The sequence below is a fragment of the Bradyrhizobium sp. LMG 9283 genome (assembly GCF_045571415.1).
Classification (GTDB): domain Bacteria; phylum Pseudomonadota; class Alphaproteobacteria; order Rhizobiales; family Xanthobacteraceae; genus Bradyrhizobium.
In genome coordinates this window covers 229467-454755 of the sequence record NZ_CP120691.1, presented here as the reverse complement: position 1 = coordinate 454755, position 225289 = coordinate 229467, and the positions used below count along the sequence as shown (strand labels likewise).

The 225289-nt window shown below is 64.6% G+C and carries 206 protein-coding genes, 4 tRNA genes, 3 pseudogenes and 1 riboswitch (2 of these 214 only partly in view); of the genes and pseudogenes, 116 read left to right on the top strand and 97 right to left on the bottom strand.

Annotated elements, in window-relative coordinates; all coding sequences use genetic code 11:
• Both P6U29_RS02125 and P6U29_RS02120 read right to left on the bottom strand, forming a co-directional pair.
• Window positions 1-1545: the beginning of an AAA domain-containing protein gene (locus P6U29_RS02125; RefSeq protein WP_407116116.1), read on the bottom strand. Its footprint begins 1902 nt before the window's first position; 1545 of the gene's 3447 nt are visible here — the first part of the coding sequence; it begins with the start codon at window positions 1543-1545; its stop codon lies beyond the left edge, outside the window.
• A 600-nt stretch (window positions 1546-2145) separates the two neighbouring features.
• A tRNA-Ser gene (locus P6U29_RS02120) sits at window positions 2146-2235 on the bottom strand.
• Window positions 2236-2470: 235 nt separating this feature from the next.
• Between P6U29_RS02120 and P6U29_RS02115 the strand changes: the two genes are divergently transcribed.
• Window positions 2471-3334, top strand: a complete 864-nt coding sequence (locus tag P6U29_RS02115; protein ID WP_407116115.1) for an alpha/beta fold hydrolase — start codon at window positions 2471-2473, stop codon at window positions 3332-3334.
• Between the two features lie 467 nt (window positions 3335-3801).
• On the opposite strand, the gene P6U29_RS02110 is transcribed toward P6U29_RS02115, so the two are convergent.
• Window positions 3802-4926: an ROK family protein gene (locus tag P6U29_RS02110; RefSeq protein WP_407116114.1), complete on the bottom strand. Its 1125-nt coding sequence runs from the start codon at window positions 4924-4926 to the stop codon at window positions 3802-3804.
• A 333-nt stretch (window positions 4927-5259) separates the two neighbouring features.
• Between P6U29_RS02110 and rplU the strand changes: the two genes are divergently transcribed.
• From rplU to P6U29_RS02095, 3 genes are all read left to right on the top strand, one after another.
• The gene (rplU, locus tag P6U29_RS02105) at window positions 5260-5646 is read left to right on the top strand and encodes a 50S ribosomal protein L21 (protein ID WP_407116113.1); all 387 of its coding nucleotides are present in this window, start codon (window positions 5260-5262) and stop codon (window positions 5644-5646) included.
• A 103-nt stretch (window positions 5647-5749) separates the two neighbouring features.
• Window positions 5750-6019: a 50S ribosomal protein L27 gene (gene rpmA, locus P6U29_RS02100; protein WP_008538809.1), complete on the top strand. Its 270-nt coding sequence runs from the start codon at window positions 5750-5752 to the stop codon at window positions 6017-6019.
• Between the two features lie 147 nt (window positions 6020-6166).
• A complete protein-coding gene (locus tag P6U29_RS02095) occupies window positions 6167-6760 on the top strand; it encodes a GNAT family N-acetyltransferase (RefSeq protein ID WP_407116112.1) in 594 nt (197 codons plus the stop codon).
• Window positions 6761-6782: 22 nt separating this feature from the next.
• On the opposite strand, the gene P6U29_RS02090 is transcribed toward P6U29_RS02095, so the two are convergent.
• Both P6U29_RS02090 and P6U29_RS02085 read right to left on the bottom strand, forming a co-directional pair.
• Window positions 6783-7970, bottom strand: coding sequence for an IS481 family transposase (locus P6U29_RS02090; RefSeq protein ID WP_407112701.1), 1188 nt, complete (start codon window positions 7968-7970; stop codon window positions 6783-6785).
• Between the two features lie 94 nt (window positions 7971-8064).
• Window positions 8065-8979 (bottom strand): DMT family transporter, encoded by a 915-nt coding sequence (locus tag P6U29_RS02085; RefSeq protein ID WP_407116111.1) that lies wholly within the window; start codon window positions 8977-8979, stop codon window positions 8065-8067.
• 260 nt (window positions 8980-9239) lie between these two features.
• On the opposite strand from P6U29_RS02085, the pseudogene P6U29_RS02080 reads away from it, so the two are divergent.
• The 3 genes and pseudogenes from P6U29_RS02080 (at window position 9240) to P6U29_RS02070 (ending at window position 12681) form a co-directional block, all read left to right on the top strand.
• Window positions 9240-9721 (top strand): annotated as a pseudogene (locus P6U29_RS02080) (MaoC family dehydratase).
• A gap of 85 nt (window positions 9722-9806) precedes the next feature.
• Window positions 9807-10850, top strand: coding sequence for a GTPase ObgE (obgE, locus tag P6U29_RS02075; protein WP_407116110.1), 1044 nt, complete (start codon window positions 9807-9809; stop codon window positions 10848-10850).
• A gap of 196 nt (window positions 10851-11046) precedes the next feature.
• On the top strand, window positions 11047-12681 hold the full coding sequence (locus P6U29_RS02070; protein WP_407116109.1) for an alkaline phosphatase family protein: 1635 nt from the start codon (window positions 11047-11049) through the stop codon (window positions 12679-12681).
• Window positions 12682-12819: 138 nt separating this feature from the next.
• Here the strand turns inward: P6U29_RS02070 and P6U29_RS02065 are convergent, their stop codons facing one another.
• Window positions 12820-13785: a Bug family tripartite tricarboxylate transporter substrate binding protein gene (locus P6U29_RS02065; protein WP_407116108.1), complete on the bottom strand. Its 966-nt coding sequence runs from the start codon at window positions 13783-13785 to the stop codon at window positions 12820-12822.
• A gap of 193 nt (window positions 13786-13978) precedes the next feature.
• On the opposite strand from P6U29_RS02065, the gene proB reads away from it, so the two are divergent.
• The 10 genes from proB (at window position 13979) to P6U29_RS02015 (ending at window position 23656) form a co-directional block, all read left to right on the top strand.
• A complete protein-coding gene (proB, locus tag P6U29_RS02060; RefSeq protein WP_407116107.1) occupies window positions 13979-15100 on the top strand; it encodes a glutamate 5-kinase in 1122 nt (373 codons plus the stop codon).
• 204 nt (window positions 15101-15304) lie between these two features.
• Window positions 15305-16600, top strand: a complete 1296-nt coding sequence (locus P6U29_RS02055; protein ID WP_407116106.1) for a glutamate-5-semialdehyde dehydrogenase — start codon at window positions 15305-15307, stop codon at window positions 16598-16600.
• A gap of 20 nt (window positions 16601-16620) precedes the next feature.
• Window positions 16621-17265 carry a nicotinate-nucleotide adenylyltransferase gene (locus P6U29_RS02050; RefSeq protein WP_407116105.1) on the top strand — a complete coding sequence of 215 codons (645 nt, stop codon included), beginning with the start codon at window positions 16621-16623 and terminating at the stop codon, window positions 17263-17265.
• Window positions 17266-17464: 199 nt separating this feature from the next.
• The gene (rsfS, locus tag P6U29_RS02045) at window positions 17465-17821 is read left to right on the top strand and encodes a ribosome silencing factor (RefSeq protein ID WP_024338888.1); all 357 of its coding nucleotides are present in this window, start codon (window positions 17465-17467) and stop codon (window positions 17819-17821) included.
• Between the two features lie 95 nt (window positions 17822-17916).
• Complete coding sequence (gene rlmH, locus P6U29_RS02040; RefSeq protein WP_407116104.1) at window positions 17917-18399, top strand: 23S rRNA (pseudouridine(1915)-N(3))-methyltransferase RlmH; 483 nt, start codon at window positions 17917-17919, stop codon at window positions 18397-18399.
• A gap of 32 nt (window positions 18400-18431) precedes the next feature.
• Complete coding sequence (locus P6U29_RS02035; RefSeq protein ID WP_407116103.1) at window positions 18432-19754, top strand: murein hydrolase activator EnvC family protein; 1323 nt, start codon at window positions 18432-18434, stop codon at window positions 19752-19754.
• A complete protein-coding gene (locus tag P6U29_RS02030) occupies window positions 19751-21109 on the top strand; it encodes a S41 family peptidase (protein WP_407116102.1) in 1359 nt (452 codons plus the stop codon). The genes P6U29_RS02035 and P6U29_RS02030 overlap by 4 nt, the downstream gene beginning before the upstream one ends.
• Before the next feature lie 146 nt (window positions 21110-21255).
• Window positions 21256-22470: a divergent polysaccharide deacetylase family protein gene (locus P6U29_RS02025; RefSeq protein WP_407116101.1), complete on the top strand. Its 1215-nt coding sequence runs from the start codon at window positions 21256-21258 to the stop codon at window positions 22468-22470.
• A 74-nt stretch (window positions 22471-22544) separates the two neighbouring features.
• Window positions 22545-23051, top strand: coding sequence for an RNA pyrophosphohydrolase (locus P6U29_RS02020; RefSeq protein WP_407116100.1), 507 nt, complete (start codon window positions 22545-22547; stop codon window positions 23049-23051).
• Between the two features lie 104 nt (window positions 23052-23155).
• Window positions 23156-23656 carry an RNA pyrophosphohydrolase gene (locus tag P6U29_RS02015; protein WP_407116099.1) on the top strand — a complete coding sequence of 167 codons (501 nt, stop codon included), beginning with the start codon at window positions 23156-23158 and terminating at the stop codon, window positions 23654-23656.
• Between the two features lie 86 nt (window positions 23657-23742).
• Here the strand turns inward: P6U29_RS02015 and P6U29_RS02010 are convergent, their stop codons facing one another.
• The 6 genes from P6U29_RS02010 to P6U29_RS01985 form a co-directional block, all read right to left on the bottom strand.
• Window positions 23743-25410 (bottom strand): adenylate/guanylate cyclase domain-containing protein, encoded by a 1668-nt coding sequence (locus P6U29_RS02010; RefSeq protein WP_407116098.1) that lies wholly within the window; start codon window positions 25408-25410, stop codon window positions 23743-23745.
• Between the two features lie 164 nt (window positions 25411-25574).
• Window positions 25575-25982 (bottom strand): F0F1 ATP synthase subunit epsilon, encoded by a 408-nt coding sequence (locus tag P6U29_RS02005; RefSeq protein WP_027572966.1) that lies wholly within the window; start codon window positions 25980-25982, stop codon window positions 25575-25577.
• 87 nt (window positions 25983-26069) lie between these two features.
• Window positions 26070-27512 (bottom strand): F0F1 ATP synthase subunit beta, encoded by a 1443-nt coding sequence (gene atpD / locus P6U29_RS02000; protein ID WP_197949085.1) that lies wholly within the window; start codon window positions 27510-27512, stop codon window positions 26070-26072.
• Window positions 27513-27546: 34 nt separating this feature from the next.
• On the bottom strand, window positions 27547-28422 hold the full coding sequence (locus tag P6U29_RS01995; RefSeq protein ID WP_407116097.1) for a F0F1 ATP synthase subunit gamma: 876 nt from the start codon (window positions 28420-28422) through the stop codon (window positions 27547-27549).
• Between the two features lie 174 nt (window positions 28423-28596).
• Window positions 28597-30126: a F0F1 ATP synthase subunit alpha gene (gene atpA, locus P6U29_RS01990; protein ID WP_407116096.1), complete on the bottom strand. Its 1530-nt coding sequence runs from the start codon at window positions 30124-30126 to the stop codon at window positions 28597-28599.
• Window positions 30126-30686 (bottom strand): F0F1 ATP synthase subunit delta, encoded by a 561-nt coding sequence (locus P6U29_RS01985; protein ID WP_407116095.1) that lies wholly within the window; start codon window positions 30684-30686, stop codon window positions 30126-30128. Before P6U29_RS01985 ends, atpA begins: the two co-directional genes overlap by 1 nt.
• A gap of 661 nt (window positions 30687-31347) precedes the next feature.
• Here P6U29_RS01985 and P6U29_RS01980 point away from each other — a divergent pair.
• Window positions 31348-31845 (top strand): septal ring lytic transglycosylase RlpA family protein, encoded by a 498-nt coding sequence (locus P6U29_RS01980; protein WP_407116094.1) that lies wholly within the window; start codon window positions 31348-31350, stop codon window positions 31843-31845.
• A 438-nt stretch (window positions 31846-32283) separates the two neighbouring features.
• Here P6U29_RS01980 and P6U29_RS01975 read toward each other — a convergent pair whose 3' ends face one another.
• On the bottom strand, window positions 32284-34494 hold the full coding sequence (locus P6U29_RS01975; RefSeq protein ID WP_407116093.1) for a primosomal protein N': 2211 nt from the start codon (window positions 34492-34494) through the stop codon (window positions 32284-32286).
• A gap of 111 nt (window positions 34495-34605) precedes the next feature.
• On the opposite strand from P6U29_RS01975, the gene P6U29_RS01970 reads away from it, so the two are divergent.
• Both P6U29_RS01970 and P6U29_RS01965 read left to right on the top strand, forming a co-directional pair.
• A complete protein-coding gene (locus tag P6U29_RS01970; protein WP_407116092.1) occupies window positions 34606-35571 on the top strand; it encodes a tyrosine recombinase XerC in 966 nt (321 codons plus the stop codon).
• A 251-nt stretch (window positions 35572-35822) separates the two neighbouring features.
• Complete coding sequence (locus P6U29_RS01965; RefSeq protein WP_407116091.1) at window positions 35823-36413, top strand: DUF4337 domain-containing protein; 591 nt, start codon at window positions 35823-35825, stop codon at window positions 36411-36413.
• Between the two features lie 176 nt (window positions 36414-36589).
• Here P6U29_RS01965 and P6U29_RS01960 read toward each other — a convergent pair whose 3' ends face one another.
• The 12 genes from P6U29_RS01960 to P6U29_RS01905 form a co-directional block, all read right to left on the bottom strand.
• Window positions 36590-37120 (bottom strand): hypothetical protein, encoded by a 531-nt coding sequence (locus tag P6U29_RS01960; RefSeq protein WP_407116090.1) that lies wholly within the window; start codon window positions 37118-37120, stop codon window positions 36590-36592.
• A 34-nt stretch (window positions 37121-37154) separates the two neighbouring features.
• Window positions 37155-38555: a dihydrolipoyl dehydrogenase gene (lpdA, locus tag P6U29_RS01955; protein WP_407116089.1), complete on the bottom strand. Its 1401-nt coding sequence runs from the start codon at window positions 38553-38555 to the stop codon at window positions 37155-37157.
• Between the two features lie 57 nt (window positions 38556-38612).
• Complete coding sequence (locus P6U29_RS01950; protein WP_407116088.1) at window positions 38613-39374, bottom strand: SDR family oxidoreductase; 762 nt, start codon at window positions 39372-39374, stop codon at window positions 38613-38615.
• Window positions 39375-39429: 55 nt separating this feature from the next.
• Window positions 39430-40668 carry a 2-oxoglutarate dehydrogenase complex dihydrolipoyllysine-residue succinyltransferase gene (gene odhB, locus P6U29_RS01945; protein ID WP_407116087.1) on the bottom strand — a complete coding sequence of 413 codons (1239 nt, stop codon included), beginning with the start codon at window positions 40666-40668 and terminating at the stop codon, window positions 39430-39432.
• A 171-nt stretch (window positions 40669-40839) separates the two neighbouring features.
• Entirely contained in the window at window positions 40840-43797 is a 2958-nt protein-coding gene (locus P6U29_RS01940) for a 2-oxoglutarate dehydrogenase E1 component (protein ID WP_407116086.1), read from the bottom strand.
• Window positions 43798-43934: 137 nt separating this feature from the next.
• A complete protein-coding gene (gene sucD / locus P6U29_RS01935) occupies window positions 43935-44819 on the bottom strand; it encodes a succinate--CoA ligase subunit alpha (protein ID WP_407116085.1) in 885 nt (294 codons plus the stop codon).
• Window positions 44820-44853: 34 nt separating this feature from the next.
• On the bottom strand, window positions 44854-45333 hold the full coding sequence (locus P6U29_RS01930; protein ID WP_407116084.1) for a DUF1579 domain-containing protein: 480 nt from the start codon (window positions 45331-45333) through the stop codon (window positions 44854-44856).
• Window positions 45334-45337: 4 nt separating this feature from the next.
• Window positions 45338-46534, bottom strand: coding sequence for an ADP-forming succinate--CoA ligase subunit beta (gene sucC, locus P6U29_RS01925; protein ID WP_407116083.1), 1197 nt, complete (start codon window positions 46532-46534; stop codon window positions 45338-45340).
• 224 nt (window positions 46535-46758) lie between these two features.
• Window positions 46759-47727: a malate dehydrogenase gene (mdh, locus tag P6U29_RS01920; protein ID WP_407116082.1), complete on the bottom strand. Its 969-nt coding sequence runs from the start codon at window positions 47725-47727 to the stop codon at window positions 46759-46761.
• A 231-nt stretch (window positions 47728-47958) separates the two neighbouring features.
• The gene (gene zapE / locus P6U29_RS01915; RefSeq protein ID WP_407116081.1) at window positions 47959-49146 is read right to left on the bottom strand and encodes a cell division protein ZapE; all 1188 of its coding nucleotides are present in this window, start codon (window positions 49144-49146) and stop codon (window positions 47959-47961) included.
• A gap of 183 nt (window positions 49147-49329) precedes the next feature.
• On the bottom strand, window positions 49330-49866 hold the full coding sequence (thpR, locus tag P6U29_RS01910; protein ID WP_407116080.1) for an RNA 2',3'-cyclic phosphodiesterase: 537 nt from the start codon (window positions 49864-49866) through the stop codon (window positions 49330-49332).
• A gap of 174 nt (window positions 49867-50040) precedes the next feature.
• Window positions 50041-50676, bottom strand: coding sequence for an arylesterase (locus P6U29_RS01905; protein WP_407116079.1), 636 nt, complete (start codon window positions 50674-50676; stop codon window positions 50041-50043).
• Window positions 50677-50731: 55 nt separating this feature from the next.
• On the opposite strand from P6U29_RS01905, the gene P6U29_RS01900 reads away from it, so the two are divergent.
• The 3 genes from P6U29_RS01900 (at window position 50732) to P6U29_RS01890 (ending at window position 55083) form a co-directional block, all read left to right on the top strand.
• Window positions 50732-51454, top strand: a complete 723-nt coding sequence (locus P6U29_RS01900; protein WP_407116078.1) for an ABC transporter ATP-binding protein — start codon at window positions 50732-50734, stop codon at window positions 51452-51454.
• Window positions 51451-54021 carry an ABC transporter permease gene (locus tag P6U29_RS01895; protein WP_407116077.1) on the top strand — a complete coding sequence of 857 codons (2571 nt, stop codon included), beginning with the start codon at window positions 51451-51453 and terminating at the stop codon, window positions 54019-54021. Before P6U29_RS01900 ends, P6U29_RS01895 begins: the two co-directional genes overlap by 4 nt.
• A gap of 270 nt (window positions 54022-54291) precedes the next feature.
• A complete protein-coding gene (locus P6U29_RS01890) occupies window positions 54292-55083 on the top strand; it encodes a Bax inhibitor-1/YccA family protein (RefSeq protein WP_407116076.1) in 792 nt (263 codons plus the stop codon).
• Window positions 55084-55677: 594 nt separating this feature from the next.
• Here P6U29_RS01890 and P6U29_RS01885 read toward each other — a convergent pair.
• Window positions 55678-56843 (bottom strand): annotated as a pseudogene (locus P6U29_RS01885) (IS110 family transposase).
• A gap of 164 nt (window positions 56844-57007) precedes the next feature.
• Here P6U29_RS01885 and P6U29_RS01880 point away from each other — a divergent pair.
• Window positions 57008-57538: a GNAT family N-acetyltransferase gene (locus P6U29_RS01880; RefSeq protein ID WP_407116075.1), complete on the top strand. Its 531-nt coding sequence runs from the start codon at window positions 57008-57010 to the stop codon at window positions 57536-57538.
• Between the two features lie 113 nt (window positions 57539-57651).
• On the opposite strand, the gene P6U29_RS01875 is transcribed toward P6U29_RS01880, so the two are convergent.
• The 3 genes from P6U29_RS01875 to acnA all read right to left on the bottom strand — a co-directional run bounded on the left by P6U29_RS01875 (window position 57652) and on the right by acnA (window position 62306).
• Window positions 57652-58020, bottom strand: coding sequence for a DUF2794 domain-containing protein (locus P6U29_RS01875; RefSeq protein WP_407116074.1), 369 nt, complete (start codon window positions 58018-58020; stop codon window positions 57652-57654).
• Between the two features lie 557 nt (window positions 58021-58577).
• Window positions 58578-59354, bottom strand: a complete 777-nt coding sequence (locus P6U29_RS01870) for a DUF1223 domain-containing protein (protein ID WP_407116073.1) — start codon at window positions 59352-59354, stop codon at window positions 58578-58580.
• Between the two features lie 231 nt (window positions 59355-59585).
• Window positions 59586-62306: an aconitate hydratase AcnA gene (gene acnA / locus P6U29_RS01865; RefSeq protein WP_407116072.1), complete on the bottom strand. Its 2721-nt coding sequence runs from the start codon at window positions 62304-62306 to the stop codon at window positions 59586-59588.
• Window positions 62307-62547: 241 nt separating this feature from the next.
• Between acnA and ccmA the strand changes: the two genes are divergently transcribed.
• The gene (ccmA, locus tag P6U29_RS01860; protein WP_407116071.1) at window positions 62548-63150 is read left to right on the top strand and encodes a heme ABC exporter ATP-binding protein CcmA; all 603 of its coding nucleotides are present in this window, start codon (window positions 62548-62550) and stop codon (window positions 63148-63150) included.
• 191 nt (window positions 63151-63341) lie between these two features.
• On the opposite strand, the gene P6U29_RS01855 is transcribed toward ccmA, so the two are convergent.
• Complete coding sequence (locus P6U29_RS01855) at window positions 63342-64529, bottom strand: IS481 family transposase (RefSeq protein ID WP_407116070.1); 1188 nt, start codon at window positions 64527-64529, stop codon at window positions 63342-63344.
• Window positions 64530-64657: 128 nt separating this feature from the next.
• On the opposite strand from P6U29_RS01855, the gene ccmB reads away from it, so the two are divergent.
• From ccmB to P6U29_RS01835, 4 genes are all read left to right on the top strand, one after another.
• Window positions 64658-65326 carry a heme exporter protein CcmB gene (gene ccmB, locus P6U29_RS01850; protein ID WP_407116069.1) on the top strand — a complete coding sequence of 223 codons (669 nt, stop codon included), beginning with the start codon at window positions 64658-64660 and terminating at the stop codon, window positions 65324-65326.
• 75 nt (window positions 65327-65401) lie between these two features.
• Window positions 65402-66187 carry a heme ABC transporter permease gene (locus P6U29_RS01845; RefSeq protein WP_407116068.1) on the top strand — a complete coding sequence of 262 codons (786 nt, stop codon included), beginning with the start codon at window positions 65402-65404 and terminating at the stop codon, window positions 66185-66187.
• Window positions 66184-66369 carry a heme exporter protein CcmD gene (gene ccmD, locus P6U29_RS01840; protein WP_407116067.1) on the top strand — a complete coding sequence of 62 codons (186 nt, stop codon included), beginning with the start codon at window positions 66184-66186 and terminating at the stop codon, window positions 66367-66369. Before P6U29_RS01845 ends, ccmD begins: the two co-directional genes overlap by 4 nt.
• Window positions 66366-66959, top strand: coding sequence for a DsbE family thiol:disulfide interchange protein (locus P6U29_RS01835; RefSeq protein ID WP_407116066.1), 594 nt, complete (start codon window positions 66366-66368; stop codon window positions 66957-66959). Before ccmD ends, P6U29_RS01835 begins: the two co-directional genes overlap by 4 nt.
• A gap of 136 nt (window positions 66960-67095) precedes the next feature.
• Here P6U29_RS01835 and P6U29_RS01830 read toward each other — a convergent pair whose 3' ends face one another.
• Entirely contained in the window at window positions 67096-67698 is a 603-nt protein-coding gene (locus P6U29_RS01830) for a septation protein A (RefSeq protein ID WP_407116065.1), read from the bottom strand.
• Window positions 67699-67701: 3 nt separating this feature from the next.
• On the bottom strand, window positions 67702-68649 hold the full coding sequence (gene ftsY, locus P6U29_RS01825; protein ID WP_407116064.1) for a signal recognition particle-docking protein FtsY: 948 nt from the start codon (window positions 68647-68649) through the stop codon (window positions 67702-67704).
• Window positions 68650-68707: 58 nt separating this feature from the next.
• Between ftsY and P6U29_RS01820 the strand changes: the two genes are divergently transcribed.
• Together P6U29_RS01820 and P6U29_RS01815 are read left to right on the top strand one after the other, a co-directional pair.
• The gene (locus tag P6U29_RS01820; RefSeq protein ID WP_407116063.1) at window positions 68708-69409 is read left to right on the top strand and encodes an RluA family pseudouridine synthase; all 702 of its coding nucleotides are present in this window, start codon (window positions 68708-68710) and stop codon (window positions 69407-69409) included.
• 112 nt (window positions 69410-69521) lie between these two features.
• Complete coding sequence (locus P6U29_RS01815) at window positions 69522-70631, top strand: DUF2336 domain-containing protein (RefSeq protein ID WP_407119578.1); 1110 nt, start codon at window positions 69522-69524, stop codon at window positions 70629-70631.
• Window positions 70632-70808: 177 nt separating this feature from the next.
• Here P6U29_RS01815 and mtaB read toward each other — a convergent pair whose 3' ends face one another.
• Both mtaB and dapF read right to left on the bottom strand, forming a co-directional pair.
• Window positions 70809-72062 carry a tRNA (N(6)-L-threonylcarbamoyladenosine(37)-C(2))-methylthiotransferase MtaB gene (gene mtaB / locus P6U29_RS01810; RefSeq protein WP_407116062.1) on the bottom strand — a complete coding sequence of 418 codons (1254 nt, stop codon included), beginning with the start codon at window positions 72060-72062 and terminating at the stop codon, window positions 70809-70811.
• Window positions 72062-72937 carry a diaminopimelate epimerase gene (gene dapF / locus P6U29_RS01805; protein WP_407116061.1) on the bottom strand — a complete coding sequence of 292 codons (876 nt, stop codon included), beginning with the start codon at window positions 72935-72937 and terminating at the stop codon, window positions 72062-72064. The genes mtaB and dapF overlap by 1 nt, the downstream gene beginning before the upstream one ends.
• Before the next feature lie 227 nt (window positions 72938-73164).
• On the opposite strand from dapF, the gene P6U29_RS01800 reads away from it, so the two are divergent.
• Window positions 73165-73956 (top strand): GyrI-like domain-containing protein, encoded by a 792-nt coding sequence (locus P6U29_RS01800; protein WP_407116060.1) that lies wholly within the window; start codon window positions 73165-73167, stop codon window positions 73954-73956.
• Between the two features lie 5 nt (window positions 73957-73961).
• Entirely contained in the window at window positions 73962-74666 is a 705-nt protein-coding gene (locus P6U29_RS01795; protein WP_407116059.1) for an SIMPL domain-containing protein, read from the top strand.
• 163 nt (window positions 74667-74829) lie between these two features.
• Here P6U29_RS01795 and P6U29_RS01790 read toward each other — a convergent pair whose 3' ends face one another.
• Window positions 74830-75894, bottom strand: a complete 1065-nt coding sequence (locus P6U29_RS01790) for an MBL fold metallo-hydrolase (RefSeq protein WP_407116058.1) — start codon at window positions 75892-75894, stop codon at window positions 74830-74832.
• Window positions 75895-76353: 459 nt separating this feature from the next.
• Here P6U29_RS01790 and ffh point away from each other — a divergent pair, with 459 nt between their 5' ends.
• The 7 genes from ffh (at window position 76354) to P6U29_RS01755 (ending at window position 82290) form a co-directional block, all read left to right on the top strand.
• Window positions 76354-77901, top strand: coding sequence for a signal recognition particle protein (gene ffh, locus P6U29_RS01785; RefSeq protein WP_407116057.1), 1548 nt, complete (start codon window positions 76354-76356; stop codon window positions 77899-77901).
• 86 nt (window positions 77902-77987) lie between these two features.
• Window positions 77988-78320, top strand: a complete 333-nt coding sequence (gene rpsP / locus P6U29_RS01780; RefSeq protein WP_028133302.1) for a 30S ribosomal protein S16 — start codon at window positions 77988-77990, stop codon at window positions 78318-78320.
• Between the two features lie 9 nt (window positions 78321-78329).
• Window positions 78330-78887 (top strand): ribosome maturation factor RimM, encoded by a 558-nt coding sequence (gene rimM, locus P6U29_RS01775; protein WP_407116056.1) that lies wholly within the window; start codon window positions 78330-78332, stop codon window positions 78885-78887.
• A 127-nt stretch (window positions 78888-79014) separates the two neighbouring features.
• The gene (trmD, locus tag P6U29_RS01770) at window positions 79015-79770 is read left to right on the top strand and encodes a tRNA (guanosine(37)-N1)-methyltransferase TrmD (RefSeq protein ID WP_407116055.1); all 756 of its coding nucleotides are present in this window, start codon (window positions 79015-79017) and stop codon (window positions 79768-79770) included.
• Between the two features lie 109 nt (window positions 79771-79879).
• On the top strand, window positions 79880-80260 hold the full coding sequence (gene rplS, locus P6U29_RS01765; RefSeq protein WP_027573014.1) for a 50S ribosomal protein L19: 381 nt from the start codon (window positions 79880-79882) through the stop codon (window positions 80258-80260).
• A gap of 325 nt (window positions 80261-80585) precedes the next feature.
• Window positions 80586-81992 carry a 3-isopropylmalate dehydratase large subunit gene (gene leuC, locus P6U29_RS01760; protein ID WP_407116054.1) on the top strand — a complete coding sequence of 469 codons (1407 nt, stop codon included), beginning with the start codon at window positions 80586-80588 and terminating at the stop codon, window positions 81990-81992.
• 94 nt (window positions 81993-82086) lie between these two features.
• Entirely contained in the window at window positions 82087-82290 is a 204-nt protein-coding gene (locus P6U29_RS01755; protein ID WP_407116053.1) for a hypothetical protein, read from the top strand.
• Between the two features lie 138 nt (window positions 82291-82428).
• On the opposite strand, the gene P6U29_RS01750 is transcribed toward P6U29_RS01755, so the two are convergent.
• Window positions 82429-82995, bottom strand: a complete 567-nt coding sequence (locus tag P6U29_RS01750) for a hypothetical protein (protein WP_407116052.1) — start codon at window positions 82993-82995, stop codon at window positions 82429-82431.
• A 177-nt stretch (window positions 82996-83172) separates the two neighbouring features.
• On the opposite strand from P6U29_RS01750, the gene P6U29_RS01745 reads away from it, so the two are divergent.
• Window positions 83173-83472, top strand: a complete 300-nt coding sequence (locus tag P6U29_RS01745; protein ID WP_407116051.1) for a DUF1330 domain-containing protein — start codon at window positions 83173-83175, stop codon at window positions 83470-83472.
• Here P6U29_RS01745 and P6U29_RS01740 read toward each other — a convergent pair.
• Complete coding sequence (locus P6U29_RS01740) at window positions 83469-83735, bottom strand: hypothetical protein (RefSeq protein WP_407116050.1); 267 nt, start codon at window positions 83733-83735, stop codon at window positions 83469-83471. The genes P6U29_RS01745 and P6U29_RS01740 overlap by 4 nt on opposite strands.
• Window positions 83736-83787: 52 nt before the next feature.
• Entirely contained in the window at window positions 83788-84069 is a 282-nt protein-coding gene (locus P6U29_RS01735; protein WP_167407270.1) for a hypothetical protein, read from the bottom strand.
• Between the two features lie 156 nt (window positions 84070-84225).
• On the opposite strand from P6U29_RS01735, the gene P6U29_RS01730 reads away from it, so the two are divergent.
• The 3 genes from P6U29_RS01730 to P6U29_RS01720 all read left to right on the top strand — a co-directional run bounded on the left by P6U29_RS01730 (window position 84226) and on the right by P6U29_RS01720 (window position 86373).
• Window positions 84226-84624, top strand: coding sequence for a metallopeptidase family protein (locus tag P6U29_RS01730; protein WP_407116049.1), 399 nt, complete (start codon window positions 84226-84228; stop codon window positions 84622-84624).
• A 278-nt stretch (window positions 84625-84902) separates the two neighbouring features.
• Entirely contained in the window at window positions 84903-85508 is a 606-nt protein-coding gene (gene leuD, locus P6U29_RS01725; RefSeq protein WP_407116048.1) for a 3-isopropylmalate dehydratase small subunit, read from the top strand.
• Between the two features lie 79 nt (window positions 85509-85587).
• Window positions 85588-86373, top strand: a complete 786-nt coding sequence (locus tag P6U29_RS01720) for a hypothetical protein (protein WP_407116047.1) — start codon at window positions 85588-85590, stop codon at window positions 86371-86373.
• A 134-nt stretch (window positions 86374-86507) separates the two neighbouring features.
• Here the strand turns inward: P6U29_RS01720 and P6U29_RS01715 are convergent, their stop codons facing one another.
• Window positions 86508-87989, bottom strand: coding sequence for a tetratricopeptide repeat protein (locus P6U29_RS01715; RefSeq protein ID WP_407116046.1), 1482 nt, complete (start codon window positions 87987-87989; stop codon window positions 86508-86510).
• Window positions 87990-88782: 793 nt separating this feature from the next.
• Here P6U29_RS01715 and P6U29_RS01710 point away from each other — a divergent pair.
• Together P6U29_RS01710 and P6U29_RS01705 are read left to right on the top strand one after the other, a co-directional pair.
• Window positions 88783-89595 carry a Crp/Fnr family transcriptional regulator gene (locus P6U29_RS01710; protein ID WP_407116045.1) on the top strand — a complete coding sequence of 271 codons (813 nt, stop codon included), beginning with the start codon at window positions 88783-88785 and terminating at the stop codon, window positions 89593-89595.
• Between the two features lie 106 nt (window positions 89596-89701).
• On the top strand, window positions 89702-90175 hold the full coding sequence (locus tag P6U29_RS01705) for a hypothetical protein (protein ID WP_407116044.1): 474 nt from the start codon (window positions 89702-89704) through the stop codon (window positions 90173-90175).
• A gap of 57 nt (window positions 90176-90232) precedes the next feature.
• Here the strand turns inward: P6U29_RS01705 and P6U29_RS01700 are convergent, their stop codons facing one another.
• Window positions 90233-91114 (bottom strand): HpcH/HpaI aldolase/citrate lyase family protein, encoded by an 882-nt coding sequence (locus P6U29_RS01700; protein ID WP_407116043.1) that lies wholly within the window; start codon window positions 91112-91114, stop codon window positions 90233-90235.
• Window positions 91115-91223: 109 nt separating this feature from the next.
• Here P6U29_RS01700 and P6U29_RS01695 point away from each other — a divergent pair, with 109 nt between their 5' ends.
• Window positions 91224-91865 carry a carbonic anhydrase gene (locus P6U29_RS01695; RefSeq protein ID WP_407116042.1) on the top strand — a complete coding sequence of 214 codons (642 nt, stop codon included), beginning with the start codon at window positions 91224-91226 and terminating at the stop codon, window positions 91863-91865.
• A 113-nt stretch (window positions 91866-91978) separates the two neighbouring features.
• On the opposite strand, the gene P6U29_RS01690 is transcribed toward P6U29_RS01695, so the two are convergent.
• Window positions 91979-93013: an aspartate-semialdehyde dehydrogenase gene (locus P6U29_RS01690; RefSeq protein WP_407116041.1), complete on the bottom strand. Its 1035-nt coding sequence runs from the start codon at window positions 93011-93013 to the stop codon at window positions 91979-91981.
• Between the two features lie 116 nt (window positions 93014-93129).
• Here P6U29_RS01690 and P6U29_RS01685 point away from each other — a divergent pair, with 116 nt between their 5' ends.
• Together P6U29_RS01685 and P6U29_RS01680 are read left to right on the top strand one after the other, a co-directional pair.
• Window positions 93130-93918, top strand: coding sequence for a hypothetical protein (locus tag P6U29_RS01685; RefSeq protein ID WP_407116040.1), 789 nt, complete (start codon window positions 93130-93132; stop codon window positions 93916-93918).
• Between the two features lie 156 nt (window positions 93919-94074).
• Entirely contained in the window at window positions 94075-94458 is a 384-nt protein-coding gene (locus tag P6U29_RS01680) for a hypothetical protein (protein WP_122400366.1), read from the top strand.
• 176 nt (window positions 94459-94634) lie between these two features.
• Here P6U29_RS01680 and leuB read toward each other — a convergent pair whose 3' ends face one another.
• Window positions 94635-95747 carry a 3-isopropylmalate dehydrogenase gene (leuB, locus tag P6U29_RS01675; protein WP_407116039.1) on the bottom strand — a complete coding sequence of 371 codons (1113 nt, stop codon included), beginning with the start codon at window positions 95745-95747 and terminating at the stop codon, window positions 94635-94637.
• A gap of 130 nt (window positions 95748-95877) precedes the next feature.
• Here leuB and P6U29_RS01670 point away from each other — a divergent pair, with 130 nt between their 5' ends.
• Window positions 95878-97077 (top strand): YbfB/YjiJ family MFS transporter, encoded by a 1200-nt coding sequence (locus tag P6U29_RS01670; protein WP_407116038.1) that lies wholly within the window; start codon window positions 95878-95880, stop codon window positions 97075-97077.
• Between the two features lie 94 nt (window positions 97078-97171).
• Here P6U29_RS01670 and P6U29_RS01665 read toward each other — a convergent pair whose 3' ends face one another.
• The 4 genes from P6U29_RS01665 to P6U29_RS01650 all read right to left on the bottom strand — a co-directional run bounded on the left by P6U29_RS01665 (window position 97172) and on the right by P6U29_RS01650 (window position 100475).
• Window positions 97172-97954 carry a molybdopterin-binding protein gene (locus tag P6U29_RS01665; RefSeq protein WP_407116037.1) on the bottom strand — a complete coding sequence of 261 codons (783 nt, stop codon included), beginning with the start codon at window positions 97952-97954 and terminating at the stop codon, window positions 97172-97174.
• Window positions 97955-97968: 14 nt separating this feature from the next.
• Window positions 97969-98598: a cytochrome b/b6 domain-containing protein gene (locus tag P6U29_RS01660; protein WP_407116036.1), complete on the bottom strand. Its 630-nt coding sequence runs from the start codon at window positions 98596-98598 to the stop codon at window positions 97969-97971.
• 183 nt (window positions 98599-98781) lie between these two features.
• Complete coding sequence (locus P6U29_RS01655) at window positions 98782-99336, bottom strand: fasciclin domain-containing protein (RefSeq protein WP_407116035.1); 555 nt, start codon at window positions 99334-99336, stop codon at window positions 98782-98784.
• 377 nt (window positions 99337-99713) lie between these two features.
• Window positions 99714-100475, bottom strand: coding sequence for an SDR family oxidoreductase (locus P6U29_RS01650; protein ID WP_407116034.1), 762 nt, complete (start codon window positions 100473-100475; stop codon window positions 99714-99716).
• Between the two features lie 86 nt (window positions 100476-100561).
• Here P6U29_RS01650 and P6U29_RS01645 point away from each other — a divergent pair, with 86 nt between their 5' ends.
• Together P6U29_RS01645 and P6U29_RS01640 are read left to right on the top strand one after the other, a co-directional pair.
• A complete protein-coding gene (locus P6U29_RS01645; RefSeq protein ID WP_407116033.1) occupies window positions 100562-102091 on the top strand; it encodes a malonate--CoA ligase in 1530 nt (509 codons plus the stop codon).
• Between the two features lie 28 nt (window positions 102092-102119).
• Window positions 102120-102617, top strand: coding sequence for a hypothetical protein (locus tag P6U29_RS01640; RefSeq protein WP_407116032.1), 498 nt, complete (start codon window positions 102120-102122; stop codon window positions 102615-102617).
• 181 nt (window positions 102618-102798) lie between these two features.
• On the opposite strand, the gene P6U29_RS01635 is transcribed toward P6U29_RS01640, so the two are convergent.
• The gene (locus tag P6U29_RS01635) at window positions 102799-103656 is read right to left on the bottom strand and encodes a sulfite exporter TauE/SafE family protein (RefSeq protein ID WP_407116031.1); all 858 of its coding nucleotides are present in this window, start codon (window positions 103654-103656) and stop codon (window positions 102799-102801) included.
• Window positions 103653-103919: a hypothetical protein gene (locus P6U29_RS01630; protein ID WP_407116030.1), complete on the bottom strand. Its 267-nt coding sequence runs from the start codon at window positions 103917-103919 to the stop codon at window positions 103653-103655. The genes P6U29_RS01635 and P6U29_RS01630 overlap by 4 nt, the downstream gene beginning before the upstream one ends.
• 105 nt (window positions 103920-104024) lie before the next feature.
• Here P6U29_RS01630 and P6U29_RS01625 point away from each other — a divergent pair, with 105 nt between their 5' ends.
• The 11 genes from P6U29_RS01625 (at window position 104025) to P6U29_RS01575 (ending at window position 117381) form a co-directional block, all read left to right on the top strand.
• Entirely contained in the window at window positions 104025-104930 is a 906-nt protein-coding gene (locus tag P6U29_RS01625) for a LysR family transcriptional regulator (protein ID WP_407116029.1), read from the top strand.
• Between the two features lie 417 nt (window positions 104931-105347).
• The gene (gene sdhC, locus P6U29_RS01620) at window positions 105348-105746 is read left to right on the top strand and encodes a succinate dehydrogenase, cytochrome b556 subunit (protein WP_100236835.1); all 399 of its coding nucleotides are present in this window, start codon (window positions 105348-105350) and stop codon (window positions 105744-105746) included.
• Window positions 105743-106147 carry a succinate dehydrogenase, hydrophobic membrane anchor protein gene (sdhD, locus tag P6U29_RS01615; RefSeq protein WP_407116028.1) on the top strand — a complete coding sequence of 135 codons (405 nt, stop codon included), beginning with the start codon at window positions 105743-105745 and terminating at the stop codon, window positions 106145-106147. Before sdhC ends, sdhD begins: the two co-directional genes overlap by 4 nt.
• Before the next feature lie 3 nt (window positions 106148-106150).
• Entirely contained in the window at window positions 106151-107986 is a 1836-nt protein-coding gene (gene sdhA, locus P6U29_RS01610; protein ID WP_407116027.1) for a succinate dehydrogenase flavoprotein subunit, read from the top strand.
• Between the two features lie 110 nt (window positions 107987-108096).
• Entirely contained in the window at window positions 108097-108879 is a 783-nt protein-coding gene (locus P6U29_RS01605; protein WP_091882926.1) for a succinate dehydrogenase iron-sulfur subunit, read from the top strand.
• A gap of 187 nt (window positions 108880-109066) precedes the next feature.
• A complete protein-coding gene (locus P6U29_RS01600; protein WP_407116026.1) occupies window positions 109067-111220 on the top strand; it encodes an ATP-binding protein in 2154 nt (717 codons plus the stop codon).
• Between the two features lie 53 nt (window positions 111221-111273).
• Window positions 111274-113220 carry an ABC transporter ATP-binding protein/permease gene (locus P6U29_RS01595; protein WP_407116025.1) on the top strand — a complete coding sequence of 649 codons (1947 nt, stop codon included), beginning with the start codon at window positions 111274-111276 and terminating at the stop codon, window positions 113218-113220.
• Window positions 113221-113467: 247 nt separating this feature from the next.
• Window positions 113468-114292: an FkbM family methyltransferase gene (locus P6U29_RS01590; RefSeq protein ID WP_407116024.1), complete on the top strand. Its 825-nt coding sequence runs from the start codon at window positions 113468-113470 to the stop codon at window positions 114290-114292.
• Between the two features lie 24 nt (window positions 114293-114316).
• On the top strand, window positions 114317-114703 hold the full coding sequence (locus P6U29_RS01585) for a VOC family protein (protein ID WP_407116023.1): 387 nt from the start codon (window positions 114317-114319) through the stop codon (window positions 114701-114703).
• Window positions 114704-114785: 82 nt separating this feature from the next.
• Window positions 114786-115028: a hypothetical protein gene (locus P6U29_RS01580; RefSeq protein ID WP_407116022.1), complete on the top strand. Its 243-nt coding sequence runs from the start codon at window positions 114786-114788 to the stop codon at window positions 115026-115028.
• Between the two features lie 187 nt (window positions 115029-115215).
• Window positions 115216-117381, top strand: a complete 2166-nt coding sequence (locus P6U29_RS01575) for an OmpA family protein (RefSeq protein ID WP_407116021.1) — start codon at window positions 115216-115218, stop codon at window positions 117379-117381.
• 65 nt (window positions 117382-117446) lie between these two features.
• On the opposite strand, the gene P6U29_RS01570 is transcribed toward P6U29_RS01575, so the two are convergent.
• Entirely contained in the window at window positions 117447-119204 is a 1758-nt protein-coding gene (locus P6U29_RS01570) for an alkaline phosphatase (protein ID WP_407116020.1), read from the bottom strand.
• A 202-nt stretch (window positions 119205-119406) separates the two neighbouring features.
• Window positions 119407-120363, bottom strand: coding sequence for a homocysteine S-methyltransferase family protein (locus tag P6U29_RS01565; RefSeq protein WP_407116019.1), 957 nt, complete (start codon window positions 120361-120363; stop codon window positions 119407-119409).
• A 232-nt stretch (window positions 120364-120595) separates the two neighbouring features.
• On the opposite strand from P6U29_RS01565, the gene P6U29_RS01560 reads away from it, so the two are divergent.
• On the top strand, window positions 120596-121231 hold the full coding sequence (locus P6U29_RS01560) for a TetR/AcrR family transcriptional regulator (RefSeq protein WP_407116018.1): 636 nt from the start codon (window positions 120596-120598) through the stop codon (window positions 121229-121231).
• 21 nt (window positions 121232-121252) lie between these two features.
• Here P6U29_RS01560 and argG read toward each other — a convergent pair whose 3' ends face one another.
• From argG to P6U29_RS01525, 7 genes are all read right to left on the bottom strand, one after another.
• Window positions 121253-122590: an argininosuccinate synthase gene (argG, locus tag P6U29_RS01555; protein ID WP_407116017.1), complete on the bottom strand. Its 1338-nt coding sequence runs from the start codon at window positions 122588-122590 to the stop codon at window positions 121253-121255.
• A 95-nt stretch (window positions 122591-122685) separates the two neighbouring features.
• Window positions 122686-123462, bottom strand: coding sequence for a phosphatase PAP2 family protein (locus tag P6U29_RS01550; protein ID WP_407116016.1), 777 nt, complete (start codon window positions 123460-123462; stop codon window positions 122686-122688).
• A 198-nt stretch (window positions 123463-123660) separates the two neighbouring features.
• Window positions 123661-124848: an IS481 family transposase gene (locus P6U29_RS01545; RefSeq protein ID WP_407112701.1), complete on the bottom strand. Its 1188-nt coding sequence runs from the start codon at window positions 124846-124848 to the stop codon at window positions 123661-123663.
• A 102-nt stretch (window positions 124849-124950) separates the two neighbouring features.
• Entirely contained in the window at window positions 124951-125445 is a 495-nt protein-coding gene (locus P6U29_RS01540; protein ID WP_407116015.1) for a hypothetical protein, read from the bottom strand.
• Window positions 125446-125571: 126 nt separating this feature from the next.
• Entirely contained in the window at window positions 125572-126774 is a 1203-nt protein-coding gene (gene rlmN / locus P6U29_RS01535; RefSeq protein WP_407116014.1) for a 23S rRNA (adenine(2503)-C(2))-methyltransferase RlmN, read from the bottom strand.
• 167 nt (window positions 126775-126941) lie between these two features.
• Window positions 126942-127619, bottom strand: coding sequence for an invasion associated locus B family protein (locus tag P6U29_RS01530; RefSeq protein WP_407116013.1), 678 nt, complete (start codon window positions 127617-127619; stop codon window positions 126942-126944).
• Between the two features lie 116 nt (window positions 127620-127735).
• Window positions 127736-128575, bottom strand: coding sequence for an SDR family oxidoreductase (locus tag P6U29_RS01525; protein WP_407116012.1), 840 nt, complete (start codon window positions 128573-128575; stop codon window positions 127736-127738).
• A 257-nt stretch (window positions 128576-128832) separates the two neighbouring features.
• Between P6U29_RS01525 and P6U29_RS01520 the strand changes: the two genes are divergently transcribed.
• The 3 genes from P6U29_RS01520 to P6U29_RS01510 all read left to right on the top strand — a co-directional run bounded on the left by P6U29_RS01520 (window position 128833) and on the right by P6U29_RS01510 (window position 132219).
• Window positions 128833-129807 carry an NADPH:quinone oxidoreductase family protein gene (locus P6U29_RS01520; protein WP_407116011.1) on the top strand — a complete coding sequence of 325 codons (975 nt, stop codon included), beginning with the start codon at window positions 128833-128835 and terminating at the stop codon, window positions 129805-129807.
• A gap of 386 nt (window positions 129808-130193) precedes the next feature.
• Entirely contained in the window at window positions 130194-131036 is an 843-nt protein-coding gene (locus P6U29_RS01515; protein ID WP_407116010.1) for a hypothetical protein, read from the top strand.
• A 19-nt stretch (window positions 131037-131055) separates the two neighbouring features.
• Complete coding sequence (locus P6U29_RS01510; RefSeq protein WP_407116009.1) at window positions 131056-132219, top strand: TAXI family TRAP transporter solute-binding subunit; 1164 nt, start codon at window positions 131056-131058, stop codon at window positions 132217-132219.
• A gap of 157 nt (window positions 132220-132376) precedes the next feature.
• Here the strand turns inward: P6U29_RS01510 and P6U29_RS01505 are convergent, their stop codons facing one another.
• Both P6U29_RS01505 and P6U29_RS01500 read right to left on the bottom strand, forming a co-directional pair.
• The gene (locus tag P6U29_RS01505) at window positions 132377-132754 is read right to left on the bottom strand and encodes a YkvA family protein (protein WP_407116008.1); all 378 of its coding nucleotides are present in this window, start codon (window positions 132752-132754) and stop codon (window positions 132377-132379) included.
• Window positions 132755-132854: 100 nt separating this feature from the next.
• A complete protein-coding gene (locus P6U29_RS01500; protein WP_407116007.1) occupies window positions 132855-133145 on the bottom strand; it encodes a 4a-hydroxytetrahydrobiopterin dehydratase in 291 nt (96 codons plus the stop codon).
• Between the two features lie 151 nt (window positions 133146-133296).
• Here P6U29_RS01500 and P6U29_RS01495 point away from each other — a divergent pair, with 151 nt between their 5' ends.
• Window positions 133297-134742: a TAXI family TRAP transporter solute-binding subunit gene (locus tag P6U29_RS01495; RefSeq protein WP_407116006.1), complete on the top strand. Its 1446-nt coding sequence runs from the start codon at window positions 133297-133299 to the stop codon at window positions 134740-134742.
• 165 nt (window positions 134743-134907) lie between these two features.
• Window positions 134908-136449, top strand: coding sequence for an alkaline phosphatase D family protein (locus P6U29_RS01490; RefSeq protein WP_407116005.1), 1542 nt, complete (start codon window positions 134908-134910; stop codon window positions 136447-136449).
• A gap of 240 nt (window positions 136450-136689) precedes the next feature.
• Here the strand turns inward: P6U29_RS01490 and P6U29_RS01485 are convergent, their stop codons facing one another.
• Entirely contained in the window at window positions 136690-137073 is a 384-nt protein-coding gene (locus tag P6U29_RS01485) for a response regulator (RefSeq protein WP_407116004.1), read from the bottom strand.
• A gap of 181 nt (window positions 137074-137254) precedes the next feature.
• Here P6U29_RS01485 and P6U29_RS01480 point away from each other — a divergent pair, with 181 nt between their 5' ends.
• The 6 genes from P6U29_RS01480 (at window position 137255) to P6U29_RS01455 (ending at window position 144183) form a co-directional block, all read left to right on the top strand.
• Window positions 137255-138019, top strand: a complete 765-nt coding sequence (locus tag P6U29_RS01480; RefSeq protein ID WP_407116003.1) for a Crp/Fnr family transcriptional regulator — start codon at window positions 137255-137257, stop codon at window positions 138017-138019.
• Window positions 138020-138241: 222 nt separating this feature from the next.
• Window positions 138242-138958 carry a prolipoprotein diacylglyceryl transferase family protein gene (locus P6U29_RS01475; protein ID WP_407119577.1) on the top strand — a complete coding sequence of 239 codons (717 nt, stop codon included), beginning with the start codon at window positions 138242-138244 and terminating at the stop codon, window positions 138956-138958.
• Window positions 138939-140384, top strand: coding sequence for a radical SAM protein (locus P6U29_RS01470; protein ID WP_407116002.1), 1446 nt, complete (start codon window positions 138939-138941; stop codon window positions 140382-140384). The genes P6U29_RS01475 and P6U29_RS01470 overlap by 20 nt, the downstream gene beginning before the upstream one ends.
• A complete protein-coding gene (locus tag P6U29_RS01465; protein ID WP_407116001.1) occupies window positions 140381-140665 on the top strand; it encodes a hypothetical protein in 285 nt (94 codons plus the stop codon). The genes P6U29_RS01470 and P6U29_RS01465 overlap by 4 nt, the downstream gene beginning before the upstream one ends.
• 239 nt (window positions 140666-140904) lie before the next feature.
• Window positions 140905-142731: a translational GTPase TypA gene (typA, locus tag P6U29_RS01460; protein WP_407116000.1), complete on the top strand. Its 1827-nt coding sequence runs from the start codon at window positions 140905-140907 to the stop codon at window positions 142729-142731.
• Between the two features lie 204 nt (window positions 142732-142935).
• Complete coding sequence (locus P6U29_RS01455; RefSeq protein ID WP_407115999.1) at window positions 142936-144183, top strand: flavin monoamine oxidase family protein; 1248 nt, start codon at window positions 142936-142938, stop codon at window positions 144181-144183.
• Between the two features lie 7 nt (window positions 144184-144190).
• On the opposite strand, the gene P6U29_RS01450 is transcribed toward P6U29_RS01455, so the two are convergent.
• The 4 genes and pseudogenes from P6U29_RS01450 to P6U29_RS01435 all read right to left on the bottom strand — a co-directional run bounded on the left by P6U29_RS01450 (window position 144191) and on the right by P6U29_RS01435 (window position 147279).
• Window positions 144191-144598: a thiol-disulfide oxidoreductase DCC family protein gene (locus P6U29_RS01450; RefSeq protein WP_407115998.1), complete on the bottom strand. Its 408-nt coding sequence runs from the start codon at window positions 144596-144598 to the stop codon at window positions 144191-144193.
• On the bottom strand, window positions 144598-145917 hold the full coding sequence (locus tag P6U29_RS01445) for an SDR family oxidoreductase (protein ID WP_407115997.1): 1320 nt from the start codon (window positions 145915-145917) through the stop codon (window positions 144598-144600). The genes P6U29_RS01450 and P6U29_RS01445 overlap by 1 nt, the downstream gene beginning before the upstream one ends.
• An 8-nt stretch (window positions 145918-145925) precedes the next feature.
• Complete coding sequence (locus P6U29_RS01440; protein WP_407115996.1) at window positions 145926-146393, bottom strand: DUF2269 family protein; 468 nt, start codon at window positions 146391-146393, stop codon at window positions 145926-145928.
• Window positions 146390-147279: pseudogene (locus tag P6U29_RS01435) on the bottom strand (alpha/beta hydrolase family protein). Before P6U29_RS01435 ends, P6U29_RS01440 begins: the two are co-directional and overlap by 4 nt.
• Window positions 147280-147545: 266 nt before the next feature.
• Between P6U29_RS01435 and P6U29_RS01430 the strand changes: the two are divergent.
• Complete coding sequence (locus tag P6U29_RS01430) at window positions 147546-148055, top strand: GNAT family N-acetyltransferase (RefSeq protein WP_008136728.1); 510 nt, start codon at window positions 147546-147548, stop codon at window positions 148053-148055.
• Between the two features lie 178 nt (window positions 148056-148233).
• Window positions 148234-148770, top strand: coding sequence for an inorganic diphosphatase (gene ppa, locus P6U29_RS01425; RefSeq protein ID WP_209294905.1), 537 nt, complete (start codon window positions 148234-148236; stop codon window positions 148768-148770).
• 129 nt (window positions 148771-148899) lie between these two features.
• Here ppa and P6U29_RS01420 read toward each other — a convergent pair whose 3' ends face one another.
• Genes P6U29_RS01420 through P6U29_RS01410 form a run of 3 tightly spaced genes read right to left on the bottom strand, consistent with a single transcriptional unit; the run spans window position 148900 to window position 150445 of the window.
• A complete protein-coding gene (locus P6U29_RS01420) occupies window positions 148900-149784 on the bottom strand; it encodes a bifunctional methylenetetrahydrofolate dehydrogenase/methenyltetrahydrofolate cyclohydrolase (RefSeq protein ID WP_407115995.1) in 885 nt (294 codons plus the stop codon).
• Between the two features lies 1 nt (window position 149785).
• Entirely contained in the window at window positions 149786-150139 is a 354-nt protein-coding gene (locus P6U29_RS01415; protein ID WP_407115994.1) for a DUF167 domain-containing protein, read from the bottom strand.
• A 15-nt stretch (window positions 150140-150154) separates the two neighbouring features.
• The gene (locus P6U29_RS01410) at window positions 150155-150445 is read right to left on the bottom strand and encodes a YggT family protein (protein WP_407115993.1); all 291 of its coding nucleotides are present in this window, start codon (window positions 150443-150445) and stop codon (window positions 150155-150157) included.
• A gap of 207 nt (window positions 150446-150652) precedes the next feature.
• Here P6U29_RS01410 and P6U29_RS01405 point away from each other — a divergent pair.
• Window positions 150653-150728: transfer RNA gene (locus P6U29_RS01405), tRNA-Ala, on the top strand.
• Window positions 150729-150839: 111 nt separating this feature from the next.
• On the opposite strand, the gene P6U29_RS01400 is transcribed toward P6U29_RS01405, so the two are convergent.
• The 7 genes from P6U29_RS01400 to P6U29_RS01370 form a co-directional block, all read right to left on the bottom strand.
• Complete coding sequence (locus tag P6U29_RS01400) at window positions 150840-151652, bottom strand: enoyl-CoA hydratase (RefSeq protein ID WP_407115992.1); 813 nt, start codon at window positions 151650-151652, stop codon at window positions 150840-150842.
• A gap of 100 nt (window positions 151653-151752) precedes the next feature.
• Complete coding sequence (locus P6U29_RS01395; RefSeq protein ID WP_407115991.1) at window positions 151753-152547, bottom strand: glutamine amidotransferase; 795 nt, start codon at window positions 152545-152547, stop codon at window positions 151753-151755.
• A gap of 129 nt (window positions 152548-152676) precedes the next feature.
• Window positions 152677-153456, bottom strand: a complete 780-nt coding sequence (locus P6U29_RS01390; protein WP_407115990.1) for an SDR family NAD(P)-dependent oxidoreductase — start codon at window positions 153454-153456, stop codon at window positions 152677-152679.
• Between the two features lie 222 nt (window positions 153457-153678).
• Window positions 153679-154167, bottom strand: coding sequence for a TerB family tellurite resistance protein (locus tag P6U29_RS01385; RefSeq protein ID WP_407115989.1), 489 nt, complete (start codon window positions 154165-154167; stop codon window positions 153679-153681).
• A 357-nt stretch (window positions 154168-154524) separates the two neighbouring features.
• Window positions 154525-155934 (bottom strand): adenylate/guanylate cyclase domain-containing protein, encoded by a 1410-nt coding sequence (locus P6U29_RS01380; protein WP_407115988.1) that lies wholly within the window; start codon window positions 155932-155934, stop codon window positions 154525-154527.
• 50 nt (window positions 155935-155984) lie between these two features.
• Complete coding sequence (locus tag P6U29_RS01375) at window positions 155985-157355, bottom strand: cytochrome P450 (protein WP_407115987.1); 1371 nt, start codon at window positions 157353-157355, stop codon at window positions 155985-155987.
• 34 nt (window positions 157356-157389) lie between these two features.
• The gene (locus P6U29_RS01370) at window positions 157390-158763 is read right to left on the bottom strand and encodes a hydrolase (RefSeq protein ID WP_407115986.1); all 1374 of its coding nucleotides are present in this window, start codon (window positions 158761-158763) and stop codon (window positions 157390-157392) included.
• Window positions 158764-158900: 137 nt separating this feature from the next.
• Here P6U29_RS01370 and P6U29_RS01365 point away from each other — a divergent pair, with 137 nt between their 5' ends.
• On the top strand, window positions 158901-160589 hold the full coding sequence (locus P6U29_RS01365) for an MFS transporter (protein WP_407115985.1): 1689 nt from the start codon (window positions 158901-158903) through the stop codon (window positions 160587-160589).
• A 92-nt stretch (window positions 160590-160681) separates the two neighbouring features.
• Here the strand turns inward: P6U29_RS01365 and P6U29_RS01360 are convergent, their stop codons facing one another.
• Window positions 160682-160897: a cysteine rich repeat-containing protein gene (locus P6U29_RS01360; RefSeq protein ID WP_407115984.1), complete on the bottom strand. Its 216-nt coding sequence runs from the start codon at window positions 160895-160897 to the stop codon at window positions 160682-160684.
• A 166-nt stretch (window positions 160898-161063) separates the two neighbouring features.
• On the bottom strand, window positions 161064-161357 hold the full coding sequence (locus P6U29_RS01355) for a hypothetical protein (protein WP_407115983.1): 294 nt from the start codon (window positions 161355-161357) through the stop codon (window positions 161064-161066).
• A 253-nt stretch (window positions 161358-161610) separates the two neighbouring features.
• Here P6U29_RS01355 and P6U29_RS01350 point away from each other — a divergent pair, with 253 nt between their 5' ends.
• Both P6U29_RS01350 and P6U29_RS01345 read left to right on the top strand, forming a co-directional pair.
• Window positions 161611-162666, top strand: coding sequence for a polysaccharide deacetylase family protein (locus P6U29_RS01350; RefSeq protein ID WP_407115982.1), 1056 nt, complete (start codon window positions 161611-161613; stop codon window positions 162664-162666).
• 266 nt (window positions 162667-162932) lie between these two features.
• Complete coding sequence (locus P6U29_RS01345; RefSeq protein ID WP_407115981.1) at window positions 162933-164138, top strand: IS481 family transposase; 1206 nt, start codon at window positions 162933-162935, stop codon at window positions 164136-164138.
• 263 nt (window positions 164139-164401) lie between these two features.
• Here the strand turns inward: P6U29_RS01345 and P6U29_RS01340 are convergent.
• From P6U29_RS01340 to P6U29_RS01325, 4 genes are all read right to left on the bottom strand, one after another.
• Window positions 164402-164477, bottom strand: a tRNA-Thr gene (locus P6U29_RS01340).
• Between the two features lie 99 nt (window positions 164478-164576).
• A complete protein-coding gene (locus P6U29_RS01335; RefSeq protein ID WP_407115980.1) occupies window positions 164577-166364 on the bottom strand; it encodes a heme biosynthesis HemY N-terminal domain-containing protein in 1788 nt (595 codons plus the stop codon).
• 35 nt (window positions 166365-166399) lie between these two features.
• Entirely contained in the window at window positions 166400-167614 is a 1215-nt protein-coding gene (locus tag P6U29_RS01330; protein ID WP_407115979.1) for a COG4223 family protein, read from the bottom strand.
• Between the two features lie 63 nt (window positions 167615-167677).
• The gene (locus P6U29_RS01325; protein ID WP_407115978.1) at window positions 167678-168424 is read right to left on the bottom strand and encodes a uroporphyrinogen-III synthase; all 747 of its coding nucleotides are present in this window, start codon (window positions 168422-168424) and stop codon (window positions 167678-167680) included.
• A gap of 151 nt (window positions 168425-168575) precedes the next feature.
• Between P6U29_RS01325 and tsaD the strand changes: the two genes are divergently transcribed.
• From tsaD to P6U29_RS01310, 3 genes are all read left to right on the top strand, one after another.
• Window positions 168576-169649, top strand: a complete 1074-nt coding sequence (tsaD, locus tag P6U29_RS01320) for a tRNA (adenosine(37)-N6)-threonylcarbamoyltransferase complex transferase subunit TsaD (RefSeq protein ID WP_407115977.1) — start codon at window positions 168576-168578, stop codon at window positions 169647-169649.
• A 188-nt stretch (window positions 169650-169837) separates the two neighbouring features.
• Window positions 169838-170818, top strand: a complete 981-nt coding sequence (locus P6U29_RS01315; protein WP_407115976.1) for an NAD(P)H-dependent glycerol-3-phosphate dehydrogenase — start codon at window positions 169838-169840, stop codon at window positions 170816-170818.
• A gap of 2 nt (window positions 170819-170820) precedes the next feature.
• Window positions 170821-171234 carry an EVE domain-containing protein gene (locus P6U29_RS01310; protein ID WP_407115975.1) on the top strand — a complete coding sequence of 138 codons (414 nt, stop codon included), beginning with the start codon at window positions 170821-170823 and terminating at the stop codon, window positions 171232-171234.
• A 90-nt stretch (window positions 171235-171324) separates the two neighbouring features.
• On the opposite strand, the gene P6U29_RS01305 is transcribed toward P6U29_RS01310, so the two are convergent.
• The gene (locus P6U29_RS01305) at window positions 171325-172404 is read right to left on the bottom strand and encodes an adenylate/guanylate cyclase domain-containing protein (protein ID WP_407119576.1); all 1080 of its coding nucleotides are present in this window, start codon (window positions 172402-172404) and stop codon (window positions 171325-171327) included.
• A 112-nt stretch (window positions 172405-172516) separates the two neighbouring features.
• Here P6U29_RS01305 and P6U29_RS01300 point away from each other — a divergent pair, with 112 nt between their 5' ends.
• Entirely contained in the window at window positions 172517-172972 is a 456-nt protein-coding gene (locus P6U29_RS01300; RefSeq protein ID WP_407115974.1) for an SRPBCC domain-containing protein, read from the top strand.
• A 122-nt stretch (window positions 172973-173094) separates the two neighbouring features.
• Here P6U29_RS01300 and P6U29_RS01295 read toward each other — a convergent pair whose 3' ends face one another.
• Window positions 173095-174264 (bottom strand): DNA topoisomerase IB, encoded by a 1170-nt coding sequence (locus P6U29_RS01295; RefSeq protein WP_407115973.1) that lies wholly within the window; start codon window positions 174262-174264, stop codon window positions 173095-173097.
• Between the two features lie 398 nt (window positions 174265-174662).
• On the opposite strand from P6U29_RS01295, the gene acs reads away from it, so the two are divergent.
• Window positions 174663-176609, top strand: coding sequence for an acetate--CoA ligase (acs, locus tag P6U29_RS01290; protein ID WP_407115972.1), 1947 nt, complete (start codon window positions 174663-174665; stop codon window positions 176607-176609).
• 439 nt (window positions 176610-177048) lie between these two features.
• Window positions 177049-177564 (top strand): L,D-transpeptidase, encoded by a 516-nt coding sequence (locus P6U29_RS01285; RefSeq protein WP_407115971.1) that lies wholly within the window; start codon window positions 177049-177051, stop codon window positions 177562-177564.
• A gap of 48 nt (window positions 177565-177612) precedes the next feature.
• Here the strand turns inward: P6U29_RS01285 and P6U29_RS01280 are convergent, their stop codons facing one another.
• Window positions 177613-178119 (bottom strand): thermonuclease family protein, encoded by a 507-nt coding sequence (locus P6U29_RS01280; protein WP_407115970.1) that lies wholly within the window; start codon window positions 178117-178119, stop codon window positions 177613-177615.
• Between the two features lie 338 nt (window positions 178120-178457).
• Between P6U29_RS01280 and P6U29_RS01275 the strand changes: the two genes are divergently transcribed.
• Entirely contained in the window at window positions 178458-180176 is a 1719-nt protein-coding gene (locus P6U29_RS01275) for a methyl-accepting chemotaxis protein (RefSeq protein WP_407115969.1), read from the top strand.
• Between the two features lie 242 nt (window positions 180177-180418).
• On the opposite strand, the gene P6U29_RS01270 is transcribed toward P6U29_RS01275, so the two are convergent.
• A complete protein-coding gene (locus P6U29_RS01270) occupies window positions 180419-181519 on the bottom strand; it encodes an IS4 family transposase (RefSeq protein ID WP_407112594.1) in 1101 nt (366 codons plus the stop codon).
• 157 nt (window positions 181520-181676) lie between these two features.
• Here P6U29_RS01270 and P6U29_RS01265 point away from each other — a divergent pair, with 157 nt between their 5' ends.
• Genes P6U29_RS01265 through cysN form a run of 3 tightly spaced genes read left to right on the top strand, consistent with a single transcriptional unit; the run spans window position 181677 to window position 185559 of the window.
• Window positions 181677-182696, top strand: coding sequence for a sulfotransferase family protein (locus tag P6U29_RS01265; RefSeq protein ID WP_407115968.1), 1020 nt, complete (start codon window positions 181677-181679; stop codon window positions 182694-182696).
• 5 nt (window positions 182697-182701) lie between these two features.
• Entirely contained in the window at window positions 182702-183664 is a 963-nt protein-coding gene (cysD, locus tag P6U29_RS01260; RefSeq protein WP_407115967.1) for a sulfate adenylyltransferase subunit CysD, read from the top strand.
• Window positions 183664-185559 (top strand): sulfate adenylyltransferase subunit CysN, encoded by a 1896-nt coding sequence (gene cysN / locus P6U29_RS01255; RefSeq protein ID WP_407115966.1) that lies wholly within the window; start codon window positions 183664-183666, stop codon window positions 185557-185559. Before cysD ends, cysN begins: the two co-directional genes overlap by 1 nt.
• Before the next feature lie 49 nt (window positions 185560-185608).
• On the opposite strand, the gene P6U29_RS01250 is transcribed toward cysN, so the two are convergent.
• On the bottom strand, window positions 185609-185824 hold the full coding sequence (locus tag P6U29_RS01250) for a DUF1674 domain-containing protein (protein WP_407115965.1): 216 nt from the start codon (window positions 185822-185824) through the stop codon (window positions 185609-185611).
• 188 nt (window positions 185825-186012) lie between these two features.
• Here P6U29_RS01250 and P6U29_RS01245 point away from each other — a divergent pair, with 188 nt between their 5' ends.
• The 3 genes from P6U29_RS01245 (at window position 186013) to purH (ending at window position 190990) form a co-directional block, all read left to right on the top strand.
• On the top strand, window positions 186013-187359 hold the full coding sequence (locus tag P6U29_RS01245; protein WP_407115964.1) for an RsmB/NOP family class I SAM-dependent RNA methyltransferase: 1347 nt from the start codon (window positions 186013-186015) through the stop codon (window positions 187357-187359).
• Between the two features lie 156 nt (window positions 187360-187515).
• On the top strand, window positions 187516-189234 hold the full coding sequence (locus P6U29_RS01240; protein WP_407115963.1) for a heparinase II/III family protein: 1719 nt from the start codon (window positions 187516-187518) through the stop codon (window positions 189232-189234).
• 57 nt (window positions 189235-189291) lie between these two features.
• Window positions 189292-189373, top strand: a riboswitch (ZMP/ZTP riboswitch).
• Between the two features lie 24 nt (window positions 189374-189397).
• On the top strand, window positions 189398-190990 hold the full coding sequence (purH, locus tag P6U29_RS01235; protein WP_407115962.1) for a bifunctional phosphoribosylaminoimidazolecarboxamide formyltransferase/IMP cyclohydrolase: 1593 nt from the start codon (window positions 189398-189400) through the stop codon (window positions 190988-190990).
• 105 nt (window positions 190991-191095) lie between these two features.
• Here the strand turns inward: purH and P6U29_RS01230 are convergent, their stop codons facing one another.
• Window positions 191096-192481, bottom strand: a complete 1386-nt coding sequence (locus tag P6U29_RS01230; RefSeq protein WP_407115961.1) for an MFS transporter — start codon at window positions 192479-192481, stop codon at window positions 191096-191098.
• 100 nt (window positions 192482-192581) lie between these two features.
• On the opposite strand from P6U29_RS01230, the gene ggt reads away from it, so the two are divergent.
• Window positions 192582-194333: a gamma-glutamyltransferase gene (gene ggt, locus P6U29_RS01225; protein ID WP_407115960.1), complete on the top strand. Its 1752-nt coding sequence runs from the start codon at window positions 192582-192584 to the stop codon at window positions 194331-194333.
• 97 nt (window positions 194334-194430) lie between these two features.
• Window positions 194431-195726 (top strand): MFS transporter, encoded by a 1296-nt coding sequence (locus tag P6U29_RS01220; protein ID WP_407115959.1) that lies wholly within the window; start codon window positions 194431-194433, stop codon window positions 195724-195726.
• A gap of 99 nt (window positions 195727-195825) precedes the next feature.
• Here the strand turns inward: P6U29_RS01220 and P6U29_RS01215 are convergent, their stop codons facing one another.
• Window positions 195826-196491 (bottom strand): glutathione S-transferase family protein, encoded by a 666-nt coding sequence (locus tag P6U29_RS01215; protein ID WP_407115958.1) that lies wholly within the window; start codon window positions 196489-196491, stop codon window positions 195826-195828.
• Window positions 196492-196643: 152 nt separating this feature from the next.
• On the opposite strand from P6U29_RS01215, the gene P6U29_RS01210 reads away from it, so the two are divergent.
• The 4 genes from P6U29_RS01210 to panE all read left to right on the top strand — a co-directional run bounded on the left by P6U29_RS01210 (window position 196644) and on the right by panE (window position 200408).
• Window positions 196644-197237 (top strand): DUF2239 family protein, encoded by a 594-nt coding sequence (locus tag P6U29_RS01210; protein WP_407115957.1) that lies wholly within the window; start codon window positions 196644-196646, stop codon window positions 197235-197237.
• Window positions 197238-197325: 88 nt separating this feature from the next.
• Window positions 197326-198675: an MATE family efflux transporter gene (locus tag P6U29_RS01205; protein ID WP_407115956.1), complete on the top strand. Its 1350-nt coding sequence runs from the start codon at window positions 197326-197328 to the stop codon at window positions 198673-198675.
• Window positions 198676-198765: 90 nt separating this feature from the next.
• Entirely contained in the window at window positions 198766-199374 is a 609-nt protein-coding gene (locus P6U29_RS01200) for a 2-hydroxychromene-2-carboxylate isomerase (RefSeq protein WP_407115955.1), read from the top strand.
• Between the two features lie 110 nt (window positions 199375-199484).
• Complete coding sequence (gene panE / locus P6U29_RS01195) at window positions 199485-200408, top strand: 2-dehydropantoate 2-reductase (protein WP_407115954.1); 924 nt, start codon at window positions 199485-199487, stop codon at window positions 200406-200408.
• A 224-nt stretch (window positions 200409-200632) separates the two neighbouring features.
• Here panE and P6U29_RS01190 read toward each other — a convergent pair whose 3' ends face one another.
• The 4 genes from P6U29_RS01190 to P6U29_RS01175 all read right to left on the bottom strand — a co-directional run bounded on the left by P6U29_RS01190 (window position 200633) and on the right by P6U29_RS01175 (window position 204188).
• Entirely contained in the window at window positions 200633-201217 is a 585-nt protein-coding gene (locus tag P6U29_RS01190) for a c-type cytochrome (RefSeq protein WP_407115953.1), read from the bottom strand.
• A gap of 181 nt (window positions 201218-201398) precedes the next feature.
• On the bottom strand, window positions 201399-202673 hold the full coding sequence (locus P6U29_RS01185) for a PQQ-dependent sugar dehydrogenase (RefSeq protein WP_407115952.1): 1275 nt from the start codon (window positions 202671-202673) through the stop codon (window positions 201399-201401).
• A 377-nt stretch (window positions 202674-203050) separates the two neighbouring features.
• The gene (locus P6U29_RS01180) at window positions 203051-204037 is read right to left on the bottom strand and encodes an NAD-dependent epimerase/dehydratase family protein (RefSeq protein WP_407115951.1); all 987 of its coding nucleotides are present in this window, start codon (window positions 204035-204037) and stop codon (window positions 203051-203053) included.
• A 76-nt stretch (window positions 204038-204113) separates the two neighbouring features.
• Window positions 204114-204188, bottom strand: a tRNA-Gly gene (locus P6U29_RS01175).
• Between the two features lie 272 nt (window positions 204189-204460).
• On the opposite strand from P6U29_RS01175, the gene trxA reads away from it, so the two are divergent.
• Window positions 204461-205384 (top strand): thioredoxin, encoded by a 924-nt coding sequence (gene trxA / locus P6U29_RS01170; RefSeq protein WP_407115950.1) that lies wholly within the window; start codon window positions 204461-204463, stop codon window positions 205382-205384.
• A gap of 33 nt (window positions 205385-205417) precedes the next feature.
• Window positions 205418-206095: an LON peptidase substrate-binding domain-containing protein gene (locus tag P6U29_RS01165; protein WP_407115949.1), complete on the top strand. Its 678-nt coding sequence runs from the start codon at window positions 205418-205420 to the stop codon at window positions 206093-206095.
• Window positions 206096-206106: 11 nt separating this feature from the next.
• On the opposite strand, the gene P6U29_RS01160 is transcribed toward P6U29_RS01165, so the two are convergent.
• From P6U29_RS01160 to P6U29_RS01145, 4 genes are all read right to left on the bottom strand, one after another.
• A complete protein-coding gene (locus P6U29_RS01160) occupies window positions 206107-208608 on the bottom strand; it encodes an EAL domain-containing protein (RefSeq protein WP_407115948.1) in 2502 nt (833 codons plus the stop codon).
• 202 nt (window positions 208609-208810) lie between these two features.
• Window positions 208811-209401: a cytochrome b/b6 domain-containing protein gene (locus tag P6U29_RS01155; RefSeq protein WP_407115947.1), complete on the bottom strand. Its 591-nt coding sequence runs from the start codon at window positions 209399-209401 to the stop codon at window positions 208811-208813.
• A 57-nt stretch (window positions 209402-209458) separates the two neighbouring features.
• Window positions 209459-209737 (bottom strand): PepSY domain-containing protein, encoded by a 279-nt coding sequence (locus tag P6U29_RS01150; protein WP_407115946.1) that lies wholly within the window; start codon window positions 209735-209737, stop codon window positions 209459-209461.
• A 201-nt stretch (window positions 209738-209938) separates the two neighbouring features.
• A complete protein-coding gene (locus tag P6U29_RS01145) occupies window positions 209939-210289 on the bottom strand; it encodes a hypothetical protein (RefSeq protein ID WP_407115945.1) in 351 nt (116 codons plus the stop codon).
• A 96-nt stretch (window positions 210290-210385) separates the two neighbouring features.
• Here P6U29_RS01145 and P6U29_RS01140 point away from each other — a divergent pair, with 96 nt between their 5' ends.
• Together P6U29_RS01140 and P6U29_RS01135 are read left to right on the top strand one after the other, a co-directional pair.
• On the top strand, window positions 210386-210916 hold the full coding sequence (locus P6U29_RS01140; RefSeq protein ID WP_407115944.1) for a TetR/AcrR family transcriptional regulator: 531 nt from the start codon (window positions 210386-210388) through the stop codon (window positions 210914-210916).
• A 152-nt stretch (window positions 210917-211068) separates the two neighbouring features.
• Complete coding sequence (locus P6U29_RS01135) at window positions 211069-211266, top strand: Trm112 family protein (RefSeq protein WP_407115943.1); 198 nt, start codon at window positions 211069-211071, stop codon at window positions 211264-211266.
• A 67-nt stretch (window positions 211267-211333) separates the two neighbouring features.
• Here the strand turns inward: P6U29_RS01135 and P6U29_RS01130 are convergent, their stop codons facing one another.
• The gene (locus P6U29_RS01130) at window positions 211334-212554 is read right to left on the bottom strand and encodes a ubiquinone biosynthesis hydroxylase (protein WP_407115942.1); all 1221 of its coding nucleotides are present in this window, start codon (window positions 212552-212554) and stop codon (window positions 211334-211336) included.
• Window positions 212555-212757: 203 nt separating this feature from the next.
• Between P6U29_RS01130 and tesB the strand changes: the two genes are divergently transcribed.
• Window positions 212758-213621 carry an acyl-CoA thioesterase II gene (tesB, locus tag P6U29_RS01125; protein WP_407115941.1) on the top strand — a complete coding sequence of 288 codons (864 nt, stop codon included), beginning with the start codon at window positions 212758-212760 and terminating at the stop codon, window positions 213619-213621.
• Window positions 213622-213625: 4 nt separating this feature from the next.
• Here tesB and P6U29_RS01120 read toward each other — a convergent pair whose 3' ends face one another.
• A complete protein-coding gene (locus tag P6U29_RS01120) occupies window positions 213626-214516 on the bottom strand; it encodes a DUF4339 domain-containing protein (protein WP_407115940.1) in 891 nt (296 codons plus the stop codon).
• 237 nt (window positions 214517-214753) lie between these two features.
• On the opposite strand from P6U29_RS01120, the gene P6U29_RS01115 reads away from it, so the two are divergent.
• The 11 genes from P6U29_RS01115 to P6U29_RS01065 all read left to right on the top strand — a co-directional run.
• Window positions 214754-215092: a P-II family nitrogen regulator gene (locus P6U29_RS01115; RefSeq protein ID WP_148743883.1), complete on the top strand. Its 339-nt coding sequence runs from the start codon at window positions 214754-214756 to the stop codon at window positions 215090-215092.
• Window positions 215093-215168: 76 nt separating this feature from the next.
• The gene (locus P6U29_RS01110; RefSeq protein WP_407115939.1) at window positions 215169-216470 is read left to right on the top strand and encodes an ammonium transporter; all 1302 of its coding nucleotides are present in this window, start codon (window positions 215169-215171) and stop codon (window positions 216468-216470) included.
• A gap of 65 nt (window positions 216471-216535) precedes the next feature.
• Window positions 216536-216850: an ArsR/SmtB family transcription factor gene (locus tag P6U29_RS01105; protein WP_407115938.1), complete on the top strand. Its 315-nt coding sequence runs from the start codon at window positions 216536-216538 to the stop codon at window positions 216848-216850.
• Window positions 216851-216861: 11 nt separating this feature from the next.
• Window positions 216862-217218, top strand: a complete 357-nt coding sequence (locus P6U29_RS01100; RefSeq protein ID WP_407115937.1) for an SRPBCC domain-containing protein — start codon at window positions 216862-216864, stop codon at window positions 217216-217218.
• Window positions 217219-217258: 40 nt separating this feature from the next.
• A complete protein-coding gene (locus P6U29_RS01095; protein ID WP_122400278.1) occupies window positions 217259-217861 on the top strand; it encodes an ATP-dependent Clp protease proteolytic subunit in 603 nt (200 codons plus the stop codon).
• A gap of 435 nt (window positions 217862-218296) precedes the next feature.
• On the top strand, window positions 218297-218635 hold the full coding sequence (locus tag P6U29_RS01090) for a P-II family nitrogen regulator (RefSeq protein ID WP_008142813.1): 339 nt from the start codon (window positions 218297-218299) through the stop codon (window positions 218633-218635).
• 37 nt (window positions 218636-218672) lie between these two features.
• The gene (locus P6U29_RS01085; RefSeq protein ID WP_407115936.1) at window positions 218673-220121 is read left to right on the top strand and encodes an ammonium transporter; all 1449 of its coding nucleotides are present in this window, start codon (window positions 218673-218675) and stop codon (window positions 220119-220121) included.
• A 204-nt stretch (window positions 220122-220325) separates the two neighbouring features.
• Window positions 220326-220730 carry a GFA family protein gene (locus P6U29_RS01080; protein WP_407115935.1) on the top strand — a complete coding sequence of 135 codons (405 nt, stop codon included), beginning with the start codon at window positions 220326-220328 and terminating at the stop codon, window positions 220728-220730.
• A 220-nt stretch (window positions 220731-220950) separates the two neighbouring features.
• The gene (locus P6U29_RS01075; RefSeq protein WP_407115934.1) at window positions 220951-222165 is read left to right on the top strand and encodes an aminotransferase class I/II-fold pyridoxal phosphate-dependent enzyme; all 1215 of its coding nucleotides are present in this window, start codon (window positions 220951-220953) and stop codon (window positions 222163-222165) included.
• Between the two features lie 9 nt (window positions 222166-222174).
• On the top strand, window positions 222175-224652 hold the full coding sequence (locus tag P6U29_RS01070; RefSeq protein WP_407115933.1) for a DNA translocase FtsK: 2478 nt from the start codon (window positions 222175-222177) through the stop codon (window positions 224650-224652).
• Between the two features lie 151 nt (window positions 224653-224803).
• Window positions 224804-225289 carry the 5' portion of an outer membrane lipoprotein carrier protein LolA gene (locus tag P6U29_RS01065; RefSeq protein ID WP_407119575.1) on the top strand. The gene runs 270 nt beyond the window's last position, so the window shows 486 of its 756 coding nt (coding positions 1-486); it begins with the start codon at window positions 224804-224806; the stop codon falls past the right edge of the window.

Genomic DNA, 225289 nt, shown 5'->3' with positions numbered 1-225289 from the left:
GTTGATCGCGAGCTCTCCGCGCCTCGGCAGCCGGCTCGCATCGCCGAACGTCACGTTCAGCATGATCCTGTTGAACGCGACGCCGGCGACGATGCCAGTCACCCGTCCGCCGACCGGAAGCACGATCACACGTTCCTGTCCGACGAGGTCTTCGCTTTGCGCGAGTTCGGTGGTCAGCGCTACTCGATCCTCCACGACGCTCCGATCGACATATTTGATGGCACTCGTACGCTTCGCCTCGAGGTCGGCTCGATCGCGCAAGTAGCCGCGCCAAACGCGGAAGATCCGCTGGCCGGACCTGGCCTTGCGTTCCTCGGCCAACTGCCGTTGAAGCTCGGCCGCCTCGGCGAGCAGCAGCCCGAGCTGCTGCCCAGCCGTTTCCGGATCGCGCGGCCGGTCGAAGGTGAACGACATCGGCCGGGTCAGGCAGCGATCCCTGAGGCTCGTGGCGAGGGAGGCGTCGACTTCGAGAACGTGCACCAGCTCGAGCACCTCGTTGTGGCGCCCGCTGAAACGGCATCTGAATCGCCACGTCGCGCCGACCAGATCAACATCGGCCTTCTCGACACCGGCTGGCACGTCGGCTGGCATGAGCCCCGCGACCTCATCGAGTTCGTCCCGCACGAAACGCTCGGCGTCCTTCCGGTCCTGAAGCTCCATGCGCGAGCAAATCCTCGTCAGAACGGCGCTCGACAGGGACAGATGACAGACCGATACGGCGGCCGATGCGCGTCTGGTCTCCTCCTCCGCCCTTTCGATCTCGCTGAGAAGTGCCGACGCCAGCGCAGGCCGCTTCGAAGCGTCCTTGTCCAGGCATCGCTCGAGAATGACGCGGATGTTGCTGGGCAGGACGGCCTCCTGCAGGGCGACCCGTGGGTCTTCCTCGCTGTCGAAGATCCGGCCCGTCAAGCACGAAAGCGCGACCGCTGCGAAGGCGTAGCAATCGCGACTCAAGATGCTCCCGACGGCGTCCGGCTCCGCCGGCGTGTAACCTTTGGTGTAGTCGAACCTGAAGGTGAGCCCTTTCACCGGCGCCCAACTGCCGGCGTTGTCCAGAAGCTTCGCTATCCCGTAATCGGCGAGCTTCGGCACACCCTCCGACGACACCAGGATGTTCTTCGGCTTGATGTCGCGGTGGGCGATCTGCTTTTTCTGCCCGTAAACGACGGCGTCCAGGATCTGTCCGCCGAAGCGCCGCCAAAAATCGTCCCAGGAGCAGGGCCCGTTCCGTTGGATGACGGTCTCCAGATTGTCCTGCAGCCACTCGAGAACGATATACCAGTTCCCGTCGCCGTCCCGGTCGACGTCGATCATCTCCACGATGTTGGGATGACGAAGACCCCGCAGCATCTGGACCTCGCGCTGGAAGCCCTCGCGCGCCCTTTCGTCGGCGGGCCCAAATCGCATCCGTTTGATCGCGACGGGCCTAGTTCCCTGCGTATCGAACGCCTGCGTTACGATTGCCTGTGCGCCGGAGCGGCTGGAATTGCCTAAGGCGTATCGGTTGCCGAGGATTTCAGGAGAACGGTCGGGTGTCGTGACCATGGCAATAATGATCGCTCCAGCGGCGACTACGTCGCCGCGCGTCAGGTTGCGCGATGAACGCAATCCTTAGCGCATAAGTTGCGATTCTAAAGGGGACTAAAGTCGATAAGATTCCGCACGTTCTCCGGTTCGCGCGCCTTTTTCCACGCAGCCACTATTTTCAAGGATTCGAGCGCTTCCACGACGCGCCAAATGCGGTTCGCTGAGATGGGCTCAGGTGAGGTTCCAAAACTCAATTGAGCACGAGGCTGTCAGGGCACGATCGACTCAGCTTTGGTTCTGTAGCCCCTCCAACGCCCGTCGCGGATTTATTTTTGGCGCGAAAGGATTCGAATATTTCTAGTTGCTCTGTGCCAATCCAACGCAAGGCGAGGCCGAGGGAGACCGTTGGTAGCGCAATCCGCGGCGCACTGGAGGCGGGCCTCCGAACCGGAAAACTGGTCAAGGAAATTGGACGCAGGAAAAATCGGCAAGGATTCGACTGGGTGGAGGACGCGAAATGCGTGTACCCTGGGTGCTCCACAAGGGTGCTACACAGGCTATTATCGGATCTGCGAAAATAACCTGCTTTTGCGGAGATTCCCGAGGTCTTCGGTTAGCTGGCGGAGAGGGAGGGATTCGAACCCCCGATAGGCTTGCACCTATGCCGCATTTCGAGTGCGGTGCATTCAACCACTCTGCCACCTCTCCTGAAGGCGCCATATAGGAGCTGCGGCCCCTGTGGTTGGGGGCGTTAATAGGCGAGGATGGCGGGCCAGACAAGGCGCCAAAGGGGAAAATCCGCTGCCTCTTTCAGCCCCCTTCCTGAAGCTCTGCTCCCATGAATCGGAACGGAGCCTGGATTCTTGTCTTGACGCGTTTTCTTGGCGCGAAGCGGCGTCCATCTCGCTCGAAAACGCTTCCCGCCAAGCCCGAAGGAACCGCCATGGAGCATCTGACGATCTCGGCCAATGTCGCCGATTTCCACCTGGTCCGCGCTGGAAAGGGCAAACCGCTGCTGTTGCTGCATGGCTGGCCGGAATTCTGGCTGACCTGGGAGCCGGTCATGGCGCTTCTTTCGGACCGCTTCATGCTGATCGCGCCGGACCTTCGCGGCTTCGGCGACAGCGACAAGCCCGATGGCCCTTACGGGCCGAAGGGCCACGCGGCGGACATGCTGGCGCTGATGGACGGGCTCGGCATCGACCGATTCGGCGTGGTCGGCCATGACGTCGGGGGGGCCGTGATGCAGCCGCTGGCCCGGCGGGCGCCAGAGCGGCTCGCTGGGCTGTTCTTCTTCGATTTCGTCTATCCCGGCATCGGAGCACGGATGGCGGCCCCCGACCGGCTCAACCACATCTGGTACCAGTCCTTCCACCAGATGGAGATGGCGCCTGCGCTGATCGGTGCGAGCCGCGAGAGCTGCCGGCTCTATATCGGCCATTTCCTGAAAGGCTGGGCGCACCGGAAAGGCGCCTTCGAGGACGTCCTCGACGCTTTCGTCGATAATTTTTTGAAAGACGGCAATCTCGCCGGCGGCTTTGCGCATTATCGCGCCTCCCATGCCGGGCGGGTCGCGATGATGAAAGGCGAGGCGCCACCGCTTCCGCCGATCATTGTGCCGACCTGCGTGCGCTGGGCCGAGCACGATCCGCTGTTTCCCTATGCGTGGACGGATCGGCTGGGCGAGACGTTCAGCACGCTCGATCTTGCGATGTTTCCCGGCGTCGGCCACTTCCCGCATCGGGAAGATCCGGATCGCGCGGCAGCGGAGATCGCGGCGTTCTTTCAGCGCGTCGGGTGGAGTTGAGGCGCGACGAGGCGCGAACTCGTGCATCGATGGAGGTGCGCTCCCTCTCTCGCTTGCGGGAGAGGGTGTTTCCGCAATGGGGTTGTCCGATGGCCGAGGACGTCCCTGCGCGGCGAGAGCCTTCACCCGCCGCGCGCGGGACGATGCTTCGCATCGCCCGGGGCGCGTCGGCCTCTCCCGCAAGCGGGAGAGGCGAAGCAAGCATCAGGGAAAAACGGGGTGGGACCGCCAGACGCGGTAAACACTGGCGGTCCCGTGCCGCTCATTGAAATACTGGCCGTGAAGGGCGGCTTCGCCGGCCAAGTGGAAGCGACGATTCGACCCTAGCGTGTGGCTGGCGGGCCGCAACGCAATCCAGTCCTTAACCTAACCAGTCAAGGTTACTCTGGAGCCCGGACGGGCTTCAGATCCTCGTCTGACGCGTTTTCTTGACGCGAACCGGTCTCCACTTCGCTCGAAAACGCTAGCTAGTCCGCCTTACCCTTTTTCTTCCCGTTCTCCGTGGAATCACGGACTTTTCCGTTGCCGTTCTCCTTGCGGCGGTTAGTGAAGCGCGCATTGCCGAGCCCGGTGCCGATGGTGAGCACGCCCCAGCGCTCGACATGCTGCATGAACGGCACTTCCGACAGCCCCTGAACCACGCCGTCATTGTGCATCAGGATCGCAGTGTCGTGCTCCCCGATCTGCGGGATGGCTTCGATGAGGCTCGCCGGCAGGTTGAACTTGCTGCTCTCCCAATTGCCCGGCAGGTTCTGTGCGCCCTTCTCGATCGAGCCATCCGCGTTGATCACGCCGGGACAGGCGATGCCGATGAAGGGCGCGAGCTTGAAGCCTTCAGCCTCCGCATCCTCGATCAGGCCTTCGAGCATCTTGACCAGTCGCTTCACCGCAGTCTCGCGGCTCGGCTCGTCATCGGCGTGGCGCCACAGATCGGATTTGAAGACCTCGGCCTTGGACAGGTCGGGCGCCTTCTTGCAACGTGTCTCGACGATGCCGCAGCGGATGTTGGTTCCGCCGATGTCGACGGCGAGAATGCTGTCATAGGCCTCGAAAATCCAGGACGGCGCGAGGTGCAGGGCTCCGATCAGGCCGGCATCGTCCGGATCGAAGCGGATCGGCACCAGATCGACCTTGAAGCCTTCCGATTTCAGGATGATCTCGGCCCGGGCAATGGCAATTTCGCCGAGCCGGCTGGCGCGAAAGCCGCCGCCGACAACGATGCACTCGGTCTTGGCCCAGGCCTTGGTCTTGAGGAATCGCCGCGTGACGTAAGCAAGCTCCTGCGCGAAGTCCTCGATCGCGCTGTGCACGACGGCTGTGGCCTCGGTGTCGTCGCCGACCAGAACGGCATCGAGGGTCTTCTTGCTGATCTTGTCGGACGGCTCGTCACCGAACGGATCCTCGCCGCTCTTGCGCAGCGGCTTGCGCCATTCTTCGAGGATCTCGCGAAACGCACCCTTGCTGGCGCGATCACCAAGAAAGCCCTCGTCGTCCTTGATCTCGATGTTGAAGCTGTCGACATCCACCGACGGCAGACGGCTCGCCCCGTGCTGCGCGATACCCGTTCTCTTGACCAGCTCGTCTGCAGCCATGATAGCCCTTGCCCGCGTGTCCAATTTGCGAGGACACAACGGGGAGGGAACCCGTTGGTTGCAGAGCGGGCCGGAGATTCGTCCGAGAGTCGGAAATGGCCCAAATCCTTCAAATCCGGGACCTTTTTGGCGGTTTTCCTTGACTCTCCGCTGCCGGCGGCTATAAGTCCCACAGCCGGCGCGGGGCGTTTCTCGCGCCGCTTGTTTTTGCCTGGGTTTTCAAAGGGATAACTCCCGCCCGCGCAGACTCGCACAAACCCGTAGCGACTGACAAAAAGCCGGCCCGGACGATACCCGTCGCGAGGCCGGGATTGAACACGAAGGAAAAAAACGATGTTCGCAGTCATCAAAACCGGCGGCAAGCAATACCGCGTCGTGCCGGATGATGTCTTGGAAGTAGGCAAGATCGAAGGCGAAGTCGGCTCGATCGTGCAGTTGAATAAAGTTCTGGTGGTCGGCGGCGACACGCCGGTGCTGGGCGTTCCGACGGTCGCGGGTGCGTCCGTCGCGGTCGAGGTGCTCGACCACAAGCGCGGCCCGAAGGTCATCGCGTTCAAGAAGCGCCGCCGCAAGAACTCGCGCCGCAAGCGCGGCTACCGCGACGAGATCACCGTGCTGCGCGTCAGCGAGATCCTGACCGACGGCGCCAAGCCCACCAAGGGCCCGCGTCCGAAGAAGGAGAAGGTGGCCAAGGAGCCGGCAACGGAAGCCGCCGAATAAAATGGAATTGATCACGCCAATTCACGAATTGATGCGTGAGAAATTTTGAAATGATTCCGTCAAGGAATTGATCTAGAAATACGCAGGATTTCGGAGACGAGCCATGGCTCACAAAAAAGCAGGCGGTTCATCGCGCAACGGGCGCGATTCCAAGGGCAAGCGCCTCGGTATCAAGGCGTTCGGCGGGGAGATCGTCACTCCCGGCAACATCATTGCGCGTCAGCGCGGCACCACCTGGCACCCCGGCCTTAATGTCGGCATGGGTACGGACCACACTTTGTTCGCCAAGATCGAGGGCCGCGTTGCGTTCCAGGCCAAAGCCAACGGCCGCACCTTCGTATCGGTGCTCCCGATCGCAGAGGCTGCTGAATAGACGGTGGATCAAATTGGAGTCCGCCGGTCCCGACTGAACCGGCGGAGTCCTAGAGATCACAGAGATCGAAGGCTCCAAGGGGAGGCGGGAAACCGGCCTCCCCTTTTCGTTGCTCACTTTGACTTAGTGACTTTCACGGAGCCGGACATGTTGCAGGATTTCTCGAGCGTGACCTTGGCCGAGGCGAGACCCAGCGTCGTCGCCACCGAGCGGCTGACCTTGCGGCGGCCGACCCTCGCCGACGTCAGGACCATCGCCCGGCTCGCCAACGACCGCCGTGTCGCCGAGAACACGCGCCGCCTGCCGCATCCCTATTCGCAGGACGACGCCGCCGAATTCATCCGCGCCACCGCCGAGCTCGGCAGCGAGACCGTGTTCCTAATCGAGCACGACAGCGGCCCGGTCGGCATGGTCGGGATCGACTGCTCAAAGCCCGGCGATGCCGAGCTCGGCTACTGGCTCGGCGTCGAGCATTGGGGCCAGGGCTTTGCCACCGAGGCCGCGCGCGGCGCGATCGACTTCTTCTTCGAGGAGTTCGAAGACGAGCATCTCTATGCCGGCGCCCGCGTCACCAATCCGGCCTCGCGCAAGGTGCTGGAGAAGTGCGGCTTCCAGTGGAGCGGCGTCCAGCTGCACCGCTTCCTGGCGCTGGGCTCCTCGACGCCCGTCGATTGCTTCCGCCTGTCCCGCGGCGTGTGGGCCTCGCTGAAGAGCTGGAGCAGTGCGAGGCGGATGCGGTGACTTACCCTCCCCTGGAGGGTGTTCAGACCGGGGACATAGTGGACGGGTGTTCGGAGACATCGTGGACACTTTCGGTCGTTCCGTCGAGAGGCCGGATGTCGACGGTTGCGATGAGCTGGGTTCTGAAGACGACGTCGAAGACGCCGTCTTGTGTGGTTGGCCGGAACGCGACTGCTTTGCCGCGGAAGGCCTTGGGGACTTTGAGGTTGCGGCCGAGGAAGCTGACGTGCCCGCCCTGTTGGACGCGGCGCACGGCGTCGCCTGGTGCGTATTCGAAGGGTGCGACGGTCTCGACATAGTCGCGCGGGCTCGGCTGATAGCGGCTGGCCGGCACGGCGAGCTCGAGCGCTTCGTGCGGCCGTTGCGTGTTGTAGACCGTGCGCCATCGCTCGAAAGCACGCTGGGCGGCGGCAATATCGGTGAAGGAAGGAGCCGACAACACTTCGGCCTTGAGGCTACGGTGGAAGCGTTCGTCCTTGCCCATGGTCTGCGGATGATAGGGCCGCGAATGGCTGATCTTGATGCCATGCTCGATCAGCCAAACCCCGAGCGGGGTGAATGGGCTGCCCGGACCGTCGCCCCAGGGCGAGCCGTTGTCGGTGATCAGTCTCTCGGGCAGGCCGTAACGGCGGAAAGCCGCGATGAGATGCTGCCTGACCGTCTCGGTCTGCTCGTCGGCGCACGCCGCCAGTGCCACCGAAAAGCGCGAGTGATCGTCGAGCACGGTCAGCGGATGAAGCCGGCCGACATGCAAGGCCACGTGGCCCTTGAAGTCCATCTGCCACAACTCGTTCGGCCGCGACCGCTCGAAACGGGTGAAGGCGGGCGAACCGCCGCCGAACTTGCCCAGTTCCATCCCATGTCGCTTCAAGATCGCCGTGACCGTCGAAGGCGCCGGAACGGCGTCCCGCCCCAGATCCTTCAGTCGCCTGGCGATCTTGCGCCCACCCCAAGCCGGATGCTCGGCTCGCACCGAGAGCACGGCATCCTCGATCGCCGCAACACTGCGCGCCGGCGAACGCTGCGGTCGACGCGACTGCTCCTGAAGCCCATTGATCCCGGCCGATTGCCATCGCTCCAGCCACTTGTAGCCGGTCGTCGGGCTGATGCCGAACCGACGACACAATTGCCGAACATTGGCTCCTTCCTCCGAGGCCAACATCACAAACTCCAATCTCGCGTCCATCCGAGATACCTCGCGGAACGGCATCCGACAGCCTCCTTGATTCGCTGCCGAAAGTGTCCACGATGTCTCCGAACACCCGTCCACTATGTCCCCGGTCCGAACAGAGGGGAGGGTGAACCTAAGCCGGCGGATTGATCTCGGCACTCTCGCGCCCCAAATCCCGCTCGCGCAAATAAATGTAGAACCCGGCGCCGATGATGATGGCGGCGCCGACGAGTGTTGCGATGGATGGGACGTCGCCGAACACGACGAAGCCGAAGATCACGGCCCAGACGATCATCGAATATTGATAGGGCACCACGACACTGGCCGGCGCGAGCTTCAGCGAGCGGTTGACGCAGAACAGCGCGGTGACCGAGACGCATCCGGCGAGCGCGAAGATCACAAGACTGCCAGGGGTCGGCGGCACCCAATGGAACGCCGACAGCACAGCACCCAGCGAGAACGTACCGACGAATTGCGACGACGCCATCACGATGTCGGGCGTCTTGCGCAGGCTGCGCGTGATCAGCATCAGCGTTGCGAAGGACAAGCTCCCGCCGAGCGCGATCAGCGCCGGCAGGCTGACAGTCTGCGCCGAGGGGCGCAGCGCGATCAAGACGCCGCAGAAGCCGATCAGGATCGCGGTCCAGCGCCGCCAGCCGACCTTCTCGCCCAGAAAGATCGCCGACATCGCAGTGACGAAGATCGGACCGGCGAGATAATAGGTGATGACGTCGGCGAGCGGCAGATAGACCGTTGCGAGGAAGAAGGCAGCCACCTCCAGCGTCGACAGCACGACACGAAACAGCTGCAGGCCCGGCCGCTCCAGATGCAGGAACTGGTGACGCTGCTTCCAGACCAGCGGCGACAGCAAGAGCAGTGCCGCGCAGGCGCGCAGGAACAGCAGCTGTCCCACCGAATAGGTCCCCACCAGGAACTTGCCCATGGCATCGCCGAACGAGAACATGAAGATCGACAGCACCATCAATGCGATGCCGGCCAGCCGCGCCGAGCGGTCGTCATAGGCGGAGAGAGTCTTGAACAGGGGCATTGCTGTCGTTCTGGAAGCCGTCATTGCGAGGAGCTCTTGCGACGAAGCAATCCAGTCTGCTTCCGCGGAGACAGACTGGATTGCTTCGCTTCGCTCGCAATGACGAGCGGAGAGAGCGCGGAATAATGGCGACCAGAGTCGCTTGCAGTCGTTTTAATGACGTGAGCCGCCGGGACAAGCCCGCCACGCCGAATTGAACGGATTGTCGCACTCTTCGCATCGCGGTAGCGATACAGGCCACATCGACAAAGAGCCCTGACATGACCGATTTCGACCCTCTCAGCATCGCATGATCCCCACGCAACGCTGGTTTGAGGATTTCGTCGTCGGCGAACGTTTCGTACTGCCGAGCCGAACCCAGACCTCGGCGGTGTTCGCCGCATTCCAGACCGCGAGCGGCGACACCCATCCGGTGCACTACGACGTGGAATATTGCCGCAGCCGCGGCATGCCGCATCTGCTCGCGCACGGCTTCCAGACCTTGATCCATACCGCGCCCGGCGCGGGCCTGTTTCCGTTCATGGTCGAGGAGTCCCTGGTCGGCTTTCTCGAGCAATCGAGCCGGTTTCTCAAGCCGGTGTTCGCCGACGACACCATCTATCCGGCACTCGAGGTCACGGAGCTGGTGCCGGGACGCACGACCGGCGTTGTGACGCTGCGCAGCACCGTGTTCAACCAGCGCAAGGAGCTGGTGCTGGAGGGCACGCAGAAATTCCTGATCAGACGGCGACCGGCTGGTTAAGCAAGGGCCGAAATTCGCGGAATTTCGGCCGATTTGCGGATCAATCCGGGTTGCCGCACGGGACCGGCTGGCCTACCTATGGCCCATGAAATTCCTCGACGAAGCAAAGGTCTATATCCGCTCCGGTGACGGCGGGAACGGCTGCGTGGCGTTCCGCCGCGAGAAGTTCATCGAATTCGGCGGTCCCTCCGGGGGCAATGGCGGCCGCGGCGGCAATGTCATCATCGAGGTCGCCGACGGGCTCAACACGCTGATCGACTACCGCTACCAGCAGCACTTCAAGGCCCAGAAGGGCGAGAACGGCATGGGCTCCGACCGTCACGGCGCCAATGGCAAGAACATCGTGCTGAAGGTCCCCGTGGGCACACAGATTTTCGACGAGGACCGCGAGACGCTGATCCACGACTTCACCAAGGTCGGCGAGAAATTCGTGCTGGCCGAGGGCGGTAATGGTGGCTTCGGCAACGCGCATTTCAAATCCTCGACCAACCGCGCGCCGCGCAACGCCAATCCCGGCCAGGTGGGCGAGGAGCGCTGGATCTGGCTGCGGCTGAAGCTCATCGCCGATGCCGGCCTGGTCGGCCTGCCCAATGCCGGCAAGTCGACCTTCCTCTCCAAGGTCAGCGCGGCGAAGCCGAAGATCGCCGACTATCCCTTCACCACGCTGCATCCGCAGCTCGGCGTCGTGAATGCCGACGGCCGCGAATTCGTGCTGGCGGATATTCCCGGTTTGATCGAGGGCGCGCATGAAGGCGCGGGCCTCGGCGACCGCTTCCTCGGCCATGTCGAACGCTGCCGCGTGCTGCTGCATCTCGTCGACGCAACCTGCGAACATGCCGGCAAGGCCTACAAGACGGTGCGCAAGGAGCTCGATGCCTATGGCGGGCAGCTCACCGACAAGGTCGAAATCGTCGCGCTGAACAAGATCGACGCGGTCGAACCGGACGAGCTCAAGAAGCAGAAGGACCGCCTCAAGCGCGCCGCCAAGAAAACGCCGCTGCTGCTCTCCGGCGTCACCGGTCAGGGCGTCAAGGAAGCACTGCGGGCGCTTGCGGAAGTGATCGGCGAGAGCCCCGTCTCCGCCAAGGCGAAGAGCGCGGCCGAAGCGGAGCCGTGGTCGGCGCAATAGGGCGACACTCCCTCAACACCTCTCCCCAACGGGGAGAGGTCGAGTTGCGCAGCAAATCGGGTGAGGGCATCAGGCCCCACGAGCCACTGTAACCCCTCACCCGGCGCTACGCGCCGACCTCTCCCTATGGGAGAGGTTGTCTTCGCGCCAGCGATAGAGCAGCATTCAGCAAACTAAAAAGGGCGGAGATGGACGCATGGCGCGCGCGAAGAACGTTCTCTGGATCATGTGCGACCAGCTTCGCTATGACTATCTCGGCTGCACCGGCCATCCCACGCTGAAAACACCCAACATCGACGCCATGGCGAGGCGCGGCGTGCTCTTCACCAAGGCCTATGTGCAATCGCCGATCTGCGGGCCGTCGCGGATGTCGTTCTACACCGGGCGCTACATGCGCTCGCACGGCTCGCACTGGAACGGCTGGCCACTGCGCGTCGGCGAGCCCACGCTCGGCGATCACCTCAAGAAGATCGGCGTGCGCAACGTGCTGGTCGGCAAGACCCACATGGCGCCCGATCTCGAAGGCATGAAGGCGCTCGGCATCCCGCCGGAATCGATCATCGGCGTGCATGTGGCCGAGTGTGGCTTTGAACCTTACGAGCGTGACGACGGCCTGCATCCGACCGGTCGGCCGCGCCCGAAATACGATGACTATCTGCGCCAGCAAGGTTTTGAGGCCACCAATCCCTGGGAGCATTGGGCCAACTCAGGTGCGGCGGAAGACGGCTCGCTGCAGAACGGCTGGCTGCTGGTGCACGCCGACAAGGCCGCGCGCGTGCCGGACGAGCATTCCGAAACGCCCTACATGACGCGGCGGGCGATGGACTTCATCAGCGAGGCCGAGACCGACGGCCGGCCATGGTGTCTGCATCTGTCCTACATCAAGCCGCACTGGCCCTATATCGCGCCAGAGCCCTATGCGAGCATGTATTCGACCGATGATATGATTCCGGTGATCCGCTCCGAGCGCGAGCGGCAAAATCCGCATCCGGTGTTCGGCGCCTATATGGACATGCGCTACTCCCGCAACATGGCGCGCGACGAGGCGCGTGAGAAGGTGATCCCGACCTATATGGGCCTGATCACCCAGATCGACGACCAGATGGGCGTGCTGATGAAATTCCTGGAGGAACGCGGCCTGCTGGAGACGACGCTGATCGTGTTCACCTCCGATCACGGCGATTATCTCGGCGATCACTGGATGGGCGAGAAGGACCTGTTCCACGAGCAATCGGCCAAGATCCCGCTGATCATTATCGATCCTTCCAGGGAAGCCGACGCCACGCGCGGCACACGCAATGACGCGCTGGTCGAAGGCATCGATCTCGCACCGACCTTCGTCGATTATTTCGGTGGCAAGGCGCCCGGTCACATCCTCGAAGGGCGTTCACTGCTGCCGCTGCTGCGCGGCGAGAGGCCGCCGGATTGGCGCAAGGTGGCGTTCTCCGAATACGACTACGCCATGCAGGACGTGCGGCTGAAGCTGAACCAGCCGATCGAGCGCTGCCGCCTGTTCATGGTGTTCGACGGTCGCTGGAAATACATCCACGCCTCGGGCTTCCGCCCGATGCTGTACGATCTGGAAACCGATCCGCTGGAATATGTCGATCGCGGTGACGATCCGGAGTGTGCGGGAATCATCGCGCGGCTCCAGGCCGAGCTGTTCGACTGGGCGCTGCATCCCAACGATCACATCACGACACCCCGCGAGAAGATCGCGGCCTATGCCGACAACCAACTGCAGGTGAAGAACGGCGTTTTGATCGGCATCTGGGATGAGGCTGAGCTTGCCGCGATCAAGGATGGGATCGCGCAGCGGGCGAAGATGTAAGTGAGTGGAGCGAGGCTCTCTCCATTCGTCATGCCCGAGCTTGACCCGGGCATCCACGACTTGCGGCAACCGCGGATGCACGTGGATGGCCGGGTCAAGCCCGGCCATGACGATTGAGTGTGTGGCGCCGCGGGAGATTTAATTCTCGATCTTGTATCCCGTCGCCTTCACGATCGGCTGCCAGAACGCCGTGTTGGCGGCGAGCTCTTTCGACAGCCCATCCGCAGTGCTGCCGACCGGGATCAGCCCGATCGCGGTGAGCTTCTCCTTCACCTCGGGCTTGGCGAGTGCCGCGCTTGCCGCCGCGCCGAGCTTGCTCGCAAAATCCGGCGGACTGCCGGCCGGAAGCCACATGCCGTACCAGGCATCGGCGACGAGATCGATGCCGCTCTCCTTCAGAGTCGGGACGTCGGGCGCGAACGGCGAGCGTGCCGCGCTCGCGACCGCGATGATCTTCACGCCCTTGGCGCGATGTTGCGGCAGCGCGTCGGCCAACGTCGTGATGCCGAACGAGATGTGGCCGCCGACGAGATCGTTGAGGATCGGCGCGCTGCCGCGATAGGGCACGCGGGTCAGGGGGATCCCGAGGTCCTTTTCGAGCTTGGAGCCCATGAAATGCGGAATGGTGCCGTTGCTCGGCACTCCGAACGAGGTCTTGTCCGGATGCGCCTTGAGCCATGTTACAAAGCTCTTGAAATCGGTGGCGTCGACCGCCGGGTTGATCACCAGCGCAAATTCGAACCGCGCCAGCAGCGATACCGGCATGAAATCCTTGGCCGTATCGAAGCTCGGTGTCGTCTCCACCATCGGCAGCAGGTACATGGTCGGCCCCGTCGTCACCAGCACCATGCTGCCGTCGGGGCTTGCGCCCTTCACCGCCTTGATGCCGATGAGGCCATCGCCGCCGGTGCGGTTCTCGACCACCATGGTCCGTTGCAGCACCGGCGCTATCTCCTGCGCGATCAGCCGGCACAGCGTGTCGCCGCCGGCTCCCGCTGCGAACGGGAAGATGATCTTGCTCAGTCCGGCCTGCGCTTGCGCCCCACCCGTTTGGGCCAGTAGCGGCAGGCCGAGGCATCCGGCGATGAATGTGCGGCGGTCCATACGTTTCCTCTCCAGCCTTGTTTTTGGTTGCCGGCATTAGAGCCGGAACGGCGTCCAAGACAAGGCCGCCATCGGCCGTTTACCATCTCGCCCGCCTTGCGCCGGCCATCGTCCTGCTGCAAAAGCAGGCCTCACCGGCGCCGCTCACTCCGCTCCGCCGTTTCCAACGCAGAGCAGATCCTCCAAGCGCACTATGGCCAGCCCCGAACTCAGTCAATTCCGCCGCATCGTGGTCAAGGTCGGCTCCGCGCTGCTGGTCGATTCCGACAGGGGCGAGGTGCGCGCCTCCTGGCTCGCCGCGCTCGCCGACGATATCGCCAAGCTGCACAAGGAAGGGCGCGACGTCCTCGTGGTGTCCTCCGGCTCGATCGCGCTTGGCCGCAGCCGGCTCAAGCTGCCGCGCGGACCGTTGAAGCTGGAAGAGAGCCAGGCCGCCGCCGCCGTCGGCCAGATCGCGCTGGCGCGGATCTGGTCGGAGGTGCTGGGGGCGCACGGAATCGACGCCGGCCAGATCCTGGTGACGCTCCAGGACACCGAGGAGCGCCGCCGCTATCTCAACGCCCGCTCCACCATCGGCAAGCTCTTGGAGTGGCGCGCCATCCCCGTGATCAACGAGAACGACACGGTCGCGACCACCGAGATCCGCTACGGCGACAACGACCGCCTCGCCGCGCGCGTCGCCACCATGGCGAGTGCAGACCTGCTCGTGCTGCTGTCCGACATCGACGGGCTCTACGACGCTCCGCCGAAGAACAATCCCAACGCAAAACTCATTTCCGTCGTCGACAGCATCTCCTCGGAGATCGAGGCTGTGGCGGGGGATGCCGAGTCCGAGTTGTCGCGCGGCGGCATGCGCACCAAGGTCGAGGCGGCCAAGATCGCGACGACAGGCGGCACCCACATGCTGATCGCCTCCGGCAAGATCGAGCATCCGCTGCAGGCGATCGCCGATGGCGGCCGCTGCACCTGGTTCCTCACACCCGCCAATCCCATCACCTCGCGAAAACGCTGGATCGCGGGAACATTGGAGCCGAAGGGCACGCTGACCATCGATGCGGGTGCCGTGACCGCGCTGCGTGCGGGCGCCAGCCTGCTGCCGGCCGGCGTCATCAAGGTCGAGGGTCAGTTCGCCCGCGGCGATGCCGTGATCGTGCGCGGCCCCGACAGCAGCGAGGTCGGCCGCGGCCTGATCGCCTATGACGCTGATGACGCCGAGCGCATCAAGGGCCGCTCCTCGCCGGACGTGATGGCCATCCTCGGTATCAGCGGCCGCGCGGAGATGATCCACCGCGACGATCTGGTGGTGGGCGGGTAGACTCCGCCGTCATGCCCGGGCTTGACCCGGGCATCCACGTTCTTGGTACCGCGCGAAAGGTCGTGGATGGCCGGGACAGGCGCGGCCATGACGTCCGGGTGGGCCAGTGCCAACCCATCACGGAGACCTGCCATACCCTCCCCGCCCTTCGCAAAAGCGGGATTTCCATGCTAGGACACCGCCTTAGCAGAAGGTTGAACCCCCATGGCCGCCCCCCTCAAAGCCGTTGACGGCAATGCCGATCTCCAGGCGCTGATGTCCGATCTCGCCACCAAAGCCCGCGCTGCCGCGCGCGTGCTGGCGCTGGCGCCGCCGGAGCAGAAGAACCGGGCGCTGGTAGCCATGGAGCGGGCGATCCGCGCGAACGCCGCGGCGATCCTCGCTGCCAATGCCGAGGACGTCGCGGAGGCCCGCGCCTCCGTCAATGCGACGTCCGCCTTCATCGACCGCCTGACGCTGACGCCGGCGCGGGTCGAAGGGATGGCCGAGGGTATCGGCATCGTGCGCGGCATTGCCGATCCCATCGGCGTCGTCATCGAGAGCTGGCAGCGGCCGAACGGCATGACCATCGAGCGCGTGCGGGTGCCGCTCGGCGTCGTCGGCGTGATTTTCGAGAGCCGGCCGAACGTTGCCGCGGATGCCGGCGTGCTGTGCCTGAAATCGGGCAATGCCGTGATCCTGCGCGGCGGCTCGGACAGTTTCCGCTCCTGCCGCGCGATCCATGATTGCCTGGTGCAGGGCCTGCGCGACGCCGGCCTGCCTGAAGCTGCGATCACGCTGGTGCCGACGCGCGACCGCGCCGCGGTCGGCATGATGCTCTCAGGACTGAACGGCGCGATCGACGTGATCGTGCCGCGCGGCGGCAAGAGCCTCGTCGCGCGCGTCGAGCAGGAAGCGCGCGTGCCTGTGTTCGCGCATCTCGAAGGCGTCAACCACGTCTATGTCGACGGCGGCGCCGACCTCGCCATGGCGAAGTCGATCGTGCTCAACGCCAAGATGCGCCGCACCGGCGTCTGCGGCGCAGCCGAGACGCTGCTGGTCGATCGCGCGGCTGTTGCATCGAGCCTGAAGCCGCTGGTCGAGATGCTGCTCGATGCCGGCTGCGAAGTGCGCGGCGACGATGCCGTGCAGAAGGCCGATGCGCGCGTCAAGCCTGCAAACGACGAGGATTGGGACACCGAATATCTCGACGCGATCATCGCGGCGAAGGTGGTGGACGGCGTCGACGGCGCGATCGCGCATATCCAGAGCCACGGCTCGCATCACACCGATGCCATCGTGAGCGCCGACGAGCGGGCGGCGAAGAAATTCCTCAGCGAGGTCGATTCCGCGATCGTGCTGCACAACGCCTCAACGCAGTTCGCCGATGGCGGCGAGTTCGGTTTCGGCGCCGAGATCGGCATCGCCACCGGTCGCTTCCATGCCCGCGGCCCGGTCGGCGCCGAGCAGTTGACGAGCTTCAAATATCGCGTTCACGGCACAGGGCAGACGCGGCCGTAAGCAACGTTGCAGGGCGGGCATTGAGCAACAATTTCGTCGTGCCGCGTTTTGTGGCGCAAGCGGTCCCTCCCCACACAGAGGGCATGCGCGTTGGCCTGCTCGGCGGCTCGTTCAACCCGCCGCATCAGGCGCATCGCGCGATCAGCCAGTTCGCGCTCAAGCGATTGCAGCTCGATCGAATCTGGTGGCTGGTCACACCGGGCAATCCGCTCAAGGAGAACGGCACGCTGCACGAGCTCGGGGCGCGCATGCAGGCGGCGCGCGATGTCGCCAACGATCCGCGCATCGAGGTGAGCTGTCTCGAATCCGTCATTCGCACCCGCTATACTATCGACACGATCAACACCTTGCGCCGCCGCTTCCCTGGCTTGCGCTTTGTCTGGATCATGGGCGCCGACAATCTCGCTCAATTCCACCGTTGGCAGGACTGGCGGCGCATCGCCGCCCAGGTGCCGATGGCAGTGATCGATCGGCCGCCGCAGAGCTTTCGCGCCCTTAGCTCGCCCGCCGCCCAGGCGCTATCGCGCTACCGTCTGCCTGAGCATAAAGCAGCCCTGCTTGCAGATCGGCCGGCGCCGGCCTGGGTATTCCTGACCGGATTGAAGCTGAATCTCTCCTCGACGGGGTTACGGAACCCGGACGGGAGCTGGAAAGGTACGAAGTGAGACGAAAAGTGTGCGGGCTGGGGGCTCTCTGGCATATTGAAACCCTTAACCCCACATGATGTAGTGTAACGAGTGAGCGTCGGATTCGGCGTTCGCGATACAGTGAAAGGAATGGTCCCTGGCCACATCTGTATTGTCCAAGTCTGTTTTACCCAAGGTTGCTAAGCCTACGCGTAAAACATCGACCAAAGCTGCGGCCTTGAAGGCGCAACCCGACGCCGACAAGACGCTGAGCCTGATCCTCTCCCGCCTCGAGGACATGAAGGCGGAAGAGACGGTCACCATCGACCTTCGCGGCAAATCGGCGTATTCCGACTACATGATCGTCACCACCGGCCGGGTGAACCGGCACGTCGGCGCGATCGCGGAAAACGTCACCAAGAGCCTCAAGGAAAACGGCATCAAGAACATCCATGTCGAGGGCTTGCCCAATTGCGACTGGGTGCTGATCGATTCCGGCGACGTGATCGTGCACGTGTTCAGACCCGAGGTCCGTGAGTTCTACAATCTCGAGAGATTGTACACGCAGGGCCCAGGGGCGGCGAAGGCGATCTAGGCTCATTGAGCCGATTTCGAATCGGCTGACGCGCATGCAAGCGTCGTGCGCGCGCGGGACGCGCGTGGTCTTGAAAACACGGCGCTGAAGCCATCATGCGTGTTGCTGTCATTGCGGTGGGCCGACTGAAGCAGGGCCCCGAACGGGAGCTTGCCGACCGTTATTTCGAGCGGTTCGACGAGGCCGGCCGCAAGCTTGGATTCCGCGAGCTCAGCATCCACGAGATTCCCGAGAGCCGCGCGCGCGACACCGCGACGCGGATGGCCGAGGAAGCCGCGGCGATCTCGGCGCATATCCCGGACAAATCGATCCTGGTGGCGCTGGACGAGCGCGGCCAGAATCTCGACTCCACCGTATTCGCACGGCATCTCGGGCGCTGGCGTGACGAAGGTGTCGGACATACTATCTTCGTGATCGGAGGGGCGGACGGACTTTCGCCCGAATTGCGCCGTAAGGCCAAGCTCGCGATCGCGTTCGGCTCTGCGACCTGGCCGCACCAAATGGTCCGCGTCATGCTTCTGGAACAGCTGTATCGGGCCGCCACCATCCTGGCCGGCCACCCCTATCACCGCGCGTGATGCGCGCCATAACGAGCACCTTTGCCGACACGATGCGAGCGCCGCTCCTCAACCTGCTGCTGATCACTGGCGTTGCCGGCGCAAGCTTCGCGCAAGCTCAAACGGCGACGCCCCCACAAACTGCGGCGGTCTCGCCCGATGCGATCAAGCAGCGCGAGCAGGAGCTGGAGGCCGCACGCGCCAGGCAGAAGAGCGCGGAGGAAGCGCAGGCCAAGCTCAAGGCCGAGATCACCGCACTCGGCCAGGATCGCACCCAGCTCAATCAGCAGCTGATCGAGACCGCCGCCAATGTGCGCACCGTGGAGACCAAGATCGACGAGGCCGAGGCGCGGCTACGCGCGTTGAACGGCCGCGAGCAGCAGATGCGCGCTTCGCTCGATTCGCGCCGCGCCGACATCGTCGAGGTGCTGGCGGCCTTGCAGCGCGCCGGCCGGCGCACACCGCCGGCGCTGCTGGTGCGGCCCGAAGATGCGCTGCAGTCACTGCGCACGGCGATGCTGCTCGGCGCCGTTGTGCCGGAATTGCGCGGCCGCGCCGAGAAGATCGCGGGCGAGCTCGGCGAGCTCGTGGCCTTGCGCAAGACCATCGCCACCGAGCGCGACCAGCTCGCCTCCGACCGCGACAAGGTCCGCAACGACCAGACCCGGCTCACCGCTTTGGTCGACGAGCGGCAGCGCCAGCAGGCGGCGCGCGAGAAGGATCTAGACGCCGAGAATTCGCGCGCCATCGCGCTGTCAAAGCAGGTCGGTGATCTCCAGGGGCTGATCGCCAAGATGGAGCAGGACCTGCAAAGCGCCGCCAAGGCGGCAGAGAAGGCGGCCGAGGCTGCAAAGCAGGCCGAAGCCAAGGCGGCCGCCAGCGGCAAGTCCGGTCCGGGCGCTTTCAAGGATAAGTCCCGCACCACCCCGGCGATCGCCTTCGCCTCGGCCAAGGGCCTCCTGCCGCTTCCGGTTAACGGTAACAAGATCAGGGATTTTGGCGGTTCCGACGGCGTCGGCGGGGTCCAGAAGGGCATTTCGCTGGCGACAAAGCCCGGCTCCCAGGTCACGACGCCGTGCGATGGCTGGGTTGTGTACGCCGGCCCGTTCCGCAGCTATGGACAACTCTTGATCCTCAATGCCGGGGGCGGGTATCATGTCCTGATCGCCGGGATGGAGCGCATTTCGGTCAACATCGGACAGTTTGTGCTCACGGGGGAGCCGGTCGCGACCATGGGGTCGACATCTCAAGTCGCCTCCATTCTCGCCACGAACGCGAGTCAACCTGTGCTGTATGTCGAGTTCCGTAAAGACGGTACTCCAATCGATCCAGGCCCATGGTGGGCCGCAAATGAAGGCGAGAAGGTTCGCGGATGATGCGCAAGACTCCAGTAATCCTCCTCAGCGCGGCCACCGGCGCGGCGCTGACGCTGTTCGTGACCCAGCCGCGCGCGGTGTTCATGGGCTCCAGCGCAAGGGCCGCGACCGCGGACACCTATCGCCAGCTCAATCTGTTCGGTGACGTCTTCGAGCGCGTGCGCTCCGATTATGTCGAGAAGCCCGATGACACCAAGCTGATCGAATCCGCCATCAGCGGCATGCTCACCGGCCTCGATCCGCATTCCAGCTACATGGACGCCAAGAGCTTCCGCGACATGCAGGTGCAGACCCGCGGTGAGTTCGGCGGCCTCGGCATCGAGGTCACGATGGAAGATGGCCTGATCAAGGTGGTCTCGCCGATCGACGACACTCCCGCTTCGCGCGCCGGCATCATGGCCAACGACATCATCACCAATCTCGACGACGAGGCGGTGCAGGGCCTGACCCTGAACCAGGCGGTCGAGAAGATGCGCGGTCCGGTCAACACCAAGATCAAGCTCAAGATCATCCGCAAGGGCCAGGACAATCCAATCGACGTCACCCTGGTGCGCGACAACATCCGTGTCCGCTCGGTGCGCGCACGCGTCGAGCAGGATGACATCGCCTATATCCGCATCACCACCTTCAACGAGCAGACCACCGAAGGCCTGAAGCGCGAGATCGGCAACCTCTCGAATCAGATCGGCGACAAGCTGAAGGGCTACATCATCGACCTCCGCAACAATCCGGGCGGCCTGCTCGAGGAAGCGGTCACCGTCTCCGACTCGTTCCTGGAGAAGGGCGAGATCGTCTCGACCCGCGGCCGCAATGCCGAGGAGACCCAGCGCCGCACCGCACATGCGGGCGACCTGACCAAGGGCAAGCCGGTCATCGTGCTGGTCAATGGCGGCTCGGCTTCGGCGTCGGAAATCGTCGCCGGCGCGCTACAGGACCACAAGCGCGCGACCATCGTCGGCACGCGCTCGTTCGGCAAGGGCTCGGTGCAGACCATCATTCCGCTCGGAAGCGGCAACGGTGCGCTGCGGCTGACCACCGCGCGCTACTACACGCCGTCGGGCAAGTCGATCCAGGCCAAGGGCATCGTGCCCGATATCGAGGTGCTGCAGGACGTGCCGGACGAGCTGAAGTCGCGCACCGACACCAAGGGCGAGGCTTCACTGCGCGGCCATCTGAAGAACGATGGCGACGAGAAGACCGGCTCGCAGTCTTACGTCCCGCCGGATGCCAAGGACGACAAGGCGCTCAAGCTTGCCGGCGACCTGCTCCATGGCATCAGGAACAGCGCCTCTGCCGCACCGACGCCGGGCGGCGACAACAAGGCCGCGACCGATAAGCCCAAAGCGGCGAACTAAATCGGCGCCACGCGCGATCTCACGACAAGGGCGGCTTCTTGAAGCCGCCCTTTTTGCTGGGAACTCCCGTCGTCCCCGGCCTCTCCCGGCCTGCCGCCGCTTGACCCCGCCGTGGTATCGTCGAGATGAGTGATTCGGGATCGCGCATGACTGAAACGGCCGATGATCTGAGCGCCCCGCTCGGACAGGACAAGCCGCGCCGGAAACGCCGGCTGCGGCTGCCGTTCACCGCGATGCAGTTGCTCGCAGTCCTGCTCGGCCTGTTCCTCGTCACCTTTGCCGGCTTCGTCATCTTCAACAGCGACCCGCTCGGCGGCGAGCCGATGACGCGGATCGCGATCCGCGAGCCCAATGCCACGAAGGAGAAACCGGCGACCTCCGGCCACGACTCAGAGAGCAAGCAGGAGACCAAGGCAGCGCCGAAGCAGGCCGCCGCCGGTGAGCAGAAGACCATCACCATGATCGACGGCTCCACCGGCGCCCGCCACGACGTGGTGATCGGCGCGGGCGATGCCGCCGACAAAGGTGGGGCGGCGGCTTCAGCCCCGCCGACTGTGATGGCCGGGATTGATCCAAAGCTGCTGGAGAAATCGCGCTACGGCATGATCCCGGTGGTCGCCGGGGACCTGAAGCCGTTCAACGTCTATGCGGCGGATGCCGACCGCGCCAAGGCCGCCAAGATGCCCGTGGTTGCGATCGTGATCGGCGGCCTCGGCGTCGGCGCCGCCAAGACCACTGACGCGATCATGAAGCTGCCGGCGGCGGTGACGCTGGCCTTCACGCCCTACGGCGCCGACCCCGGCAAGCTCGCCGAGCGGGCCCGCACGCAGCGTCACGAGATCTTCCTGCAGATCCCGATGGAGCCCTACGACTTCCCCGACAACGATCCGGGGCCGCAGACGCTGCTGACCTCGCTCAGCCCCGACCAGAACATGGACCGCCTGTATTGGCATCTGAGCCGGATGCAGGGCTATGCCGGCCTCACCAATTTCATGGGCGCCCGCTTCATCGCGACGGAGCCGGCGATGCAGCCGATCATCCGCGAGGCGGCCAAGCGCGGCCTCGGCTTCTTCGACGATGGCTCCTCGCCTCGCAGCATCGCGCCCCAGGCCGCGGCGAACCAAGCAATACCGTTCGGCAAGGGCGACATCGCGATCGACGTGGTGCCGACCCCGACCGAGATCGACCGCGCCCTGAACAAGCTCGAATCGACGGCGCGCGAGCGCGGCATCGCCATCGGCACGGCGTCCGCCCTGCCCGTCTCGATCGAGCGCATCAGCGCCTGGACCAGGACATTGGGCGACCGAGGTATCCTTTTGGTGCCATTGACAACCGCGATGCTGAAATCAAAATCCAGCTAAATCAACGAATTGGTACGGCACGGGTCCCCGCGGAACCGGCATGCCCACCAAGTGCAGGCAAGAGGTCTGGCGGAATGGCGCGTTACGAGGATCTGCCCTACCGGACCTGTGTCGGTGTGATGCTGATCAATTCGAAGGGACTGGTTTTCATCGGCCGCCGCGCCGGCGGCATCGAGCATGTCGACGACGACCATGTCTGGCAGATGCCGCAGGGCGGCGTCGACCCCGGCGAGGACACTTGGGAGGCGGCCAAGCGCGAGCTCTATGAGGAGACCAGCGTACGCTCGGTGGAGCGGCTCGGCGAAGTCCCGGACTGGCTCACTTACGACATTCCACGCACGGTTGCGGGGCGCGCCTGGAAGGGCCGCTACCGCGGCCAGCGCCAGAAATGGTATGCGGTCCGCTTCACCGGCAAGGACAGCGAGATCAACGTCGAGAAGCCCGGCGGTGGCGGCCACAAGGCCGAGTTCGTGAGCTGGCGGTGGGAGCCGATGCAAAATCTGACCGGGCTGATCATTCCCTTCAAGCGCCCGGTCTATGAACGCGTGGTGCAGGAATTTTCCGCGCTGGCGGAGGATTGACCTCCTCCGTCATTCCGGGGCACGCCAAGCGTGAACCCGGAATCTTGAGCTTCCGGGTTCGATGCTACGCATCGCCCCGGAACGACGACGGAGAGCGAAAACACATGCCCGAACGGAAACCCTACCGCCCCAATGTCGGCATCGCCCTCTTCAATGCCGACGGCCGCGTCCTGATCGGCCACCGCTTCAAGGGCGACGGGCCCGAAATCATCCTGCCCGGCCTCGACTGGCAGATGCCGCAAGGCGGCGTCGACGAGGGCGAGAATCTACGCGACGCCGCGATGCGCGAGCTCTGGGAGGAAACCAACGTCGTCAGCGCCGACTATCTCGGCGAGACCGATTGGTTCACCTACGAATTCCCGCCTTACGACGGCCCGCAGACGCATCGCCTCGCGAAATTTCGCGGCCAGCGGCAAAAGTGGTTCGCGCTGCGCTTCACCGGCAAGGATGACGAGATCGACCCGCTGACGCCGCGCAACGGTCAGCCCGCGGAGTTCGACGCTTGGCGCTGGGAGCGCCTCGACCGCGTCGCCGACATCGTGGTGCCGTTTCGCCGTGAGGTCTACGGCGCGGTGGCGCAGGCGTTTGCGGGGTTCGCAAACTGAAATTGCGAAAACAACCCCATGCACGGTTGAAATCATGAGAGAAATTTCGCCGGAGATTTGGTGTGGGGAGGGCACCATCTCTGGCCCTAATTGATCGGCCCCACCGTGAACGGGCCGATGGCGATGACGTGGCAGTCGCTGTCGTGCTTGGCGCAGTCGGCGAGCGCGGAGGTGACGGCGGTCTGCTCGTCGGCGGCCTTGAGGCCGAGGCCCGGGCGTCCGGCGGCGCCGACGGCGACGGCGTTCCAGCCCATGGCATCGGTGAGCTTGCGTACGACTTCGCCGCGCGCGTCTGCCATGATCGAGGCGTTGGAGGCGGCATTGAAGAAGCCGGTGATCCTGAACAAGGTCGGGATCGGCACGACGAAATTGTCGTCGATCGCGACGACCAGGCAGGCAACGCCGGCAATCGCGCCACACGATTCCAGGGAGCGCCGCGCCGCGTCCTCGTCGGATGATGCGCCCAGCACCATGAAATATTGCCCGCCCGGGCCGAGTGCGACCGAGCGGGATTTCGCCGCCGGCACGAACATGTTCTCGAGCCGGACTTTCCCGGCGTCGCGCACCATCGGAAAATCTTTCGACGCGAACGGCCGCTCGGTCATGGCATCGTGCCGCACCCAAGGCTGCGGCGGCATCGGCGGCTTGCCGTTCGTGTAGACGACGTTATTGCCGACTGCATAGAGTTCGCAGCGCCGCGGCGATTGCGCCGCATCGGCGCGCTTTTGGCACTGCTCGAGCGCCATGCTGCGCGCGGCTTCCTCGTTCGGCTGATTCAACGCCGAGCCGGTAAAGCCGCCGACATTGAGCGCGAAAGCCTTGTAGTCGCCGGACGTCGCATAATCGCCGGCGAGGAAGTTGCGCACGCGCTCGTTGATGAAGGGCACGCTGTCGGCGGAGAACTTGCCTGACATCGGCGCGGCCGATGGTGACGACGCCGGCATCGGCGCCATCGCGGCGCTGGCATTCGGCGGAGCCATCGGGGCCATCGGCGCTTTGGCCAACTGGGTCGGTGACGGGCTCGGCGCCACTGCGCTTGCCGTCGGCGTTGCGCTCGGTGCCGCGGCCGGCATTGCCACCACACTCGCGGTCTGCTTGAGCTTGGTATTGTAGAGGAACCCCGTGACAACGATTCCGACGATCGAGACCACGGCGACGACCAGCGGCCACATCCACACCGGTGCGGCGGCCACCTTGGAGGCCGCCTTCTTCAGTTGCGGCTTGGCATAGCTGCCGTCCTCGCGCCGCATCGCCACCATGTAGGCGTGCACCGGCGTCGGGATGTTCTTGACCTCCTGCGCGCCGATATCGGCGAACTGCACCGACAGCTTGTTGGCAACCTGCTCATGCACCGCGCGGGAGACGCAGATGCCGCCGACCTCGGCGAGCCCTTCCAGCCGCGCCGCGATGTTGACGCCGTCCCCCAACAGATCGCCGTCGCGCTCGACCACGTCGCCGATGGTGATGCCGATGCGGAACGACATCTGCCGGCTCGGCGGATAGGCCATGTTGCGGGTCCGCAAGCTTTCCTGGATATCGATCGCGCAGCGCACCGCATCCACCGCGCTCGGAAATTCCGCGAGCACGGCATCGCCCGCCGTGTTGAAGATGCGCCCGCCGGCCTTGGCGATGAAATCGTCGACGACCTCGCGATAGGAGGCGAGACGCCGCAGCGTCTCCTCTTCGTCTTCCGCGACCAGCCTCGAATACCCGGCAATATCGGCTGCGAAAATCGCTGCGATCTTGCGTTTCATCTGCCACCGGCCCCCGGAACAAACCCGCGAGGTCAGAATGCCGCCATCGGCGGCGCGGTGCAACAAAGTTTCAGCGCCCGCCACGGTGGTGACGAGCGCCGAACCTGTTCAGGGATGCCTTTGCAGGAATGTCTTATTCGAGCCCCGAAGCGGTGCCCCGGGGCTTAATGCATAGCCGTGGAGTTGAGCTGATGCTGAATGCTCTTGAAGTGATCGAGCCGCTCGATGGCCTGATCGAGCTCGGAGCCCTCGTGCTCCTTCAGATTCTCTTCCATCTCCGCGATCGTCTCGGCGAACTGGGCGCGGTCGAGCTCGGCCAGCGAGGTCGCGACGTCGGCGAGCACGGTGAGGCCCCTGTCGGAGACTTCGGCGAGACCGCCGAGCACGATGATCTTTTCGTGGCGGCCAGCCGTGGTCACGGTGAGAATGCCCGGCCGGATCGCAGCCACGACCGGCGCATGCCCCGCCAGCACGCCGAAATCACCCTCGACGCCGGGGATGTCGACCTGGTCGACCTCACCCGAGAAGGCGAGCTTTTCCGGAGAGACGAGATCGAAGTGGAAGGTGGCCATTGAGAACCTGCGAATGGTGAGTAGCGAATGGCGAGCGGCTGAAACAGGGAGCAGCTATTCGCCACTCCCTATTCGCGATTCGCCGGCTTACGCCGCCTCAGCGGCGAGCTTCTTGCCCTTCTCGACCGCCTCTTCGATGGTGCCGACCATGTAGAAGGCGGCTTCCGGCAGGTGGTCGTACTTGCCTTCGACCAGGCCCTTGAAGCCCTTGATGGTGTCGGCAAGGTCGACGAACTTGCCCGGCGATCCCGTGAAGACTTCGGCGACGTGGAACGGCTGCGACAGGAAGCGCTCGATCTTGCGGGCGCGGGCCACCGTCAGCTTGTCCTCTTCCGAAAGCTCATCCATGCCGAGAATGGCGATAATGTCCTGGAGCGACTTGTAGCGCTGCAGCACCTGCTGGACCTGACGGGCGACGGCGTAGTGCTCCTCGCCGACGACCAGCGGAGAGAGCATGCGCGAGGTCGAATCGAGCGGATCCACCGCGGGGTAGATGCCCTTTTCCGAGATCGCGCGCGACAGCACGGTGGTGGCGTCAAGATGCGCGAACGAGGTCGCAGGCGCCGGGTCGGTCAAGTCGTCGGCGGGCACGTAGATGGCCTGCACCGAGGTGATCGAGCCCTTCTGCGTGGTGGTGATGCGCTCCTGGAGCGCGCCCATGTCAGTGGCGAGCGTCGGCTGATAACCCACGGCCGAAGGAATACGGCCGAGCAGCGCCGACACTTCCGAACCCGCTTGCGTGAAGCGGAAGATATTGTCGACGAAGAACAGCACGTCCTGGCCCTGGTCGCGGAAGTGCTCGGCGACGGTGAGGCCGGTCAGGCCGACCCGGGCGCGGGCACCCGGCGGCTCGTTCATCTGGCCGAACACCAGCGCGCACTTCGACTTCACGCTCGGATCCGGGTTCTTCGGATCGGCGTTGACCTTGGACTCGATGAACTCGTGATAGAGGTCGTTGCCCTCGCGGGTGCGCTCGCCGACACCGGCGAACACCGAGTAACCGCCGTGCGCCTTGGCGACGTTGTTGATCAGCTCCTGGATCAGCACGGTCTTGCCGACGCCGGCGCCGCCGAACAGGCCGATCTTGCCGCCCTTCGCATACGGAGCGAGCAGATCGACGACCTTGATGCCGGTGACGAGAATTTCGGCTTCGGTCGACTGGTCGGTATAGGTCGGCGCTTCCTGGTGGATGGCGCGGGTGCCTTCCGACTTGATCGGGCCGGCCTCGTCGATCGGCTCGCCGATGACGTTCATGATGCGGCCCAGCGTGCCGTCACCCACGGGAACCGAGATCGGCTGACCGGTGTCGGTCACTTCCTGGCCGCGGACCAGACCTTCGGTAGCGTCCATCGCGATCGTGCGGACGGTCGACTCGCCGAGATGCTGCGCGACTTCCAGCACCAGGCGATTGTTGCCGTTCTTGGTCTCCAGCGAGTTGAGAATGGCCGGCAGGTGGCCTTCGAACTGCACGTCGACGACGGCGCCCATGACCTGGGTAACGCGACCGATCTGTGTGGCTGCTGTAGCCATTTACTGTCTCCTTCGATCCGAATTTCGTGTCCGGTCAGACTGCTTCTGCGCCGGAGATGATTTCGATGAGTTCCTTGGTGATCTGAGCCTGACGGGTCCGGTTGTAGACCAGCGTCTGCTTGCGGATCATTTCGCCGGCGTTGCGGGTGGCGTTGTCCATCGCCGACATCTGCGCGCCGTAGAACGAAGCGTTGTTCTCGAGCAGGGCGCGGAAGATCTGCACCGCGAGATTGCGCGGCAGCAGGCGCGTGAGTATCTCGTCCTCCTCCGGCTCATATTCGTAAGAGGTCGCGCTGCCGTTCGCACCGCCTTCCTCGACAACCAGCGGAATGATCTGCTGAGCGGTCGGGACCTGTGCGATCACCGACTTGAATTTCGAGTAGAACAACGTGCAGACATCGAACTCGCCAGCGTCGAAACGGGCCAGCACCTTCTTGGCGATGTCCTCGGCGTTGACGAAGCCGAGCTGGCGCACGCTGCGCAGGTCGAGGTGCTCGACGATCTGCTTGTCGAACTGGCGGCGGAGCTGCTCGTAGCCCTTGCGGCCGACACAGAAGAACTTCACTTCCTTGCCCTGCGCGATCAGCGCCTGCGCGTGCTCGCGGGCGAGACGCACGATCGAGGAGTTGAAGGCGCCGGACAGGCCGCGCTCGCCGGTGCAGACCAGCAGCAGGTGAACCTGATCGCGGCCGGTACCGGCCAGCAGCGTCGGCGCGCCGGGGGAGCCCGCCGCGGCGCTGGCGATGTTGGAGATCACCGCGCTCATCTTGTCGGCATAGGGACGCGCGGCTTCCGCCGCGGTCTGCGCGCGGCGCAGCTTCGAGGCCGCGACCATCTGCATGGCCTTGGTGATCTTTTGCGTCGCCTTGGTGGAGGCGATGCGCACGCGCATGTCTTTAAGTGACGCCATTCTTCGTTCACCCCGGCGGTTCGACCCTAACGATCAAGCCGCTAGCCTATCCCAGTCGTCATGCCCGGGCTCGTCCCGGGCATCCACGTTCTTCCTTGCAAGCCGAAACGCGTGGATGGCCGGGACATCAAATGCGAAGACGCGCTTCGCCCTTTTGCCCGGCCATGACGCCGCTTAAGCGAAAGACTTCGCGAAGCCTTCGACCACCGACTTCAGCTTGGCAGCGGAGTCGTCGGAGAGGTCGCGGCTGTCGCGGATCGCGTTGAGGATGTCGGCGTGCTTGCCGCGCAAGAGCGAGAGCAGGCCGTCCTCGAACGCGCGCACCTTGTTGAGCGGGAGCGGATCGAGATAGCCGTTGGTGCCAGCCCAGATCACGCAGACCTGCTCTTCCATCTTCAGCGGCGAGAACTGCGGCTGCTTCAAGAGCTCGGTGAGGCGCGAACCGCGGTTGAGCAGGCGCTGGGTCGAGGCGTCGAGGTCGGAGCCGAACTGCGCGAACGCCGCCATTTCGCGGTACTGCGCGAGCTCGCCCTTGATCTTGCCGGCGACCTTCTTGGTGGCCTTGGTCTGCGCCGAGGAGCCGACGCGCGACACCGACAGACCGACGTTCACGGCAGGACGGATGCCCTGGAAGAACAGGTCGGTTTCGAGGAAGATCTGGCCGTCGGTGATCGAGATGACGTTGGTCGGGATGTAGGCCGACACGTCGTTGGCCTGGGTTTCGATGACCGGCAGCGCCGTCAGCGAGCCCGAGCCTTGGTCCTTGTTCAGCTTCGCCGCGCGCTCAAGCAGGCGGGAGTGCAGATAGAACACGTCGCCCGGATAGGCTTCGCGGCCCGGCGGGCGGCGCAGCAGCAGCGACATCTGGCGGTAGGCGACGGCCTGCTTGGAGAGGTCGTCATAGATGATGACCGCGTGCATGCCGTTGTCGCGGAAATACTCGCCCATGGTGCAGCCGGTGAACGGCGCGATGTACTGCATCGGCGCCGGGTCCGACGCAGTTGCGGCGACGACGATCGAATATTCGAGCGCGCCCTGCTCTTCCAGCACCTTGACGAACTGAGCGACGGTCGAACGCTTCTGGCCGACCGCGACGTAGACGCAGTACAGCTTGATGTTCTCGTCGGGCTGCGCGTTGAGCGGCTTCTGGTTCAGGATGGTGTCGAGCGCGATCGCGGTCTTGCCGGTCTGGCGGTCGCCGATGATCAGCTCGCGCTGGCCGCGGCCGATCGGGATCAGGGCGTCGATGGCCTTGAGGCCGGTTGCCATCGGCTCGCTCACCGACTTGCGCGGAATGATGCCGGGCGCCTTGACGTCGACGCGCATGCGCTTGTCGGCCTGGATCGGACCCTTACCGTCGATCGGGTTGCCGAGCGCGTCGACGACGCGGCCGAGCAGGCCCTTGCCGACCGGTGCGTCGACGATGGCGCGGGTGCGCTTGACGGTCTGGCCTTCCTTGATCTCGCGGTCGGCACCGAAAATAACGACACCGACGTTGTCGGTTTCGAGGTTCAGCGCCATGCCGCGGGTGCCGTTCTCGAATTCGACCATTTCACCGGCCTGGACGTTGTCCAGACCATAGACGCGGGCGATACCGTCGCCGACGGACAGCACCTGTCCGACTTCGGAGACTTCAGCTTCCTGGCCGAAATTCTTGATCTGGTCCTTGAGGATCGCGGAAATTTCCGCGGCGCGGATGTCCATCAGCCTGCCTCTTTCATCGCGTGCTTGATCGAATTGAGTTTGGTGCGAAGCGAACCATCCACCATGCGGCTGCCCAGCTTGACGACGAGGCCACCGATGATCGAGGGATCGACTTTCACGTTCAGCGCGACGTCCTTGCCGGTCACCGACTTCAGGGCAACCTTGAGGGCATCGAGATTCTTGTCCGAGAGCGCTTCCGCCACGGTGACGTCGGCCGTCGTCTCGCCCTTGAACTTGGCGACGAGAGCGCGATAGGCGCGAATGACGTCGGCCACCGCGAACAGACGGCGATTGGCGGTCAGCACTTTCAGGAAATTGGCGGAGATGCCGGCGATGCCGGCCTTGTCCAGCACGGCCGAGAGGGCCTTGGACTGAGCGTCCGCCGCGAACACCGGGCTGCGGACGAGGCGCTTGAGATCGGCGCTTTCGTTCAGCAGGGCATCGAATTTGTCGAGATCGGCTTTGACCTCGTCGACCACTTTCTGGTCGCGGGCCAGTTCAAACAAGGCCGTTGCATAACGGCCGGACACACCTGAAACGGACGTATCTTCTGCAGCCACAGACGCGCTCTTTTTGCTGTCAAACTCGCAAGGGAAAAACCGTCGCCACGAAGCGGCGCCTAGCGATCCAAGCCCTTGGAATTCAAGCGGGACTTCGATTTTCGACCAGCACGGGAGGTGCCGGGCTCGTTAAAATCGCGGCTTTGCTAACATAGCAGGCGCGCAGGTGCAACATGACGCCAAATTAAAGGCACGAGGTTCGGTCGCCAGTTCGTCGCAGCCGGCGACGCCTCGAGAGCGACGGTGACGAGTTGGCGCCGATGGTCCTCCCACGTCGCGGAAATTTGGCGCGAGCCCTGTCGCGATCCCCTCCATTGGTTCCTGCCGCCAGCGCATAGCGGCCATGAACACGGATCGCTGAGGCGTGAATCCGACCTCGCCAGTTCCACCCGCGGAATACTTACCTAATTCTAAATGATCGAGGCGATGACTTCGCTTTACAGTAATTACAAGTAATCGGTAGGTTAATAAATCGTTAAAGCCGAAGATTACGGAACGTCGGCTGAATATCCTGCGCCGGTAACAAGATATTTCATGACGAAACAGAGCGGATTTACTGCCTAATTCACGCCTCATTAGGAATCGAAACGCCAACCCGCTCACAAACTGATGGGGGCTCCACTAGCCACATATGTGGCAATACTAGCTTAGGGACCACTAAATGCTGTCTTTGAAGACGCTGGGCTCTGTGACCCGGCCGCGCACGGCGATCGCTTTCGTTGCCGCAACTCTCCTCGTCGGTGGAACTGCCACCGAGGCTTCCGCCAAATCCAGGCATCACCGGCATCATCACCGCCACCACGCCCAAGCTGACACCAACGCGACCTCCGATTGGCGCAATGCCAATGCGTCGATGACGCCGACCTCCGGCACCGGCCACAGCTTCTCCGGCATGGCCTCCTATTACGGCAACGAGTCCGGCAGCCGGACCGCCTCGGGCCAGCGCTTCAACCAGAACGCCTTGACCGCGGCGCACCGCTCACTGCCATTCGGCACCAAGCTGCGCGTCACCCATCGCGGCCAGAGCGTGATCGTCACCATCAACGACCGCGGTCCGTTCATTCGCGGCCGTGTCCTCGACCTCTCCACCGGCGCTGCCCGCGCCATCGGCCTCACCGGCGCCGGCGTCGGCCGCGTCACCGCGGAAGTCGTCTCCTAAGGCGCGCTCCAAGCGCCTCACGCGCAGTTTTCATCGGTTTGATGCGCGCATGAAACAAGCCCGTGGTCTTGGGGGACCACGGGCTTTTTTTGTTGGCCATCATTGCCGCTCGTGTCCCGGACAAGCTGCAATGCGTGAATGTTGCGGCGTAGAGCCGGGACCCAGAAGCCGCGGAGCCCTGTGCGCCATGGGCCCCGGCTCTGCAGCGCAGCGCAGCGCTGAAGGGCGCCGCGCTGCGTCCGGGGCACGCGACGGCGATGGAGGCGCGCTCTCTCCACAATAGTAGGGTGGGCAAAGCATCCGCCGGCGCTCGCAGAGCGACGGCGGAGCGTGCCCACCAATTCCGTTGCCGCAATCGAGAGACACATGGTGGGCACGCCTGCGCCTTCGTTCTTCGAACGAAGACGCGCGCTTTGCCCACCCTACGAAGCTCGAGGATTACAAAAAGCTCTGCGGATCGACGTCGACTTCGAGCTTCAGATTGCCCGTCGGCTTCGGGCAAACCGCGAGCCAGTTGCGCAGGTAATCCGAGAGATCGAAACCGCGCGCCGATTTCACCAGGATGCGGAAGCGGTAGCGGCCCTTGATGACGGCGAGCGGGGCTTCCGCGGGCCCCAGCACCACGACGCGCTCGTCGCGGGGCGCGAGCGCGACGAGCTTGCGGCCGAAACCGTCCGCGCTGGGGCGGTCGCCGGCCGAGATGATCAGGCTCGCGAGCCGGCCGAACGGGGGATAGAGCGTCTTCTCGCGCAGATCGATCTCGCTGTCGTAGAAGGCCTCGCGATCGCAGGCGATCAGCGCCCGCATAACGGGATGATCGGGCTGGTGGGTCTGGAGATAGCCGACGCCGCGGCCCTGCTCGCGCCCGGCGCGGCCGATCACCTGATTGAGCAATTGCCAGGTCCGCTCCGCCGCGCGCGGATCGCCGTTGCTGAGGCCGAGATCGGCATCGACCACGCCGACCAGATTGAGCCGCGGGAAGTTGTGACCTTTTGCCACGAGCTGCGTGCCGATGATGATATCGACGCGTCCCTCCGCGATCTCGGCAAGCTCGGAGCGCATGGTCTCGATCGAGGTGATGAGATCGCTCGACAGCACCATGGTGCGCGCTTGCGGGAACAACGCCGCCGCCTCCTCCTGCAGGCGCTCGACGCCGGGACCGACGGCCACCAGCGATTCCTCGGCCGAACAGTTCGGGCAGATATGCGGGCGCGGCATCGAGAAACCGCAATGGTGACAGACCAGACGCTGGCGGAAGCGGTGATCGACCAGCCAGGCGTCGCAGATCGTGCAGGCGAAGCGATGGCCGCAGGCACGGCAGAGCGTCAGCGGCGCATAACCGCGGCGGTTGAGGAACAAGAGCGCCTGCTCGCGCTTTTCGATCGCGGTCCTGATCTCGCCGGCAAGCCGCGGCGAGATGAAGCGGCCGCGCGCGGGCGGCTCGCGGCGCAGATCGATCGCCTCGATATGCGGCATATGCTGGCCGCCGAAGCGCGAGGGCAGCGCAATGCGCTGATAGCGGTTCTTGCGCGCATTGACCTCGGATTCGACCGATGGCGTGGCGGAGGCCAGCACGACCGGGATCTTTGCGATATGCCCGCGCACCACCGCCATGTCGCGGGCGTGGTAATGCACGCCGTCGTCCTGCTTGTAGGCCTGATCGTGCTCCTCATCGACGACGATGAGGCCGAGATTGGCATAAGGGAGAAACAGCGCCGAGCGCGCGCCGACCACGACCGGTGCGGTGCCTGCGGAGATCGCGGCCCAATTGCGCGCGCGGGTGCGCGGCGTGAGTTCGGAGTGCCACTCGATCGGCCGCACGCCAAAACGCTGTGCGAAGCGGTCGAGGAATTGGCCGGTGAGCGCGATCTCCGGCATCAGGATCAACGCTTGCTTGCCGCGACGGATCACCTCGGCCACGGCTTCGAAATAGACCTCGGTCTTGCCCGAGCCGGTGACGCCATCGAGCAGCGCGACGTGGAACGTGCCGTTGGCCGCGAGCGCGCGCATGGTGTCGACCGCAGAGCGCTGCAGCGGCGTGAAATCCGGCCGGCCGAATTCCGGATCGGGCGCCGGCGGCGGCGGAGGCGGCGGCATCGGCTCCACCGTGAGCGTGCCTTCGTCGACGAGGCCGTCGATCACGCCTGAGGAGACGCCGGCTTCCTTGGCCGCCTCGGACTTGCCGTGCAGCAGCCGGTCCGATAGCAGCGCGATCACCCGCTGCCGCGCCGGGGTCAGCCGCTTCGGGGGATCGCCGACCAAGCGCACACCGGCGCGCGCCCGCTCGGGACCGAGATTCTCGCCCATGCGCAGGCACATGCGCAGCACCATGCCGCGCGGGCTCAGCGTGTAATTAGCGACCCAGTCGACCACCTGGCGCAGCTCGGGTTTCAAAGGCGGAATGTCGAGCTTCTCATTGACCTCCTTGAGGCGATTGTGCAGGCGCGGATCGGGATTGGCGTTTTCGCCCCAGACCACGGCCAGCACCTCGCGGGGGCCAAGCGGCACGCCGACGAGATCGCCCGCCTTCAGCTCCATGCCGCGCGGCACCTTGTAGGAATAGGTCTGGTCGAGCGCGACCGGCACCAGCACGTCGACCATGCGGGTCGCGTTGGCGGGGGCGGTGTTGCTGCGCGACGTGTGATCCATGAGCTGAGAATCGGAACCCGGGGACTTGAGGCTAGCGCCGCGCGGCGGCCTTAGCGAACGATAAACGAGTGTGATGCGATATACTGTGCGGAGTCACCACGTCCAGAGCGCATGAACAAAGCGGCCGCCCCACACATCGAGCTCGCCAGCGCCGATCCCTCGATCGCGCAGGAGATGGCGCGCTGGCTGTCGCATCTCGGCGCCGAGCGGCGACTGTCGCCGAAGACGCTGGAGGCTTACGGGCGTGACTTGCGGCAGTGCCTGGATTTCCTGTGCAGCCATTGGGGTGAGCGGGTGACGCTCGAGCGGTTTGCATCGCTGGAGGCCACAGACGTGCGCGCCTTCATGGCGATGCGCCGCGCCGACGACATTGCCGGACGCAGCCTGATGCGGGCGCTTGCGGGCCTGCGTTCGTTTGGACGTTTTTTGGAGCGTGAGGGCAAGGGCAAGGTCGGCGCGCTGTCTGCGATCCGCGCGCCAAAAGTCGCAAAAAGTCTTCCGAAGCCGCTGCCGATGGCATCGGCAAAGCGTCTTGCCGACGCTGACGAGCGCGCTGGCGAGGAACGCGATACCTGGATTTTGGCGCGCGACGCCGCGGTGATGGCCCTGCTGTATGGCTCGGGCCTGCGCATCTCCGAAGCGCTCGGCCTGAAGCGCCGCGAGGTGCCGCGGCCCGGCGAAGGAGACGTGCTGGTCGTGACAGGCAAGGGCAACAAGACCCGCATGGTGCCGGTGCTGCAGAACGTGCTCGAGCTGGTGCAGGAATACGCTTCGATGTGCCCGTATCCGCTGCCCGCCGACGGCCCCATCTTCGTCGGCGCGCGCGGTGGTCCCTTGAGCCCGCGCATCATCCAGCTCGCGATGGAGCGGCTGCGCGGCGCGCTGGGACTTCCCGACAGCGCGACGCCGCACGCGCTCCGGCATTCCTTCGCCACGCATCTGCTCTCGCGCGGCGGCGACTTACGCGCCATCCAGGAATTGCTGGGCCATTCCTCGCTCTCGACCACGCAGGTCTACACCGGCATCGATTCCGAGCGGCTGCTGGAAGTCTATGCCAGCGCGCATCCGCGGCGCTGAAGCCTTACAGGCTCTCATGCCCCGGCGCGGCGCAGCGCTCCTTCAGCGGTGCGCTGCTGAGCCGGGGCCCATGCCACCGCGCAATCGTCTGAAGCTTTCTGGGTCCCGGCTCAGCGTCGCAGCGTTACACGCTGCGCCGCGTCCGGGACACGAGCGCCGACAGACTGACATACTCTCGTCATAGCTCGCGTGCCTCTTGCGCAGCGCACGCGGTTCGGTCAATCGTTGCGGAACCGAGGCAGGAGGGATTTATGAGCGCACATGAAAGCATGGAGCATGCCGAGCACGCCGAACACGCGTCCGGCTCGAACAAGAAGATTGCGCTCCTGATTGCCGTGCTGGCGCTATTCCTTGCGATCTCGGAAACGCTCGGCAAGGGTGCCCAGACCGAATCGATCAGCAAGAACGTCGAGGCCGCGAATCTCTGGGCGTTCTTCCAGGCCAAGAGCATCCGCCGCACCGTCGTGCAGACCGCGGCCGAGCAGGGCAAGCTGACGCTCGCCGGCACGAGCGATGACGCGCTGAAGGCGTCGGTACAGAAGCAGGTCGACGACTGGACCAAGACCGCGCAGCGCTACCGCTCCGAGCCCGAGACCGGCGAAGGCACCGAGCAGCTCGCCGAGAAGGCCAAGCATGCGGAGCACGATCGCGACGAGGCCACCGCGAAATACCACCATTTCGAGCTGGCGTCGGCGGCCTTCCAGATCGGCATCGTGCTGGCGTCAGCGACCATCATCACCGGCATGTTCGCGCTCGCCTATGTCGGCGGCGTGCTGACGCTCGCCGGCCTCATCATGACCGCGCTCGGCCTGTGGTGGCCGCATCTGTTGCATTTGCATTGAGGAGCTGAGGCGCGTGGTTTGACGCCACACGGACAGTGTCATGCCCCGGCTTGACCGGCATCCAGTACGCCGCGGCTCCTCGATTCCATCACTACCGTCTCGGAGTACTGGATCGCCCCGGTCAAGCCTGGCGATGACAGCGAGTGTGTGGCGACGGTACCGAGTATGTAGCGCGTTCACCGCGCCTGGTGCACGCTCTTCCTGAAGCGCTGGATCAGGCGCAGCGTGCGGGAGGACCAGCCCTCGCCGTCGCCGGCGATCAGCTGGCGGATGCGGCGCTTGATCGGGTCGACCAGCTCCGCGGCCCTGGCGCGCACCTTCAGCACCAGATCATAGATCCGCTCGAACCAGTGCATCTCCAGGAGCTTGTCGCGCGTCACATCGAACACGAAGGCGGTGACGCCGACGCCGAGCATCTTCGCGAACACGATCGTGAACACTGCGCTGGTCCAGTATTCGTGCGCCAGCAGCCACAGGCCGACCAGCTTGAGCGGAAACAGCGGGATGATGGGGACCGCGAACACGATCAGCGTCATGGCCGGCGACAGCGCATCGACGCGCTCCGTCAGCCATTGCTTGAACCGCGCGAGCGGGATGGCTGCGACGACCTTTGCGACGATCGGTTCGAGATGGTCCCACAGCCAGGCTTCGATCAGGAAGACGATCGCAAGCAGGACCCAGACCGGTTGAAGGAGGCGGCGCAGCATGTGTTCCCCGCCCGTTTCGGTGCTGGGCGCGTCGCTACATATGGATGGCCCGCTTGCCGACTGCAAGCGCGGCTTCCTTGACCGCCTCCGAGCGGGTCGGATGCGCGTGGCAGGTGCGCGCGAGATCTTCCGCGCTGCCACCAAACTCCATGAGAACGCAGGCTTCATGGATCATTTCGCCGGCTTCGCGGCCGATAATGTGCACGCCGAGCACGCGATCGGTCTTCGCATCTGCGAGTACCTTCACAAAGCCCTCGGTGGTCTGGTTGACCTTGGAGCGGCCGTTGGCGGTAAAGGGAAACTTCCCGACGGTATAAGCTGTGCCTGCCTGCTTCAATTCCTCCTCGGTCTTGCCGACGGAGGACACTTCCGGCGTGGTATACACGACGCCGGGGATCACATCGTAATTCACGTGGCCGGCTTGCCCGGCGATGATCTCGGCAACCGCAACGCCTTCATCCTCGGCCTTGTGCGCGAGCATCGGGCCGGCGACGACGTCGCCGATGGCATAGACGCCCTTCAGGCTGGTGGCGAAATGCGGATCGATCTGGACGCGGCCGCGCGCATCGAGCGCGACGCCGGCTTCCTTCAGGCCGAGCCCGTCCGTGTAGGGCGCGCGGCCGATGCAGACCAGAACGACGTCGGCCTCGATGGTCTCGGCGGCACCGCCGGCAGCCGGTTCGATTTTCGCGAGCAGCGCCTTGCTGTTCGCTTCGACGCCGGTGACCTTCGAACCCAGCTTGAATGCAAATCCCTGCTTTTCAAGGATCCGCTGGAATTGCTTGGCGATCTCGCCGTCCATGCCGGGCAGAATGCGATCGAGGAATTCGACCACCATGACCTCGGATCCGAGCCGGCGCCACACGGAGCCGAGTTCGAGCCCGATCACGCCGGCGCCAATGACCAGCAATCTGCCTGGCACCTTTTCCAGCGACAGCGCGCCGGTCGAGGACACGATGCGCTTCTCGTCAATCTCGATGCCCTTCAGGCGCGCGATGTCGGAGCCGGTGGCGATCACGATGTTCTTGGTCTCGACCACCTGCGATTTGCCGTCGGCGGAGACTTCGACCTTGCCGATGCCCAAGATCTTGCCGGCGCCCTTGAGCACGTCGATCTTGTTCTTCTTCATCAGGAACTCGACGCCCTTGACGTTGCCGTCGATGCCCTGCTGCTTGAAGTTCATCATCGCCGGCAAATCGAGCTTCGGCGCGGGAACGCTCACGCCCATCTTGGCGAAGGAATGGCCGGCTTCCTCGAACATCTCGGAGGCGTGCAGCAGCGCCTTGGACGGCATGCAGCCGACATTGAGGCAGGTGCCGCCGAGCGTTGCGTTCTTTTCGACCACAGCCACTTTCATGCCGAGCTGGCTCGCGCGCACCGCGCAGACATAACCGCCCGGTCCGGTGCCGATGACGACGAGATCGTAGGTAGCCATGAGAGAAAGTCCCGTAGGTTTAGCGTGATGAGGATGTGTCAGCGTCCGCGCGGCGCATCAGCGTCCGCCGGACACATCGAGAATGGCTGAGGTGACGTAGGAAGCCTCGTCCGACAGCAGCCAGACGATGGCATTGGCGATTTCGTCGGCGGTGCCGACGCGCTTCATCGGCACAAGATGGGCCAGACGATGGGCACGATCGGGCTCGCCGCCGGCGGCGTGGATTTCGGTGTCGATCAGGCCCGGGCGAATGCCCGCGACGCGAATGCCCTCGTTCGCAACCTCATAGCCGAGGCCGATGGTGAAGGAATCGATCGCGCCCTTGGACGCGGCATAATCGACATAGGTGTTGGGCGAGCCGAGCTTGGCGGCGACCGACGACAGGTTGACGATGACGCCGCCCTTGCCGCCATGCTTGGTCGACATCCGCTTCACCGCCTCGCGCGCGCAGAGGATGGAGCCGGTGACGTTGACCGCCATGACGCGCTGGATGCGCTCGGCCGACATCTCATCGACCCGCACGCCGCTCTTGCCGACGATGCCGCCATTGTTGACGAGGGCCCCTAACGTGCCGAACTTGTCGGCTTCCCTGAACAGGTTGAGGATGTCGCTTTCCTCGGCAACATCGCATTTCACCGCGATGGCCTTGCCGTTGCTGGCCTCGATCTGCGCGACCACCTCGTCGGCGGCCGCCTTGTTGCTGGCGTAGCCGACCACGACGCGAAAGCCGCGCGCGGCTGCCGCAAGCGCGGTCGCCCGCCCAATGCCGCGGCTGCCGCCGGTGATGACAACGACCTTATCTGTCACGCGCGCCTCCATGGTTCAACACGCGCCGTCGCGTCAGTCGCGACGGCGCTTCCCAAAGCATTGGGGATCAGAGATCGAGCACCAGGCGCGCCGGATCTTCCAGGCTCTCCTTGACGCGAACCAGGAACGTCACGGCTTCCTTGCCGTCGATCACGCGGTGATCGTAGGACAGCGCCAGATACATCATCGGGCGGACCTCGATCTTGCCGCCGACGACCATCGGCCGCTCCTGGATCTTGTGCATGCCGAGAATGCCGGACTGCGGCGCGTTCAGGATCGGGGTCGACATCAGCGAGCCGTAGATGCCGCCATTGGTGATGGTGAAGGTGCCGCCCTGCATCTCGTCGATCTTGAGCTGGCCGTCGCGGGCGCGGCGGCCGAAATCGGCGATGCTCTTCTCGATGTCGGAGATCGACTTGTGGTCGCAGTCGCGCACCACGGGCACGACCAGGCCCTTGTCGGTGCCGACGGCGACGCCGATGTGATAATAGTTCTTGTAGATCAGGTCGCTGCCGTCGATCTCGGCGTTGACCGCCGGGATGTCCTTCAGCGCCTGCACGACGGCCTTGGTGAAGAAGCCCATGAAGCCGAGCTTGGCGCCGTGCTTCTTCTCGAACGCGTCCTTGTAGTGCGCGCGCAGCGCCATGACGTTGGTCATGTCGACCTCGTTGAAGGTCGTCAGCATGGCCGCGGTGTTCTGCACGTCCTTGAGGCGGCGCGCGATGGTCTGGCGCAGCCGGGTCATCTTGACGCGCTCTTCGCGCGCGGCGTCATCGGCCGGCGACGGCGCACGCACCTGAACGGCGGCGGCGGGCTGGTTGACCGGGGTCGGCGCGGACGCCGCACGCTCGATCGCAGCGAGCATGTCGCCCTTGGTGACGCGACCGTCCTTGCCCGAGCCCGGAACGGTGGAGGCGTCGATGCCGGTCTCGGCCGAGAGCTTGCGCACGGACGGGGCGAGCGGCGCATCGGCCGGGGGCGCCTTGGCGGCAGCGGGAGCCGGCGCGGGAGCAGCGGCAGCAGCAGGAGCCGCAGCCTTGGCCGGCGCGGCGGCGGGCTTGGCAGCGCCGGCACCGTCAGTGATCTGACCAAGTAGCGCGCCCACAGCAACGGTCGCGCCATCGGCGGCGATGATCTCGCTCAGCGTGCCCGCGGAGGGCGCCGGGACTTCGATGGTGACCTTGTCGGTCTCGAGCTCCACCAAGGGCTCGTCGACAGCGACGGGGTCGCCGGCCTTCTTGAACCAGCGGCCGATGGTGGCCTCGGTGACGGATTCGCCGAGCGTCGGCACACGAATTTCAGTCATGGTCTCTTCCTTAAGGGATCGCCAGTAGCGGTCATGAATTCAGATGTCATCGGCCGGCGAAAAGCAGGCCATCCAGCAAGCCGGACGTTTGCATTCACGTCACGGCTACTGGATGCCCCGCTTCGGTGCGCTGGTTGCACACGAGGCGGGGCATGACGCAGTTCAAAAAGTTCAGCTCAGTGCTTCGTCCAGGAACGCCTTCAGCTGAGCCTGATGCTTGGACATCAGACCCGTGGCGGTCGCGGCGGAAGCGGCGCGACCGACATAACGCGGACGCCGGCTCGCGCCGTTCACCTGGTTCAGCACCCATTCCAGATAGGGCTCGATGAAGTGCCAGGCACCCATGTTGCGGGGCTCTTCCTGGCACCACACCACTTCGGCCTTCTTGAAGCGCGACAGCTCGGCCACCAGCGCCTTCAGCGGCACCGGATAGAGCTGCTCGACCCGCATCAGATAGATGTCGTCGATGCCGCGCTTCTCGCGCTCCTCATAGAGGTCGTAATAGACCTTGCCGGAGCACAGCACGATGCGGCGGATCTTCTCGTCTGGAACGAGCTTGATCGCCTCGTTCGGCAGCATCTGGGCGTCATCGTAGAGGATGCGGTGGAAGGTCGTGCCCTTCGCGAGCTCCTCGAGACGCGACACCGCCCGCTTGTGGCGCAGCAGCGACTTCGGCGTCATCATGATCAGCGGCTTGCGGATCTCGCGATGCAGCTGTCGCCGCAGCACGTGGAAGTAATTCGCCGGCGTGGTCGGGTAGACCACCTGCATGTTGTCTTCCGCGCACATCTGCAGGTAACGCTCGAGGCGCGCCGAGGAGTGCTCCGGACCCTGGCCCTCATAGCCGTGCGGCAAGAGGCAGACGAGGCCGGACATGCGCAGCCATTTGCGTTCGCCCGAGGAGATGAACTGGTCGAACACGACCTGCGCTCCGTTGGCGAAATCGCCGAACTGGGCTTCCCACAGCGTCAGCGTATTCGGCTCGGCGAGCGAGTAGCCATATTCGAAGCCGAGCACGGCCTCTTCGGAAAGCAGCGAGTTGATGACCTCGTAGTGGCCCTGCTCGTGACCGAGATGGTTGAACGGCGTATAGCGGCTCTCGTCTTCCTGGTCGATCAGGACCGAGTGGCGCTGCGAGAAGGTGCCGCGCTCCGAATCCTGTCCGGACAGGCGGACGTGGTGGTTTTCGTTGAGCAGCGAGCAGAACGCCAGCGCCTCGCCGGTCGCCCAATCGATGCCGGTACCGGTGTCGATCGCCTTCGAGCGATTGTCGAGGAAACGCTGGATGGTGCGGTGAACGCGGAAGCCGTCCGGCACCTTGGTGATCTTGCGGCCGATGTCCTTCAGCGTGGCGATGTCGACGCCGGTGACGCCGCGCCGCGCATCCTCTTCCTGATCGGCGATCTTGAAGCCGGCCCACTTGCCGTCGAGCCAGTCGGCCTTGTTCGGCTTGTAGGAGGTGCCGGCCTCGAACTCGGCATCGAGCCGCGCGCGCCAGTCGGCCTTCAGCTTGTCGACCTCGCCCTCGGTGACCACGCCCTCGGCGATCAGGCGCTTGGCATAGAGCGACAGCGTCGAGGGATGGGCCGCGATCCGCTTGTACATGACCGGCTGGGTGAACGCCGGCTCATCGCCCTCGTTGTGGCCGTAGCGCCGATAGCACCACATGTCGATGACGACGGGCTTGTGGAACTTCTGCCGGAACTCGATCGCGACCTTGGCGGCGAACACCACGGCTTCCGGATCGTCGCCGTTCACGTGGAAGATCGGCGCGTCGATCATCTTCGCCACATCGGACGGATAGGGCGAGGAGCGCGAGTAACGCGGATAGGTGGTGAAGCCGATCTGGTTGTTGACGATGAAGTGTACGGAGCCGCCGGTGCGGTAGCCCTTCAGGTCCGACAGGCCGAAGCACTCGGCGACCACGCCCTGGCCGGCGAACGCAGCGTCGCCGTGCATCAGGAGCGGCATCACGGAGATGCGCATATCCGGCGGATCGCCGTGCTGGTCCTGCTTGGCGCGGACCTTGCCGAGCACCACGGGATCGACGATCTCGAGATGCGAGGGGTTGGCGGTCAGCGACAGGTGGATGCGGTTGCCGTCGAACTCGCGGTCCGAGGAGGCGCCGAGGTGATACTTGACGTCGCCGGAGCCTTCGACGTCCTCCGGGTTGGCGGAGCCGCCCTTGAATTCGTGAAACAGCGCGCGGTGGGACTTGCCCATCACCTGCGTCAGCACGTTGAGGCGGCCGCGATGCGGCATGCCGAGCACGATCTCCTTCACGCCGAGATTGCCGCCACGCTTGATGATCTGCTCCAGCGCGGGGATCAGCGATTCACCGCCGTCGAGGCCGAAGCGCTTGGTGCCGGTGAACTTGGTGTCGCAGAATTTCTCGAAGCCTTCGGCTTCGACCAGCTTCATCAGGATGGCTCTGCGGCCTTCGCGCGTGAACGAGATCTCCTTATCGGGTCCCTCGATGCGCTCCTGGATCCAGGCCTTCTGCGCGGCATTGCTGATATGCATGAACTCGACGCCGAGCGTCTGGCAGTAGGTGCGCTCGCAGATCGCGGTGATCTCGCGCAGCGTGCCGTATTCGAGACCGAGCACATGATCGAGGAAGATTTTTCGGTCGTAATCGGCTTCGCTGAAGCCGTAGGTGCGCGGGTCGAGCTCTTCGCGATTGCGCTGAGCTTCGATGCCGAGCGGGTCGAGCTTGGCGTGGAAGTGGCCGCGCATGCGGTAGGAGCGGATCAGCATCAGGGCGCGAACGGAGTCGCGCGTGGCCTGGAGGACATCGGCGGAGGAGATGTCCGCGCCCTTGGCCTGCGCCTTGGCGGCGATCTTGGCGCCGACCGCCTTCTCGACCTCGGCCCAGTTGCCATCGAGTGCGGAGGTCAGATCGTCCCGCGGGGTCAGCGGCCAGTTGTCACGCTCCCAGGACGGGCCTTCCGCGTTCTTGCCGATGTCGGTGGGCTGGTCGTTGAGGCTCTTGAAGAACTCCCGCCACTCGGCGTCGACCGAGGACGGGTCCTTCTCGTAGCGGGCGTAGATTTCGTCGATGTAGGTGGCGTTGGTGCCCTGCAAAAAGGATGACAAGGCAAAGGCTGCGTTCGCGTCCTGGCGAGACATACTTGAGTTCCTGGCGATTTCGGTTCGCGCATAACAAACGGCGCTGGCGCCGAGCTCCCCCGACAGGGCTCGACGCGACAGGCACCCTTTACCCTATTTGCTGCGAAACTTCGCCCGGAAAAGCACGAAGAAGTGAATTAACCCTTCAACTTTTCGGCAAGCGTATGGCCGAGGCGGGCGGGCGACGGAGACACTGTAATCCCTGCCGATTTCATCGCTTCGGTCTTGGAACCGGCGTCGCCCTTGCCGCCCGAAATGATCGCGCCGGCATGACCCATGCGGCGGCCGGGAGGGGCCGTGACACCAGCGATGAAGCCGACCATCGGCTTCTTGCGACCGCGCTTAGCCTCGTCCTTGAGGAACTGGGCGGCGTCCTCCTCGGCGGAACCGCCGATCTCGCCGATCATGATGATCGATTCGGTCTTGGGGTCGGCGAGCAGCATCTCCAGCACGTCGATGAATTCGGTTCCCTTGACCGGGTCGCCGCCGATGCCGACCGCGGTGGTCTGGCCGAGGCCTTCCTGGGAGGTCTGGAACACCGCCTCATAGGTCAGGGTGCCGGAGCGGGAGACGATGCCGACCGAGCCGGTCTTGAAGATGTTGGCGGGCATGATGCCGATCTTGCACTCGCCGGCAGTCATGACGCCCGGGCAGTTCGGCCCGATCAGGCGCGACTTGGAGCCGATCAGCGAACGCTTCACGCGGACCATGTCGACGACCGGAATGCCCTCGGTGATGCAAACGATCAGCGGGATCTCGGCGTCGATGGCTTCGCAGATCGCGTCCGCCGCACCCGGCGGCGGCACGTAGATCACCGACGCGTCGGCGCCGGTCTTCTCACGCGCCTCGCGCACGGTGTCGAACACCGGCAGGCCCAGATGCGTCGAGCCGCCTTTGCCCGGCGAGGTGCCGCCGACCATCTTGGTGCCGTAGGCGATCGCGGCCTCGGAGTGGAAGGTGCCGTTCTTGCCGGTGAAGCCCTGGCAGATGACCTTGGTGTTCTTGTCAATCAGGATGGACATGAGGTCTGCTTTCGCGAACTAACGAGTGAGAGGGTCAGTGGATGCGGCGGTAGACGCCGGTGAGGACGTCGGACCAGCCTTCCGCGTCCGGCGAGAACTGGATCTTCAACGAGTATGAATTGTCGTCGATGATCTCGTAGACGTGGCGCGCATTGCCGCGGAGCGAGCCGCGCACCAACGTCAGGGTCTTGCCGACCCACCCGCCTGAGGCGGGCGAGGGCGGCGTGTAGCCGAGCGAATCGTACCAGAACAATTTGTAGGTCCGGTCGTCGCGATCGTAGGTGAAGATGCCGTGGGTGGCGAAGACCTGCTTGCCGTCGCGCATCTGGACACTGTCCTGGATCAGATAGAATCCGTTGAGGTCCATGCGCGCGACGACGTGAGAGGTCGCCGGTCCGCCCTCCGTCCAGCGCGACGGAAAGACCACCTCTTCGCCATTCCATTCGCCGGCGAACGCGGCGAGACGCGCATGCTCGGGGAGCGGAGATGATGCGGCGAGATGGTCCTGGGCCATGGCCTTAGCCTCCCTTGACGGCCTTCACGATCTTCTGCGCGGCGTCGTCGAGATTGTCGGCCGGCACCACGTTCAGGCCGGATTCACGGATGATTTTCTTGCCGAGCTCGACATTGGTGCCTTCGAGGCGGACCACCAGCGGCACGCTGAGGCCAACCTCGCGCACGGCCGCCGTGACGCCCTCGGCGATCACGTCGCACTTCATGATGCCGCCGAAGATGTTGACCAGGATGCCCTTCACGTTGGGATCGGCGGTGATGATCTTGAACGCGGCCGCGACCTTCTCCTTGCTGGCGCTGCCGCCGACGTCGAGGAAGTTGGCCGGCGCCATGCCGTAGAGCTTGATGATGTCCATCGTCGCCATGGCGAGGCCGGCGCCGTTGACCATGCAGCCGATGTTGCCGTCGAGGGCGACGTAATTGAGGTCGTACTTGGACGCCTCGATTTCCTTGGCGTCTTCCTCGGTCTCGTCGCGCAGCGCGAGCACCTCGGGGTGACGGAACAGCGCGTTGTCGTCGAACGACACCTTGGCGTCGAGCACGCGGAGCTGGCCCTGCTTGGTCACGACCAGCGGGTTGATCTCCAGCATCGACATGTCCTTGGCGACGAAGGCCGCGTAGAGCTGCGCGGTGAGCTTCTCAGCCTGCTTGGCGAGATCGCCGGACAGGTTCAGCGCCTTCGCAACGGTGCGGCCGTGATGGCCCATGATTCCGGTCGCAGGATCGACCGAGAAGGTGACGATCTTCTCGGGGGTGTTGTGCGCGACGTCCTCGATGTTGACGCCGCCCTCGGTCGAGACGACGAAGGAGACGCGCGAGGTCTCGCGGTCGACCAGGATCGAGAGGTAGAATTCCTTGTCGATGTCGGAGCCGTCTTCGATGTAGAGGCGGTTGACCTGCTTGCCGGCCGGGCCGGTCTGCACGGTCACCAGGGTTGCGCCCAGCATCTGCTTGGCGAACTCGGCGACCTCGGCCGCCGATTTGGCGATGCGGACGCCGCCCTTGTCGCCAGCGCTGGCTTCCTTGAACTTGCCCTTGCCGCGGCCACCGGCGTGGATTTGGCTCTTCACCACCCAGACCGGGCCGGGCAGTGCCTTTGCCGCAGCTTCCGCGTCGGCGGCCTTGAGGACCGGCACGCCCTTGGAGATCGGCACGCCGAACTCATTCAGCAGCGCTTTGGCCTGATATTCATGGATATTCATATGGTCGCTCCCTGAACCCGCGGGCGGTGACCCCATGGGCCCACCTCAGTCTTGTGGCTGGCATACCATATACCACAGGAACTGCAACCCGGATTCTTTGACTTCGAGATCTCTGGACTGCGAACCGGAACCCCGCCCAGCCTTCAACAAGGGTTGCAGCCGGGGTCCGGAAGTGAAACCGCCGAAGACCGGTTTTCGATCTTCGGCGGGGTATTGTCTGCGCCTTAGCGGCCGAGAAGATCGGGGGCGATCTTCTTGCAGGCGTCGACCAGGCCCTGCACGGCGCCGACCGACTTATCGAAGGCCTCGCGATCCTTGCCGCCGAGCTCGATCTCGACGACGCGCTCGACGCCCTTGGAGCCGATCACGACGGGCACGCCGACATACATGTCCTTTACGCTGTATTCGCCGTTGAGATAGGCGGCGCAGGGCAGCACGCGCTTCTTGTCCTTCAGATAGCTCTCGGCCATCGCGATGGCGGACGCGGCCGGGGCATAGAAGGCCGAACCGGTCTTGAGCAGGTTGACGATCTCGGCACCGCCGTTGCGGGTGCGGTCGACGATCTCGTCGAGGCGCGCCTGCGAGGTCCAACCCATTTTGACGAGGTCGGGCAGCGGAATGCCGGCGACGGTGGAGTACTTCACCAGCGGCACCATGGTGTCGCCATGGCCGCCGAGCACGAAGGCGGTGACGTCTTCAACGGAGACGTTGAACTCGTCGGCCAGGAAGTAGCGGAAGCGCGCGGAATCCAGCACGCCGGCCATGCCGACGACCTTCTTGTGCGGCAGGCCCGACGCCTTCTGGAGCGCCCAGACCATCGCGTCGAGCGGGTTGGTGATGCAGATGACGAACGCGTCGGGAGCGTACTTCTTGATGCCGGCACCGACCTGCTCCATGACCTTGAGGTTGATGGAGAGGAGGTCGTCGCGGCTCATGCCGGGCTTGCGCGGCACGCCGGCGGTGACGATGCAGACCTTGGCGTTGTCGAGCGCCTCGTAGGAGTTCGCGCCGGTGTAGTGCGCATCGAAGCCGTCGACCGGCGATGACTGCGCGATGTCGAGCGCCTTGCCCTGCGGCATGCCCTCGGCGATGTCGAACATCACGACGTCGCCCAGTTCTTTCAGGCCGATGAGGTGAGCCAGCGTTCCGCCGATCTGACCGGAGCCAATCAAAGCAATCTTGTCGCGCGCCATGTGAACCTGTCCTTTAGACACGTAAGGAGGGGAAAACTGAGACGGGTGGTTATCCCTTTCGCCTCCCCCGTTCAAGTCGGTGAATGCCCATTTGTCGGGCTTGCCGACGCCTCGGGCACGCAGCCCTGTCATTCCGGGGCGTGCGGAGCACGAACCCGGAATCTCGCGCGACAATCTCGGGATTCCGGGTTCGCTTCGCGCCCCGGAATGACAGCGCTAGCGAAATAGGACTTAAGTCTCCACCAGGCCCTTGGTCGAGCCACTGGCCGTGGAATCCTTGCGGCCGTGAGGCAGCGCCAGATAGGATTCCGAGCTCATTTCGATCAGGCGCGAGGCGGTCCGCTTGAACTCGTTGGCCTCGTTCCCCTCGGTGGCGAGGTAGAGCGAGATCGGATTGGCGTCGGCCGAGGCCATCAGCTTCACGGCGTTGTCATAGAGCGTGTCGATCAGCGTGATGAAGCGCTTGGCCGCGTTGCGCTGGGAGAAGTCCATCACTGGAATATGGTCGACCAGGATGGTGTGATAGTCGTGCGCCAGCCTGAGGTAATCGGATGCACCTATCGGCTTCTCGCAGAGATCGGCGAAGGAGAACCGCGCCACGCCGTGGGCCGAGCACGGCACGTGCAGGATGCGGCCCTTGATCGAAATGTCGCGTGGCCTGCATTGGGCGCCGCCTGACATCCGCTTCCAGGCACGGTCGAGCGCGGCGTCCGCATCGCCATCCGCCGGTGTCAGCCACATCGGCACGCCCTGCAGTTTCTCCAACCGGAAGTCGGTGCGCGCATCGAGCCGCGCGACGTCCATGTGGTCGGTGATCTGCTTGATAAAGGGCAGGAACAGCGAGCGGTTGAGGCCACCCTTGTAGAGATCGTCGGGCGCGACGTTGGAGGTCGCGACCACGACCGTGCCGAGCTCGAACAATTTCGCGAACAGGCGCCCCAGGATCATCGCATCCGCGATGTCGGTCACGTGGAATTCGTCGAAGCAGAGCAGCCAGCTCTCCTCGAAGATCGCATTTGCGGTCAGCGCGATGACGTCGGCGTCGGCGATCTCGCCGCGCGCGATGCTCTGGCGATAATCGTAGATGCGCTCATGCACATCCGCCATGAATTCGTGGAAATGCGCGCGGCGCTTGTGCTCGACCGAGGAGTACTGAAAGAACAGATCCATCAGCATGGTCTTGCCGCGGCCGACCTCGCCATGGATGTAGAGCCCGCGCGGCGGATCATCCTTATCGCCACTGCTGAACAGGCGGCTGAGCAGGCCCTGCTTGCGCTGCGGCTTGTAGGTCGCGAGCCGCTGGTCGAGCGCCGCATAGGCCTCGGCGACCTCGGCCTGCGCAGCATCGGGCTCGATCGCGCCGGACGCGATCTCGGCCTGGTACGCTTCGCTGAATGGGGAACTGGGGGTCGAGAGCATAGCCCTTTACCGCCAGAGACCGCGGCAAATTGCAAGCCGTGAATTGAAGCCAGAGCTATGCGGTTTCGTGTCCCGGACGCGCTGCAGCGTGCAACGCTGCTGCGCAGAGCCGGGACCCACTATTTCGTACATCGATCGTGCAGCGATGGGCCCCGGCTCTGCGGCCGGGGCAGGAGAGATGCGCTATTCACACAGCTCGTAGGCGTCCTCGACCACATACGGGCCACCGCCCGTGGATGCGCGCGCAGAGAACAGCACAAAACGCTCGGCCATGAAGGCCTTGCTCGGGAAGTAGCCGCGCAGCGAGAGATAGTCGGCGACGTCGCGGTCGGAGGCGTCGTGCAGCCGGGCGAGCGTCACGTGCGGGATGAACTTGCGTCCCTCCGGATCGAGGCCGATCCGCTGCATCATGCGTTCGAGCTCGGCCTGCAATTCCATCAGCGGCTTGCTCGGCACGATGGTGGCGACCACCGCGCGCGGCTTGCGGCCGCCGAAGCTGGTGAGGCCCTGCACCTTGACCTCGAACGGCTTGCGGTCGACGCGAAACAGCATCGAGGCGATCTCGTTGGCGGAAGCGCCGTCGATATCGCCGATGAAGCGCAAGGTGACGTGATAATTTTCGGGATCGATCCAGCGGGCGCCCGGGAGGCCACCCCTCAAGTTGGAAAGCGACTGGCCGATCTCGGCCGGAATTTCCAGACCCGTGAACAAACGCGGCATCGTTTCGCACTCCCGATGCTTGGGTACAGCCCTCGAGCTAAGGACCATATCCAAATTAGAGCCGGCGACGAATCACCGGTACCCTGATTCCTATCGCAGTTGTGTGACTCTGCGAAGCTTGGCCCGCCTCACCCCCGCAAATCCCTGGGAATTAGGGTTGGCGCTGCCTGCTTTTCAACGCCGCTGCTCAGCGATCGTGCCAATGAATGCCTCCACCGTAGGCATGATCCTGCCGACGACGATGTCAACGCCGGCCGCCGTCGGATGAATGCCGTCGGCCTGGTTGAGCTTGGCGTCGGCCGCGACGCCATCGAGGAAGAACGGATAGAGCGGTACGTCGAATTGTTTCGCCAGATCCGGATAAATCGAATTGAAGCGCGCGGCATAGTCGGCGCCGTAATTCGGCGGCGCCAGCATGCCGCACAGCATCACCGCGATCTTGCGCGCCTTCAGGCGCTGAACGATTTCGGTCAGCGCGGCGCGCGTCAGGTCGGGATCGATGCCGCGCAGCGCGTCGTTGGCACCGAGCTCGACGATCACGCCATCGGTTCCATCGGGCACCGACCAGTCGAGCCGATCGCGGCCGCCGGAGGTGGTGTCGCCGGACACGCCGGCGTTGGTCATGTCGACCTCTATGCCCTTGGTCTGCAAGGCTTTTTGAAGCTTTTGCGGGAACGCCTCCTGGGCCGGAAGGCCAAGACCGGCGCTCAAGGAATCGCCGAGAACGACAAGCTTGACCGGTTTTGTTGCGCCCGCCCAAGCGGGGGGCGCAATCGTCATCAAGGCGAGCATCAACACGGCTATGTGCATGAACAATCCGTAACGCCTCTCGACCCCGCGTGCGGAGTTGCCATATGACCGGACCATGGACACGCGCATTGAACCCTCTTCGCTCGCCACGACCGCGATGGACACCATCGCCATCTCCAACGTCAATCTCTCATTGGGCACGGGCGCGGCACGCGTTCATATCCTCAAGGACATCAGCCTGCGCGTCGCCTCGGGCGAGACGATCGGCCTGATCGGCCCGTCAGGCTCGGGCAAATCCACGCTGCTGATGGTGATGGCGGGGCTGGAGCGTCCTGATAGTGGAGAGGTGGTGGTCAATGGCACGGCTTTCAATGCCCTCGACGAGGACGCGCTGGCCCGCTTTCGCGGCCGCCAGGTCGGCATCGTCTTCCAGTCCTTCCACCTGATCCCGACCATGACGGCGCTCGAGAACGTCGCCGTGCCGCTCGAGCTCGCCGGCAATCCCGATGCCGCCAAGCGCGCGGCGCAGGAGCTGCAATCGGTCGGGCTCGGCGATCGCCTGCATCACTATCCGACGCAGCTCTCCGGCGGCGAGCAGCAGCGCGTTGCGCTGGCCCGCGCGCTGGCGCCCGATCCCGCCATCCTCGTTGCCGACGAGCCGACCGGCAATCTCGATGAAACAACCGGCAAGCAGATCGTCGACCTGCTCTTCACCAAGCATGCCGAGCGCGGCATGACGCTGGTGCTGGTGACGCACGATTCCTCGCTGGCGCATCGCTGCGATCGCGTCATCCGCCTGCGCTCCGGGCGCATCGACACGCAGTCTGCGCCGGCATGAGCGCAGCAGTCGAATCGTTCGCGAAGCCGGGCGGCGTCGCGCTGTCGTTGCGTTACGCCCTGCGCGAATTGCGCGGGGGGTTGCGCGGCTTCTATGTCTTCATCGCCTGCATCGCGCTCGGCGTCATGGCGATTGCCGGCGTCGGCTCGGTCTCCGCAAGCCTGAGCGATGGTCTCGCCCGTGAAGGCCGCACACTGCTTGGCGGCGACGTCTCCTTCGTGCTGTTCCAGCGCGAGGCCAAGCCGGAGGAGGTCGCCTTCCTGCGCTCGCGCGGCACGGTCTCGACCGCCGCGACCCTGCGCGGCATGGCGCGCGCGTCCGATGGCAAGCTCGCGCTGGTCGAGATGAAGGCCGTCGACGACACCTATCCGATGCTGGGCCAGCTGACGCTGGCACCGCCGCTGCCGATGGCCGATCTGCTCGCGATGCGTGACGGCGCGTTCGGCGCCGCCGCCGACCCGACGCTGCTGGCGCGGCTTTCGCTCAAGACCGGCGACCGCGTCACGATCGGGTCCGCAACGTTCCAGATCCGCTCGACCGTCGAAGCCGAGCCCGACAAGCTCGCCGGCGGCATCGGCTTCGGCCCGCGCTTCCTGATCAGCGAGGAGGCCTTGCGCGCCACCGGGCTGATCCAGCCCGGCAGCCTGGTGCGCTGGGTCTACCGGGTGAAGCTGCCTGACACCGCCAACGGCGAGCGCGCGACCGAGGCCTTCATCGCGGATGCGCGGAGCGCCGCGCCGCAGGCCGGCTGGGAGATCCGCAGCCGCTCCAATGCCTCGCCGCAGCTCGAGCGCAACATCAACCGCTTCACCCAGTTCCTGACGCTGGTCGGCCTCGCCGCGCTGCTGGTCGGCGGTGTCGGCGTTGCCAATGCCGTGAAGAGCCATATCGACCGCCGGCTCGAGGTGATCGCGGCCCTCAAGGCCGTCGGCGCGACCGGACGCGACGTCTTCGGCATCTATCTGGCGCAAGTGATCCTGCTGGCCGCGATCGGATCGATGATCGGTCTTGCGCTCGGCGCCGCTATGCCCTTCGCCATCGTCGGGCTGTTCGGCAAGCTCTTGCCGCTACCGGTGGTGCCGGCGGTGCATGCCGACGAGCTCGCGCTGTCCTTCGTCTACGGCCTGCTCACAGCGCTCGCCTTCGGCCTGTGGCCGCTCGGGCGCGTGCATGACGTGCCGGTGGCGGCGCTGTTCCGCGACACCATCAGCTCCGAATGGCACCGGCCGCGCGCGAGCTATCTCGTGTTCATGGGTGTCGTGATCGCCCTGCTCATCGCGGTCGTGATCGGTCTCTCGTTCGACAAGCGCATCGCCGCAGTGTTCGTGGCCTCCTCCGTCGTCGTGTTCGCCCTGCTGCGCGGCATCGCCGCGCTGCTGATGACGATCGCGCGGCGGCTGCCGCGGACGCGGCTGCCGATGCTGCGGCTTGCGATCGCCAACATCCACCGGCCGGGCGCGCTGACGCCGTCCGTGGTGCTGTCGCTCGGACTCGGGCTCGCCGTGCTCGTCACCATCACCCAGATCGACGGCAATCTGCGCCGGCAGTTCCTCGCGGCGCTGCCCGACCGCGCACCCTCGTTCTTCTTCATAGACATTCCGAGCGCGCAGGCCGAGCAGTTCGACGGCTATCTGCGCCAGATCGCGCCAGGCGCGAAGGTCGAGGATGTGCCGATGCTGCGCGGCCGCATCGTCGCCGCACGCGGCGTGCGCGCCGAGGAGCTCAAGCCGACCACGGATTCCGAATGGGTGCTGCAGAGCGACCGCGGCCTGACCTATACAGCCGAACTGCCGAAGGGTTCGAAGGTGGTCGAGGGCGAGTGGTGGAGCGCGGACTATTCCGGCCCGCCGCTGGTCTCGATGGAGAAGAAGATCGCCGACGGGCTCGGCCTCAAGCTCGGGGACGAGGTGGTGGTCAACGTGCTCGGCCGCGACATCCCGGCGAAGATCAGCAATCTGCGCAACATCGACTGGCAGGGGATGGGCATCAATTTCGTCCTCGTCTTCTCGCCCAACGCCTTCAAGGGCGCGCCGCACACCCATATCGCGACGCTGACGGAGACGGCCGGAAATGCGGCAGGCGACGGCAAGATCATCAAGGAGGTCGCCGACGCCTACCCGATGGTGACGAGCGTGCGCGTGCGCGAGGTGATGGAGACGGTCGGCTCGGTCGTGACCAATCTGGCGCTGGCGATCCGCGGTGCCAGCGCCGTGACCCTGATCTCGGCGATCCTGGTGCTGGGCGGCGCGCTCGCCGCCGGCCACCGTCACCGGGTCTATGATGCGGTGATCCTGAAGACCCTGGGCGCGACGCGGCTGCGGCTGCTCGGCGCCTATGCCCTCGAATACCTCCTGATCGGGCTCGCCACCGCGGTGTTCGGCGTGATCGCCGGCAGCATCGCGGCCTGGATGATCGTGACGCGGCTGATGACGCTGAGCTTCGTCTGGCAGGCCGGCAGCGCGGCCGGCGTGGTCGCGGCCGCCCTGGTCGTCACCGTCGGGCTCGGGCTCGCCGGCACGCTCCTGGCGTTGAACAAAAAGCCAGCAACGGTGTTGCGGAATTTGTGACAAAATGTAGCGGGTGGCGGCGCCTTAGCGAAATCGCACGAATCCTACGATTAACCACGGCCGCTCGTCTGGATTGTGGCTGAGGGCGACATTCGGCCGCGCGTGGACGGTTGCAGCGAATGTGTTAGTTTCCCACATATCGAATGGGTTCGGAGCCCCGATTGTTAGCCAAAATTTAGTCGGCTGGCACCGGTATCCGAGATAGAATTTGACGAACCGGCGGCATGGCGACCCTCATGCCGGACCGGACCAACCAACGGGAATTCGACCATGTCGGACCTAGACCGTAACTACGCTTCTCCTTTCGGCAGGGCCGCCGGGCGTGTTGACGCCGCGACGGTCGATGCCGGCCTGCGCGCCTACATGCTGCGCATCTACAACTACATGAGCATCGGCCTCGCCGTCACCGGCCTTGCCGCGCTCGGCGTCTACATGGCCGCCGTGACCGACGTTCCGACCCCGGAAGCGGTCCGCGTCGGCAAGCTGTTCCTGACGCCGTTCGGCTACGCCATGTTCGTCAGCCCGCTGAAGTGGCTGTTCATGCTCGCGCCGCTCGCGATGGTGTTCGTGATCTCGGCGGGCATCAACCGTCTGGCACCCTCGACCGCCCAGATCCTGTTCTGGGTGTTCGCGGCGTTGATGGGCATCTCGCTGTCGTCGATCTTCCTGGTGTTCACGCACACCTCGATCGTGCGGGTGTTCTTCATCACCGCGGCGACCTTCGGTGCGCTGAGCCTGTACGGCTACACCACCAAGCGTGACCTGACCGGGATGGGCTCGTTCCTGTTCATGGGCCTGATCGGCATCATCATCGCGAGCCTGGTGAACCTGTTCCTGGCCAGCTCGATGCTGCAGTTCATCGTGTCGGTGGTCGGCGTGCTGGTGTTCGCGGGCCTCACCGCCTGGGATACCCAGCGGCTGAAGAACGACTACATCTACGGCTACGCCTCGGCCGGCGGTGACATCGCAGAGCGTGCGGCCATCACCGGCGCGCTGTCGCTGTACTTGAACTTCATCAACCTGTTCACGCTGCTGCTGCAGCTCCTCGGCCAGCGCGACTAAGCGATAGACCCGAGCGAACGACACGAACCCCGGCCGAGAGGCCGGGGTTTTTGTTTGGGCCGGGCTACCTCTACAAACGCCGTCATTGCGAGCGCAGCGAAGCAATCCAGCCTGTCTCCGCGGTGAGACTCTGGATTGCTCACATGGGGATTTGATGTGTCAAGATTTATGATCAGCTCTTTGTTCGATTGCAGGCCAGCTCTTCGTCCCGACCGCGGAACTTTTCGGATGGCGCGCGCAGATCAGGTCAAGACCGGCCCGTGAGGGCCGCCGCGAAGCGGCTTGGTCTTGACCTGAGCGAGCACGCCTTCAGGCTTGTTAGGTCGGGAAGTGCGGCGTGAACTACTCCTATGGTTGGCGATCCAAGGGTCGAGCCGGTTTTGGCAATCTGGTTTGCATGCCAGATCAAACTCACATTCGGTCGTTGCGCGGTGGCGACTGCACCAACATTCCGCTTGCGGCGGGCAGGCTCGAGAGGACGAGACCCTTCTTCGTTACGGCGTTTGAAGCCATGCAATCCATCGGTTCGTCCACCCGGATCGGCCGAGGCTGATCAACCTCGGCGGATTGGTTTTGAGGCTGAGAGGCGTGGTGTCAGGCGCCGGGCTTCACCACGGCTCCCTCGATCACGACGCCGGCGGTCACGTATTTCCACAGGGCCACGAGCAGCTTGCGCGCCAGTGCCACGATTGTGCGCTTGCGGCCGCGCTGGCTGTTGGCCTTGAACCACTGGGTCAGAGCCGATTGAGGCTGATGACGTATCCACAGCCAGGCGAGCTGGATCATCGTGGTTCTCAGGCGCGGATTGCCGGCCTTCGACACGCCCTGCTCACGCTCAATGCCGCCACTGCGCCATGGCGTGGCCGCAAGACCGGCATAGGACGCAACCTGGCGGCGGTTGGTGAACTGACGTGGAAGGCCTCCGACCAGAGAATGGCAGCAAAGTTCGGGCCCAGGCCCTTCAAGTCGAGCAGCATCGCGACCGGGTTCGATGCAGCCTTCTCGCCTGCTGGTCGGCTTGCAGCCAGCAATGCATCCTGCTCGCGCTCTACCGCCGCGATCTGGTCGAGCAGAAGTTCGAGCCGGTCGAGCTCGCGGCTGATCTGCGCCTTCAAATGCGCCGGCAGCAGCCGCCCGTCCCCCGTGCGCAAGGCCTCAAGCCGCGTCCGTCGATCGCGCCGCAGCGGCACGTAGTCGAATATCCCTTGCGCAAACAGAACACCCTTGATCCGGTTCACATGCACGATCCGCTCCGCGATCAAGGTCCGCCGCTCCCGGCAAAGCCTGCGGCGGTCCTCTTCTTCCGGAGAGGGGGCAACGACCATCGCGCAGACCCGTGGCTCGCCGCGCTTGTAGGCCAGAAGCGACCGCAACAGCGTCTCGCCGTCCAACCGGTCCGTCTTGGCCCGCCGGCGCCGGCGCGGCGTCGCGATCGAGGCCGGATCGACCACGTAGCTCTCGACGCCCTCCGACTGCAGAGTGCGGTGAAGCCAGAACCCATCCAGCCCCGCCTCCTGGATGGTGATAATCGGATAACTCTCGCCCGTTCGCGCCTGTGCCTTACGCTTCAGCGCTGCAAAGAGCTTCAAAAGCTCCGCAATAGCGCCGGCCTTCACGCTGTGTTTGGACATCTTCTCGCCCTTGCCGGGCGACAGCGATGTAACCAGCCAGGTCGAACGGCTCAGTTCCAATGACACAAAAATTGCGCCAATCTGCGTCCGGATAGCGGCCAGTCCGTCGGAAAGATGATCGAGCAACATCGTTGTCTCCAGGTTGAGTGCTTCAGCAACCTCAGTCTGGCCTCAGACCCGGTCGCTATCCACTCCCCATGGAATCTTCGTCGCAAGGGCTCCTCGCAATGACGGAGTATGGGGATGCGCCGAGGCCCTTCCAGCGGCCGCGGGAAGGTTCTAATCTTCCCGACATGTCCGCACCTGAAATCAGGCCTACGACCGAGGCCGACCTTCCCGCCATTACCGCCATCTACCAACAGGCCGTCCGCGAGGGCACCGCGACGTTCGAGCTGGAGCCGCCCGACCTTGCCGAGATGACGCGCCGCTATCGTGCGCTGATCGACGGCGGCTATCCCTATTTCGTCGCCATGCTGGACGGGCGCGTGGCCGGCTATGCCTATGCCGGCGCCTACCGCCCGCGGCCGGCCTATCGTTTTACGGTGGAGAACTCGATCTATCTCGATCCCTCCTTCCACCGCCGCGGTGTCGGCTCTCTGCTGCTGGAGCGGCTGATCGCCGAATGCGAGGCACGCGGCTTCCGCCAGATGATCGCGGTGATCGGCGATTCCGCCAATGCCGGATCAATCGGCGTGCACACCAGGGCCGGCTTCAAGATGATCGGCACGCATCCCAATGTCGGGCTGAAATTCGGCCGCTGGCTGGACACGGTGATGATGCAGCGCGACCTCGGCGAGGGGGCAACGACGGTGCCAGGGAAGTAAGCTCTCGTAGGGTGGGCAAAGCGCAAGCGTGCCCACCCTCAGAAGCGATTACGGAAGGGGTCGTTGGGACGGCGCGATGCGCCTTTGCCCAGCCTACGGCACCAGTCGCGCGGCTACACCACCGCCAGCTTGCGATCGATCACCAGCAGCACGCGCTCGAGCTCATGGCCGCGGCGCAGGATCAGGCCGGTCGCCGAGATCACGCTGTACATGCCCTGCTTGCGCGCGAGCCGCGGATCCTTCTCGATGCGATAGATCGGCACTTCCGAGGCGCGGCGATAGACCGAGAACACGGCGCGGTCCTTCAGGAAGTCGATGGCGTAATCGCGCCACTCGCCGTCGGCGACCATGCGGCCATAGAGATTGAGAATACGATGCAGCTCGAGCCGGTTGAACGTCACCCGGTTCGGCTGCGCATTCGCGGCGGGGCGCGCCGCCGCGCGCTGCTCGCTCGGATCGGCATCCTCCGACATCAGATTCATGGGAAGCGCCTCCTCATCGCACTGCAATGAACCGCATCCGCGAAAACCGTCCCCGGAACCGCGTTCATGACAATTGCATGATCGCGCCAACCGTTCCGCACCGCAAGGGGTTCAACCGCTCGAATCGGCTGTGAATCGGGACACACGCAATGGTGGAACTCTGTCGCGGCAAACCGTCACGGGATCGTGCTCAAGAATCTTAGTCTCGCCGCTTTTCCGCCAAGCGCCTGCCGCCCTGCATTGCGAAAAGAATCACGTGCGTTGACCCGGTCCTTTCGGTTCCGGATTCCTCAGCCCCCAGCCCCCCGGGGTCGAACAGGATCGGGTCTGTACGCACGGCAAGGAGGGCCAACGCAAGTTGGTCCTTTTTGGTTTGTGTCGGGATGTTTCCGGCGCCGAGCGACGTTTCCTCCAAACATCCGCGCGAAGTTTCTCTCCCCAGCTGCATCAGCGGGGTCTTGCATGGTTCTCGCGGCGATGCGCAGCATCGCCACGCGCGCAAAAGCGCGCTCCTCACCATGAGGATTGAGAGCAGAGTGCGGCGCTAAAAATCAGTGTCAGTGCAGGGACGTGTACGCCGCGCCCAGCATCGGGCCCGGCTTCTCACGGCTGCCGTCCTGGACGTACACCACCGCGCCGTCGACGCCGTCGCGCGTGAGGTTCTCGATCGGCACCGTCCAGCTTTCCGGACGCCCGGTCCAATCGCCGACCTTGAGCAGGTTGCGCACCACATTGTGATAGGTGACCTGCTGTCCGCGATTCTCGCCGCGGCTGATCGCGATCGGCACCGACTTGGCGATCGAGCAGATCCAGACTTCGCCGTGCGAGACCGTGGGCTCCTTGCTTGCGGCCACCGAGACGTTGATCTGCTTGCCCGAGAGCGACATCGTCACCGGCACGCTCATCACACCGGCGCCCTTGTCGGTCTTGCCGATCGCACTCTCGATGCCGGCGCGGTCGCTGCCGATCACATGCGTGGAGCCGTTGACGACGACTTGCGGTGTGTAAACTTCGCGGTCGCCGCGCATGCGCGAATAGGCACGTTGCCGTGCAGAGAACCGCGAATCCGCCAGCGTGTCCTTCCAGCCGAGATAGTCCCAATAGTCGATCGGCATGCTCAGGGCGATGACCGATGGATCTTTGGAGAGATCGCCGATGATCTGGTCGGCGGGCGGGCAGGACGAGCAGCCCTGCGAGGTAAACAATTCGACAACGGCGCGGGGATCAGCCTCGGCGGGACGGATGACGGCGATGATCGCACAGATGCCGAGAGCTCCCGACCAGAGGGCATTGGACCAACGTGAAACCGGATGAAAAGCCGTCATTGTCGTCATGTCGAACGCTGCACACCATTGCTCGTGAGAGAGAAATCTTATCGCCGGATGGTCACCGTAGTCTTACGGGGCGCGGTACATTCGTCCGTCCAGGCAACCCTCCAAGGGAGGTTTTCCGCCGGGCGGGCCCATCTGAAGCGTACCGCAAACGCGCGAAGGCGGCCTTTGATAGGCCGCCTTCGCTAGGGCTTCTACTCACTTCGCAGTGAGCCATCGTTCACAAATTCGCGCTTACGCCGCGAGCTTGCGCAGCACGTAGTGCAGGATGCCGCCGTTGCGGTAGTAGTCGAGCTCGTCCAGCGTATCGATGCGGCAGAGCAGCGAAACGCGCTGCAGCGAACCGTCGCCGGAGACGATCTCCGCGGTCAGCTTCTGGCGCGGCTTGAGGTCGCCGACGAGGCCGCGGATGGTCACCTTCTCGTCGCCCTTCAGGCCAAGCGATTGCCAGGAGGTGCCTTCCTCGAAGGTCAGCGGCAGCACGCCCATGCCGACCAGGTTGGAACGGTGGATGCGCTCGAAGCTCTGGCAGATCACGGCGCGCACGCCGAGCAGACGCGTGCCCTTGGCGGCCCAGTCGCGCGAGGAGCCGTTGCCGTATTCGGCACCGGCGAACACCACCAGCGGCACCTGCTCCTGCTGGTACTTCATCGCGGCGTCGTAGATCGACATCTGCTCGCCGTCGGGCCAGTGCTTGGTCAGACCGCCCTCAGGGATGTTTCCATCCGCGCCCTTGAGCATGAAGTTCTTGATGCGGATGTTGGCGAAAGTGCCGCGCATCATGACTTCATGGTTGCCGCGACGCGTGCCGTACTGATTGAAATCGGCGGGGCGCACCTGGTGCTCGCTGAGATATTTGCCGGCGGGCGAGGTGAGCTTGATCGAACCGGCCGGCGAGATGTGGTCGGTGGTGATCTTGTCGCCGAACATGGCGAGGACGCGCGCCTCGACGATGTCGGTGACCGGCTCCGGCTCCCTCTTCATGCCTTCGAAGTAAGGCGGGTTCTGCACATAGGTCGAAGACATGTTCCAGCGATAGGTTTCGCTCTCGACCGTCTTGATCTTGCGCCAGTTGGTGTCGCCCTTGAACACGTCGGCATACTTCTTCTTGAAGATCGACGCGGTCACGAACTTCTTCATGAAGGCGTTGATCTCCTTGGCCGTCGGCCAGATGTCCTTCAGGTACACCGGCTTGCCGTCCTTGCCCTCGCCGAGCGGCTCGGTGGCGAGGTTCTTGGTGACGCTGCCGGCGAGCGCGTGCGCAACGACCAGCGGCGGCGAGGCCAGATAGTTCGCCTGCACGTCCGGCGAGACGCGACCTTCGAAGTTGCGGTTACCGGAGAGCACGGCAGCAGCGACGATGCCGTTGTCGTTGATCGACTTCGAGATCTCCTCGGGCAGCGGACCGGAATTGCCGATGCAGGTGGTGCAGCCGAAGCCGACCAGGTTGAAGCCGACCTTATCGAGATCCTTCTGGAGACCGGAATTAGCGAGATACTCGGCCACGACCTGGCTGCCCGGGGCGAGCGAGGTCTTCACCCACGGCTTCGCTTTCAGGCCCTTGGCCGCCGCGTTACGCGCGAGTAGGCCCGCACCAATCAACACGCTGGGATTCGAGGTGTTGGTGCAGGAGGTGATCGCCGCGATCACGACGTCGCCATGGCCGAGATCGAAGTCCTTGCCTTCGACCGAGAAACGCTTCGCCGGCTCCTCGGCCTTCTTGTATTCACTGGCGAGCGCGAGCGAGAAGCCTTCGGCCACCGAGGGCAGCGCGATGCGGCCTTCGGGACGCTTCGGACCGGCCATCGACGGCACGACGTCGCCGAGGTCCAGTGTCAGCAATTCCGTGAACACCGGATCGGGCGACTTGGCAGTGCGGAACAGGCCCTGCGCCTTGGCATAGGCCTGCACCAGCGCGACGCGGGCCGAGGCACGACCGGAGGTCTTGAGGTAGTCAAGCGCGGCGGCGTCGACCGGGAAGAAGCCGCAGGTCGCGCCGTATTCGGGCGCCATGTTGGCGATGGTCGCCTTGTCGGCGACCGAAAGGTGGTCGAGGCCGGGGCCGAAGAACTCGACGAACTTGCCGACGACGCCGAGCTTGCGCAGCATCTGCGTCACGGTCAACACGAGGTCGGTCGCAGTGACGCCTTCCTTCAGCGCGCCCTTCAGCTTGAAGCCGACGACGTTGGGCAGCAGCATCGACAGCGGCTGGCCGAGCATGCAGGCTTCCGCCTCGATGCCGCCGACGCCCCAGCCGAGCACGGCGAGACCATTGACCATGGTGGTGTGGGAGTCGGTGCCGACCAGCGAATCGGGATAGGCGACCTCGAAGGTGCCGGTCTTCTTGCCGACCGTCATCTTCTCCTTCTTGGTCCAGACCGTCTGGGCTAGATATTCGAGGTTGACCTGGTGGCAGATGCCGGTGCCGGGCGGCACCACGGAGAAGTTCGAGAACGCCTTCTGGCCCCACTTCAGGAACTCGTAGCGCTCCTGGTTCTGCTTGTACTCCTCGACGACGTTCTTGCCGAAGGCCTTGTTGTCACCGAAGAAGTTCACGATCACGGAGTGATCGATGACGAGATCGACCGGCACCAGCGGGTTGATCTTCTCGGCGTCGCCGCCGAGCTTCTGCATCGCGTTGCGCATCGCGGCGAGGTCGACCACCGCGGGCACGCCGGTGAAGTCCTGCATCAGGACGCGCGCCGGGCGGAAGGCGATCTCATGCTCCAGCGATTTCTTGCGCAGCCATTTCGAGACCGCAACGATGTCTTCCTTCTTGACCGAGCGGCCGTCCTCGTTGCGCAGCAAATTCTCGAGCAGGACCTTCATCGAATAGGGAAGTTTCGAAATTCCCTTCAGACCATTCTTCTCGGCTGTAGGCAGGCTGTAATAGACATAGGTCTTGGCGCCGACCTTGAGGGTCTTTTTGCATTTGAAGCTGTCGAGCGAGGTCATGTAGGAAATCCCAATTGTTAGTTATACCCGGCAGGGTATCTTAACACCGTCAGCGTATCAGGCTGGGCCGCTTGCTGGGGCAGGTTGAGTTGCTGCATCAAGTAGTTCCGGGCTTATAGAAGCTTTCTAACCGCGCCGCCACAGCCACTATCGTGCCGCAGCAATCCGCGAGCCAAAAATTCCCATGCGCTACCCCAAGATTTCCTGAGGCCTGGCCTTGGACGGGTTGATACCAGGCAAAATGCAGCTGTCCGGGCGAGGGATCACCTGCGTGCGCGGCGGCCGCGAGGTGTTTGCTGGGCTCGATTTCGAGGCCCTCTCCGGCGAAGCTGTGGCGGTGGTCGGCCGCAACGGCTCAGGCAAGACCTCGCTGCTGCGGCTGATCGCCGGCCTTCTCGTTCCGGCCGGCGGCACGATCGTACTGGACGGGGGCGACGCCGACATGACGCTGCCCGAGCAGTGCCACTATCTCGGCCATCGCGACGCCCTGAAGCCGGCGCTGAGCGTGGCTGAAAATCTGTCATTCTGGGCTGATTTCCTGGGCGGCGAGCGCAGCGATGTGGCTGAAAGCCTCGCCATTGTCGGCCTCGACCACACCACCCATCTGCCCGCGGCTTTCCTGTCCGCCGGCCAGCGCCGCCGGCTGTCGCTGGCCCGGCTGCTGACGGTTCGACGGCCAATCTGGCTGCTGGACGAGCCGACCAATGCGCTGGATGTCGCCGGCCAGGAGATGTTCGGCGGGCTGATGCGGGAGCATCTGGCGCGAGGCGGGATGATCATCGCGGCGACCCATTCGCCGCTGGGGATCGAATCGCGGGAGCTGCGGATCGGGGGGATGGCGTGATGCGTCGGGACCCTCAGCTTTTCGAACGGCCAGGCGCTGCTCTCGGACCCGGGACGCAGCCGTCGCCGCGGGCTCCCTCGCCTCTTCCGCTTGCGGGAGAGGCCGGCGCGCAGCGCCGGGTGAGGGTTCTCTCCTCTAGGGGAGTCTTCGTTGTCGAGACACCCTCTCCCCAGCCCTCCCCCGCAGGCTGTTCAGTCCGGGGACATAGTGGACGGGTGTTCGGAGACATCGTGGACACTTTCGGTCGTTCCGTCGAGAGGCCGGATGTCGACGGTTGCGATGAGCTGGGTTCTGAAGACGACGTCGAAGACGCCGTCTTGTGTGGTTGGCCGGAACGCGACTGCTTTGCCGCGGAAGGCCTTGGGGACTTTGAGGTTGCGGCCGAGGAAGCTGACGTGCCCGCCCTGTTGGACGCGGCGCACGGCGTCGCCTGGTGCGTATTCGAAGGGTGCGACGGTCTCGACATAGTCGCGCGGGCTCGGCTGATAGCGGCTGGCCGGCACGGCGAGCTCGAGCGCTTCGTGCGGCCGTTGCGTGTTGTAGACCGTGCGCCATCGCTCGAAAGCACGCTGGGCGGCGGCAATATCGGTGAAGGAAGGAGCCGACAACACTTCGGCCTTGAGGCTACGGTGGAAGCGTTCGTCCTTGCCCATGGTCTGCGGATGATAGGGCCGCGAATGGCTGATCTTGATGCCATGCTCGATCAGCCAAACCCCGAGCGGGGTGAATGGGCTGCCCGGACCGTCGCCCCAGGGCGAGCCGTTGTCGGTGATCAGTCTCTCGGGCAGGCCGTAACGGCGGAAAGCCGCGATGAGATGCTGCCTGACCGTCTCGGTCTGCTCGTCGGCGCACGCCGCCAGTGCCACCGAAAAGCGCGAGTGATCGTCGAGCACGGTCAGCGGATGAAGCCGGCCGACATGCAAGGCCACGTGGCCCTTGAAGTCCATCTGCCACAACTCGTTCGGCCGCGACCGCTCGAAACGGGTGAAGGCGGGCGAACCGCCGCCGAACTTGCCCAGTTCCATCCCATGTCGCTTCAAGATCGCCGTGACCGTCGAAGGCGCCGGAACGGCGTCCCGCCCCAGATCCTTCAGTCGCCTGGCGATCTTGCGCCCACCCCAAGCCGGATGCTCGGCTCGCACCGAGAGCACGGCATCCTCGATCGCCGCAACACTGCGCGCCGGCGAACGCTGCGGTCGACGCGACTGCTCCTGAAGCCCATTGATCCCGGCCGATTGCCATCGCTCCAGCCACTTGTAGCCGGTCGTCGGGCTGATGCCGAACCGACGACACAATTGCCGAACATTGGCTCCTTCCTCCGAGGCCAACATCACAAACTCCAATCTCGCGTCCATCCGAGATACCTCGCGGAACGGCATCCGACAGCCTCCTTGATTCGCTGCCGAAAGTGTCCACGATGTCTCCGAACACCCGTCCACTATGTCCCCGGTCCGAACACAGGCGGGGGAGGGAGCGCACCGCGCCTGGGGTACGTTGGGAGCACCCCATGACCGCCCTGTCCGCCCTGATCAGCCGAGACATCAGGATCGCGCTCCGGGTTGGCGGCGGGGCGCTGATCGGGGTGCTGTTCTTCCTCACCGTGGTGGTGCTGATGCCGTTCGCGGTCGGGCCGGATCTGGCGCTGCTGTCGCGGCTGGGACCGGCGATCCTGTGGCTCGGCGCGCTCCTGGCGAGCCTGCTGACCCTGGACCGGCTGTTCATGGCCGACCATGAGGACGGCTCGCTGGACCTGATCACGATGAGCCGTACCCCATTGGAACTCGCCTGCGCCGCCAAGGCGCTGGCGCATTGGCTGGCCGCCGGCCTGCCGCTGATTGTCGCAACCCCCGTGCTCGGCCTCTTCCTCAACCTCGACATGGTCGCGACCGGTGCGGTGGCGCTGACGCTGCTTGCGGGAACCCCGGCCCTGACCTTCACCGGCATGATCGGTGCGGCGCTGGCGGTGACGCTGCACCGTGGCGGATTGCTGATGGCCGTTCTCGTACTGCCGTTGTCGATTCCTGTGCTGATTTTCGGCGTCGCGGCCTCACAGGCGGTGATCGTCGGCCCGATGACCTTCGGCGCACCGTTCTCGATCCTGTGCGCGCTGTCGCTGGTCAGCCTCGTGATCGGCCCGTTCGCGGCAGCAGCGAGCCTGCGGCATGGACTGGACTGACCTTGACCCCATCAACTTTCGCTGCCCACTTTTATGCTGATTGCGTGAGCAGCCCCCGGTGATTATCAGGTTACTATGTCGCTGATCGACCTCGCCAACCCCACGCGGTTCCTCGCGCTGACAGCGCGGGTGTTGCCGTGGCTGGCGGGTGCGACCGTCATCCTGCTCGCCATCGGCCTTTATCAATCCGCCTACGCGCCAGACGACTATCAGCAGGGCGCGACCGTCAAGATCATGTTCATCCACGTGCCCAATGCCTGGCTGTCGATGTTCGTCTGGGGCGTGATGAGCATTGCCTCGCTGGGCACGCTGGTGTGGCGGCATCCGCTCGCCGACGTCGCCGCGAAAGCGGCCGCACCCATCGGCGCCGCCTTCACCTTCCTCGCGCTGCTCACGGGCTCGCTGTGGGGCCGGCCGATGTGGGGCACCTATTGGGAATGGGACGCGCGGCTGACCTCGGTGCTGATCCTGTTCCTGATGTATCTCGGCCTGATGGCACTGTGGCGCGCGGTCGACGATCCCTCGCGCGCGGCGCGCGCCGCGGCGGTACTGACGCTGGTCGGCGCAATCAACCTGCCGATCATCAAGTTCTCGGTCGACTGGTGGAACACGCTGCACCAGCCGGCGTCGGTGATGCGCATGGGCGGCTCGACGCTCGACAAATCCTTCCTGATTCCGCTGCTGGTGATGGCGATCGCCTTCACGCTGCTGTTCGTCACGCTGCATTTGGCGGCGATGCGCAACGAGATCCTGCGCCGCCGCGTCCGCTCGCTGCAGATGATGCAGGCCAGCCGCGTCGCGTTCTCGAGCGAGTTGGGCACCGGCTCGCATCAAGAAAACGTGTCAAAAGGGGCAGCGTGATCATGTCGCTCGGTCCTTACGCGTCCTTCATTGTGGCGTCTTACGCGGGTGCCGCGCTCGTGATCGTGATCCTGATCGGCTGGGTCATGCTCGATTATCGCAGCCAGACGCAGCGCCTGCGCGAGCTGGAGCAGCGCGGCATCACCCGCCGGTCGGGCCGCAGCGCGACGGAGCCGCAATGAGCGATCAGTCGAGCTCCGCTCCGCCGCAGCGGCGCACCTTCCTGATGGCGCTGCCGCTGATCGCCTTCCTCGGTCTCGCGCTGCTGTTCTGGTTCAGGCTCGGCAGCGGCGATCCCTCGCGAATTCCTTCGGCGCTGATCGGCCAGCCCGCACCGCAGACGATGCTGTCGCCGCTGGAGGGATTGCAGGACAACGGCACGCAGGTGCCGGGGCTCGATCCCGCCGCCTTCAAGGGCAAGGTCAGCCTGGTCAACGTCTGGGCGTCCTGGTGCGTACCGTGCCATGACGAGGCCCCGCTCTTGACCGAGCTCGCCAAGGACAAGCGCTTCCAGCTGGTCGGCATCAACTACAAAGACGCCGCCGACAACGCGCGCCGCTTCCTCGGCCGCTATGGCAACCCGTTCGGCCGCGTCGGCGTCGATGCCAACGGCCGCGCCTCGATCGAATGGGGCGTCTATGGCGTGCCGGAGACGTTCGTCGTCAGTCGCGAGGGCACCATCGTCTACAAGCTGGTCGGCCCGATCACGCCGGACAATCTGCGGACGGTGTTGATGCCGCAGCTGGAGAAGGCGTTGAAGGCGGGGTCGTAGAGCGGTCTCGTGCCCCGGACGCTGCGCAGCGATCCTTCATCGATGCGCTGCAGAGCCGGGGCCCATGTCACCACCATGGCGCTGCTGGAGAGAGCCTGGGTCCCGGCTCGCGCTTCGCGCGTCCGGGACACGAGACCTACCCCTTCCTGACATCCCCCGCTTCCGCCTCGCTCGCTTCCAGCGACGCTGGCGCGATCCCGTAGCGCTTGGTCAGCGGCATCTGGGCGATGGCGAAGATCATGGTCAGCGTGGTCACGCCAAACACCTTGAAGTTCACCCAGAAGTCCGTGCTCTGGGTGCGCCAGATGATCTCGTTCAGCACCGCCAGGCCGGCGAAGAACAGCGCCCAGCGCAGCGTGAGGATGCGCCAGCCCTGCGGCGTCAGGTTGAACATCTGGTCGAACATCACGGCGATGAAGGAGCGGCCGAACAGCAGGCCGCCGCCGAGGATCGCGGCGAACAGGCCGTAGATGATGGTCGGCTTGACCTTGATGAAGGTCTCGTCGTGCAGCACCAGCGTCAGCGTGCCGAACACCAGCACGATCACGCCCGTCACGATCGCCATGATCGGGATGTGGCGCGTCACCACGTAGGAGGCGGCCATCGCCGCCACGATCGCAACCATGAAGGCGCCGGTCGCGGCGAACAGATTGAACTTCGCATTAACGAAGAAGAACACGAGCAGCGGACCGAGCTCGGTCGCAAGCTTGAACAGCGGATGCGGCTGGGTCTTGTCCATTCGTCAGCTTTCGATTCCGGCGATCGCGCGGGCGAAGTCGCGTGCGGTGAAGGGCGCGAGATCGTCGACGCCTTCGCCGACCCCGATGAAATGCACCGGCAGCTTGAACTTCTCCGCGAGCGCCACCAGAATGCCGCCGCGCGCCGTGCCGTCGAGCTTAGTCATCACGAGACCGGTGACGCCGGCAGTGCGATGGAAGGCCTCGACCTGTGACAGCGCGTTCTGGCCGACGGTGGCATCGAGCACAAGCAGCACCGCATGCGGCGCGGTCGCATCCACCTTGCGGATCACGCGCACGACCTTCTCGAGCTCGTTCATCAGCTCGGCCTTGTTCTGCAGGCGGCCGGCGGTGTCGATCAGGAGCACGTCGATGTTCTGCTCCTTCGCCGCCGTCAGCGCGTTGAAGGCAAGGCTCGCCGAATCCGAGCCTTGCGCGCCGGCGATGACAGGCGTCTTCGTCCGCTCGCCCCAGACTTTCAGCTGCTCGATCGCCGCTGCGCGAAACGTGTCGCCGGCGGCGAGCATCACCTTGCGGCCTTCGGATGCAAATTTTTGCGAGAGCTTTCCGATCGTGGTGGTCTTGCCGGAGCCGTTGACGCCGACGACGAGGATGACGAACGGCTTCTTGGCCGTGTCGATCTCGAGCGGTTTTGCGACCGGCGCGAGCACCTTCTCGACCTCGGTCGCGACGACGTCCTTGACCTCGTCCGCCGAGATCGCCTTGTCGTAACGTCCCGCGCCGACGGCGTCGGCAATCCGCACCGCGACTTGCGTGCCGAGGTCGGCGCGCAGCAGCACATCCTCGATGTCGTCGAGCATGGCGCGATCGAGCTTGCGCTTGGTGACGAGGTCGGCGACCGCAGTCCCGAGCGAGGACGACGTGCGCTTCAGCCCGTTGGACAGGCGGCGCCACCAGCTCAGTTTGGGGGTGTCGGAGGTGGTATCGTTCATGGTGGCGTGTTAGCCGTTCCGGCCTGTAAACGAAAGTCTTGACCGAAAGTCGTTATCCTTGCTCGATGTTCCCGAATTGACATCAGACGAAATCCTGGCGCGCGTGCTTCATCGCGACGGGCTGATGCTGGTGATCGACAAGCCGGCCGGCCTGCCGGTGCATCGCGGCCCCAAGGGCGGGCCGAACCTGGAAGCCTCCTTCGACGCGCTGCGCTTCGGCCTGCCGCGGCCGCCGGTGCTGGCCCACCGGCTGGACAAGGACACCTCGGGGTGCCTCGTGCTCGGCCGGCATCGCAAGGCGACCGCATCGCTCGGCCTGCTGTTCAAGCACGGCAAGATCGGCAAGACCTACTGGACCGTGGTTGAGGGCGGCCCTGCCGAAGATGAAGGCACGATCGACATGCCGCTTGGCCGGCTCAATGCCGAACGCGGCTGGTGGCAGAAGCCCGACCCCGAAGGCCAGAAGGCCATCACCAACTGGAAGGTGATGGGCCGGGGCGACGGTTTCACCTGGCTCGCCATGGAACCGGTGACCGGGCGGACCCACCAATTGCGGGTGCATTCGGCCGCGAGCGGCTGGCCGATCTTCGGCGATAACATTTACGGCAACGGCCCGCGCTTCGGCGAGCCGAAGCTGCACCTGCATTCCCGCGAGATCGTGGTGCCGATCTCCCGGAACAAGGAACCGATCCGCGTGGTCGCTCCGGCCCCGCCGCATATGCATGAAAAGCTCAGGGCTTGCGGGTGGAACGGAGAGTAGACGCCGTCTTCGCCCGGTCCGGCCATGCTTTACCAAACCTTCAGCGCTCGCCTCTAATGATAACGGTTGCTTAGAAAAAGCTTCCGTAACCGCTCAGGACGAGCCGCGCGTGATGACCAAGGCCGGGCTATCGATCATCGACGAGGTCGAATCCGCGATTCGGATGGGCTCGCCGGAAAAGGGGCTGGAGACGGCCCGGCGCGTCACCGACCTGTTCCTGTCTTCCGCCGGCAATTTCGACGACGAGCAGATCGCGCTGTTCGACGACGTGCTCGAGCGCCTGATCGGCACCATCGAGCTGCGCGCCATCGCCGATATGGGCGCACGCGTGGCGCTCGCCGAGACCAGCGCGCAGCTCGCGCCGATCGCGCAGGCTCCGCCGTCCGTGATCCGCCGGCTCGCCAACAATGACGAGATCCGCATCGCCGGTCCCGTGCTGCAGGAATCCGCGCGTCTCGACGATGGCGAGCTGGTGAAGATCGCATCAGCCAAGGGCGAGCCGCATCTGCTCGCGGTCGCCGGCCGCTGGTGGCTGAAGGAGATCGTCACCGATGCGCTGCTGGCGCGCCGCTATCCCAGCGTCAGCCGGCGGCTCGCGGCCAATCCCGGCGCACGCGTCTCCGGAGGCGGATTTGCCATCATCGTCGGCCAGGCGGAAAGCGATCCGGAGCTCGCGGTCAGCGTCGGCGTCCGCGTCGATCTGCCATCGGAGCTGCGGCGCCAATTGCTGCGCTCGGCGACGGATGCCGTGCGCACCCGCCTATTGTCGCGCGCCCCGCCGCATCTGTTCGAAGAAATCCAGAGCGCGATCGCAGCCGTCACCGTGGGCGTCGCGCGCGAGATGTCAGGCGTTCGCGATTTCGAAGGCGCCAAGCGCGCGATTGCGAATCTCAAGGCGACCGGCCAGCTCGATGAGGCGACGTTGTTCGGCTTCGCCAGGCAGCGGCGCTATGAGGAGACGGTGGCGGCCCTAGCGGCGTTGTCCGGCTCGACCGTCGAGGTGATTCGCCCGCTGATGCAGAGTCTCCGCGAGGACGGTCTGCTGGTGCCGTGCAAGGCCGCGCAGCTCAGCTGGGAGACGACCGTGGCCGTGCTCGAAAGCCGCTTCGCGACAGGTGCGATGAAGCCCGCGGACATCGCCAGGGCGCAGGGCCATTTTGCGAGAATGACCACAGAGAACGCACGGCGCACGCTGCGGTTCTGGCAGGTGCGGGCATCGTAAGGCTCTTCCCCTCTCCCTTGTGGGAGAGGGTGGCTCGCCGCGATAGCGGCGAGACGGGTGAGGGGTATCTCTCCGCGCGTAACTCTCTCTCAATGCGAGTGCGCGGAGACAACCCCTCATCCGGCGCTTCGCGCCACCTTCTCCCACAACAAGGGGAGAAGGGAAGAAAGCAGCTACCTATATGGTCAGCCGCCCGCCGTCACTGCCGGCGATCCTCAGCCGCACAACACTTCCCACCCGCTTGCCCGCGATAGCCACCGGCAGATAGTGCTCCGTGCGGCCCTGCCCGTCGCTCTCGATCAGCACATCGCGCGTCGCGCCCACTTCGGCTTGCAGCCGCCGCCGCAGTGCCACTTCGCCGGCGGCCCGCAGCCGTTTCGCACGCGCCTTGATCGCTGCCCCCGCAACCTGCGGCATCCGCGCGGCCGGTGTGCCGGGACGCGGGGAGTAGGGGAAGACGTGCAGGAAGGTCAGGCCACATTCTTCGACCAGATCGAGCGAGCGCGAAAACATCTCCTCGGTCTCGGTCGGGAAGCCCGCGATGATGTCGGCGCCGAAGGCGACGTCCGGGCGCAGCCGGCGGACCTGGTCGCAGAACGCGATGGCGTCCTGGCGCGAATGCCGCCGCTTCATGCGCTTCAGAATCATATCGTCGCCGGACTGTAGCGACAGGTGCAGATGCGGCATCAGGCGCGCATCATCGGCGATGGCATCGAGCAGATCGCTATCGGCCTCAATCGAATCGATCGACGAGATGCGCAGGCGCTTCAGCTCCGGTACATGCCGCAGGATCTGCTTGGTCAACATGCCGAGCTTCGGCGCGCCGGGCAGGTCGGTGCCATAGCTGGTGAGATCGACGCCGGTCAGCACGATCTCGGCATGGCCGCGTTCGACCAGCGCCCGCACCTGCTCGACCACTGCGCCCATCGGCACCGAGCGCGAATTGCCGCGGCCGAACGGGATGATGCAGAAAGTGCAGCGATGATCGCAGCCGTTCTGCACCTGCACGAACACGCGCGGCAGACCGCTGGCATAGCCTTCGACGAGATGCGGCGCCATCTCCCTGATAGCCATGATGTCGCTGACGGCGATCTTCTCGCTGGCACCAAGATCGAAAGCGTTGCGCGTCTCCTGCCATGCAGACGAACGCATCTTGTCGTCATTGCCGACGACGCGATCGACCTCGGCCATGTCGGCGAACATCTGGCTTTGCGTCTGCGCCGCGCAGCCGGTGACGACGATGCGCGCACCGGGCCGCTCTCGCTTCAATTTGCGGATCGACTGGCGCGCCTGCGCCACCGCCTCGTTGGTGACGGCGCAGCTGTTGATGACGATGGTATCGGAAAGGCCTGCGCCCTCCGCTTTGCTGCGGATCACCTCGGCCTCGAAGGCGTTGAGGCGGCAGCCGAAGGTGACGATGTCGATGGCCATCAGGCGACCGGCGCGAACAGCGCCGGATCGAAGGTGCCCTCGTATTCCAAGGTCGCGGTGCCCGTCATCAGCACATGGTCGTCGCGCTCGCGCCATTCGATGCCGAGCTTGCCGCCGGGCAATGTGATCTCGACCTTGCGCTCGGCGCGCTTCAGCCGCGCGGCGGCGACGGCCGTGGCACAGGCCGCCGAACCGCACGCCTTGGTCAGGCCTGCGCCGCGCTCCCAGGTGCGGATCGTGATGTGCTCGCGGTCGACGATATGGGCGAGAGTGATGTTGGCGCGCTCCGGGAAGATCGGATGATTTTCCAAGAGCGGACCGAAGCGGCCGAGATCATAGGCGTTGACGTCCTCGACCCAGAACACCGCATGCGGATTGCCCATGCTCACGACGGAGGGCGAATGCAGGATCGGATTGTCGATCGGCCCGATCTGCAATTCGATGTAGCGGGTATCGCGAAACTCTTCCGCCAGCGGAATGTCCTGCCAGCCGAACTTTGGCGCGCCCATGTCGACCGTGTAGAGATCGGCCGCTGGACCTTGCCATGCATTGAGCAGGCCCGCGGTGGTCTCGAACGTCGCGGTAGCCTGCCCGGTCTTCTCGAAGATGCGGCGGACCACGCAGCGCATGCCGTTGCCGCAGGCGCCTGCCTCGGAGCCGTCGTTATTGTAGATGCTGATGAAGGCCTCGGTGCCGTCGAGCCGCGGCTTCTGCAGGACCATGAGCTGATCGTAGGGCACGCCGCCCTGCGCCGACGCCACCGCGCGAGCATCGTCCGGCGTCACCCGGCCTGCGGAATCGCGCATGTCGACAACGACGATCTCGTTGCCGATGCCGTTCATCTTGGCAAATGCGTGGTTGGCCAGCGCGCTCATGAAAATTCCCGAATTTCGCCTGCCTTATATGGCGATCCTCGGCCGCTTGGCCAGAGATTTGCGCCGGTGCCGAGACGTCTGCCATGACGCATCTGTCATGGGACGAATTCAGCGCTCGCGTGTTAGAACGGCGCGGTTCGCGCGAACCGGGACGCGCGGCCGGGCTAAAGCCGGATTTAGGCCTTGGTGGGCAAGGTCTTGGTGCCCAAGGTCTTGGGGAGAATAAAATGATTGGGTTTCGTCGTCTCGCTCTGGCCGCGCTGATCCCGGCAGCGGTCTTGTCGCTTGGCCTGTCATTGGGCCTGCCCGAGGTTCTGGCGCAAACCCCGAACCCGGCGCCTGCCGCGTCGGTCAGCCCCTCGCCGGCCCCGGCGGCCTCGCCCGCCCCGGCGGCAAGCGCCTCGCCGGCACCCGTACCTGCCCCCTTGGCGACACCCTCGCCAGCGGCCAGCGCCTCCCCCGCTCCTTCAGCAGCGCCCTCACCCGCGGCCAGTGCCTCACCCAGCCCGACGGCTCCACCGCCCGCCGCGGCCGCCACTCCTGCCCCGGTGCAGACCGCCGATCCCTTTGGCCTCGATACCATGCTCGAGGCCAAGAAGGTCGTGATGGTCAAGGGCACGGCCAATTGGGACTCCGCCTTCGACACGCTGATCGACGCCTTCAAGGCCCTGAACACGCTCTTGGACAAGCAAGGCATCAAGCCAACAGGCAATTCGATGATCGTCTACACCTCGACCGACGACACCGGCTTCACCTTCCTTGCCGAGATCCCGGTCGAGCAGGATCCCAAGAACCTGCCCAAGGACATGAGCATCGGCAAATCGCCTGAAGGCAAGGCGCTGAAATTCGTCCATCGCGGCTCCTACGACAACATGGACAACACCTATGAGGCGATCACCAATCACCTCGACGACAAGAAGCTGGAAGCCAAGGACACCTTCATCGAGGAGTACCTCACCGATCCCCTGAAGACGGCGGAGGACAAGCTCGTGATCAATGTTTTCGTGCCGCTGAAGTGAGACTGATGCAAAAGCCTTCCCTACTCGCCGCCGTTTTCGCCACCGCCCTGCTGACCGCCCCCGCACGCGCCGACGATTTTCCGTCCGCCATTACGGTGAGCGGCGAGGCCATGATTTCCGCGGCGACCGATCTCGCGCACATCGATGCCGGCGTCGCCAACGACGCCAAGACGGCGAAGGAAGCCTCCGATGCCAACAACGCCGCGATGGGCAAGGTGCTGCTGGCGCTGAAGGGCGCAGGGATCGCCGAGAAGGATTATCAGACCTCGCGCCTGTCGCTGCAGCCGCAATACGGCCAGAATAAATCCACCGGCGCCTCGCCCGTGGTCGGCTTCCGCGCGAGCAATCGCGTCACCGTGAAGATTCGCGACGTGACCAAGGTGGCCGGCATCATCGACACGCTGGTCAGCGCCGGCGCCAACGACATTGGCAATATCTCGTTCGAGGTGACGCAGGCGTCAAAGCTGCTCGACGACGCTCGCGAGCAGGCGGTGGCGGACGCCCGCCGCAAGGCGGAGATCTACGCCAAGGCCACCGGAGTCACGCTGGGCGCGCCGCTCAATGTGTCGGAGGGCGGCGCCCCAGTGCCGCTGTTCAAGGCGCGGATGGCGACGGCCCCGATGGCTGCGCCGGCTGCCGTCGCGCCGGGTGAGGAGACGCTGTCGGTGACGGTGAATGTGAGCTGGGCGATCAAGCCGAAAGAGCAGTAAGCCTCGTGCCCCGGACGCGCTGCAGCGTGAAACGCTGCTGCGCAGAGCCGGGACCCCGAAAGGCTGCACGGTACAGCATGGCCGCATAGGCCCCGGCTCAGCAGCGCATCGTCGAACAGACGCTGCGCTGCGTCCGGGGCACGAGAGGTGTGTGCGGAGAGACCTAAATCTCCACCACCTGTCCGGGCTGCATCGCAACGAACCGCTCCTGCGGAATCTTCGCGACATCGAGGGCCTCGACCAGCGCCTTGGCTGGCGCGTCGATTGCTTCGTCGGTGAGCTGGAACGTGCCGTGGTGATGCCCGAGCGCGGCCTCGGCGCCGCAATCGGCCAGCGCCTTCACGGCGTCTTCGGGATTCATGTGCTGGTCACGCATGAACCAGCGCGGCTCGTAGGCACCGATCGGAAGAATCGCAAGACGGAGGGGCCCGTGCTTCTCAGCGACACGGCGGAAGTACCTGCCATCGCCATAGCCGGAATCGCAGACGACGTAGATCTTGCCGGCCGGCGTCTCCAATACGAAACTCGCCCACAGCGCCTTGTTGCGGTCGAACAGGCCGCGCGCGGTCCAGTGCCGGGTCGGCACCAGATGCACGGCGACGCCTTCGCCGAGTTCGACACGGTCGTGCCAGTCGAACGCTTCGACCTTGATGGTGGGATCGGCGCTGCGCATCGTGACGTCGTTGCCGAGCGGGGTGACCACGCGCGGAGCGAAATTCTTGGTGAGCCGCGACAGCGTCGCGATATCCAGATGATCGTAGTGCCCGTGCGAGACCAGCACGACATCGATCTTCGGCAGCTTCTCAAAGGCGATGCCGGGATCGTTGTGCCGCTTCGGTCCGGCCCACGCGACCGGCGAGACCCGCATCGACCAGACAGGATCGATGAGGATGTTGAGACCGCCCGTTTGGATCAGCCAGCTGGCGTGGCCGACGAAGGAGAGCCGCACCTTGTCACCGTCGACACACTCCGGCGGGGTGTCGGCATGGGGACTGGGAGCCCAGTCCGGCCATTTCGCGCGCTGCCGACCGCCGCCGAACTGCCAGCGCAGAACCTCTCGAAGCGATTTCGGCGGCGCCCCGTCCGGATCGAAGAAGTGCAAGCCGTTGAAATGGTCGGAGGCGGGGCCGTCATAGGTTTTCATGCTGGACATCCAGAAGGAGGGGACGCCGACCAGAGCACCGGCTCCGGCAAGCAGTCCGAGTAGGCGGCGGCGGGTGACCGGCACGGCAGGCTACCAGAGATGATCGGGACGGTAAGGCATCCCCGGCTATATGGGCCGGCCTGGCGGAAAAGGAACCCGTCGCCAAAAGGGTCACATTTTCAGTATCTTGCCCTACCAAAGGCACGCCGGCACCCTAACTTTCCTTGACTTTTGGGCGTGAGCGGCGTTTAACCCCGCCACTTTCTCGGAAAGGCTTTCTTTTCGACCCGCCGACCGGCCCTTGAGGCCGGAGGTCAACGCCCGACAGCGCTGTGCGCCCTCGGGCGCAAAGGTGTTTGGAAGATTGCTTATCCAAGGAAGTGGTCATCGCCCGACTTGCTCGGGCGATCCAGTATTCCAGAGGCGGCTTGGCGAGAACCGAGAAGCCGCGGCGTACTGGATGCCCTGGTCAAGCCGGGGCATGACAGCGGAGAGCAACGGAGCGCTCCTCCCATTCGGGGGGACAGCAACAGGACAACGGCATTGTTCGACAATCTGTCGGAACGGCTTGGTGGCATTCTCGATCGTCTGACGGGGCGCGGTGCGCTGACCGAAAAGGACGTCGACGCCGCGATGCGCGAAGTGCGCCGCGCGCTGCTCGAGGCCGACGTCGCGCTCGAGGTGGTGCGCAGCTTCACCGAACGCGTCCGCGAGCAGGCGATCGGCGCCACCGTCGTCAAATCGGTCACCCCCGGCCAGATGGTGGTCAAGATCGTCCATGACGAGCTGATCAACACGCTCGGCGCCGAAGGCCAGAGCATCGACGTCAATGCCGTGCCGCCGGTGCCGATCATGATGGTTGGTCTGCAGGGCTCCGGTAAGACCACCACCACTGCCAAGCTCGCCCGCCGTCTGGTCCAGCGCGACAAGCGCAAGGTGCTGATGGCCTCGCTCGACGTCTACCGTCCGGCGGCGATGGAGCAGCTGGCCGTGCTCGGCCGCGACCTCGACATTCCGACCCTGCCGATCGTGGCGGGGCAGCAGCCGCCGCAGATTGCCAAGCGCGCGCTGGAAGCCGGCAAGCTCGGCGGCTACGACATCGTGCTGCTCGACACCGCCGGCCGCACCACGCTCGACGAAGAGATGATGGCGGAGGCGGCGGCGATCAAAACCGCAGCCAATCCGCACGAAGTGCTGCTGGTTGCGGACTCGCTCACCGGCCAGGACGCCGTGAACCTCGCGCGCTCGTTCGATCAGCGCGTGGGCCTCACCGGCATCGTGCTGACCCGCGTCGACGGCGACGGCCGCGGCGGCGCCGCGCTGTCGATGCGCGCGGTCACCGGCAAGCCGATCAAGCTGATCGGCACCGGCGAAAAGACCGATGCGCTAGAGGACTTCCATCCTGATCGTATCGCCGGCCGCATTCTCGGCATGGGTGACGTGGTCTCGCTGGTAGAGCGTGCCGCCGCCAACATCGATGCCGAGAAGGCCGCGCGCACCGCCGAGCGCATGCGCAAGGGTCAGTTCGACCTCAACGACATGCGCGAGCAGCTGTTGCAGATGTCCAACATGGGCGGCATCAGCGGGCTGATGGGCATGATGCCCGGCATCTCCAAGATGAAGAACCAGATCGCCGCGGCCGGCATCGACGACAAGATCCTGAAGCGCCAGGTCGCGATCATCGATTCCATGACGCGCGAGGAGCGCCGTCATCCGGACCTGCTCAAGGCCAGCCGCAAGAAGCGCATCGCCGCCGGCAGCGGCCAGAGCGTCGAGCACGTCAACAAGCTCTTGAAGATGCACCGGAACATGGCCGACGTGATGAAGGCCATGGGCTCGGGCAAGCGCGGCCCGCTCGCCGGCATCGCGCAGGCGATGGGCTTTGGCGGCGGCATGAAGATGCCCTCGCCGGAAGAGATGAAGGCGCTGCAGGAGAAGATGCAGAGCGGCGGCGGACAAGGCCTGCCCAACCTGCCGAAGGATCTGCCGCCTGGTCTTCGCACCGGCCTGCCGAACCTTCCTGGTCTGACCGGGCTGAGCGGCAAGCCAACGCTGCCGGGCCTCGGCGGTTTTCCGGGCAAGAAGAAATGAGGAATTCGTCGCGGGGGATCGCAACAGGCCTCACGTGACGCGGAATACCAATCAACCGAACAAAACGTACTTTGAAGGAGAACTGAATGTCCGTCGTTATCCGCCTCGCTCGCGCAGGCACCAAGAAGCGTCCCGTCTATCACGTCGTCGTTGCCGACTCGCGCTTTCCGCGCGATGGCCGCTTCATCGAGCGTCTCGGCTATTTCAATCCACTGCTGCCGAAGGACAACGAGACCCGCCTCAAGCTCGACATGGAGAAGGTGAAGGCCTGGCTCGCCAAGGGCGCGCAGCCGTCGGACCGCGTGGCGCGTTTCCTCGACGCTGCCGGCGTCAAGAAGCGCGAAGCGCGCAACAACCCTGAGAAGGCCGTGCCGCGCAAGGAGCGCAAGGCGCAGGCCGAAGCCGCCGCCAAGGGCTAAGGCTAAGACATGTCGGCGCTGGTCTGCGTCGCGCGGATCGGCGCCGCGCATGGTGTGCGCGGTGCGGTCAAGCTATGGACCTTCACCGAAGATCCGTTTGCCATCAGGCGCTACGGGCCGCTGCTGTCCAAGGACGGCAAGCGCCAGTTCGAGGTCGCAACGGCGCGCGAGGCGAAAGATCATCTGGTCGCGACGTTCAAGGACGTCACGACCCGCGATGAAGCCGAGCGCCTCAACGGTATCGAGCTCTACGTTCCGCGCGAAAAGCTGCCCGCGACGGACGAGGACGAATATTACCACACCGATCTGATCGGACTCGCCGCCGTCACCACGGATGGTGAGCCGCTCGGCCGCGTGCTCGCGATCCATAATTTCGGCGCCGGCGACATCATCGAGATCGCGCCCCTCAAGGGCGCGACGATGCTGCTGCCGTTCTCCAACGCGGTGGTGCCGGAGGTCGACGTCAAGGGCGGACGCGTCGTGATCGCGCTGCCGCAGGAGATCGAGGGCGACGACGGGGACGAAGCTCTCGCTCCGAGTCGACCCCGCGAAAGCGGGGACCCATAACCACAAGCCGTGGTTTTTGGCTAAGCTGGAGGCTCCAACCATCGCAAAACTGGCTGCGGTGGTTATGGGTCCCTGATCTGCGCGCGCTTGAGGCGCACTTATCCGGGACGACGAGAACTGAGATCGAATGACCAATCCCTCACCTTGGCGCGCGACGGTGCTGACGCTGTTTCCGGAGATGTTTCCGGGACCGCTCGGCGTGAGCCTAGCCGGCCGGGCGCTGGCCGCCGGGCTGTGGCAGCTCGAGGCGCGCGATATACGGGCCTCAGCCACCGATCGCCACCGCAGCGTCGATGACACCCCGGCCGGCGGCGGCCCGGGCATGGTGCTGCGGGCGGACGTTCTGGCCGCCGCCATCGATGCCGCGGAGATCGGGCCTGAGCGGCCGCGCCTGCTGATGAGCCCGCGTGGTCGGCCGTTGACCCAGGCCCGGGTGGCCGAGCTCGCCCAGGGCCCCGGGCCCCTGATCGTCTGCGGACGGTTCGAGGGGGTGGACCAGCGGGTGATCGATGGGCGCGGCCTAGAGGAGGTCTCGATCGGCGATTACGTCCTGTCCGGGGGTGAAATCGCGGCCCTGGCCCTGATCGACGCCTGTGTGCGGCTCCTGCCGGGCGTCATGGGCAAGGAGGCCTCGGGAACCGAGGAAAGCTTCTCTGACGGACTGCTCGAATATCCTCAATACACCCGCCCGCAGCTGTTCGAGGGGGTTCCGATCCCTGCCGTCCTCACCTCGGGCGACCACGCCAAGGTGGCGGCCTGGCGGCGGGCCGAATCCGAGACCCTGACGGCGGCCCGACGGCCGGATTTATGGGCTCAAATCCCAGTCAAGGCCCCGAATCGGGCCGGCCGCCAAAAAACGCCAAAAAACAAGACAGACGGGTGACAAACGCTCCGGCTTGCCTTATAGGAGCGGCCAAATCCGCAATGGCTGGATAGACGAATTTCGCGCAGCCCCCGTTTTAAAGGCTGGGCGCGCCGATGGAGATTTACCCATGAACCTGATCAAGCAGCTCGAACAAGAGCAATTCGACAAGCTGTCCGCCGGCAAGGACATCCCGGAATTCGGCCCCGGCGACACCGTGATCGTCAACGTGAAGGTCGTCGAAGGCGACCGCACCCGCGTGCAGGCCTATGAGGGCGTCTGCATCGGCCGTTCGGGCGGCGGTCTCAACGAGAGCTTCACCGTCCGCAAGATCTCCTATGGCGAGGGCGTGGAGCGCGTGTTCCCCGTGATGTCGCCGATGATCGACTCGATCAAGGTGGTGCGCCGCGGCAAGGTGCGTCGCGCCAAGCTCTATTACCTCCGCAATCTCCGCGGCAAGTCGGCCCGCATCGTCGAGAAGCAGGACCGCGCTGCTGCCGTCGGCGAGTAAGCTTCGCCACCAGGCGAGTTTTTCGAAAGCGCGGGGCTCGGCTCCGCGCTTTTTTGTTGCGTCTGCCGTGCGCGTCAAACTACTCGCGCTTCCAAATCGGCCTGCTATATATTCCTAGAATGTTTCCAGATCTGACCAGCTTCGCTCCCGTCCAGCGCATCGTCATCGATGATCGCTCGCGGCTGCCTGGCCGGTTCTTCGGACGCTTCGCGACCTCGGCAACATCAGAGCTTACGCGCGCAGCCTAAAAGCTGCGCTGACGATTTTGTTGCCCGCGCGCCAGGGCGCGCTATCCGCTTACACAACATTCCCGGAGCTGAAGCTCATGTCCAAGCCGACCACCCTGTACGACAAGATCTGGAACGACCATCTGGTGCACGAAGCCGAGGACGGCACCTGCCTGCTCTATATCGATCGCCACCTGGTGCACGAGGTGACCTCGCCGCAGGCGTTCGAAGGCCTGCGCGCAACGGGGCGGAAGGTCCATGCCCCCGAGAAGACGCTCGCCGTCGTCGACCACAACGTGCCGACCACCGACCGCACCATGCCGAATCCGGATCCTGAGAGCATCGAGCAGATCAAGGCGCTGGCGGAGAACGCCAGGGAATTCGGCATCGAATATTACAACGAGTTCGACAAGCGCCAGGGCATCGTCCACGTCATTGGCCCCGAGCAGGGCTTTACGCTGCCCGGCACCACCATCGTCTGCGGTGACAGCCACACCTCGACGCATGGCGCGTTCGGCGCGCTCGCGCACGGCATCGGCACGTCCGAGGTCGAGCACGTGCTGGCGACGCAGACGCTGATCCAGAAGAAGGCGAAGAACATGCGCGTCACCGTCGACGGCAAATTGCCTGACGGCGTGACCGGCAAGGACATCATCCTCGCCATCATCGGCGAGATCGGCACCGCGGGCGGCACCGGCTACGTGCTGGAATATGCGGGCGAAGCGATCCGGGCGCTCTCGATGGAAGGCCGCATGACGGTCTGTAACATGTCGATCGAAGGCGGCGCCCGCGCCGGCCTGGTCGCGCCCGACCAGAAGGCTTTCGACTTCCTGCGCGACCGGCCGAAGTCGCCGAAGGGCGCGGCCTGGGATGCGGCAATGCGCTACTGGGAGAAGCTGCGCTCCGACGAAGGCGCGCATTTCGATCACGAGCTGCGCCTCGATGCTGCAAAATTGCCGCCGATCGTGACCTGGGGCACCTCGCCTGAAGACGTCATCTCGGTGACCGGCATCGTGCCTGACCCCGACAAGATCGAGGACGAGGCCAAGCGCATCTCCAAGCATCGCGCGCTGAAATACATGGGCCTGACCGCAGGCACGAAGATCACCGACATCAAGCTCGACCGCGTCTTCATCGGCTCCTGCACCAACGGCCGCATCGAAGACTTACGCGCGGCGGCGAAGATTGCTGAAGGCAAGACCGTTTCAGCGAACGTCAACGCCATGGTCGTGCCGGGCTCCGGCATCGTGAAGGAGCAGGCCGAGGCTGAAGGTCTGGACAAGATCTTCATCAAGGCCGGGTTCGAATGGCGCGAGCCGGGCTGCTCGATGTGCCTTGCGATGAACCCGGACAAGCTGAAGCCGGAAGAGCGCTGCGCCTCGACCTCGAACCGCAACTTCGAGGGCCGCCAGGGCTTCAAGGGCCGCACGCATCTGGTGTCGCCGGCGATGGCGGCGGCAGCGGCGATCGCGGGTCACTTCGTCGATGTCAGGGACTGGCGCTAAGCCAATTCCTGCAATTGTAGCGATCGCGGCAAAACGCCGTTAAGCGCCCACAACGACACTGCGTCTTCGCGACGATCTCGCGAGGACGCAAGCCATGGCCAACAAGCCTGAATATGTCGACCTGATCAGCGAAGCGACGCGCCAGCACCGGCGGCGCGCGACGCCGCTTCGCATCGTCGCCAAGCCCGAGGTCGAGGAGACCTCGAAGCTCAGCCGGTGGCCGCCGGCGATGTTTCGGCAGTGGAAGCTCGAGAACCTGATGCGGTGGAGGGCTTCGTCTTGGAAGCTGAAGGATTGACTTTAGGCCATCCAACACCGACGTCATTCCGGGATGGCGCGTGAGCGCCAGACCCGGAATCTCGAGATTCTCAGGTGCGCGATTACGCACCATAGTTCGATGCTGCGCATCGCCCCGGAATGACGGCCCTAACTCACATCACCAATAGTACCGGTACGGATAGTGCCAGCGGGGCCAGCGGCAGACGCGGCGCGGGCCGTAATAGGTCCAGATGATCCGGCAGCGGCGCGGATAGTGGTAGTAGGGATAATAGCCACCGACATAATAGCGACGATGGAAGTGCCGATAGCCGAAGTGCGGACGGTGATGGGCCCAGTGCCGGTGATAGCCGCCATAGCCGCCGTACCGGAAACCGCCATAGCGATAGCCGCCGACATGACCGCGGAAAGCAGGCGCGGCACGGAAGCCACCAATATGACCGCCATGGAATCCACCACCGCGGAAACCGCCGATATGTCTTCCGCCATGGAAGCCACCGCCGCGAAAACCTCCTCCATGAAAGCCGCCACCATGTCCGCCGCCGCCGTGACGAACCTGCGTGACGAGATCGTCGGTCGCAGCCTTCGTCGCGGGTGACGTCGCCGGATTGATCAAGGTGAGTGCTTCAGCGCGCCACGCGGTGCCGGCCGACAGCATCAGCGTCGCGGCGGCCGCGATCCCGAGCACGCGCATCGGGCGAGCCCGACGACCCAACATCCTCAGCATGGAGTCCTCCCTGAATCTGGACAGCAGAGCTGGACGCGACGTCTCGGCCGCGCCATCGCTGTTCAATTACGGTCGCTCCCAAGATTAAATTGCGGATAGCGATGTGAACGCGCCATGAATGAACGACACTGGGCTCCGCGATGCGACGCAGTGCCGCTATGGGAAGGAATTTTGCAGATGACTGTCTACGCGATTGCGCAATTGAAGATGACGGAACGCGCGGCATATGACCGCTATCAGGCGCGGTTCTTCGACGTGTTCAGAAAATACAACGGGCGGCTGCTCGCCGCCGACGAACATCCGCGCGTGCTCGAAGGCGCATGGCCGCATGACAAGATTGTCATGATGTCGTTTCCCGATGAGGCCACATTCCTCGCCTTCTCGAACTCGCCCGAGTACGAAGAGATCTCGCGTGATCGGAAAGCCGGCGCGCAGGCGACCGTGCTGCTGGTCAGAGGATTTACGCCCGCGGGCTAGCGCGTCCAGAACGGCCCGTAGCCGAACACGAAAGGTGCCGGCACGCCGTAGGGATAGGGACGGTAGTAGACGGGCCGCGCGTAATAGCGTGGATCACGGCGTGCAGCAGGCCGCACCATGTCGTGGGTTCGCGCGTGTCGTCGCACATCGAAAACCGCGATCCCCGCCGAGGCCTCCGGCACGGTCGCCCTTCGCGCCGCAGAAGCGCTAGGCACGCCGGCGGAGAACACGACGGCAATAGCCAATGCAATCCATCGCGCCATCACAACCCTCACGAGGCCACCGCGCTGTTCGCTGGCGCAGACATTGAACTGGTCAGCCCCGGCGCCAGTAGCAGCTCACGCGCGGCACGATCACCGTGCCGCTCGGCCGGTACTCCTGCACATAGGTCGCGTTGCACACGCGGACTGCGTCGGGGCCGGGATTGTAGCGTGGATAGACGCCGTCGGGGCTGTAATAGGGCGTGACGCGCAGGCGCGCCGGGGGTCGCTTGCGTGGCGGGGGCATATCGTCAGGCGGAACCGCCTGGGCGAGGCGAATCTCGGGGCCGGCAGTCTGGGCTTCCGCGCCGACGCAAAACTGCGAAAACAACCCCATGCACAGTAGCGTCAGCGCTGTTTTCGCTCGCATTTTTCCGCCCACCTGAAACGTCCCATTGACGGCCCCACGCTCCCCGTTTTAACGGCGCCCGTCAACCTCGCCGCGCTTATAATGCCAGATGCATCGCCGCGGAACCCGCGCTAAGAGGGATGCATGTGGACGGAATTGAAAGCGCCCTCGCTGGCCGAGATGGAAGCGATGGCTCACGATGTGTTCGAGCGCCTGCCGGGCGAATTTCGCAAGCTCTGCGAGGGCGTGATTGTCCGCGTCGACGACTTCCCGACCGAGGAGGTCCTGGACGAGATGGACTGCGAGAGCGAGTTCGACCTGCTCGGCCTGTTCCAGGGCGTCGGCTTGCCGCAGCAGAGTCTTGGCGACGTGGCGCGGCTGCCCAACATGGTCTGGCTCTACCGCCGGCCGATCCTGGATTATTGGGCCGAGCACGACGAAAGCCTCGGCCATATCGTCCGCCACGTCCTGATCCACGAGATCGGCCATCATTTTGGTCTGTCGGACGATGATATGGCCGCGATCGAGGCCAAGGCAGAGTAGAGCGGGATCGAGCCGCAACGGCAGTGCGCTCCCTCCCCCGCTTGCGGGGGAGGGTTGGGGAGAGGGTGTCTCCACAACGGGACACTCCCCAGAGGAGAGAGCCCTCACCCGCGCCTCCGGCGCGACCTCTCCCGCACGCGGGAGAGGTCGAGTGCCGATGCCGCACCAGCTCACCTCAAAATCACAAAGCAGATGAGCCCTGCCCAATTCGGCCTAGGATTCCCGCCCCGATCGCGATAAACACCTGTTCCCCTAGACCCATCCGGGAAAGCGCAACCATGGACAAGTTCACCACGCTGGAAGGCGTCGCGGCGCCGCTGAAGATCATCAATGTCGACACCGACATGATCATTCCGAAGCAGTACCTCAAGACCATCAAGCGCACCGGCCTTGGCAAGGGGCTCTTCTCCGAGCAGCGCTACAAGGACGACGGCAGCGAGAACCCGGATTTCGTCCTCAACCAGCCCGCCTATCGCAACGCGAAGGTGCTGGTTGCCGGCGACAATTTCGGCTGCGGCTCGAGCCGCGAGCACGCGCCCTGGGCGCTGCTCGACTTCGGCATCCGCTGTGTGATCTCGACCTCGTTCGGCGACATCTTCTACAACAACTGCTTCAAGAACGGCATTCTGCCGATCCGCGTTTCGCAGGAAGACCTCGACAAGCTGTTCGACGACGCCGAGCGCGGCGCCAACGCGACGCTGACGATCGACCTGCCGAACCAGGAGATCCGCGGCCCCGACGGCGGCAAGGTCAAGTTCGAGATCGACCCGTTCCGCAAGCACTGCCTGATGAACGGTCTCGACGATATCGGCCTCACCATGGAGAAGAAGGCCTCGATCGACAGCTACGAGGACAAACTCAAGCGCGAGCGCGCCTGGGCCTGATCTCAGATTTTCATTCGAGCCCCGGTGCTGTCAGCGCCGGGGCTTTTTCTTTGCCCTGCTCATCCCGTATAGCTCGCGCATGCTCCCCGAGATCGTCACCTTCTGGCATGGCCCGATGGATGCGCTGCGCCAGACCTGTCTGCGCTCGCAGCTCGCTGCCGGCCACAAGGTCACGGTCTACAGCTTCGACACCATTCCGGGCCTGCCGGCGGGCATCGCAAATGCCGAGGCCGAGGCGATCCTGCCGCACGCGTTCTCCGAGCGATTGCGGCCACCGCAGCCGGACGGCAGCTGGCGCGACTGGACCACGCTGCAGTTCAGCGATTTCTTCCGCATGAAGCTGATGGCGAAGGGCCTAGGCCTCTGGCTCGATGCCGACGTGCTGCTCTTGAAGCCCGTCGCGATCGATCCGGCAAAACCGTATTTCGCCTGGGAGCGGCCGCGCCAGCTCGGCAATTCCGTGCTCTATCTGCCGCCCGAGCACGGCATCGTTGCCGCCTTCGAAGAGCTGATGGAGCAGGAGGAGCTGACGCCGAACTGGCTGTCCGTGCGTCATCGTATCACCTTCATGATGCGCCGCCTGCGCGGCGGCTCGAACCGGCTCTCGGACATTCGCGTCGCGATCTACGGGCCCGCGGCGCTCACCGCGCTGGCGCGCCGCACCGGTGAGCTGCAGAACGCATTGCCGAAGCAGTCGTTCTACGCCGTGCATGCCGAGCCAAGACTGTTCTTCGATCCCTCGAGCTATCTCAGCCTCGTCACCAACCCCGAGATCATCGGCCTGCACATCTCGCCCAAGGGCCGCGGCGGCGAGAAGCCGATCCCCGGTAGCCTGTACGCGTGGGCGGCAGAGCGGTTCGGCTAGCGTCCGCATCGAAGGTGCGCTCCCTCTCCCGCTTGCGGGAGAGGGTTGGGAGAGGGTGTCTCCGCAGAGAGACTCCCAATGAGGCGCTCAATCGCGCCGACCTCGCGCCGCGTTGAATTGCACCTCTTACGAAGTCACTTGGCAGCCACGAAGTAGAAGTCCTGCCGTCCGGAGATTGAGCCGTAGCTGAACGGCTTCTGCCTGCGGCCGGTCGCTTCCATGACATCGTCGCGAACGAAATCGAACAGCCTGCGGACTTCGAGGCCCGGCGTCGGAAGATTCTTGACGAAGGCGGCCGCGAACGGACTGTTGACCCCGTCACCGTCGAGCGCGGTCTCGCCGTCCTTGGCGGCATAGACCACCAGCGTGCCCGCCTCCGGCTCGACAGGCGCCAGACCTCGCGACACCGAGCGCGACGCCACCGTCATCGTGCGCTTCATCTGGGCCGCGAACGGGTTGTCACGGCAGGCATCGAGGATGACGAGGCGCAGCTTCCTGGCGCGCTCTGCCGCATTGAGAACCTGATCGACCGGCACGGCTTCAAACCCGATCTCACGATCCGCCGCGATCTTGGCGTCCGTCGGAATGAGATAGTTGACCCCGCCGACCTCCATGCCATGTCCGGCATAATAGACAACGGCCCAGTCCGCCGTTTCTGCACGTGCAGCAAACTCGCGCAGAGCGCTCACCAACGCATCCTTGCGCAGATTGGTCAGCAGGGTCACGGCTTCGAACCCGGTGAGTCTCAGCACGTCGGCGACGAGACTTGCGTCGCGGACGGGGTTCGGCAGTGCGGCGACATTTTCATAGGCCGAATTGCCGATGACAAGGGCGATGCGACGCTCAGCACTCGGCGCCTCGGACGCCACGACGGCCGGGGCAGCACTTTTCTTCTCGACCAATACCGTGGCTGGCCGCGGCGCAGGCAGGACCGCAAGCCGCTCGCGCGCCTTATCCAGCGCCCATCTTGTGGCGCCATGCGCCAATCCGAGCGTGGTGTTGAAGTCGGCCCTCGCCTTGGCGAAATCGCCGCGCTTCTCGTAGGCCAAACCGCGATTGACATAAGCGTTCGCGTAAGCGGGATCCACGCGTATCGCTTCGCTGTAATCCGCGATAGCGCGGTCCGTGTCGCCTTTGTTGCCGTAGGCGTTGCCGCGATTGAAATAAGCGTTGGCGTTCGTGGGCTGCAGGCGCACTGCCTCGGTGTAGTCGGCGATGGCCCGATCGCTGTTGCCCTTGTTGCTGTGGGCATTGCCCCGGTTGTAGTAGGCGTTCGCATAGGCCGGATCGATCCGGATCGTCGCCGTGTAGTCCGCGATGGCGCGCTCCGTGTCGCCCTTGTTGCTGTAACCGTTACCCCGATTGTAGTACGCGTTCGCATGTGCCGGATCGAGCCGTATCGCCGCGGTGTAGTCCGCTATGGCACGGTCCGTATCGCCGCTCGCGGCATAGGCATTGCCGCGGTTGTAGTACGCATTCGCGTCCTTGGGATCTCGCCGGATTGCCTCCGACGCGGCGGCAATGGCGGGGTTCCCGTCGCCTTTGACGCGGTCAATAGCGGCTGCAGGGCCGGCGAGAACAAGAATTGCGAGGCAGTAGAAAAACTTACGAAGCATACGAAGCTCACACGCCATTACGGGGGACGGAAGCAGTATCAAAACGACGCAAGCTTATCGGAGCAACCCGCCGGGCTGTGTGATCTAAATTACGGGAATCCTGGCGCACCAGGCCAGCGGCTTATCAATACTCACGGGAAATCCGCGCACTGCGGATATCCGGCGCAGGATCTCTCTTCAGCCCTTCGACCGCGCCGACCTCGCGCCGCGCTGACGCGTTGTCTGCCTCGATCAATGGTTTCGCGGCCGGTCCCTCGCCGACGCTAGATCACGTCAGTTCGCGCGCAAGCCTAGCGCCGGGCAAATCCCTTCACGAGCTTTTTGCAGGCCAGATAGCGCTCTTCCATGCTCGCTCCGCCGACAGCACCCGGAGCGCGCGGCTCGGCGGTACTTTCCCTTCTGACGGCAGGCTGCGAGGCCTTTTTGCGCTTGGTTGATGGCTCTACATCCTCCGGCACCGGCACAAGCTGCCAGAACCGGGCGAAGCTCAATGCTCGCCGTGTCGCACGGGTTCTCTTCTTCCTGAAGGAAGAGAGGGCCAGAACGTTCCTCTCCGAGCTGCCGAGGATGCAGCAGCTCGCCGGATGGCGACGGGCGTCAATAGTATGATGTATGCAACATCCTGTTTGCACGGTGAGAATGCCGGAGATGTCACCGCAATTGTCCGTGCTTGATCTCGACTATTGGCTCTGTTTGGATCATTGCCGTTCAACAATTCGTATTTCGGATAATCATGGCAGTTAAAACAGATGGAGACCGTCGTTCATTGGGTGCCCGTCCACCGGAGGACACCGTGACCGCCTATCGCAAGGGCATCGGGAATCGGCTATTGGCGGCGCTGCCGCCGGCTGATCTCGGTTTGCTCACGCCTCACTTCCAGAAGGTCTCGTTCGAACCCGATGCCGTCCTGGTGCGATCGGGCGATGAGCTCGACCCGGTCTATTTTCCCCATAGCGGCGCAATCGCCTTCATGCTGGATATGCCGGACGGGCAAACGGTCGCGACCACCTTGATGGGACGAGAGGGCGCCTTGGCCTCGTTCTCGGTGCTCGGCCCGTCGCCTTCATCCGTGACCGCGATTGCCCGCATAACCGGCACTGCATCGGTGATTTCCGCCGCCAAATTTCGCGCTGCCTATGCGCAAAGCGCAGCCATCAGGAATGTCGTGCAGGTCCACGCCCGCGCCGTGTTATTGCAGCTCCAGCACGTCGCCGCTTGCAACGCGCTGCACCGGGTAGATGGCCGCATGGCGCGGTGGCTCCTGCAGCTTCACGACCGCGTTCCCGAGGACCTGCTTCCGGTGACGCAGGAGGCGATGGCGCAACTGGTTGGGGTGCGGCGGACGACAGTGACTTTGACGATGAGCAAGCTACGCGAGGCCGGCGCCATCCCGTCCGAGCGGCGCGGGTTTGTCGAGATCCATCGGACGCGGCTCGAGAGGATCGCATGCGATTGCTATGCACTCATGCAGCGCAAGATCGATCGGATGTATTGCCAGGAATTGGCAGCGCCGCAGCCTGCCGATACGCCGTTCCAGCAAAGCGCCATCGCCGCCTCCCACGGAGCAGGCGGTGAATTCAAAGCCGTTTCGCGGGCGGGACGATAGAAAGCAAAACCTGCTTGGCGCGCGGCCACGGAGCTCGCTGCGCGGCGATACCTTGGGACGATCTTGCCCATGCCGCCGTCGAACGGCGCAAGAGACTGTTGGCGTCATGAAAGTCACTGCTGTCGCGCTCGCTCTTCTCCTGCTTATACCGTTTGGGGTTGGTCAAGCCGCAGAAATGCGCCCTCAGGGCAAGAACTGCGAACTTGTTGAGCCACCCGCGGACGCGGGGGAAGACACGAATCACGGCATGGTGCTGCGCGTCTATCCTCGCGCCAAAGACATCGGGCCAAACTACTCCGGCTGCCAACTCTTGATGGTGCAGAGCAAGGAAAAATGGCTCGTTGTCTTGTACACTGAGGTGACAGCCGGCGACCCCATTCGTGTTTGGTCTGAGTTTGAACCCGCCCCAGCCAAGCTTGCTTGTCGGTTCAAGGCGGGAAAGTTGGTCTCGGGCAACGAAGAAATTTGCCCCGCGCCACAGGACCTATTGACGCGATCGCTCGCGCCTGGCTGCGTGTCCGCAATTGGCGAGGAGATCAACAAGCGCACGCCGAGGCCGGTGGGTTGTGACTACGACTAGTCGCAATAACACCCAACCTATCGCTCCAGCGGAGAGCAAAAAGATCACGACCGATTGTCAGCCCTTCCCCATCGCCGCGATCGCGTCCGCGATCTCGATCGTCCGCTTTGCCATGTCGGCATGCAGGCGCTCGACCATCGCGCCATCCAGACGGATCGCACCGCGCGAGGCGTTCTCCGGCAATTCGAACGCCGCGATGATCTTTCGCGCGCGCGCGACTTCTTCTTCGGGCGGGGTGAAGATCGCGTTGCAGGCGTCGATCTGCGAGGGATGGATCAGCGTCTTGCCGTCGAAGCCGAGGTCGCGGCCTTGCGCGCATTCAGTGGCGAAACCGTCGGAATTGGCGATGTCGCTATAGGGGCCATCGAGGATTTCGAGGCCGTGGGCGCGCGCCGCCAGGATGCAGTGGGTGATCATCGGAATCATCGCGGCGCGGCCCGGCAGCATCCTGATCCGCGTCTCGCGCGAGATGTCGTTCGGGCCGAACACGAAACCGGAGAGGCGGCTCGATGGATTGCGGCCGGCGGCGGACAGCTCCTCGGCGTGGAGCACCGCGCGCGCGGTCTCGATCATGGCCCAGACTTTCACGGTCGGCGCAGCGCCAAGCTCGGCCAGCTTGCGGCCGATCGCATCGAGATCTTCGATGCTTGAAACTTTTGGAACCAGGATGCCGTCGGGCGATGCCTTGGCGGCCATCGCGACGTCATCGGCCCACCAGGGCGTATCCAGGCCGTTGGTCCGGATCAGGATCTCGCGCTTGCCAAAACCCTTGGCCGCGATCGCGGCGGCAATCCCGTCGCGGGCCATCGCCTTGGCCTCGGGGGCGACCGAGTCTTCCAGATCGAGGATCAGGCCGTCGGCGGCCAGATTCCGCGCCTTTTCCAGCGCGCGGGGGTTGGAGCCGGGCATGAACAGATGGCTGCGGCGCGGGCGGGTCATGCGGTCGTTCCTTCCGGTTTCCCCGTCTTTCTTCTGACCTGAGCCGTAGCACTTGGCCTGCCTATTCGAAAGGCTTGTTCATTCCCGGGCTCTATGGTTAGGCATAGACATGATGACATTCCCGAAGCATTTGCTGGAAGGCTACAAGGCCTTCGCCACCCAGCGGCTGCCGACCGAGCAGAACCGCTACCGCGAGCTATCGGTGAAGGGGCAGTCGCCGGAAGTGATGGTGATCGGCTGCTGCGATTCCCGCGTCTCGCCGGAAGTGATCTTCGACGTCGGCCCGGGCGAGCTCTTCGTCGTCCGCAACATCGCCAATCTGGTGCCGACCTATCAGCCCGACGAGAACGCACATGGCGTCTCCGCCGCGCTGGAATATGCGGTGACGGTACTGAAGGTGAAGCACATCGTGGTGCTCGGCCACGCGCAATGCGGCGGCATCCGCGCCTTCGTCGACAAGATCGAGCCGCTGACGCCCGGTGACTTCATCGGCAAATGGATGCAGATGTTCATCAAGCCCGGCGAGGTGGTGGAGCAGCGCGAGCACGAGACCATGGCGCAGTTCGTGGAGCGCATCGAGAAAGCCGCGGTGTTCCGCAGCCTCGAAAACCTCATGACCTTCCCGTTCGTGCGCAAGGCCGTGGAGAGTGGCCAGATGCAGACCCACGGCGCTTATTTCGGCGTCGCGGAGGGATCGCTGTTCGTGCTGGACAAAGAGGCGAAGGAATTCAAGAGCGTACGCGAGACGTAAGCCGCTCCCGTAGGGTGGGCAAAGCGGAGCGTGCCCACCACTTCTATCGCAATCTTGGAGAGATGGTGGGCACGGCGCTTCGCGCCTTTGCCCACCCTACGGCGGCTCGAGGGTTACGCCGCCTTCTTCTTCGCGGTGATCAGCTTGCGATTGATCAGGACTTCGGCGATCTGGATCGCGTTGAGCGCGGCGCCCTTGCGCAGGTTGTCTGACACGCACCACAGCACGAGACCGTTCTCCACCGTCGCGTCCTCGCGGATGCGGCTGATATAGGTGGCGTCCTCGCCGGCGGCTTCATAGGGAGTCGCGTAGCCGCCGGGCTCCTGCTTGTCGATGACGAGGCAGCCGGGCGCCTTGCGCAGGATCTCGCGGGCGTCGTCCGCACTGATCGGGTTCTCGAACTCGATGTTGACGGCCTCGGAGTGGCCGACGAAGACAGGCACGCGCACGCAGGTCGCGGAGAGCTTGATCTTGGGATCCAGGATCTTCTTGGTCTCCGCCATCATCTTCCACTCTTCCTTGGTGTAGCCGTCCTCCATGAAGACGTCGATGTGGGGGATGACGTTGAAGGCGATGCGCTTGGGGAATTTCTTCGCGACCAGCTCGTCATTGGTGTAGACGGCCTTGGTCTGCGAGAACAATTCGTCCATCGCGTCCTTGCCGGCGCCCGAGACCGATTGATAGGTCGAGACCACGACGCGCTTGATGGTCGCCTTGTCGTGCAGCGGCTTCAGCGCGACCACGAGCTGCGCGGTCGAGCAGTTCGGGTTGGCGATGATGTTCTTCTTCTTGAAGCCTTCGGTCGCGCCTGCGTTCACTTCCGGCACGATCAGCGGCACGTCCGGATCCATGCGCCAGGCCGAGGAATTGTCGATCACGACGGCGCCGGCAGCGCCGATCTGCGGCGACCATTCCTTCGACACTGCGCCGCCCGCCGACATCAGGCAGATATCGACGTCGGAGAAGTCGTAATGCTCGAGCGCTTTGACCTTCAGGGTGCGGTCGCCATAGGAGACCTCGACGCCGACGCTGCGGCGCGACGCCAGGGCCACAACCTCGTCCGCGGGGAATTTGCGCTCGTCGAGGATGTTGAGCATTTCCCGACCGACATTGCCGGTCGCGCCGACGACTGCGACTTTGTAACCCATCGTTCACTCTCCGATGAAAAAGCCCGTTCCTGAAGCTGACGCTTAAACAGGAAGAGCAGCGCTTCTATGCGAGAACCGGCCGCAAGACAACGTGGGACCATGCCTGAAGGCCGTGGATGCAGTCGCCTGAGGCCAGCACGGCCGTTAGCCCTACCCAGATCCATCTGACGCTTTTAGCCTTCGCCGACGAGGTCGTCGGCACGCTGGCGCGCCTGATCGCCTATGTGGGGGCGCTCGCCTTGTTTGCCATCCTCGGCGTCGCAGCGCTCGGCCAGCTACCTGACTTGCAGGACGGCGAACCGCCGGACAAGCCGGGCTGGAGCGTGGCCGACCGCTCGCACCCTGCCTTCGCCGTCAGCCGGCTCGATTCATCAGATAAAACAATACCTTACATCATCTTCAGGCATCCCGAAGGCGGCCGCAGGGACGTGCTGCGCTGGAGCGGAGACGCGGACAAGCCTGTCGCCGAGCTCGAAATCTACCGCCAAGGCGCCGAATTCGACGTGACACGGCCGGCGGCCGCGGGTCTGGCCGCCCGGATGGGTTTGGGTGCGGCCGTCCTGCTCGAGCAGGCCGGCCTGATCGACACCAAATTTGGCCCCGTTGCCCTGTTCCGGCCAACCGGCACAACGGAGAGTGCGCAGGGCTGCCTCGGCTACCTCAAGCGCAGCGAGGAGCCGGGCTTGCAGATCTCCGGCTTCTCCTGCCAGGGCGACGGCCTGCCCGCGACGCGCGCGGCGATCGCCTGCACGCTGAACCGGCTGACGCTGCTGACCTCGGGTAACGAGCCAAAGCTGGCGGAATTGTTCGCCCATGCCGAGCTCAAGCGCCGCTCCTGCGATTCGCGGGGCTCACCGGACTGGCTGCTCGGCGCCGCCAATGCGCAATTGCGCGGGACGCTTTGACCGGCATCAAACTCAAGTGGCTGGTTTGCATGCAACATTTGCCGGCGCGCACGATTATTCCCCGCTGGTGTGACCCAATAGACCTAGTTGCGGTCACCCCGGGCGGGCTAGTATGGGGTGAAATCGACTGGCGGCTTGCCGCCTGAAGGGGACGTGATGAGCTCGAAATTTTCTGCGGCGAACAAATTGGCGACCTGGCTTGCGGCGGGCGCCGTGATTGCCATGTCCGTCGCGACGCCGGCCTCCGCCGACACCAGGACCAAGCGCTATGACGAGCGCGGCCGCCCCTATTACGGCCCGAGCGGCCCCAACGCGGTCTATCAGCAGGGCCGCACCCGCATCTATGTGAGCAAGCGCTCCTGGCTCGACGGCGGCACCGAAGTCAATCCGGGCGACCGCAAGTTCACCGACTACGCCTTCCCGCCGGCGGTGGGCTATCCATCCTTCGCCCGCGAGAACCTCAACCGCCCGATCGACCGCCAGCCGCTCTCCCCGCCGCAGGATGTCGGCGGCTATCCGCAGAACTTCCCGCTGTACTGAGCGGACGAGCTACCCGAATCAAAATGGCCGGGCGTGAGCCCGGCCATTTTTGTTTTCACGAGATGGCGTAGGGTGGGCAAAGGCGCTCTTGCGCCGTGCCCACCATCCTTCGGCAATCGCGACTGAAATGGTGGGCACGCTTGCGCTTTGCCCACCCTACGTTTGTGGTGCAAGCCTCACGCGTGCAGCTTCTGCAATTCCTTCAAAATCGCTTCGCCCATCTGCGTGGTGGAAGCAGCCGTGGTGCCTTCCGACTTGATGTCGGCGGTGCGCAGGCCGCTGGCGAGGATGGCGGCGATCGCCTGGTCGATCTTGTCGGCGAGATCGCCCATGTCGAAGGAGTAGCGCAGTGCCATGCCGAAGGACGAGATCATCGCAATGGGATTGGCAAGGCCCTTGCCCGCGATATCAGGCGCCGAGCCGTGCACGGGCTCGTACAGCGCCTTGCGCTTCTTGCTCTTCACATCGACTTCGCCGAGCGAGGCCGAGGGCAGCATGCCGAGCGAGCCGGTCAGCATCGCCGCGATGTCGGAGAGCATGTCGCCGAACAGGTTGTCGGTGACGATGACGTCGAACTGCTTCGGCCACTTCACCAGCATCATGCCGCCGGAATCGGCGAGCTGGTGCTCGAGCGTGACGTCAGGATATTCGCGCTTGTGGACCTGAGTCATGACCTCGTTCCAGAGCACGCCCGACTTCATGACGTTGCGCTTCTCCATCGACGTCACCTTGTTCTTGCGCTTCCTGGCAAGCTCGAAGGCGACGCGGCCGATGCGCTCGATCTCATAGGTGTCATAGACCTGGGTATCGATGGCGCGCTTCTGGCCGTTGCCGAGATCGGTGATGGTCTTGGGCTCGCCGAAATAGACGCCGCCGGTGAGCTCGCGCACGATGACGATGTCGAGGCCCTCGACCGCCTCGCGCTTCAGGCTGGAGGCATCGGCCAGCGCCGGATAGCACACGGCGGGACGGAGGTTGGCGAACAGAGCGAGATCCTTGCGCAGGCGGAGCAGGCCGGCTTCGGGACGCACCTCGTAAGGCACCGCATCCCATTTCGGGCCGCCGACGGCGCCGAAGATCACGGCATCGGCGTCCTTGGCCTTGGCCATGTCGCCCTCGGAGATCGAGACCTTGTGAGCGTCATAGGCCGAGCCGCCGACGAGGCCGGTATCGGTCTCGAATTTGGCGATCCCGGCCGAATTCAGCCAATCGATCAGCCGCTTCACCTCGCCCATCACCTCGGGGCCGATACCGTCGCCGGGGAGCAGCAGCAATTTGTGGGTCGCCATGGTCGTTCCTCTCAGGTCGAATTCGGCCGGAGTGCTAGAGCGGCGTTGCGCGCTTGGCAAGACACCATTGCCGCCTCGCGGCTGTGCAAGACGGGCAGGGCCTGCCACACTGCGCGTGCCGGAGTACCCCTTGCACGCCCCTGACCGTCCCCCGAACCCGCATCCTGCGCGGCTGATCCTGACCCTGTCGCTGGCGGCGACGGTCGGGCTCGGCATCGGCCGCTTTGCCTATGCGCTGGTGTTGCCCGACATGCGGGAGGACCTCGGCTGGTCCTACTCGGCGGCCGGTTTCATGAACACCATCAATGCCGTCGGCTACCTCGTGGGCGCGCTTGTCGCGTCCCGGCTGATCCAGCGCGTCGGCTGGGCAGCCGCCATCCGCGGCGGAACTCTGGCCTGCGTCGCCGCGCTTGCGACCTGCGCGCTATCAGGCAATTTCGTCGCGCTAAGCCTTGCCCGTCTCGTGCTGGGCCTGGGCGCGGCGGCGGGCTTCGTCGCCGGCGGCGCGCTGGCCGCGACCATTGCGCAGTCGCAGCCCGCGCGCGCCAATTTCCTGCTCAGCCTGTTCTATGCCGGGCCAGGCATCGGCATTCTATCATCCGGGTTGATCGCCCCGTTCACGCTAGAATATTTCGGACCCGGCTCGTGGTGGATCGTGTGGTGGGCGCTGACGCTGCTGTCGGTTGCGATGACCATCCCGCTGTTCCTGATCCGCATCGAAAGCGGCGCGCGCTTCTCGGAAGGCAGTCACGCGTCGTTCGCGATCCTGCCGGTGCTGATCTATCTCGCCGGCTACTTCCTGTTTGGCGCCGGCTACATCGCCTACATGACTTTCATGATCGCCTATGTGCGCGACGGCGGCGGCGGGGCCACGGCGCAGGCGGCGTTCTGGAGCCTGATCGGTCTGTCCGCCTTCGTAACGCCCTGGGCCTGGCGCGGCGTGCTGGCGCTCGACCGCGGCGGGCTCGCCACCGCCATCATCCTCGGCACCAACGCGCTGGGCGCCGCCTTGCCGATGCTCGGGCATTCGCCGGCTTGGCTTGCGGTTTCGGCCGTTGTGTTCGGCGTCGCCTTCTTCGCCGTGGTCGGCTCGACCACCGCCTTCGTGCGCTTCAACTATCCGCCTGAGGTGTGGCCGACCGCGATTGCGGCGATGACGATCTCGTTCGGCGTCGGCCAGACGCTCGGTCCGATCGTGGTCGGCGCGATCACCGACGCGCTGGGGAGCTTGAGTTACGCGCTCAATGTGTCGGCGGCGCTATTGGCGCTGGGGGCAGTTGCGGCGCTGTGCCAGCGCAAGGTAGGGCCAGCCAAACAGCCGGTGCCGTAGGATGGGAAAAGGCGCGGAGCGCCGTGCCCACAGTCTTATTCATGATGGATGCAATGGTGGGCACGCTTCGCTTTGCCACCCTACGACAGCAGAGTCAGCTCCCGCTGAACGAATTGTACCCCTGGTCTTCCCAATAGCCGCCTTTGTAGTCGTTGGTGACTTCCATGGAGACCACGTATTTCGGGTTCTTGAAGCCGAGCTTTGTCGGCACGCGGATCTTCATCGGGAAGCCGTAGGCGCGGGGCAAAATCTCGTTCGCATATTTGAACGTCATCTGGGTCTGCGGATGCAGCGCGCTGCGCATGTCGAGCGGCGAGTTGTAGCCGTCCTTGTCGGCACACTGGAACCAGACGTATTTGGCGCGCGTGTCCGCGCCGATCAACTTGAGGAAGTCGCGCATGGGCGTGCCGGTCCAGCTGCCGATCGCGCTCCAGCCCTCGACGCAGATATGGCGGGTGATCTGCGTGACCTGCGGCAATTGATAGAGCTCGTCCAGCGTCCACGATTTCTTGTTGTCGACGAGGCCACGCACCTCGAGCTTCCAGTCTTTTCCGTCGATATCGGGCGCGTCGTCGAGATCGTAATAGGCGTTGAACGGGAACGGCTTTGTGATCGCGCTCTCGGGGAAGGTCGGCGCCAGCGCGTCGGGATTGAAGATGAAGGCCTGCACCGCGTCGTTGAATTTCGAGACCTGCTTCAGCATCTCCTCGGCCGAAGAGGAGTCCACGACGTCGCAACCGGTGAGCAGCGTCAGCGCGCCGAGGCTCGCGCCGCCCGCGATGAAGCGGCGGCGGGTGAGGTCAGGCATCGTCTTGATGGAGTCTTTGATCAGCAGTCGCTTGTCGACGCCGGGGATGAGGAACGGACGCTTGGCCATGACGGTTCTCCTAATCAACGGCCGATGATCATCGCACGCAGGCTCTTCGGCACCAGCAGCGCGAGCAGGACGTGAATGACCAGGAAGGCGCAGATCGCGGCCATGCAGAAGAAGTGGACATAGCGCGCGGTCGGATAGTCGCCGAACAGCATCACGAGGTAATAGAGCTGCACCGGCTTCCACAGCCCGAGGCCCGACAGCACGATCAGCACCCCGACCACGATGATGCCGGCATAGAGCAGGCGCTGCACGTAATTGTAGACGGTGGGGTCGTCATGGCCGAGCTTGAAGGTCAGGGCCGCCCTGACGTCGTGGAGCACGCCGGATGGCGTGATCGGCAGCAGTTTTTTCCGGAAGCGGCCGGTGGCGAATCCCGTGACGAGATAAGCGAGACCATTGATCATCAAGAGCCACATCGCCGCAAAGTGCCAGAGCAGGCCGCCGCCGAGCCAACCACCGAGCGTGTACTCGCGTGGGAAGCTGAAGCCGAACAGCGGCGAGGCGTTGTAGATCTGCCAGCCCGACAGGATCATCAGGATCATGGCGAGGGCGTTGATCCAGTGCATGACCCGGACCCAGGCCGGTTGGATCACTTTGGCCGGGGTGGCGCTGACCTGCTCGTCGGTGACTGTGAGGCTCGACATGATGGTTCCCGTCCTGGCGATCGTGTAACGACAATTATACGCCGGTGCGTCCGCTTTCGTTACGCCCCTCGGGCCATCGAATCGATGCCGTGAGGCTATGGCGGTCACGAAAAAGCGAGCCGGGCACCCCCGGCTCGCCGTCTCAAAGCGTCCTGTTCGGGGATGAAACAGGGGCGCGAGGTGTTACGTCGCCGGCATCAGCACGGTGTCGACCACATGGATCACGCCGTTCGACTGGTTGACGTTGGAGATCGTGACCATGGAAGTGCCGCCCTTGGCGTCGACGATCCAGGTCTTGCCGTCCATCTTCTTGACCGTCAGTTCCTCGCCCTCCGCGGTCTTCAGCTTCTTGCCGTCGGTGAGGTCGGAGGCCTCGAGCTTGCCGGGCACGACATGGTAGGTGAGGATCTTGGTCAGAGTCGCCTTGTTCTCGGGCTTGACCAGGTTGTCGACGGTGCCGGCCGGCAGCTTGCCGAAGGCCGCGTTGGTCGGCGCGAACACCGTGAATGGTCCCTTGCTTTCCAGCGTCGGTACGAGGCCCGCCGCCTTCACCGCGGCCACCAGCGTGGTGTGGTCCTTCGAGTTGACCGCGTTCTGCACGATGTTCTTGGACGGGAACATCGCGGCGCCGCCGACCATGACGGTCTTCTCCTCGGCGCTCACAGGCGCGACAACGGTCGCGGTGATGGCGAGGGCGCTGAAGGCGGCGGCAGCGAGATAGGCAATGCGCTTCGACATGGAAAGTCTCCCGATTGAATTGAGACCGGCGATGGCCGGTGTTTGAGTTGGGCAACAACGGTGCTTGCGACCCTTCGTGAAGCAGCAGCGCCGTCGTTGGCCGAACTACGGGAGGGTTTTGGGTGCGGTTTCGAGGAAAAATTCTTTGTGATGCGTGAAACTATGCGGCAACGTGTTCGTGTGGTGGCTCAGCCCGCACTGCGAGGAGCCCTTGCGACGAAGCAATCCAGGCTGCCTCCGCAGACACATTCCTGGATTGCGTCGCTTCGCTCGCAATGATGGGGTGTAGCTCGGATGGAGCGAAGCGCAATCCAGGGCGGTCATCGCTTGCGGCACTGATCCCGGATTGCGCTTCGCTCCATCCGAGCTACGAGCTCTCAATCCCTGCTCTGCGGCGTCTGGATGAAGCCGCGATTATGCGTCGGGCTGATCAGGAGCTCGTTGATGCAGACGCGCGGCGGCATGCTGGCGATGAAGGCGATGGTGCGGCCGAGGTCTTCGGGTTGCAGCATCTTGGCCTGCTCCTCTTCGCTCGGCACCACTGGACGCAGCTTCAGGATCGGGGTGGCCACCTCGCCCGGCATCAAGCAGCAGGCGCGCAGGCCGTTGACGCATTCGTCCATGTTGAAGGAATGGGTCAGCGCCAGCACCGCGTGCTTGGTCGTGGTGTAGGCCGGGCCCGGCATCTTCGAGACGTGGCGGCCGGCCCAGGAGGAGACGTTGATGATCGAGCCGTCCTGCTGCTTGCGCATCGTCGGCAGCACCGCGCGCATGCAATAGAGCACGCCGTTGAGATTGACCTGGACCAGCTTGTCCCAGCCCTCCAGTTCCATGTCCTTCCAGCTGCGCTTGGGAACATTGACACCGGCATTGTTGACCAGGAGATCGATGCGGCCGTGCTTCGCGACGATCTGATCGGCCGCCTTCTGGGCCTCCGCGGCGTCGGACACGTCGAGTGCAATGGCCTCGGCCGCCCCGCCCGCGTTACTGATCTTAGCAACCACGGCATCCAGGATGTCCTTGCGCCGCCCGGACACCACCACCGTCCAGCCATCAGCCGCAAGCGCCTCCGCGCCGGCCTCCCCAATCCCGCTGCCGCCGCCCGTAACCCAGGCCACGCGTTTCCCGTTTTTTGACATGCAAACTGTCTCCGTTGCTTCATCGGGGCGGTTTTTGCTAATCCAGCCCTCGGTTTTGACCGGCCTTCGCCGGCGAGGAATGTTGCATGAACCAAGCTGCCAACGCCAACCTGTTTTCCCGCCTGTTCGACGGCCTGGACGATCCGAAGCGCCTTGCGATCGAGACGCATGACGGCGCTCATATCAGCTATGGCGATCTGATCGCACGCGCCGGGCAAATGGCGAACGTGCTGGTCGCCCGCGGCGTGAAGCCCGGCGATCGCGTTGCGGTGCAGGTGGAAAAATCCGTGGCCAACATCGTGCTCTATCTCGGCACGGTTCGCGCCGGCGCTGTCTATCTGCCGCTGAACACGGCCTACACGCTGAACGAGCTCGACTATTTCATTGGCGATGCCGAGCCATCGCTCGTGGTCTGCGATCCCTCGAAAGCGGAAGGGCTCGGCCCGATCGCCGCCAAGGTGAAGGCCAAGGTCGAGACGCTCGGGCCCGACGGCAAGGGCTCGCTGACTGAGGCCGCCGATAAGGCGAGCAGCGAGTTCACGACCGTGCCTCGCGCGAACGACGATCTCGCCGCGATCCTCTACACGTCAGGCACCACCGGCCGCTCCAAGGGCGCGATGCTGACCCACGATAATCTGGCGTCGAACTCGCTCTCGCTCGTCGATTACTGGCGCTTCACCGACAAGGACGTCTTGATCCACGCGCTGCCGATCTACCATACGCATGGCCTGTTCGTGGCGACCAATGTGACGCTGTTCGCCCGCGCCTCGATGGTCTTCCTGCCGAAGCTCGATCCTGACCTGATCATCAAGCTGATGGCGCGCGCGACGGTGCTGATGGGCGTGCCGACCTTCTATACGCGCCTGCTGCAGAATCCCGCGCTGTCGCCCGAGACCACGAAACACATGCGGCTGTTCATCTCGGGCTCGGCACCGCTGCTGGCCGAGACCCATCGCGAATGGTCGGCGCGCACGGGCCATGCCGTGCTCGAGCGCTACGGCATGACCGAGACCAACATGAACACGTCGAACCCCTATGACGGTGAGCGCGTGCCCGGCGCGGTCGGCTTTCCGCTGCCGGGCGTCTCAGTGCGCGTGACCGATCCGGAGACGGGCAAGGAGCTGCCACGCGAAGAGATCGGCATGATCGAGGTGAAGGGCCCGAACGTATTCAAGGGCTACTGGCGCATGCCGGAGAAGACCAAGACCGAATTCCGGCCCGACGGCTTCTTCATCACCGGTGACCTCGGCAAGATCGACAACAAGGGCTACGTCCACATTCTCGGCCGCGGCAAGGATCTCGTCATCTCCGGCGGCTTCAACGTCTACCCCAAGGAGATCGAGAGCGAGATCGACGCCATGCCCGGCGTGGTCGAATCCGCGGTGATCGGCGTGCCGCATGCCGATTTCGGCGAGGGCGTCACGGCGGTGCTGGTGCGGCAGCCCGGCGCGAGCATCGATGAAGCGGCCGTGCTGAAGGGCCTGGAAGGACGCCTCGCGAAATTCAAGATGCCGAAGCGGGTGTTCGTGGTTGACGAGCTGCCGCGCAATACGATGGGCAAGGTGCAGAAGAACATTTTGCGGGATACGTACAAGGATATTTACGCGAAGAAGTGAGGGGCGCAATCGCTTCGGGGTGGGACGCATGAACCGAGAGCAGGCCGTTCGGATCAACGATCATCTTCTTGATGCTTACACGGCCCTCGACCAGGCCCGAATGGTCATCGCGGCGCTTGGCAAGGCTGAGCGGATCGAGCTTGGGGATTGGCTGGACGAAGTCGTTGCCGCTTTGGAGGATGAGTTGCTTCAGCCGATCTACGATCAGTATCCTGATCTGGAGCCGCCAAAGTCCGATCGAGAACCCCTCGTATTCACCTGCGAGCTCACATGGGACGAGGTGCGCCTGCCGCCGTCGGTGACCGAGCAGCAGGTCGATGAGATCATTTTCTCGATCATGAAGCCGACGTGGCGGAAGACCGCCATGATGGTCACTCTTGTGATGGACCGCTGTAAAGAGCTGGGATTGCCCATTGAAGGCGAAATGATTGCTGCGCGACTGAGACTGCTTTCAGATACCGGTCGCATCGAAGGCATCGGCGATCTCCGGCTGTGGTTCGACAGTGAAGTCCGATTGAAGGACTAGCGGCCAATTAGACACGATCGGTGCTCACCCGTTCGCTGTCCCGCGCGGCGTCGGGATTGAGATCGCGAGCACTCTCACTCCGTCATTGCGAGGAGCCCTTGCGACGAAGCAAATCCAGACTGCTTCCGCCGAAAGATTCTTGATTGCTTCGCTTCGCTCGCAATGACGGAGGTTGTGGCGGCTATTGCCCGCCCACCAGGCTCATCACAAACCGGCTGCCGACGAGGAACAGATAGCATCCGAACGCGGCCTCCAGCGTCCGCTTCGACATTGCATGCGCGGCCTTCACACCGAGCGGTGCGGTGACGAGACTCATCGGCATCACCAGCACGGCGCCGATCAGCGAGACGTAGCCGAGCGCGAACGGGATTTGCAGCGCCGTAACAGCCGGATAATTCGCGGCCGCAGGCCAGCCCGCATAGATATAGCCGAGCGCGCCGGGGATCGAGATCAGCACCGCGAGCGCCGACGAGGTCGCGACCGCCTGATGGATAGGACGGCTATAGAAGGTCATCAGGAGGTTCGAGAACAGGCCGCCGCCGATGCCCATCAGCGTGGACAGGATGCCGACGCAGAAGCCGTAGACGCGCATCAACGGCCCCTTCGGCAGATCGTCGCCGAACTTCCAGCCTTCGCGCGCGAAGATCAGACGTGCGGCCGCCGACCAGGCGACGGCGACGAACACGATCTTGAACAGCCGCTCCGGCGCAAAGCGCGCGACGACGCTGCCGGCGAGGACGCCGATCAGGATCGGCAGCCACCAGACGCGCAAGATGGTCATATCGACGGCGCCGCGCTTGTAATGCGCCTGGAACGAGCGGATCGAGGTCGGGATGATCACCGCCAGCGAGGTGCCAACGCAGAGCGGCATCCGCACCTCCAGCGGCACGCCGGCGATGCGGAAGCATTCATAGAACACCGGCACGAGGATCGCGCCGCCGCCGATGCCGAACACGCCGGCCAGAAATCCGGAGAGCGCGCCGGTTGCGATCAGCAGCAGCGCGAGCTCGACGACGTCAAAGACCTCGAGGCCGCTCATCGGCGGCAATCCGTCGGCAGCTCTCGCGGATACGCGACGCAGAAGGCTGCGGCAGCGGCGAGGAGGGGCGCGGAGATGACGAGGAGCAGGCCCGCGAAGCCCATGGCTTGTCGCCCATACGCACCAAGCTCCGCGAGGCCGTCGATGGTGACGCCGACCAGCGAGAAGACCAGCAACGGGAGCAAATCGCCCGACACGTTGTCATGGAGACGACGCGCGGTTCGCCGGTGGGCGATGGGTGTCAGGCTGACATGGGTAGGCATGAGCGTGTCCCGGACTGCTTGGATCTGTGCAAGGTAGACCCTTCCGTTTTTCGGCGCTATCTCTGGCAAGCGGCATGCTCCCTTGCGAATTGCGGAAGGATGGCGATGGACCAGCTTGCGGCGATGGCGACCTTCGTGCGGGCCGTGGACGCCGGCAGCCTGTCGGCGGCGGCGCGATCATTGCCGAGCTCGCTGACGTCGGTGAGCCGGCAGATTTCCGCGCTCGAGCGACACTTCGGCACGCGGCTCTTGATGCGCACGACCCGACAGCTCGCGCTCACCGAGGAGGGACGCATGCTCTACGAGCGCGCCAAATCGATCCTGGGCGAGCTCAAGGAGATCGAGGAAGGACTGGCCGGTAATCGTCGCGAGCCGTCGGGGCGGCTGCGCGTGAGCGCGCCAACGTTGATGGGACGCCTGCTGATCGCGCCACTGCTCGGCGATTTCCTGCGCGCCTACCCATCGCTCTCCGTCAACCTGCTGCTGGTCGACCGCAATGTCGATTTGATCGAGGAGGACGTTCACCTGGCACTTCGCGTCGGGCGCATGCCGGATTCACAGCTGGTGATGCGAAAGCTCGCGGAGGTTCAGATGATTCACTGTGCCTCGCCCGATTACCTCGCACGCCGCGGCAAACCAGATACGCCTGCCGACCTGGCGCAGCATGATTGTCTGGTGTTTTCCGACGCGCCGGGCGCTGCCACCTGGCGATTCGGGCGCGAGGCGGACGACGGAATGCGAGTCCGCATCTCGGGACGGCTCTGGGTCAACAGCCTCGATGCACTCGCGGCCGCCGCCGAGAACGGCGCAGGCATCGCTCGCGTGCCGTCATGGCAGGTGGAGAGGCAGCTGGCCGAAGGACGCCTGCAGCGGCTGTTGCGCGCGCACGAGCCGGCGCCGGCACCACTGAACGCGCTGTATCAGCCGTCGCGCCTTGGCTCGACGAAAATTCGCGCCTTCATCGATTTCCTGGTCGCGCAGTGGCAGGGAAGCGATCCGCTGAGTCGGTGATCTCGGTGGCGGGGTGGAATGCAGAACGTGCATATCCCGACGCCCGCGAAATTGATCCGGCAGGTGGCGGTCGCAGGGGTCCCATAATCAAGCGAGCGGCCTCGACCGCCATGAAGTGGTTGGGTTCGACCACCGGCACGGGCGCCCAGGCTTAGGGGCGTTCCAATAGTGATTTCAATGCGCCCCGAGCGCTCCCAGAAAGGATGAATATTGATTCGCTATTTGGCTGGTGGGCCGCTAGCCTGGTATACCAAGGCCCTGATTGGCCTTGGTTCATCAAGGCCATAGAGCTGAACCCGCATTCGATTTATGGCGATTTGGTGATTGCGCAGGTTAGATCGACTCCGTAAATAGAGCCGACCTTTCGCGATCCCCGCGCGCCCCATGCTGGGCCGCAACAAACATCAAAAGCCGCCCATGACCGCACGGATCGAACGACCGCTTTCGCCGCACATCCAAACCTATCGCTGGACCCTGACGATGGCGTTGTCCATCGTTCACCGTGCCACCGGCATCGCCCTCTACGTCGGAACCCTGCTGCTGGCCTGGTGGCTGATCGCGGCGGCATCCGGCCCGGCCGCCTATGCCCATGTCCAGGCCTTCACCGGCAGCATCATCGGACGCCTGATCGTGTTCGGCTACACCTGGGCGCTGATGCATCATATGTTGAGCGGCATCCGGCATTTCGTGTGGGACCTCGGCTACGGCTTCAAAGCCAATGAGCGCGAAGCGCTGACCTGGGGCGCGCTGATCGGCGGCATCGTGCTGACGGTCCTGGTCTGGATCATCGCCTATGCGATCGGAGGCGGACGATGAGCGCGACCGATACACCAAAGCGCAGCATGCGCACCCCGCTCGGCCGCGTCCGCAATCTCGGCGCCGCCCATTCCGGCACGTCCGATTTCTGGCGCCAGCGCATCACGGGCGTCGCAATGACGCTGCTGATGATCCCGGTGCTGGTGATCATCATGATGCTGCTCGGCCGCAATCAGGCCGGTGCCGCGCAGATCCTCGGCTCGTTGCCGATCGCAGTGATCCTCCTGCTCTTCATCATCGCCACTGCCTGGCACATGAAGATCGGCATGCAGGTGGTGATCGAGGACTACGTCCATAACGAGAAGCTGAAGCTCACCGCGATCATGCTCAACAACTTCTTCTCGCTCGCCGTGGCGCTCGCCTCGACCTACGCGATTCTGAAGCTTTCATCCGGAGTGTAACCCATGGCCGCAGCGACCAATGGCAAGGGCAACGGCGCTCCCGCCACCAACGGAAAAGCCTATCCGATCGAAGATCACACCTATGACGTCGTCGTGGTCGGCGCCGGCGGCGCGGGCCTGCGCGCGGTGGTCGGCTGCAGCGAGGCCGGCCTTCGCACCGCCTGCATCACCAAGGTGTTTCCGACCCGCTCGCACACGGTCGCGGCGCAGGGCGGCATCTCGGCCTCGCTCGGCAACATGCACAAGGACGACTGGCGCTGGCACATGTACGACACCGTGAAGGGGTCGGATTGGCTGGGCGACCAGGACGCGATCGAATACATGGTGCGCAACGCGCCCGATGCGGTCTATGAACTCGAGCATTGGGGCGTGCCGTTCTCGCGCACCGAGGACGGCAAGATCTACCAGCGTCCGTTCGGCGGCATGACCACCGAGTTCGGCAAGGCCCAGGCGCAGCGCACCTGTGCCGCCGCCGACCGCACCGGCCACGCGATGCTGCACACGATGTATGGCCAGTCGCTGCGCCACGCGGCCGAGTTCTTCATCGAATTCTTCGCCATCGACCTGATCATGGACGACCAGGGCGCCTGCCGTGGCGTCATCGCGCTCAAGCTCGAGGACGGCACGCTGCACCGCTTCCGCGCCCAGACCACGATCCTGGCCACCGGCGGCTATGGCCGCGCTTACGCCTCCTGCACCTCGGCGCACACCTGCACCGGCGACGGCGGCGGCATGGTGCTGCGCGCCGGCCTGCCGATGCAGGACATGGAGTTCGTGCAGTTCCACCCGACCGGCATCTACGGCTCGGGCTGTCTCGTCACCGAAGGCGCGCGCGGCGAAGGCGGTTATCTCGTCAACTCCGAGGGCGAGCGCTTCATGGAGCGTTACGCGCCGTCGGCGAAGGACCTCGCCTCGCGTGACGTCGTCTCGCGTGCGATGACCATCGAGATCCGCGAGGGCCGCGGCGTCGGCAAGAAGAAGGACCACATCTTCCTTCACCTCGACCATCTCGATCCCGCGGTGCTCGCCGAGCGGCTGCCGGGCATCTCCGAATCCGCAAAAATCTTCGCCAATGTCGACGTGACGCGCGAGCCGATCCCGATCGTGCCGACCGTGCACTACAACATGGGCGGCATCCCCACCAATTATCACGGCGAAGTCCTGACCAAGAAGGACGGCGACGACAACGCGGTGATCCCCGGCCTGATGGCGATCGGCGAAGCCGCCTGCGTCTCCGTGCACGGCGCCAACCGCCTCGGCTCCAACTCGCTGATCGACCTCGTCGTGTTCGGCCGTGCCGCCGCGCTCCGCCTCGCCGAGAAGCTCACCCCCAATGCCAAGCAGCCGGAATTGCCGGCGAACTCGGCCGAGATGGCGCTCGGCCGTCTCGACCATTACCGCTACGCCTCCGGCGGCACGCCGACCGCGAAGCTGCGGGAAGGCATGCAGCACGTGATGCAGAACAATTGCGCGGTGTTCCGTACCGGCGAAGTGCTGAGCGAAGGCCAGAACCTGATCGCGAAGGTCCACAGCGGCATCACCGACATCGCCGTGTCCGACCGCTCGCTGGTGTGGAATTCGGACCTCGTCGAGACGCTGGAGTTCGATAATCTGATCTCGCAGGCGGTGGTGACGATGAACTCGGCCGCCAACCGCACCGAGAGCCGCGGCGCGCATGCCCGCGAGGACTTCTCTGAACGCGACGACAAGAACTGGATGAAGCACACGCTGGCCTGGCTGGACGATGCCGGCAAGGTCAAGATCGAGTACCGCCCGGTTCACGACTACACCATGACCAACGACGTGCAGTACATCCCGCCGAAGGCGCGCGTGTATTGAAGAACAACAGCAAGCCGTCATTCCGGGGCGATGCGAAGCATCGAGCCCGGAATCTCGAGATTCCGGGTCTGGTCCTTCGGAGCATCCCGGAATGACGAAAGGTTAGAGCAATGGTTGAATTCGCACTTCCGAAGAATTCCAAGATCACCGGCGGCAAGACCTGGCCGAAGCCCGCGGGCGCGACCGAGCTCCGCGAGTTCAAGGTCTATCGCTGGAATCCGGATGACGGCAAGAATCCGAGCGTCGACACCTATTACGTCGACACCAATGATTGCGGTCCGATGGTGCTGGATGGCCTGATCTGGATCAAGAACCACATCGACCCGTCGCTAACCTTCCGCCGCTCCTGCCGTGAAGGCGTCTGCGGTTCCTGCGCCATGAACATCGACGGCCAGAACACGCTGGCCTGCACCCGCTCGATGCACGACGTCAAGGACGGCGCGGTCAAGATCAATCCGCTGCCGCACCAGCCGGTGGTGAAGGACCTCGTCCCCGACCTCACCAATTTCTACGCGCAGTACGCCTCCATCGAGCCGTGGCTGAAGACGACCTCGCCAACGCCGCAGAAAGAATGGCGCCAGAGCCACGAGGACCGCGAGAAGCTCGACGGCCTCTATGAGTGCATCCTCTGCGCCTGCTGCTCGACCTCCTGCCCGAGCTATTGGTGGAACAGCGAGCGTTATCTCGGGCCCGCCGCATTGCTCCAGGCCAACCGCTGGGTCTCCGATTCGCGCGACGAAGCCACCGGCGAGCGGCTCGACGATCTCGAGGATCCGTTCCGGCTCTACCGCTGCCATACCATCATGAACTGCGCCAAGGCCTGCCCGAAGGGCCTCAACCCCGCGGAAGCCATCGCCGAGCTCAAGCTCAAGATGGTCGAGCGGCAGATCTGAGACGAAGGCCATCCCTCCGCCCCGGCCCAGACCGGCCGGGGTGTTCTGCAATTGCCTTCAATTCGAGCAGAATTTTCTCCATCCCGCTCGGCGTGCAAATTTTGGGATCGCAACCAGCGGCTCCAGCATAAGCTACTTCCTCCCCCGCACAAGATTCGGTTAAGCTCCTACTCGGGACGGAGCGACTGTGCAGAGGGCGCAACGCAACTCGCTGAGGCTGTTGCAGTGGATGATGGCGGCATCCCTGGCGCTGCCGATTGCGCTATTCGTCGTTGCCGCCGCGATCTCCTACACATCGACCAGGGATATCGCCGACCGGGAGATCGAGCGCACGGTCGATGTCGCGCATGAGCACGCGCTCAAGGTGTTCGAGACCATCGACCGCAGCCTTGCCGAGCTCAACGAGGTCGTGCGCGGCCTTTCCGACGACACCATCCGCGCCCGAGAGCCGACGCTGCATCGCCGGCTGAAGCGCCTGACCGATTCGCTGCCGCAGCTCAAATCGGCCTGGATCTTCGATGCGGACGGAAAAGCGCTGGTCAACAGCCTTGTCTCGCCACCGCCGGACCTCGGCTTTGCCGACCGCGATTACTTCTATGCCCATGTCGACCAGACCATCGGCACCTTCATCGGCATGCCGCTGACGCCGCGTCCGCCCTATCAGGGCGCCCGCTTCTTCGGCGTGAGCCGCCGCCGTGACTCCGACGACGGCCGCTTCATCGGCGTGATCCAGGCCTCGGTCCTGCCGGAATATTTCGAGAGTTTCTACGCCAGAATTGGATCGGATCCCGGCAGCTTCTTCGCAATGGCACGCACCGATGGTGCGGTGCTCACGCATTTTCCCCGGCTTGACCGCGACCTCCGGCTCGATCCGGCCGGACCTGTGGGCCAGAAGATCGTGGCTCAACCCGAGCACGGCCTCATCACCGTGGTATGGCCCTCGGACGGCATCGAGCGGCGCATCGCCTACCGGCGCGTCGCCGAATATCCGATCTATGTCAGCGCCGGGCTCGAGACCTCGGCGATCCGCGCGCGCTGGTTCGCCACCATGGGCCAGCATCTGGTGTTCGGCATTCCCGCCACCGCACTGCTGTTTCTGCTGCTGGCGCTCGCCTTGCGACGCACCCAGCACCTTCAGGCCGAAGCTGCAAAGCGGCGCGAGGCCGAGGAGGCGCTCAAGCACGGCCAGCGCCTGGAGGCGCTCGGCCAGCTCACCGGCGGCGTCGCGCACGACTTCAACAATCTCCTGACGGTGATCCGTGCTTCGGTCGACCTTTTGAACCGGCCGCAGCTGACCGAGGAGCGGCGACAGCGCTACATCACGGCGATTGCGGATTCGGTAGCGCGCGCGGCCAAGCTGACCTCGCAGCTGCTCGCCTTTGCGCGGCGCCAGCCCCTCAAGCCGGAGGTGTTCGATGTCGGTGCGCGGGTGCAGTCGCTGCACGATATGCTCGCCACGCTGCTGGGCGCCGCGATCGAGATCGTCATGCAGCTACCGGCTGAACCGTGCCTCGTCAATGCCGATGCCAGCCAGTTCGAGACCGCGCTGATCAACATGGCGACCAACGCGCGCGATGCCATGCAGGGCAAAGGTAGGATCGTTTTCAAAGTCGAGGCCACAACGACCGTTGCGGACACGCTGGCGCAGCTTTCGGGCAGCCAGACCGTGGCAGAGCATGGCTTCGTTCGCGTGACCGTCAGCGACACCGGCGTCGGTATTCCCGCCGCGCGAATAGGGCGCATCTTCGAGCCGTTCTTCACCACCAAGCAGGTCGGCCACGGCACCGGTCTCGGTCTGTCCCAGGTGTTCGGCTTCGCCCGGCAGTCCGGCGGCGAGGTGACTGTGACGAGCGAGGTGGGGCACGGCAGCACCTTCTCGCTCTATTTGCCGCGCGTCCCGCCGGACCTGCTGCCGCAGCGCCAGGCGCCCAACACTGCACCGGCGGTGGCCGGCAGCGGCATGTCGGTGCTGGTGGTCGAGGACAATATCGAGCTTGCCAATTTCGCCGCCGATGGCCTCACCGAACTCGGCTACACCATCACGCTGGTCGACAATGCAACCGACGCACTCGCCGAGCTTGCCGTCGACGCAGATCGTTTCGATGTCGTGTTCTCGGACGTGGTGATGCCCGGGATGACCGGGCTCGATCTGGCGCAGGCGATCCGCGACCGCGGCATCGGCGTGCCGGTCGTGCTGACCACCGGCTACAGCCAGGCCCTGTCACAGGACGGCGCCGCCGGCTTCGATCTCGTGCAAAAGCCCTATTCGATCGAGGAATTGTCGCGCGTTCTGCACCATGCCGCACGGCCGCGACGCGTGCGCGACGGCGCCGCCGAATGATTCGGCAGCCGGAACTCAAGGGAACCGTTTGATTTCCCTTGCGTTGTTAGCTCATGCACAAGCCGGCCGCGACGCGCGAACAGGGCAAACAGCCGCCCATTGTCGAGATCAAAGGCGAGAACGGCGATGAAGTGGCACCGCCGCCGCCCGAGCTGGTCGAACCCGACCCCGAACTCTCACCCGAGGAAGCCGAGCAGGCGCGCAAGGATTATCTGCTGACGCGGTTCTGGATCAGCGCGCGCGGCTTCTGGGGCCGCAACGGCGACCGCCTGGCCTGGCCGTTCTCGATCGGTCTCGGCGTGCTGATCGTGCTGACCGTCGTTTTTCAGTACGGCATCAACGTCTGGAATCGGGCCATCTTCGATGCCATCGAGCAGCGCGACGCGGCGAGCGTCTTCCGTCTCACCGCCATGTTCTTCCCGCTCGCGATCGGCAGCATCGTGCTCGGCGTCGCGCAGGTGTTCGCGCGGATGGGCATCCAACGGCGCTGGCGGGCCTGGCTGACCGCGAGCGTGCTGACGCGATGGCTCAAGAACGGTCGCTACTATCAGCTCAACCTCGTCGGGGGCGATCACCAAAATCCCGAATACCGGATCGCGGAGGACCTGCGGATTGCGACCGACTCCCCGGTCGATTTCCTCGCCGGCGTGACGTCCGCGCTGCTGTCGGCCGTGACCTTCATCGTCGTGCTCTGGACCATCGGCGGCGCGCTCAACGTCACGGTTGGCGGCTCCACCATCACCATCCCCGGCTTCCTGGTGATCGCCGCGATCCTCTACGCCGCGATCGCCTCCGGCTCGATCATTGGGATCGGCCGGCGCTTTGTGCAGGTCTCGGAGGACAAGAACCAGGCCGAGGCCGATTTTCGCTACACGCTGACGCGCGTGCGCGAAAACGGCGAAAGCATCGCGCTGCTCGGCGGCGAGCAGGAGGAGCGCGACGGCCTCGACCGCAACTTCGGTCGCGTCTTGCGGCAATGGGCGCGGCTCGCCGGCCAGCACATGCGCACCACGCTGGTGTCGCAAGGATCGAGCTTGGTTGCGCCGGTCGTGCCGCTGCTGCTCTGCGCGCCAAAATTCCTCGACGGCAGCATGACGCTCGGCCAGGTGATGCAGGCGGCCTCCGCGTTCATCATCGTGCAGAGCGCGTTCGGCTGGCTGGTCGACAATTATCCGCGGCTGGCCGACTGGAACGCCTGCGCGCGCCGCATCGCCTCTTTGATGATGTCGCTCGACGGCCTCGAGCGCGCCGAGCAGGGCGATGGCGTCGGCCGCATCAAGCGCGGGGAGACGCGCAACGAGGCGATGCTGGAGCTGCGCGATCTCTCCGTCACGCTCGATGACGGCACCGCAGTGGTCGGCGAGACCGAGGTGATGATCGAGCCCGGCGAGCGGCTGCTGGTCGCCGGCGAATCCGGCACCGGCAAGAGCACGCTGGTGCGCGCCATTGCGGGGCTATGGCCATGGGGCGACGGAAGCGTCAATTTCCATCCGGACCGGCGGCTGTTCATGCTGCCTCAGCGGCCCTACGTACCCACCGGATCGCTGCGCCGCGCCGTCGCCTATCCCGGAGCCGCAGAGGACTGGACCGTCGAGGAGATCGGGGAAGCCCTGCACAAGGTCGGTCTCGACCATCTCAAGGAGAAGATCGAGGAAGAAGGTCCCTGGGACCAGACGCTCTCGGGCGGCGAGAAGCAGCGCCTCGCCCTTGCGCGGCTGCTGCTGCACAGCCCTGATATCGTCGTGCTCGATGAGGCGACCTCGGCGCTCGACGAGAAGAGCCAGGACAAGATGATGAAGATGGTCACCAACGAACTGCCGAAGGCGACCATCGTCAGCGTCGCGCATCGCGCCGAGTTGGAGGCCTTTCACAGCCGCAAGATCGTGCTGGAGCGCCGCAAGGGCGGCGCAAAACTTGTCAGCGACGTCGAGCTGATTCCGCGCAAGGGCAAGCGCAAGCTGCTCGGGCGATTGCTGCGTCAGCGCAAGAAGGCCGCGTAGTACTCTCTCCGTCGTTCCGGACAAGCGCGCACAAAGGGCGCGCCGATCCGGGACCCATACCCACAGAGAGGAGTTTGGCGAAGATTCGGAGTGGGCGCCGCGCGCCATAACCACGTCCTGGGTTATGGGTCCCGGATCTGCGCTTACGCTTGTCCGGGACGACAGCGGAGATTGTGGCTCGCATCGAGCGTTGGAGTCCCCATCAAAACCGGCTATGCATGCGCCGCCTGCAACGAGGACCTGCTGCTTGACGTCTGACAACGCCCCTTCGTCCGCGCCGTTCGGCGCGTTTGCGCCCAATGCGGCGCAGGCTGCTATTATCCGCCTCGCGACGCGCTCGGGGCTGAAGCGCGGCGCGTTCCGGCCGTGGATGTCGCGGCTGGTCAACCTGCTGCGCAGCGGCCCGGTCGACGTGCAGTATCAGGGCGCCTCGTTCCGCTTCTATCACCAGGGCAGCGCGACCGAGCGCGGCGCGCTGTTCAATCCCGACTACAATCTCGACGAGCTCGACTTCCTGCGCCAGCACACTCCTGCGGGCGGCACCTTCGTCGACGTCGGCGCCAATGTCGGCACCTTTGCATTGGTGATGGCGCGGCAGGTCGGGCCATCAGGCAAGGTCGTCGCGATCGAGCCGCATCCGCTGACGTTTGGGCGGCTCTCCTTCAATCACGCCGCGTCGAAGACGCCGCAGGTACGTCTGGTGCAGGCGGCCGCAGGCGACAGCGACGGCGAGCTGATGATCGAGAGCGGCGGCGGCAATCTCGGCGCCACGCACGTCGTCACCGGCACGGCCAGTGCCGAGGCCATCAAGGTGCCGTCGCTACGCTTGATGCGCATTCTCGACGAGGCCGGCGTCACACAAGTCGATTCGCTCAAGATCGACGTCGAGGGCTTCGAGGACCGCGTGCTGATCGGCTTCTTCCGCGACGCGCCGCAATCGCTCTGGCCGCGCGCGGTGGTCATCGAACACCTGTCACAAAACGAATGGCAGCAGGATTGTATTGCCGACATGGTCGCGCGCGGCTTTACGATCGCACGCAAGACACGGAGCAATACGTTCCTGTCACGCTGACAAGGACGAACAAGGGAGGTTGCAATGATCGACCATCTGGGTTTCTCGGTCTCCGACTATGAGCGCGCAAAAGCGTTCTATGCGAAGGCGCTGGCGCCGCTCGGCTATGGCCTGATCATGGAAGTGACGGAAGAGCAGACCGGTCACGCGGCGGCCGCAGGTTTCGGCGCCGACGGCAAGCCGGACTTCTGGTTCGGCGCGGAAGGCGCCATGAACAAGCCGGTGCACATTGCGATCGCAGCCAAGGACCGCGCCACCGTGGATGCCTTCTACAAGGCGGCGATCGCGGCCGGCGGCCGCGACAACGGTCCGCCCGGCATCCGCCCGCATTATCACGCGAATTATTACGGCTCCTTCGTGCTCGACCCTGATGGCCACAATATCGAGGCCGTCTGTCACGCGCCCGAATAAGGCAGGCTTCGAAGGATGTGACGCGGAACATCAGCGCTGCATCGTCGTTATCGTTCTCTGGACAACGATCTCGATGATGCCGATGCCGATCGAACCGCCCGAGATTCCGCCGTCGACGCCCGGTACTCCGACCGAGCCGCCGCCCGGAATTCCGCCGGGCAATCCGCAACCCGACATCACGCCGCCGACGCGCGAGCCCGGCGAAACACCGCGGCCGGATGAATTGCCCGGCCATATGCCCGAAGAGATTCCCCGACGCGGACCGAACGGTCCACTCACGCCCAATCCTGCGACGGACGCAATGCCGCCGCGGGATCACATATGAGGCGAAGCATCACATGTGAGGCGATTGCAAGAAGCGTCTGAATGCGCAATGAACGTCACCATAGTGAGGTGATTTGCGTGCAGAAATAAATCGGACTGCGGTCGCATCGCCCGCCACAATGCGGCCTAACGCGTAGCTGTTCATCACAACACTTTCGTCAAAGAACCTTCCGGGGAAGTTCACCACCATGACCAACCTTCGTATCGTGCTGCTTGCGACGACGGCTCTGACCGCGATGCAATTGGCAAACACCGCATCGCATGCGCAAGGCGCTTCGCCGCTCGTGGTCGCACAGGCCCAACCGCAAGAGACGGGCCCTGACGGAAAACCGAAGCAGCCGCCGAAGGGACCGCCAGGGGCCGCCCCACCTGCAGCACCCGCGCGCCCGGCAGCACCGCCGCCCGCGGCTGCACCGCCCCATCCGCCCGCAGCGCCGCCGCCGGCCGCCGCGCCGCCGCGCCCGGCGGCACCGCCACCGCCTTCGCCTCCACCTGCGGCCCGTCCGGCGCCCCCGCCGCCGCCGGCCGCTCCGAAGCAACCTGCGCCGCCTCCACCGCCGCCGGCCGCCCCGAAACAACCGTCGCCGCCTCCGGCCGCGGCCCCGCAGCAGCACGCCCCGACACCGCCTCCTCCGGCGCCGCCTTCCGCGCGCCCGGCTCCCACGCCGCCAGCACCGCCGCCCGCGGCGGCTCCGCAGCAGCACGCCCCCACCACGCCGCCGCCTGCGGCTCGCCCGACTCCGCCTCCGCCCGCAGCGGGCCCGTCGGTCCGGCCGACGCCTGCGCCCACGGCAACACCGCCTGCTCCGACAGCTGCGCCCGCAGCCCGCCCCGGCGCGCCTGCGCCGGCAGTCACGCCGGCTCCGACCACTGCGCCGACCGCGACGCCAGCTCCGGGCAGCACGCCCGGCGCACCGCCAGCCGGCCGCCCCGGCGCACCTCCGCCTGGCGCACGTCCTGGCGCGCCTCCGGCGGCGGGATCGCCGGCCCCCGGCGCCACGCCCGCTCCAACGGCGACGCCGGCCCCTGGCAGCACTCCGACGCCGCCAGCCGGACGTCCGGGATCGGCGACGCCGGCCCCCGGCGCGACCCCAGCTCCCACGGCGACGCCAACTCCTGGCCAACAGGGTGGAACGCCTCCTGCCGGCGCGCCCGCTGCCGGTACTCCAGCTGCGCCGCCACAGGCCGGCAACCTCCCACCCCGGCCTCCAGCTCCCGCCGGCGCCCCAGCACCGACGGTCGTCCCCGGCTCGCCTGCCGCAGCGCCCCCGCCGAACCGGGCGCAATACGCGCCACCGACGGTCGCACCGGCGTTCCGCGCCGCGCCGACGGTCGCTGCGCCCTTACCGCCTCCGCCCCGTCCGCCGCAGCGTGACCTCACGCCGCTCGCGGTCGGTGCAGGCGTGGTGGCCGGCGCCGTGATCGGCGCGACCATCGCCGATCTCCACAACCAGCGGCGCGAGGTCGTCGAAGGCGGCCGCACCGTCTATACCGAGCCGGACCGCATCATCGTCCGCGATCCGGGCGGCCAGGCCTATGTCCGCGGCAACGATCTCTATCGCTTCCGCTATGGCGCCCGCGACATCCGTACCGACACCGTCGGCGGCGAAACCCGCACCGTCGTGATCCGCCCTGATGGCAGCGAGGTGATCACCGTGGTCGGTCCGGACGGTTCGCTGCTGCGACGAATCCGCAGGGATCCCGGCGGGCGCGAAATCGTCATCATCGACAACAGCTACCGCGATCCGCGCGCGGTCGGCGGCTTCTATGTCGACGTGCCGCCGCCGGTCGTGAACATTCCCTACGATCGCTACATCGTCGACGCCCAGGAGGCCTCGCCGGACGTGATCTACGCGACCATGCAGGCACCGCCAGTGCAGCGGATCGAGCGGCGTTACTCGCTCGACGAGATCCGCTACAGCCCCAATGTCCGCATGCAGATGCCGAGCATCGACGTCAACACGATCAACTTCGAGACGGGATCGTGGACCATCCCGCCGGACCAGGCGGCCCGGCTGCAGGTGATCGCCGACGGCCTCAACCAGGCGATCCAGCGCAATCCGCGCGAAGTGTTCCTGATCGAGGGGCACACCGACGCGGTCGGCAACGAAGTCGACAATCTGTCGCTATCGGACCGCCGTGCGCAGGCCGCAGCCGAATTGCTGACCCAGCAGTTCGGTGTGCCGGCGGAAAACCTGACGTCGCAAGGCTATGGCGAGCAGTATCTCAAGGAGCAGACGCAAGGACCGAGCCTGATCAACCGGCGCGTCACCATCCGCCGCATCACGCCGCTGCTCAACGGCGGCACGGCCTCGCTGCCGCCGCCCCCGCCCGGCACCGCGCCGCCGCGCTAACGGCATACACAAATGCAAATGGCCGGGAGCGATCCCGGCCATTTTGTTTGGAGCGGATGTGGCGGCTACTGCCCGGCGGCGAGCCCAAGCGCATCGGCCATGACACGGAACACGTCGGTATTGTCCATCGAGCCGTGCACGCGGTCGCTGCCCGGCCCGATCGCAGTCAGGATGACGTCCTCGCCCGAATGCACGCTGGCGCCGATCATCGCCGACAGATTGCCGGGACGCAGCACCGCGCCCGGAACGTCCCTGTATTTGTCGTTGGCCTTGAAGGTGCCGTCGTCGCCGGCCTTGACGGTCGGCTCGTTGGGATTGTCGAGCTTCGGACGGAACGTCTCGTAGTGATCCGGCAGGCTCGCCGAGAAAATGGCAAGCCGCCGGCTCACATCTACGCGCGCCGGATAGCCTTCCGCATCCGGCGCTGGATAGTTGGGAAAGCCGGCCTGCTCATAGACACCGACGCGCTCGCGCAAGGGAACGTTGGGCGTCGTGGCCATGTCGTCATTGACCGTGCCGACCAGGCTGTTGGGATGATTGTGGTCCGCCAGCACCAGGATCAGCGTATCGTCACCGCGCGCCCGCACCCATTCACGCGTCTGGCGCACTGCGTTGTCGAGCATGATCGTGTCGTAGACGGCGCGCTCCATGTCGAGCAAATGCGCGTATTTGTCGATCATTCCGGATTCGACCATCAGGAAGAAACCGCTCTCGTTCTTCGAGAGGATGTTCAGCGCCGCCTGCACCTGCTCGGTCAGGTCAGGCTGCTCGGGAAATTTCCTGACGCCGCCGCCCTTCAGGAATTTGCGGTCAAGCACACCGTCCATGTTGCCGGTGGCGAACAGGCCAAGCAGCTTGCTCGTCTCCTGTTTTGCGGCAGACGCGCTGAGCTCGTTCGCCGTCGTCGCCACCTGATAGCCGGCATCGCGAAACTTCGCGATGTAATCGGTCTCGTCCTTGCGCTTCGAGCCGGCGGCCGATTTCGGCAGAAAATTCGCGCTGCCGCCGCCCATCAGGACATCCGGCCTCGCCTTGAAGAATTGGTCGACGATTTCGTCATAGGCGGCGCGCCGGCGGGTATGCGCAACCATCGCCGCCGGCGTCGCGTCCTCGATCTCGGTATTGGTGACGATGCCGATCGCCATGCCGAGCCGCCTTTTGGCGAGACTCGTGATGGTTTCGACCTTGGGATCGTCGAACGGGCTTGCGGTGCGGTCCGCATAGACGCCGAGGGCGTTGACGGCGCTCTTGTGCCCGGTCGCATAGGCGCTCGCCGAGTTCGCGGAATCCGTGATGATCGAGTCCGAGCCGGCGGTTGCGACCAGCGCCATATGAGGCATGTCGTCGATGGCGAGCTTGCCGCGGCTCTTGCCTTCCGAGATCCCCTTGGACAGGATTCGCGCTGCGACCCGATGCGCCGGCGACATGCCGTCACCGATGAACAGGATGACGTTCTTCGCCTTGCGCGGCCCGGTGTCGTAGACCGTCCACGTGACACTGCGCTGGCGCGTGCCGTCGCTCACGTCCACGGCAACGCTGCCCGGCCTGGTCAGCGTGACGTCGCGAAGCATCAGGGCCGACTGCTCTTTGCCGTCCTCGCGGTCGATGAAGGTCCCGGCACGGCCGAACGCGGCCACATGATCCGAGCCGTTCACGGTGACCTTCAACTTGGCGGGATCGACCGGCCCGGGGAGCTCGACCTTGAAGTCGAATTTGGCCCCGGCCAGGATCTCGGCACGATCGATCGGATAGATCGTCTGCGCCGACAGGGATGATGTCCAACAGAGGACGACGAGAGAGACAAGGACCGAATTCTTGATCATGCGCGATGCTCCGCAATCCCGTTCCGATAGAAACAGGAATCGTAGCCATCGAGAATGACACCGTCATTAAGTCACGTATCGCCGGGCCGGGTGGCCCTGAACGCTTATCGGCCTTGGCCGTGTCCGCCATCACCGCACCGCCAAGCCGAGACGAGACCTGCAAGGCAGAAGGCCGGGAGCGCTCCCGGCCTTCTCATTCGTATTACGCAGTCAACGCTTCTGACGGCAGGCATGCCTCGCAAACGGCGGCGATATGCCGGTGATCGGTGCCGCAACAGCCACCCAGGATCCGCATGCCTGGGAACGCGCGCCGGAGCGAAAGGTAACGACGGCCGAGATCGACGGGATCGCCGCTGTCGAGCGTCTCCGACTCGTCGAGCTCGGCATGGCTTTTGGTGGACGCATTGGCTCTGACGCCATGAATGCGCTGGACCCATGCCTCGCCGCCCGCGAGTGCACCCTCGAAATGGGTCGGATGCGCGCAGTTGATCAGGAAATATTCGCAAGCACGTTCCGTTGCATTGTCGACAGCTTCAATCGCTTCGCGCAGGGACTCTCCCCTGACGAGGCGACCATCCGTCTCGACCGTGAAGGAGATCGCGACCGGAATTTGCCGCCGCTCGGCCGCACGCACCACGCCTATGGCCTCGTTGATGCTGTTCAGTGTGAACGCGGTCACCATGTCGGCGCCTGCCTCGGCGAAGGCCGCGATCTGAGCCGAGTGGTAGGCTTCCGCCTCCGCCGCGTCCATGTTGCCGGCCTTGTAGCCGTCGCCTCGCGGGCCGATCGCGCCGCTGATCACGCAAGGCGCTCTGGAGGGCTCCCATTCGCCGCGCAATTCCTCCAGAAAACGGATGGAGCGCATGTTGATGGCCTTGAGCGCGGCCGCATCGTAGCCGAGCTTGGCGGCCCAATCGGGGTTGGCGCGCCAGGTCGGGCTGTCGAGCACGAAGCCGAGCCCATGCTGCCGCGCAATACGAAGATAGGCTTCGTAGTAGCGTTTCAAATGCGCGCGACCATCCGCGCTGTCGAGCAGCACGAATGCCGCGAAATGAGGCAGCTCCAGCCCCTCGTGAAAGATCAGGGTGGTTTCCATGCCGCCGTCGGTCAGAAAAATGCCGCCACGGTGCTGCGGCAGGCCGTTTCTGTATCTGGCCATTGATCGCTCCATCATCTGCACGGGCCGCTCTCGTCGTTCGGTCGCGTCATGCCCGCCCTCAGTCTGGGGCCATTGGTGCCGCATAATGTCGCGCTGCTCTAGAAGCCTGATGGTGCGGCTGAACTTCCACCCGCAAATAGATGACAAATCAGAGGCTTGCGCGAGGCACTCGGATCGGGCGTTTGCCGCACGCGGCGGATTCCATACCATTGGTGTGGTTTTGGAGGAGCCGATGGGAAAGGGCGAAGCGACGCGGGAACGCATTCTCGAGATCGCCGAAGCGGCGGTGCTCGCAAAAGGCTTCGCTGCGACGTCAATCGACGAGATCATCGCCGAGGCCGGCCTCACCAAGAGCGGTTTCTTCTATCACTTCAGGGACAAAAATGCGCTCGCGCGGGAGATGCTGCGCCGGTACGTCGAGACGAACGATCGACTGTTCGACGAGATCTTCAGGCGTGGACGTGAGCTTTCGGACGACCCGCTCCAGTCCTTCCTGATCTCGCTGAAATTGCTCGCCGAGATCATGGCCGATCTGCCCAATGGCCATCCCGGCTGCCTGATCGCCAGCATTTGCTATCAGGAGCGCTTATTCGACCGCGAGGTTCGCGACCTGACCACGCAGTCAGTCAGGAGCTGGAATGCGCATTTCCGCGCGATCCTCGACGGCATTGCCGCGGTCTATCCCCCGCGCGATGCCATCGACCTCGACGATCTCGCCGAGATGATCTCGTGCGTCGTGGACGGCGCCATCATCATGTCGAAGACGCTCAACGACCCCAAGCGGCTGGAACGACAAATCCTGCTCTTCCGCAGCTGTGTGAAGCTGGTATTCGCCCCGACACCGACAAAGCCATCGATCGGTTCCTAGCGCTATCGGGCTGACAAGCCATCAACCCTTGTCGCTTTCGAGTCTGAAGATCTGCGAGCCTTCGCTGCCCGACAGCAGGCCGGTGTCGCTGTAGAGCTTCAGCTTGGTGCGGGTGTCGGCGATGTCGAGGTTGCGCATGGTGAGCTGGCCGATACGGTCGGCCGGGGTGAAGGCGGCATCCTCGACCTTCTCCATGCTGAGCCGCTCCGGCGCATAGGTGAGGTTGGGGCTCTCGGTGTTGAGGATCGAATAGTCGTTGCCGCGGCGCAGCTCCAGCGTGACCTCGCCGGTGACGGCGCGCGCGACCCAGCGCTGCGCGGTCTCGCGCAGCATCAAGGCCTGCGAGTCGAACCAGCGGCCCTGATAGAGCAGACGTCCCAGGCGCATGCCGCTGATGCGGTACTGCTCGATGGTGTCCTCGTTGTGGATGCCCGTGACGAGGCGCTCATAGGCGATGTGGAGCAGCGCCATGCCAGGCGCTTCGTAGATGCCGCGGCTCTTGGCCTCGATGATGCGGTTCTCGATCTGGTCGCTCATGCCGAGGCCGTGGCGGCCGCCGATCGCATTGGCTTCGAGGAACAGCGCGACGGGATCGGAGAAGGTCTGGCCGTTCAGCGCGACCGGCTGGCCTTCCTCGAACCGCACCACGACCTTCTCGGCCTTGACGTTGCAGTCCTCGCGCCAGAACGGCACGCCCATGATCGGATTGACGATCTTGATGCCGCTGTCGAGGCTCTCGAGATCCTTCGCTTCGTGCGTGGCGCCGAGCAAATTGCTGTCGGTCGAATACGCCTTCTCCGCGCTCATCTTGTAGGCAAAGCCCTGCGCGGTCATGAAGGCCGACATCTCGGCGCGGCCGCCGAGCTCGTCGATGAACTGCTGGTCCAGCCAGGGCTTGTAGATCTTGAGGCTCGGATTGGTGAGCAGGCCGTAGCGGTAGAAACGCTCGATGTCGTTGCCCTTGAAGGTCGAGCCATCGCCCCAGATGTTGACGCCGTCTTCCTTCATGGCCGCGACCAGCATCGTGCCGGTAACGGCGCGGCCCAGCGGCGTGGTGTTGAAATAGGTGATGCCGCCGGTGGAGATGTGGAAGGCGCCGGACTGGATCGCGGCGATGCCTTCGTGGACCAGCTGCGTGCGGCAATCGACGAGGCGCGCCTTCTCGGCGCCGAACTCCATCGCCTTGCGCGGGATCTCGTTGTAGTCGGCCTCATCCGGCTGGCCGAGATTGGCGGTGTAGGCGTAGCAGCGTGCGCCCTTCTGCTTCATCCAGAGCAGCGCCGCAGAGGTGTCGAGGCCGCCCGAAAAAGCGATGCCGACTTTCTCACCCTTGGGCAGGCTTTTCAGGATCGTGGTCATGGGGCTTCCAATCGGGGTCTCAAGGGGCTGATGTCAGGGGTGAACTTGACCGCGCGAATATCAAATTTCCCACGCCTCGGCACGCATTTAATGGCTCAAACCGAGGGCTCGGGACCCGTCTTGCGGCCGAACAGGCGCTGGCGGAGACGGTAGGCGGGCATGTTCAGCCGGGTCAGGGCAGCATCGACCGCCTCGTCCGAAAACCGCGTCCGCGGCCAGCGGTAAACCAGCGCGTAGGTGAACCAGATGACGACGAAGGTCACGAGGCCCGCGATGGAAACGTCGGTGAAGAAGTGGCCCCCGAAGGCCATGCGCAGCCCGCTGGTCACGGCGCCGAACACCACGGCGGCAGTATAGGCAAGCGGCCGCCAGGCTGGCGGCGCCAGCGCGGCCGGCGCGAGCGTCCAAAATGCCGTTGCCCCTTCGCCGGAGAAGAACGAGCAGTTGCGTCCGCAGGCGCCGCGGGGATCCCACCACGGCACGAACTGCTGATCGCCGGCAAACTCGGTCACCACCACCGGACGCGGACGGCCCCAATAGTTCTTGAACGTCAGGTTGGTCAAAATGCCGGCCGACATGGTCAGCGTCACCAGCAGGAAGATCACCGTGCGCCCACGTACCATCAACGGACGGTCGGGCCGGATCATCTTGACCACGAGCGCGACGATCGAGGGGAGCGCGAACGCCCAGGCGATCCACATCGCCGCGTCACGCGCAAAACCGGCCCAACCGTTCAGTTTGAGCGGGAACGTCCTGGTCTCGGGGTCGAAGAACAGCGAGGCGAGCTTGAGATCAAGCTCGGGATAGAGGCCGAAGACGACGCCGATCACGAGCCACAGCGCCAGCGCGATGAAGAGTCCAGTCCGGTTCATGGCGCGCGGTTTAGCGGAGTGGGACGGGGATGGAAACCCCAATGGAGGTGCCCATCTTCCCCTGGAGGGGGAGGATCGGTTCGCATGTAGCGGAGCGAAATGCGAACCGAGGTGGGGTGAAGCCACGCGCACCGCAGTCGTGGATAGTCTGTCACCCCACCCCGCTCGCGCTATGCGCGATCGACCCTCCCCCTCTGTTCAGACCGGGGACATAGTGGACGGGTGTTCGGAGACATCGTGGACACTTTCGGTCGTTCCGTCGAGAGGCCGGATGTCGACGGTTGCGATGAGCTGGGTTCTGAAGACGACGTCGAAGACGCCGTCTTGTGTGGTTGGCCGGAACGCGACTGCTTTGCCGCGGAAGGCCTTGGGGACTTTGAGGTTGCGGCCGAGGAAGCTGACGTGCCCGCCCTGTTGGACGCGGCGCACGGCGTCGCCTGGTGCGTATTCGAAGGGTGCGACGGTCTCGACATAGTCGCGCGGGCTCGGCTGATAGCGGCTGGCCGGCACGGCGAGCTCGAGCGCTTCGTGCGGCCGTTGCGTGTTGTAGACCGTGCGCCATCGCTCGAAAGCACGCTGGGCGGCGGCAATATCGGTGAAGGAAGGAGCCGACAACACTTCGGCCTTGAGGCTACGGTGGAAGCGTTCGTCCTTGCCCATGGTCTGCGGATGATAGGGCCGCGAATGGCTGATCTTGATGCCATGCTCGATCAGCCAAACCCCGAGCGGGGTGAATGGGCTGCCCGGACCGTCGCCCCAGGGCGAGCCGTTGTCGGTGATCAGTCTCTCGGGCAGGCCGTAACGGCGGAAAGCCGCGATGAGATGCTGCCTGACCGTCTCGGTCTGCTCGTCGGCGCACGCCGCCAGTGCCACCGAAAAGCGCGAGTGATCGTCGAGCACGGTCAGCGGATGAAGCCGGCCGACATGCAAGGCCACGTGGCCCTTGAAGTCCATCTGCCACAACTCGTTCGGCCGCGACCGCTCGAAACGGGTGAAGGCGGGCGAACCGCCGCCGAACTTGCCCAGTTCCATCCCATGTCGCTTCAAGATCGCCGTGACCGTCGAAGGCGCCGGAACGGCGTCCCGCCCCAGATCCTTCAGTCGCCTGGCGATCTTGCGCCCACCCCAAGCCGGATGCTCGGCTCGCACCGAGAGCACGGCATCCTCGATCGCCGCAACACTGCGCGCCGGCGAACGCTGCGGTCGACGCGACTGCTCCTGAAGCCCATTGATCCCGGCCGATTGCCATCGCTCCAGCCACTTGTAGCCGGTCGTCGGGCTGATGCCGAACCGACGACACAATTGCCGAACATTGGCTCCTTCCTCCGAGGCCAACATCACAAACTCCAATCTCGCGTCCATCCGAGATACCTCGCGGAACGGCATCCGACAGCCTCCTTGATTCGCTGCCGAAAGTGTCCACGATGTCTCCGAACACCCGTCCACTATGTCCCCGGTCCGAACACCCTCCAGGGGAGGGTAAGATGGTCACCGCGCATCCGGCCGCGAATGCGACGGCAGCGGCGGAGGCGGCTTGCGCGGCGGTGGCGGCTCGCGCCAGGCGCCGGCGTTGCGGCCGGCGATCAACCAGTAGACCACGCCGGCGACGATGCCGGCGCCGGTCATGATCTCCAGATGCCGCCGCACGATGCCTTCGAACTGCAAGGTGTCGGCGTGAAAGGGAACAAGACCGAGATAACAGGCGAGCCCGACGAGGCCGCCGCCAACGGCGTAAGCCAGCGCGCTGCGGATGTAGAGCGCTTCGGTGATCGCGACGATCACCGCCGCCGGTACCAGCGTAAAGCCCGAGACGAAGATGAAGCCGAAGCCGAGCAGGATATCGATCGCACCCTGATCGACGGGGCCGGCGCCGAGATCGGAAAATTCCGGAAACAGCAGCGCGACGACCACGATCATGCCGCCGACGAAGCAGGCGGCGAGGAAGCCGATGAAGATGACGATGAGGCGGCCGATCAGGGACATGACTGAAATGCCAACCCCGCCGTCATTGCGAGCGCAGCGAAGCAATCCAGTCTGCCCCCGCGGCTAGATTCTGGATTGCTTCGCTGCGCTCGCAATGACGATACCACGAGAGCACGACCACAACCATCAATCCGTCATCGCCATGGCGCGCAGCGCCTGGCGCTCGCGTGCGGAGAGCTTTTCCGTCTCCGACTTGAGCTGGCCGCAGGCGGCGAGGATGTCGCGGCCGCGCGGGGTACGCACCGGGGAGGAATAGCCGGCGTTGAAGATGTATTCGGAGAACTTTTCGATCTGGTCCCAGTCCGAGCATTCATAGGCCGTGCCGGGCCAGGGATTGAACGGGATCAGGTTGATCTTGGCCGGAATGCCCTTGAGCAGCTTCACCAGCAGCTTGGCATCGTCGAGCGAATCGTTGACGCCCTTGAGCATCACATATTCGAAGGTGATGCGGCGCGCGTTCGAGGCGCCGGGATAGTCGCGGCAGGCCTTCAAGAGCTCCTTGATCGGATATTTGCGGTTGAGCGGCACCAGTTCGTTGCGCAATTCGTCGCGCACCGCGTGCAGCGAGATCGCGAGCATGACGCCGATCTCCTCGCCGGCGCGCACGATGTTCGGCACCACGCCCGAGGTCGACAGCGTGATGCGGCGGCGGGAGATGCCGATGCCCTCATTGTCGCCGGCGATGAGCAGCGCATCGCGCACCGCGTCGAAATTGTAGAGCGGCTCGCCCATGCCCATCATCACGATGTTGGTGACACGGCGCGTGCCGTCCTCGCGATCGGCCCAGTCGTTCAGGCGATCGCGCGCAACCATCACCTGTCCGACGATCTCGCCGGCGGTGAGGTTGCGCACCAGGCGCTGCGTGCCGGTGTGGCAGAACGCGCAGTTGAGCGTGCAGCCGACCTGCGAGGAGACGCAGAGCGTGCCGCGATCGGTCTCGGGGATGTAGACGCACTCGACTTCATGCGCCTTCTGGACGGCGTCGCCGCTCGGCAGTCGCAGCAGCCATTTGCGGGTGCCGTCATTGGAAATCTGCTCGGCCACGACTTCGGGCCGGTCGACGGTGAAGTGCTGGGCGAGATCGGCGCGGATGCCCTTGGAGATCGAGGTCATCTCCTCAAAATTCTGGGCGCCGCGGAAATAGATCCAGTGCCAGAGCTGCTGCACGCGCATCTTGCGCTGCGCCGGTGCAACGCCGATCTCGCCGAGGCGATCGGCAAGCTCGGCGCGCGACAGGCCGATCAGCGACGGCTTCGCCGGCGGCACATAGGTTTCGAGCGGAGTCTTCTCCACCAATGTTGCGTTGTGCGGCTCGGTCGAGGTTTGCATTGAATAGACCTGATTACATGGTCGTTCCGGGGCGATGCGGAGCATCGAACCCGGAACCTCGAGATTCCGGGTCTGGTCCTTCGGACCATCCCGGAATGACGGAAAAACTTGGAACAGGCCCTATATAGCAACCGGAATCGCCGATTGCGACCTTGTCGCCCGCAGCCTTAACGCCGGCAATCCTGCGCGATCTTGTCGAGCGCCTGAGCGAGGCCCTTCAGCGAGAACGTGTCGGTCGTCTCCGTCCCTTTGGCCGAGACGCCCTTGACCACGAGATCGGCGGATTTGCGCATGGCTTCGACCATCCGCTCCTCCTCGGCTGCGTTCTTGATCCAGAGCCCGTCGCCCTGCGTGTACATGGCGAACGAGGCGCCGCCGACCTCGATGGTCGATTCCGAGCCTGGCTTCAGCGCGTAGCCGATCATGACCGAGACCTCGTTGTTCACCTTCTCCGCCGGCCGGGTCGACACGAACGCATAGGCGGGATCACGCGGCCGGTTCGGCGGGTTGGTCTTCGACGACGACGGCTTTGCCAGCGCGAAGCAGACCTTCTTGCCGTTCGGCGTCGCCGAGTATGCTCCCCAGGTGCCGAACTGCCCGATCAGGGTCGGCTCAGCGCCGCCCGCAACTGCCGCGGGCGAGGCCGCCGATTTGCTCTCGGACTTTGAGGCCGCCTTTGCAGTCGTGCTGGCCGGCGGCGCCGCCGGCTTCGGTGTCGCCTCTTTTGGAGCAGCCTCTTTTGGCGCGGACTTGGGCGCCGGTTGCGCCGTCTGCGCCCGCGCGGAATCGACGATCCCCCCGGCCATGACGCCAGTCATCAAAGCTAAAATCAGCACCCGCCACATGCTGGAGTGGTTCCCTCAATATTGTGACTGGAAGATGGCCCGAGCGCGCTTTGTCCCCGGACAGGGATAGCCGGGAAAGTCCAATTTGGGAAGGCAGTTAGCGGTATCGGCGGCGGCTAGGCCTTGGATCGCGCGGCGCGTTGCTCGGCCCATTGTGCCTCGGTCCAACGCAACAAATCCTCGGCGCCGGAACTGCGCAAATGCGCGCCACCGTCGATCACCACCATCTCGCCATTGATGTAGGCGGCACGGTCCGAGACCAGGAAGCTGGCGAGATCGGCAAGCTCGCTGTGCTCGCCGGTGCGCCCCAGCGGGTTGCGCGAGGTCCAGCCTTCGTCGCGGCCCTCGGGACGGAGCTGCCCGGTGGCCCCTGCGGTCGGGAACGGGCCCGGCGCGATCGCAACGGTGCGGATGCCCTTCGGGCCCCACTCCACGGCAAGGCTCTTGGTCATCGCCAGCAGCGCCGACTTCGCCATCGCCGACGGAACCGTGAAGGCGCGGCCGGTGATGGTGGAGGTCGAGAGGATCGACAGCACGACGCCGCCGTGCTTGCCCTCGATCCAACGCCTGCCGGCGGCCAGCGTGCAGTACATTGCGCCATGCAGCGTCGGCGCCAAGATCGCATCGGCGGCGCGGAACGAGAGATGCTCGCTCTGCGCGATGAAGGTGGCAGCGGCATTGTTGACGAGGATGTCGAGCGGCGCCTCGCGCCAGATCGCATCCATCATGCTGTCGACGGCCGCACCGTCGCGGATATCGCAGGCGATGGTCGTGACTTTGCCGCCGGTCCCTTCGCGCATCTCCGCTGCCGTCGCTTCCAACCGATCGAGCTTGCGGCCGCAGATCACGAGCTCGGCGCCGAGCGCGAGGAAGCGGCGTCCCATCGCGGCGCCAAGGCCCGAGCCGCCGCCGGTGACGAGGATGCGCTTGCCCCTGAGCAGGCTTGTTTCAAACATCGTTTGAATCCTCCTTTTTTCTTTTTGCTTCGTCATTGCGAGCGCAGCGAAGCAATCTGGACTATTTCCGCGGCACGGACTCTGGATTGCTTCGCGGAGCCTGTCATCGGGCCGCGCTTCGCGCGGACCCGTTGGCTCGCAACGACGAGGATAGGCCAATGCATGGTTTCGGACAAAGAATCCGGATTGTCCGGCCGCAGTAAATCCGGCAGAAACGACCCAACTATAATTCCACTCGAAACGCTTCAGGTGCCGCCATGAAAGCCATCCTCTGCTCGCAATATTGCCAGCCCGACGATCTCGTGCTCGCCGATGTGCCGGATCCGGTGGCGGGCCCCGGCGAAGCCGTGATCGCGATCAAGGCGGCGGCGCTGAACTTCTTCGACATCCTGATGATCCAGGGCAAGTACCAGATCAAGCCGCCGTTCCCGTTCTCGCCGGCAGCGGAAGTCGCGGGCGTGATTGAGAGCATCGGCGCCGGTGTCACCGACCTGAAGGTCGGCGACCGCGTGGTGGCGTCCTGCGGCCACAACGGCGCGCGCGAGAAGATCGCGCTGCCGGCGGCGTCGATCGTGAAGATTCCCGACAATCTCGATTACGACCGCGCGGCCGGAATCATCATCATTTACGGCACCGCGCTGCATGCGCTGGAGGATCGCGCCAGTCCGAAACCCGGCGAGACGCTCGCGGTGCTCGGCGCCGCCGGCGGCACCGGCCTTGCCGCCTGCGAGCTCGGCAAGCTGATGGGCCTGAAGGTGATCGCCTGCGCCTCGTCGGACGAGAAGCTTGAATTCGCCAAGGCGCATGGCGCCGAGCTGACGCTGAACTACGCCAAGGAAGATTTGAAGGAAGGCCTGCGCAAGCTCACCGGCGGCAAGGGCGTCGACATCATCTTCGACCCGGTTGGTGGTGCGTATGCCGAGCAGGCACTGCGCTCGATCGCCTGGGAGGGCCGCTTCCTCGTCATCGGCTTTGCCGCCGGCGACATTCCGAAAATGCCGCTGAACCTCGCGCTGTTGAAGGGCTGCGATATCCGCGGCGTGTTCTGGGGCGCCTGGACGCGGCTCAATCCGGCCAAGAACCGCGCCAATCTCGAGAAGCTCGTGAAGTGGACCGCGGAAGGCAAGATCTCATCGCATGTCGACCGCACTTTCCCGCTGGCGCAGACGGCCGATGCGCTGAAGGTGCTGGCGGGACGGCGGGCGATGGGCAAGGTGATCCTGCACCCGTGAAGATGTAGTGGCGAATGGCGTCGCGACGCCATCGCACATACCCAACTGTCATCGCCCGCTTGACCGGGCGGTCCAGTACTCCGAGACAGTTGTGGTTGAAACAATGGGGCCCCGCCTTCGCGGAGAATGACAGCGAGGCGGAGGGCAGTGCGCCTTCGGCCGCATCGTAAATTCCCCTCAACCACCGCTGGTAAAATAGCGGTGCATTCCGCAACCTCGCCCCAATCAAACCCAAATATTTCCCGATTCGTCCCAACCCTCGTCGCTTTTTGGGCTCATTCAAATTGCGATTTACCGGCTCCAGATTGCTGGGCGCTCCTGGACAACAACAAGAAAACTGAAACCGGTATGCCCCGCGTTGTGTCCAGTCCAGGGGGAGCATCACCATGGAGACGACGGCATACCGCCCGTCCAGGGAATCGAGGGCCTTCGATTCCGATCCAGCCGCGTCACATCCATCCACCGCATCCTACATCCGTGCGCGCGCCGCACGGATCGATCTGTCGCCGGACGATCCAATACCACTGTTCCTGTCCGATCCGCTCGGTGCGCCGAACCCGGACGAATATGCCCCGCTGGAGTTGCGGCCCCGGGGCAGAATTGTCCCGCGTGTTCTCGCGGCTGTTCTGGTGGCATCCAGCCTGGCAATTCTGGCCGCGCTGTTTCAGTCCGACCTTCGCGGCATCTTCGCCGTCTCAGCGGGCATCGCGCTGGAGCAGGCGGCGGCCTCGGCCAGCGCGCCGGCCGTACCGCAATCTCCGCGCAAGGATCCGGGGCGCGTGACCGACGCAACGCTGGCGAGCGCTGACGCGCAGGATCTCCCTGCACCGTCAACGCCGAGCCGCGAAGCGATCGCGACCGCCTATCAGACCGCGCTACAAGCCCAGACGCCTGTGCCTCAGCCTGCACCGGTGACCACACCGCCTGCGCCCCCTCCTCCCGCGCGGACGCTCGACGCCGACACGCTGGCCGGGCTGATGGCGCGCGCGAAGAGCTTGTTGACGATCGGCGATATCGTTGCAGCGCGCCTGTTGCTCGAACGCGCGGCCAACGCCCAGGACGCGACAGCGGCGTTTCTGCTGGCGCAGACCTATGATCCAGCCGTGCTGGGCACCAGCGACGCGCGGCGCATCGCCGCCGATGCGACCGCTGCGCGCGACTGGTACGAGAAGGCCGCGGCACTCGGATCGACGGAGGCGCGGCAGCGCCTCGCCCAGCTTCAGAACTAGTACTTTTTTAGAGGACATCATGCATAACGTTTTGAAAATGGCGCTTGCCGCCATCATAACGATCTGTGCCTTGGCCGCACGTGCTGAGCCGCAGACCGAGTACGATCCGGCCAAGGTCTCCGACAGCCTGAAGGCCATCTTCCAGTTCGGCTCGACCTCGACCAAGCAGGCGCTGAACGCCAACACGGTCACGCTGATCACGGGCACGATCGGCGGCACCTATGTGCAGTTCGGCGCCGATCTCGCCTCGGTGCTCGACGACGGCAACAAGATCCGCGTGCTGCCGATCGTCGGCCGCGGCTCGGTGCAGAGCGTCGCCGACATCCTGTTCCTGCAAGGCGTCGATCTCGGAATCGTGCGCGCCGACACGCTCGACTATCTCGAGCGCAAGGGCTTTGCCAAAGACATCAAGCGACAATTCACCTATGTGACGAAGCTCTACAACGAAGAGATGCAGGTGATCGCGCCGAAATCGGTGGCGACACTAAAGGACCTCGAAGGCAAGACCGTCAGCGTCGATCTGCCGAACGGCGGCACCTTCGTCACCGCGCTCACCGTGTTCGAGCGGCTCGGGATCAAGGCGAAATTCGTCTATGTCGAGCAGCGCATCGCGATGGAGAAGCTGAAGGCCGGCGAGATCGACGCCGTCATCGTGGTCGGCGGCAAGCCGTACAAATCGGTCTCGACCTTCGGCAATGATGGCCGCTTTCATCTCGCGAAGGTGGACTATGCGAAGCCGCTGCAGAGCGACTACCTGCCAGCGACCCTGACCGCGAAGGACTATCCGAACCTGATCAAGGAGGGCGAGAGCGTCGACACGATCGCCGTCCCTGCGGTGCTCGCGGCCTATAATTGGGCACCCAACACCGAGCGCTATCGCAAGCTCGCGCTGTTCGTGGACGCGTTCTTCACGAAATTCCCCGCGCTGCAGAACCCGCCCTTCCATCCCAAGTGGAAGGAGGTCTCGCTCGCGGCGCCGCTATCCGGCTGGAACAGATTGCCGGTGGCGCAGCACTGGCTCGACAAGCATGGCGTCGAACCGGTGACGCGGCAGCGCTTCGAGGCGTTCCTGAAGCAGAGCCCGACCGCTGCAAACGTGTCCGACGCGGACAAGGAGACGCTGTTCAGACAATTCCAGGCGTGGGACGCAGAGAAGGGGCGAGTGGAGGCAGGGAAGAAGTAGCGATCGTCGTTGCTGCCGATGGTGTCGCAAGCGCTATCGGGCGATCCAGTACTCCGTGACGCCGGTGATTGAATCGAAGAGCCGCGGCGTACTGGATACCTCGGTCAAGCCGGGGCATGACCACGGTGGGCGTGGCTACGGCGTGCCGTCACAACACCTACTGCGCCCCCTCCTCCACCCCGCGCTTCAGCGCGGCGCGGGCGGCCTCGCGGTGCTCGTTCGTGATGTGGCCGGCAACCATGCGGATGGCGGTGGCGAGCACGGCGGCGTCATCGGCGAAACCGAGGAGCGGCATCACGTCCGCGACGAAGTCGAACGGCAGGACGAAATAGGCGATCGCACCTAACAGCGAGGCTTGAACGTGGCGCGGCGTCTGCCGATCGAACGCGCAGTAATAGGCGGCAAGCAAATCTTCCGCGAACGGCAGTTGCGCGGCGACACGCTTCAGCTTGCGCCAGAAGCGGCGGCGCACGCTCTCGCGATCTTCCGCGAGCCGATCGGCCGGCTCGAAGCCGACGCTGTGCTCGGCAGCCATGCTCAAATGCTCCCCGTTCTGCCGGAGGTGGCAGATCGCCCATCCCGGCTGATCACAAGATGGGGATGCGGCCGGTCCCTGCCAAGACGTCAGCTTGGTGTCAGCCGGCGATGGCGTTCATCGCCTTGGCCAGGGCGATGTCGCGCGCGGTGACGCCGCCGGCGTCGTGGGTCGACAGCACCACCTCCACCGTCTTGTAGACGTTGCGCCATTCGGGGTGGTGATCCATCTTCTCGGCGACCAGCGCGACCCGGGTCATGAAACCGAACGCCTCGTTGAAATCCTTGAAGACAAAGGTTTTCCCGATGGCGTCGCGGCCTTGGACTTCAGCCCAGCCCGGCAATCCGCCCAGCGCCTGCTTGCGCGTCTCCGCCGAGAGCCGTTCTGCCATGGTCGTCTCCGTCCTTTAGGGGAACTTTACTCTAACACCGCGCCGGCGCACGGGTTCATCCGGAATTTCCTGCATCCGCTAACCATGACGGAGATGTAACCCCGCCGGACAAGAAATTTGCTACAATTGCGGGCGTAAATCGCCGGCCAAGATGAAACTGAGCCTGAAGAGCCCGTTTGGGAGATCGATGATCGGGGGATTGGACCTGGCCGAAACGCCCCCTCCGCCTTCGCCGCGATACGCGGCGCGGAAGACGGCGCTCGTGTCCCTGGCATTCGTGCTTGCGATCATCGGCGCACTCGTCGGCGGATACTACTTCGCGATGCGCCCCGTGACGCTCAGGATCGCGGTCGGCCCCGCCAACAGCGACGACGTCAAAGTGGTGCAGACGCTGACGCAGGCCTTCACGCAGACCAAGGGCCAGGTGCGGCTGCGACCGATCCAGACCGACGGCGCCACGGCCAGCGCCAACGCGCTCGCGGAAGGCAAGGTCGATCTCGCCATCGTGCGCGGCGACCTCGACGTGCCGAAGAACGCGCAGGCGGTCGCGACCCTGCGCAAGAACGTCGTGGTGCTGTGGTCCGTTCCGGGCAAAGGCAAGAAGCGGGGCCCGAAGATCACCAAGATCGCGCAGCTCGCTGGCCATCGCGTCGGCGTGGTCGGCCGCACCCAGGCCAACGTCAACCTGCTTAAGGTGATCCTGCAGCAATACGGCGTCGATCCCGCCAAGGTCGAGATCGTGCAATTTCCGGCGAACGAAGCAGCCGAGGCGATCAAGGCGCAGAAGGCCGACGTCTATCTCGCGGCCGGCCCCGTCAACAGCAAGATCACGACGGATGCGATCGCCGCCTCCATCAAGGATTTCGGCGCGCCCACCTTCCTCGCGATCGATTCGGCGGACGCGATCGCACAAAACCATCCGGTCTACGAGGCGTCCGAGATTCCGGCCGGCACCTATGGCGGCTCGCCCGCCCGCCCGGAGGACGAGGTCAAGACCATCAGCTTTTCGCACCACATCGTGGCGCGCAAGGCTGTGTCCGAAACCACCATTGCGGCGTTCACGCGCCAGCTCTTCGCCGTACGCCAGCAGCTGGTGACGGAATTCCCGCTCGCGGCAAAGATCGAAACGCCGGATACCGACAAGGATGCCGTGATCCCGGTGCACCCGGGTGCGGCCGCCTTCGTCGACGGCGAGGAAAAGACCTTCCTCGACAAATATAGCGATTACATCTGGTGGGGCCTGATGGCGCTGTCCGCCATGGGCTCGATCGGCGCCTGGTTCGCCGGCTATCTGAAGAAGGACGAGCGCAACAGCAACAATCATCAGCGCGAACGTCTGCTCGATATGATCTCGGCGGCACGCAAGTGCGAGACGATCGACGAGCTCGACCAGATGCAGACCGAGGCTGACGACATCCTGCGCGACACGCTGCGCTGCTACGATCACGGCGCGATCGAGGAAGGCGCGCTCACCGCCTTCAACATCGCGCTCGACCAGTTCCACGCCGCGGTCGCCGACCGCAAGGCGCTGCTGATGAGCCTGCCGCAGAACCTGCAGCGCGCAGGCGCGCAATTCCGGGCCGCCGGCAACGCGTGAGCGCTTGCGCGCGTTATTGCTGCGTCACATTGTCTCAATATAGGTTTCCGCGTCATCCGTCATTCCGGGTCTGGTCCTTCGGACCAGACCCGGAATCTCGAGATTCCGGATTCGCGCGCTCCGGAATGACGGTGCGAGACGCGCAAGCCAGCCAGCGAGCCAGCCATGAACATCAAATTCTCCCGCCGCCGTTTCCTCGCGACGGGCGCCGGAGTGCTCGGCGCGATCGCGATGCCGTATCTCTCGCGCGCAGCCGATCGGCCGGCGGTCACCCACGGTGTGCAGGCGGGCGACGTCACCGTCGACGGCGGCGTGGTGTGGGCGCGTACCGACCGGCCCGCACAGATGCTGGTCGAGGTGGCGACGGCCGAGTCCTTCGAGGACGCCCGGGCGCTGCCGCCGATCGCGGCGCTGCCCGAGAGCGACTTCACCGCGAAGATGCTGGTTGAACATCTTCCGGCCGGCCAGGACATTTTCTACCGCGTCCGCTTCCGTGATCTCTCGCACAGCGCGGTCGAGGGCGAGCCGGTGGTCGGCCGCTTCCGCACCGCGCCGGCCGACCGCCGCGACGTCAGCTTCGTCTGGGGCGGCGACGTCGCAGGCCAGGGCTGGGGCATCAACCCTGACGACGGCGGCATGTTCACCTTCTCGGCAATGCGCAAGCACCGGCCGGATTTCTTCCTGCATTCCGGCGACACCATCTATGCCGACGGTCCTATCCAATCCGAGGTGAAGCTCGCCGATGGCAAGATCTGGAAGAACATCACCATTCCGGAGAAGGCCAAGGTCGCCGAGACGCTGGACGAGTTTCGCGCCGCGCACAAATACAATCTCACCGACGACAATCTCCGCGCCTTCAATGCCGAGGTGCCGATCTTCGTGCAGTGGGACGACCACGAAGTCACCAACAACTGGTCGCTGTCGAAAGACTTGCCGGCCGCCTACAAGGTGCGCGACATATCGCTGCTCGCGGCCCGCGCGGGTCGCGCCTTCCACGAGATGTACCCGATGCGCGAGAGCATCATCGAGCCCGGCCGCGTCTATCGCCAAATCTCCTACGGCCCGCATCTTGACGTGTTCGTGCTCGACGAGCGCAGCTATCGCGGTCCTAACGGCGCCAATCTCGAAACCGATTATGGCCCGGCGAGTTACTTCCTCGGCCCCGACCAGATCGCCTGGCTCAAGCGCGGCCTTCTCAATTCGCGCGCGACATGGAAGGTGATCGCGTCGGACATGCCGATCAGCCTTGTCGTCCCGGACCCGCCGAAGGGCGGCTCGGAAGCCATTGCGCAGGGCGACGGCCCGGCGCGTGGCCGCGAGCTCGAGATCGCCGACATCCTCCGCTTCATCAAGATGGCGCCGGTCAGCAACACGGTCTGGCTGACGGCAGACGTGCATTACGCTGCCGCGCATTATTACGATCCGAACAAGGCGCAATTCCAGGAGTTCGAGCCGTTCTGGGAATTCGTCTCTGGCCCACTCCATGCCGGCACTTTCGGTCCGAACGCGCTCGACAACACCTTTGGACCCGAGGTGCGCTTCGTCAAGGCGCCGGGCAAGGACAGCCAGAACCTGCCGCCCTCCGCCGGTATGCAGTTCTTCGGTCACGTCAAGATCGACGGCGCCTCCGGCCAGATGACCGTGACCTTGCGCGACCGCGCCGACGTCGCACTGTGGTCGACCACGCTAGAACCGAAGCAAGGCTGATGGCTCGAGCAGGATCAATTTGGTTGAGTCGATGCGCGTTCAGGCTGCTCACCTCTCCCGTAGGGAGAGGTCGGAGCGCATCGAAGATGCGATCCGGGTGAGGGGTTGAGGTCTCACTGGACGCCGCGGCCCCTCACCCGGATTGCTCAGGCGCGCAATCGCGCGCCAAAGCAATCCGACCTCTCCCCGTCGGGGAGAGGTGGACAGCGGACGGTCCGCCGAACTTGATTTCACCAGGCTTTAGCGGGCGGCACCTACCTGAAGCGCCGCTTCCAGCGCATCGCTCGAACACGGCTTCTGTAGCCGCGGCCGGCTTGCCAATTCGGACGGAATGCGTGCCTCGGCGCCGTAGCCGGTGACGAAAACGAACGGAACCTTCAGCTCCATCAGCCGCTCGGCGATCGCAAAGCTCGTCTCTCGGATCAGCTCGACGTCGAGCAGCGCGAAGTCGGGAATACGCTGCGCGATGGCGTCGAGTGCCTGCGTCACCGAACCGACGGTGCGCACGCGCGTCACGCCGAATCCGATGAGACGATCCTCGAAATCGATCGCAATGATCGGGTCGTCCTCGACGATCAGAACATCGGCAGGCCGGCCTAAACCATCGGGAGGTGCGGGTGTCATGATCGCATCTTGAAGTGAGAGGTTTTTCTGATCAGGACAGCCGCGCCACGATGCCTGAGCCCAGGCCTGGAAGGGTTCCCGGAACGAAACCCACCACATCACCGTTCTATAGTCTGTCCACTTGTGCACACAGGGGGACGGATGGAACTCGCTAAGGTGGACGGGAGGACGGGGAGTTCAAATGGACGCGCTTATCGGCAAGGTCACCGAGGTCGAGAGCCGGCCGGCCAACAACCTGCTGCGGCGTTTGAACCAGGCAGACTACGCCCTCCTTGCACCCCACGTGGCCGTCGAAGACTCCGCAGCAGGCCAATTGCTCTACAATCCCGGCGATAACGTACAGGTCGTCCACTTCCCCTGCGGACCGTCACTCGCGACTTTCCTCGTCCCCAACGAGGATGGCCGCGACGTCGAAACCATTCTGGTCGGCCGCGAAGGCGCGGTGGGCGGCATCGTCAGCGAAGGATTTCTGCCGGCCTATACCCGGATCTGCGTGAAATTCGGCGGGCCGTTTGCGCGCATTCACGTGGCCAAACTCGAAGCAGCCAAGCTGCGCTCGCCGTCCCTGCGCAACATTTTTGTTCGCTACGCCGACTGCATGCTGGCCCAGATCTTCCAGTCGACCGCCTGCAACGCCATCCACTCGATCGAGCAGCGCACCGCCAAATGGATTCTGGCGGCGATGGAGCGGACCGGCGACGAAACCAGCGTGCCGCTGACCCATGAACAGCTCGCGACGCTGCTCGGTGTTGGCCGCAGCTATGCCAGCCGCGTGCTCCAGTCGTTCAGGGCCGAGGGCGTGCTCGACACCCGGCGCGGATCGATCCTGGTCCGCAACCGCGACGGCCTGCGCCAGCGCGCCTGCCTGTGCAATGAGGCCGTGAAGGCGCATTTCGAGGAGGTGCTGAGCGGGGTCTACCCGACCGAGGAGCGGCAGGCGGGATAGTCGTTCTTGTTTCTTCCTTCTCCCCTTGCTTGCGGGAGAAGGTGGCGCGAAGCGCCGGATGAGGGGTTCTCCGCGAACTTAACTGTCAAGATTCGCGTGCCGAAAGATACCCCTCACCCAAGCGAGCCTGTGTCTGCGAGCGGAGCTGCCCTCTTCCACAAGGGGAGGGCACAGTCATGCGCGGCGCGCTCTTTGAGCGTGATCGTGCTATACTCCCCACGCATGGGCGGGGCTTTGCTTCACACTCTCTTCGACATCGCAGCGTGGCTGGCGGCGGCAGCGGCGCTGTCTTGGCTGTCGCGACAGGGCTTGCGGTTTCCGGCGCAATCCTTCGAGCTGCCCTATATCGCCGCGCTGGTGTTCGGCGCAGGCATCGGCGCCTACCTGTTCGGCTCCGCCAATCTATGGCTGTCGGGGCAGAGCGGCATCGCGCGCTCGGTGGAGGGCGCGCTGGCTGGCGGCATCGTGGCGATCGAGCTCTACAAATGGTCGGCGGGGATCACGGTGCGAACCGGCGCGCGGTTTGCGCTGCCGCTGGCGGTCGGCATCGCGATCGGCCGGCTCGGATGCTACTTCGCAGGCCTTGACGACTTCACCTATGGCACGCCGACGGCGCTGCCCTTCGGCCATGATTTCGGCGACGGAGTTCTTCGCCATCCCGTGCAGCTCTACGAGAGCGCAGCCATGGCCGTATTCGCGCTCATCTATGTGCTGGCGGTCTTGAACCGAAACGCGCTTGCGATCACCAATGGTTTCTACCTGGCCCTCGCCTATTACGGAGCGCAACGCTTCCTGTGGGAATTCCTCAAGCCGTACGGCACGTTGATCGGCCCTTTCACCCTGTTTCACCTGCTGTCACTGTCCATCCTGCTCTACGCCGCATTCATGCTGGCAACAGCACCCAAAGCGAGATCCGTGCATGAACGCGCCGCTGCGTAAGTCGCGTCCCTACATCTTCTGGGGCCAGACCCAGTCTCTCTGCGAGACCTGCCTGAAGCTGGTGCCGACCAAGATCCAGATCCAGGTCAACGAGGTCTGGTATGAAAAGCGCTGCAGGGAGCATGGCGTGCAGTCGACGCTGGTGTCGACGGACGCGCCCTATTGGCGCCTGTGCAAGGATTTCATCAAGCCGGGCGACCGCCCGCTGCAGTTCCAGCAGCGCACCGAATTCGGCTGCCCCTATGATTGCGGCCTCTGTCCCGACCACGAGCAGCATTCCTGCCTGGCGTTGATCGAGATCACCGAGCATTGCAATCTCACCTGCCCAGTCTGCTTCGCCGAGTCCTCGCCGACACGAACGAAGTTCACCCCGCTCGCGACGGTGGAGAAGATGCTCGACGCGCTGGTCGCGAGCGAGGGTGAGCCCGATCTCGTGCAAATCTCCGGCGGCGAGCCGACGCTGCACCCGGACTTCTTCGAGATCCTGGAGGCCGTGCGCGCCCGGCCGATCCGCCACGTCATGATCAACACCAACGGCCTGCGCATCGCCCGCGAAAAGGATTTTGTGGCGCGGCTCGCGGAGAACAAGCGCGGGCTGGAGGTCTATCTCCAGTTCGATTCGCTGCAGCGCGATGCGCTGATCAATCTGCGCGGCGCGGATTTGCGAAAAGTCCGCCAGCAGGCGCTGGAAAATCTCGAGCATTTTGGCGTGTCGACCACGTTGGTCGCGACCATCAAGCGCGGGGTCAACGACGCCGAGATCGCCGACATCGTGCGCCACGCGCTGGCCTGGAAGTGCGTGCGCGGCGTCACGCTCCAGCCGGTGCAGGACGCCGGCCGCAACGAGAATTTCGACAAGACGACCGACCGCATGATGCTGTCGGAAATCCGCAAGCGCGTGATCGAAACCGGCGTGTTCGGCTACAAGGACATGATCCCGCTGCCCTGCAACCCCGAAAGCATCTCGATTGGCTATGGCCTGCGCAACGGCGCGAAGGTGCTGCCGCTGACGTCGCTGATTCCGCAGGAGCAGCTGGTGGCGGTGATGCCCAACACCATCAGCCCGGAGAAATATCCGATGCTGCGGGAAAAGTTCATCGACCTGTTCTCGTTGTCGTCGGGGCCCCTCAACACGAGCGAGCGCGTCTGCGAACTCTTGTGCTGCCTGCCGAGCTTCGAGGTGCCGGAAGGACTCACCTATGAGAACGTCTTCCGCGTCACCATCGTGCAGTTTCTCGATCGCTTCAATTTCTGCGTCGGCAACGTCAAGCGCAGCTGCATCCATTTCGTGACCGAGCAGGGCGCGATCATTCCGTTCGACACCTACAATCTGTTCTACCGCAACGGCGCGATCGGCCGGATTCGCGCCGAGCTCGAAGAACAGACCTATCGCGAGGCAAGGCAAAGCGAGGAAGCGCCACGATGAGCGATACGCCACCGCCGGTCCTGCCACCGGTGCCAACGCCCCGCCAGACACGCAGCGGCTGCCTCACCGCGCTGATGGTGATGTTCGGGATCATCATGTTGCTGCCCGGCCTCTGCGCGCTCCTGTTCGGCGGAATCTCCATATCCGAGGGCGGCAAGATCGACTCCGATATCGCGCCGCTGGTCTTCCTGGGACTGGTCGTCGGTATCGGCGGGGTCGTCCTGATCTGGGCGGCCATCAAGGGGCGAAAGGCCCCCGCCGATCCCGGAACCCAGCCTTAAGCTCCGGAGATTCCCGGACAAAATTCAGTCAACCAACGGCCAAAGAACACATTGTTTTTTGGCCGTTTTTGCATATATTGCGCCGCAACGCGCAGGGCGCCCGGTCTGATATGGCCGGGCTTCCTTTTTGGGCGCAGAGCGCCCTGTTTCCAGTCTTCCAGCGTTGTTTCGAGAAGAGGTCCCGGTCCGACCGGCGAGATCGCGCTTAACCCATTGTTCGACCGCAAAGAAGCTCACTCATGAACCTTCGTAACGTCGCCATCATCGCCCACGTCGACCACGGCAAGACGACCCTGGTCGACCGCCTCCTGCAGCAATCCGGCACGTTCCGTGAGAACCAGAAGGTGACCGAGCGCGCCATGGACTCCAGCGACCTGGAGCGCGAGCGCGGCATCACCATCCTGGCCAAGGCAGCTTCGGTGCAGTGGAAGGACACCCGGGTCAACATCGTCGACACCCCCGGCCACGCCGATTTCGGCGGCGAGGTCGAGCGCATCCTCAACATGGTGGACGGCGCCCTGGTGCTGGTCGACGCCGCCGAGGGCCCGCTGCCGCAGACCAAATTCGTGGTCTCCAAGGCGCTGAAGGTCGGCCTCAAGCCGATCGTCGTCATCAACAAGGTTGACCGCCCCGACGCGCGCCCGACCGAAGTCATCAACGAGGTGTTCGATCTGTTCGCGGCGCTCGATGCCAGCGAGGAGCAGCTCGACTTCCCGATCCTCTACGGATCGGCCAAGCAAGGCTGGATGGCGGATAGCCCTGAAGGTCCGCAGGACAAGGGCATGGAGCCGCTGTTCGACCTGATCCTGCGCCACGTCGCCCCGCCGAAGGTCGAGGAAGGTCCGTTCCGCATGATCGGCACGATCCTCGAGGCCAACCCCTATCTCGGCCGCATCATCACCGGCCGCATCTCCTCCGGCACGCTGAAGCCGAACCAGCAGGTCAAAGTGCTGAACGCGGACGGCAAGCTGGTCGAGTCCGGGCGCATCACCAAGATCCTGGCCTTCCGCGGCCTCGAGCGCACGCCGCTCGATGAAGCCGAAGCCGGCGACATCGTCGCCATCGCGGGCCTCACCAAGGGCACCGTCGCAGACACCTTCTGCGACCCGACCGTCGAGGTGCCGCTGCCGGCGCAGCCGATCGACCCGCCGACCGTGTCGATGTCGTTCATCGTCAACAACTCCCCGCTCGCCGGCACCGAAGGCGACAAGGTGACGAGCCGCATGATCCGCGACCGTCTGTTGCGCGAGGCCGAAGGCAATGTCGCGCTGCGCGTCGTCGAATCCGCCGACAAGGACGCGATGGAAGTGTCCGGCCGCGGCGAATTGCAGCTCGCGATCCTGATCGAGACCATGCGCCGCGAAGGCTTCGAGCTCTCGGTGTCGCGTCCGCGCGTCGTCTACCAGAAGGACGAAGCGACCGGCGCCACCATGGAGCCGATCGAGGAAGTCGTGATCGACGTCGACGAGGAGCATTCCGGCGTCGTCGTGCAGAAGATGAGCGAGCGCAAGTCCGAGCTGATCGAGATGAAGCCCTCGGGCGGCAATCGCCAGCGCCTGGTGTTCTACGCGCCGACCCGCGGCCTGATCGGCTATCAGGGCGAACTGCTCACCGACACCCGCGGCACCGCGATCATGAACCGCCTGTTCCACGGATATGCGCCGTACAAGGGCGAGATCCAGGGCCGCCGCAACGGCGTCTTGATCTCCAACGACCAGGGCGAGGCGGTGGCTTACGCCATGTTCAAGCTGGAAGACCGCGGCCCGATGATGATCGAGCCGGGCTGGAAGGTCTATCGCGGCATGATCGTCGGCGAGCACACCCGTGACAACGATCTCGAGATCAACGTGCTCAAGGGCAAGCAGCTCACCAACATCCGCACGACCTCGAAGGACGAAGCCGTGCGCCTGACCCCGCCGATCCGCATGACCTTGGAAAAGGCGCTGGCCTATATCGAGGACGACGAGCTCGTCGAGGTCACCCCGAAGTCGATCCGCCTGCGCAAGAAGCACCTCGATCCGAACGAGCGCAAGCGCGCGGAAAAGGCCAAGGAAGCGGTGGCGTAAGCAAAGCCGCTTCTGTGCCCCGGACGCAGCGCAACGCGCACTTCGCGGTGCGCTGCAGAGCCGGGGGCCCATCTCTCCGCCTGTGCCGTGCCGTCCTGGGTCCCGGCTCTGCGCAGCAGCGCAAGCGCGCTGCAGCGCGTCCGGGACACGAGAGCTGCCTCTACCCGGCTTCAGCACTCCAAGCGAACGTGCTAGAGCCCGGCCATGACCTCCCTCCCTTCCTCCGTCGACATTGCGATCATCGGCGCCGGTGCCGCCGGCCTTGGCGCAGCCCATGCGCTCGCTGGCTCCGGCCTCTCCGTGATCGTGCTGGAGGCGCGCGACCGGCTCGGCGGCCGCGCCTGGACCGTGCAGGCCTCGCCTGACGTGACGTTCGATGTCGGCTGCGGCTGGCTGCATTCGGCGGATAAGAATTCCTTCGTCCCGATTGCCCGCCAGCTCGGCTTCGAGATCAACACGGATTTGCCGCCCTGGGGTGACCGCGCCTACGGCGACGCTTTTCCGGAAGCCGAGCGCATGGCCTTCGCGGCTGCGATCGACGAGTTCTATGAACGCGCTTGGGAAGCTGCAGAAAGCGGCGAGGACGCGCCGGCCTCCCGCTATCTCGAACCTGACAATCGCTGGAATCCGATGATCGACGCAGTCTCGACCTATGTGAACGGGTGCGAGCTCGACCAGGTCTCGATCCTCGACATGGAGGCCTACGAGGACACCTATTTCAACTGGCGGGTGCGGGCGGGATATGGGACGTTGATCGCGGCCTATGGCGCGCCCTGTCCCGTCGTGCTGAGCTGCAATGTCACGCTGGTCGATCACTCCGGTCAGCGCATCCGGCTCCAGACCTCACAGGGCACGCTGACAGCGGACAAGGTGATCGTCACCGTTCCCACCAATCTGATTGCCGATGAAGCGATCCGCTTCTCTCCGGCGCTGCCCGCCAAGCTCGATGCCGCGCGCGGCCTGCCGCTCGGGGTCGACGACAAGGTGACACTGGCGCTGGCGGATGCCGAAGCCTTTCCGAAAGAGGGAAACCTGCGCGGCGCCACCATGCGCACCGCCATGGGCACCTACCACATCCGCCCGTTCGGCCAGCCCTGCATCGACGGCTTCTTCGGCGGCAGCTTTGCGCGTCAATTGGAGGATGCCGGTGACGGCGCCTTCGCCGCCCACAGCATCGACGAGATCGCAAGCTTTCTTGGCAACGACATCAGACGCAAGCTGAGGCCGCTGCGCGAATCCCGCTGGGCGCACGATCCCTTCGCACGCGGCTCCTATTCGCACGCGTTGCCTGGACATGCCGGTGATCGCGCCCTGCTGGCCGCGCCGGTCGATGGCCGGCTGTTCTTCGCGGGCGAGGCCACCTCCCCGAACTTCTTCTCGACCGCGCATGGCGCGCGCGACAGCGGGGAGCGGGCGGCGAGGGAAGTTCTGGCTGTTCAAGGAAAGCGGTAACCGCGAGCTACTCGATCACTCGTGCCCGCAGATCAGCGTCGGGGACAAAACAGGCATCGTACTTGCCGAAGATGCGATAGCGGTTGCGCGCGACGAGGTTATAGACGGCGTCCCGCAATGGCTTCGGCACCGCGAATAGTGCGCGCACCCAGCTCCAGCCGGGAAGCTGCGACAGCACGGTCAGCGCCGCATCCGACTTCATGAAGGCCTCGCCGCCGTGGATGACCGCGTTCGTATCGGGATCAGCCGGATCGATGCCGAACGTTCGCGCCAATCGCGCTCCATAATCCGACTGGATCGGCGTGAAACGAAATCGCCCCGCCGTGTCGCGCTTGGCGACGAATCGGACCCAGCGCGAGCAGAAGATGCAGACGCCGTCGAACAGGATCACGTCATCGTCGGGCCATTTTGACATCAGCGATTATCCAGCATCAGGAGCGCGACCAGCATCAGCACGATCGCCGGACCCGTTTTCACCAGCGCACCGAGCGGTTCGATCCAGAGGTCGGGCGTCAGAATCGCCGCGCCGACCATATAGCCGAGCGAGGCGAAAATACCTGCGGTCAGGCCGATCGCCGCGGTCCGGCGGAAGGCGATCAGCACCCCGATGCTCATGTCCATCAGGCTGGTCCCGATGGTGATGGGATCGACCAGCGCGGGCGGGAAGTCGTGCGCGCTCAAAATGCCGGCGGCGGCACGGTAGGACACGAACAGCGCGATGAAGCCCGAGACGATCCAGAATGCGACAAGGCTCGCGAGGATCAGCGCCTTGGTCAGAAACAGGCGCGCGAACCATTTGTCCTGGATGGTGGCGGGATGACGGCCAACCGCATCGGCCAGTGTCTTCGGAGCGATGCCCGTCGCGGCGATCCACGCCGACGGATCGCCGATCACGCCACGGCGGAGCTCGGCGATGGCCGTCGAGCGCATCGGCGGCATCCAGCCGAGATAATTGGCGAGATCGCCGAGACGTGCGCTGAGGTCGAGCATGAAGGTCGGCACCGCGATGCGTGGCCAACCTTCGGTGCCAAACGCGAAACGAAACTGCTTGATGACACCGGCCATGGTGACCGGTTCCGCCTGCATCAGGTCCCAGCTCACCGCCTTCACGGAGGCATCGTCGATGTCGCGTGCCGCAAGCCAGGCGATGGTTGCCGAAACATCCTCAATCGCGACGGGTTGAAATGGCGTTGCCATTTCCTTGGCCGGCAAATCGACGGGGAAGGCCGCAAGCGCGCGGAGCATGGCGCTGCCACCATAGGCTGACGGCGCGATCACAAAGCCGGGCCGCAGGATGGCATGGGGGATGCCGCTAGTCCCGATCAGGCGCTCGGCCTCGCGCTTGGTCGTGGCAAAGGCGGTGCGATCGGATTCTGCAACTCCGGGGATCGAGATATGCACCAGGCGGATCGCGCGGTCGCTATCGCCCATCGCTTGAAGCAACCGCGCGACGAAATCGCGATGCACTGCGCCGGTGCTGCTGCCGGGGCCATCCTGGAGCACGCCGAGGCAGTTCACGACGATGCTCACCGCATGCTCGTTGAGGAGACACGTCAACGCAGCCGCATCGAGAATGAGGATCGGCAATTCGATATCCAGCGCGCTCATCCTCTGCGCCGGCGACAGGCTGCGGGCCACGCCGACGACGCGATAGCCCCGCGCGCGCAGATCGTCGGTGACGAACCGGCCGATCAGGCCGGAGGCGCCGAGCACCAAGATGGTTCGCTCACTCATCGCTTCTCTCAGAACGGTTTTGCGATCATTAGCCAGAGGATCAGCATGGTCGCCCCGAAACCGGGGAAGCCGAATGCAAACCAGCGGCGGAACAGGACGAAATAGCGCTGCGGGAGCGCACTGCGCTGAGCGGCCGCCTTGCGCGCGAGATCGCGCATCTCGATCTGCATGAAGACAACGGGAATCCAGAACAAGCCGGCGATGGCGTAGAGCGCCAGCGAAGCCAACAGCCAGCGCTCCGTAATCGATGTGGCAGACAGCATCATCAGCAGCCCGCCGCTGACCGGCTGCAGGATCACCGCCGACAGTGTGAAGATCGCATCCGCAATCACCACGACTGACCCGGTGCGTGCGATGAACTCTGCATCCTGCGTGCGATGCGCCATCAGCATGAAGAAGGCGATGCCGGTTCCTGTACCGAGAATGACGATGGCGCCGAGCACATGGAAAAATTTGACCAGGAAATACAGCGTCATGGTTTCTTGGTCGCCACAGGCTTGGGCGGGTTCAGTGCGCGCGCGAGCTCGCCGCTTGCGGCTTTGACGCCGGCTTCGGTTTCGATCATCCAGTGACCCTCGCTGCCGACAGCCGGCAGCGAGCGAAACTCGACCTTGCCGCCATTGCCGCGAAACGCATCGACGAGCTTTTGCGAAAATGCCGGGGCGAAATAGCTGTCATTGCTCGCGACGAGCCATGTGACGGGAATGCGCGCCGCCTTGCCGAACTCCGCGACCGCGGCAAGCAGCGTATGCGGCGCGCAGATTCGGTTCGGCTCATCATTGGCATGGCCACCGCGCCCCGGCGCAAAGGCGATGATCGCGGAGATCACCTTCGGATCGGCATTGGCCAGCGCCAGTGCACCCCATCCGCCGGCGGAATGGCCAATCACGATGGCGGCCTCCTTGCCGATGAAATCCTGCTTTTGCAGATAGTCCAGTGCGCGCGAAATTGCGTCGGCCGTTGCGCGGCCCGAGCGTGCGTAGTCGGCCTCGTCGCAGCCGCCCTGATCCTCGATATAGCGGCCGCCGGTCGCACCATGGCCGGGCCGCTCCGGCACCAGCACGGCAAGACGAGGTAGGCGGCGAGTGGGCGGTATTCCGGCTGCGGCATTTGCGCACGACGCAACACGTTCTGCGTCGAGGCGTGCGCGATCACCGCGAGCCGGAACGGACCTGGGCCAGCGGGGCGAAACAGCAGGGCATGCGCAGCAAGGTCGGTATCCGGCGAGGGCACAAGCCACTCTTGCCGACGAAACGGTTCGCCCTCCTCTCCCGATGGGCCGAGCGTGACCTGAGCGCACAGAGGTGGCGCAGTCAGCAAAGCCAGCAGAGGCAGGAGCGCGATAGTGTTGAGGAGCCGCATGAATTGCCGAGGGCGAACGCGAACAGCGACAGCCAGATTAGTAGGAACGAATCATTATCGGCGGACTTTCTGCGTCGCCACTGCCCTTCCCTGGTTGCCGTAACGTAGTTTTGCACCGACGCTTGGCCCTGCGATTGCGTCTGAAATGTCGGCTTGTCCTCTTTCGGCACAACATGGTCGAAATACTGATGCAGAAAGTCCACAGGTTAACCGATAATTAACGATAGGTCTTGCCGCCGGCGCGGCGACTTGGTTTGATCGCGTCCATGAGCACAACCCTGATCGAGGTCCGGCCGGCCAAAGCTGCAGATGCAACTGCGGTGGCATCGACCCATGACGAAGCCTGGCGTTCGGCCTATCAGGGCATCATTCCCGGCGCCGAACTGGAGAAGCTGATCAATCGCCGCGGTCCGCAGTGGTGGGACAGCGCGATCCGCAAGGGCAGCCGAGTCAGCGTGCTCGTGTTCGGTGACAAGATCGCGGGCTATGCCAATTATGGCCGCAACCGTGCCCGCAGCCTGCATTTCGACGGCGAGATCTACGAGCTTTACCTGCGCCCCGAGTTTCAGGGCCTCGGCTTCGGCCGCCGCCTGTTCGCTGCCGCCCGCCGCGACCTCATGCAGAGCGGGCTGAAGAGCATGGTGGTGTGGGCGCTCTCGGACAACGACCCGGCGACCGAGTTCTACCGGGCGTTGGGAGGACGCATGGTGGCGCGCTCGTCGGAGCGGTTCGGGCCGAAATCGCTCGATAAGGTTGCCTTCGCTTGGACCAATTGAGCTGCTGAAACCCTCCCCGGCAGCGCTTCCCGTCCGTCGATACCGTTGCCTTCAGAGCCGGTGATCGCCGGATTCATTATTTCACAAAAACGCGATGGATCAGCGGGCCAAGCCCGCGTATGACAGCGCCAAAATCGCTGCCGGGCGCGATTTCACCTCGGCAACAACGGAGCCTTGAATGCGTATCGATGCGGTCTCGATCGGGAAAAACGTACCACACGACGTCAATGTCATCATCGAAGTCCCTGTGGGCGGCGAACCGATCAAGTACGAGATGGACAAGGAGGCCGGCACGCTTGTCGTCGACCGCTTCCTCTACACGCCGATGCGTTACCCCGGTAACTACGGCTTCATCCCGCATACGCTGTCCGATGACGGCGATCCCTGCGACGTCCTGATCATCAACACCCGCGGCATCATCCCCGGCGCCGTCATGAGCGTGCGCCCGGTCGGCGTGCTGTTCATGGAAGACGAAGCCGGCGGCGACGAGAAGATTTTGGCGGTGCCGTCGTCCAAGCTCACGCAGCGCTATGACAAGGTGAAGAGCTATTCCGACTTGCCGGACATCACGCTGCAGCAGATCCAGCACTTCTTCGAGCACTACAAGGATCTCGAGAAGGGCAAGTGGGTGAAAATCTTGCGCTGGGGCGGCCCGGAGGAAGCGCACAAGCTGATCCTCGAGGGCATCGAGCGCGAGAAGAAGAAGAAGGGCTGATCGTCCGTGTCCCGGACACGGCGCGGCATGAAATGACGCGACGCTGAGCCGGGACCCATGCCACCACTGGGCCCCGGCTCAGCAGCGCATCGCTTCACGCTGCGCTGCGTCCGGGGCACGAGAGCTCAACTACACCGCCGGCTTTGGCAGCCCGGCGATCGCGCAGGCCGCGCGCAGCGTATTCACCAAGAGACACGCCACCGTCATCTGGCCGACGCCGCCCGGCACCGGCGTGATGGCGCCGGCAACGCCGAGCGCTTCCTGATAGGCGACGTCGCCGACGAGGCGCGTCTTGCCGTCCTCCTTCGGAATGCGGGTGATGCCGATATCGATCACGGTCGCACCTGGCTTCAGCCAGTCACCGCGCACCATTTCCGCCTTGCCGACCGCAGCATAGACGAGGTCGGCGCGCTTCACGAGGCCCGGCAGATCGCGCGAGCGCGAATGCGCAATCGTCACCGTGGCGTTCTCGTTCAGCAGCAATTGCACCAGCGGGCGGCCAACCAGGTTGGAGCGGCCGAGGACGATGGCGTTCATGCCTTCGAGCGAGGCGTGCACGCTCTTGGTCAGGATGATGCAGCCGAGCGGCGTGCAGGGCGACAGCGCATCCAAACCGCCGGCGAGCCGGCCGGCATTGTTCGGATGCAGGCCGTCGACGTCCTTGGCGGGATCGATGGCGTTGATGACGGCCTCGGTGTTCAGCCCCTTCGGCAGCGGCAGTTGCACCAGAATGCCGTGCACGGCGGGATCGCGGTTCAGCTTTGCGACGAGCGCCAGCAGATCTGCCTGCGAGACGTCGGCCGGCAGCTTGTGCTCGAACGAGGCCATGCCGGCCGCTTGGGTCTGAGTGCGCTTGGAGCGGACATAGACCTCGCTGGCGGGGTCGTTACCGACCAGCACCACCGCAAGGCCGGGCACCAGATTGTGCTCGCGTTTGACGCGGGCAACCTCGTCGGCAACGCGGGCGCGGAGTTCCGCGGCAATGACTTTTCCATCGATGATCTTGGCGGTCATGTCAGTTCCCCTGGTCTCTCGATTTGGCGGCGACAAACCGGCGCAAGGCTTCGCCGAGCCGTGTCGGATCGCCGTCGACCGCGATCTGCTTCAGCCGCGAGGTCGCCCCGGACAAAAGCTTGACGCTGGCCTTGGATACGCCAAGCGACTTCGCCAGCAGCACCAAAACGGCTTTGTTGGCCTCGCCGCCATCGGCGATCGCGCGCACCCGCACCTTGAGCACGCTGCGGCCATCCGAGAGTTGTTCGATCCCGTCGATGTCGTCGCGGCCGCCGCGCGGCGTCACCCGCAGCGCGACGCTGATACCTGCGGGCGAATAACGCCAGGGTTCTCTCGAAGCTTCGTTCGCAACCAAGGCGCTCCAGCCTGCTCAGATCACGTTCGGGTAGATGTAGTACAGGATCACCCGCTCGATGAACATGATGATCAGGATCAGGATGATCGGCGAGATGTCGAGGCCGCCGAGGCTCGGCAGGAAATTGCGAATCGGCGCCAGCAGAGGCTCGGTGATCCGGTACAGGAACTCCGCCACCGCCGCCACGAACTGGTTGCGGGTATTCACCACGTTGAAGGCGATCAGCCAGGACAGGATCGCGGAGGCGATCAGCAGCCAAACGTAGAGGTCGAGCACGATGATGACGATGTCGAGAACGGCACGCATGGCTTTTGGAAACTCTGGCTTTTTGGGAAAACTGTGGCTGCGGTAGGATTGACGCCTGTTGCTAGATATCGGTTCCCCCCCGCCCAAACAAGGGAAGTTCAGGCGCCGAAATGGCTAAAACCGGGTTACGCGCGTCCTTGACTTGACCTTGGCAGGGACTTAAATGGCGCCCGGTTGTCGGCCGCGTTCACCAGAGCGGCCAGCAAAGGGGCCATAGCTCAGCTGGGAGAGCGCGTCGTTCGCAATGACGAGGTCGGCGGTTCGATCCCGCCTGGCTCCACCACGCTTCGCCCTTCGGGCTACGCGTGGCACAGCCGCGCGGAGCTCGAAGGGCGAAGCGTGGTGTCCGGCGAAGCCCGCAGGGCGAAGACGGACTGGTTGAGGAACACTCCCCCTACCTCCCCGTAAACCTTGGCGGCCGCTTCTCCATGAAGCTCGCTACCCCCTCCCTGAAATCACTCCCGTTCAGCGCCACCATCATCTCGCGGTTGGCCTCGATCGTCGCCTCGGCAAGCGTCTGGAACGGCACCTCGTAGAGCTGGCGCTTGATCACGGCCATCGCGCTCGGCGAGACGAAATCGGCGAGGTCGCGCGCATAAGCATAAGTCTCCTCGCGCAGCTTCTCGGGCGGACAGAGCCGGTTGACCAGCCCAATCCGCAACGCCTCCTCGCTCGACACGCGCCTCGCCGAGAGCAACAGATCCAGCGCATTGGCGTGACCTACGATGCGCGGCAGCATCCAACTGATGCCGTGCTCGGCAATCAGGCCGCGCCGCGCGAAGGCCGTCGTGAACACGGTATTGTCGGCAGCAAAGCGAAGGTCGCAATAGAGTGCGTGGACGAGTCCGATGCCGGCCGTGGCGCCATTGAGCATAGCGATGACCGGCTTCTTGATCGAGGGATAGTAGCCGTAGCGCGTCTGCCAATCCGGCCGGCGGTTCATGTCGAAGGGCGGCAGGTTCGAAGCACGCCTGACGTCATCGGGATCGAGTCCCTTCAGCGCATCCATGTCGGCGCCGGCGCAGAAGGCGCGGCCCGCGCCGGTGAGGATAATGATTCGGACATTGTCGTCGGCGTTTGAGGCTTCCATCGCGTGGCGCACGTCGCGCTCCATAATCGGCGTCCACGCGTTCATGCGATCGGGGCGGTTGAGCGTGATGGTGGCGATCTTGTCGCTCACCTCATAGAGAATGTGTTCATAGGCCATGACGCTCTCCCTGGTTTGCCGGCGCGCGATTTCGCGCGCGCTCGTTGGCGGCGAACCTAGCATATCCAAGGAAGCGGCAAGGACTTGCGCGAAGGCGCGATCACTCGGCGGCTTGCGCCAGCATCGGCCGGCGCGCCAGCCAGCCGTCGATGAAATGATCGAGCCAGGCGCGCTCGGCGACATCGTAGACGGCACGATCCGCGAAGTGATGGTGCCGCTGCCGCGCACCGGGCGCGCTGAAGCCGTCATAGCCGCGCGTGGTCCAGCGATGCATCATCGCGTAGGTCACATCGGGATGAAACTGCACGCCGAAAGCATTGCCGGCCCGGAACGCCTGCACCGGAAAATCATCGCCTTCTGCAAGCAGCTCGGTGCCAACCGGCAGCTCGAATCCCTCGCGATGCCAGTGATAGACCTGCGCCGGCCAATGCGGGCAGAGCGCATGGCCTGCGGCGGTCGGCCTGATCGGGTAATAGCCGATCTGGGTCAGCGCCTGCGCATGCGGCGCGACGCGGGCCCCCAGCTGCATCGCCAGCATCTGCGCACCTAAGCAGATGCCGAGGAACGGCCGCTGCTCGCGGAGCGGAATTTCGATCCAGTCGATCTCGCGGCGGATGTAGTCGTCGGGATCGTTGGCACTCATCGGGCCGCCGAAGATCACGGCACCGGCATGCTGATCCAGTGTGTCGGGCAAGGGATCGCCGAAGCGGGGACGGCGGATGTCGAGGCGATGGCCGAGCGCCCGCAGCGCATTGCCGACGCGGCCCGGTGTCGAGCATTCCTGATGCAGGACGATCAGCACCGGCAGCCGGGTCTCAGAGGCGGCGGCGCTCGGCGCGCTCCGTGCGAAGGGCACCACCTCTGCGCCACCAAACCTGTCCGTCCGGAACGACATGGCCTCTGCGACTGATATCGGTTCAGACCGACAGCGTAGCTAAGCGATGGTTAACATCGTGTGAGTTTGCGCACACACGCCCCGATCTTGAAGCAAGCTCCGGGTCACTACGGATGCGCGGGGCGTTCTTCAGCGCCTCTGCCTCTGGAACCGGCTGGTGGCGGCCAGGATGAAGCCGCGCGGGAAGAAGCGCAGCGCGAACGGCACAATCTTGATACCGAGACCCGGCAACACTGCCCGTTTATTGGTCATCAGGCCACGATACGCCTCCCGTGCAACTTCGGCGGCAGAGACCTTGAGAACGGCCGTATCATGTTGCGATCCGACGCCGGCGCGGGCCTGGAATTCGGTGGGGACCGGACCCGGGCAAAGCACGGTGACGCGGACGCCGCGCGGCGCGAGCTCCGCCCGCAACGCTTCGGTGAAGGAGATCACGTAGGACTTGGACGCGTAGTAGACGGCCATGCCGGGTCCCGGCAGGAAGCCGGCGACAGATCCGACATTGAGAAGACCGCCCTTGTTCTTGATGAGCTGATCGGCAAAGCGCAGCGACAGATCCGTCAGGGCCCGGACGTTGACGTCGACGATGCCGAGCTGCTCGATGCGATCGCGTTCGATCGCATCGCCGAACACGCCGAAGCCGGCATTGTTGACGAGATGATCGAGCTCGACACCTTCGGCCGCCAGCGCTGCCGCGATCGTCTCGCCGGCGTCCGCGTCCTCGAGATCGCAGGCGATCACGATCGGCTTCTTGCCGCCCTTGGCAGCCAGCTCAGTGGCGAGCTCCTCGAGACGGTCTGCCCGTCTCGCGGTCAATGCAAGGCGATGTCCATTGGACGCAAACACACGCGCCAGCTCCAGCCCGATGCCCGCCGAGGCACCAGTAATCAGCGTCACCCGCTCAACCACGATCGAAGTCTCTTGAAAGCAAGTATTTTGGCCCCGCAACGGCGGAACGAGAGCATAGGCCGAACGCAACAGGCAAGCGGCATTGGCAGCATGGCCGCTTGAGCGGAACGACAGGCGGTGCTGGAAGACCGTTGATTTACGGGGGAATTCGGCGCAGGCGGCGAATAAATTAAAGTTTCGTCATGTATGCGCGCACGCCGCGTTTTGTCGAATCCAGCGCCGTCAGCCGCCGACGGCACTGTCCTTGATTTGGCCACCGACACGCTCTGCGACTACGTGCTTCAGCTCAATCCGGTCGCGCTGGGAAATCCCGAGCAGATCGGAAGCACGCCAGACGACGTTGTCCTCGAACTCGCTGACCTGGCCGTCGGCATAGACCAGCTCCCACATCATCTGCACGATGCGCTTGCGGCCCTCTTCGTCCAGCGAGCGCATGATGACGCTGGTGAAGTGATAGAGGTCCACCGCCTCGCCCTCGACCTCCGTCGCATCGGCGATCAGGCGATCCGCGGTGCCGCGATCGAGCCCGAAATGGCTTTCGATCAGGCTGTGCAGCTTGCGCTTCTCGGCTGCGCTCGGCTGACCGTCCAGCGAGACCACATGGACCAGCAGCGCGGTCGCGGCCAGCCGATAATCGCCGTCGCCGAATGCGCGGTCCTGAACTTGGGGACCGACAATGTCGGCGATGAATTGGCGCAAGCCGTCGAGCATGAGGTCCTACCGAGATCAATGACGCCGCAAGGGGTGCGGCCGTTACCAGCATTATATGAGCGGGAAACTCAACCGGCGCAACGTGCGTCAGTTCCGCGCGCTGCATTACGTTTCGGCAATCTGGAGCGCGGCTCGCTGTCATGGCCAGGCTTGTCCCGGCATGATGACGATGGTTGGAATACGCAACTGCCTCAACATGTCATTGCGAGCGCAGCGAAGCAATCCAGAGTCTTGCCGCGGAACGATTCTGGATTGCTTCGTCGCAAGGGCTCCTCGCAATCAAGGGCTCCTCGCAATGACGACGTTGGGAGAGCCGCGCTCGCAATGACAGAGTGCGTAGCGGCCATCGCCCGCCCCTCACGGTATCTCGTACACCACCATCTTGTCGGCGATGCCGCGGAGCGCGGCCTGTTTCTGGATCGGCTTGATCTCGCGCTGCTGAAGGATTTCGGCAACTGCGGGAACGTCCAGCACCGGGCCGGTGATGTGGATCTCCTGCGCGGTCGACAGGCTCTGCACGCGAGCGGCGATGTTGACGGTCTGGCCGAAATAATCCTGCCGCTCGTTCAGCATCACCGCAAGGCACGGACCTTCATGGATGCCGATCTTGAGAATGAGATCGTTGGCGCCGCGCTGCTTGTTCAATTCGTCCATGGCTGCACGCATGCGCAGTCCCGCGGTGATGGCGTGCTCAGGTCTGACGAAGGTCGCCATGACGGCATCGCCGATCGTCTTCACAACTGCACCCTTCTCGGCAGCAATGATCTCCAGCAGCGCACGAAAATGCGCGCGCACAAGATCGAAAGCACTGAGGTCGCCGACGCGCTCGTACAGGGCCGTCGATCCCTTCAGATCAGTGAACAGGAACGTCAGAGACGTAATCTTCAATCGCTGGTCGACGTTGAGATTGTCGGCCTTGAAGACATCGCGGAACGTCTGATTGGACAGCATCCGCTTGGCGGTCAGGATTGGCTTGCGCTTGCCGATCATCTCATGCAGCGCGTCGGCAGCGATCCAGACCGAGGGCAATACGCGACCGCCCGATTGATTCTCGAGCGTAAGGCGCAACGGCCCGGGGCGCATCACGGTGGTCCCCGTAGGCGCCTCCAGCTTGTTGAACATGATCGAAAGCTGCTGGCGTTCGCTCGTCGGCTCACCCTGGACGTCGAGGAAATGGGCAGAATGAGTGACCGGTTCGAACACGATAATGAACTGGCTGGGCAGGTTCAGCGAGAGGATTGCCTTCTCGCCGGCAGGCAATTCGAGTGCCTCGAGCGTCACCTCGTTGATTAGGCGCGAAAAGGTTTCATCGTTGATGTCGACGCCTGAACTCCAGAACATCTGCCGCACATATTCCCAGATCGGCAGCGTGTCGGGATCGTGAGCACCAATACGGCGAACCCGCGGACTGACGGTAAAGGCCACCTCGACCATCTCATCGACAGACGCCTCGTATCCGGCTGCACAGAGCGCGCAGTTGTAGTCTTCGTGCTTCAACGATTTCAGCGTTGCGTGTGCGCCCAAGACCCCTCCGCAGCCAGGACACAGCACGTTCCAGCTCATGTCGAACAGGCCGAGCCGCGAGGCATGCAGGAATCCGGAAATGACCTTCTCCTGGTCGAGCCCGGTGCGATCGGCAAAATCCAGCACATTGATGCGGTTAAGGTCGCGATCATGGCCGTGGGCGATCAGCTGCGCGATCGCATCGACCACCTTGGCGTCGGCGGTCTGCTTCAGAACGGAAAACTGGGCCTGGATGTCACTCATGGCGGGACTCTATCTAGGGTGGATCACGCCAGCGGCCAGACGCGCGCCTGTCACCGACGCGTGATGCGGAACATGGGTGAGTGGTCCGGCTGGGTCGTGACGACGCCGAGCGGGATCACGGGAGTCGCCAGGTCGGCGAGCTCGATACGGAAGGCGCCGATCAGCCGGGCCAGCGCCAGCACGGATTCGGCCTGCGCGAACGGCGCGCCGATGCAGACGCGCGGACCTGCGCCGAACGGCAGGTACGCAAAACGGTCCGGCACCTCCTTCGACATGAAGCGCTTTGGAATGAACGCGTTCGGCTGGTCCCACAGCTTCTCGTGCCGGTGCAACAGCCAGGGCGCGATCATGATGATGTCGCCCTTGCCGATCTCGACACCGGCCGCATTGTCCTTCTCGCGCGCGGCGCGCGCGACCAGGAAGGCCGGCGGATAGAGCCGCATGGTCTCGTCGATCACCGCGCGGGTGAATTTCTGGCGATCGATATCGGCGATACTGTCGAGATGCTCGCCGCTTGTCTCGGACGCGACCTCTTCCTGCGTCTCCGGATCGAGCGCGAGCAGATAAAGCGCCCAGAACAACGCCGTCGCCGTGGTCTCGTGACCGGCGAGGATCATGGTCGCGACCTCGTCCACGAGTTGCTCGTCCGAGAAGCCCTTGCCCGTTTCGGGATCGCGCCCCTCGTCCATGAGATCGAACAGGTCGCGCGGCGGCGCGCCATCCTTCTTGCCGGCCGAACGCCGTTCGGCGATCAGCGTGGCAACGAACTCGGTCCAGCGCTTGCGGAAGCGCGCCCGCGCAAAGTCCATCGGACTAGGCCAGGACACCGGCAGCACCATGTCGAGGAAATAGGGCCGCCCCAGCCGCGCGGCATATTCCATGATGAAGTTGCGCAGGGTCGCGCCATGGCGGTCCATGCCGAACGAGAACATCGTGCGCCCGGCGATCTCGAGCGTCATGCGCTGCATGACCTCGCGCAGGTCGACGTCTTCACCCGCGCGCGCGTCGAGCTTTGCGATGGTCTCGTCGAGCACCGCCGTCATGTGCGGGACGAGATTTGCGGTGGCGCGCGGGGTGAAGGCCGGCGCAAGGGTGCGGCGCTGAAAGGTCCAGGAATGACCTTCCGCGATCAGAAGGCCATCGCCGAGCACGGGACGCAGCATGCGGATGCCGGCCGGCGTGCGCGTGTAATTCTCGTAATTGCTGAGCAGGACGTGCCGGATCGCATCCGGCTGGTTCAGGATAAAACTGTTGCGGAAAAACAAGCGGCCCGGGATGACGTCTTCCTCATAGGCGCGCTGCCCCCAGGTCGCGATCATGTTCTGCCGGATCACCGCGAGACGGCCGAAGAATGACATGTCGTCGGGCGCACGCGGGGGAGCGGGAGGGATGATGGGCCGACGCACGCTGGCGATATTCATGGCTCTCTCCCGCAGATGTGACGCAGGCAAATAGCTAGTAAGTCAGCTCGGCAATCGCAATCCTGTTCTCGGCGGCAGGCCAGGCGCGCGCCACGATCCGCTCTTCGCCGAATTGGGCCACGGTGTTACGCCCGACCTCGCTGGCCGGAAGCCGCAGCGTTGCTGTCGCATCCGTGGGCACGCCCGGCTTGACGTCGGCTGGCTCCTTGCCGTCGAGCAGCACCACGTCCCGCGGCAGTCCGAAATAGCCGCGCGGCCGCGACATGATCACGACGGCGCCGGCATCCTTGTCGGCCGGCCCAAGCGGGCGGGCAGGCCGCAGATGCACCACGTCGGACGAACGCGGGAAGGGCGAACGATAGATGTGCGTCGTCGGCGCATCAGGCGAGGTCAGGACGAATTCGAGCGACCAGGCGGGATCGACCTGCGCCGGCCCCCAGCGGCCGTCGGAGCCGGTTTTTGAGCTGTGCACCGCCTCGCCCTTACGCTCGCCGGTATCAGGATCGACACGGAAGATATCGACGGTTGCACCCGCCACCGGGCGATTGGTCGACACGCCGCCGGGCGTGCCCGTGACGAGGCCGCTCAGCTTCACGCTCGCCTCCGGCACAATCGCGATGCGCGCGGGCTCACGCCCCGCGATGAACTTGTAGATCTCCCGAAACGCGCGCGGGTGGAACGCCACCTCGCGATGATCGAGCGCGCCGAGCACAAGATTGGTGGCGCCCTTCAGCTCCGGCCCCTCGGCAGTGACATTGGTCGGTGTGCCAGGCTTGCCGATGAAGCGGCCGTCAGGTTGCGCATATTTGTCCAGGCCGTCGCTGCGCAGCGTGAGGAAGCCAACACCCGGCGTCACCTCGCCCTCGCCTTCGTTCAGGCTGCGCAGGAACGTGCCGCGGCCGTTGAACTCGTTGTTCGGCTGGTCGTCGGTGGCGAACACCCCGTGATTGGGCGTGCCGCACAGCACGGCGTGGCTGACATCGCCGGTGCCGCCATTCTTGATGACATTGCGAATGGCGTAGCCGCCGCGTGAGCTGCCGACCAGCGCCACGCGAGGCGCACCGGTGCGGCGCTTCAGCTCGGCAATGGCAGCGGCGAGCTCGCGGCGCTGATCCTCGGTCGAGGAACGGCCCGCCTGCTCGACCTTGTCGTCGCTGCGCGCCAGGGGGTCGGTGAAATTGATCGCCATCATGCGATCCCGTGTGATGCCGTTGGACTCCATCCGCCACAAGGTGGTCATCCAGAGCGCGTCGTAATCGCCATTGCCGTGGACGAACAGGACGGGCGGCCCCTCCGTGCTCGGCGTCGCTGCTGGTGCGCTCTGCGCAATCGCACCCGTCCGCAAGCTCGCAATTGCGAAAGGCAAGCTGCCAACGCCCTGCAAAATCGTCCGTCGTGACAGCTTCATCTGTTCCTCCCCGGCAAGCCGCCTCTTTGCACCGCTTATAGCGGTCTAAACACTGGACAGCGAAGGACTTTCGCGGGCATCACTGAGCTTGCCGGAATCGCCCGGGACCATTTCTGCCAGACCGTTTGGAAGGGGATATGACCGAGCAGACGAACCGCCAGAAAGGTGCCGCCGACGGCATTGCCGCGCCCCTGCGGTACACCGTGTTCCGGCGGATCTGGCTCGCCAGCCTGCTCTCCAATCTCGGCCTCCTGATTCAGGGCGTGGGCGCAGCCTGGGCGATGACGCAGATGGCGGCCTCGGCCGACAAGGTGGCGCTGGTGCAGACCGCCTTGATGCTGCCGATCATGCTGATCTCGATGCCGGCCGGCGCCATCGCCGACATGTATGATCGCCGCATCGTCAGCGTGATTTCGCTCTCGATCGCGCTGATCGGCGCGAGCGCGCTCACCGTGCTGGCCGGCTTCAACCTGATCACCCCCGAATTGCTGCTCGCCTTCTGCTTCGTCGTCGGCAGCGGCAATGCGCTGTTCGGCCCGGCCTGGCAGTCCTCAGTCAGCGAACAGGTGCCGCCCGATGCATTGGCCTCCGCGGTGGCGCTGAACGGCATCAGCTACAACATCGCACGCAGCTTCGGTCCTGCGGTTGGCGGCGTCATCGTCGCTGCGCTCGGCGCGGTGGCCGCGTTCGCCTGCAATGCGATCCTCTATCTGCCGCTGCTGGTGGTGCTGCTGCTCTGGCGGCGGACCACCGAGCCGTCGCGCCTGCCGCGGGAGAAGCTCAACCGCGCCATGGTCTCGGGCGTGCGCTACATCACCAATTCGCCGCCGATCAAGATCGTGCTGTTGCGCACGCTGGTGATGGGCCTGATCGGCGGCGCCGTGATGGCGCTGATGCCGCTGGTCGCGCGTGACCTGCTCCATGGCGGTGCACAGACCTATGGCATCATGCTGGGTGCCTTTGGCATGGGCGCGGTGATCGGCGCGCTCAACATCCACGAATTGCGCAAGCGCATGAGCGGCGAGGCCGCGATCCGCGCCTGCACCATCTCGATGGCTTTCGCGATGGCCGCCCTCGCCCTGAGCACGGAGCCGGTGCTGACGGCGACCGCGCTGGTCCTGGCCGGCGCGGTCTGGATGGCTGCGATCGCGCTGTTCAACATCGGCGTGCAGCTCTCGGCGCCGCGCTGGGTCGCGGGCCGCTCGCTGGCGGCGTTCCAGGCCTCGATTTCCGGTGGCATCGCGATCGGCGCCTGGGGCTGGGGCCATCTCACCGACTACGCCGGCGTCGAGATCGCTCTGCTGACTGCGGCAGGCCTGATGCTGATCTCGCCGCTGCTCGGCATCTGGCTTGCGATGCCGCGCGTCGGCGCGCGCAACGAGGATGCCGAGGTGCTAGCCGACCCCGAGGTAAAGCTGTCGCTGACCGGGCGTAGCGGTCCGCTGGTGGTCGAGATCGAATACCGCGTCGCCCAAGAGAACGCGCGCGCGTTCCACAACGTGATGCAGGACGTGCAGCTCTCCCGCCAGCGCAACGGCGCCTATGGCTGGTCGATCGCCCGCGACATCGCCGATCCCGAGTTGTGGACCGAGCGCTATCATTGCCCGACCTGGTTCGATTACCTGCGCCAGCGCAACCGCTCGACCCAGTCCGAACGCGCGCTGCATCAGCAGGCGATCGATTTCCACATCGGCCCCGAGCCGGTGCGGATCCGCCGCATGCTGGAGCGTCCGTTCGGCTCGGTGCGCTGGAAGGACGAGACGCCGGATCGTGCCAAGGACGAGGTGCTGCCGGTGGTCGCGACCGCGGCAGGGAGCAGTACGTAGCCTGTTTCAGACCGTAGCCCGCATGAGCGAAGCGATATGCGGGGCCAATCGTTCCCGGATTTCGCTGCGCTCCATCCGGGCGACGGCAATCATTACTGCCCGTGATCCGTCAGCATCTTGTCGCAGCTCTTGCTCAGCCGGGTGCGGTTCTGCTTCAGGCAGGCGAGCACGGCGCCATCGCCATTATTCATCACGGCGCGGCAGAAGCGCGAGACGTCGCGCGCGCAGGCGTCGTGGCCGGGCTGCTGCTGCGCAGATACGCTCGATCCGTACAGGAGCAAAGGAATCAAGAAAACAAATCTGGCCATCGCGTAATGCCTCGTAGCGCAAAAAGAATGTGCGGGCGAAGCTAGTGCGACGATCCCGGGGCTGCAACGGCTTTGTTGACTGGCTGCAAGGCGCCGCCGCATGGCCCCGGCGTCATGCCGGGGCACATCGCGGGGGAGCTGACCAGCGCAACGACCGCCGTGTTGCTTACTGCTTATCCTGGGCGTCAGCGACCTTGCGCGAGGCGCCCTTGGCGAGATCCTTGTCCATCACCGCGCGGCAACCGGCGCTTAAGTCGGAGCGATGCTTGATCATGCAGGCGGTGATCTTCGGGATGCTCGGGATCTCCGCCGAGCAGAGGCGGAAGGCATCGCCGGTGCACATCTGCTGCGCCTCGGCCGAGAAGGCGAAGCCCGAGGTCGTCGAGACGATCGAGACGATCGCAGCAAAGCCCAAGGCCAGGCTGGCGTCACGGATCTTGCTGGTAAACGACTTGGTCATTTGAAGCTCCCATTGGCACCGCATCAAGCGGGCCCGTTATCGATGGGAGCTACGATGCTCCGGGAAATCCGTTTCCACTGTGATGACGCTCACGGGAGGCCGATCCTCTGTGATCCCGGTCACTTTGGCGCACCTCGCTGAAATTCCTCCACAACCGCTGTCGCGTTGGTGTCACGTTAACTCTTACTTCGCATTAATGGCTTGTCGCGCGGGAAATTCCGCCGGTTTGGTTGCGTAATTGGAAAGAGTAGCGATGCGTAATGCGTTGGGCCTGATGCTGGCCAGTGTAGTTGCCGCGGTCGTGATCGCCGCCGGCGGTTGGTTTTATTATTCCGCGCGCGCCGATCAGGGCGCTCCCAAGACAGTTGCCGCCCGTGCCGCCGACCCATTGCCGGCACAGGCGAAGCTCGCCGCCAAGGACGACGTCGAGACCACCGCGACCATCGCGGCCAAGCCGGCCGCGGCCGCTCCGGCACCTGCGCCCGCGCCAGCCATGCCGATGCAGCCGAAGCAGGTCTGCGCCAATCCGAACGCGTTGGGTGTGTCCCGCGTGGTCGAGATCGACACGACGGGCGGCCCGGGCTTCGGCTTCGAGCATTTCAAGCAGTTCGACTTCCTCACCGACAAGGAGGTCGTGCTGACCTTCGACGACGGTCCGTGGCCGGTCAACACGCCCGCGGTGCTGAAGGCGCTCGCGGATGAATGCACCAAGGGCCTGTTCTTCTCGGTCGGCAAGCACGCGACCTACCATCCGGAGATCCTGCGCCAGGTGCTGGCCCAGGGCCACACGGTCGGCACGCACACCTGGTCGCATGTCAACCTCAACAGCAAGAAGATGACCGAGCAACAGGTCAAGGACGAGGTCGAGAAGGGTTTTAGCGCTGTGCGGTTCGCGCTCGGCACCAACCCGGCGCCGTTCTTCCGCTTCCCGCAGCTGCAGCACAATCCGGCAATGGTGACCTATTTCGGCACCCGCAATGTCGCGATGTTCTCGACCGACATCGACTCCTTCGACTTCAGGAAGGGCGCCACGCCCGACAAGATCGTCGAGACCGTGATGACCAGACTCGACAAGCTCGGCAAAGGCATCATCCTGATGCACGACTTCCAGAAGCACACCGGCGAAGCCATGCCGGCGCTGCTCGCGCGGCTCAAGGCCGGCGGCTACAAGGTCGTGCAGATGAAGGCCAAGACGAGCTTCCAGACGCTGCCGGAATATGACGAGGCGCTGCTGAAGGAGCTGAAGGTGCCGACCGCGGGCACGAACGCCCGCCCGATATCGAGTGTGGTGCAGACGGTCTCGCAATAGGCGCGACCGCCACCTCAATGTGCGCGTGGCCGGGCCTTCGCCCGGCCATTTGCGTTGGGCGAGCGGCCTTACCAATGGATGCCGTGGTCCTGGTGGCGGACTTGGTTGTGACTGGCGCTGAGGCGATTGTGGCCGCAGCGGGAGCGATCACCGCAGTAGGCGCAGGAGCCGAGATCGCCGGCGGGCTGAGCGGCCCGAGACATAGGTGACAGAACGTACCGGACACATGGGTTACACTTTCCGCTTTTGTTCTGCGGGAGGTGTGGATGCCGTGGAAAGTGAGTTCGGTAATGGAAGAGCGCCTGCGCTTTGTCGCCCGGCTTCTGGATGGGGAAGCCATGACCGAGGTCTGTCGCGAGTTCGGCATCTCCCGCAAGACCGGCTATAAGATTTTCGACCGCTACAAGGAGCAAGGGCTTGGCGCGTTGAGCGACCGCTCCAGGCGGCCCATACGCTACGCCAATCAGCTCCCGCAACAGGTCGAGACCCTGATTGTCCAGCTCAAGGCCGAGAAGCCGCACTGGGGCGCCCGCAAGATCCGCGAACTGCTGGTACGCCGGCTCGATGGCGACATCAGGGTTCCCGCCAAAAGCACCATTCATGCGGTGCTCGACCGCCACGGTCTGGTCAAGCGCAGCAGCGGGCCGCGCCACCATGCGCACGGCACGCCGCTGTCGCAGGGCACGCTCCCCAATGATCTGTGGTGCGCCGACTTCAAGGGTGAGTTCAAGCTCGGCAATGGCCGATACTGCTATCCACTGACCGTTACCGACCATGCCTCGCGCTTTCTGCTGCTCTGCGAAGCGCTGGACTCAACGCGCGAAGACGCTGCCCTCACAGCCTTTGAGCAGCTGTTCCGCGAGCGCGGCCTGCCGTTTGCCATCCGCTCCGACAATGGCGTCCCCTTTGCCAGTCCCAATGCTTTGTTCAATCTCTCGAAGCTGTCAGTGTGGTGGCTCCGGCTCGGCATTGCGATCGAGCGCATTAAGCCAGGCCATCCGCAGCAGAACGGCCGTCATGAGCGCATGCATCTCACGCTCAAAAGGGAAGCCACCAGACCGCCGGGGTTCAACAGCCTCCAGCAGCAGGATCGCTTTGATAGCTTCCGGCACGAGTTCAATGAGGAACGCCCTCACGAAGCTCTCGATATGAAGCGTCCCGCAGACCTCTACACAGCTTCAGCACGCCGCTACGATGGCCTGCCCGAACTGACCTATCCCTTCCACGATCGAGACGTCGTCATCACATCCTGTGGGCGCCTTTGCCTGCACCGCAAGAAAATCAATATCTCCGTCGTGCTGGCCGGCCAAAAGCTCGGCATCAAGGAGGTCGACGACGGCATTTGGCTCGTCAGCTTCATGCACTACGATCTGGGCTACTTCGACCTGGAGCAAAAGACCTTGCAGCCCCTCGACAACCCATTCGGCCCAAAGCCCGTCACCGATGTCTCCGGTACGACATCCTCGCTTTGACCGAGAGGCAGTCTTGCTCATTCTTGGCACGGCAGCCCTTGGCTCGGCCGCGCTGAGCGGTCAACCCCCGCAGCCCGCAGGGGCGCGCCTTTGGCGCGCGGGGTTGACGGCGAACGCGCGTGCCGAGCAACAATGCGGCTGTGCCATGAATGCTTGGAGTGAGTGACCCTGCAACCCCTCGACAACCCGTTCGGCACGAGGTTGTCACCCATGTCTTAGGTACGACCTGTTACCTATGTGTCCGGGCTGGACAGGCAAGGCGCTGGTGCCGCAAGAGGGATTCGAACCCCCGACCCCGTCATTACGAATGACGTGCTCTACCGACTGAGCTATTGCGGCGAACCCTGCCGGGACCAGGCGGTGCCGGTCCCGATACGCGCGCTCCTGATATCGGGCATGGCCGGAATTGGCAAGGACAAGCCGGGCTCGAAATACGCCTCACGCGCCCCAGCGGGACCAGAATCCGCGCCAGCCGCCCGCCTGGGCCTTTGGCGTGCCGATTTGTTCCGTAAATTCATCGCTCGGGCCGTCGTCGTCGATGCCGGGATCATCCGGAGCGCGGACGATCGGGATGACGGCCTGGATCGGCGCCGATGCCGGCTTGCCGAGGTCGGCTCGGGTCCGGAAGACCGGCGTTGCCGCCGGCGGGGATGATTCGGCGGGGGCTGAAGCCGGATTCGTCGCCGCGGAGGGTGTGACGGCCGGCTCGTCGTTCTTGACTGCTTCCGTGGCAGCTCCCTTGGCAGCTTCCTTTGGAACCTCCTTGGCTGGAGGTGGCGAATTGTCTTGGGCGGCCGGTGCCGGCACCGGGGCCATCACCGGCGGTTCCGCCGGGCTTTCGCTGGGAGCGGCCGCCACTCGCTTCGGCGGCGGGGCCGCCAGCATGGCTTCCTCGAAGGCCGAAGATTCAATCGTGGCGCCCTTGTCCGAGGGCAGGCTCGCGACCGGTGTTTGCCACTGGAACGCATCGAGGCGGCCGGTGACCGGGGAGACCGGCCGCCAGCGGTCGCTGACATAGCCGTCCGCGGTCCAGGCCGGATCGTGGCGAGCCCGTACGGCGCGCAAGGTCCAGGCGCGCGCACGGCCGCCATCGCCATGCTCGGCGCGCTCGATCTCGGCCATCAGCAGGGCGACGCGCTGGGTGGGATCGCTGACGTAGGGCGCGAGCACCTCGCGGGCGCGGGCGAACTCGGAGGCGTCGATTGCGGCGCGCGCGATCGCAAGCTGGCCCTCGATATGGCCGGGCTTGTCGGCTGGCGTCTTGGCCGCGAGCGTCTCGACCCGCTGCAGGCGCTGCCGCGCGGAATCGCCGAGCTTCACATGCGCGTAGGCATCGGCGAGATCGGGATGCGGATTGGCGAGCCAGGCCGCTTCCACCAGCTTCATGGCGCGGCGCACCTGATGCGCCTCGCTCTCGAACTTTGCCGCGAGCACCGCGGCAGGGACCAGCGTCGGCGCGAGCTTGACCGCTTCCATCACGCTCTCGCGCGCGACGTCGCGATCCATGGTCTCCAATTCCAGCGCGCGCGCGGTGAGCAGCACACCGCGCTGCCGCCGATATGTCGCCTTGTCGATCTGGCCCGCGGACAGATTCGAATCGAGGATCGCAAGCGCGCCGCTCCAGTCGCCGCGCGCGCAGCGGAAGCCGAGCACCGCGTGCGAGGCCCAGGTCGCGGACGGCGACAGCTTGATCGCTTCCTCCGCAATCATCACCGCACCGACCGCATCGTCGGCGCGCTGCGCCTCGATGAAGAGGCCACGCAGACCAAGCAGCCGCGTGTCCTCGCGCTCGGCCATGGCGCGGAACACGCGCTGGGCCTCGTCGCGATTGCCTTCGAGCTGCGCCGATTGCGCGTGCAGCAGCAGCGCGAGCGGATCGTTCGGAGCATGCCGCCGCGCCGCCTCGGCGTGACGGCGGGCGAGCGCGGGATCGCCATGGCCGATCGCGAGCAGGCCATGGGTGATGGCGTGGCGTCCCCGCGCCTGGCGCTTTTCGTGGCGGCGACGGCGCAGGCGTCCCGGCGTGCGCCAGATCATCGTCAGGATGCTCCAGACCAGCACCACGACGACGGCAAAGAGCCCAAGCAAGAACACGAACCTGGGAAGCGTCGTCGAGATGCGGAAACCACCCGCGGTCAGGACGAGATCGCCGGGCTGGTCGGCAACCCAGGCCGCACCGGCCGCCGCCAGCGCGATCAGGACGAGGAACAGGACGATGCGGAGCATGGCGATCCCTATACGCGCCGATAGTTGCGCGAATCTTATTGAGTAGACTTGGCGAGATCCGCCATGGCATCGTCGGCGAATTTGCGGGACGCGGCGAGTGCACCGTCGCGAGCATCGACCTTGTCGAGCCAGGTTTGCGCCGGGGCACGATCAGCCTCGGGCAGCGTCTTCAGCTCGCGCCGGGCTTCCACGAAATCGTTACGGAGCGCGGCCGCCGTCACGCGCGCAACGATGGCACCGCGATCATTGCCGACCCCGTCCGTGCGCTCGATGCGGACGAGTTTTGACGCGCCGGCCTGGAGACGCTCAACAATGCCGGCGTCGCTGGCCGGAGCTTCCGCCGGCGGCGACAGCTTCGGCACGATGTTGAGGAGCTCGCGGCTCAGCGCGGCCGCCGTCGGAATGCCGGACGATGCATACGCGTCGAGCGGCTTCAGCATGTCGGGCTTGGCCGCCAGCGACCGCGCCGCGGCCAGTTGCGATTGATAGGGATCGCCATGGCGAACGGCAACGTCGAGCAACGCCGCTGCCACCACGTGGCGGAGCGGCTTGTCGTCCACCGTCCTGGTGTCCGCGATCTTCTCGCCCTGCTGTGCAAGCTCGGTGCGCTCCGTCTTGCTGGCGCGCTCGAGCTGGGCGATGCGGTCGAGGACCGCGGCAAGATCAGGCGCGGCAGCAGGCGAGGCCACTTTCGCGTCGTTCAGGGCATTCGCAGTCTTGTCGAACTGCGCACGCAGATTGGCAATGTCGCTGCGCAGGCTGCTTGCCGATTTCTCCAGTGCGTCAAGCCGTGCCGCCATGGTCGGATCGACTGCGGGCTTGCCGGCCTTGGTTTCAACCGCAGCAACGCGTCCACTCAGCGCATCGATCATCGCACTGGTGGCCTGCGGCGCGGCCGGCGGCGCCTGCACCGCGGGCCAGCCCAGCATCCAGCCGACCGCGATCACGACCGCCGCTGCGACAGCACCGGAGAACGGCGCAATGACCCAGGGGGAAGCCGGCGCTGACACAGGCGCGGACGCCTGCTCCTCTGCAGATTCGGGCTGAGGCTCGGTCTTGACCTCTTCCGATCCGCCTTCTTCGAACCTGGCCTGCTCCTGCGCTGCATGCTCGGGAGCCTCGGGCTCGCCCGCGACCTGCTGCGGCTGAGTGGAGACTTCTGTCGCCTCAAGGTCGATGGTCGGCGGGGTGCGCTTGGCACGGCCCGCGTCGGGCGCCAATCCAGCGTCTTCAGGCTTATCATCGGCCATCGTGACGGTTCCTCACACTTCCATACCAGGGTGGATTAGATTGCGTCGGATTCGGCCCGACCTTTACGACAAACGGGTGCGCAACGCACGCTCCAAGGTGTCGAATAAGGCAGTTTCGTCCGGCGTCGCGGCCACCAGAACCTGTGACGCGCCAGCATCGCGGAGTACACCCGCAACCGTCTCGGACAAGCAGCAATGCGGGATCGCCAGCGCCGAGATTTCGACGCCTTCGTCCCGCGCTGCGTCCAGGAAGGCGCGGGCGCTGCGCCGGGAGTAGTGCAGCACCGCCTCGATCCCATGGGCGGCAAAGCCCTCGCAAACTTCGCGCGGCAGATGCTTGACAGAGGCCATGCGATAGGTGGTCTGCGTGACCACGCGGAAACCCTCCGCAACGAGCTCCTCGCCGAGGTCGCGCGACAAATCCGCACCCGCGAGATACAGCAGCACGCTCTTTTTCTTCAGCACCTTGTCGCGCGCGCTCTGCATCACCTTGTCGCGCATGGAAGCAGCATCGCCGCCGGCGACGATCACCTCGACAAAACCGGCCTCGCGCGCCGCAGCAGCCGTATGCTCGCCGACAGCAAACAAAGGCAGCTCTCGAAGACCGAGGTCCCGCAATTGCGGCGCGACGGCGCGGATCGCGTTGGCCGAGGTGACGAGAACGGCACCGTAGGGCGCTTCATTCTCGCCATGGAAGGCGACCGGCTCGAACTTGAGCGCCGGCGCGAGCAGCACCAGATGCCCACGCGCACGCAGATTCTCCGCCGTCGCCTCATTGTCGGGATGCGGCCGTGTGACAAGAATGGACATCGCTGGTGTTCCCGAACCACGTGGCGGTGACGCATTGACCTGGACGGCTGCGCGTGACGATTGCGCAATCTGGCCCCGGAATGCTACCGGACGTACCAGAACTCTGCTTTACACATGAGCGCAAGGGCGCAAATTGGATAACAATTCGCCAATGCTGGTATTGGGCATCGAAACCACCTGCGACGAGACCGCCGCGGCCGTGATCGAGCGCGCGGGCGACGGCAGCGGCAAGATCCTGTCCAATATCGTGCGGTCGCAGGTCGAAGAGCATGCCCGCTTCGGCGGCGTGGTGCCGGAGATCGCGGCGCGTGCGCATGTCGATCTGCTCGACGGCATTATCGATCGCGCCATGCGCGAGGCCGGCATCGACTATGCCCAGCTCGACGGCGTCGCCGCGGCCGCAGGACCCGGGCTGATCGGCGGCGTCATCGTCGGGCTCACCACTGCGAAGGCGATCGCGATGGTGCACGACACGCCGCTGGTCGCAGTGAATCATCTCGAAGCGCACGCGTTGACGCCGCGCCTCACCGACGGCATCGAATTTCCCTATTGCCTCTTCCTCGCCTCCGGCGGCCATACCCAGATCGTCGCGGTCACCGGCGTCGGCCGGTATGTGCGGCTCGGCACCACCGTTGACGACGCCATCGGCGAAGCCTTCGACAAGGTCGCGAAGATGCTGGGACTGCCCTATCCCGGCGGACCACAGGTCGAGCGCGCGGCGACAGCCGGTGACGCCACGCGCTTTGCGTTTCCGCGGCCCATGCAGGGGCGCCCCGATGCCAATTTCTCGCTGTCCGGATTGAAGACGGCGGTGCGCACCGAAGCGAGCCGGCTCACTGAGCTCACGCCGCAAGACATCAGCGATCTCTGCGCGAGCTTCCAGGCCGCGGTGCTGGATTCGACGGCCGACCGTCTCAGCGTTGGCCTGAAGCTTTTTCGCGAGCAGTTCGGCGCGCCGCGAGCGCTCGTGGCCGCCGGCGGCGTCGCCGCCAATCAGGCGATCCGCGGCGCTCTCGATGACGTCGCGAGGCAGGCGCAGACGCAACTGATCATGCCGCCGCCCGCGCTCTGCACCGACAACGGCGCCATGATCGCCTGGGCCGGCGCCGAACGCCTCGCGCTCGGCCTGACCGACACGATGGACGCGCAACCGCGCGCACGGTGGTTGCTCGACGCCAACGCGACCGCGCCTGCGGGTTACGGCAACACACGGGCGGGATACTGAATGCTGTGGTGTCGCCGCGAGCTCCACGTCACCTCGCCCCGGTTGCGGGGAGAGGTCGGATTGTATCGCAGATACAATCTGGGTGAGCGGGACTCTCGGCGAGTCCGACTCTCACCGTCCTTGTGTAGACTCCCCCTCACCCCGACCCTCTCCCCGCAAGCGGGGCGAGGGGGTGGAGGGATCGAGCCATGACCGCGTTCCAATCCGTCGCGGTGATCGGCGCGGGCGCCTGGGGTACGGCGCTGGCGACGGTGGCGGCGCGGGCAGGGCGGAGCGTCGCGCTCTGGGCCCGCAACGCGGAGCATGCGACGCGGATTGCATCGACGCGCGACAATCCGCGGTTGCCCGGCGTGCGGCTTGCTCCGGACATTGTCGTCACGAGCGATCTGGCGATCGCCGCGCGCGCGGACATGCTGCTGATCGCAACGCCGGCGCAGCACCTGCGCGGCGTGGTCAACATGCTGGCCTCGCATCTCGCAAAACCCATTCCGGTCGTCGCCTGCGCCAAGGGCATCGAGCACGGCACCCATAAGTTCATGACAGACGTGATCGCCGAGGCCGCGCCGGACGCGCAGCCGGCGATCCTATCGGGCCCAAGCTTTGCCGACGACGTCGCGCGCGGCCTGCCGACGGCAGTGACCCTGGCGGCAAGCGATGAGGCGTTGGCCAGCAGCCTGGTGCAGGCGCTGGGCTCGCCGACATTCCGCCCCTATCACTCCACTGACATCCGGGGTGTCGAGATCGGCGGCGCGGCCAAGAACGTGCTGGCGATCGCGGTCGGCATCGCGGTCGGGCGCAAGCTTGGCGCCTCGGCCCAGGCTGCGCTCACGACCCGCGGCTTTGCCGAGCTGACGCGTCTTGGCCGCGCGCTCGGCGCGCGCAGCGAGACGCTCACTGGCCTGTCCGGCCTCGGCGATCTGATCCTCACCTGCTCGAGCCCGCAATCGCGCAACTTTGCGCTCGGACTCGCGCTCGGGCGCGGCGAGCAGCCGCCCGCCGGCAAGCTCGCCGAGGGTGAGTTCACAGCCCCCGTGCTGATCGAACTCGCCGCTTCGCAAAATATCGAGTTGCCGGTATCAGAAGCGGTCGCATCGATCCTGAGCGGCCGAAGCACGATCGATGCTGCGATCTCGGGGCTGATGACGCGCCCCTTCAAGGCAGAGGAATGAGCATGGCGTACTGGCTAGTGAAATCCGAACCGTCGGTGTGGTCCTGGGAGCAGCAGGTTGCGAAGGGCGCCAAGGGCGAGGCCTGGACTGGGGTGCGCAATTTCACCGCGCGCCAGAACCTCGTGAACATGAAGAAGGGCGACAAGGCGTTCTTCTATCATTCCAACGAGGGCAAGGAGATCGTCGGGATCGCGGAGATCATCAAGGAGGCCTATCCCGACCCGACCGACAAGACCGGCAAGTTCGTCTGCGTCGACATCAAGGCCGATAAGCCCTTGAAGGCGCCCGTGACGATGGCCGCGATCAAGGCCGAGAAAAAGCTCGCGGACATGGCGCTGGTGAAATATTCGCGCCTGTCGGTGCAGCCGGTGACCGCGGAGGAGTGGAAGCTCGTCTGCAAGATGGGCGGGTTTTAGTTGGTGCCGTAGCCCCGGATGAGCGCAGCGATATCCGGGATGGTCTGGCCCCGCATGTCGCTACGCTCATGCGGGCTACGATATCGGCGGCTACGGCTCCGGCAGCGTGAACACCTCACAAGGCGCCGCAATCCCGCGCAGCGAATGCGATCCGAGCGCGATCAACGGCATGTCCGTCTCGGCCGCAAGCGCCCCCGACACGAGCACGGTCCGTCCGAGCGGCTTGCACAATCCCTCGAGCCGGCTGGCGAGATTGACGGCGGGACCGATCGCGGTGAAATCGAGCCGATTGGCGGCACCGATATTGCCCCAGAGCATCTCGCCGAGATGGAGCGCAGCACCAAAGGACAGCGGCGGCAGCCCTTGCGCGCGGCGCTCCTTGTTTAGGTACGCCATCCCGGCTTCGGCCGCGCCGGCCGCACGCAGAGCGGCCTCGCAGGCGCGGCGCGGTGACGCCTCGACCACCGGAAAGATCGCGAGGACGCCGTCGCCGATGAATTTCAGCACCTCGCCGCCAAAGGCGTGAACCGCGCCGGCGATGCGGTCGAACCAGGCGTCGAGCGCCGCGATGACCTGCGCAGGTGGTGTGGTTTCCGAGAGGATCGTGAAATTACGCAGGTCCGCATAAAGCAGCGCGGCCTGGATGGTCTCGCCGAGATCGCGCCGCAGAGGCGCCGCCAGCACCCGCTCCGCGCTGCGCTTGCCGAGATAAGCATCCAGCGTCGCACGCAAGGTGGCACGCGCGGCGAGCACGGCAAGAGGCGTCGCGGCAAAGCGCGCGGCCTGGCGCAATTGCTCGATCTCATCTGCCCTGAACGGGTGCGGCCCGATCCAGCCCAGTTGCGGCCCATCGGACCGGCCGACGCTATCTTCGTGCACCTCGCCGTGCGCGATGTCGCGCAGCCAGCGGCGGCCGGCATCGTTCGGCGGGTCCGGTGCGAGTCCGCCCGGCGCAAAGCCAAGCGCTTCGATCACCTGACCGCTATCGGCACGCCACAGCCACGTGCGCTTCGCGATCAGCGGGTGCGGCACCTCCAGCGTTAGGCTGCCTGCTGCAAGCGGCACGCCGTCGGCGACCAGATGCGCGCCGAGTTCCGCGAGCAGGCGGTCGGCTCCGGGACAATCCGAGGCGGCATCGACGAGCCAGGCGAGGGTCGGGGACAGATGCATGGCCCGATGATGGCGAAGCAGGGCCGTCTTTGTCACGGGCAATCCTTGACGGAGCCCCGCAGCGCCGCCATGTCCCAGGGTCAGCCCAAGGCAAGACGAGGGATGATCGCCAATGACCGAGCCGTTCATGGTGCGACGCGAGACCCAGATCGCGGCCCCGCGTGCCACCGTCTTCGCCTATCTCACCGACCCCGAGAAGATCCTGAGCTGGATGGGCTCCGACGCGACCACGGAACCACATCCGGGCGGGCTCTATGTGCTCAAGGGCATCGGCCCGCGCGGTGGCGTTGCCCGCGGCGCCTTTCGCGAGGTCGTGCCGGTGCATCGTCTGGCCTACACGTTCGGCTGGGAGGGCGGTCAGGAAGTGCCGCCCGGCTCGAGCCTGATCGAGATCGACCTGATCGAGCGCGACGGCGGCACGCTGCTGCGCATGACCCATAGCGGCCTGCCGAGCGAAGCGCAGGCCGCCGCGCATGCGAAGGGATGGGCGCATTATCTGGAACGGCTCACGATCGCAGCGGCTGGCAAGAATCCTGGCCCGGATAACGGTGTCTCGGACAAGACGTAGCGCGTGCAGCTCTGTGGTGCCGCTGCTGTAGCCCGGATGGAGCGAAGCGCAATCCGGGAAAGTTCCGATGAGGCACTACCCGGATTTCGCTTCGCTCCATCCGGGCTACAGGTTCGCCGACGTTACACCGCCGCGGTCGCCACCACCTGCGCCAGCAATTGCTCGCGTCTTGCCTGCGAACGCTGGCCCTTCATCGTCGCCGCAAAACGCTCGAGGATGCCCTCCTCGAACGCAGTGACGATGGTGTCGTGGACGTAGCTCTTCCGGCAGATCGCCGCCGTGTTGGAGAGCTTGTCCGCCGCAGCACGGATGGCGTCCAGCACCTGCTTCTTGCGGCCGCGCTGGCTAGTCGCCGGGGTGATCCGCGACAGCGATTCCACCACGACGGCGGACGCCATCAGGGTCCGAAAATCCTTCAGCGAGATCTTGATGCCCGCAATCTCGCGCAAGAACGCATTCACCTGCGTGGTGTTGACCGCACGCACGATGCCGTAGGCATCGCGATACTGGAACATGCGCTTGCCCGGAACGCCCTGCAAGATGCCGATGGCGCGCACCAGCTTGGCTGCGTCGCACTCCTTCCGCACCGCCTTGCCGCCCTTGGCCTTGAAGGTCAGCACGAAGCAATCGTCTTCCAGCGTGACATTGGACTTCAGCAGTGTGGTGGCGCCGCGGGTGCCGTTGAGGCGGGCATAGGATTCATTGCCGGGGCGGATCGCGGTGCGCGCGATCAGCTCGATCACGGCCGAGAGCGCGAATTCGCGTGTCGGCTCGTCACCCGACAGGAACGCCGAGACCTTGCGCCGGATCTTTGGCAGCGCGCCGACGAGTTTTTCCAGCCGATGCGCCTTGCGCTGCTCGCGGACCTTCTCCCAATCGGCGTGATAGCGATATTGCAGCCGGCCCGCGGCATCGCGGCCCACGGCCTGAAGGTGCGAGTTGGGATCGGCGGAGTAGCGTACCTCGCGATAGGCCGGCGGCACCGCCATCGCGTGCAGCCGGCGGATGGTGCGGGCATCACGGATGTGCGCGCCATTGGGACGGACGAAGGAGTAGCCCTTGCCGCGCTTGATACGGCGGATGGTCAGCTCGTTCTGGTCGCCGAGCCGCAGGCCAAGCTCCTTGGCGAGCGCCTCGACCGTCGCCGCAGGTGCCGTGTCGTAGGTCTTCTTGGGGCTCGGGCGCCTGAAAGGGGCCGGTTGCGGCCATTGTCCGAGGGCCTTTGCGAGGGCAATGGCCGCAGGATCGGCTGAAGCGGGCCGCATCGCCCCGAAATTCCGCTGATCCATCATAGTCTTATGCCTTGACCCTGTTTGTTACCGTTCAATGCCGCTGTTCTGATTTTTGTTCCGTGGGGTCGCTTGGACCCGGTTTGGCCATTTAGGGGGTTCCGAACCGTATTGCGAGTCCCGAATCAGCGAGAGGAGGTCTCTAAATACCTCCCTTGAGCGGATGGCACTCTGCACAGGGCTCTTCTGAGGAGTTGGGTAAACACCCGAAAGCCGCCTCCGGCCCGTTTCAGATCTGCGACAGTCGCAGCAGGCGGCCCTGATCCTCCACACGGCCGGCAGCCCGCCGAAGGTCCAGCTTGTGCTCCTTGTCGGGTCCGGTTAGCCCGACGCATAATCGGTCAATGATCAAGTCGGCCCGCCGATCGCTGGCGTTCGGTCCGCCGTATGTGGAGGGAAGCATGTCCGAGAAGATCTACGACGTCCCCGGGGAGTGGGCGAAACGCGCCTGGATCGACCAGGCCAAGTACAAGGAGATGTACGCTCGCTCGATCTCGGACCCGAACGGTTTCTGGGCGGAGCAGGCCAAGCGCATCGACTGGATGAAGGCGCCGACGAAAATCGAGAACGTCTCGTTTGCGCCCGGCAACATCTCGATCAAATGGTTCGAGGACGGCGTCCTCAACGTCGCCCATAACTGCATCGACCGGCATCTTCACACGCGCGCCAACCAGACCGCGATCATCTGGGAAGGCGACGATCCCTCGCAATCAAAGCACATCACCTACAAGGAGCTGCACGACGAGGTCTGCCGGATGGCCAACATCCTGCGCACCCGCAACGTCAAGAAGGGCGACCGCGTCACCATCTACCTGCCGATGATTCCCGAGGCCGCCTATGCGATGCTGGCCTGCGCACGCATCGGCGCGATCCATTCCGTGGTGTTCGCGGGCTTCTCGCCGGACAGCCTGGCCCAGCGCATCAATGATTGCCAATCCACGGTCATCATCACCGCGGACGAAGGCCTGCGCGGCGGCAAGAAGGTGCCGCTGAAGGCCAATGTCGACGCGGCGCTCACTAAAACCGACGGCGTCGACTGGGTCGTCGTGGTCAAGCGCACCGGCGGCAAAGTCGACATGAACCCGACGCGCGACCTCTGGTACCACGAGGCGGCGGCAATGGTGACGACGGAATGCCCGGTCGAGCACATGCACGCCGAGGATCCGCTGTTCATCCTCTACACCTCGGGCTCGACCGGCCAGCCCAAGGGCGTGCTGCACACCACGGGCGGCTATCTCGTGTTCGCCTCGATGACGCATCAATACGTCTTCGACTATCACGACGGCGATATCTACTGGTGCACCGCCGACGTCGGCTGGGTGACCGGCCACAGCTACATTCTCTACGGGCCGCTGGCGAACGGGGCGATCACGCTGATGTTCGAGGGCGTACCGAATTATCCTGATAATTCGAGGTTCTGGAACGTCATCGACAAGCACAAGGTCAATATCTTCTACACAGCGCCGACTGCGATCCGCGCGCTGATGCAGGCCGGCGACGAGCCGGTGAAGAAAACCTCGCGCGCCTCGCTTCGCCTGCTCGGCTCGGTCGGCGAGCCCATCAATCCCGAAGCCTGGGAGTGGTATCACCGCGTCATCGGCGACGACCGCTGCCCGATCGTCGACACCTGGTGGCAGACCGAGACCGGTGGCATCCTGATCACGCCGCTGCCGGGCGCGACCAAGCTCAAGCCGGGCTCGGCGACGCAGCCGTTCTTCGGCGTGGTACCCGAGATCGTCGACGCCGACGGCAAGGTGCTGGAGGGCGAAACCACGGGCAATCTGTGCCTGACGCGGTCCTGGCCCGGCCAGATGCGCACGGTGTATGGCGATCACGCCCGCTTCGAGCAGACCTATTTCTCGACCTACAAGGGCAAGTACTTCACCGGCGACGGCTGCCGGCGCGATGCCGACGGCTATTACTGGATCACCGGGCGCGTCGATGACGTCATCAACGTCTCCGGCCATCGCATGGGCACTGCGGAAGTCGAGAGCGCGCTGGTCGCGCATGAGAAGGTGTCGGAAGCGGCCGTGGTCGGCTTCCCGCACGACATCAAGGGTCAGGGCATCTACGCCTATGTCACCCTGATGGCTGGCGTGCAGCCGACTGACGATCTGCGCAAGGAGCTCGTCACCTGGGTGCGCAAGGAGATAGGCCCGATCGCGTCGCCCGACCAGATCCAGTTCGCGCCGGGCCTGCCCAAAACCCGCTCCGGCAAGATCATGCGCCGCATCCTGCGCAAGATCGCCGAGGACGAGCCGGGTAGCCTCGGCGATACCTCGACCCTGGCCGATCCCGCCGTGGTCGATGATCTCGTCAAGAACCGGCAGAATCGGAAATCGGCGTAAGTCAATCTTGTGCCCCGGACGCAGCGCAGCACGCAAGTGATGCGCTGCTGAGCCGGGGCCCATCTGACGACAGAACGTGTGGCCTTCTGGATCCCGGCTCTGCGCAGCAGCGCCAACGCGCTGCAGCGCGTCCGGGACACGAGACTGGATCACGCGCCAGCGCGCTCTCCTCAAACAACAGCCATTCACAGGCTCACGCTCTTGTCAGAGCGCGCGGCCGCGCACCCCCGTCTTTCCAGCCGAGTGTTGTTTTCAGGTCATTTACTTTATTTCGAACATTTCCTTTGTTCCCCCTGCTGGCTGGCCCTCGGCGGCCGTGCGTGGAAACCATCTGGTTAACGGGCGCGGTTAACAATGAGCGTGACGAGGGCTCGGCGCGGCGGCGATTGCCGGTTCTGCGTCATTTTGGACGATCCGTTTTGGGCAAGGGGAAGCATCGATGTCGATGAGGATTGCGGTGGCGCTGGCCGCCACCATCGGGGCTGGGGTCTTGATATCGACGGCGGCAGAGGCTCGGCCGGAGTTGGTGGGCGCGCATCTGGCCGACTATTCGCCGGGCACCATCGTGGTCAAAACCAGCGAGCGGCGGCTCTATCTCATCCTCGATAACGGCCACGCCGTGCGCTATCCCGTCGGGGTCGGCAAGGCCGGCAAGCAATGGGCCGGCACGACGAAGATCGACGGCAAGTACCTCAATCCAGCCTGGGCGCCACCCGCCGAGGTGAAGCGCGACAAGCCGAATATCCCCGACGTCATTCCGGGCGGCTCGCCGCGCAACCCGATGGGCGTTGCGGCGATGACGCTCGCCGGCGGCGAATACGCCATCCACGGCACCAACGTGCCGGGCTCGGTCGGCGGCTTCGTCTCCTACGGCTGCATCCGGATGCTCAACGACGATATCACCGATCTCTATGGCCGCGTCTCCGTCGGCACGACGGTGGTCGTGACGCGCTGATCGCCTGAATCGTTCGAGATAAAAGCCGCGCCTTTCGACGCGGCTTTTTTATTGCCAGAAGCGCCAGCCGCGCGCGCACCAGCCGTCGCGATGGCCGCCATTGTAGCTGCGCACGAAGCCGCCGGAGAGCAACGCCGCCGAAACGTTCGCAGTCTGCCGGGTCGCGACGTCGGCCAGAACGCGGCCGTATTTGTCGGGGCCGAGATTGGCGATGGTCACGCCGCCTTGGCTAAGCAGATCGCGCAATGCGCGGGCCGCAGCTTCGGCCTTGTCCAGCTCGTCCTGGCAAGAGGCCTTGAGTTCGGGGGCGTCGATGCCGCGCAGCCGAATGCGCACGACGGGATCGCGGCCGTCGCGCTGACGAATACGCGCGAGAAAAGTGTCGCCGTCGATGGTGCGGATGACGTCGACCGGGCGGCTGACGCCCGCATCGCCGGTCTGCCGCAAGATGATCTCGGCGTCCTGCGCGCGGTCGTCGGCCGAATGCGACAGAGGCCAGTTTGATCCATGCCGAAAGCCGAGCACGGTCGCCAGAACGACGCCGATCACAAACATCCACGGCAGGAGGCTAGAAAATGGGCGGCTGAACGGAGCACCTCTGAACGAGGATTGATAAGCACTGATCCGGCCGCGAGAACGCATCGTTCCAGGCTAGAACTGAGTCGGGGAACGTCGCAAGCGCAAGTCTTCCTGCCACTTTAATTCCGGCCGCGCCGCTCAAACGCTGCTCCAAATGCTCTTCTGGCAAACACTATCGGTAGTTGTACGGATCCGGATCGTCACGGGCCATTCAAGCTTCGGCCGTACTTCTACGGTCACCATCAAATGTTACCCAATTCTCAATCTTTGGTTGCGAAGACGCTTATATTCGGTGACGGTCCAAGGAGGCAGTGGTGGGGTCATTCAGGTTTCACATTGGAACAAAGCTCGGCATCGTGACGGGCGTAAGCGTCGTTCTGGTCGGCGGCATGCTGACCAACCAGATGCTCGGCAACCGGTCGATCGCCGAATCCAATCGCCTCGTCACGATCAACTATCTCAACAAGGGCAATGCGCAGGCGGCACAGACGGCGATGGCGCGGGCGCAGCTCGCAGCTCTCGAACTCGGCTCGGCGCCGTCGGCCGGAGAGGTCGACAGGCTGCTCGAGATTCTCCGTACCCGAGCGAGTGAAGCTGGTGCGGAAATCGATGCCGCGACGGATCGGGCGACCCGGAAGGTGACCCAGGACGCCTACCGTGAGACCAAGAAATTCGTCGATGCATATCTAGCCAGTGGCGTTGAGCTGGCGGCGGCGCAGAAGGCCGTCATTGGCGCCCCTGCGGGTGGAACCAAGATTGCAGCCGAGTCGGCGAAGGCGAGCATTCTCGCAGAGCATATGCGTCCGGCAGCTCTGGAAGTCAGCAAGCGGATCGACGATCTGGTCGGCGTTGCCAACGAATTCGCCGCGCGCCGCAAGGGCGAGATGCTGGCCGAGCTAGACCGCGTCGCCACCTTCGCGTTGATCGTCGGTGTATTCGTATTTTTGACGTTGATCGGGTCCGCAGTCTTTTCCGTGTTGAGCATCGCCCGGCCGATCCGACGCATCGGCGACGTGCTCCTGCAGCTCGCCGGTGGCAACAAGGCGGTCGAGATCCCCTACACCGGCCGGAGTGATGAAGTCGGCGACAACGCCCGCGCGGCTCAGACCTTCAAGGAAAATCTGATCCGGATCGAGCAGATGGAAGCCGAGCAGAAAGATCAGGAGGCCGCCGCAGCCGCTCGGCGTAAGGAGGAGATGTCCCGGCTCGCCGGCGCGTTCGAAACTGCGGTCGGCGGTATCATCGACTCTGTGTCGGCAGCCTCCCAACAGCTCGAGGCCGCCGCCGGCACACTGTCGGGAACCGCGGAACAGACCCAGCGGCTCTCGGGAATGGTCGCGGCTGCCTCGGAGGAGGCATCCACCAATGTCGGAGCGGTGGCGTCCGCAGCAGAGGAAATGAGCACGTCGGTCGTCGAGATCGGCCGCCAGGTGCACGATTCCAGCCGAATCGCCAGCGATGCGGTCAAGCAGGCCGAGCGTACCGATGCTCGGATCAATGAGCTGCTCAAGGCGGCGGGCCGGATCGGCGACGTCGTCAAACTGATCACTGCGATAGCCGAACAGACCAACCTTCTGGCGCTGAACGCGACTATCGAGGCCGCGCGGGCAGGCGAATCCGGCCGCGGCTTTGCAGTCGTCGCGAGCGAGGTCAAGGCGCTCGCGGCGCAAACCGCGCGCGCGACCGAGGAGATCAGCACGCAGATCGCCGGCATGCAATCAGCGACCGAAGACTCCGTCGGCGCGATCAAGGAAATCAGCGCGACCATCGCCCGCATTTCGGACATCTCGACGACGATTGCTGCGACCATCGAACAGCAGGGCGCGGCAACGGCCGAGATTGCGCGCAACGTCAGCGAAGCTGCCAAGGGCACCGTCGAGGTCGCGGACAAGATCGCGCATGTCAGCCAGGGCGCGAGCGCCACCGGTGCGGCATCGGGACAGGTGTTGGCATCGGCGCGCTCGCTGTCGAGCGAAAGCAGCCTGTTGAAGACGGAGGTCGAGAAGTTCCTCAACACCGTGCGCGCGGCCTGATTCCGCAGGGACATCGGCGAGCACCTACAGTGCTCGCTGATGTGCACGCACCCCCGGGATTCCCCATAGGCGTTAAGGTAGCGCGAGCATCGATTGATACGGACGTTTTCGAGGAGGCTCGCGCAGGTGCCGCCCAAGCGCTCGCTTTCTGCGGCGGAAGCAACGGATGGTTGGTTGTGGAATGATCGCTTGTAGCAAGGATGCAACGAGTTGTTGCAAAACACGCCAAGCGCCGGGTGCCGTCAGGCGGCCTGCATCCAGCGGGGAGAGTCCTCGAAGTCGCGGGCAAGCGGCTCGAGCAGCAGGATGATCAAGAGGTGTGCCAGCAAGTAGGGCTTGGCGGAGCGCGGATCGGTTCCAGGTGGCGTCTTGAGACCAATCAGACTCTTCAGTCGCTTGAAGCCAAGTTCGATGCGCCATCGCAGTCGATAGAGCGCGAGTACATCCTTGGTGGAGAACTCGTCCCGTGCGAGCGACGTGACCAGAATGACCCAATCCGCGGCTTCCAGAGTTTCTTTGGAGATGACGCGGTTTTCGTCTTGTGCGTCGCGCCGGGCTTTACGACGCGAAGCCGCGACTGCACCGGCGGGCTTCTTGACTGCGACCAGACGCATAGCCAGAGGCGCACCGTCCTTGCGTTTGATCCAAATCCTCCGATCGATCAGTCCGTGCGCCTTCGCCGCACGCAATTGGGCCATCAGATCGAACGGAAGGCCTTTGGCATCAAGCCAACGTGCGTTCTTCCAGCCCGCTCGGATCAAAACGTCTGCCCCGGCGTCGCGGACAGCGGCGATGCGGTCAGGTTGCAGATAAGCGCGGTCAGCAATGCGGATCTCGTTCTTGACCACCGGTATCCGGTCAAACGTTTCGCCCTCTTGCTGATCTGTCAGCTCGAAGTGACCAAAGCGCTCATATGGCAGATCGAATGCACTATGAACGCGCCAAAGCTCACTGTTCCTGCGCGCAGCCGGTCCTGCCTGAGGCACTGTCGTCGCATCGATAATGCGGATCAGGCGGCCTCGGCTCGCCTTCGGGGCTGCCGCAGCGAGCAAGCCCTCCACCAGCACTGCAAACCAATCGCCACATTGACGCAGGCGATAGAACAACGCCACGCTGCTGAGGTCGGCAAGGCCAACAGAAGCGGCCCATGCGGCTGTCGATCTCAACCCTCTTTCACCCAGACAATAGGCCAGCATCAGCCGAAGTAACGACACCGCATCTGGAATTTGGCGCCGCCGCACGAAAGCCTTCGTCTGGCGCGCACTTATTTCAAGCTGCGCAGCCCCGCCGAGCTGCGCAACCACTCTCGTCCAGTCCTCGTTCAGAAGCGATTCGTCTGCCATCCCGCCTTGGAATCACGTGTGATTCCAACACTCAAGAATAAACTTAACGCCTATGCGGGATTCCCCGGGTTTGACCACTTCCATTGAGCAACTATAAGATGTATGTAATAGCGCAAGCAACTTCGCTTGCGAAACCACCACTAAAGTGAGCTCCCATATGAACATCGACGGGACTTCCCCCGATTCGCTCCAGCGAATCGCCGATCTGGTGCGCCAACAGCACAGCTCCCTCGACACTTTGCCGCTTTCGCCCATAGGTGAATTCCAGACCAGGACCGTTACGCTCGAAACCTTGATGCGCGAGGTCACCGAGTGCCTTGCGGAGGATTTCCGGCGTCGCCCGGCACAAGACTTCCCGCTGCTTTATTTTGCGTGCGGCAAGGCCCGGGTCGGCTCGACGGCTCTGAGCAATCTGTTCGGCATGACCGGGATGCCTTCATATTATCAGCCGCTGAAGGCGATCTTGCGCGATGCGCTCGTCGGCCGCCCGCTGACGCCCTGGATCGTGCCGTCGGCGACCGACGCGCCGCACGTCTTCAGCAAGGAAACGATCGGGCCTTACGTGCTGGCCGAGAGCCTGTTCAATCCGCTGCAGCTCTTGATCGAGGCGGGCTATCCGCGGCAGCGGCTGCATCTCATCATGCTCGACCGCGAACCGGCGAGCTCACTGGCGTCATGGCTCGAAAAGCTGATCTCGCGCGCGCCCGCAGATACCCTGCTGCGGCACTATGTCGTCGCCGCGCTCAGCGCGGCTCACGTCGCAAACTACGCCGAGCGACAGGGCGTTGCCGTCACGCACTACGTCTACGAGGTGAGCAAGGAGGCCGTGTCATCGGTCCGTGTCTTGTTCGGCCGCCTCGGCCTATCCAGCAGCTTTACCGAGAATGCCGTGACGTCCTGGCGGGAGCCGGGAGACGTGCAAGCGAACAACGCCCGCGTCATCTTCCCGAGCGAAGCGACGATCTACAAGGTGCCCAATCTGCACACCTCCGATAGTGCCTATCGTTACCAGCGCCGCGCGACGACCTCTCTGAGCGAAGCGCAGCTTGAGGTTCTGGAGCGCTGCGGTGTCAATGATGCCTATCGTGCCTCGGTTGCGGCCTGCGTTCGCGATCTCGGCCTGAATGCGGCAATGTCGGCACGACTGTTCGGTGACTGGTCTGCTTCGGCTGCGTGATTAGCATGCTGGACATTCCCAAGATCGCCGACGCCGCCCTCCCTGGAAGGGCTGGCGGCAAGCAGCTTCACGTCGCCAGCCATCTTCGGCGCCTGGAGGCGGAAAGCATCCACATCCTGCGGGAGGCGGCGGCCGAGTTCCGCAAGCCGGTCATGCTGTATTCCATCGGGAAAGACTCGTCGGTGCTGCTGCATCTGGCGATCAAGGCATTTCATCCCGGCAAGCCGCCGTTTCCGCTGCTGCATGTCGATACGACCTGGAAGTTTCGCGAGATGATCACGTTTCGCGACCGGCGGGCGCGCGAGCTCGGGCTCGACCTGATCGTCCATACCAACAATAGCGGATTGAGCCAGGGCATCGACCCCTTCACCCACGGCTCGGCCCGCTACACCGACGTGATGAAGACGCAGGCGTTGCGACAGGCGCTGGACCTCCACGGCTTCGACGCCGCAATCGGCGGCGCGCGCCGCGACGAGGAGAAGTCGCGCGCCAAGGAGCGCGTGTTCTCGCACCGGAGCGCGGCGCATCGCTGGGATCCGAAGAACCAGCGGCCGGAGCTGTGGGGCTTGTACAACACGATGCTCGCGCCCGGCGAGAGCATGCGGGTGTTTCCGCTGTCGAACTGGACCGAGCTCGACGTGTGGGACTACATCCTGCTCGAGGACATCCCGATCGTTCCGCTCTATCTCGCAGCTTCGCGTCCCGTGGTCGAGCGCGACGGCGCGCTGATCATGGTGGACGACGACCGGATGCCGCTGCAGCCCGGCGAAGAGCCGCAATGGCGCTCCGTCAGGTTTCGCACCCTGGGCTGCTATCCCCTCACCGGCGCCACGACCTCGACGGCGGCAACCCTGCCCGAGATCGTGCGGGAGATGATGGCATCGCGCACTTCCGAACGTCAGGGACGCATGATCGACCGGGACAGCCCCGCATCGATGGAGCGCAAGAAAGCGGAAGGTTACTTCTGATGTCCTATCACGAGGCACCGACGATCGCCGCCACCGATGCGCCGCGACTCGAACAGGGCGATCGTCCGACGCTGCGTTTCGTCACCTGCGGCAGCGTCGACGACGGCAAGAGCACGCTGGTCGGCCGCCTGCTCTACGATTCAAAGACGCTGCTCGATGATCAGCTCGACGCGCTGGCCTCCGAGAGCAAGACCGCCGGCACCAGCGGTGGCGACCTGGACTTCGCGCTGCTGGTCGACGGGTTGCAGGCCGAGCGCGAGCAGGGCATCACCATCGACGTCGCCTATCGCTTCTTCGCCACCAGACTGCGCCGCTTCATCGTCGCCGACACGCCGGGGCATGCGCAATACACACGCAACATGGCGACCGGCGCCTCCAATGCCGATCTCGCCGTGGTGCTGGTCGACGCGCGCAAGGGCGTGATCACGCAGACGCGGCGCCACAGCCACATCCTGTCGCTGCTCGGCATCCATCACGTCGTGCTCGCCGTGAACAAGATGGACATGGTCGGATTCGACGGAGTTCGCTTCGCGGCCATCACCGCTGAATATCTGACGCTGGCCGGCCAGCTCGGAATCTCCCAGGTCCAGTGCATTCCCGTCGTGGCGCCCGACGGCGACAACATCGTCGCTACGAGCACGCGCATGCCCTGGTACACGGGGCCGACCATTACGGCCTATCTGGAATCCGTGGACGTGGCCGGCGACGTCTCGCAGCGGCCGTTCCGGCTGCCCGTGCAATGGGTCAACCGGCCGCACGCGGATTTTCGCGGCTTCTGCGGCCGTATCGCGAGCGGAACGATCGCAGTCGGCGATGCGGTTCGCGCGCAGCCGTCGGGACACCAGACCCACGTCGCACGCATTCTCACACCCGCCGGCGAATGCAATCACGCAACTGCAGGCGAGTCCATCACGCTCACGCTCGCCGATGAGATCGACGTCAGCCGCGGCGACGTGCTGGCCGCCGGATCTGCCGCGCCGGTCTCGGATCAGCTCGCGGCTCATCTCGTCTGGTTCGATGACGAAGCCATGGTCGCGGGCCGGCGCTATTTGCTCAAATGCGGCACCGCCTCGACCGGCGCGGTGATCGCGACGCTCAAGCACCGGATCGCCATCGATACCATGGCGCAGGAAAGCGCCACCACGCTCGATGTCAACGAGATCGGCTACGTCCACCTCAATCTCGACCGCCCGCTGGTGTTCGAGGCCTATCGCGATAGCCGCGAGCTGGGCAGCTTCATTCTGATCGATCCGATCAGCCACCGAACGGCCGCGGCGGGAATGATCGACATTTCGCTCCGCCGCGCCACCAACATTCATTGGCAGCGGCTTGCCGTCGACAAATCCGTGCGGGCGCGGATGAAGCAGCAACGTCCCTGCGTGCTGTGGTTCACAGGGCTCAGCGGTGCCGGCAAATCGACCGTCGCCGATCTCGTCGACCGCCGGCTTGCCGAGCTCGGACGCCATGCCGCGCTGCTGGATGGCGACAATCTTCGCCACGGCATCAACCGCGACCTCGGCTTTTCCAGCGCGGAGAGGTCGGAGAACGTCCGGCGCGTCGCGGAGATCGCGGCGCTGTTCGTCGATGCTGGCATGATCGCGCTGGTCGCGCTGATCTCGCCGTTCCGCAGCGAGCGCGAGCTGGCGCGTCAGCGCGTCGAGACGGGCGAGTTCATCGAGATCCATGTCGCGACCCCGCTCGCCGAATGCGAGCGCCGCGATCTCAAGGGACTCTATCGCAAGGCACGGGCAGGAGAGCTGCCGGCATTCACCGGTATCGACCAGCCCTACGAGGCGCCGCTGGCGCCGGAGATCACCATCGACACGTCGGAACTGTCGAGCGAAGCGGCCTGCGAACGCATCATCCGCTACTTGCGAGAGCACAACTACCTGTAACGACCGGAACGAGCCCCGTCTGAATTATTCAGCCTCTCCGGCAGAGAGCTCAGAAGTCGGAAGCGATGCCCTTGCGCTCCCAATCGCCGTAGCGGGTGGGCTCGGGCCCCTGCGGCCCCTGCAACTCCTTTGCCTTTGCCTTTGTCTTGGCCTCGTCCTTGGCCTCCGCGGCCGCAGCCTGCCGGCGCGCTTCGGCCTCGGCAAGCGCGCGCTGCGCGGCCGGCGATAGCGGCTTGCGGCCGGGAACGGGAGGCTGGTCACTCATCGTCGGTCCTTCTAGCGCAGGACCGGGCGCAACGCGATGCCCAATAACGCATTCCTGAAATCGGCTCAAAGGGCTGAAAAACCCGCAAGCGATTCTTACATTTGGCATATTCGCGTGTCAGAGATCGCCTTCTCAAGGCATGCGCCCTTTGCGGCGGAACTGCCGCTCGCTCAGAACCTTGCTTCCGCATGCCATCTCAACGTTTCGTCCCTCCATCCGAAGTGCCAGGTCTTGCGGCACGCCGGATTGCCGCCGACATCGTCGACGGCGTGCTGCACAAGCACCGCACGCTTGACGACCAGCTCGACGGCGGCAGCGCTCATCCCGGACTGAAGACGCTGGCCGACCGCGACCGCGCGCTGATGCGGCGCCTCGTCGCCACGGTGCTGCGCCGGCTCGGCACGCTCGGCCATGTGCTGTCCCGCCTGCTCGACAAGGGCATTCCCTCCGATGCGCCGCGCGCGCAGAGCGCGCTCTTGATCGGCGCCGCCCAGATTCTCTGGATGGACGTGCCGGATCACGCCGCGGTCGATCTTTCCGTTCGCCTCGTGCAATCCGACCGCCGCGCCGCGCGCTATGCCGGCCTTGTCAACGCCGTGTTGCGCCGCTGTGCACGCGAGGGCAAGGCCCTGGTCGAGGAAGTTGCGACGCAATCGCTGGATCTGCCGCCATGGCTGCTCGCGCGCTGGAGCGCGCATTATGGCGAGGCGACCGCACGAGAGATGGCGCTGGCGCTCGGCCACGAGCCCTCGCTCGATCTGACGGTGAAGTCGGATGCCGCACAATGGGCGAGCCGCCTGCATGGCGAGACATTGCCGACGGGAACGGTGCGGATGCTGCTGCACGGTTCGGTGACCATGCTGCCCGGCTTCGCCGAGGGACAATGGTGGGTGCAAGATGCTGCCGCCGCGCTGCCCGCCCGGCTGTTCGGTGACGTCAAAGGCAAGTCCATTGCCGATCTCTGCGCCGCCCCCGGCGGCAAGACCGCGCAGCTGGCGCATGCCGGCGCGCATGTCACGGCCGTCGACCGCTCGCCCGCGCGGGTGGCGCGTTTGCGCGAAAACCTGGCGCGACTGTCGCTCCGGGCCGAGACTGTCGTTGCTGACGCCGTGGAATGGGCCGGCCCGGCCGAGGCCTTCGACGGTATCCTGATCGATGCGCCCTGTACCTCGACCGGTACGATCCGCCGTCATCCCGACGTGGCATGGCTGCGGCAAGAATCCGACATCGCCGCCCTGGCCGCGCTCCAGCAGCGGCTGCTGCGGAAATCAGTGTCGCTGCTCAAGCCGGGCGGGACGCTGGTCTATTGCACCTGTTCGCTGGAGCCCGAGGAGGGTGAGCAGGCGGTGGCGGCGCTGCTCGCCGCCGAGCCTGCGCTTCGCCGCGTCCCGATCAAGGCGTCGGAGGTGGCGGGCCTTGAGGAAATTCTCAACCGGGACGGTGATCTTCGCACCCTGCCCTGCCATCTGCCGAACGTCGATCCCAAGCTCGGCGGCCTCGACGGATTTTTCGCGGCCCGGCTCGTTAAATCCTGATTTTACACTGGATTTTGCGACCACGACGCTGATTCGCGCCGTTCAAGGTGGTGTCAGACGTCCGATTTTGGGATTAATAAGGATTCGTCGCTAATCCTCTCCCCATCAAGGCAAGGCGTGTCGGTCGCTCAACGCAGACGTATCTCGACGCTGGTCATGAACCGCTTCTCGCGGAACATGCTCGCGCGCGCGAGCGGCGGTTCCGTTGCGTTGTCGCGGGTCTGGCCCGGCCGCACCGACCGGCTGATCATCGCACCGCACGACCTGCGCACCGCGGACGCGACCCGCGCCGCCGAGATCTATGCCGGACGCTTTGTCTTCGCCGGCAAGATCGTCAATTGCCACGGCCGCTCGATCTTCGATCTTGAGCCGCCGTCGGAGGATTGGGAAGTTGCGCTGCTCGGCTTCGGCTGGCTGCGTCATTTGCGCGCCGCCGACACTGCGCTGACGCGGGCGAATGCGCGGGCGCTCATCGAAGACTGGATCGCCAACCCCGCCAACAAGCGCCGTCCCGTCGCGCGCCGCGCCGACGTGCTGGCCCGGCGCGTGATCTCGCTGCTGTCGCAGGCGCCATTGGTGCTGGGCGAGACCGACAACAAGTTCTATCGCCGTTACCTGCGCGCCCTGGCGCGAGAGATCCGCTTCCTGCGCTACACCATGGTCGACATTCCGGACGGGGTGCCGAAGCTCCAGGTGCTGATCGCGCTGTGCTATGCGGCCCTGTGTCTCGCCAACCAGACGCGTCACATCCGCAGCGCCTCGAAGAAGCTGTCCGACGAATTGCAGCGGCAGATCCTGCCCGACGGTGGACACGTCTCCCGCAACCCGGGCGCGCTGATCGAACTCCTGATCGACCTCTTGCCACTGCGGCAGACCTTTGCCGCGCGCAACATCGCGCCGCCGCCGGCGCTGCTCAATGCGATCGATCGCATGATGCCGATGCTTCGCTTCTTCCGGCACGGCGACGGCAATTTCGCCCTGTTCAACGGCATGAGCGCGACCTCTTCGGACCTGCTGGCCACGCTGCTCGCTTATGACGACACCCACGGCGCGCCGATGGCGAACATGCCGCATACCGGCTTCCAGCGCCTCGATGCCGGCCAGACCACTGTGATCATCGACACCGGCCCGCCGCCGCCGGCCGGCGTCAGCCATGATGCCCATGCCGGCTGCCTGTCGTTCGAACTGTCTTCCGGCATCAGCCGCATCGTCACCAATTGCGGCATGCCGACCACGGGTCGGGACAATTGGCGGCCGTTTGCACGCAGCACGGCGGCGCATTCGACGCTGACCTATCACGACACCTCGTCATGCCAGTTCGTCGAGATGTCGGCGATGAAGCGGCTCCTGCACGGCGCACCAGTCACGAGCGGTCCCGTCGAGGTCGAGAGTTATCGCGAGGTCGTGCCGAACGGCACGCTACTGACGACGTCGCATGACGGCTATCTCGGCAAGTTCGGGGCAATCCACCGCCGCGTGCTGATGATCACCAATGACGGCGCGCGCATCGATGGCGAGGATACGCTGTCGCCGCCGCAGGGCGGACGCTTCAAGGGCGCGGATGCCGATTTCGCGCTGCGCTTCCATCTGCATCCGGCGGTGAAGGCGAGCCGGCTGTCGGATGCCCGCGGCGTCATGCTGGTGCTGCCGAACCGCGACGTCTGGACCTTCGAAGCATTGGACGACAAGGTCGACCTCGAGGACAGCGTGTTCCTCGCCGGCAATGACGGCCCGCGCCGCACCGCCCAGATCGTGATCCGTCAGGACGCGCGGCAGGCCCCCTCCATCCGCTGGAGCTTTATCCGCTCTACCGCCTCGCCCGCAGTCACCAATGCTCGCCGCAACGCCAGGCGCGAGCCGGAACTTCCGCTTTGAACGCACGAATTCGGCCCATCTCGTCGTTGTGAAAACGGCCAAAAGCTGCTATCGAGCCCTCGCTCGCGCGACTGGCGACCTTGGATGGAGCACCATCGGGAAGCGCGGGACATAGAAGCCGCGCGCCTGGGCATAGACACTCCCTGAACAGAGGATCTTGCTCATGACTGACCATCCCCGCCGCGTCACCCGCGCCCTTCTCTCCGTCTCCGACAAAACCGGCCTGATCGAGTTCGCCAAAGCGCTTGCCGCGCATGATGTCGAGCTGGTCTCGACCGGCGGCACCGCCAAGGCCATTGCCGCGGCCGGCCTCAAGGTGAAGGACGTCTCCGACCTCACCGGCTTCCCCGAGATGATGGACGGTCGCGTCAAGACGCTGCATCCGAAGGTGCATGGCGGCCTGCTTGCGATCCGCGACAACAAGGAACATGCCGACGCGATGAAGGCGCACGGCATCGCGCCGATCGACCTGCTCGTCGTCAATCTCTATCCGTTCGAGGCGACGGTCGAGAAAGGCGCGGGATTCGAGGATTGCATCGAGAACATCGACATCGGCGGTCCCGCGATGATTCGCGCCGCCGCGAAGAATCATGACGACGTCGCCGTCGTGGTGGAGGCCGAGGACTACAAGGCCGTGCTCGACGAGCTCGCCGCCAACAAGGGCGCGACCACGCTGAAGCTGCGCCGGCGCCTCGCCGCAAAGGCCTATGCGCGCACCGCGGCCTATGACGCCGCGATCTCGAACTGGTTCAACCGCCAGCTCGAAATCGACGCGCCCGACTTCCGCGCCTTGGGCGGCCGGCTGATCCAGTCGCTGCGCTATGGCGAGAACCCGCACCAGACCGCGGCGTTCTATGCGACGCCCGACAAGCGCCCGGGCGTCTCCACCGCGCGGCAGCTGCAGGGCAAAGAGCTCTCCTACAACAACATCAACGACACCGATGCAGCCTATGAATGCATCGGTGAGTTCGACGCCAAGCGCACCGCGGCCTGCGTCATCGTCAAGCACGCCAACCCCTGCGGCGTCGCGGAAGGCTCCAGCCTCGTCGACGCCTATCGCAAGGCGCTGGCCTGCGACTCGACCTCGGCCTTCGGCGGCATCATTGCCATGAACCGTCCGCTCGATGCCGATACGGCCCGCGAGATCACCAAAATCTTCACCGAGGTGATCATCGCACCCGATGCCAGCGAGGAAGCGATTGCCATCATCGGCGGTAAGAAGAACCTCCGCTTGTTGCTCGCCGGCAGCCTGCCCGATCCGCGTGCGCCGGGCCTGACCGCCAAGACAGTGGCCGGCGGTCTGCTCGTGCAGAGCCGCGACAACGCCGTGGTCGACGACATGACGTTCAAGGTCGTGACCAAGCGCGCACCGACCGACGCGGAAATGCGTGACCTGAAATTCGCGTTCCGGGTGGCAAAGCACGTCAAGTCCAACACCATCATCTACGCCAAGGATCTCGCCACCGTCGGCATCGGCGCGGGCCAGATGAGTCGGGTGGATTCAGCGCGGATCGCGGCACGCAAGGCGCAGGATGCCGCAGCTGAGCTGAAGCTCGCCGAGCCGCTGACCAAGGGGTCGGTCGTGGCGTCGGATGCGTTCTTCCCGTTCGCCGACGGCATGCTCGCCTGCATCGAAGCCGGCGCCACCGCCGTGGTGCAGCCCGGCGGCTCCATGCGCGACGACGAGGTGATCAAGGCGGCCGACGAGCACGGCATCGCCATGGTGTTCACGGGTACGCGGCACTTCAGGCATTGACACGATCTGCGTAGCCCGGATGGAGCGTAAGCGTAATCCGGGTTCTCGCAGCTTGGTGGAGGCGGCCCCGGATTGCGCTTCGCTCCATCCGGGCTACGGACGGGGCTACTCCTTCACCCGCATCAACAGGCCCAGTCCCGCAACGAAGAACACCACCAGCACGGCCATGCCGGCCTTCTGGCTCGCGGTCACCGCTGTGATCATGCCGATCAAGAGCGGTCCGACGAAGGACGTCACCTTCCCGGTCAACGCGAACAGGCCAAAATACTGAGCGATGCGATCGTTCGGTGCGAGGTGAATCAGCAGCGTGCGGGAGGCGGCCTGCAGCGGGCCACCGGCTGCACCGATCAAGCAACCCAGCACGAGATAGGCGCGCTCCGCCGCGCTCGAGAACAAGGGAGCGCCTGCTTGCGGCGGCGCGACCTTGATGAAGAAGATCGCATCCTTGTCGACCAGCAGGATCGCCGCCAGCGACAGCAGCAGGAGCAGCAGGCTGCCGGCGATCACGCGCTTCGGCCCGAGACGATCGTCGAGCTTGCCGCCAAGCCATGCGCCGAGCGCGCCGGCAATCGCGAGCATGATGCCGAACGTGCCGATCTGGATCGTGTGCCAGCCGAACGTGCCTGCGGCATAGATGCCCCCGAACGCGAATAGTGACACGAGACCATCGGTGTAGATCATGTTGGCGAGCAGAAACGCCGCGAGCGACTTCTGCTTGGGCAGCCCTTTGATCGATTGCTTGAGCTCCCACAGGCCCTCGCGCAGCGCCTCGCGTAGCGGGCGCCTCGCCGGATAATCCGGCGTGAACAGGAACATCGGCGTCACGAAGATGATGAACCACAACCCGGTCAGCGGCCCGGCGGCACGGTCGCCCTGATGCGTGACGGGATCGAGCCCGAACAACGGCGCGAAGCCGAGCAGCGTGCGGCCGGTCTCTGGATTGGCGGCGAGCAGGCCGAGCACGATGATCAGGCCGACGATGCCGCCGATGTAGCCTGTGGCCCAGCCTGTGCCGGAGAGCCGGCCGATCCGCTCCGGCGGCACCAGGGTCGGCATCATCGCATTGTTGAAAACGGTGGCGAATTCCGCACCGACACTGGCGAGCGCGACCGCAGTGAGCAAGATCGGAATGATGGCGTAATCGCCGGGCTTGCCGATCCAGAGCGTGCAGGACGCCAGCACCAGCACCGCGCCGAAGCCTGCGATCCATGGCTTCCTGCGGCCAGCCGCGTCGGCGATGGCCCCCAGCACTGGCGATAGCAGCGCGATCGCAAGGCCCGCCGCGGCCATCGCAAATCCCCACAGCGACTGGCCGGTGGCGGGATTTGGCGCAACGCTGGTCGCGAAATAGGGCGCGAACACGAAGGTCGTGATCAGCGTGAAATAGGGCTGCGCGGCCCAGTCGAAGAAGATCCAGCTGACGACGGCGGCACGTGGCGGATAGGTGCGCGGGGCGCTGGTCATGCGCACGTCGGGGGCTATCGTCGTCATCACGCAGTCCTCATCACGAACAGTTTTGCCTCTCCTGAAGCAAACCGTATAGCATTGCAGCGAGACCTGTGAACTGGCCCGAGGCCGCGGCGGAAATTTGATGATGTCATCATATTCGACACGGCGGACATTCTTCGCCTTCATTGCCACTCTGGCGTTTGGCCTCGCCCCCGCGGCCGCTCAGGATGCGCGGCCGGGTTATGTCCGGCCCGCGCGCGATGCAGTGCGCGCCGTCGCCGCCGAGCACGGCATGGTGGTGGCGCAGGAGAAGATTTCCGCACAGATCGGCGCCGACATCCTGCGGCGCGGCGGCAATGCGGTCGATGCTGCGGTCGCGACCGGCTTTGCGATGGCCGTGACCTACCCGCGCGCCGGCAATATCGGCGGCGGCGGCTTCATGGTGATTCATTCCGCCGATCGCAATGAAGACATAACGATCGACTATCGCGAGACCGCGCCGGCTGCCACCACGCCGCAGATCTTCCTCGGCGCCGATGGCAAGCCTGACACGACGAAGTCACGGGATTCCGCGCTCGGCATCGGCGTGCCCGGCACGGTTGCCGGCCTCGCGCTGGCATTGGACAAATACGGCTCGGGCCAGTTCACGCTGGCGCAACTGCTCGCGCCCGCCATCGCGCTCGCCCGCGATGGCTTCGCCGTCAGCGACGACATTGCCGATACACTGCCGAGCTGGCACCGGCGGCTGGCACGTTGGCCTTCCTCGGCCAAGATCTTCTCGCGGCCTGATGGCACGCCGCTAGGCGAAGGCGACTGGCTGGTGCAGGGCGACCTCGCTGAAACGCTGTCGGCCGTCGCCGCACTGGGACCGCGCGGCTTCTATGAGGGGCCGGTCGCGGAGAAGCTCGCCAAGGCCGTGACCGGCGCCGGCGGGATCATGACGCCCGCCGACCTCAAGGCTTATCAACCGGTCATCCGCGCGCCGGTGCGCGGCACCTATCGCGGCTATGACATCGTCTCGATGCCGCTGCCGTCGTCCGGCGGCGTGGTGCTGGTCGAGACACTCAACATCCTCGAAGGATTTCAGCTCGCCGATCTGAAGCAGGGATCGCCCGCATCGCTGCATCTGCTGATCGAGGCCATGAAGCGCGCCTATGCCGACCGCGCGCGCTATCTCGGCGATCCCGCCTTCGTCAATGCACCAATCGAGACGCTCGTCGCGAAGGACTACGCCGCCAAGCTGCGCGCGAATATTTCTGCCGAACGCGCCACGCCGTCGAAAGAGCTCGTGTCCGCGTCGGCCGCGCCGCGTGAGGGCAGCAACACCACGCATTTTTCCGTCGTCGATGCCCGCGGCAACGCCGTCAGCAACACTTACACGCTGAACTTCAGCTATGGCGTCGGCCTCGTCGCCGACGGCACCGGCGTGCTGCTCAACAACGAGCTCGACGATTTCACCGCAGCAGTGGGCGCATCCAATGCCTATGGTCTAGTCGGCTTCGAGGCAAATCTGCCTGGACCCGGCAAACGGCCGCTCTCGTCGATGTCTCCGACCATCGTGCTGAGGGACGGCAAGCCGGTGCTGGTGACGGGCTCGCCTGGCGGCAGCCGCATCATCTCTACCGTGCTTCAGGTGATCGTGAACGTCCTCGACTACAAGATGGATGTTGCGGCCGCCGTCGCAGCGCCGCGGCTGCATCACCAATGGTTGCCGGATGAAGTGCGCGTCGAGCGCGGCTTTCCCGACGACGTGCTGCTCGCGCTTAAGGAGATGGGCCATCTCATCGTCGAGCCGATGGGGCAGACATCGGCGAATTCGATTCTCGTGACGCCGAACGGACCGCTCGGCGCGGCCGATCCGCGCACGCGTGGCGCGGAGGCGGCGGGGCAGTAAATCCGCTTTCTCTGCATGGCACGACAGCGCGCGCCGGCTTGCTCGGACCGCCGCGCATGCTAGGACCGCCCGCAAAGCAACTGCCGGGGAAACGCACATGACCACCGCCGATCCGAACCAGCGCATCGAACGCGCCGAGATCGAGGACACCAGCCTGCTCGCCTTCTATCGCGACATGAACACGTCCGAACGGCGGACGTTCTGGGCCTGCGCGGCGGGCTGGGCGCTCGATGGCATGGACTTCATGATCTATCCGCTGGTAATCGGCACCATCATCGCGCTGTGGAAGGTCGATGCCGCCTCGGCCGGCCTTGCCGGCACGGTGACACTGCTCGCCTCCGCCATCGGCGGCTGGCTCGGGGGTTATCTCTCCGACCATATCGGGCGGGTCAGGACGCTCCAGATCACCATCATCTGGTTCTCGTTCTTCTCGCTGGTCTGTGCGGTTGTGCAGAATTTCGACCAGCTCCTGATCGCGCGCGCCTTGCTCGGCCTCGGCTTTGGCGGCGAATGGGCAGCCGGCGCCGTGCTGATGGGCGAGGCGATCCGGCCGCAATTTCGTGGCCGCGCGGTCGGCTCGGTGCAGTCGGGCTGGGCGGTGGGCTGGGCTCTCGCCGTGCTGTCGCAGGCGATCCTGTTCTCGCTTCTGGCGGCGGAGACGGCCTGGCGCTGGATGTTCGTGATCGGCGCGCTGCCGGCCCTGCTCGTGTTCTACATCCGCCGCTCGGTCACCGAGCCGAAGATCGCAGCCGAGGCCCGCGCAAAGCAGGCGGAAACGGGCGGTCATCCGAAACTCTGGGAGATCTTCACCTTCCCGATCGTGAAGACCACGGTGCTTGCGTCGCTGATGGCAACGGGCTGCCAAGGTGGCTACTACGCCATCACCTTCTGGGTGCCGCAATTCCTGACCAAGGAGCGGCACCTGTCCATCGTCGGCTCGACCGGTTATCTGTCGACGCTGATCATCGGCTCCTTCATCGGTTATCTCACCGGTGCCTGGCTTGCCGACCGGATTGGGCGGCGCAATCTGTTCCTGATCTTCTCGCTCGGCGCCATGGCAGTGGTACTGCTCTACACGCAGCTGCCGCTGACCAACGAGATCCTCTGGATACTGGGTTTCCCGCTCGGCTTCTTCGCCTCCGGCTATTTCTCTGGCGTCGGCGCATTCCTGACCGAGCTCTATCCGACGCGGCTGCGCGGCTCGGGCCAGGGCTTTTGCTACAATTTCGGCCGCGGCATCGGCGCGCTGTTTCCATTCCTCGTCGGCGCGCTGTCGGCGACGACATCGCTTGCGAACGCGATCGCGATTTTTGCGGTGGTCGCCTATGCGGTGTTCTTCATCGCCGCCTTCGCGCTGCCGGAGACGCGCGGGCGCGTGCTGCACGCGGATTAATCGAGAGGCGTCATTCCGGGGCGCCCGAAGGACGAACCCAGAACCCTCGAGATTCCGGGTTCGGTGCTCCGCACCGCCCCGGAATGAGGATGGAAAGACTTACCGTCCGACCTGATACGGCCCGCCCTTCTCGAGCGCGCGGTTATACGCCGGCCGCGCGTGGATGCGCTCCAAGAACGCCATCGCCTTTGGATGGCCCTGCTCGAGCCCGCCGCGCGCTTGGGCTGCTTCCAGCGGAAAGCTCATCTGGATGTCGGCCGCGGTGAACTCGCTGCCGGCGAACCACTCGCTCTTGCCAAGCTCATCTTCCCAATAATCCATGTGCTGCTTCAGCTGCGGATTGACCAGCGCGGTCAGCGCCTGGTTGCAGACCTTGCGGACCAGCGGCCGAAGCAGCGCCGGCGCGCGCTTCGGCATCAGCGTGAATAGCAGCTTCAGGAGCAGCGGCTGCATCGCCGATCCTTCCGCATAGTGCAGCCAGTAGGTGTAGCGCAGCCGCTCCGGCGTGTTCGGCGGCGGGATCAGCCGACCGTTGCCATAGGTGGTGATGAGATATTCGATGATTGCGCCTGACTCGGCGATAGTGTTGCCGTTGTCGGTGATGACGGGCGACTTGCCGAGCGGATGGATGGCGCGCAGCTCCTTGGGCGCGCGCATGTCCGGCTGGCGCTGATAGCGCACGATCTCGTAAGGAACACCCAACTCCTCGAGCAGCCACAGCACGCGCTGCGAGCGGGAATTGTTGAGGTGGTGAACGGTCAGCATCGCAGGGTCCTCAAGGATTGGGCGTGGTCGATCAGCCGCGCCGTTCGTGCCAGCCCAGGAACACATTGTCGAGCGGCCGGTGCAGATATTTTCACCCGGGTATATTGACGCATGGAATTTACCCGGATATTAAAACGCGCAACACGATCAATATGGCAATGATTCCAATGCAAGGGACCTACACAGCCTTTGCCGGCCAGCGCCGGCTGGCCTCGGGCACGGCGGGCGATGTCGCGCTCGCGGTCAAGCGAGCCACGCAGCCCCTGGACCAGCCGATCATCGTCTTTGACGACGGGACGGGCCGGTCGATCGATTTCGACCTGCGCGGTGACGACCGCGAGGTGCTGGCGCGGCTGGCGAAGCTTGCCCCGCCGAGTGAGGCGGTTGAAGCACCCGCCGAGCCGCGCGGACGCGGCCGGCCGAAACTCGGCGTGGTCGCGCGCGAGGTGACCTTGCTGCCGCGGCACTGGGAGTGGCTCAACGCGCAGGCGGGCGGCGCCTCGGTCGCGCTGCGCAAGCTCGTCGACGATGCCAGACGCGCGAGCGGCGACAAGGACCGCGAGCGCCAGGCGCGCGATGCTGCCTATCATTTCATGTCGACCATGGCCGGCAATCTGCCGCAGTTCGAGGAAGCCTCGCGCGCGCTGTTCGCAGCGGACCGGCGGCGCTTCACCGGGCTGATCGCCGACTGGCCGATCGACATCCGCGACCACATCGTCAAGCTCGCCTACAGCGACCGCGCGTAAACCGCGCGCCCTCTCTTTCAACCCCATCGACGGCCGAGCCGCGCATTGCGCGGCAACGGCTTCGCACGCCCTGATGAAAGGCCAATCCATGTCCGCCGCAGCACCCCTCTGGACCACATTCCTCCGCTTCCTGGCTCCCTTGATGCTGAGCAATGCGCTGCAATCGCTGTTCGGCACGGTCAGCAATGTCTATCTCGGCCAGATGATCGGCGTCGACGCGCTGGCGGCGGTGTCGGCGTTCTTCCCCGTGATGTTCTTCCTGTTCGCCTTCGTCATGGGCCTGAGCACCGGCGCCACCGTGCTGATCGGCCAGGCCTTCGGCGCCGGCGAGCACGGCAAGATCAGGAGCGTGGTGGGTACGACGCTTGCTGTCGGCCTGTTGCTCTCGATCGCGATTGCACTCGTCGGCGGAGTTTTCAGCCGGCAATTGATGATGCTACTTGCCACGCCCGCGAACATTCTGGACGAGACCAGCGCCTATGCACGCATCGTGCTGCTCACGATGCCGCTCGGTTTCGTTTTCCTGCTGATGACGGCGATGATCCGCAGCGTCGGCGATGCGCTGACGCCGCTGCTGGCGCTGGCATTGTCGACGACGATCGGCCTGATCCTGACGCCGATGCTGATCCGCGGCACGTTCGGATTGCCGGCCGTCGGCATCACCAGTCCGGCATGGGCGGCGGCAATCGCCAACACGCTGACGCTGATCGCGCTGGCCATCTATCTGCTGCGGAAGAAGCATGCGCTCGCACCAGACGCTGCGTTGCTGGGGCATCTCCGGCTCAATCGCGCCGTGATCGGTAAGATTCTCGGCATCGGGCTGCCGAGCGCGATCGGCATGGTGGTGATGGCGATCGCGGAGCTGGTGCTGCTCGGCCTCGTCAACGGCTTCGGCTCAAACGCTACGGCCGCCTATGGCGCCGTCAATCAGGTGATGGGCTACACGCAGTTCACGGCGATGTCGATTTCGATCGCGGTCTCGATCCTCGGTGCGCAGGCGATCGGCGGCGGCGACCGGGCGCGGCTCGATAGCATCGTGCGCACCGGCCTTGCGTTCAATCTCGTCCTGACCGGCGGGCTGGTGGCGCTGATTTACCTGGCGCCGCGCGCGGTGCTTGGCATCTTCATCACCGACGGCGCCGTGCTCGATCTGGCGAAGGAGCTGCTGTACATCGCCTTGTGGAGCTCGGTGCCTTTCGGTCTCGCCACGGTGTTTTCCGGTGCGATGCGCGCAGCCGGCGTCGCCTTTACACCGATGCTGCTGTCGATCTTCGCAATCGTCGCGATCGAGCTACCGGCCGCAATGGTCCTGAGCCGCACGATCGGCCTTGGGGGCGTGTGGGCAGCCTATCCGATCGTGTTCTGCGCCATGTTCGTCTTGCAGATGGGCTATTACCTCCTGGTGTGGCGCAAGCAGGCGATCCGGCGTCTGGTCTGACCGCCAAAGTATTATGACCATCATTAAACGGTGGACCTGTGGCGCGGCCTGCGCCACAATGAGCAAAAAGCGACGTCAGGGAGAATGATATTGACCCGCACCGCCCCGCAATTCCTGTTCGACTTCGGCAGCCCCAACGCCTATCTCAGCCATCTGGCGATCCCGGCGATCGAGCAGCGCATCGGCGTCAAGTTCGAATATGTGCCGATCCTGCTCGGCGGCATTTTCAAGTCGACCAACAACAAGTCCCCGGCCGAGACGCTGGCCGGCGTCAAGAACAAGCGCGAGTTCCAGGCGATCGAGACCGAGCGCTTCATCAAGCGCTTTCATGTCCAGCCCTATGTCTGGAATCCGCATTTTCCCGTCAACACGCTGAACCTGATGCGCGCGGCAATCGCGGCGCAGCTCGAAGGCGTCTTCGAAAAATATGTCGAGGCTGCCTTCCACCACATGTGGCGCGAGCCGAAGAAGATGGACGATCCTGAAATCGCGGCGAAGGCGCTGGAGTCCTCCGGCCTCGATGCGCAGAAGCTGTTCGCCCGGGCCGGGGAACCCGAAGTGAAGGGCAGACTGATGAAGAACACCGAAGAGGCGGTTGCCCGCGGCGCGTTCGGCTCGCCGACCTTCTTCGTCGGCAACGAGATGTTCTTTGGCAAGGAGCAGCTACGCGAAGTCGAGGAGATGGTCCTGGGCAAATAGCCTCGTTCTCCAGCGACAGAATGTGATTGCGGAAACATTCTGGGTTGCTTCGCTTCGCTCGCAATGACGACTATAGATAGACCGCCAACAGCAAGAATAAGGACAATCCCATGCGTATCCTCGTGGTCGGCGCCGGCGCCATCGGCGGCTATTTTGGTGGCAGGCTGTTGCAGGCCGGCCGCGACGTCACCTTCCTGGTCCGGCCGCGGCGCGCCAGCGAGCTTGCGAGCGCCGGCCTCGTCATCAAGAGCCCGAACGGCGACGTGACCTTGAAGAACCCGCCGACCGTGCAGGCGGACGCGCTCAAGGACAAGTTCGACGTCGTGCTCTTGAGCTGCAAGGCGTTCGACCTCGACGACGCCATCAAGTCGTTCGCGGCGGCGGTCGGGCCGAACACGGCCATCATTCCGATGCTCAACGGCATGAAGCACCTCGACACACTGGATGCCAAGTTCGGCAAGGAGCGCGTGCTTGGCGGCCTCTGCGCCATCGCCGCGACGCTGAGCGAGAAGCGCGAGGTGGTGCAGCTCCAGCCGATGCAGTCGATCAGTTACGGCGAGCGCGACGGCAAGATGTCGGACCGGGTGAAGGCGATCGACGAGGCCTTCAGGAGCGGCATCACCGGTGCCGCCGCCAGTCAGAACATCATGCAGGACATGTGGGAGAAGTGGGTGTTCCTCTCCTCGCTGGCGGCATCCACCAGCCTGATGCGCGCCTCGGTCGGCAACATCCTTGCGGCTCCCGGCGGCCGGGATTTCCTGCTCGGCATGCTGGATGAGACCAGCGCCATCGCCACCGCGTCGGGCTATCCGCCGGGCGGACCGTTCTTCGAGCGGGTGAAGGGCAACCTCACCACCGAGGGCTCGCCGATGACGGCCTCGATGTTCCGCGACATCAAGGCGGGCCTGCCGGTCGAAGCCGATCACGTGATCGGCGATCTCATCGCGCGCGCCGATGCCGCCAAGGTGCCGGTGCCGAAGCTGCGCATCGCGTACACGCATCTGAAGGCGTACGAGAAGCAGCGGGCGGGATAGCTCCGCACTCGGTTGTCGCCCCGGACAAGCGTAGCTCTCGACAGCGCGAAGCGTTGTCCAGAGCGGAGCGCCGACGGGACCATAACCACAGGGCGTGATTATTGCGTGAGACGGTCACTCCGAGTCTTCGCCAAACTTGATCCTGTGGCTGTGGGTCCCGGATCGACGCACACTTGAGGCGCGCTTGTCCGGGACGACGGCGGAGTTTGTGGCTACACCTTCCGCTACTGCAAGTGCGCGAGATAGTGCGAGACCGCCGTGATTTCCTCGTCACTCATGTGATAGGCGACATCGGCCATCGCGGCGACGCCGCCGCCGACGCGCTGGCCGGCTTTGTAGTCGTGCAGCGCCTTGACGAGGTATTCCTCGCGTTGGCCGGCGAGCCGCGCAACCGCCTTGGTGCCGGCATAGCTATCCGTGTGGCATGACGCGCAGCGGCGGCCCGCGGCAACCTGCGCGCCCTTTTTCGACAGGTCCGGATCCTTGTCCTCCGGACCCTTCGGTGGCGCGAGCTGGGAGAAATAGGCGCCGAGATTGCGGATGTCCTCGTTGCTGATCTCCTCGACGATCGGCTGCATCTGCTCGTTCTTGCGCGAGCCGGCGCGGAAGAACACGAGCTGCCACTGCAGGAATTGATCGGGCTGGCCAGCGAGCGAGGGGATGTTCTCGGTCTGCGAGATGCCGTTCTCGCCGTGACAGCCGGCGCAGACGGAGGCTTTTTCCTTGATCGCGGCGTTATCGGCGGCTCGGGCCGGGTTAGATGAAAGCAGAAGCGTCGCACACAGAATTCCGAACCGAACGACCCGCATCGCTGATTTCTCCGACTGTCATTGCCGGGCTAGACCCGGCAATCCATCTCTTTTGAAAAGTTTCTCGTTTGATGGATGCCCGGATCAAGTCCGGGCATGACGAACGTGTTCCATTGCAAGTCCGTCACAAGCAAAAGAGGCTGCGGCCGTCACCCGGTCGCAGCCCCGTTCTCGTGTCGCGCTACTTCTTGCTGTAGCTGATGCGATAGATCGCGCCGGCCCAGTCGTCGGCAACGAGGATCGATCCGTCCTTGGCGAGGATGATGTCGTTGGGACGGCCGAGATAGCCCTGGTCGCCCTCGAGCCAGCCGGAGGCGAAGATCTCCTGCTTCGGGTTCTTGCCGTCGGGCCCGACGATCACGCGCACGATGCGTGCGCCCTGGTACTTGTGACGATTCCAGGAGCCGTGCTCGGCTATCAGGATGTTGTTCTTGTAGTCGGCGGGGAACTGGTCGCCGGTATAGAACTTCATGCCGAGCGGAGCGACATGGGCGCCGAGATTCAGCACGGGCGGTGTGAACTCGGAGCATTTGTGGCCCATCGCGAACTTGTCATCAGGCAGATTGCCCTGGTGGCAATAGGGATAGCCGAAATGTTCGCCGATCCTGTTGATCATGTTCAGCTTGTCCGAGGGCAGATCATCGCTGATCCAGTCCCGGGCATTCTCGGTGAACCAGAGCTTGCCGGTGCGCGGATCGACGTCGCCGCCGACCGAGTTGCGGACACCGAGCGCCCAGATCTCGGCGTTGCCGGTCTTGGGATCGACGCGCCGGATCTGCGACACGCTGGTCGGCGGAATGCCGACATTGAAGGGCGGTCCGAACGGCAGGAAGAACCAGCCGTCCTTGTCGACCGCGATGTACTTCCAGCCATGCGCGGCATAGGACGGCATGTCGTCATAGACGACCTTGCCCTGGCCGAGATTGTCGAGATTGGCTTCGGCGTTGTCGTAGCGGATCAGCTTGTCGACGGCGATGACGTAGAGCGCGCCGTCCTTGAAGGCGAGCCCGGTGGGCATGTTCAGGCCCTTCAGGACAGTCTTGACCTCTTTCTTTCCGTTGTTGTCCTTGATGGCATAGACGTTGCCGAGGCCGAACGAGCCGACGAACAGCGTGCCCTTGTCACCCCAGGCCATCTGCCGCGCGGCCAGCACGCCCGAGGCGTAGACCTCGATTTTGAAGCCCGGCGGCAGCTTGATTTTCTTGACGATGTTGGCGAGCTCGGCGTCGGAGGCGCCGGTCGGCGGGCCCGAGGGCGGTGCGAGGCCCTTCTGCGCCTCGGTCTCGTCGCCGAGGAACCAGTCGTCCGGCGGATGGGTCCAGAACTCCTTGGTACCGGATTCGTATTTCTTCAGCGGCCGGTTCTTGTCCTGTTGCTGCGCATTGCCGGCGCCGGTCCCGGCAAGAAGGGCCACGGCCGCAAGCGCCAACACGGATCGATGGATCATCGATGTCATCGCGTCACTCCCCTAAGGCAGCCGTGAGGGCTGCGCGTTATTTTGTTTTGCTAGTCGAGAGGCGAAGTTTTGAGTCCGTCGGGACGACAGACGCAAAAAGGTTAGCACATCTGCCGCTAGTGAGAAGCGCGCCGGGTGCAGCGCGGCTGCGTTCATTAAAAATTGAGACGGAATGTCAATGAACAGACGATGCAGCGACGACCGCACCCTCGCTGCAACGCGGAATCAATTTGCGCATGGATTTCAGGCGGCATGAGGGGGCGATATGCAAAAAGTGCGAAAACAACCCCATGCACAGTAGACCGGCTCCAGCTGACCTGCTCCCGCTGACACCGGACAGCCATTTGAAGCGTCGAGCAAAATAGCAATCGCGGCGCTTAGAAAGCGACGGGGTAGGGCCCGTCGTCGAACACGGTGTCATGATAGCCTTTCGACCCGATCTCGCGCGCCAGGGTGCTGCGAATATCGCGGCCATCTCGCAGGCTGCGCAGCACATGCGCGAAGTCGAATTCGGGCCGCCAGCCGAGCTCACGCCGCGCGCGCTCGTTGACAAAGACGCGGTCGATCGCGGGGAAGAGCCGCCAGCCGCGCGCCGCATAGAGCTGCGCACATTCCGGATAGAGCTCGCGGACGACACCGGCGGCATCGCGCGCAAGCGCCTCGAGATGCCGTTGCTCGAACGGGCTCGTGGCCGAGACGATGTAGCGGGCGAACCCGATTCTGGGCGCGCGCTCGACGGCCAGCAGATGGGCGCTGACCGCGTCCGCGATATCCAGGCGGCGATAGAGCAGCTCGTTGGCCTGCGCGTTCTCAAGCGCGTAGGCCGACCGCATCGCGGGATCATCGTCGTCCTCGGGAAAGAAGCGCGAGGTTCGCAGGATGAGGACCGGCAGGGCGCGCTCGCGAAAGAACAGTTCGCAGAGGTTCTCGGCCATCAGCTTGGTCGTGCCGTAGATGTTCTTCGGCACCGGCGGCAGGTCCTCGGTGACCCAAACGGCCGCCTGCCCGGCCTCAGGGCGCAGCTGCGAGCCGAACGCGCTGGTGGTGCTGGTGAAGACGAAACTCTTCACGCCGGCCGCCGCGGCCGCCTCGAGCAGGTTGAGCGTGCCAGTGACGTTGGTGTCGACGAAATCCTGCTTCGTGTGGGTCGCCACATGCGGCTTATGGAGGGTCGCGGTGTGGATGACGGCGCTGACGCCATCCATCTGGCGCCGCACGAAGCCGGGATCGACGATCGAGCCGACGGCATCTGTGAAGGGGGAGGGCTTCAGATCAATCCCGCGGGCAGGCGACCCACGCCCACGGAGTGTCCGCAGGATGGCCTCTCCGAGGTGACCCGCGCTACCCGTGACCAGGATTGTCATGTCAGATCCAATACAGCCGTCAGCAGCGTGGAAAACCACGGCCCTATCCGGTTAGGCTGGATGCTCTGGGAAAAATTGGAGCGGGCGAAGGGGCTCGAACCCTCGACCCCGACCTTGGCAAGGTCGTGCTCTACCACTGAGCTACACCCGCATCCTGTGTCGGTCGCGTGACGCGCCGGCAACGGCTGTCGTATGCCAAAAGCGGGAGGGGAATGCAACAGCTACCGGCGGGATAGATTCGCAATTGAGGGCCCCAAATGGACCTCCAACATGGCCAAATCGACCGGAAAAGCCCCGGAACCGGCGAATCAGGGCGCCTGGATTGAAATTCGGCCCATTCGGCCCAATTTAGGAGCCGACAACAAGCATATGATGCGGCGGCGTGCTAAAGAGCCGCCATTCCAGACATGACGAGGGGATCCCGTGACGATCATCGACCAGGGTAACGGAGCGGCGGGCCCGGCTGCGGCCGATCTGATCAAGGACACCACCACCCAGACCTTCGTGAAGGATGTCATCGAGGAATCGAAGCGCCAGCCGGTGCTGATCGATTTCTGGGCGGAGTGGTGCGGCCCCTGCAAGCAGCTCACCCCGGTGCTTGAGAAGGCCGTGAAGGCGGCCAAGGGCAAGGTCAAGCTGGTCAAGATGAACATCGACCACCATCCGGCGATCCCGGGCCAGATGGGCATCCAGTCGATCCCGGCCGTGATCGCCTTCGTCAACGGCCAGCCGGCCGACGGCTTCATGGGCGCGGTGCCGGAGAGCCAGATCAATGCCTTCATCGAGCGGCTGACCAAGGGCGTCATCGCGCCGGGCGAGGTCAATGTCGCCGAGATCGTGCAGGAGGCCGAAACGGTGCTCGCCGAGGGCGACACGGCGGCGGCGGCGCAGATCTACGCCGAGGCGCTCCAGCATGATTCGACCAATATCGCGGCGCTTGCGGGCCTTGCAAAGTGCTACGCCGTCTCCGGCGCGATGGAGCAGGCCAAGCAGACGCTGGCCATGGTGCCGGAATCCAAGCGCAGCGACGCGGCCGTGAAGGCCGTGCAGACCGCGATCGATCTCGCCGAGCAGGCGAAATCGCTTGGACCTGTCGCCGAGCTGGAACAGAAAGTCGCCGCAAACCCGCTCGATCATCAGGCTCGATTCGACCTCGCCACCGCGCTCAACGCACAAGGCAACCGCGCGGCGGCGACCGAGCAGCTGCTCGAGATCGTCAAGCGCGACCGCAAATGGAACGATGACGGCGCCCGCAAGCAGCTGGTGCAGTTCTTCGAGGCGTGGGGCGGCACGGATGATGCAACCGTCGAGGGGCGCAAGCGTTTGTCGACGATCCTGTTTTCGTAGGGACGTACTGGCGACGCCAGGGGGACCGGGCAGATGCCGATCAACATCGAATACCGCGGGCCCGCCGATCTCCCGGAGATCATTCCGGTGTTTCCGTTGCCGGGTGCGCTGCTGCTGCCCCGCGGCCAGATGCCGCTCAACATCTTCGAGCCGCGCTACCTCGCGATGGTCGACGATTCCTTCCGCGACGGCCATCGCCTGATCGGCATGATCCAGCCCGACGTGGCGCATTCGCCGAAGGATTCCGACAAGCCGGCACTGTTCCGCGTCGGCTGCGTCGGCCGCATCACCCAGCTCGCCGAATCCGGCGACGGCCGCTACATCCTCGAGCTCACCGGCGTTTCGCGCTTCAAGGTGGTCGAGGAGCTTGAGGTGCTCACCCCCTATCGGCAGTGCAAGGTGGATTTTTTCGCTTTCGTCGACGACTTCACCGCGCGCATGGGCGAGGAGGAGGTCGAGCGCGAGGCGCTGCTGTCGGTGCTCGCCGACTTCCTGAAAGCCAACAATCTCAAGGTCGACTGGGAGGGCGTCGAGAGCGCGCCCAACGAGGCGCTCGTCAATGCGCTGGCGATGATGTCGCCCTATGGTCCCGCGGAAAAGCAGGCGATGCTCGAGGCGCCCGACCTGAAGACCCGCGCCGAGATCCTGATCGCCGTCACCGAGATGGATCTCGCCAAGAAACGCACCAGCGGCGATCCGCCGCTGCAGTGAGGATCTGAAGCTCACGCAGCGCGGATGGCTGCTCCGGAATCTCGCCGCAGCATTCTGGGGATGTCGGATGCAGGCATCGGCCGACTGAAATAGTAGCCTTGCGTTTCGGCACACCCCTCTTCACGGAGGATGTCGAGCTGCTCCTTCGTTTCGACGCCTTCGGCGGTCGTCGTCTTGCCGAGGCTGACTGCGAAACGCACCACCGCTCGCGCGAGATGGTGCGCCTCCACCCGCACGCTGGACAGTTCATTGACGAAGCTGCGGTCGATCTTGATCTTGTCGAACGAAAATCTTTGCAGAAAGCTCAGCGACGAATAGCCGGTGCCGAAATCGTCCAGGGCGATTCGCACGCCGAGCTCGCGCAGCTGAGCGAGTGCCGAAAAAACGGCTTCGCTGTCATGCATGATCACCGTCTCCGTGACCTCGAGCTCGAGCCTGTGCGGCGCGACTCCTGAACTCGCCAGCGCGCCGACAATGACCGGAACGAGCTCCTTGCTCCTGAATTGGGCGGGGGACAGGTTGATGGCGATCCTGAGATCGGTTGGCCATTTGGCCGCTTCGGCGCAGGCGGTCCTCAGGACCCATTCTCCCAGAGGCACGATCAAGCCGGTCTCCTCCGCAAGCGGGATGAATTCGCCCGGCAAAACCAGGCCTCGCTGCGGGTGATGCCAGCGCAGCAAGGCCTCGAAGCCGCAGGTCTTGCCGGTCGCGGGGCTGACGAACGGCTGGTAGTGAAGCTCGAATTGACGGCCGGCAAGCGCATCCCGCATCTCGCGCTCCAGGTTGCGTCGCGCATGCATGAGCTGGTCGAGCTCCGGCTCGAAGAAGCGGAATGCACCACGTCCACCACTCTTGGCCGAGTAGAGGGCGAGATCCGCGCTCTTCAGGATCACGTCGGAATCGTTGCCATCGCGCGGCGCGATGGCAATGCCGATGCTGGTGCCCACCGTGACCCGATGATCCCCGAGGTCGAATGGTTCGCAAAGCGCCTTTCTGACGTTCTCGGCGAGGGCGGCGGCCTCCACGGCCGGGTTGGTTACGTAGTCGATCACCGCAAACTCGTCGCCGCCGAGCCGGGCAATCAACGCGGTCTCCGTGACGCATTCGCGCAGACGCGCGGCGACGGCGCGCAGCAGGGCATCGCCCGCCGGATGTCCAAGCGTGTCGTTGACTTCCTTGAAACGATCGAGGTCGAGCATGAGCACGGCCAGATCGAGGCCGCCGTTGCGCGTCACCGCGATCGCATGCTCCATCCGTTCCCTGAGCAGCACGCGATTTGGCAGATCGGTCAGCGCATCGTGTTGTGCCATATGGGTGATCTTGGCCTCGGACCGGCGTTGCTCGGTAACATCGAGATGAGTGGCCACCCATCCGCCACCGGCCATTGGCTGTCGCGTCACGCAGATCAGCCGGCCATCCGCAAATTCATCGATCCTGCTCGAGACGACATCGAACGGCAAGGCCGCCAGTTTCGAGATGAATTGCTCGGCGGCACCCTCGCTGGGATCGCCTTTGAGAATTCCCTTTACAATACGATGCCTGATGATGTCCGAGTGCGATGTCCCCGTCCTCAGCAGTTCCGGCGGCAGCCGATAGAGCCGGGCATAACGCTCGTTGCAGACGACCAGTCGCTTGTCGGCATCGAACATGCAAAGGCCCTCGACCATGTGGTTGATGGCCGTGTCCAGCCTGAGCTTCTGTTCCTGCAGCTCCTTTTGCGAGCCTTCGAGTTGCTGCCGGGCGACCGAAAGCTGGCTGATGATCTCTTCGAAATTGGCGGTTCTGGTTGCCAGACGGCGATCGGCCAGCACACCAATCAAGCTCATCCCGAGCACGGACAATGCCACACCGGCGATAGCAAGCGCGAGGAAGGTCGGAGAAAGCGAAAGGGTATCGGTCGCGAGCGTGGGATCTGGCGTGATCTGCACGGCACCCATGGCCGTGAAGTGATGCGACACGATGGCCAGCGTCAGCAGGACTGCCGCCGCGATCATGCCCCAATAGCCCTGATAGCTGAGCGCGACGGCCAGCGCGGCGTAGCCGAGACACATGCCCAAGATGATCGAGGCGAGCACGAGATCCGCGGACCAAGAGACTCGACCCGGCACTTCAAGGGCCCACATCCCCAGATAGTGCATGCTGGCAATGCCGCCGCCGATGATGACGCCTCCTGCCGCCGCGCGCCAGCGGCCGAAGGGGCCGACCGCAACGCCGAAACCGACCGAGGTCAGGAGCATCGCCGCTGCAAGAGAAGACGCCGTCAGAACGATGCCGTAGCCGGTAGTAACGCCAGGCTCGTAGGCGAGCATCGCGACGAAATGCGTCGCCCAGATGCCATATCCGATGGCCGCGCCGGCAATCGTGATCCAAATCCACCGCGTTCTTGCGCGCGTCGCGATCGCACGATGAAAGATGCTGACCGCGACAATGCTGGCAACGAAGCAGACCAGAACAGCGAGTACGACGAGCCGCCAATCGTGCTCGGCCGCAAGGCAGGAGAAAACGCGGAACATCCAATATCGCTCCATCGTCAATAGTGTCGATGATGGACGCGCTAAACGTGCTTCGCGTTAATTTTGTGCAACGCCTGATTGCATGCTTATCGGCAGGCTAACGTCGACCGCACAATTTGATCTGTCGCGTATTTGCGCATGAGGCCGCAGCGTGATCGTGCCCGACCTGCGCGACGAAAGTCGCGCAACGATCGCAACGAACTTAGAGATGGCCGCGGATGCGCTTGCGTCCGGTGATCATCGCGCGGATCAGGTTCTCGCGCTGCAAAATTCCCATCAGCACCACGCCCGCGACGTGGAGCACGACCAGGACGATGACGGCATCCGATGAATAGTGGTGGGCGTCTTCGACCCACCACACACCGAAGAACGTGACGGTGACCGACATCGCTCCCGTGATCGTCGAGACGGCGAGCGAGACCAGCAGCGCGACCAGCATCAACGTGCCCGCGGGATTGAGCCCGATATAGCGGCCGGTGATGCCGCGATGCAGATTCCAGATATAACGAGGCGACGCGCGAAGCCTGACGCCGACCATCCGGAAGCGCGAATAGCGGCTTCCCCAGAAGCCCCAGACCAGCCGAAAAGCGAGAAGCCCCAGCACCGCATAGCCGACCACGCGGTGAAGGCCGTCATAAACGGTCGGCGTGAACCACGCGGCCAGAACGCCGGCCGCGAGAGCCCAGTGCCAGAGGCGCAGCGGAAGGTCCCAGACCGCGATCGTCCGCGGAGCGGTTCGCTCGGCGGGGGTCCCATCGGACACCCCGCGTGCGTCTGGCGCTTGTTCGATCAAGCGAAGACCACCCTCAAGCCTTGCTTTGCGCAGATTGCGTCGCGCGATTGACGCATTCTACTTGGCGATCGTGTGCTTCAGGCTGAGATCTTCCGGGCTGTAGAACAGCTCGTAGAGCTTGCCTTCCTTAACGCCGTAGACCTCGTAGCACGAGCCTTCGACCTTGGAGCGCCGGACCTCATAGCCCAGCGCCTTGGCCTTGGCTTCGGCTTCGCTGGCCGGCTTCCACGACGCCTTGTCGAGCTTGGTGCAATCCTTGAAACCGTCGGCCATGGCCGTCGATCCCGCGCCAATCCCGATCGTCAATGCAATGGCAGCAACACGAATGACCTTCACGAACTCTCCTCCTCTGTCGTGGACGCACCGCGGAGCCGCGGAGCGCACCGAAGGAAGCAAAGGAGGTGGTGAAGTCAATCGGGTACGGGCCCAGTTCGCTTTAGATAACTTCTAACATGCGCGAAAACGGCAGCGCTCTCCGCGCCCAACGCGGATTTCCCCTACCGCTGCGGCCTTACGCCTCACAGGCCGGATGCGCGGCTAATAGCCAGCGACCGCGAGCGCGACGACTGCCCCCATGCCGACCCAACCAAAATGGCGGCCGCGCGTGGCGAAGGCATTGGCGAGGGCTGCAAAGCCGAACACGACGGCAAGCGTGGCGACGATCCAGTGCCGGGCGAGGCTCGATTCCAGCCGGGGCGCAACCAGCAGCAGCACGCCGCCGCCAATCCACGCCACCGTGCCGACCTGCCATACCAGTCGGATCAACGTGCGCAGGCGCGGCGGCTCGATTCTGGCGCGGGCGAATACCTTGCTCTCGCCGAGCACGCCGTGGATCAGCGCGATGAGGATCGCGACGACTCCGGAACATTGCAGGAGAATATCTCGCATGGGGCATGCTCCGTCCGTACAGTTCTGTATGGAGATGCACCCACTTGCTCCCGGCTGTCAATACACTAGTGTATGGGCTCCATCCGGGGCCCGGGCATGACCGAACAGCTTTCCGCCGACGACTGGATCAAGCAAGGCCTGAAGGCGCTCGGCAAGAACGGCTTCACGGCGCTGAAGGCCGATCCGCTCGCCAAGGCCATGGGTGTTTCGCGCGGCAGCTTCTATTGGCATTTCGCCGATCTGGCCGCGTTTCACGTCGCCGTGCTGAAGCGCTGGCGCGAGATCGCGGCCGAGCAGATCATCGCCGATGTCGAAGCGGCCAGCGATGATCCGCTCATGACGCTGCTGCGGAGATCCTTCGGCGCACGGCTCGATCTCGAGCGCGCGGTGCGCAACTGGGCGGCCTTCGATGCGGCGGCGCAAGGGGCGGTGCGCGCAATCGACCGCCGCAGGCTCGACTACATCGAAGAGCTGCTGGAAAAGCGTGGGCTCGCTCCGGCGACGGCGCAGGCCCGCGCGCAGATCCTCTATTGGACGTTTCTCGGCTTCGCCCTGTCGGGGACGCCGCTGCCGGCGGCGCGGCTTCAGAGCATTCTCGACGAGCTTCTGCTGATGGTTTCGACCTAGAGACCCGTTCCAATGGAACTGGTCTCTAGGTTTTCATTTTCACGCGTTTTCTTGACGCGAACCGGCATCCACTTCGCTCGAAAACGCTTTGGCCGATACAATGGGCGGGCGCGCCTTTCTGTGCTAAAGGCAATCGATTGCCGGAGATCCCGATGAACGCGCCTACCGAACGTCCCGAAGCCAGTGTCGATCCCAAATTGCTGGAGATTCTGGTCTGCCCGCTGACCAAGGGCCCGCTGGAGTTCGATTCGACCAAGCAGGAGCTGATCTCGCGCAGCGCCAAGCTCGCCTATCCGATTCGCGACGGCATCCCGATCATGCTGCCGGAAGAGGCGCGCAAGATCGATTAGTGGCCGCGAATAGGGAATGGCGAGTCGCGAATGGATCCACTCGCTACTCGCTACTCACCATTCGCCCTCATAACGCCTCGCCCTTCAGCAGCCGCGGCACCTCGCCGGTGAGTCCTGCGGCCTGGCGGATGAAGAGGTTCTTCAGCGGCGGGGCGCGGTCGACGAGGCCGAGGCCGATGTCGCGCACGGTGCGCAGCAAGGTCGACTGGTTGGAGAACAGGAAGTTCAGCGAGTTGGTGGCAACACCCATCGCCATGGTGTCGAAGCGGCGCCAGCGCTGGTAGCGTTCGAGCACGTCCGCCCCGCCGAGATCCATGCCGAGCCGCGCGGCATCGACCACGACCTCGGCCAGCGCCGCGACGTCCTTCAGCCCCATGTTGAGGCCCTGACCGGCAATGGGGTGGATGACGTGGGCGGCATCGCCGACCAGCGCGAGGCGCTCGGCGACGAAGGACCGCGCGACGAAATAGGACAGCGGAAACGCGCGCGCCTTGTCGAGCACTTTGACCTCGCCGAGATGCAGGCCGAAACGCTGCTCGAGCTCGCTGTGAAATTCCTCGTCACTGAGCGCAACGATGCGCGCGGCCTCGGCTCGGCGCTCAGTCCACACCAGCGAGGAACGCTTGCCCGAGAGCGGCAGGATCGCGAAGGGACCTGCCGGCAAGAAGTGTTCTTCGGCGCGGCCCTCGTGATCGCGCTCATGGCCGACGGTGACGACGATGCCGGACTGGTCGTACTCCCAGCCATGGATGGCGATGCCGGCGCGCTCACGCAGCTTCGACCGCGCACCATCGGCGGCGACCAAGAGACTGGCCGCGACGACGCTGCCATCGCCGAGCGTCACGTCGATGCCGTCGGAGCGCGCGTCGTAAGATCCGACCGTGGTGGCGCGAAGATCGATGCCCTCGGCCTCGGCGCGCACCACCAGCGCATCGATCAGGAGGCGGTTCTCGACCATATGGGCAAACGGCTCGCCCGGCGCGACGTCGCCGGCGAAGTTGAGGAACACCGGACGGGTGGCGTCCTCCAGCTTGGAATCGGTCACGACCATGTCGAGGATCGGCTGCGCCTCGCCCCTGACGTCGTCCCAGGCGCCGATCGCCTCGAACAGGCGGCGGCAGGCGGCGACTATCGCGGTGGCGCGCGGGTCCCGGCTCGGCCGCGTGCCGAGCGCGGGATCGGCGACGATGACGGGGATCTCGGGGCCGAGCCCCTGGCGTAGCGCCAGGGCCAGCGCGAGCCCCGCTAACGCGCCGCCACCGATGACAATGCTACCCTGTACCGACATACCAAGCTTCCCGGTCAATTCTCGGTCTTGCTAGCAGACTTGAGCTGGGCGAAACAGTGCGGTGAAGCAAGGGCGGAACGGCCCAATTCCGTCATTCCGGGGCGCCTCGAAGAGGCGAACCCGGAATCTCGCTCAACAACTTCTGGATTCCGGGTTCGCGCTCACGCCCGCCCCGGAATGACGACGAAAGCGAAAGCGCGCCGATGTCCAAAAGCCTGATCGACCTGATCTCGATCCTCGACCTCGAACAGCTCGAGGTGAATCTGTTCCGCGGCAACAGCCCGAAGACGAGCTGGCAGCGGGTGTTCGGCGGCCAGGTGATCGGGCAGGCGATGGTTGCCGCCTGCCGCACCGTCGAGGGACGGCTGCCGCATTCGCTGCACTGTTATTTCATCCTGCCGGGCGATCCGCAGATCCCGATCATCTACCAGGTCGAACGCCTGCGCGACGGCAAGAGCTACTCGACGCGGCGCGTCACCGCGATCCAGCATGGCAACGCGATCTTCTCGATCATGGTGTCGTTCCACGCCGACGAGGAGACCTCATTCGATCATCAGGACAAGATGCCCGATGTGCCGCCGCCGGAAAAACTCACGGCGGAGGAGGTGGCGAAGCAGCCGATGTTCAAGGAGATGCCGGAGTTCATCCGCCGCTACTATGAATCGGATCGGCCGATCGAGCTGCGCCCGGTCGAGCTCGGCCGCTATTTCGGCCAGAAGATCGAGGACGGCCGCATTCACGTCTGGATCAAGACCGCCGCGAAGCTGCCAGACGATCCGGCGCTGCATATGTGCGCGCTCGCCTATGCCTCCGACTTCTCATTGCTCGATGCGATCATGGCGCGCTACGGCCGCACGCTGTTCGACAAGCGCATGATGCCGGCGAGCCTCGACCACGCGATGTGGTTTCACCGCCCGTTCCGCGCCGACGAATGGCTGCTCTACGCGCAGGATTCGCCGAGCGCGCAATCGGGCCGTGGCCTGACCCGCGGCTCGATCTTCAAGCCTGACGGCACGCTGGTAGCCTCCGTCGCGCAGGAAGGTTCTGTGCGCGAGCGGAGGACATGATCGCTCAGAGCGAGCCCCGCGGAGCGAGCTCGGTCTGCGAAGCAAACCAGTTCATGATCCAGCGATAAACCCACGGGATCGGGATGATGAAGCTGCACAGGAGCGCCGCCACGATTCCGCGCCACAAGATCTCGAGGCCGCTACCCTTGAAGACGATTTCGCGCCGTGTGCCTTCGACGTTGCGGCAGAACCAGCGCATCTGCGCCGCGGCGACCCAGGCCCAGCCGATGATGGTGATGATCGAGATCGCGAACAGCAGGCTCCAGCCGATATAGGCCCAGATCGAGCCGGTGAAGCTCAGGCCCAGCGGCTGCCCATTGGAGTCGAGGTTCGCGACCATCCATTTGATCAGCAGCCAATAAAGGACGATCTGCACGATGAACAGCAGGTTGCTGAGCAACTGGCTGCCGATGAAGGAGATGACGATCGCCAGGACGATGAAGCCGAAATACCAGGGCACCAGCGTCATCGCATTGCCGGTGAAGCCGAGATTCGGACGCCCCGGGACCTTCACGCAGGACACGATCCATTGCGTGTACCAGACAAACGCCCAGGGCGCCGGCAGGACGAGGATCATTCCGATCAGCAAGACGATGCTGCGCCAGGTGAACTCGAGGATGCCGAAATCGACCGCCAGCGACCCTCCACCTGCGCCACCATGGCCGCCGGCGCTGGCATACCCGCCCATCATCGGCGGGCCGCCTGCTGGCATCATCGGCGGCGCGCCGCCGCCGAGCAGGCCCGGAATTTCGGCGGCCTTCTGCCAACCGGCCATGCCCTCGGTCCAGACCAGCGTGTCCGGACGGACGATGCCCTGGGCGATGAGATCGCGGAACTGCCCTTCCGCAAAGGGGCCCTGCTGCTTGCCCTCGGATGCGTAGAACCAACTCGCCATGAAGCGTCCCCCCAAAATACTTATGTACCGCTTGACCTCCGCGGGTTCACCGCATCCATGCCAAAAATGCATTGTGAAGGATGAGCGGTTGCCCCTGTACAGAGGCGGCCGTTCACATGGCCAAACGTTTTTCCGCTTCAATCTGCAACTTTTTTGTGCCATTTGCCCGGAAAGATGCCAGATTGACGCGGCGCCGGGGACATACGGCGCGGCGCATCCCGGGGAATAGGCCTGACCATGAAACTCGTCGTCGCGATCATCAAACCTTTCAAGCTCGATGAGGTCCGCCAGGCCCTGACGGCGATCGGCGTCCACGGCATGACCGTAACCGAGGTGAAGGGCTATGGCCGGCAGAAGGGCCACACCGAGATCTATCGCGGCGCCGAATATGTCGTGAACTTCCTGCCGAAGCTGCGCATCGAGATCGCGGTCGCCTCCGACATTGCCGACAAGGCGGTCAGCGTGATCACCGCGACCGCGCGCACCGGGCAAATCGGCGACGGCAAGATCTTCGTCACGCCGATCGACCACGCGCTGCGCATCCGCACAGGCGAAACCGACAGCGACGCGCTCTGAATCAAACAAATCTGTTTCGATCGCACCGGGCAACGACGCCGGAGCGTGCGACGCCAATTGATGCCGGGGGAACGACATGGCGGGATTGTTGCGCCGCGCAGCTGCTATGGCTGTGCCAATCGGATTTGTGTCCGTCGTAGCTTCGCCGGCACGCGCCGCCACTTCCGAGATCAACACCGCCGACACCGCCTGGATGATCGTCGCCACCGCGCTGGTGCTGATGATGACGATCCCGGGACTCGCGTTGTTCTATTCCGGCATGGTGCGCAAGAAGAATGTGCTCGCCACCATGGCGCAGAGCCTCGCCGCGGTCACGCTGATCTCCATTCTCTGGGTCGCGTTCGGCTATTCGCTCTGCTTCATCGGCGACGGACCGTGGATCGGCACGCTCGACCGCTGGTTTCTCGCAGGGATGACCATGGACAGCGTCAACCCTGCTGCGAAGACCATCCCGGAATCGCTGTTCATGCTGTACCAGATGACGTTTGCGATCATCACGGTGGCGCTGGTCGCGGGCTCGGTCGCCGACCGCATGCGGTTCTCGGCGTATCTGTTGTTCTCCGTCGCCTGGTTCATCTTCGTTTACATTCCTCTGGCGCATTGGGTGTGGGGTGGCGGCTTCCTCAACAGCATGGGCGTGATGGATTTCGCCGGCGGCCTCGTCGTGCACCTGTCGGCCGGCACTGCCGGCCTTGTCGCCGCGAAGGTGATGGGACGCCGTCATGGCTACGGCACCGAGAATCTCTCGCCCTTCGATCTCTCGCTCGCGGTGATGGGCACCGGCCTGTTGTGGGTCGGCTGGTTCGGCTTCAACGGCGGCTCGGCAGGCGCGGCCAATTCGCGCGCGGTGATGGCGATCATCGCAACACATCTCGCCGCCTGCGCCGGCGCATTGACCTGGGGCGCGATCGAATGGTCGACGCGGCGCAAGCCGTCGGTGCTCGGCATGATCTCCGGCGCGGTGGCCGGACTCGGCACCATCACGCCAGCCTCCGGCTTCGTCGCGCCCTGGCACGGCATCGTCATCGGCGTCGTCGCCGGTGCGGTCTGCTACTGGGCCTGTACCTGGCTGAAGCACCGCTTCAACTATGACGATTCGCTCGACGTCTTCGGCGTCCACGGCATCGGCGGTCTGACCGGGACCCTGCTCGGGGGCGTGTTCGCGACCAGCGCCATTGGCGGCACCGCCGGCCTGATCGAGGGCCATCCCCAGCAGCTCCTGATCCAGTTCTACGGGGTCGCCGTCACCTTCGTCTGGTCGGCGGGCGTCAGTTTCGTCCTGCTCAAGCTGGTCGGCCTGTTCGTGCCCTTGCGGGTATCGCGCGAGCATGAACTCGAGGGGCTCGATATCTCGCAGCACGGCGAGGCACTTCAGTAAGTTAGCGGCCGCCCGGCCTTCATTCCGGGCTTGCACAACACATAAGCGTGTGCTTATGTGTTGTCATGATCGAAGCCGACATCTTCAAGGCGCTGGCTGACCCGACACGCCGCAAGGTCTTTGAGAAACTCGCTGGCGGAAGCCTGAATGCCAGCGCGTTGCGCGATGGATTGGAGATCAGCCAGCCAGCGATGTCGCAGCATCTGTCGGTGCTGCGCGCGGCAGGCCTCGTGCGCGAGCAGCGGCAGGGCCGCTTTGTCAGTTACGAAGTCGACCCGGACGGAATTGTCGCCATCGGGGCATGGCTCGCGCGCTATCGCGCCTATTGGCCGAAGCGCATGGAAGCACTTGCCGATCTCCTGAAGGACATGGACCAATAAGGACTGGCTCAATGAGCGACGCCGCGAAGCCTGATCGTCCGAACGAAGCGCTCGTGCTCGAATTCGATTTCGATGCACCGCCGACAAAAGTCTGGCGCGCCGTGACGATTCCTGAATTGCGCGAGCGCTGGTTGCCGGATTGCGATCTTGCGGGCGCCGAGCCGGAATCGTCGATCGCGGGCGAGGAGGTGCGCTACCGGCTGCGCGATTCCGAACCGCCGTTTCGCGAAAGCCACGTCATCTTCCGGATCGAGCCGAACGAGGACGGCGGCACCCGCTTTCGCATTATCCAGCAGGCCTGCGACGATAACGCGAAGCTGCCGCGGGCGGCCAACACGAATTGCTGCCTGATGCGCGCGGCAGCTTAACACCAAACAGACTTCATCATCTGCAGACATGGAGGTCGCGATGCGCGACATGCTTCAGCTCGTCCCTATGGTCGTCGAGCAATCCGCCCGCGGCGAGCGATCCTTCGACATCTACTCGCGGCTTTTGCGTGAGCGGATCATCTTCCTCAACGGCGAGGTCAATGACGCGATGTCTGGCCTCGTCTGCGCGCAACTGCTGTTCCTCGAGGCGGAGAATCCGAACAGGCCGATCAATCTCTACATCAATTCCTACGGCGGGGTGGTCACGAGCGGACTCGCGATGTACGACACCATGCAGTTCATCAAGGCGCCGGTTCATACGCTGTGCATGGGCACCGCGCGTTCGATGGGCTCGTTCCTGCTGATGGCCGGCGAGCCCGGGCACCGCGCCGCCCTGCCGAACGCCAGCCTTCACGTCCACCAGCCACTCGGCGGCTTTCAGGGCCAGGCATCCGACATTCTGATCCATGCCAATGAGATGCAGGAAACCAAGCGGCGCATCATCCGGCTCTATGCGCGGCATTGCGGGCGGTCCGAGGAGGAGGTGGAACGGACGCTGGACCGCGACCACTTCATGACTGCGCAACAAGGGGTCGAATGGGGATTGATCGATCGGGTTTTTGCGGCGCGCGACGCCGCCTGATCGGCCCAACGTGGCCTGCGGCCCCCAGGCTTGTCCGGATCAGGATGTCCAGCTTGCGGCGTGCATCGCGTGAGCAGGAGCTCGAGAGGCCGATGGCTTGCAGCAGGGCGAAGCCCTGCGATAGGCACGTGCGCTACGTAATTACCTTCCGGCTGCCCGGCACATGAGCAACATTGTGTCGACAGCCTGTCGTGCCCGCGATTTAAGCAGACGTGACCACGTTTTGAGCGCGACGTAATAACGCACCGCAGCGGAATGCCCGCCAAACGCGAAAACACCCGTTTTCATAATCCGTTAGGCAATGCGGCTGATCTGGCACGGCATTTGATTCTCAGGGGTCCGGCTGTGCCCGCGTAGTGAAAATTCTCCCTCGTGGCGAACCAGTCGAGACACGCCCGGCCACGTCCGGACCGGGCCCAAGCGGGGATAGGACCCATGAAAATTGTTATGGCGATTATCAAGCCATTCAAGCTTGAAGAAGTCCGTGACGCCCTGACCGCCATCGGCGTTCACGGTCTCACGGTGACGGAAGTCAAGGGATATGGCCGCCAGAAGGGCCATACGGAAATCTATCGCGGCGCCGAATATGCCGTGAGCTTCCTGCCCAAGATCAAGATCGAGGTCGCTGTCGCCTCCGACCAGGTCGACAAGACCATCGACGCCATCACGTCCGCGGCGAAAACCGGACAGATCGGCGACGGCAAGATCTTCGTCATCAATCTCGACCATGCGGTTCGCATCCGCACCGGCGAGGCCGATGCCGCGGCCCTCTGATTTCGCGCTCAACCTTATCCAAGCAGGAGTAAACAATATGACGTTCAAGCGTCCCCATGGCGCGGGATTGGCGGCTCTCGCAGTCGGCCTGTTCGCTGCGACCGCAGCCTACGCCGAGCCAACGGTCAACAAGGGAGACAACGCCTGGATGCTGACATCGACAGTGCTAGTGCTGTTGATGACGATCCCCGGTCTCGCGCTGTTCTACGGCGGCCTCGTCCGTTCCAAGAACATGCTCTCGGTGCTGATGCAGGTGTTCTACACCGTCTGCGTCGTCACCGTGATCTGGGCCGTGTACGGCTACAGCCTCGCCTTCACCGGCGGCTCCGACTTCATCGGCGGCTTCTCCAAGGCCTTCATGATGGGCGTCACCACCGACTCGAAGGCCGCGACCTTCTCGGTCGACGCCAACATCTCGGAGCTCATCTATATGTGCTTCCAGATGACCTTCGCGGCGATCACGCCCGCCCTCATCGTCGGCGCCTTCGCCGAGCGCATGAAGTTCTCGGCGATCGCTCTCTTCATTCCGCTCTGGGTCACGCTGATCTACTTCCCGATCGCGCACATGGTCTGGTACTGGCCCGGCCCGGACGCGATCCAGGACGCGGCCAAGGCTCTGGCGGCGGCGGGTGATGCGGCGGCGAAGACCGCGGCGCAGGCCAAGCTCGACGAGATCAACGCCGACGCCGGCTGGATCTTCAAGATGGGCGCGATCGACTTCGCGGGCGGCACCGTGGTGCACATCAACGCCGGCATTGCAGGCCTCGTCGGCGCTCTCCTGATCGGCAAGCGCGTCGGCTACGGTAAGGAGCTGATGGCTCCGCACTCGCTGACCATGTCGATGATCGGCGCTTCGCTGCTCTGGGTCGGCTGGTTCGGCTTCAACGCCGGCTCCAACCTGGAAGCCAATGGCGGCGCTGCGCTCGCCATGACCAACTCCTTCGTCGCCACCGCAGCCGCCGCGCTGTCGTGGATGTTCGCGGAGTGGATCATCAAGGGCCATCCGTCAGTGCTCGGCGTGATCTCCGGCGCGGTCGCGGGCCTCGTGGCCGTCACGCCTGCCGCCGGCTTCGCCGGCGTGATGGGTGCGATCGTCCTCGGCCTCGTGGTCGGCGTGGTCTGCCTGTTCTTCTGCACCGTCGTGAAGAACGCGCTCGGCTACGATGACTCCCTCGACGTGTTCGGCGTGCACTGCATCGGCGGCATCGTCGGCGCCATCGGCACCGGCATCCTGGTGAACCCCGCTCTCGGCGGCGCCGGCATCGTCGACTACACCGCGATCCCGCCGAAGGTCGCCGATTACGAGTTCGCCACGCAGGTGCTCGCCCAGATCAAGGCCGTCTGCACCACGCTGGTGTGGTCGGGCGTCGGTTCGGCGATCCTCTACAAGGTCGTCGATGTGATCGTTGGCCTCCGCGCCAATGTCGAGAGCGAGCGTGAAGGCCTCGACATCACCGAGCACACCGAGCGCGCCTACAACATGTAACCCTCCTCCCGGGCACGGTCTCCTTCGGAAGACCGCGTCTACAACTACGGTTCGGGCACATACCCGGCAATGCCCTGACCGTTGAGGGGCTCCAGCGCAAGCTGGAGCCCCTTTCTTCTGATCTGCGCGCTGAAGAAAAAGATTGCCATTCGGCGAGGCCGGCGCAGAAATATCGACCTCAAGAACAACAATCGGGAGGTCGTCATGCGTTTGGAAGGTGGATGCTATTGCGGCGAGGTGCGCTATGTCGCCGAGGGCGACCCGATGATGCAGGCGCAGTGCCATTGCCGCGAGTGCCAATACATCTCAGGCGGCGCACCCAACACCTTCATCGCAATGCCGGCAGCCGGCTTCACCTACATTACCGGCCAACCCAAGCCGTTCACGCGCAAGGATCTCGAACGCGCCGTCACGCGCGAGTTCTGCGCCGAATGCGGCACCCATCTCGTGACCAAGGTTCCGGGCCTACCGGCCGCAGTCGTTAAGGTCGGCACGCTGGACGAGCCGGAAAAATTCAAGCCGCAGATGGCGATCTACACCTGCGACATGCAGGAGTTCCACGCGATCCCCGCAGGCATGAAGACATTCGAGAAGCTGCCGGGGCACTAAGACCGAGCCGCGAGAGCGGTGCGCCTCTCTCCCGCAAGCAAGCGGGAGAGGTTGGAGCCACCATGCATCCGTTGTTATCCGGTCCCATTATTCCCGCTCTAGACGGGGGCGGCCGCCGATGGTTAATCGCGTCTTAACCTCGCCCTATCTATGGTGAACTGAACCGCTTCCCGCCGGCGCCTTGGTGCGACCGGCCGTTCCAAGAGTGCTGGCGTCCAGAATGGCTATGACCGCTTCATCCCGTGCGCCGCAGGCCAGTGGAAGCTCCGATTCCGAACGCTCGCCCTTCGTCCGGTTGAACGAGCTTCTGGCCCCGCATCAGCCGGGCAAGCCCTTGATTTCGCTTGCGGTCGGCGAGCCCCAGCATCCAGTGCCCGACTTCGTCGGCCCAGTGCTGGCCAAGCACATCGCCGAATTCGGCCGTTACCCCGCGAACAAGGGCACCGACCCGTTCCGCCACGCCGCCGGCGCCTGGCTGTCGTCGCGCTTCAAGCTGCCGCGGCCGCTCGACCCCGAGAGCGAGATTCTCGTCCTCAATGGCAGCCGCGAGGGGCTGTTCCTCGCCGCGATGGCGGCCGCACGCTATGTCGGCCCGCGCCCCGGCAAACCTGCGATCCTGATGCCGAACCCGTTCTATCCGGTCTATGGCGCCGGCGCGCTCGCAGCCGCTTGCGAGCCGGTCCATCTGCCGACGACGGTCGAGAACGGCTTCCTGCCCGATCTCGACGCCATCGACGAAGCGACGCTGGCGCGCACGGTGGCCTTCTATCTGGCTTCGCCGGCCAATCCGCAGGGCTCGGTCGCGAGGCCCGACTATTTCAAGCGATTGAAGCAGCTCGCCGATCGCCACGGCTTCGTGATCCTCAGCGACGAGTGCTATTCCGAGATCTATACCCGAGAGGCCCCCGGCAGCGCGCTGGAATGCGCGGGTCCGGACTTCACCCGTGTGGTTGCGTTCCAGTCGCTGTCGAAGCGCTCCAATCTGCCGGGCCTGCGCGTCGGCTTCGCCGCCGGCGACAAGAAGTTCATCGGCATGTTCCTCGAGCTGCGCAACATCGCTGCACCCCAGGTGCCGGTGCCGCTCCAGCATGTGGCGACCGTCGCCTATGGCGACGAGGCGCATGTCGAGGAGAACCGCAGGCTCTACCGGATCAAGTTCGATCTCGCCGACCAGATCATCGGCAATCGTTACGGCTATCGCCGGCCCGATGCCGGCTTCTGCGTCTGGCTCAACACCTCCGAAGTCGGCGACGACGTATCGGTGACGCTCAAGCTCTTCAAGGAAGCAGGCGTGCGCGTGGTGCCCGGCAGCTTCTTGGCGCGACGGCAGCCTGACGGATTCAATCCCGGTGCAGGCTACATCCGCCTCGCGCTGGTGCAGGATGGCGAAACGACGGCGCAGGCGCTGCACCGTCTGGTCGAGACTCTGGGTTAGGCGGGGCCCGTGAGCATGTCGGCAATCGAACGTGTCATTCCACTGGTCGGCCATCTGCCGCCCTCGATCCGCGAGGGGCTGGCACGACGCATGCGCGAGCTCACCGGGCTCGGCCTGATCGCGCTGGCAGGTGTCGCCTCGGCGGCGCTGATGACATGGTCGGTGCAGGATCCCAGCCTCAGCCACGCAACCTCGCGGCCGATCCGCAACATCCTCGGCTATGCCGGCGCGATCGGCGCCGACCTTGCGATGCAGATCCTCGGGCTCGGCGCGATCATGCTGGTACTGACGGTTGCGGTCTGGGGCTGGCGGATGATGACGCATCGCCCGTTCGACCGCGAGGCGCTGCGGCTCGGCTCCTGGATTCTCTGTACGGTGATCGCGGCGGGCTTCGTCAGCTGCTGGCCGCATGGCGGTGCATGGCCGCTGCCGACCGGGCTCGGCGGTGTGGTCGGCGACGCGCTGGTGCGCGCGCCCGCGGTGATTTTCGGACCGGCCGGCACGATCTATCGCATGGTGCTGGGCACGATCCTGTTCGCCGCGATGGCCGCAACCTTCCTGATCGCCTGCGGCCTCGGCGCACGCGAGCACGACGACGAGCTTGCGGAGATCGAACATGACGATAAGCCGCTCGACGAGGACGAGGAGAGCGATCGCGGCTCGGTTTCTCTGGGCTGGCTCTTCCATGCGCTGATGAGCACGAAGGCCCGGCTGATCTGGCTGCTTGGCGCCGCCTACCGTTCGCTGGTCTCGAGCGGCCCGAAAACCAAGGCCGCTCAGTTCAGCCGCCAGGAGCCGAATCTGGGCGGCGGCCGCGCCGCACCGTCGATCTCGCCGCAGGCCGAGGACGAGGACTACGAAGACGAGCACGAGGAAGACGAGGTCGAGGAGGAGGAAGAGGAGGAGCCCGCCGCGCGCGCGCCGAAGAAGAAGGCTGCGTCGAAGGCGGCTTCCAAAAAATCTTCGGACAAGTTCGATCTTCCGTCCGTCTCCATGCTGGCCGCGCCGAAGGCGGGCGATCGCCAGCCCCTCAGCAAGGCCGAGCTGGAGACCAATTCCCGTTCGCTCGAAGGCGTGCTGCAGGATTTCGGCGTGCGCGGCGAGATCGTGAAGGCCAATCCGGGTCCTGTGGTCACGCTGTACGAACTGGAGCCGGCGCCCGGCATCAAGTCCTCGCGCGTGATCGGCCTTGCCGACGACATCGCCCGCTCGATGAGCGCGCTCTCGGCACGCGTCGCCGTCGTGCCGGGCCGTAACGCGATCGGCATCGAGCTGCCGAACGCGCATCGCGAGAAGGTTTACCTGCGCGAATTGCTGGTGGCGAAGGAGGCGACCGATACAGTCGCGAAGCTGCCGCTCTGCCTCGGCAAGACCATCGGCGGCGAACCCGTCATCATCGACCTCGCCCGTACCCCGCACATGCTGATTGCCGGCACCACCGGCTCGGGCAAGTCGGTTGCGATCAACACCATGATCCTCAGCCTGGTCTACCGGCTGCGGCCGGACCAGTGCCGGCTGATCATGGTCGATCCGAAGATGCTCGAACTCTCGGTCTATGACGGCATTCCCCATCTGCTCACGCCCGTCGTGACCGACCCGAAGAAGGCGGTGGTCGCGCTGAAATGGGCGGTGCGCGAGATGGAGGAGCGCTACAAGAACATGGCCAAGCTCGGTGTGCGCAACATCGACGGCTACAACACGCGCCTGCTCGAATTGAAGGCCAAGGGCGAGGAGCCGACGCGCACGGTGCACACCGGCTTCGACAAGGAGACCGGCAAGGCGATCTACGAAGAAGAGAAGCTCTCGCTCGATCCGCTGCCCTACATCGTCATCATCGTCGACGAAATGGCGGACCTGATGATGGTCGCCGGCAAGGACATCGAAGGCGCGGTGCAGCGCCTCGCGCAGATGGCGCGTGCCGCTGGCCTGCACGTGATCCTGGCGACGCAGCGCCCGTCGGTCGACGTCATTACCGGCACCATCAAGGCCAACTTCCCGACCCGCATCGCCTTCCAGGTCACGTCCAAGATCGACAGCCGCACCATCCTGGGCGAGATGGGCGCCGAGCAGCTGCTTGGCCAGGGCGACATGCTCTACATGGCCGGCGGCGGCCGCATCAGCCGCGTGCACGGACCGTTCGCCTCCGACGAGGAAGTCGAGAAGGTGGTGCGTCACCTCAAGACACAAGGACAGCCGGAATATCTCGAAGCCGTCACCGCAGAAGAGCCGACCGAGGACGAGGACGGCGCCGTGTTCGACGCCACCGGCATGGGCGGAGATGGCGGTGGCGATCTATTCCAGCAGGCGGTTGCGATCGTCAAACGCGATCGCAAGGCTTCGACCAGCTACATCCAGCGCCGCCTGCAGATCGGCTATAACCGCGCCGCATCGCTGATGGAGCGCATGGAACTGGAAGGCATCGTCGGACCCGCCAACCACGCCGGCAAGCGCGAGATTCTGGTCGAGGAAGAAGACAGCCATATGTGAGGCGAGGAGCCTCTGAACATAATTTCACGCAAAATCGATATCTGCTTTTGCCCGAAATCACGCTAAAAGGCGCCTAGCCATACAGGACGACGCGTTGATCAGACATCCGGACATTCGATTCGCTGCCATCATCGCCGCGCGAAGCGCGCGCGTGGCCGGCGTGCTTCTCGTCACCGCCGTGATGGTGACCGGTGCGTCGCTCGCGCAGACCGTGCCAGTGCCGAAGCCTGCGCCGAAGGGCCGCGATGGCGCTCCAGCCGGCGGTGGGCCGGCCGTCACTGGCGCGACGCAGACCCCGCCGAATCCGGTGATCCCGGATCCCCGGCGCAACGTGCCGAGCAGCATCTTCCAGACCTTCGATGCCAACCAGAAGGCACAGGCCGCCAGGGTCAGCGCCTATCTGTCGTCGCTTCAGACATTGGTCGGGAATTTCGTCCAGGTTGGCCCCGACGGCAGCAAGACGCAGGGCGATTTCTACATCCAGAAGCCGGGCAAGGTGCGCTTCGAATATGACGCGCCGAGCCCGATCGACATCATCGCCGACGGTTCGTCCCTAGTGGTGCGCGATCGCAAGCTCGCGACCCAGGACGTCTATCCGCTGTCGCAGACGCCGCTGCGCTTCCTCTTGTCCGACCGC

What these genes read in the sequence shown, in the direction of transcription:
- ppa (WP_209294905.1), top strand. Translation starts at nt 148,234, where the DNA reads ATGCGTATCGATGCGGTCTCGATCGGGAAAAACGTACCACACGACGTC.
- P6U29_RS01940 (WP_407116086.1), bottom strand. Translation starts at nt 43,797, where the DNA reads ATGTCTCGCCAGGACGCGAACGCAGCCTTTGCCTTGTCATCCTTTTTG.
- P6U29_RS01815 (WP_407119578.1), top strand. Translation starts at nt 69,522, where the DNA reads ATGACCAAGGCCGGGCTATCGATCATCGACGAGGTCGAATCCGCGATT.
- P6U29_RS01705 (WP_407116044.1), top strand. Translation starts at nt 89,702, where the DNA reads ATGAAAGTCACTGCTGTCGCGCTCGCTCTTCTCCTGCTTATACCGTTT.
- P6U29_RS01445 (WP_407115997.1), bottom strand. Translation starts at nt 145,917, where the DNA reads ATGAGTGAGCGAACCATCTTGGTGCTCGGCGCCTCCGGCCTGATCGGC.
- P6U29_RS01800 (WP_407116060.1), top strand. Translation starts at nt 73,165, where the DNA reads ATGATTGGGTTTCGTCGTCTCGCTCTGGCCGCGCTGATCCCGGCAGCG.
- P6U29_RS01245 (WP_407115964.1), top strand. Translation starts at nt 186,013, where the DNA reads ATGCCATCTCAACGTTTCGTCCCTCCATCCGAAGTGCCAGGTCTTGCG.
- P6U29_RS01830 (WP_407116065.1), bottom strand. Translation starts at nt 67,698, where the DNA reads ATGGACAAGACCCAGCCGCATCCGCTGTTCAAGCTTGCGACCGAGCTC.
- P6U29_RS01220 (WP_407115959.1), top strand. Translation starts at nt 194,431, where the DNA reads ATGACCACCGCCGATCCGAACCAGCGCATCGAACGCGCCGAGATCGAG.
- leuC (WP_407116054.1), top strand. Translation starts at nt 80,586, where the DNA reads ATGTCCAAGCCGACCACCCTGTACGACAAGATCTGGAACGACCATCTG.
- P6U29_RS01110 (WP_407115939.1), top strand. Translation starts at nt 215,169, where the DNA reads ATGGCGGGATTGTTGCGCCGCGCAGCTGCTATGGCTGTGCCAATCGGA.
- P6U29_RS01375 (WP_407115987.1), bottom strand. Translation starts at nt 157,355, where the DNA reads ATGAATATCGCCAGCGTGCGTCGGCCCATCATCCCTCCCGCTCCCCCG.
- P6U29_RS01585 (WP_407116023.1), top strand. Translation starts at nt 114,317, where the DNA reads ATGATCGACCATCTGGGTTTCTCGGTCTCCGACTATGAGCGCGCAAAA.
- P6U29_RS01080 (WP_407115935.1), top strand. Translation starts at nt 220,326, where the DNA reads ATGCGTTTGGAAGGTGGATGCTATTGCGGCGAGGTGCGCTATGTCGCC.
- ccmA (WP_407116071.1), top strand. Translation starts at nt 62,548, where the DNA reads ATGCAGCTGTCCGGGCGAGGGATCACCTGCGTGCGCGGCGGCCGCGAG.
- dapF (WP_407116061.1), bottom strand. Translation starts at nt 72,937, where the DNA reads ATGAGCGCGCTGGCCAACCACGCATTTGCCAAGATGAACGGCATCGGC.
- P6U29_RS01385 (WP_407115989.1), bottom strand. Translation starts at nt 154,167, where the DNA reads ATGCTCGACGGCTTGCGCCAATTCATCGCCGACATTGTCGGTCCCCAA.
- P6U29_RS01530 (WP_407116013.1), bottom strand. Translation starts at nt 127,619, where the DNA reads ATGTGGCGGGTGCTGATTTTAGCTTTGATGACTGGCGTCATGGCCGGG.
- P6U29_RS01130 (WP_407115942.1), bottom strand. Translation starts at nt 212,554, where the DNA reads ATGTCGGTACAGGGTAGCATTGTCATCGGTGGCGGCGCGTTAGCGGGG.
- P6U29_RS01135 (WP_407115943.1), top strand. Translation starts at nt 211,069, where the DNA reads ATGAACGCGCCTACCGAACGTCCCGAAGCCAGTGTCGATCCCAAATTG.
- P6U29_RS01295 (WP_407115973.1), bottom strand. Translation starts at nt 174,264, where the DNA reads ATGATGGATCAGCGGAATTTCGGGGCGATGCGGCCCGCTTCAGCCGAT.
- P6U29_RS02030 (WP_407116102.1), top strand. Translation starts at nt 19,751, where the DNA reads ATGATGCGCAAGACTCCAGTAATCCTCCTCAGCGCGGCCACCGGCGCG.
- P6U29_RS02055 (WP_407116106.1), top strand. Translation starts at nt 15,305, where the DNA reads ATGGCCGCCCCCCTCAAAGCCGTTGACGGCAATGCCGATCTCCAGGCG.
- P6U29_RS01120 (WP_407115940.1), bottom strand. Translation starts at nt 214,516, where the DNA reads ATGGCGAGTTGGTTCTACGCATCCGAGGGCAAGCAGCAGGGCCCCTTT.
- P6U29_RS02035 (WP_407116103.1), top strand. Translation starts at nt 18,432, where the DNA reads ATGCGAGCGCCGCTCCTCAACCTGCTGCTGATCACTGGCGTTGCCGGC.
- P6U29_RS01560 (WP_407116018.1), top strand. Translation starts at nt 120,596, where the DNA reads ATGGGAAAGGGCGAAGCGACGCGGGAACGCATTCTCGAGATCGCCGAA.
- P6U29_RS01855 (WP_407116070.1), bottom strand. Translation starts at nt 64,529, where the DNA reads ATGCCGTTCCGCGAGGTATCTCGGATGGACGCGAGATTGGAGTTTGTG.
- P6U29_RS02065 (WP_407116108.1), bottom strand. Translation starts at nt 13,785, where the DNA reads ATGGACCGCCGCACATTCATCGCCGGATGCCTCGGCCTGCCGCTACTG.
- P6U29_RS01095 (WP_122400278.1), top strand. Translation starts at nt 217,259, where the DNA reads ATGCGCGACATGCTTCAGCTCGTCCCTATGGTCGTCGAGCAATCCGCC.
- P6U29_RS01905 (WP_407116079.1), bottom strand. Translation starts at nt 50,676, where the DNA reads ATGCACATAGCCGTGTTGATGCTCGCCTTGATGACGATTGCGCCCCCC.
- argG (WP_407116017.1), bottom strand. Translation starts at nt 122,590, where the DNA reads ATGACCACGATCCTGAAAAGCCTGCCCAAGGGTGAGAAAGTCGGCATC.
- P6U29_RS01485 (WP_407116004.1), bottom strand. Translation starts at nt 137,073, where the DNA reads ATGACACCCGCACCTCCCGATGGTTTAGGCCGGCCTGCCGATGTTCTG.
- P6U29_RS01465 (WP_407116001.1), top strand. Translation starts at nt 140,381, where the DNA reads ATGAGCGATACGCCACCGCCGGTCCTGCCACCGGTGCCAACGCCCCGC.
- P6U29_RS01950 (WP_407116088.1), bottom strand. Translation starts at nt 39,374, where the DNA reads ATGGAGGCGCGCGTGACAGATAAGGTCGTTGTCATCACCGGCGGCAGC.
- P6U29_RS01845 (WP_407116068.1), top strand. Translation starts at nt 65,402, where the DNA reads ATGTCGCTGATCGACCTCGCCAACCCCACGCGGTTCCTCGCGCTGACA.
- P6U29_RS01895 (WP_407116077.1), top strand. Translation starts at nt 51,451, where the DNA reads ATGAGCGCAGCAGTCGAATCGTTCGCGAAGCCGGGCGGCGTCGCGCTG.
- P6U29_RS01520 (WP_407116011.1), top strand. Translation starts at nt 128,833, where the DNA reads ATGAAAGCCATCCTCTGCTCGCAATATTGCCAGCCCGACGATCTCGTG.
- P6U29_RS01265 (WP_407115968.1), top strand. Translation starts at nt 181,677, where the DNA reads ATGAACATCGACGGGACTTCCCCCGATTCGCTCCAGCGAATCGCCGAT.
- P6U29_RS02070 (WP_407116109.1), top strand. Translation starts at nt 11,047, where the DNA reads ATGGCGCGCGCGAAGAACGTTCTCTGGATCATGTGCGACCAGCTTCGC.
- P6U29_RS01215 (WP_407115958.1), bottom strand. Translation starts at nt 196,491, where the DNA reads ATGCTGACCGTTCACCACCTCAACAATTCCCGCTCGCAGCGCGTGCTG.
- typA (WP_407116000.1), top strand. Translation starts at nt 140,905, where the DNA reads ATGAACCTTCGTAACGTCGCCATCATCGCCCACGTCGACCACGGCAAG.
- P6U29_RS01980 (WP_407116094.1), top strand. Translation starts at nt 31,348, where the DNA reads ATGCTGTCTTTGAAGACGCTGGGCTCTGTGACCCGGCCGCGCACGGCG.
- thpR (WP_407116080.1), bottom strand. Translation starts at nt 49,866, where the DNA reads ATGCCGCGTTTGTTCACGGGTCTGGAAATTCCGGCCGAGATCGGCCAG.
- acnA (WP_407116072.1), bottom strand. Translation starts at nt 62,306, where the DNA reads ATGACCTCGCTCGACAGCTTCAAATGCAAAAAGACCCTCAAGGTCGGC.
- sucC (WP_407116083.1), bottom strand. Translation starts at nt 46,534, where the DNA reads ATGAATATCCATGAATATCAGGCCAAAGCGCTGCTGAATGAGTTCGGC.
- panE (WP_407115954.1), top strand. Translation starts at nt 199,485, where the DNA reads ATGCGTATCCTCGTGGTCGGCGCCGGCGCCATCGGCGGCTATTTTGGT.
- P6U29_RS01715 (WP_407116046.1), bottom strand. Translation starts at nt 87,989, where the DNA reads ATGCTTCGTAAGTTTTTCTACTGCCTCGCAATTCTTGTTCTCGCCGGC.
- lpdA (WP_407116089.1), bottom strand. Translation starts at nt 38,555, where the DNA reads ATGGCTACCTACGATCTCGTCGTCATCGGCACCGGACCGGGCGGTTAT.
- P6U29_RS01395 (WP_407115991.1), bottom strand. Translation starts at nt 152,547, where the DNA reads ATGTCGTTCCGGACGGACAGGTTTGGTGGCGCAGAGGTGGTGCCCTTC.
- proB (WP_407116107.1), top strand. Translation starts at nt 13,979, where the DNA reads ATGGCCAGCCCCGAACTCAGTCAATTCCGCCGCATCGTGGTCAAGGTC.
- P6U29_RS01500 (WP_407116007.1), bottom strand. Translation starts at nt 133,145, where the DNA reads ATGGCAGAACGGCTCTCGGCGGAGACGCGCAAGCAGGCGCTGGGCGGA.
- P6U29_RS01525 (WP_407116012.1), bottom strand. Translation starts at nt 128,575, where the DNA reads ATGTTTGAAACAAGCCTGCTCAGGGGCAAGCGCATCCTCGTCACCGGC.
- P6U29_RS01645 (WP_407116033.1), top strand. Translation starts at nt 100,562, where the DNA reads ATGAACCAAGCTGCCAACGCCAACCTGTTTTCCCGCCTGTTCGACGGC.
- rpmA (WP_008538809.1), top strand. Translation starts at nt 5,750, where the DNA reads ATGGCTCACAAAAAAGCAGGCGGTTCATCGCGCAACGGGCGCGATTCC.
- P6U29_RS01450 (WP_407115998.1), bottom strand. Translation starts at nt 144,598, where the DNA reads ATGTCAAAATGGCCCGACGATGACGTGATCCTGTTCGACGGCGTCTGC.
- P6U29_RS01210 (WP_407115957.1), top strand. Translation starts at nt 196,644, where the DNA reads ATGGCAATGATTCCAATGCAAGGGACCTACACAGCCTTTGCCGGCCAG.
- tsaD (WP_407115977.1), top strand. Translation starts at nt 168,576, where the DNA reads ATGCTGGTATTGGGCATCGAAACCACCTGCGACGAGACCGCCGCGGCC.
- P6U29_RS01625 (WP_407116029.1), top strand. Translation starts at nt 104,025, where the DNA reads ATGGACCAGCTTGCGGCGATGGCGACCTTCGTGCGGGCCGTGGACGCC.
- P6U29_RS01360 (WP_407115984.1), bottom strand. Translation starts at nt 160,897, where the DNA reads ATGGCCAGATTTGTTTTCTTGATTCCTTTGCTCCTGTACGGATCGAGC.
- P6U29_RS01300 (WP_407115974.1), top strand. Translation starts at nt 172,517, where the DNA reads ATGACCGAGCCGTTCATGGTGCGACGCGAGACCCAGATCGCGGCCCCG.
- sdhD (WP_407116028.1), top strand. Translation starts at nt 105,743, where the DNA reads ATGAGCGCGACCGATACACCAAAGCGCAGCATGCGCACCCCGCTCGGC.
- P6U29_RS01605 (WP_091882926.1), top strand. Translation starts at nt 108,097, where the DNA reads ATGGTTGAATTCGCACTTCCGAAGAATTCCAAGATCACCGGCGGCAAG.
- P6U29_RS01745 (WP_407116051.1), top strand. Translation starts at nt 83,173, where the DNA reads ATGACTGTCTACGCGATTGCGCAATTGAAGATGACGGAACGCGCGGCA.
- P6U29_RS02025 (WP_407116101.1), top strand. Translation starts at nt 21,256, where the DNA reads ATGACTGAAACGGCCGATGATCTGAGCGCCCCGCTCGGACAGGACAAG.
- P6U29_RS01750 (WP_407116052.1), bottom strand. Translation starts at nt 82,995, where the DNA reads ATGCTGAGGATGTTGGGTCGTCGGGCTCGCCCGATGCGCGTGCTCGGG.
- P6U29_RS01665 (WP_407116037.1), bottom strand. Translation starts at nt 97,954, where the DNA reads ATGGCCAAGCGTCCGTTCCTCATCCCCGGCGTCGACAAGCGACTGCTG.
- P6U29_RS01280 (WP_407115970.1), bottom strand. Translation starts at nt 178,119, where the DNA reads ATGTTTGTGATCGGCGTCGTTCTGGCGACCGTGCTCGGCTTTCGGCAT.
- P6U29_RS01700 (WP_407116043.1), bottom strand. Translation starts at nt 91,114, where the DNA reads ATGACCCGCCCGCGCCGCAGCCATCTGTTCATGCCCGGCTCCAACCCC.
- sucD (WP_407116085.1), bottom strand. Translation starts at nt 44,819, where the DNA reads ATGTCCATCCTGATTGACAAGAACACCAAGGTCATCTGCCAGGGCTTC.
- P6U29_RS01480 (WP_407116003.1), top strand. Translation starts at nt 137,255, where the DNA reads ATGGACGCGCTTATCGGCAAGGTCACCGAGGTCGAGAGCCGGCCGGCC.
- cysD (WP_407115967.1), top strand. Translation starts at nt 182,702, where the DNA reads ATGCTGGACATTCCCAAGATCGCCGACGCCGCCCTCCCTGGAAGGGCT.
- P6U29_RS01795 (WP_407116059.1), top strand. Translation starts at nt 73,962, where the DNA reads ATGCAAAAGCCTTCCCTACTCGCCGCCGTTTTCGCCACCGCCCTGCTG.
- P6U29_RS01550 (WP_407116016.1), bottom strand. Translation starts at nt 123,462, where the DNA reads ATGAACCGGACTGGACTCTTCATCGCGCTGGCGCTGTGGCTCGTGATC.
- acs (WP_407115972.1), top strand. Translation starts at nt 174,663, where the DNA reads ATGTCCGAGAAGATCTACGACGTCCCCGGGGAGTGGGCGAAACGCGCC.
- P6U29_RS01685 (WP_407116040.1), top strand. Translation starts at nt 93,130, where the DNA reads ATGCAGTCGCCTGAGGCCAGCACGGCCGTTAGCCCTACCCAGATCCAT.
- P6U29_RS01595 (WP_407116025.1), top strand. Translation starts at nt 111,274, where the DNA reads ATGCACAAGCCGGCCGCGACGCGCGAACAGGGCAAACAGCCGCCCATT.
- P6U29_RS01180 (WP_407115951.1), bottom strand. Translation starts at nt 204,037, where the DNA reads ATGACAATCCTGGTCACGGGTAGCGCGGGTCACCTCGGAGAGGCCATC.
- P6U29_RS01880 (WP_407116075.1), top strand. Translation starts at nt 57,008, where the DNA reads ATGTCCGCACCTGAAATCAGGCCTACGACCGAGGCCGACCTTCCCGCC.
- rlmN (WP_407116014.1), bottom strand. Translation starts at nt 126,774, where the DNA reads ATGCAAACCTCGACCGAGCCGCACAACGCAACATTGGTGGAGAAGACT.
- P6U29_RS01285 (WP_407115971.1), top strand. Translation starts at nt 177,049, where the DNA reads ATGTCGATGAGGATTGCGGTGGCGCTGGCCGCCACCATCGGGGCTGGG.
- mdh (WP_407116082.1), bottom strand. Translation starts at nt 47,727, where the DNA reads ATGGCGCGCGACAAGATTGCTTTGATTGGCTCCGGTCAGATCGGCGGA.
- P6U29_RS01680 (WP_122400366.1), top strand. Translation starts at nt 94,075, where the DNA reads ATGAGCTCGAAATTTTCTGCGGCGAACAAATTGGCGACCTGGCTTGCG.
- P6U29_RS01630 (WP_407116030.1), bottom strand. Translation starts at nt 103,919, where the DNA reads ATGCCTACCCATGTCAGCCTGACACCCATCGCCCACCGGCGAACCGCG.
- P6U29_RS01305 (WP_407119576.1), bottom strand. Translation starts at nt 172,404, where the DNA reads ATGCATCTGTCCCCGACCCTCGCCTGGCTCGTCGATGCCGCCTCGGAT.
- P6U29_RS01355 (WP_407115983.1), bottom strand. Translation starts at nt 161,357, where the DNA reads ATGACCAAGTCGTTTACCAGCAAGATCCGTGACGCCAGCCTGGCCTTG.
- P6U29_RS01635 (WP_407116031.1), bottom strand. Translation starts at nt 103,656, where the DNA reads ATGAGCGGCCTCGAGGTCTTTGACGTCGTCGAGCTCGCGCTGCTGCTG.
- odhB (WP_407116087.1), bottom strand. Translation starts at nt 40,668, where the DNA reads ATGACTGAAATTCGTGTGCCGACGCTCGGCGAATCCGTCACCGAGGCC.
- P6U29_RS01345 (WP_407115981.1), top strand. Translation starts at nt 162,933, where the DNA reads ATGCCGTGGAAAGTGAGTTCGGTAATGGAAGAGCGCCTGCGCTTTGTC.
- P6U29_RS01735 (WP_167407270.1), bottom strand. Translation starts at nt 84,069, where the DNA reads ATGGGGTTGTTTTCGCAGTTTTGCGTCGGCGCGGAAGCCCAGACTGCC.
- P6U29_RS01540 (WP_407116015.1), bottom strand. Translation starts at nt 125,445, where the DNA reads ATGTCCCTGATCGGCCGCCTCATCGTCATCTTCATCGGCTTCCTCGCC.
- P6U29_RS02005 (WP_027572966.1), bottom strand. Translation starts at nt 25,982, where the DNA reads ATGGCCACCTTCCACTTCGATCTCGTCTCTCCGGAAAAGCTCGCCTTC.
- P6U29_RS01310 (WP_407115975.1), top strand. Translation starts at nt 170,821, where the DNA reads ATGGCGTACTGGCTAGTGAAATCCGAACCGTCGGTGTGGTCCTGGGAG.
- P6U29_RS02085 (WP_407116111.1), bottom strand. Translation starts at nt 8,979, where the DNA reads ATGCCCCTGTTCAAGACTCTCTCCGCCTATGACGACCGCTCGGCGCGG.
- P6U29_RS01090 (WP_008142813.1), top strand. Translation starts at nt 218,297, where the DNA reads ATGAAAATTGTTATGGCGATTATCAAGCCATTCAAGCTTGAAGAAGTC.
- rpsP (WP_028133302.1), top strand. Translation starts at nt 77,988, where the DNA reads ATGTCCGTCGTTATCCGCCTCGCTCGCGCAGGCACCAAGAAGCGTCCC.
- P6U29_RS01105 (WP_407115938.1), top strand. Translation starts at nt 216,536, where the DNA reads ATGATCGAAGCCGACATCTTCAAGGCGCTGGCTGACCCGACACGCCGC.
- P6U29_RS01100 (WP_407115937.1), top strand. Translation starts at nt 216,862, where the DNA reads ATGAGCGACGCCGCGAAGCCTGATCGTCCGAACGAAGCGCTCGTGCTC.
- rimM (WP_407116056.1), top strand. Translation starts at nt 78,330, where the DNA reads ATGTCGGCGCTGGTCTGCGTCGCGCGGATCGGCGCCGCGCATGGTGTG.
- P6U29_RS02015 (WP_407116099.1), top strand. Translation starts at nt 23,156, where the DNA reads ATGCCCGAACGGAAACCCTACCGCCCCAATGTCGGCATCGCCCTCTTC.
- P6U29_RS01315 (WP_407115976.1), top strand. Translation starts at nt 169,838, where the DNA reads ATGACCGCGTTCCAATCCGTCGCGGTGATCGGCGCGGGCGCCTGGGGT.
- sdhA (WP_407116027.1), top strand. Translation starts at nt 106,151, where the DNA reads ATGGCCGCAGCGACCAATGGCAAGGGCAACGGCGCTCCCGCCACCAAC.
- P6U29_RS01970 (WP_407116092.1), top strand. Translation starts at nt 34,606, where the DNA reads ATGAACAAAGCGGCCGCCCCACACATCGAGCTCGCCAGCGCCGATCCC.
- P6U29_RS01160 (WP_407115948.1), bottom strand. Translation starts at nt 208,608, where the DNA reads ATGTTCCGCGTTTTCTCCTGCCTTGCGGCCGAGCACGATTGGCGGCTC.
- P6U29_RS02095 (WP_407116112.1), top strand. Translation starts at nt 6,167, where the DNA reads ATGTTGCAGGATTTCTCGAGCGTGACCTTGGCCGAGGCGAGACCCAGC.
- ggt (WP_407115960.1), top strand. Translation starts at nt 192,582, where the DNA reads ATGATGTCATCATATTCGACACGGCGGACATTCTTCGCCTTCATTGCC.
- P6U29_RS01075 (WP_407115934.1), top strand. Translation starts at nt 220,951, where the DNA reads ATGGCTATGACCGCTTCATCCCGTGCGCCGCAGGCCAGTGGAAGCTCC.
- P6U29_RS01505 (WP_407116008.1), bottom strand. Translation starts at nt 132,754, where the DNA reads ATGGCTGCCGAGCACAGCGTCGGCTTCGAGCCGGCCGATCGGCTCGCG.
- leuD (WP_407116048.1), top strand. Translation starts at nt 84,903, where the DNA reads ATGGACAAGTTCACCACGCTGGAAGGCGTCGCGGCGCCGCTGAAGATC.
- P6U29_RS01475 (WP_407119577.1), top strand. Translation starts at nt 138,242, where the DNA reads ATGGGCGGGGCTTTGCTTCACACTCTCTTCGACATCGCAGCGTGGCTG.
- P6U29_RS01740 (WP_407116050.1), bottom strand. Translation starts at nt 83,735, where the DNA reads ATGGCGCGATGGATTGCATTGGCTATTGCCGTCGTGTTCTCCGCCGGC.
- P6U29_RS01335 (WP_407115980.1), bottom strand. Translation starts at nt 166,364, where the DNA reads ATGCTCCGCATCGTCCTGTTCCTCGTCCTGATCGCGCTGGCGGCGGCC.
- P6U29_RS01870 (WP_407116073.1), bottom strand. Translation starts at nt 59,354, where the DNA reads ATGACGACAATGACGGCTTTTCATCCGGTTTCACGTTGGTCCAATGCC.
- P6U29_RS01655 (WP_407116035.1), bottom strand. Translation starts at nt 99,336, where the DNA reads ATGTCGAAGCGCATTGCCTATCTCGCTGCCGCCGCCTTCAGCGCCCTC.
- atpA (WP_407116096.1), bottom strand. Translation starts at nt 30,126, where the DNA reads ATGGACATCCGCGCCGCGGAAATTTCCGCGATCCTCAAGGACCAGATC.
- P6U29_RS01430 (WP_008136728.1), top strand. Translation starts at nt 147,546, where the DNA reads ATGAGCACAACCCTGATCGAGGTCCGGCCGGCCAAAGCTGCAGATGCA.
- P6U29_RS02110 (WP_407116114.1), bottom strand. Translation starts at nt 4,926, where the DNA reads ATGGCTGCAGACGAGCTGGTCAAGAGAACGGGTATCGCGCAGCACGGG.
- P6U29_RS01975 (WP_407116093.1), bottom strand. Translation starts at nt 34,494, where the DNA reads ATGGATCACACGTCGCGCAGCAACACCGCCCCCGCCAACGCGACCCGC.
- P6U29_RS01730 (WP_407116049.1), top strand. Translation starts at nt 84,226, where the DNA reads ATGTGGACGGAATTGAAAGCGCCCTCGCTGGCCGAGATGGAAGCGATG.
- P6U29_RS01410 (WP_407115993.1), bottom strand. Translation starts at nt 150,445, where the DNA reads ATGCGTGCCGTTCTCGACATCGTCATCATCGTGCTCGACCTCTACGTT.
- P6U29_RS01370 (WP_407115986.1), bottom strand. Translation starts at nt 158,763, where the DNA reads ATGAAGCTGTCACGACGGACGATTTTGCAGGGCGTTGGCAGCTTGCCT.
- P6U29_RS01455 (WP_407115999.1), top strand. Translation starts at nt 142,936, where the DNA reads ATGACCTCCCTCCCTTCCTCCGTCGACATTGCGATCATCGGCGCCGGT.
- zapE (WP_407116081.1), bottom strand. Translation starts at nt 49,146, where the DNA reads ATGCTCTCGACCCCCAGTTCCCCATTCAGCGAAGCGTACCAGGCCGAG.
- rplS (WP_027573014.1), top strand. Translation starts at nt 79,880, where the DNA reads ATGAACCTGATCAAGCAGCTCGAACAAGAGCAATTCGACAAGCTGTCC.
- P6U29_RS01545 (WP_407112701.1), bottom strand. Translation starts at nt 124,848, where the DNA reads ATGCCGTTCCGCGAGGTATCTCGGATGGACGCGAGATTGGAGTTTGTG.
- P6U29_RS01420 (WP_407115995.1), bottom strand. Translation starts at nt 149,784, where the DNA reads ATGACCGCCAAGATCATCGATGGAAAAGTCATTGCCGCGGAACTCCGC.
- P6U29_RS01205 (WP_407115956.1), top strand. Translation starts at nt 197,326, where the DNA reads ATGTCCGCCGCAGCACCCCTCTGGACCACATTCCTCCGCTTCCTGGCT.
- P6U29_RS01330 (WP_407115979.1), bottom strand. Translation starts at nt 167,614, where the DNA reads ATGGCCGATGATAAGCCTGAAGACGCTGGATTGGCGCCCGACGCGGGC.
- P6U29_RS01365 (WP_407115985.1), top strand. Translation starts at nt 158,901, where the DNA reads ATGACCGAGCAGACGAACCGCCAGAAAGGTGCCGCCGACGGCATTGCC.
- P6U29_RS01440 (WP_407115996.1), bottom strand. Translation starts at nt 146,393, where the DNA reads ATGACGCTGTATTTCCTGGTCAAATTTTTCCATGTGCTCGGCGCCATC.
- P6U29_RS01565 (WP_407116019.1), bottom strand. Translation starts at nt 120,363, where the DNA reads ATGGCCAGATACAGAAACGGCCTGCCGCAGCACCGTGGCGGCATTTTT.
- P6U29_RS01515 (WP_407116010.1), top strand. Translation starts at nt 130,194, where the DNA reads ATGGAGACGACGGCATACCGCCCGTCCAGGGAATCGAGGGCCTTCGAT.
- rlmH (WP_407116104.1), top strand. Translation starts at nt 17,917, where the DNA reads ATGCGTGTTGCTGTCATTGCGGTGGGCCGACTGAAGCAGGGCCCCGAA.
- P6U29_RS01580 (WP_407116022.1), top strand. Translation starts at nt 114,786, where the DNA reads ATGCCGATCGAACCGCCCGAGATTCCGCCGTCGACGCCCGGTACTCCG.
- mtaB (WP_407116062.1), bottom strand. Translation starts at nt 72,062, where the DNA reads ATGGCCATCGACATCGTCACCTTCGGCTGCCGCCTCAACGCCTTCGAG.
- tesB (WP_407115941.1), top strand. Translation starts at nt 212,758, where the DNA reads ATGTCCAAAAGCCTGATCGACCTGATCTCGATCCTCGACCTCGAACAG.
- P6U29_RS01270 (WP_407112594.1), bottom strand. Translation starts at nt 181,519, where the DNA reads ATGGCAGACGAATCGCTTCTGAACGAGGACTGGACGAGAGTGGTTGCG.
- ftsY (WP_407116064.1), bottom strand. Translation starts at nt 68,649, where the DNA reads ATGAACGATACCACCTCCGACACCCCCAAACTGAGCTGGTGGCGCCGC.
- P6U29_RS01380 (WP_407115988.1), bottom strand. Translation starts at nt 155,934, where the DNA reads ATGAGTGACATCCAGGCCCAGTTTTCCGTTCTGAAGCAGACCGCCGAC.
- P6U29_RS01400 (WP_407115992.1), bottom strand. Translation starts at nt 151,652, where the DNA reads ATGGCCTATGAACACATTCTCTATGAGGTGAGCGACAAGATCGCCACC.
- P6U29_RS02115 (WP_407116115.1), top strand. Translation starts at nt 2,471, where the DNA reads ATGGAGCATCTGACGATCTCGGCCAATGTCGCCGATTTCCACCTGGTC.
- P6U29_RS01575 (WP_407116021.1), top strand. Translation starts at nt 115,216, where the DNA reads ATGACCAACCTTCGTATCGTGCTGCTTGCGACGACGGCTCTGACCGCG.
- P6U29_RS01695 (WP_407116042.1), top strand. Translation starts at nt 91,224, where the DNA reads ATGATGACATTCCCGAAGCATTTGCTGGAAGGCTACAAGGCCTTCGCC.
- P6U29_RS02020 (WP_407116100.1), top strand. Translation starts at nt 22,545, where the DNA reads ATGGCGCGTTACGAGGATCTGCCCTACCGGACCTGTGTCGGTGTGATG.
- P6U29_RS01240 (WP_407115963.1), top strand. Translation starts at nt 187,516, where the DNA reads ATGAACCGCTTCTCGCGGAACATGCTCGCGCGCGCGAGCGGCGGTTCC.
- P6U29_RS01470 (WP_407116002.1), top strand. Translation starts at nt 138,939, where the DNA reads ATGAACGCGCCGCTGCGTAAGTCGCGTCCCTACATCTTCTGGGGCCAG.
- P6U29_RS01190 (WP_407115953.1), bottom strand. Translation starts at nt 201,217, where the DNA reads ATGCGGGTCGTTCGGTTCGGAATTCTGTGTGCGACGCTTCTGCTTTCA.
- P6U29_RS01490 (WP_407116005.1), top strand. Translation starts at nt 134,908, where the DNA reads ATGAACATCAAATTCTCCCGCCGCCGTTTCCTCGCGACGGGCGCCGGA.
- P6U29_RS01690 (WP_407116041.1), bottom strand. Translation starts at nt 93,013, where the DNA reads ATGGGTTACAAAGTCGCAGTCGTCGGCGCGACCGGCAATGTCGGTCGG.
- P6U29_RS01930 (WP_407116084.1), bottom strand. Translation starts at nt 45,333, where the DNA reads ATGGCCCAGGACCATCTCGCCGCATCATCTCCGCTCCCCGAGCATGCG.
- P6U29_RS01185 (WP_407115952.1), bottom strand. Translation starts at nt 202,673, where the DNA reads ATGACATCGATGATCCATCGATCCGTGTTGGCGCTTGCGGCCGTGGCC.
- P6U29_RS02010 (WP_407116098.1), bottom strand. Translation starts at nt 25,410, where the DNA reads ATGAAACGCAAGATCGCAGCGATTTTCGCAGCCGATATTGCCGGGTAT.
- P6U29_RS01720 (WP_407116047.1), top strand. Translation starts at nt 85,588, where the DNA reads ATGCTCCCCGAGATCGTCACCTTCTGGCATGGCCCGATGGATGCGCTG.
- P6U29_RS01960 (WP_407116090.1), bottom strand. Translation starts at nt 37,120, where the DNA reads ATGCTGCGCCGCCTCCTTCAACCGGTCTGGGTCCTGCTTGCGATCGTC.
- P6U29_RS01325 (WP_407115978.1), bottom strand. Translation starts at nt 168,424, where the DNA reads ATGTCCATTCTTGTCACACGGCCGCATCCCGACAATGAGGCGACGGCG.
- obgE (WP_407116110.1), top strand. Translation starts at nt 9,807, where the DNA reads ATGAAATTCCTCGACGAAGCAAAGGTCTATATCCGCTCCGGTGACGGC.
- sdhC (WP_100236835.1), top strand. Translation starts at nt 105,348, where the DNA reads ATGACCGCACGGATCGAACGACCGCTTTCGCCGCACATCCAAACCTAT.
- P6U29_RS01230 (WP_407115961.1), bottom strand. Translation starts at nt 192,481, where the DNA reads ATGACGACGATAGCCCCCGACGTGCGCATGACCAGCGCCCCGCGCACC.
- P6U29_RS01140 (WP_407115944.1), top strand. Translation starts at nt 210,386, where the DNA reads ATGACCGAACAGCTTTCCGCCGACGACTGGATCAAGCAAGGCCTGAAG.
- P6U29_RS01660 (WP_407116036.1), bottom strand. Translation starts at nt 98,598, where the DNA reads ATGTCGAGCCTCACAGTCACCGACGAGCAGGTCAGCGCCACCCCGGCC.
- P6U29_RS01875 (WP_407116074.1), bottom strand. Translation starts at nt 58,020, where the DNA reads ATGAATCTGATGTCGGAGGATGCCGATCCGAGCGAGCAGCGCGCGGCG.
- P6U29_RS01890 (WP_407116076.1), top strand. Translation starts at nt 54,292, where the DNA reads ATGTCGGACCTAGACCGTAACTACGCTTCTCCTTTCGGCAGGGCCGCC.
- trmD (WP_407116055.1), top strand. Translation starts at nt 79,015, where the DNA reads ATGACCAATCCCTCACCTTGGCGCGCGACGGTGCTGACGCTGTTTCCG.
- P6U29_RS01510 (WP_407116009.1), top strand. Translation starts at nt 131,056, where the DNA reads ATGCATAACGTTTTGAAAATGGCGCTTGCCGCCATCATAACGATCTGT.
- P6U29_RS01650 (WP_407116034.1), bottom strand. Translation starts at nt 100,475, where the DNA reads ATGTCAAAAAACGGGAAACGCGTGGCCTGGGTTACGGGCGGCGGCAGC.
- P6U29_RS01165 (WP_407115949.1), top strand. Translation starts at nt 205,418, where the DNA reads ATGCCGATCAACATCGAATACCGCGGGCCCGCCGATCTCCCGGAGATC.
- P6U29_RS01570 (WP_407116020.1), bottom strand. Translation starts at nt 119,204, where the DNA reads ATGATCAAGAATTCGGTCCTTGTCTCTCTCGTCGTCCTCTGTTGGACA.
- ccmB (WP_407116069.1), top strand. Translation starts at nt 64,658, where the DNA reads ATGACCGCCCTGTCCGCCCTGATCAGCCGAGACATCAGGATCGCGCTC.
- P6U29_RS01965 (WP_407116091.1), top strand. Translation starts at nt 35,823, where the DNA reads ATGAGCGCACATGAAAGCATGGAGCATGCCGAGCACGCCGAACACGCG.
- P6U29_RS01495 (WP_407116006.1), top strand. Translation starts at nt 133,297, where the DNA reads ATGAAACTGAGCCTGAAGAGCCCGTTTGGGAGATCGATGATCGGGGGA.
- P6U29_RS01995 (WP_407116097.1), bottom strand. Translation starts at nt 28,422, where the DNA reads ATGGCGTCACTTAAAGACATGCGCGTGCGCATCGCCTCCACCAAGGCG.
- P6U29_RS02090 (WP_407112701.1), bottom strand. Translation starts at nt 7,970, where the DNA reads ATGCCGTTCCGCGAGGTATCTCGGATGGACGCGAGATTGGAGTTTGTG.
- P6U29_RS01250 (WP_407115965.1), bottom strand. Translation starts at nt 185,824, where the DNA reads ATGAGTGACCAGCCTCCCGTTCCCGGCCGCAAGCCGCTATCGCCGGCC.
- rplU (WP_407116113.1), top strand. Translation starts at nt 5,260, where the DNA reads ATGTTCGCAGTCATCAAAACCGGCGGCAAGCAATACCGCGTCGTGCCG.
- P6U29_RS01900 (WP_407116078.1), top strand. Translation starts at nt 50,732, where the DNA reads ATGGACACGCGCATTGAACCCTCTTCGCTCGCCACGACCGCGATGGAC.
- P6U29_RS01350 (WP_407115982.1), top strand. Translation starts at nt 161,611, where the DNA reads ATGCGTAATGCGTTGGGCCTGATGCTGGCCAGTGTAGTTGCCGCGGTC.
- purH (WP_407115962.1), top strand. Translation starts at nt 189,398, where the DNA reads ATGACTGACCATCCCCGCCGCGTCACCCGCGCCCTTCTCTCCGTCTCC.
- leuB (WP_407116039.1), bottom strand. Translation starts at nt 95,747, where the DNA reads ATGGCGACCCACAAATTGCTGCTGCTCCCCGGCGACGGTATCGGCCCC.
- cysN (WP_407115966.1), top strand. Translation starts at nt 183,664, where the DNA reads ATGTCCTATCACGAGGCACCGACGATCGCCGCCACCGATGCGCCGCGA.
- P6U29_RS01835 (WP_407116066.1), top strand. Translation starts at nt 66,366, where the DNA reads ATGAGCGATCAGTCGAGCTCCGCTCCGCCGCAGCGGCGCACCTTCCTG.
- P6U29_RS01755 (WP_407116053.1), top strand. Translation starts at nt 82,087, where the DNA reads ATGGCCAACAAGCCTGAATATGTCGACCTGATCAGCGAAGCGACGCGC.
- P6U29_RS01115 (WP_148743883.1), top strand. Translation starts at nt 214,754, where the DNA reads ATGAAACTCGTCGTCGCGATCATCAAACCTTTCAAGCTCGATGAGGTC.
- P6U29_RS01145 (WP_407115945.1), bottom strand. Translation starts at nt 210,289, where the DNA reads ATGCGAGATATTCTCCTGCAATGTTCCGGAGTCGTCGCGATCCTCATC.
- atpD (WP_197949085.1), bottom strand. Translation starts at nt 27,512, where the DNA reads ATGGCTACAGCAGCCACACAGATCGGTCGCGTTACCCAGGTCATGGGC.
- P6U29_RS01085 (WP_407115936.1), top strand. Translation starts at nt 218,673, where the DNA reads ATGACGTTCAAGCGTCCCCATGGCGCGGGATTGGCGGCTCTCGCAGTC.
- P6U29_RS01640 (WP_407116032.1), top strand. Translation starts at nt 102,120, where the DNA reads ATGAACCGAGAGCAGGCCGTTCGGATCAACGATCATCTTCTTGATGCT.